The sequence below is a fragment of the Pseudomonas kuykendallii genome (genome assembly GCF_900106975.1).
Lineage (GTDB): Bacteria > Pseudomonadota > Gammaproteobacteria > Pseudomonadales > Pseudomonadaceae > Pseudomonas_O > Pseudomonas_O kuykendallii.
Genome location: NZ_FNNU01000001.1, coordinates 700,441 through 924,886 on the forward strand (window position 1 = coordinate 700,441; position 224,446 = coordinate 924,886).

Genomic DNA, 224,446 nt, shown 5'->3' on the forward strand with positions numbered 1-224,446 from the left:
GGAAGGTGAAGAAGTCCTTGAAGATACGCTTGTGGATGACGATGCCGCTGACCAGCGCCACCAGCATGGCCATGGTGAAGGCGCCGACGAACCAGATGCCGGCGGTGCCGCCGTGGAACTCGAAGTGCATGTGCACGAAGTGGTGGCCGCCCTCGCTGTCACGCTCGCGGGAGCCGTCCACCGGGTTGCCGGTGCTGGCGTCGATGCGGGCGTTGTGGAAGTTCTCCTGCGGGTCCTGCCAGAACAGGCGGATCGAGGGGTCCTCGTCCGACGGCAGGCCAATGCCCCAGAAATGCGCGTCGGGCTGGTTCTCCTCGAACCAGGTACGGGCCATACGCACGGCCTGTGGCCGATCGAAGCCATCGCCCATGCGGGTGTCGCCGGTGGCCTCGCTGGCCTGCGGCAGGTGCGGTTTCATCCAGCGGGTGATGGGCTCGTCGAACACGCCCAGGCTGCCGGTGAGGAAGATCACGAACAGCACCCAGCAGGCCCACAGCCCGCCCCAGGTATGCAGCCAGGCCATGGCCTGGCGGAAACCGCCCTCGGCCGCGCCGCTCTGTACCTTGCTCATGCGTCACCTCCCAACAGCAGGCCGGCGCCGGTCAGTGCCAGCGAGGCGATCAGCAGCACCCGCCAGATGCGCGTCAGGTTCGGCGTGGCGAACGCCCAGACGATCACCGCGGTGTACACCGCGAAGCTGGTCAGCGAGGCGGCGAGGATCGCCTGGCTCTTGGGCAGCGGCAGCACGGCGCCGAGGAAGATCACGCTGGCGCAGGTCAGCGCATAGCCGCCAAGCAAGGCAGCCAGCGTGCGCGAGAGCAGCGCGCGAGAGCGGGGAGAAATCGATTTCATCGGCGAGCGACCATTGAAGCCGGAACAGGAAGGCCGCCGGCAGCACCGGCGGCGAAGCGTGCGGGGCGCACCGACAACGCAGTGGCCCACACTTGAGGACGGATAGGCTCGGCAAAACCGGAAGCACCAGCCCGACCAAGCTGTGACCGGATATTTCGGCGACGCAACGAGCGGTTCAGAATTCCATGCGCAGGCCGAGGCTGGCGTTGCGCGGCTCTCCGAAATAGCTGGAGCTGGAACTGGTGTAGTACTCCTCGTCCAACAGGTTGTTGAGGTTGAGGGTGGCGCTGAGCTGCTCGGTGATGGGGTAGCGTGCCATCACGTCGACCACCGCATAGTCATCCTGGGTGAAGCGCTGGTTGCGCGCCGGACCGACGCCATCGCTGTAGATCTCGCTCTGCCAGTTGATCCCGCCACCGATGGTCAGGCCATTGCCGATGCTGCGCAGGACGTAGGTGGTGAACAGCTTGACGGTGTTCTGCGCAATGTTCGTGTTGAGCTTGTTGCCGTCGGCATCCTGCACGATGTTGCGGCTGAAGCTGGCGCTGAGCTGCCAGTCGATGGCCACTTCACCCGTGACTTCCACCTCGAAACCACGGGTCTTGGTGCCGGATTCGGCGCGGTAGGCCTGGCTGCCGTCCGGAGCCAGCTGCCCATCGCCCAACGACACGGCCAGGTTGTCCTGCTCGATCTGGTACAGAGCCACGCCGACGTTCAGGCGCTCGTCGAAGAAGGCAGCCTTGCTGCCCACTTCGTAGCCGAAGCCTTCCAGCGGATCGATATAGGCACCAGTCAGGGTCTTGTTGCTCTGCGGCTTGAAGATGCTGGTGTAGCTGCCGTACACCGACCAGATGTCGTTGAGGTCGTAGACCAGGCCGGCGAAGGGGGTGACCACGCCGGTTTCACTGCGCCTGCTACCGTCGTTAGGCGTGCCGTCGTAGTACTCGTTCTTGATCGTGTTTTCCCAGTCGATGAACCGCGCGCCAAGGATTAACGACAGGTCTTCGCTCAGGCGCAGACGGGTACTGCCGTAGGCCGCGCCCTGCTCTTCCTCGTAGTCGATACGACCGTAGGCCTGCAGATCAGGCTTGGTCGGCACTTTGCCGTTCCAGGTGTAGATGTTGTCGATCACCGGGAAGTCGCCCGTCACGGGATCGCGCCACCAGGTGTAGGCCGGGGTGTTGTAGTCGGTCTTCTGCCGGCTGTAGCCGACGATAGCGTCGTGCTCCAGACCGAACAGGTCGAAACTGCCCGCCAGGTTCAGGTCGAAGCTGTTCTGTACAGGTTTGGCCTTCCAGCGGTTGGCATAAAACACGATCGAGGCAGGATCGGCTCCAGCCTCTCCGTTGTTCCCCCCGGCATAGCCGCTGAGCTCATCGTATTCGCTACGACGATTGTTCAGGCTCAGCTTGGCCTTCCAGCGCTCGGTCAGGTTGTGCTCGAGGATGGCGAAGGCGGAGACGGCACTGCGATTGGAATAGGCCCACTTGGCAGCGGCGGAATCAGACTCGTCATGATCGGACCGGGTACCGTCGTTGTTGAACAGCGGCAGGCCACTACGGGCGTGGCCGTCGTAGTCGTCGGACTGCGAGTCCATGCCGAAGGTCAGCAGGGTGTCTGCGCTCAGGTCGGCCTCGACCACCCCGTAGAACACTTCCTTGCGCTCGCCGAGGCGGTCGACATAGGAGTTGTTCTCCTGATACGCGCCGACCAGGCGGCCGCGCACGTTGCCGCTCTCGGTCAACGAACCGCTGACGTCGGCCTCGGTGCGGCGGTAATCCCAGGAGCCGCCGGTGACCGTGACGCTGCTCCTGAAGCCGGCCGTCGGGCGCTTGCGGATCATGTTCAGGGTGGCGCCGGGGGTGCCCACGCCGTTGGTCAGGCCGGTGGCGCCACGGATCACCTCGACGCGGTCGTACAGCACCATGTCGTTGCTCTGGGCAGGGCTCCCGTAGTTGCTGTCGAGCAGCTGCAGGCCATCGATCTGGTAGTTCTCCACCCTGAAGCCACGCGAGTAGATACCGCTGCTGTCGCCACCGTTGCCGCCACTCTGGCTGAGGGTCAGGCCGGGGGTCTGGCGCACCACGTCGGTGAGCTGGGTGAGGTTCTGGTCCTTCATGCGCTGGCTGGTGATCACCGAGACCGACTGCGGCGTCTCGCGGATCGACAGCGGCAGGCCGGTGGCGGTGCTGGTCGAGCCGGTGGTGTAGGAGCCGGTGTCCTCGGTGATCTCGCCCAGGCCGGCGCCGGTGATCGTGATGGCATCGAGTTGCAACGTCGAGCCGGCTTCCGGCGCCGGCAGCAGCGAATAGTTGCCGCTAGCCTGCCGCGTTACCTGCAGGCCGCTGCCGGACAGCAGGCGCTGCAGCGCTTCATCGGCGGACAGCTGCCCCTGCACTCCCGGCGACTGCAGGCCGCGCACGGTCTCCGGGGAATAGGACACGCTGACGCCGGTGGTGGCGGCGAAACTGTTCAGCGCCGACTCCAGCGAACCCGCGGCAATCGCGAAGTCGTGCTGCGCTACCACGCTCTGCGCCCAGGCGGGCTGCACCTGCACCAGGCTGGCAACCGGCAGCGCCAGCACCGCGCCGAGCAACGCGCGATTGATGGCCACACCCAGCGGGCTGAGGCAGGGGGAGCTACGAAGCAACGACGTATTGCGCGGAGCGGTCTGGCGCGACATGGAAGGTTCCTGGGAGCGTTGACAGGGAGCGCACTACGGGCGCTTTCCTAACCAAGTCGAATGAGAAACGAAATCAACAACACCCCAGGCAAAATATTTTCGCGTCGGTTCAGGCCGGCTCGATCCGCACCCAGTAACGGGTCAGCCGACGCACGCGCAGCGGCAGGGTGCTGCGCAGGTTGTCCAGCACCGCGTCGCTGTCGGCCAGCTGGAAGGCGCCGGAGATGCGCAGCCCGGCCAGCGCCGGGTCGCAGGACAGCAGGCCCGGACGATAGCGCGCCAACTCGTCGATGAAACGCGGCAGCGCCCAGTCGCTGACCACCAGCATGCCGCGCAGCCAGGCATCGGCATGCGCCTCCAACGGCTCGATGGCGCCGCAGGCCGTGGCGCCGTACCACAGCTGCTGGCCAGCCTCGACGCGCAGTGGCCGGTCCGGCGCGTCCAGCGGGCGTACCTCCACCGTGTGCTGCAGCACGCGCACCTGGGTGCGCTCGCCGTCCTGGCGCACCAGGAATCGGGTGCCCAGGGCGCGGATGCTGCCCTGTTCGGTGTGCACCACGAAGGGCCGGTCCTCAGTGTCCTTGGCGGTCTGCACATGGATCTCGCCACGGCGCAGGTGCAGTTCGCGCAGGCGCTCGCCGTAGCGGATGTCGAGGGCAGTGTCGCTGTTCAGGCGCACCTGGCCGCCATCCTCGAGACGCAGGCTGCGGCGCTCGCCAACGGCGGTGTACTCGTCGGCGCGCACGCTGCGCATGGGCGCGGACTGCCAGCCAAGGCCGGCAGCACCCCCACCGAGCAGCAGCAGGCCGAGCAGCTTGAGGCTGGCACGGCGGCGACCGTCGACCCCACGCAGCGCGGCCGGGGCGATACCGTTCGGCAGGCCGCCCAGCTTGCCCTGCAGGCGCTCCATGCGACTCCAGGCCTGACGGTGCGCGGGGTCGGCCTCCAGCCAGCGCCGATGCGCCTCGCCCGTGGCGGCGCAGTGCGGCGCGGCCTGCAGGTCCAGGTACCAATTGGCGGCGGCCTGCAATACGGCCAGCGAGGGTTGCGCGATGCTGCCCATGCCTAGTCGCCCATCAGCAGCAGACACTGGGTCAGGCCGCGTACCACGTACTTGCGCACCGTGTTAGTCGATACGCCCAGGCGCCGGCCGATCTCCACATGGCTGAGACCGTCGAGCTGGGCGAGCAGGAATATCTCGCGGCAGCGCGGGCCGAGGCCGTCGAGCAGGCGGTCGATCTCCAAAAGGGTCTCGATGATCAGCGCGCGCGCTTCCGGCGAGATGTCCAACGGCTCGGGCAGCGCGGCGAGGGCATCGAGGTAGGACTGCTCGAGGGCGCGGCGGCGGAAACCGTCGATCATCAGGCTGCGGGCGATGCTGCTCAGATAGGCGCGCGGCTCGCGCAGATCGAACGCCTGGCGACTGGAAAGCACGCGGACAAAGGTGTCCTGGGCCAGGTCGGCAGCGTTCTCCCCGCAGGGCAGACGCCTGCGCAGCCAATGCCGCAGCCAGTCGTGGTGCTCGCGATAGAGCACCTGCACGGCTTGCTGGGTGGCGATGTCGACGGCCTGATCGGGGGAGCGCAAGGACAGAACCTAAATGATAATTCCTATCATTTATTCTCTTATGAAAACGCCCTCTCTCGCAAGCCGCGCGGCGCCGTCAGTCGTTCTTCTGGTAGATGATCTTCTTGCTGCCACCCTCGCAGCTGCCGACCACCATGTTGGCGTCCTCGACGTCGGCGACCGGTACGATCTCCAGCGTGTAGCTGGTGACATTGGCGGCCTGGATCTTCACCTCGATCTCCTGCTTCAGCTCCTCGCAGGATTTGGGCGCGGCGAGCGCCGTGTGACACAGCAGCGTGGCCATGGCGGCCACTGTCCAGCGCTTCATGTAGGTCTCCCCGGGGCTCGATCAGGCTGTTCTAGCTGGGTTAGAGCAAGGACGCCAGCGCCTGTTCCCGCCCGGCCGCCGGCAACCGGCCGATTTCCGCGGCGCGCCGATAGAACTCGCGCCAGTCGCCATTCGCCCGCTGGAACAGCACGGCGAAGGCCTCCACCCACTGGTCGTAGAGACCGAACGGCAGTAGGCGGGCATTGTTCAGCGGCTGCGCCATCCAGGCGTCGTAGCGCGTGTCACCGCCCCACTGCCCATCACGCAGGGTGCGATATTCGGCACGCAGTCGCTCGAACTCGGTGGCCTTTCCGGCCCCTTTCTGCGCAGCGTCGAGCGGTTCGGCGTAGAGGGCCTGCAGGCGTTCCCGGCTGGTCAGGATCAGCTCGGTGAACTGTCGACGCTGCCGCTCCTGACGGGCATCCGGCGCTGGCAGGCAGCGGGCGATGCGCCACTCGCGAAGGCCCTGTTGCTCGACGAAGCTGGCGAAGGACTCGTTGAACGCGGTGTCGTCGGCCACATAAAGCTGCTGGTGCGCCAGCTCGTGGAAGATCGTCGCGGCGAGGCGGTCGTCGTCCCAGCGCAGCATGCTGCTGAGCAGCGGATCGTCGAACCAGCCGAGGGTCGAGTAGGCCTCGACGCCGCCGACGTAGGTGTCCAGCCCCTCCTCGCTCAGCAGCGCCGCGGCGCCGCGCGCCCGGCCCTGCTGGTAATAGCCGCGATAGGCCACGCAGCCGGCGATGGGGAAGCAGTGCTCCACCGGCGCCAGCGAGTAGCGCGGCGTGGCGAAGACGTTCCACACCACGAACGGCCGCCCGATGTCGGCGTAGACGCGGTAGCTGCGGTTGTCCGGCAGGTGCAGGGCGGCGCTGGCGAAGCGCCGCGCCTGCTGCGCCAGCGCCAGCCGCTGGCGCAGGTGCGGGTCGCGCGCGGGGTCGGCGAGCACCGCGTCGATGGGTTCGCGCTGGCGCAGCACCTGCAGCTGGCCCTGCAGCAACTGCCCGTAATAGCTGGAGCAACCGCTCAACGCGAGGCACAGCAGCAGGGGAACCCAACGCAGGGCGCGGTTGTCGAGTAACGGGATATTTGGCGGCGACATGCCGGCGACCCTATCCCATCGCGGCAGTGCGCTCCAGCGCCGCCGCGCTTCGATCACCCCGACTGGAGACGCCGATGCGTGCCGCCCTTCTCTGCCTGAGCCTGCTGACCCTGCACGGATGCTCGCTGTGGATGCCCAGGCCCGACCCGAACCAGGCCTGGGTCGACCTCGATGCCAAGGGCGTCCCGCCGCTGGCGCTGGAAGTGGACGACAAGCCGCTGGAGGACGATCGCTACTTCCAGGTCGAGCCGGGTAGCCACGCGCTGACGGTGCGTTATCGCTTCGAGGTCAGCGCGGCGAATACCGGCCACGACCAGCCGCTGCAGCGCGACTGCCGGCTGACGCTCAAGTACGACGACTTCGATGCCGGCGGTCGCTATCGCCTGGAGGCGGGCGAATGGGGCTTCCGCCCGTGGGTCAAACTCTACGACCAGCAGAACCAACTGCTCGGCCGTGGCCAGGAACAACGCTGCGGTGGCGTATAGCGGTTATTCTGCGGTCCCCAGACGAGGACTCCACGATGCGTAACCTGGCCGTTTTCCTGATGTTGCCGCTGCTGCACGCCTGCGCGGCGGCGCTTCCGAAACCCGATCCGAACCTCGCCTGGGTCGACGTGCGGGCGGTGCCGGTCGGCGACATCTCGGCCGATCGGCTGGACGGCAAGCGCCTCGACGATGCGCGCTACTTCCAGGTCGGCCCCGGCGCCCACGAGCTGGACGTGCGCTATCAGTACGAGGTCAACCGCGGCGGCGGCGTCGATTCCAGCGGCCCGTCCCAGGTCACCTGCTACCTGCGCGTGCGCTACGACGGTTTCATCCCCGGCCAGCGCTACCGCCTGGAAGCGCGGCCGCTGGTGCTCAAGGCGCAGGGCTGGCTGTATGGCGAAGGGCGCGAGCCGCTGGCGAGCGCCAAGCTGCTGCGCTGCGGCCCCTACTGAAACCCGGCGGAACCTGAACCGCCGCCCGGGCATCGAAAAACCGTGGGCCTACTCCGGGCTCGATGAGCGGGCTACTCGTTTCCCATGAATTTCACCCAATGGATGGCCGTGCTCGGCCTCCTGTTGCTGGCGCTGGCCCTGGCCTCGGCATTCCTGCGCTGGCTGCCGGTCACCACCTCGATCCTCTACCTGGCCTTCGGCGTTGTCATCGGCCAGTTCGGCATCGGCCTCTGGCATGCCGATTTCGACCAGATCTCGGTCTGGCTGGAGCACCTCGCCGAAGTCGCCGTACTGGTCTCGCTGTTCGCCAGCGGGATCAAGCTGCGCCTGCCGTTCCGCGACCCAGCCTGGCTCAGCGCCTACCTGCTGGTCGGCCCGGTGATGCTGCTGTGCATCGGCGGCGTGGCGCTGCTCGGGCATTACGGCTTCGGCCTGAGCTGGGGCGTCGCGGTGCTGATCGGCGCGATCCTCGCCCCCACCGATCCGGTGCTCGCCAGCCTGGTGCAGGTCAACCACGCCAGCGACTGCGACCGCGTGCGTTACGGCCTCACCGGCGAGGCCGGCTTCAACGACGGCGTGGCCTTCCCCTTCGTGGTCTTCGGCCTGCTGCTGATCGAATACGGCGGCGGCTCCTGGGCGTGGGTCGACGACTGGTTCTGGCAGCGCCTGCTGTGGGCGGTGCCGGCCGGGCTGGCGAGCGGTTTCGTGCTCGGCAAACTGGTCGGCCGGCTGGCGATCTACCTGCGCGCGCGGCACGCCGAAACCGGCATCTCGCCCAACGATTTCCTCGCCCTGGCGCTGATCGCGCTGTCCTACGTGATCGCCGAATCCATCGGCGCCTGGGGCTTCCTGGCCACCTTCGCCGCGGGCGTCGGCCTGCGTCACGCGGAGATTTCCTCCAGCGGCTATGCCGCCGAGCCGGCCGAGCACATCACGCGCAAGGTCCTGCCGCGCCTGGCAGGCGAGATCCCGCAGAAGCTCGACGTCGACGGCATGCGCATCGACGAGCCGAAGATCGCCGCCGGCGTGCTGATGAGCGACATCCTCAGCTTCGGCAACCTGCTCGAACGCAGCCTGGAAGTGCTGCTGGTGACCATCCTCGGCGTGGTGCTGACGGCGCACTGGGACTGGCGCGCGGTGCCGCTGGGCCTCGCGCTGTTCGCGGTAATCCGGCCGCTGTCGGTGTGGCTGGTGTTCCCGCGCAGCCTGGTCACCCGGCCGCAGCGGCGCCTGCTCGGCTGGTTCGGCATCCGCGGCATCGGCAGCCTGTACTACCTGTGCTACGCGCTGAACCATCACCTGCAGGAGTCGGCGCGGGTGGACGTCACCGACCTGACGCTGTCGGTGGTCGCGCTGAGCATCCTCGTCCACGGCCTGACCACCCAGCCGTTGCTGAGCCGCTACGAGAAACGCTACGCCGCGCAGATTCCCTGCGCGCAGCCCGACAAGGGCTGACGGCGGACCAGCGCCGCGTCCGTCGGGATTGCGGCGTGCGGGCTTGTCTTCGGCATGCCGCGCCCGCATCTAGCCCTCATACAACGAGGTGAACGACATGTCCCGACTCGCCAATACCCGTATTTCCACCCTCGACCTGGTGCCGATCCGCGACGATGGCAACGCCGCCCAGGCGCTGCGCAATTCGCTGTCGCTGGCGCGCCACGTCGAGAAGCTCGGCTTCACCCGCTTCTGGGTCGCCGAGCACCACAACATGGACGGCATCGCCAGTTCCGCCACCGCCGTGCTGCTCGGCTACCTGGCCGGCGGCACGTCGAGCATCCGCGTCGGTGCCGGCGGGATCATGTTGCCGAACCACGCGCCGCTGGTGATCGCCGAACAGTTCGGCACCCTGGAGGCGCTGTACCCGGGACGCATCGACCTCGGCCTGGGCCGCGCGCCCGGCGCCGACCAGTTCACCGCCCACGCGCTGCGTCGCGACCGCATGGGCAGCGCCGACGATTTCCCGCGCGACGTGGAGGAACTGGAAAGGCTGCTCGGCCCGCGCCAGCCGAACCAGCGCGTGGTGGCGATGCCCGGCGCCGACAGCAACCTGCCGATCTGGCTGCTCGGATCGAGCCTGTTCAGCGCGCAACTGGCGGCCGCCAAGGGCCTGCCCTACGCCTTCGCCTCGCACTTCGCGCCGCGTTACGTGCACGAGGCGATCCGCCTGTACCGGGAGAATTTCCGGCCTTCGGCGGTGCTCGACAAACCCTACGTGATGCTCGGCGTTCCGCTGATCGCCGCGGACGACGACGAGCAGGCCGAATTCCTCGCCACCACCGCATTCCAGCGCATCCTCGCCCTGCTGCGCGGCGAAAGCCTGGTGCTGCGCCCGCCGGTGGAAAGCATGCGCGGTCGCTGGCTGCCGCACGAGCAGGATGCGGTGGGGAATTTCTTCGGCATGGCGGTGATCGGCGGGCCGGAAAAGGTGCGCGCGCGGCTGGAAATCCTCCTCGAACAGACCCAGGCCGACGAGCTGATCTTCACCTGCGACCTCTACGAACACGCCTCGCGGTTGCGCTCCTACGAAATCCTCGGGGAACTGCACGGCGCCTGATATCTCGGTTCGTAGGGTGGGCTTCAGCCCACCGCTATCCGCCCCACCGCCGCCCGCCTGGGTATCGGCGGCGATCATTGGTGGGCTGAAGCCCACCCTACGGTCTGGCGCGGGGCAACCTGCGGCGTGTGTTTCTAACGGAACATCGCCTCCGCGCAAAAAAAACGGCCCGATTCGGGCCGTTTTCGTACCTCGTGCGCGAGGAAATCAGCCTTTGCGATAGACGATTTCCTTGCTGCCAGCTTCACAGCTGCCGACCACCTTGCCATCCGCCGCCGCGCCTTTGTCGACCACCTCGAGGGTGAAGCCCGACGCGCCCTTGGCCTCGATCTTCGCCGCGATTTCCGCCTTCAGTTCCTCACAGGGCTTGCCGGCGGCGAATGCCGAGGAAGCCAGCACGCTCAAGCCCACTGCCATCAGTACTCTTTTCATCTTCGTTCCCTCGTTGGTTTACGACCCTGGTTTCCCCGTCTTCAGCGCCTTAGCTGTGCTCGACACGGAACCCGACTTTGATGGTGACCTGGTAATGCGCGACCGCACCGTTCTCGATGTGGCCACGGGTTTCGACGACTTCGAACCACTCCATCAGCTTGACGCTCTTCGACGCCTCGGCGAGTGCGTTGCTAATGGCATCTTCGATGGTAGTCGTGGATGAGCCAACCAGCTCGACCAGCTTGTAGGTGTGATGATCCGACATGCCTTTCTCCCCTTGGGATGAGTGATTGAAGCGTCGCGGGCTGGCCCGCCTACTTAATCAGGCCGGAGATGCACGGAAAAAGTTCGATGGCATGAACGAGGCGGCGTTTTCCGGCGCGGCGCGCTAGTCGGCGAGTCGCTCGTAGGCGAAGCCGAAGGCCTTGAACTCGCGGTTGAACCAGGTGCCCTTGGACGGCGCGGCGAGCAGCGCCCGATGGACTTCCGGCGGCACCCCGGCGTAGCGATAGCAGGCGCCACTGGCGAACTCGACCTCCAGCTCGGCGCTGTCCTCGCGGTAACCGACGCTGCGCAGGCTGCTCGAGTCCACCGCTTCACGGCGCATGGCTCAGCCGCGGTCCGACTGCTCGTGCTTGAAGCCGGCCGCCTGGATCGTCCACAGCGACTGGAACAGCCCGCCCTGGCGGCGCAGCTCGTCGGGCGGCCCGTCCTCGACGATGACGCCCTTCTGTAGCACGACGATGCGGTCGAAGCTGGCCAGCGTGGACAGCCGGTGGGCCACGGCCACCACGGTGCGGCCCTGCATCAGGTCGGCCAGGGCGGCCTGGATTTCCGCTTCGGAATGGGTGTCCAGGGCCGAGGTCGCCTCGTCGAGGATCAGGATCGGCGAATCCTTGAGGAACGCGCGGGCGATGCCCAGACGTTGGCGCTGTCCGCCGGAGAGCATCACCCCACGCTCGCCCACCAGGGTGTCATAGCCCTGCGGCAGCTCGCGGATGAAGGCGTCGCAGAAGGCATTCTTCGCGGCCATCACCACGTCCTCGTCGGTGGCGTCCGGACGGCCGTAGCGGATGTTCTCGCGGATCGTCCGGTTGAACAGCGCGGCTTCCTGGGGGACTACCGCCAGACGCTCGCGCAGGCTGTCCTGGCTGACTTCGCTGATGTCCTGGCCGTCGATCATCACCCGCCCGGCCTGCGGGTCGTCGAGGCGCTGGATCAGGCTGATCAGGGTCGACTTGCCGGCGCCCGAGGAGCCGACGATGCCGACCTTCTGCCCCGCCGGGATGCTCAGCTCGAAATGCTCGAACACGCGACGACCGTCGGGGTAGCGGAAGGTCACGTCGCGGAACTCGATCTGCCCCTGCGACAGCGCCAGGTTGGCTTCCGGGTCGTCCAGCGCGTGCGGCTGCACGATGATCTTCAGGGTGTCGGCGATGGCGCCGAGCTGCTGCGTGGTGTCGACCAGCGCCAGCGCCAGCTCGCGCGAGCCGTGCAGGATGCGGAAGGTCAGCGTGCTGACCATCACCACGTCGCCGGCGCTGATGTTGCCGGTGCGCCACAGGCTGATCGCCCAGATCAGCATGCCGCCGGCCATCACCGACAGGCAGATGTCGTGGATCACCCGGGCCTTTTCCAGGTACATCCAGCTGCGCCGGTGCGCCAGCGCCTCGACGCCGATCTCCTCGGCCAGGCGGCGGCTTTCGCGTTCGCGGGCGGAGAACGCCTTGATCGTCCAAACGTTGCTGACCACGTCCACCAGCTCGCCGCCGACCCGTGCGGCCTGGGCGGCGAAGCGCTGGTGCTTGGAGCGGCCGAGGATGCCGAACCCGGTGATCAGCGCCGCCACCAGCAGCACGAAGCCGATCAGCGTCACCGCCATGCGCACGTCGACGGTCAGCAGCACCAGCACCGCGCCGGCGAAATCCACGCAGGGCGGCATGATGCGCCAGGCCAGCCCGCCGAAGATGGAGCCCGCCGCGGTGCCGGTGGCGGTGATGCGGTTGCCCAGCGCGCCGGCGAAGTGTTCGCTGAAGTAGCGCATCGGGTGGCCGGTGAGGTAGCGGAACAGGTCGACGCGCACGTCGACGCAACTCGACACCACGGTGCGGCAGCCGAGCCAGCCGCCGGCGCGCCAGAACGCGTTCTCCAGCACGATCAGGCCGATGAACACCGCGAGAGGCGGCCATACCGCGGCGTTGACGCGGTCGTCGGTGGCCATCGCGTCCACCAGCAGCTTCATCCCGTACTGCACCGCCACGCCGCAGCCAGAAGCGCCGACGATGAGCAGGAACATGCCGCCGAAGTGCCAGGGCCGCTGACGCACGTAATGCATCAGGAAGGCCACCGGACGACTCGGCAGTACCGGCGTCGCCAGACGCGGGCTGGGGACGGTCATGGGCGCTGCACTCCAAAAAAGGCTACTGGCGTTCGACGGGCCAGGCCTGCTCCGGTTCAACCCGAATTCGCCGCCAGGGCGCGATGTCGGTTACCCGGCGCCTGATTTGCCGCGACGGGAGAGTGTCGGGTACGCAGGTCGCTCCAGCGGCTCATCCATCCTCCACCGGGTGGCATCGGCCCATCGTCAGCCGAAAGGCATCGTGGCGCGCGCCCTGCACTCGGGAATTCCCAATCACCCCGCCGCACCCGTAGAATTGCGACACGTTCTTATTTGAGATCTTTTCCAGGAGGCGGGATGTCCACGGCATTTCCCGAACCGGCGTCCCATGCGCAGCTCGGTGCGCTCTATCAGGACCACCATGGCTGGCTGCAAGGCTGGTTGCGGCGGCGGCTGGGCGATCGCGAGCGGGCGGCGGATATCGCCCAGGACACCTTCCTGCGCCTGCTGGTGACGCGGCGCCTGCCCGGCGTCGGCGAGGGCCGCAGCTACCTGGCGCAGATCGCGCGCAACCTGGTCATCGACCAGTGGCGGCGCCAGCGCATCGAACAGGCCTACTTGGAAAGCCTGGCAGCGCTGCCGGAGCCCGAAACACCCTGTCTGGAAACCCGCGCCATCGTCATCGAGACCCTGCTGCGCATCGACACCATGCTCGACGGCATGCCGCCCAGGGTTCGCGAGGCCTTCCTGCTCTCGCAGTTCGAGGGGCTGACCTATCCGCAGATCGCCGAGCGCCTGCAGGTCAGCGTCAGCTCGGTGCAGAAGTACATGATCCGCGCGATCCAGGCCTGCTATCAGGTGCTCTACGCCGAATGAAACCCGCCACCGATCCTCCCATCGCCCCCGCCATCGTCGAGCAGGCCAGCCACTGGCTGATGGTGCATTGGGGCGGCGAACTGGATGGCGCCACGCAGCGCCGTTTCGCCGCCTGGCAGGCCGCCGACCCCGAACACCAGCGCGCCTGGCAGCGCCTGCAGCGGCTACAGGGCACCCTGGCCGGCGTGCCCGCAGAGATGGCCTGCACGGTGCTGCGCGAGATGCCCGACGCGCGGCGCCGGCAAACCCTGAAGCTGCTCGGCGTGCTGCTGGTGGCCGGCGGCAGCGGCTATTTCGCCCAGGCGCAGCTGCCGTGGCGCGAGACGCTGGCCGATCTGCGCAGCGGAACCGGCGAACGCCTGCATCGCGAGCTCTCCGACGGCAGCCGCCTGGACCTGAACAGCGGCAGCGCGGTGGACATCCTGTTCAGCGCGCGCGAGCGACGCATCCGCCTGCTGGCCGGCGAGATCCTCCTCAGCAGCGGCCACGAGGCCATCGCGCCGTATCGCCCGCTGATCGTGGAAACCCCCAGCGGCGACGTGCAGGCGCTGGGCACGCGCTTCTCGGTGCAGGAAGTCGGCGGCGGCACGCGCGTCGGCCTCTACCAGGGCGAACTGGAAATCCGCCCACGCCACGCGGCGGCGCTACGCCTGCAGGCTGGCCAGGCGCTGTGGTTCAGCGCCGACGGAGCGGGCGCGGTGCAAGCCGCGGACCGCAACGCCATCGCCTGGAGCGAAGGCCGGCTGGTTGCCGAACGGATGCCGCTGGGCCGGTTCATCGCCGAACTCTCGCGTCACCGCCCCGGCGTGCTGCGCTGCGATCCGCAGGTGGCCGATCTGCCGCTGACCGGCGTGTTCCCCCTGGCCGACACCGAGCGCGTGCTCGCTGCGCTGCAACGGTCCCTGCCCGTGGAGGTGCACAGCCTGACGCGCTACTGGGTCACCGTCCGCGCCCGCGCCTGAGACGGACGACGGAGGTTGGCGCGGCGGCCAGCCACAAAAATCGTCCCGCCGATTGACGCTTTTCCCGGCTCGTTCGGGATACCTCTTGAATTCAATCAAGAAGCATTCTCAAGAGGATCAATAGGAATGCCGCACCGGCCCTTACAACGCTCGCAACTGAGCCGTTCGATCACCCCTGCCCTGTTCGCCAGCCTGCTGGCCGCCACCCCGCTGCTGTCATCGCCGAGCGCCCTGGCGCAATCCGCCGCCAGCGAACAGGCGCGCGGCTACGCCATTCCGGCCGGCAATCTGGACCAGGCGCTCAACCGCTTCGCCAGCGAAGCCGGCATCCTGCTCTCGGTGGACTCGCGCCTGACCGCCGGCAAGAGCAGCCCGGGACTCAGCGGCAGCTACACGGTGAACGACGGCCTCGCCCATTTGCTAGCCGGCACCGGCCTGCGGGCGACCCGCGCGCAGGGCAATTACGCGCTGGAGCTGGCGCCCGAAAGGAGCAGCGCGCTGGAGTTGGACGGGATCAACGTCAGCAGCAGCGGTCTCTCCGACACCACCGAAGGCAGCGGCTCCTACACCACCGGGCAGATGCAGACGGCGACCAAGCTGCCGCTGTCGCTGCGCGAGACGCCGCAATCGGTGACGGTGATCACCCGCCAGCGGATGGACGACGAAGGCATGACCACCATCGAAGACGCGGTGCGCAGCACGCCGGGACTGTTCGTCGACAACTCCGGCGGCGTCGCCAGGACGTCCTTCACGTCGCGTGGCTTCGCCGTCAGCACCCTCATGTACGACGGCTTCCCGACCAGTGTCCTGACCTACATGCCCAACGCGACGGCGAACCTCGCGATGTACGACAGGGTCGAGGTCGTGCGCGGAGCGACCGGCCTCACGCAGGGCGCGGGCAATCCCTCCGCAGCGATCAACCTGGTCTACAAGCGCCCCACCCCGGTGTTCCAGGGCACTGTCAGCGCCAGCGCCGGCAGTTGGGACGATTACGGCATCACCGCCGATGTCGGCGGACCGCTGAACGACGCCGGTACCCTGCGGGGACGCGTGGTCACCACCTATCAGGATGCCCAGAACTTCCGTGATGCCGTGGAGGAGGACCACAACCTGTTCTATGCCACGGGCGAGGCGGACCTGAGCGCGAACACCACGCTGACCCTGCGCGCCTATCGGCAGAAGAATCACACCAACTTCTTCTGGGGCGGCCTGCCCCTGGCCGCCGACGGCGGCCACCTGGACGTCCCGCGCGACACCTTCCTCGGTAACGACTGGGAGTACCTGGACGACCGCACCGTCGGCGTGTCCGGCAACCTAGAACACCGCTTCGACAACGGCTGGACGCTGCGCGTGGCGGCCCTGCATGCGGATACGGACGACGACGCGCTGGCCAGCTCGATCTGGAACTCGCGGCGCTATCTGTGGGCGCAGACCATGGAGCAGGAAGAAAACGGTCTGGACGTGTTCGCCAGCGGACCCTTCCAACTGCTGGGGCGCGAGCACGAACTGGTGGTGGGCGCCAGCAAGCGCCGCCTCGAATACACCCTTGGCGACTTCGGCGGCGGTTACCTGCCGGGCACTGTCGACCCCTACAACTGGAATCCCCGCGGCAACCCGAAACCAGCGCTGGCCGTCAGCTCGGCCTCCAGTACCGATGTCACCACCCAGGACAGCACCTACGTGACCACGCGCCTGAGCCTGGCCGACCCGCTCAAACTGATCCTCGGCGGTCGCCTGGACTGGTACGACTACGACGAAGACGATGGCGACGCCGGCGACTACAAGGTGGTGCGCAATGTCACCCGGTATGCCGGGCTGATCTACGAACTGGACCAGCACCACTCCGTGTACGCCAGCTACACGGATATCTTCCAGCCACAGACCGCCAAGGGCATAAACCGGCAGGTGATCGAGCCCATCGTGGGCGAAAACTACGAGATCGGCCTGAAGGGCGAGTATTTCGACGGCGCCCTGAATGCCAGCATCGCGCTGTTCCAGATCGACCAGACCAACCGCGCGGTCGCCCTGGACGACCAGTCGGGATGCCCCACCTACCCCTCGGAATCCTGCTCCGAGGCCTCCGGTCTGGTGCGCAGCAAAGGCATCGAACTCGAAGTGCAAGGAGCGCTCACGCCCAACTGGCAGATGGGCGCCGGCTACACCTTCGTCGATGCCACGTACAAGAAGGATGCCGACCCGACGGTGGAAGGCACGCGCTTCGACACCTATTCGCCCAAGCAGATGTTCAAGCTGTCGACCCTGTACACCTTGCCCGGCGAACTCAACCGCTGGCGCGTCGGTGGCAACGTCTACCAGCAAAGTCGCATCTACAACGAGGCCAAGACCAACGAACAGCGCGCCTATGCCATCGCGGATCTGGTGCTGGGCTACCAGGCCACCCGCCAGCTCGACCTGCAGCTGAACGTCAACAACCTGTTCGACAAGACTTACTACCGCAGCATCGCCACCAGCACCTGGGGCCCGTACGACATCTACGGCGACCCACGAAACTTCAAGCTGACGGCCAGGTACTCGTTCTGAACGCGAAAACGCTCGCCGGATCGGGCCGTTGCACCTCGTAGGGTGCGCTATGCGCACCTTCCGTAGCCCAGGGCGCGCGCGGGTTGCACCCGCCCTACAGGAAACGCACGTCGTAGGGTGGGCTTCAGCCCACCATTGCCAACCCGACTTGGTGGGCTGAAGCCCACCCTACGTTGCCCCCTACAACTCCCCGCGCAACCATTCCGCGAGGCGCTCCGCGCGGCGGTCGTTGCGCCGGGTGGGCACCCAGAGCGCCAACCGCGCTGGCGTTTCGACGAAGCCCCAGGGCGCGGCCAGGCGCCCGGCGGCGAGGTCGTCGGCCACCAGTTGCTGCGGCGCGATGGCTACGCCGAGGCCGGCCACTGCCGCTTCCAGCAGGTAATAGAGATGCTCGAAACCCTGCCCCAGGCGCAATGACTGCTCGTCCAGCCCCTGCGCGCGCGCCCATTCCGGCCAGGCCTGCGGACGCGAGGCCGTGTGCAGCAACGCCTCATCCAGCAAACGCGCCGGAGCAGCCGCCTGCAGGTCGGCGAAGCGCGCATAGCGCGGGCTGAGCACCGGTCCGATGCATTCGCGCGCCAGCTCGTGCACCTGCATGTCCGCCGGCCAGGGTGGCTCGGCGAACAACAGGGTGGCGTCGACGTTGGGGCTGCGCGGGTCCAGCTCGCCCTGGCTGGTGGACAACTGCAGGCGCAGCTCCGGTAGCTCGCGGTTGAGCCGGTCGAGACGCGGAATGAACCAGCGCACCAGCAGGCTGCCCGGACAGCCGAGCACGAACGGCCGGTCCACCGCCGCCTGCCGCAGTTCGGCGCAGACGCCGCGCAGGCGCTCGAAGGCGTCGGAGGCGGCATCGCGCAGACGAACGCCCGCTTCGGTGAGTTTTACGCCGCGCCCTTCACGCACGAACAGCACCAGCTCCAGGTGCTCCTCGAGCGCGCGGATCTGCCGGCTGACCGCCCCATGGGTGACGTGCAGCTCTTCCGCCGCCTGGCTTACGCTCTCCAGGCGGGCGGCCGCCTCGAAGGCGCGCAGGGCATTCAGCGGAGGAAGGTCGCGGCTCATATTCGTGAGTTTTCCTGACAGGTTGAGGCGATCTTATCGCTTTTCATCCTGGCCCACATCGGTAGCATGTGCGTCATCCTCTCCCCCAGCTCCTTTCTCGCAAGCGAGAGAGGGCAGCCAAACAGGAGCTCCCCCATGACCTCATTCCGCAACGGCCCCGATGCCAAAGGCCTGTTCGGTTCGTTCGGCGGGCAGTACGTCGCCGAGACGCTGATGCCGCTGATCCACGACCTCGCCGCCGAATACGAGAAGGCCAAGCAGGACCCGGCCTTCGCCAAGGAGCTGGCCTACTTCCAGCGCGACTACGTGGGCCGGCCGAGCCCGCTGTATTTCGCCGAACGCCTGACCGAGCACTGCGGCGGCGCGAAGATCTACCTCAAGCGCGAGGAGCTGAACCACACCGGCGCGCACAAGATCAACAACTGCATCGGGCAGATCCTCCTGGCCCGGCGCATGGGCAAGAAACGCATCATCGCCGAGACCGGCGCCGGCATGCACGGCGTGGCCACCGCCACCGTGGCCGCGCGTTTCGGCCTGCAGTGCGTGATCTACATGGGCACCACCGACATCGATCGGCAGCAGGCCAACGTGTTCCGCATGAAGCTGCTGGGCGCCGAGGTGATCCCGGTCACCGCCGGCACCGGCACGCTGAAGGACGCGATGAACGAAGCCCTGCGCGACTGGGTGACCAACGTCGACTCCACCTTCTACCTGATCGGCACCGTGGCCGGCCCGCACCCGTACCCGGCGATGGTCCGCGACTTCCAGGCGGTGATCGGCAGCGAAACCCGTGACCAGATGCAGGCCCAGGAAGGCCGCCTGCCGGACTCGCTGGTCGCCTGCATCGGCGGCGGTTCCAACGCCATGGGCCTGTTCCATCCGTTCCTCGACGACCAATCGGTGCAGATCATCGGCGTCGAAGCCGCCGGCCACGGCATCGCGACCGGCCAGCACGCGGCCAGCCTGAACGGCGGCGTGCCCGGCGTGCTGCACGGCAACCGCACCTTCCTGCTGCAGAACGACGACGGCCAGATCATCGACGCGCACTCGATTTCCGCCGGCCTCGACTACCCCGGCATCGGCCCCGAGCACGCCTGGCTGCACGACATCGGGCGCGTCGAGTACACCTCGATCACCGACAAGGAAGCGCTCGCCGCCTTCCACAAATGCTGCCGCCTGGAAGGCATCATCCCGGCCCTGGAAAGCGCCCACGCGCTGGCCGAAGTGTTCAAGCGCGCCCCTGGCCTGCCGAAGGATCACTTGATGGTGGTCAACCTCTCCGGCCGCGGCGACAAGGACATGCAAACCGTCATGCACCACTACGACGAACAGGAAGAACATATATGAGCCGCCTGCAGACGCGCTTCGCCGAGCTGAAGCAACAGAACCGCGCCGCCCTGGTCACCTTCGTCACCGCCGGCGACCCGGACTACGCCACCTCGCTGGCGATCCTCAAGGGCCTGCCCAAGGCCGGCGCCGACGTGATCGAGCTGGGCATGCCCTTCACCGACCCGATGGCCGACGGCCCGGCGATCCAGCTGGCCAACATCCGCGCCCTGGCGGCGAAGCAGGACCTGGCGAAGACGCTGCAGATGGTCCGCGAATTCCGCGTCGAGGACTCGACCACGCCGCTGGTGCTGATGGGCTACTTCAACCCGATCCACAAGATGGGTGTCGAGCGCTTCATCGGCGAGGCGCTGGAAGCCGGCGTCGACGGCCTGATCGTCGTCGACCTGCCGCCGGAACATAACGAAGACCTCTGCGATCCGGCGCAGGCCGCGGGCATCGACTTCATCCGCCTGACCACCCCGACCACCGACGACAAGCGCCTGCCGACCGTGCTCAACGGCAGCTCCGGGTTCGTCTACTACGTCTCGGTGGCCGGCGTCACCGGTGCCGGCTCGGCGACCCTGGAACACGTCGAGCAGGCCGTCGCCCGCCTGCGCCGCCACACCGACCTGCCGATCGCCATCGGCTTCGGCATCCGCACCCCGGACCACGCGGCGACCATCGCGCGCCTGGCCGACGGCGTGGTGGTCGGCTCCGCGTTGATCGACCGGATCGCCCAGGCGGAAACCCCGCAGCAGGCAGTGGACGGCGTGCTCGGCCTCTGCGCGGAGCTGGCGCAAGGCGTGCGCGGCGCGCGCGGGTAAGCTGGGGCTGGAGCTGGGACTGGTGGGCTGAAGCCCACCCTACCTTCACCGAACCCCGTAGGGTGGGCTTCAGCCCACCGCGCCACACCGAACGTCGCCAGGCAAAGGATTGCCGCATGCCCAATTACCGTCGCGAACGGATGCCCGGCGGCACCTATTTCTTCACCGTCACCCTCGCCGATCGCCGCTCCACCCTGCTGGTCGACGCCATCCACGACCTGCGCCAGGCCTACGCCACCGCGATGAAGCGAACGCCGTTCGACACCCCGGCCATCTGCATCCTCCCCGATCACCTGCACGCACTCTGGACGTTGCCGCCGCACGATCACGCCTACTCGCCGCGCTGGAGCCTGATCAAGGCCGGCTTCTCGATGCGCTTACCGGCGGCGGAGAAGCTAGCCGCCAGCAAGCAGCGCGAACGCGAGAAAGGGCTCTGGCAACGAAGGTTCTGGGAGCACCGCATTCGCGATGAGGAAGACCTCGCGCGGCACATCGACTACATCCACTGCAACCCGGTCAGACATGGCCTGGTGAAGCGCGTCGGGGATTGGCCGCATTCGAGTTTTCATCGGTATGTGAAGCACGGAATGTTGCCGGCGGATTGGGGCGGCGGTGCGGGGATCGAGGGGGTGTTTGGGGAGTGACCCGTTGCGGAGTGCGGGCAGGAGACTCATGCGGGCGTTGGGGATGGTGGGCTGAAGCCCACCCTACCCTCACCGAACCCGTAGGATGAGCATCAGCCCACGCGACCCTCACCGAACCCGTAGGGTGGGCTTCAGCCCACCAAACGATCACCAGACCATCCACACGACCGCCGCTGTCCAAGATCAGCCCTTCGTCGGCAACAGCTGCATCAGGTTGGTGGTGAAGAAGGCGGCGTTCTTTTTCAGGCTGAACAGCTTGGGGTCGGCCAGCCAGGTCTGGGTGATGCCCATCAGCGCGCTGTAGAGCAGCGCCGCGCAGTCCTCCGCCGGTTGCTCGCCGCCCAGTTCGCCGCGCTCGCGGGCGAGGCTGATGTGGCTGGCCAGGCAGTGCACGATGGCGCGCGTCAGCTTGCGCTCGCGGCGCATGGTGCCGGCGACTTCGGACGTCAGCTCGGTCTTGTTCAGCAGGATCTCGAAGGACTGGCGGTGCCAGCGGTTCTCGATCAACAGGCTGAACCAGTGGGCGATCAGGTAGCGGATGGCTTCCAGCGGCGTGTCGGCCAACGCCGTACTCTGCGCCACCAGGTGCTCCAGCGGCTCCTGGGAATAGTGCAGGACGGCCTCGTAGAGTTCGTCCTTGTTCTTGAAATGCCAGTAGATGGGGCCGCGGCTGAAGCCGGCGGCGTCGGCGATCATCGCCAGGGTGGTGCGCGAGTAGCCGGTCTTGCTGAACTGTTCGAGCGCCGCCTCGATGACTTTCAGGCGGGTTTTCTCGGCGTCTTCTTTGGTGCGGCGCATAGCGGATTCGTAGGTAATGGAAGGCCCCGGGAAGGGGCCTCCTTGGTCCAGGCGTCAGGCCGTCCAACCCCCCATGCGGGAGGCGGATGCGCCCTCGGAACCGGTCAACAGTCTGGCGCGCCGGAGGCCGGTGCGCAGGTCGCAGACAGGTTCTCAGAGTTTGCCATCGGCAGCCATCTGCATGTAGGTCGTGTCGAAACGCAGCTTGGTGTTGCCGGCATCGCCGAGCAGCTTGCCGTTGGGCATGCTGATGCCGATGAAGTCGACGCTGGAGGCGCCTTCGCCCAGCAGGCCGTGGTCGAAGGAGAAGTGTCGGACGCTGTCCATCGCCTTGTAGGCCTCTTCGCTTTCGATGAAGCTCAGCGAGTCGGTCGGTTTCCAGAACATCTTCATGCCCTTGAGCTGCGACTCGTAGCCGGCCTGGTCGGTGCCCGAGGCCTTGCCGAGGAACGCGCGGGCGTCGGCGCCTTCCTTGGTGTCGCTGGCGATGATGCCCATCACTTCGTACCAGGCACCGACCACGGCCTTGCCGAAGGCCGGGTTGTCCGCCAGGGTCTTGCTGTTCACCAGGGTCAAGTCCTTGATGTGGCCGGGGATCTTGCTCGAATCGAAGACCAGCTTGGCGCCGGGGGTTTTCTCGACTTCATCGAGCAGCGGGTTCCAGGTCACCACGTTGCGCACGTCCTTGCTGGCGAAGGCGCCGACGATGTCCGCATCCGAGGTGTTGACCACCTGCACGTCGCGCTCGCTCAGGCCGACGCTTTCCAGCGCATGGGCCAGCAGGTAATGCGAGACCGACAGTTCGACCAGGTTGACCTTCTGCCCCTTGATGCTCTTCAGGTCGCCGTCCTTCATGACCATGCCATCGTTGCCGTTGGAGTAGTCGCCGACGATCAGCGCAGTGCTGTCGACGCCACCGGCGGCGGGAATCGACAGGGCATCCATGCTGGTCAGCACCACGGCGTCGAACTGGCCGGCGGTGAACTGGTTGATCGATTCAACGTAGTCGTTGATCTGGGTGATCTTCACCTCGATCCCGTACTTGTCCGCCCATTTCTTCATGATCCCGGACTCTTCCGCGTACTTCCACGGCATCCAGCCGGCGTAGATGGTCCAGGCCAGGTTGAACTGTTGCTTCTGTTCGGCGTGCGCGGCCATCGGCAGCAGGCTGGCGCAGGCCAGGCCGGTGGCGCAGAGCAGGGTTTTCAGTGTCTTGAACGACATGTGCAGCTCCTTGTTCGGTCGAAGAATGGTCAGAAGAATTTCAGATAACGCTGGATTTCCCAGTCGGATACGTGGGTGTGATAGGCATTCCATTCGTCACGCTTGAAGTCGACGAAGGCTTGGAAAAGGCTGTCGCCGAAGACTTCACGGCTCAGCGGGTCCTTCTCGAAGGCATCGATGGCCTCGCTCAAGGTCCGCGGCAGGCACTCGATGTTCATCTCGGCGACCTGCTTCTCGGTGTAGTTGTACATGTTTTCGCGGTGCGGCAAACCCGGCTCGAGCTGTTCGCGTACACCCTCCAGGCCGGCGGCGAGGATCATCGCAGCGCCCAGGTACGGATTGCAGGAGATGTCCGCGGCGCGGCACTCGACGCGGCCGCCCTGCGACGGGATGCGCAACATGTTGGTGCGGTTGTTGTTGCCGTAGCAGACGAACACCGGCGCCCAGGTGGAGCCGGACATGCTGCCCTTGCGCACCAGGCGCTTGTAGCTGTTCACGGTCGGCGCGATCACCGCGCAGATGGCCTGGGCATGCTTGAGCACGCCGGCGATGAAGTGGTAGCCGAGCTTGCTCACGCCGCAGTCGTGCAGGTCGTCGCCGTCGGGCTCGAACAGGTTGCGCCCGGTCTCGCGGTCAGCCAGCGACATGTTGTAGTGCGCGCCGCTGCCGGTGCGCTTGGCCGAGGGCTTGGGCATGAAGCTGGCGAAGGCGCCATGCTTGCGCGCGATCTCGTTGGCGAGCATGCGGAAGAACACGAAACGATCGGCCATGGTCATGGCGTCGGCGTACTTGAAGTCGGTCTCGAACTGGCCGTTGGCGTCTTCGTGGTCGAAGGAGTAGACGTCCATGCCGATCTCGTTCAGCGCCTCCACCAGCTCGCCGATGATGTGCATGTTGTCCATCAGCCCGCGCGGGTCGTAGCAGGGTTTGGCCAGGTCGTCGCGCACGCTGATCGGCTCGAAGCCGCCGTCGGCGCTGTCCTTGTAGATGAAGAATTCGGTCTCGATGCCCAGGTTGAAGGTGTAACCCATGGCCGCGGCGGCATCGGTCTGGCGCTTCAGCGCGCCGCGCGAGCAGGCGGCGAACGGTTTGCCGTCCAGGTACAGGTCGCTGGCGAACCAGGCGAGGTCCTTGTTCCAAGCGCACTGGATGGCGCTGGCCGGGTCGGGCATGGCCGCCACTTCATTGTCGCTGATGTCCTGCGGCACGCCATCCAGCGCGGCGCCGGTGTACAGCTCGGAGCCGCCGAGCATCTGCCCGAGATGGGACAGCGGCACGAACTTGCCCTTGATCACGCCGTGAATGTCCACGTAGCTGGCCATGGCGTACTTCACGCCTTTGGCTTGCAGGCTGTTCTTCAGGTTTTCCGCTTCGGGATGACGACTCATTGCAGTGCTCCAACAGGAAAAGGGTTCAGCGCCCAGCGGGCGGTGGCACGATTCCTTCATTCAACATACATGCCATCGTGTATATATAACGGCGATAGCGGAGGTCCGCGAGCACCTCGCCCAGCCGCCGATTCGCCACGGGAGCGAACTGCAATTGACTGATATGAAAAGAGAAAAGCTCTTCTTCGAGCTGGGTGAACTGGCTCTGGAAAGCGGTGCAGCGTTGCGTCAGGCGCGTCTTTGCTACCAGGTCGTTGGCCAGCCGAACGCCACGCGCGACAACATCGTGCTGATTCCCAGCTACTACGGCGGCTCACATTGGGGCAGCCTGCCCCTGCTTGGCGCAGGCAGCCCGTTGAGCGGCGGCGACTACTGCGTGGTGCTGACCAACCTGCTCGGCTCGGGCTGGTCGACGTCGCCGAGCAATGCCGCCGAGGGCCAGCGCGGCGCCGACTTTCCGCGCGTGTCGCTGGACGACAACGTCGAGGCGCAGCGGCGCCTGCTCGATGCGCTGTTCGGCGACTGGCAGCTGGCGCTGGTGTGCGGCTGGTCGATGGGCGGCATGCAGGCCTTCGCCTGGGCCATGCGCCATCCGGAAAAGGTCGAACGCATCCTGCCGTTCTGCGCCACCGCGCGCTGCTGGCCGCACAACCGGGTGTTCCTCGACGGCGTGGCAGCCGCGTTGCGCGCCGACGCCGCCTGGCAGGAGGGTCGCTACGAGGCGCCGCCGGAACGCGGCTTGCGCGCCTTCGGCCGGGTCTATGCCGGCTGGGCCTATTCGCAGGCTTTCTATAGAGAGGCGCTGTATCGCCAACTGGGCTTCGCCGACGTCGAGGCGCTACTGGCGTTCTGGGAAAAGGATCACCTGGAACAGGACGCCAATGACCTGCTCTGCGTGCTCGACAGCTGGCAAAGCAGCCAGCCCTCGGAGCCTGCGCTGGCGGCCATCCGCTCCCGCGCGATCATCATGCCGAGCAGCAGCGACCTGTACTTCACCGTGACCGATGCGCGGCACGAGGCCAGCCTGATCCCCGCCGCCGAGCTGCGCGTGCTGGAATCGGACTGGGGACATTGCGCCGGCGGGCCGGGCCGCGAGGCGCAGGCGATGCGGCAGGTGTTCGCCGCGATGGACGAGTTGCTGCGCCGTTGAACAGGAGGGCCGGGGCTCGACGCCCCGGCAGGACCGCTACTTCGAGGCCTGCATCTTCGCCGCAGGCTGCGCGGCCTTCTCCCGCGCGGCGAGGTTCTTCTGCTGCTTGTAGCTCTTCGCCGCCAGCGGAATCGCGGTGACCTTGCCCGTTTCCAGCCAGTTGCGCAGGCGGGTGGCGTCGGCCATGTGGGTGTACTTGCCGAACGCATCGAGCACCACGAAGGCCACCGGCTTGCCGGCCATGGTGGTGCGCATCACCAGGCAATGCCCGGCCTCGTCGGTGAAGCCGGTCTTGGTCAGCTGGATGTTCCAGTTGGCCTTGTAGATCAGGTGGTTGGTGTTGCGGAAACCCAGGGTGTAGTTGGGTTTGCGGAACGCCACGGTGCGCTCCTTGGTGGTGCTCATCTCGCCGAGCAGCGGATACTGGCGGCTGGCCTTGAGCAGCAGCACCAGGTCACGGGCGGTGGAGACGTTGTCCAGCGACAGCCCGGTGGGCTCGACGTAACGCGTGTGGCTCATGCCCAGCGCGCGCGCCTTGGCGTTCATCGCCGCGATGAAGGCCTTCTGCCCGCCCGGATAGTGGTGCGCCAGGCTGGCGGCGGCACGGTTTTCCGAGGACATCAGCGCCAGCTGCAGCATCTCGCGGCGGCTGATTTCGCTGCCGACGCGCACGCGGGAGAACACACCCTTCATTTCCCTGGTGTCGGCGATGTCGATCGGCAGCACCTCGTCCAGCGGCAGCTTGGCGTCGAGGGTGACCATCGCCGTCATCAGCTTGGTCACCGAGGCGATCGGCACGACCACGTCCGGGTTGCTGGAATAGAGCACCTTGTCGCTGTTCAGATCGACCAGCAGGGCGCTGCCGGAGGCGAGCTCCTGCACCGGCGGGAGAGCCGCAGCGCCTTTGTCGGCCGCATGGAGGGAAGCACTGAGAGCGCTGCCGCAAAGCAGCAGGAGCAACGGGCGAAATATCTTCACGGGGCACGTCATGGGCAGGTGGACTGAGGCCTGGCGGGAGCCTGGCCGCGGCAGTATAAGAAAATTTCGGCGCGGCGCGAGGGGCTTTCGGCACGGCGCCCTACCCACCTCGCCGCCAGCGAAGCGGCGATCGCCGGCAAAACGCAGTGCACCTCTGCGCGAAGCGGCGGTCCAACGCAGCACATTCCCCTGAAGGAGCATTCGCCATGAGCCTCTTTTCCCGCACTCCGACCACCAAAGAGCAGATCCAGGACGAAATCGACAACCTGATGAACGCCCTGCACGACCTGCAACAGAGCGCCAGCCGCGACTCGCGTCGCAGCATCCACGACCTCAGCGACCGTGCCGAGCGCCTGTGGAACATCTCGCGCGAAACCTTCGGCGACACCTACGGCGACCTCTCGCGCAAGACCCTCAAGGCCAGCCGAGCCGCCGGCGAATGTGCACGCCAGCATCCGCTGTCCACCGCGCTGGTGGGCGTTGGCGCCCTGGCCCTGATCGGCTGGCTGATCTCGCGCCGCTGACGCCATGCGCAACGCCGAAACGCCGGTCCTGAAGTTCGCCCTGTACGGCGCGCACTCGAGCCTCGGCAGCGCGTTGCTGAGCGAACTGCTGAGCCGCCAGCATGAGACGGTGGCGGTGGTCGGCGACCTCAATGCCGTCGACGTGCACCCTGGCCTGCGCGCCAAGCTGGGCGATCTCTACGATGCCGCGAGCGTCGGCGAAAGCGTCGCCGGGATGGACGCGGTGATCGTGTTCGCCAGTGCACCGCGCCTGCCCGTGGGGGCCGACGATCTGCCGCCGGGCCGGCAGGGCGACCTGCCGGATGCGCTGCGCGCGCTGGACGCCGGCATGCCAAAAGCGAAGGTGCAGCGGCTTTTGCTGATCGTCGACCCCGCCTGGCTGGACGACGCCTGCAGCGCGCTGCTGCTGGACGGCACGCTGGACTGGACGCTGGTGGCCGCGCCGGAAATCACCGGCGACTTCGTCCTCGACGACTTTCGCCGCGCGGATGAGAACGACGGCAATGCCCCGCTGCAGTCGCTGCGCCGAATCGCCGCGGGCCTGGTGGACGAACTGGAAAATCCGCAGCATCGCCGCGAGATGATGAACTTCGTGCTCTGAGCCGGCGCTCTGCGCAGCGCCATACCGCCCGTCCAATCACGCCCCCCACGCCAGGGAGCGACCCGCAGGCCGCTCCGGCGTCTCCTGCCTCAGCTCTCCAGCGTGGCGCTCAGGCTGATCTTCGCATTCAGCACTTTCGATACCGGGCAGCCTTCCTTCGCCTTGTTGGCGATTTCCTGGAAGGTGGCATCGTCGGTGCCCGGGATGCGCGCCTTCAGGGTCAGCGCGATGGCGGTGATCTCGAAGCCCTCGCCGACCTTGTCCAGAGTCACTTCAGCGGTGGTGTCGATCCGCTCGGGCGTCAGTCCCGACTGACCGAGCATCATCGACAGCGCCATCGAGAAACAGCCCGCGTGCGCGGCGCCGATCAACTCTTCGGGGTTGGTCCCCGGCGCGCCTTCGAAGCGGGTGTTGAAGCCGTACGGGTTTTCCTTCAGCGCGCCGCTCTGGGTGCTGATGGTGCCTTTGCCTTCCTTGAGGTTGCCCTGCCAGACGGCGGATGCGGTCTTCTTCATGACGAATACTCCGATGGATTGAGTCTTCATCAGAGGCGGTGGGCGGGAAACAGTTCGTTCGAGCGCCCCGATCGGCCCCGGGCGAAGCGAGACAACGATGCCTTGTGGATACGGCGGACTGAAGCGGACCGCCACCCAGCCGCGATCTCGTAGGGTGGGCTTCAGCCCACCAGGGCCGCGACCGTTCCCGTAGGGGCCTCAGCCCACCAAGTTCACCGTCAGCCCCACCGCCTCAGGGCAGCTTCAGCCCGCCGGCCTGCTGGTGCAGCGCGCGCAGGTGCTCGCCGACCTGCTTCAGGTTCGCCTCGCTGTCCTCCAGTTCGCGCCGCCGCTCAGGCAGCAGGAGCTCGCGCAGGTCCTTGTCGAGGTCGTCGCTGAGGTTGCGCAGGGTCTGCTGGCGATCGGCGGTCTGTTGTTCCAGGCGCGCCCACTCGCTCGGCTGCGGCAGGCCATAACCGCCCTCGAGCAGCTCGGCGGGACGACTGAGGAATCCGCTGTTGAGCAGCATCCGGCCGATGGTATCGCCGGCCTTGTTCAGCGTCGGGTCGCTGGCCGCATCGGCGCCCATGTAGCGTTGCTTGAGCTCATCCTGGGCCAGCAGCAGCTGCTGGCGGAACGCGGCCTGCTCGAGCAACAGCAGCGCGGCGCTGGCCTGCAGGTCGGCGCGCTGCAGCCACGGCCGGCGTTGCGCGGCCGGCTGCCTCAGCCAGTCGTCCACCTTCGCCTGCGGCACCGCCAGGCGCTGCTTGATCACCGCGAACATCGCCTGATAGCGGTCGCGGAACGAGTCGAAGCGATAACCCAGGCGCAGCGCTTCCTTCGGATCGGCCAGCACGCTGCGGTCGGCCAGGCCGCGCCCGGCCAGCGAGTCGAGCAGCCCGTTGGGCATGATGCTGTCGAGGCCCTCCAGCTCGGCGCGCCCGGTTCCGCTGCGCAGCAGCTTGAGGGTTTCCACCGCGCAGTTGTTGGAGAGGAAGTAGTAGTTGCCGTCGTAGCTCCAGTGCAGCTCGGCGGCGCGGCGCACCAGCGCGTCCTGCTGCTCGCGCGGCAGGCGCAACGGGATCGAGGCCAGGCTGCGCAGCTCGACCTTGGTGTATTCGTCGATCACCTGCGCCAGCGGCAGGATGAACAGCCGCGACGGATACACACCGGTCAGGCCGTCCCAGCTGGACAGCTGGATGTCGCCGACGAAGGCGCGGAAGGACAGCACCAGGTGCTGGTCCAGGTCCAGCCGGCAGGCCGGACCGCGCGGCCGACCGGGCGCGCAGACCACCAGGCGCAGCATGCTGTGACCCCAGCGGCTGACCCAGTTGTCGTTGGCTTCGGCGAACAGGTAGTCGACCTCGTAGACGCGCGCAGGATCAAGCTTGCCCAGCGGCGCCTTCTGGTAGTCGCTGCTGGCGTTGAGGTAGGCGAACTCGGCCGGGCAGGCCTGGGCGCGCGCCGGCGCCCAGCCGAAGTGTCCGCTGAAATAGCGCTGCAGCGAGGGTCGCCGGCAGGCGTACTCCGGGTCCAGCAGGAAGTACTCCATGTTCACCGCGACGAACTCGCGCGGGTTGCTCAGCTCGTAGCCGTCCGCACTGCGCGCGACCATGCCGTTGCGCCCTTCACGTGCGCCGCGCTGGCCGACCGCCTGCTGCCAGCCGGCGAGGTCGAGCAGGCGCGGATCATCGGAAAGGGTGAAGCGGCGCTGCACGTCGCCGCGGCAGGCATCGCGCTGGCCGACCAGGCCATGGCTCTGCGCTTCGCGCCGGCAGCGCTGCAGGCGCGCGCGCTCCTCGGGCGACCACAGGCGGGCGCGATCGTAGAGATGCGTCAGCTCGTGCAGCACGGTGGCGAGCAGCTCGGCGCGCACCGTGCCGTGGGGACGCCCGGTGCGCTCGTGGGCGGCGCTGCCGTCCACCAGGCCGTGCAGCAGCCGGGCATTCAGCGACAAGGCATCGAGGCGGGTGATGCGCCCGTAACCGTTATCCGGCAGGTCGTGCGACCAGTGCACCGTAACCTGCCGGTCCAGCGCCTGGATGAAGCGCGGCGGCAGCTTGGCGAAGGCTTCGTCGATCAGCGCCTGGCTGGCCTGAATCTGCGCCGCATCCAGGCCCTTCTCGTCCAGTCGCAGACGCAGGTCGGCGTGACTGGCGCAGGCGAACAGCAGCAGGAAAACGCCGAGCAGTCGCGAAAACATCGGGTGGGCGGCCCTCGGCGAGTGCGGTCAGAGCGCCAGGATGGCGCTGGCAAGTTCCTGGTCGTCGGCGGCAGCGGCCTGCGGATAACGGGCGCGCAGGGCGCCGAAGGCGGCTTCCAGGCGAGCGCCACGAATCTCGCCGTTACTGGCGACGAAGCTCGCCGCGTCGTCACGGGCCTGGACCACGACCTTCATGTCGCGCACCGAGGTGGTGGTGTCGGAGGTGAAATCGATACTGCGCCCGAGGGCGCGGACGACGATGTTGCTGGTGGCTTCCAGGGTATGGGCCTGAGCGGCGTCGACGGTGAACAGCAGGATCGCCGAGGCGGCGAGCAACGAGGTACGCATGGTGGGTCTCCCTGAATGAGTCGCCATTGGACGGGCAACAGGCTCGCCAGTTCAACGAAGCGGCAAGAGGCCGAACGACGGGCTGTGTAGGCGAAGACGCCAGCCACGCTGCGAGCCGGTGGTGCCGGGCGCGGCAAGGCTAACGGATGCGTCGCGGCAGTGCCAGTGTGGGCTCAGCGCGCAAGGATCGCCTCGGCCAGCTGCATATCGCTGGCGCCGGGCTGCACCCCTTCTTCACGCAGGTAACGCAGCGCCGCTTCCAGCCGCGCGCCGCGGATCTCGCCCTGGCTGGCGACGAAACTGGCCGCATCCGAACGCGCCGGTACCAGCTTGGAATCGGTGACGGAGGAGATGAGATCGCTGGTGCCATCGACGGTGGCGGACAAGGCATCGCCGATCTGGTCGAGGGTCGCGACGAAGCTGGAGGCGAAGGTCGGCGTGGTGATGAGCAGCGAGCAAAGGAGGATGAGGCGGCGCATGGCGATGTCCCGGAAAGCGGCGATGCGAAGGATCGCCCGGCAGCTTCAGACTAGCGCAAACGAGGCGGGTTCCGGCGCGGAGTGGCGCGGGTTGCGTTTCAGGGCATTACGGGGTCTCGCCCTGGATTTCGAGTGCGCAGATACAAAAAAACCCGTCGGCGTTGTCGGCGACGGGTTTTCTGTTCGGCACGCTTTCGCGTGTCACGCGCTTACGCGGCATCCACTCAGCGCCAGAACGGCTTGTTCAGCTCGGAGAAGCGCTGTGCCTCGCTGATACCGGCGTCGGCGAGCAGGCGGGAATCCAGACGCGCCAGCTGATGACGGCTGGCCATGCGGCGCTGCCATTGCAGGAGGTTGGCCAGCAGGCGAAGCGGCATTGCCGATTTCGAGGAGACTTGTTGGGTGTTCAGTTCGGAACTCAGGGTGCGTTCCATGATGACGTCCTTCCGCACTCGGCGGGTTCGGTTAATTTCTGAGGTAAATGATGCGCCTTGGGAAGAGAACCCTGTAGTCACAGTTACCCGAAATTGTGCTGGTTTTAACGGTTTCACCTCCAAACTGTTCTGTTACCGAATGCCGCAACTGTTCCGGTAATGCTCGCTGTTGGTGCGATATTTCTACCCAAACCGCCCGCTCTGCACGCTTAAGTGACACACGACCAGTACAGTTTCATCGATATTTTAGAGCACAGTTCTGGATGAAGCCGTTTTGCCAGAGCTTTCTATGGCCTTATCCGAAAAATCCAGTGGCATACCCTAAAAATCAGAGAATGGTGTTTCTAGCGCCTGGAACCGGCACAGTACAGCCGGTAATTCTCCCGCGTGCGCACCTGCCATCCATAACGATCACTGGACCGGTAACGGCATCGCGTGAGATCCCACAGCGGAATCCTCCGACCGAACGAAAAACGCCCCGCGGGCGCGAGCCGGCGGGGCGTCTGGCATTGGGGACTCAGTCCACCGCTTTGACCATGTCCTCGATGACCTTCTTGGCGTCGCCGAAGACCATCATGGTCTTGTCCAGGTAGAACAGTTCGTTATCCAGGCCGGCATAACCGCTGGCCATCGAGCGCTTGTTGACGATGATCGTCTTGGCCTTGAAGGCTTCGAGAATCGGCATCCCGGCGATCGGCGATTTCGGATCGTTCTTCGCCGCCGGGTTGACCACGTCGTTGGCGCCGAGCACCAGCACCACGTCGGTCTGCCCGAACTCGGCGTTGATGTCTTCCATCTCGAAGACCTGCTCGTAGGGCACCTCGGCTTCCGCCAGCAGCACGTTCATGTGCCCGGGCATGCGCCCGGCCACCGGGTGGATCGCGTACTTCACGGTGACGCCGTTGTGGGTCAGCTTCTCCACCAGCTCCATCAGCGCGTGCTGCGCGCGAGCCACCGCCAGGCCGTAGCCGGGAACGATGATCACGCTGTCGGCGTTGGACAGGAGGAACGCGGCGTCGTCGGCCGAGCCGGATTTCACCGGACGCTGCTCGCTGCTGCCCGCGGCCGGACCGGCGTCAGCCGAGGAACCGAAGCCGCCGAGGATGACGTTGAAGAACGAGCGGTTCATCGCCCGGCACATGATGTAGGAGAGGATCGCGCCGCTCGAGCCCACCAGCGAACCGGCGATGATCAGCATCGAGTTGTTCAGCGAAAAGCCGATACCCGCGGCCGCCCAGCCGGAATAGCTGTTGAGCATCGACACCACCACCGGCATGTCCGCGCCACCGATGGGGATGATGATCAGCACGCCGATGACGAAGGCGAAGATCAGCATCAGGCTGAACGCCACCAGGTTGCCGGTGAACATGTAGGTCACGCCGAGCACCAGGATGGCGATGCCGATCACCAGGTTGATCATGTGCTGACCGGGGAATTGCACCGGCGCACCCTGGAACAGGCGGAACTTGTACTTGCCCGAAAGCTTGCCGAAGGCGATCACCGAACCAGAGAAGGTGATCGCACCGATGGCGGCGCCGAGGAACAGCTCCAGGCGGTTGCCGACCGGAATCGGGTCGTTGATGCTGGCGACGATGCCCAGCGACTGTGGCTCGACCACGGCGGCGACGGCGATGAACACCGCGGCCAGACCGATCATGCTGTGCATGAAGGCGACCAGCTCGGGCATCTTGGTCATTTCGACACGCTTGGCCATGATCGAGCCGGCGCTACCGCCGACCAGCAGGCCGACGATGACGTAGCCGATGCCGGCAGTCGCCAGCTCGGCACCGAGCTTGTAGATCAGCGCCACGGTGGTGAGTACCGCCAGGCCCATGCCGAGCATGCCGAACAGGTTGCCGCGCCGCGACGTGGTCGGGTGCGAAAGGCCCTTCAGGGCCTGGATGAAGCAGATCGAAGCGATCAGGTAGAGAACGGTGATCAGGTTCATGCTCATGGTTCAGTGCTTCCCTGCTTCGGCTTTCGGGGCCTTTTTCTTGAACATTTCCAGCATCCGCCGGGTGACCAGGAAGCCACCGAAGACGTTGACCGCGGCCAGGGCCACGGCCAGGGTGCCCATCGTCTTGCCCAGCGGGGTGACGGTCAGCGCGGCGGCGAGCATGGCGCCGACGATGACGATGGCGGAAATCGCGTTGGTCACCGCCATCAGCGGGGTGTGCAGCGCGGGAGTGACGTTCCAGACCACGTGGTAGCCGACGTAGATCGCCAGCACGAAGATGATCAGGTTGTAGATGCCGTCGGAAATCAGGTCCATCGGGGTGATCCTTTTCTGAGTGGGCTCACTCCCTCTCCGCGGAGAGGGGCCAGGGGCGAGGGTCCGGCGCAGCGCCGTCCGCAACCGCCCTTCGGGCTCCCTCTCCCGCGGGAGAGGGCCGTGTTCATTTGTTGACGCGCACCGCTTCGCCGCCCTTGCACATGAGGCAGGCCGCGACGATGTCGTCTTCCAGGTTGATGTGGAACTGGCCGTCCTTGTCGAGGACCAGCTTGAGGAAGTCGAGCAGGTTGCGCGAATACAGCGCCGAGGCGTCCGCCGGCACCTGGGTCGCCAGGTTGGCGTAGCCGATCAGCGTCACGCCGTGCTTGACCACCACCTGATCGAGCTCGGTCAGCGGGCAGTTGCCGCCTTGCGAGGCCGCCAGGTCGATGATCACCGAGCCGGGCTTCATCTCCTGCACGGTGGCTTCCTGCAGCAGCGTCGGCGCCTGGCGACCGGGAATCAGCGCGGTGGTGATGATGATGTCGGCCTGTTTGGCGCGTTCGTGCACGGCCTGCGCCTGACGCTGCATCCACGAGGCCGGCATCGGCCGCGCGTAGCCGCCGACACCCTGGGCGCACTCGCGCTCTTCGTCGGTCTCGAAAGGCACGTCGACGAACTTGGCGCCGAGGGACTCGATCTGCTCCTTCACCGCCGGACGCACGTCCGAAGCCTCGATCACCGCACCCAGACGGCGCGCGGTGGCGATCGCCTGCAGGCCGGCGACACCGGCGCCGAGGATCAGCACGCGCGCGGCCTTCACCGTACCGGCGGCGGTCATCAGCATCGGCATGAAGCGCGGGTAATGGTTGGCGCCGAGCATCACCGCCTTGTAGCCGGCGATGTTGGCCTGCGACGACAGCACGTCGAGGCTCTGCGCGCGCGAGGTACGCGGCGCGGCTTCCAGGGCGAAGGCGGTCAGCCCGCGCGCTGCCATCTTGCCGATGGTCTCGTTGCTGAACGGATTGAGCATGCCGATCACCACGCCGTTGGCGGCGAACATCGGCAGCTCGTCGTCGCTGGGTGCCAGCACCTTGAGCACGATGTCCGCGGCGAAGGCGTCGGCGGCGGTGCCAATGCTTGCACCCACCGCCTCGTAGGCGGCGTCCGGCAGGCTGGCGGCGACGCCCGCGCCGCTCTGGATAGTCACCCGATGGCCCTGGCCGATCAGCTTCTTGACGGTTTCCGGAGTCGCCGCGACGCGGGTTTCTCCAGCATGGGTTTCGAGGGGAACACCGATATGCACTGACCAATCTCCTGCGATCATTGTTATGACAGGCGCTGTTTACCGCCGAATCGGACCGGCAGCACATCCCGTGCCGCAAGCGAAACGGCGGGGCGCGGCATTTTGCAACTGAACCGCGACACCCATCAAGAAGTTATGAAGGGCTGTCGCGGCAATAACTACAAGTCACGGTTTGACCCGGTATTTCCCTTTCAGGCCACAGCCCGCGGGCTATGCAGCCTGTAGCGGGGAAACGGCTTCGTCAGTGGGGGCGGTCCATGGGCGAATCGAATGCTCTGCCATCAGTCGGTTTTTCGTCTGAACCGCCACGAGGTGCACCACAGCTGCGACACAGCGTCGCCGGGACCATGTAGCAAACACGACAGAACGCTACATGGTCAGCTGTTACATACCAGACACACCTGCCCGGATGACGGGCGCGCAACTTGCTACCCTTGCCGGACGCTACGACGGAAACCCCGACGATGATCCGCCCTGCCCCTTCGACACGTGATACGGAACGCTCGCAGGCCCTGGTCCGCCTGGTGCTGTCCAGCATCGCGACGCTCTACGTGATGCTCCTTTACCTCACTGGCTATCTGGTCGAGGCGCAGCTGCGCAGCATCCTGATCTACAACGCCGCCTTTCTCGTGGCGTCCTTCGCCCTGATCGCCTGGATCGTGCGCAAGCCGGGCGTCAAACCGGTGCGACGGCTGCTGGCGATGGTTCACGACTACGCCGCGATCACCTTCGCGATGATCATCGGCGGCGAGGCGATGCTGCCGGTCTACGGTGCGCTGCTCTGGGTCACGGTGGGCAACGGCATGCGCTACGGCACGCGCTACCTGACGCTGGCGACGGGCCTGGCGCTGCTGTCGATCGGCGTGATGGCGCTGCTGTCGCCGTACCTCTGGCAAAACCCCTTCGTGCCGCTGACGCTGCTGGTGACCACCTTCATGGTGCCGGCCTACGCGCACGTCCTGCTGACCCGCACGCGCCAGGCGTCGGAGCAGGCGCAGACGGCGAGCCTGGCCAAATCGCGCCTGCTCGCCCAGGCCAGTCACGACCTGCGCCAGCCGATCCACTCCATCAGCCTGTTCACCGCCTGCCTGCGCGACGCCCGGCTGGGCGACGAGGAGCGTCGCATGGTGGACAACATCGACCGCTCGCTGCTGAGCGTGGAACAGCTGTTCCGCTCGATCCTCGACGTCTACACCCTGGACAACGGCCAGGTGGTGCCGAGCGCCGAGGTGCTGGCGATGGACGAGGTGCTCGCCGGGCTGGTCCGGCAGAACACCGAGGCCGCGCGCTGGGCCGGTGTAACGATCAAGGTCCGCCCGAGCCGCTGCCACGTGCGCTGCGACCCCGCGCTGCTCGGCACGCTGCTGCAGAACGTGCTCTCCAACGCGCTGAAGTACGCGCCGGGCAAGGCGCTGCTGATTGGCTGCCGGCGCCGCGACGGCGGCCTCGCCATAGAAATCCACGACCGCGGTCCGGGCATCGATGCGCAGGACCTGCCGCACCTGTTCGACGAGTTCTACCGCGTCCGCCGCTCGCGCGACCATGACGTGGAGGGCGTCGGCCTCGGCCTCTCCATCGTCAAGCGCATCGCCGACATGCTCGGCCTCGGCGTGCGTATCCGCTCGCGGCCCGGACATGGCACCAGCGTCGCCATCGAGGGCCTGCCGCTGAGCCGCGCGGACCAATACCGACCGGCGCAGAACGAGGGCTCCAACCGGCGCCTGCTCACCGGCCTGCGGGTGCTGCTGATCGAAGACGACCGCGACGTGCTGCTGGCCACCGCCACGCTGCTGCAGAAATGGGGCTGCGAGGTGCACAGCGCCACCTCGGCGCTGGACACCACGGCGGACTTCGATCTGGTCATCACCGATTTCGACCTCGGCCGCAGCATGTCCGGCGCCGATTGCATCGACTACCTCAACCGCCTGCACGGTCGCCGCGTGCCGGCGATCGTGATCACCGGGCACGACGTGCGAAAGGCGCAGCAGGCGTTGAACGACACCCAGGTGCCGGTGTTGGCGAAGCCGGTACGGCCGGCGGAGCTGCGTTCGATGCTGCTGGCGCTGAAGCTGGACCTGCAGGCGCAGTCGGCCTGATCAGCGCCGCGCGAGCAGCCCGGCACTGGCGCCGAGGGCCGCGGCAGCGGCGCGGCTGGCGACGCCGAGCGCCTGCAGCAGCGAGGAGACGTGCAGGCGCGCGGTGAACGGCGATATGTCCAGCTCGCGGGCGATTTCCTTGTTCGACAGGCCGGCGGTGAGCAGCCGCAGCACCTCCTGCTGGCGTGGCGTCAGGCCTTGCAGACGGGCCCGCTCCGGGCTCTGCCCGAGAATCCCGCCGCGGACGTAGCGAACCACGAACTCCCCCGCGCGGATCGCCAGGATCGCGTCGCCGATCTCGTCCGGTGGCAGCGACTTGCCGACGAAGCCGTCGGCACCGGCCGCCATCACCTGATCGATCTGCGCCTCATCGTCGATCATGGAAACGATGATGATCGAGGAGCGATTGAATTCCTGACGCAGCGAGCGGATCGACGCCGGCACGCTCAGGCCGGGAAACATCAGGTCGAGGATCAGCACTTCCGGCGGCGCCTGGCGGGCCAGCGCCAGCACGGCGTCCAGGTTGGCGGCCTCCTCGATGTGCGCCGCGGGCATCATCCGGCGGACGATGCGCGCCAGCCCTTCGCGGAAAATCGGATGGTCGTCGGCGACGATGATGCGTTCCATGCGACGGGTTCCTGCTGGAAATCGGCGCGCCCCGCTGGGCCCGGTGCGGCCATGGTAGCCGCGTCGCGGCCGCGCCGGACAGCGGCGCGACGCGTGGCCGGCGGTCAGTAATCGAAGCGCGAGACGACACCCTTACGCAGGTAGATGGTCAGCAGAGAGGCCTGCGGCGCAGGCGCGGCGGCGCCGTTATTGGCGACCGCATTGACCAGGCCGTTACCCTGGCCGCTGAGCATCGAGTCGGCCATGCCGAGCACGTCGGAACCGTATTCGCTCTTCGCCGCGGTGTTGTTCAGGCGGCGCTTGAGACTCGTCGGTAGCGAATCCATCAGGCTGCCGGATGAGCCGGTAGTGGCCTGCCGGCGGTAGGTCCAGCGTTCTTCGCCGGTACCCGACACGCTGCGCGAATCCGGGGCGCCGAAGCGGTTGATCACGTCGCTGGAGCTGGTCTTGCCGGAAACCAGGTTCTGATTGATGTAGGTGACGTCGAATTTCTGCGAAGCCTGGGTGGCCTGTTGCTGGCCGGGCGCGGCGCAGCCGGTCAGGGCAAGACCTAGGGCGACGAGAGCGAGGGCTTTCATGTTCTCCTCCTGGGGACGGACGATTGTCGTTATGAGCCCACCTGCGGCGCCGGCCGCTCTGAGGCGGCAGACGTTCGGGCTGGGTGGAACGCTAGTTCCGGGGAGGGGATGAACCAATAGTACGGATGTACAGGCGGCCTTTGGCCATCAGCGCGACGGCGTCTCGCGGTAATCGAGGGCCTGCTCCAGCAGCCAGTCGCGGAAGGCGATCAGCGCGGCGGACTCCACCTTGCGCTCGGGAATCATCAGGTAATAGGCCTTGTCGCTGAGGCAGGCGTGTTCCTTAGCGATCACCAGGCGGCCCTCGGCCAGCTCACGCTGGATCAGGAACGGCGGGATCAGGGCCACACCCATCGCATGCTCGGCGGCCTGGGCGAGCATGGAAAACAACTCGTAGCGCGGCCCGCCGAGATCCCCCGCGACGTTCATGCCCAGCGACCCGAACCACTGGCGCCAGGCGTAGGGCCGGGTGGTCTGCTGCAGCAGCGGCAGGCGGGCGATCTGCGCCGCGCTCAGTTCGCCACGGCCTTCGAGCAGTTCCGGGCTGCACACCGGCAGCGAGTTCTCCGGCATCAGGTAATGCGACTGGGTGCCCGACCAGTTGGCGTCGCCGAAATAGATCGCCGCGTCGAAGGCGGTGTCGGCGAAGAGGAACGGCCGCGTGCGGTTGGTCAGGTGCACGGTGACTTCCGGGTGCAGGCGCTGGAAGGCCTTCAGCCGCGGCAGCAGCCACTGCGTGCCGAAGGTCGGCACCAGCGCCAGTTCCACCGCCTGATTGCCCTGCTGGCCCATCACCGCCAGGGTGTCGCGCTCCACCGCGTCGAGCTGCGTCGCCACTCGCCGGGAGTAGGCGAGCCCGGCCTCGGTGAGCTTCACCCCACGTCGCGAACGGCGGAACAGTGCGACGCCGAGGAACTGTTCCAGCGTGCCGATCTGCCGGCAGACCGCGCCCTGGGTCAGCGACAACTCCTCGGCGGCGCGGGTGAAACTCTCGTGGCGGGCCGAGGCCTCGAAGGCGATCAACGCCGCGGTGCTGGGAATCTTCCGGCGCATCTATGCGAAGCCCTCACTGATCAGCCACTTATTGACCGATTTAAACTATCCCGGAGTGAGATATTCGCACAATGGGCTGCGAAATCCTCGTTTGTCAGTCCGTCCTGGCCTGCCTAGGCTAGAAGCATGACGGTCTGCGTGGGCGGTGGCTGAAGCCCTCCACGCGCAGGCCCCCTTCACTCCCGCACGAGGACGTCTTCATGGCCGGCAAGGCAAGCTTCAACTGGATCGACCCGCTGCTGCTCGATCAGCAACTTAGCGAAGAAGAACGCATGGTCCGCGACAGCGCCCAGCAGTTCGCCCAGGACAAGCTGGCGCCGCGCGTGCTGGAAGCCTTCCGCCATGAAAAGACCGACCCGGCGATCTTCCGCGAGATGGGCGATACCGGCCTGCTCGGCGCCACCATCCCCGAAGCCTACGGCGGCAGCGGGCTGAACTACGTCTGCTACGGGCTGATCGCCCGCGAGGTGGAGCGCATCGACTCGGGCTACCGCTCGATGATGAGCGTGCAGTCCTCGCTGGTGATGGTGCCGATCTTCGAATTCGGCAACGAGGCGACCCGGCAGAAATACCTGCCCAAGCTGGCCAGCGGCGAGTACATCGGCTGCTTCGGCCTGACCGAGCCGAACCACGGCTCCGACCCTGGCTCGATGATCACCCGGGCGAAGAAGGTCGACGGCGGCTATCGCCTGACCGGCAGCAAGATGTGGATCACCAACAGCCCGATCGCCGACGTGTTCGTGGTCTGGGCCAAGGACGACGCCGGCGAGATCCGCGGCTTCGTGCTGGAAAAGGGCTGGGACGGCCTGAGCACGCCGGCGATCCACGGCAAGGTCGGCCTGCGCGCCTCGATCACCGGCGAGATCGTGATGGACAACGTGTTCTGTCCGGAAGAGAACGCCTTCCCCGACGTGCGCGGCCTGAAGGGCCCGTTCACCTGCCTCAACTCCGCGCGCTACGGCATCAGCTGGGGCGCGCTGGGCGCCGCCGAGTTCTGCTGGCATACCGCGCGCCAGTACACCCTGGACCGCCAGCAGTTCGGTCGCCCGCTGGCAGCCAACCAGCTGATCCAGAAGAAGCTTGCCGACATGCAGACGGAAATCACCCTGGCGCTGCAAGGTTGCCTGCGCCTGGGGCGGATGAAGGACGAAGGCACCGCGGCGGTTGAAATCACCTCGATCATGAAGCGCAACAGCTGCGGCAAGGCGCTGGACGTCGCCCGCCTGGCCCGCGACATGCTCGGCGGCAACGGCATCTCCGACGAGTTCGGCATTGCCCGGCACCTGGTCAACCTCGAGGTGGTGAACACCTACGAAGGCACCCACGACGTGCATGCGCTGATCCTCGGCCGCGCGCAGACCGGTATCCAGGCGTTCTTCTGACGGGGATCGGGGCGCGTAGCCGACGCTTTTCCATCCGCCGCTGGCCACGCACGGTGGATGGGGGTGCAGTCATCCATCCCAGGTTCACTTGAGCTTCGAGGTTTCACCCATGTCCGGCGCGTTGTCCCACATCCGTGTACTCGACCTGTCCCGCGTACTCGCCGGGCCCTGGGCCGGGCAGATCCTCGCCGACCTCGGTGCCGAGGTGGTCAAGGTCGAGCGCCCCGGCGTCGGCGACGACACCCGTCACTGGGGCCCGCCGTTCCTGCGCGATGAAGCCGGCGAGAACACCACCGAGGCCGCCTACTACCTCTCGGCGAACCGCAACAAGCAGTCGCTGACCCTGGACTTCACCCAGCCCGAAGGCCAGCGCATCGTCCGCGAGCTGGCGGCCAGGGCCGACGTGGTGCTGGAGAACTTCAAGGTCGGCGGGCTGGCCGCCTACGGGCTGGACTATGCCGCGCTGAAGGCGCTCAACCCGCGGCTGATCTACTGCTCGATCACCGGCTTCGGCCAGACCGGCCCCTACGCCAAACGCGCCGGCTACGACTTCATGATCCAAGGCCTCGGCGGTCTGATGAGCCTGACCGGGCGCAGCGACGACGAAACCGGCGCCGGCCCGGTGAAAGTCGGCGTGGCCCTGACCGACATCCTCACCGGGCTCTACTCGGCGGTCGCGGTGCTCGCCGCGTTGAACCAGCGCGAGCGCAGCGGGCTGGGCCAGCACATCGACATGGCGCTGCTCGACGTGCAGGTCGCCTGCCTCGGCAACCAGGCGCTGAACTACCTGACCACCGGCGTCGCGCCGAAACGCCTGGGCAATGCGCACCCGAACATCGTGCCCTACCAGGATTTCCCCACCGCCGATGGCGACTTCATTCTCACGGTCGGCAACGACGGCCAGTTCCGCAAGTTCTGCGAAGTCGCCGGGCACCCGGAGTGGGCGGACGATCCGCGCTTCGCCAGCAACCGGGCGCGGGTCGCCCATCGCGCCGAACTGATCCCGCTGATCCGCCAGGCCACGGTGTTCAGGACCACCGCCGAATGGGTCGCCGCGCTGGAGCAGGCCGGCGTGCCCTGCGGGCCGATCAACGACCTGGCCCAGGTGTTCGCCGATCCGCAGGTGATCGCCCGTGGCTTGCGCGTCGAGCTGCCGCATCCGCTGGCCGGCAGCGTGCCGCAGGTGGCCAGCCCGATCCGCCTCTCGGAAACCCCGGTGGAATACCGCAACGCCCCGCCGCTGCTCGGCGAGCACAGCGAACAGGTGCTGCGCGAATGGCTGGGGATGGCGGCGAGCGAAGTGGCGGCGCTGCGCGAGCGCGGTGTGCTTTAGCGGTCTGGTTCCCGACGCAGCCTGGCATCGGTGCGCATGGCGCACCCTACGTCTTGGCAGCGGCCCCGTAGGGTACGCCATGCGCACCGTTAACCGACGAAAACCCAAAACACCCAACAGCGTTTGCGCCGCACGGCATCGTGCGGGCATGGAGTCGCGCCGCCGTAGGGTGCGCCATGCGCACCGTTAACCGACGAAACCAAAAACACCCGACAGCGTTTGCGCCGCACGGCATCGTGCGGGCATGGAGTCGTACCGCCGTAGGGTGCGCCGCGCGCACCGTTACGCATGGAAACGAAAACGCCCGGCGGATGCCGGGCGTTTTGCCTGCAACGGGTGACGTCAGTTGGCGCTGGCCACCGGCACCAGCGGCGCCGTGCGTTCCTGCCAACCGCCACCGAGGGCCTTGTACAGGTTCACTTCGCTGGTCAGCTGGGCGAGACGGTCACCGATCATGCTCTGCTGCACGCTGAACAGCTGGCGCTGCGCGTCGAGCAGGATCAGGTAGCTGTCCACGCCACCGCGGTAACGGCGATCGGCGAGCTTGTAGTAGTCCTCGGTGCTGGCCACCAGCTGACGCTGGGCCTCGAGTTGCTCGCGGTAGGTCTGCCGCGCGACGAGGCCGTCGGAGACTTCCTGGAACGCGGTCTGGATGGTTTTCTCGTAGTCCGCCACTTCGATGTTCTTGGCGATCTCGATGGCATCCAGGCTGGCGCTCAGGCTACCGGCGGTGAAGATCGGCAGGTTGATCTGCGGCTCGAACAGCCAGGTCCCCGAGCCGCCGTCGAACAGGCCGGACAGCTGGCTGCTCGCCGTACCGGCGTTGGCGGTCAGCGTGATGCTCGGGAAGAACGCCGCGCGGGCGGCGCCGATCACTGCGTTGGCGGCCTTCAGGTTGTGCTCGGCGGCGAGGATGTCCGGGCGCCGCTGCAGCAGTTCGGAAGGCAGGCCGGCCGGGACTTCCGCCAGCTGCACAGCGTACAGGTCGTCGTCGGGCTGCAGGTTCTGCGGCAGCGGGCCGCCGAGCAGCAGGGCCAGCGCGTTGCGGTCCTGGGCGACCTGGCGGCGGTACTGCGCCACGCTGACGCGCGCGCTGTCCACCGAAGTGCGCGCCTGGCGCAGGTCCAGCGCCGAGCTGGCGCCGACATCGAAGGTGCGCTGGCTCAGTTCGTAGGTGCGCTGGTAGGTGCCCAGCGTGTCGTTGGCGAGCTTGAGCAGTGCCTGGTCCGCCTGCAGGGTGAACCAGGCGTTGGCGACGCTCGCCACCAGGCTGATCTGCGTGCTGCGCTGCGCTTCGGCGGTGGCGAAGTACTGCTCCAGCGCCTGTTCGTTGAGGCTGCGCAGGCGCCCGAAGAGGTCCAGCTCCCAGGCACTGATGCCGACGGTGGCGCTGTACTGGCTGCTGATGGACGCCCCGTCCGAGCGCGACAGGTCGGCCGGCAGGCGCTGGCGTGTGGCGCCGCCGCCGACGCTGACCTGCGGATACAGCTCGGCACGCTGGATGCGGTACTGCGCGCGGTAGGCATCGACGTTTAGCGCGGCGACGCGCAGGTCGCGGTTGTTCTGCAGGGCGCTGCTGATCAGCAGTTGCAGGTCGGCGTCCTGGAAGAACTCGCGCCAGCCCAGCTCGGCGGCGGGCGTGCCGCCGGCGGTGTTGGACTCCGGATAGACGTCGCCGGCCGGGTAGGCCGCGTCCACCGGTGCCGCGGGGCGCTGGTAGTCGGGGATCAGCGAGCAACCCGTCAGGGCGCTGATCAGCGCCAGGCTCAAGAGAGACTTTTTCATTGCTCGACCTCCTCGCTAGTGGCCTTCGGACGCTTGTCCTTGCCTATCGAGCTGACCATTACGTAGAACAGCGGCACCCAGAAGATCGCCAGGACGGTGGCCGACAGCATGCCGCCGATCACCCCGGTACCGATCGCGTGCTGGCTGCCCGAACCGGCGCCGTTGGAGATCGCCAGGGGAACCACGCCAAGGATGAACGCCAGCGAGGTCATGATGATCGGACGCAGACGCAACCGGCAGGCCTCGATCGCCGCCTCGGTCAGGGATTTGCCCTGCTCGTGCAGCTCCTTGGCGAACTCGACGATGAGGATCGCGTTCTTCGCCGCCAGGCCGATGGTGGTCAACAGCCCGACCTGGAAGAACACGTCGTTGGACAGCCCGCGCCAGCTGGTGAACAGCAGCGCACCGATGATCCCCAGCGGCACTACCAGCATCACCGAGAATGGAATCGACCAGCTCTCGTAGAGCGCCGCCAGGCAGAGGAACACCACCAGCAGCGACAGCGCATAGAGCGCCGGCGCCTGCGAGCCAGACAGTCGCTCCTCGTAGGACAGGCCGGTCCAGGAATAGCCGATGCCCTCGGGCATCTGCGCCATGATCTCCTCGACCGCCTTCATCGCCGCGCCGGTGCTCTGGCCGGGCGCCGGCTCACCGAGAATCTCGATCGCGGAAACGCCGTTGTAACGGGCCAGCTTCGGCGAGCCGTAGACCCAGTGGCCGCTGGAGAAGGCGTTGAACGGCACCATCTGCCCGTCGGCGTTGCGCACGTACCACTTGTTCAGGTCTTCCGGAGACATCCGCGCATCAGGCTGCCCCTGCAGGTAGACCTTCTTCACCCGACCGCGGTCGATGAAGTCGTTCACGTAGCTGGAGCCCCAGGCGATGCTCAGGGTGTCGTTGATGTCGGACAGGCTGACACCGTGGGCACGCGCCTTCTCGTCGTCGATCTCGAGCTGGAACTGCGGCTCGTCGGCAACGCCGTTGATCCTCGTGCGCACCAACGTCGGGTTCTTCGAGGCCAGCTCCATGAACTGGCCGGCCGCCTTGGTCAACGCCTCGTGGCCGACGCCGGCCTGGTCCTGCAGGAAGAAGTCGAAGCCGGTGGCGTTACCCAGCTCCAGTACGGCCGGCGGCGCGAAGGCGAAAACCATGGCGTCGCGGAAGGCGAAGAAATGCGCCTGCGCACGCCCCGCGAGGGAGAACACGTCGTTGCCCTTGTCGGTGCGGTCCGCCCAGGGCTTGAGCATGATGAAGGCCATGCCCGAGCTTTGCCCGCGGCCGGCGAAGTTGAAGCCGGTCACGGTGAACACGGAGCTGACCGTGCTCGATTCGTCCTTGAGCAGGTACTCGCGCATCTGGTCGACTACCGCCTGGGTGCGCTCGGCGGTCGAACCGACCGGCGTCTGCACCTGGGCGAACAGCACGCCCTGGTCTTCCTCGGGAAGGAAGGCGGTGGGAATGCGGGTGAACATCCAGACCATGATGCCGACGATCACCAGGTACATCAGCAGGTAGGGCGCCTTGTGTCTGAGGATGGAGCCCACACTGCGTTCGTAGCGGTGCACGCCGCGCTCGAAGGAGCGGTTGAACCAGCCGAAGAAGCCGCGCTTGCCTTCGCCGTGGTCACCCTTCTTCACCGGCTTGAGCAGGGTCGCGCAGAGCGCTGGAGTGAACACCAGGGCAACCAGCACCGAGAGCGCCATGGCCGACACGATGGTGATCGAGAACTGCCGGTAGATCACCCCGGTGGAACCGCCGAAGAAGGCCATCGGCAGGAACACCGCCGAAAGCACCAGGGCGATACCGACCAGGGCGCCCTGGATCTGGCCCATGGATTTGCGGGTCGCCTCCAGGGGCGACAGGCCCTCCTCGGTCATCACCCGCTCGACGTTCTCCACCACCACGATGGCATCGTCCACCAGCAGGCCGATGGCCAGGACCATGGCGAACATGGTCAGCGTGTTGATGGTGAAGCCGCAGGCCGCGAGAACGCCGAAGGTTCCCAGCAGCACCACCGGCACCGCCAGGGTCGGGATCAGCGTGGCGCGGAAGTTCTGCAGGAACAGGAACATCACCAGGAAGACCAGCACGATGGCTTCGCCCAGCGTGTGCACGACGCCTTCGATGGAGGCGGACACCACCGGCGTGGTGTCGTAGGGGAACACCGCCTCGACGCCGGCCGGGAAGAACGGCTTCAACTGGTCGATGGTGGCGCGGATCGCCTTGGCGGTTTCCAGCGCGTTGGCGCCGGTGGCCAGCTTGATCGCCAGACCCGACGCGGGGTTGCCGTTGTACTGCGCACTGATGGCGTAGTTCTCGCCGCCCAGCTCGACCTTGGCGACGTCGCTCAGGCGAACCTGGGAGCCGTCACGGTTGACCTTGAGCAGGATCGCGCCGAACTGCTCCGCGGTCTGCAGGCGGGTCTTGCCGACGATGGTGGCGTTGAGTTGCTGGCCCTGAATGGCGGGTAGGCCACCGAGCTGGCCGGAGGACACCTGGACGTTCTGCGCCTGGACCGCGGTGCGCACGTCCACCGGGGTCAGCTGGAAGTTGTTCAGCTTCGCCGGGTCTAGCCAGATGCGCATGGCGTACTGCGCGCCGAAGACCTGGAAGTCACCGACACCCTTGGTCCGCGAGATCGGGTCCTGGATGTTGGAAACGATGTAGTTGGCCAGGTCGTTCCTGTTCATCGAGCCGTCGGTCGAGACCAGGCCGATCACCATGAGGAAGTTCTTCACCGCCTTGGTCACCCGGATGCCCTGTTGCTGGACCTCCTGCGGCAACAGCGGAGTGGCGAGCTGCAGCTTGTTCTGCACCTGGACCTGGGCGATGTCGGGGTTGGTGCCCTGCTCGAAGGTCACGGTGATGGTCATGCTGCCGTCGGAGTTACTCTCCGAACTGATGTAGCGCAGACCGTCGATACCGTTCATCTGCTGCTCGATCACCTGCACCACCGTGTCCTGCACGGTCTGCGCCGAGGCGCCGGGGTAGGAGACCTGGATGGCGACGGCCGGCGGGGCGATGCTCGGGTACTGGTTGATCGGCAGCTTGAGGATGGACAGGCCACCGGCAAGCATGATCACCAGGGCGATGACCCAGGCGAAGATCGGTCGATCGATAAAGAATCTGGACATATGGGGCTAGCCTCTGCGCCTTACTGCTGACCCTGGGCGCCGTTATCGGGCGCGGGTTTGGCGGAATCGCCCTGAACGTTGCTGGCCGGGCCCGCCTTCACTTCGGCGCCCGGATGGACGTACTGCAGGCCCTCGGTGATGACCCGGTCGCCGGCCGCGAGGCCTTCGCTGACCAGCCACTGGCTGCCTACCGCGCGATCGGCCTTGAGCACCCGCAGCTCGGCCTTGTTCTCGGCATTGACCACCATCGCGGTCGCCTGGCCCTTGGTATTGCGGGTCACGCCCTGCTGCGGCACGAGGATCGCCTGGCTGCGCACGCCGCCGACCAGCTCCGCGTGCACGAACATGCCCGGCAGCAGCGTGTGGTCGGGGTTCGGGAAGACCGCGCGCAGGGTCACCGAGCCGGTGCCCTCGTCGACGCTGACTTCGGAGAATTCGAGCTTGCCTTCGTGGCCGTAGGTGCTGCCGTCTTCCAGGGTCAGGGTGACCTTGGCGGCGTTTTCCCCGGCCTTCTGCAGCTGGCCGCTGTCGAGATCACGACGCAGCTGGAGCATCTGCTTGGACGCCTGGGTGACATCGACGTAGATCGGATCGAGCTGCTGGATGATCGCCATCGCATCGGCCTGGCCGGTGTTGACCAGCGCGCCCTCGGTCACCATCGAGCGCCCGATGCGGCCGCTGATCGGCGCCAGGACCTTGGTGTAGCGCACGTTGATGCGCGCCTGCTCCAGCGCCGCTTCGGCCTCCAGCGTGGCGGCGCGCGCCTCGTCGTAGTCCTGGCGGCTGACGGCCTGATCGGCGACCAGCGCCTTGTAGCGGTCGGAACGCGAGCGCGCCGAAGCGAGCGTCGCCTCGGCGCTCTTGAGGGTCGCCTGGTAGGTGGCCGGATCGATCTGATAGAGCTGATCGTTGACCTTGACCTCGCTGCCTTCCTTGAACAGGCGCTTGAGGATGATGCCGCTCACCTGCGGACGCACTTCGGCGATGCGGAAGGCCGAGGTGCGACCCGGCAGCTCGAAAGTGCTCGCGTAAGGCTGCGCCTGCAGCGTGACCACACCGACCTGAGGTGCGCTCGGTGCCTGCTTTGGAGCTTCCTGCTTGCCACAGCCGACGAGCACGAGGGCTGCTGCCAGGGCCGGAACCAGCGCACGCATGGCGTAGGGTGATCGCATGACTTTTCCTCACAAAATTGAGTAAACGACCGAACACGCCCGGGGCGGCTCGGCTGGGAAAATCTGGCTAAAGAGGGTGCGAGACCCCGGAAAGGGGGCGACGTCATTATTGATATCGGGTAACTTTAATTGCAGATAGTTGACATGATCAACTATATTTTCTCATCCCTTACTTTCCGGCCCGACGAATGTCCGAACCCGACCTGTCCCGCGCGCTGCGCTGGGTCTTCCTGAAGCTTCGGCGAAACATCCTGTCGAAATTCCAGGAAGCCGGCGTACCGCTGAACCCGCCCGATGCGCACATGCTGGAGATGCTCGAGATAGAGCCCGGCCTGAGTCCGCAGGACCTGGCGCGGCTGAGTGGCATCGACAAGGCCTACATCACCCGCCGCGTCCGCGAACTGGAAACCCACGGGTTGATCTGCCGCTGCCGCGACGAACAGGACCAGCGACGTTTTCGCCTGTACCTCAATCCCGACGGGTTGCAGACGATGAATCGCGCCCAGGAATTGATCCATCAGTGCGAGGAAGAGATGTTCGCGCCGCTGGACCCGGCGGACCGGCAGACGCTCACCACGCTGCTGGCCAAGTGCCTGAAGAAGGACGACGATACGCCGTCTCAGTAGGTTCCCCGCCGCGCCGGACGGCGCAGCGTCGTCAGGCCGCGCAGGCCCCCAGATACGCCTCGACATCCACTTCGTCCATCTGCTCGGCGTGCAGGTAGCGCGCGCCGTAGCGCAGGTGCAGGCCGGCGCGCAGGAACAGCGCGAACAGGTCCGCATCGATATGGCCCTTGTCGCGCAGGTTGGCGAGGATGCGGATCGACTCGGAGAGCGTCTTGGCTTTCTTGTACGGCCGGTCCGATGCCGTCAGCGCTTCGAAGATGTCGGCGATCGCCATGATCCGCGCCGGAATGGACAGGCTGTTGCGGTCCAGCTGCCGCGGGTAGCCGGTGCCCAGCAGCGTCTCGTGATGGGTGCCGGCGTACTCCGGCACGCGCTTGAGGTTGGCCGGCAGCGCCAGGTTCTCGAGCATCACGATGGTCTGGATGATGTGCTCGTTGACCTTGAAGCGCTCCTCCTCGGTCAGGGTGCCGCGGCTGATGCTCAGGTTGTAGAGCTCGCCATGGTTGTACAGGTGCTCGGGGACGTTGATCTTGAAGCCGTATTTCGGGTCCAGCGCCTTGCCCGGCGGGCGCGGCAGCAGGTGCGCCGGCTTGTCCGCGAGCAACTGTTCGACCGCCGGCAGCGGCTGCACCGGAACCGCCTGCAGGCGCTCGAGCTCGCCGTGCGAGAGCCCCAGGCGGTCGTCGAAGTGGCGGACCCAGCGACGCTCGGAGAGGCTACGCAGCGCCTCGATGCGTTCCTCGGCCATCAGCTCGCCACCGATGTTGCACTCGGCGACGAAGGCGAAATCCGCATGCAGCCGGGCGACCTCGTCCCGATATCGCGCCTCCACCCGCGCCTCGTCCTCTCCCCCGCGCAGCGCTTCCAGGCGGGCGATGTCGGCATCGCGCAGCAGCACCTCGAAGCGCATGCGCACCTCGTGGATGCGGTTGTAGACGGTTTCCAGCTTGGTCGCCTTGTCCACCACATGCTCGGGCGTGGTGATCTTGCCGCAGTCGTGCAGCCAGGCACCGATGCGGAACTCGCGCCACTCGTCGGCGCTGGCGAAGTTGAAGTCCGCCAGCGGCCCTTCGCTGACCTTGCAGGCCTCTTCGGCGAGCATGATCGCCAGGTCCGGCACGCGCTCGCAGTGCCCACCGGTGTAAGGGCTCTTGGCATCGATGGCGCCGGCGAGGATCTCGATCATCGAATCGATCAGAACCTTCTGCGCATCGATCAGGTTGTGGTTCTCCAGCGCCATCGCCGACTGCGAGGCGAGCGCCTCGACGAAGCTCAGGACCTGCCGGGGAAAGGCGATCACATCGCCGCTCTGTGGGTCGATGGCGTTCATGAACTGCAGCACGCCGATCACCTCGCCCTGCCGCGGCGCCAGGGGCACCGCGAGCATCGACACGGTGCGGTAGCCGGACTCGCTGTCGTAGTGACGCGTGCCGCTGAGGTCGAAACGGGTCTCGCCGTAGACGTCGTCGATCAGCACCGCCTCGTTGTGCAACGCCACGTAGGTGGACACGTGTTTTTCGTTGGGCGCGCCGCTGAGCGGGTCGTGAAGCGGAATCTCGAAGGACGGCAGCGCATCGTCCATCGAGCGCAACGCGAAGCGCAGGCTGTCGTGCTCGGTCTTCAGGTACATGGTCGCGGCATCGGCGTTACAGATGCGCTTGCCTTCGAGCAGGATGTGCCGCAGCAGCGCGGTGCGGTCGCGCTCGGAGGAGAGCAGCAGGCCGTTTTCCACCAGGCTGGAGAGCTTGTGCTGGGTTTCCTGCAGGGTCCGGGTCTGGCGCTGCAGCGCGGCCTTCATCTCGGCGTGGTTGCGGCTCAGGCTGTCCACCTCGAAGAACACCGACTCCTGTGGCAGCCTTCCGGAAAAGTCGAGATCGCGGATCAGCCGGGTGTCTTCGGCCAGGGTATCGATGGTGCGGTTCATGCTGCGGAAGCCGAACAGCACGGTGGGCAGCGTCACCAGCACGCAGAGGAACGAAAGCAGCAGCGCCTGCTTCGGATCGACGCCCAGATTCAGCGCGAGGATCGGCAGCATCTGCAGGACGAAGAATCCCGCCAGCAAGACCGTCCAGCTCTGGAATCTGAACTTGAATATCCATGATGTCATACTGCAATCTGCTCCTCATCGACGGCCCGTATTCTCTGGCCTGCAGCCTGGTGCTGCGGCGCGCTCGAGTTACGGGCCGTACTGCCGATGTCCGTCGTCGCGGACTCTGACCCACTCACTGGAGGTTATATGCTTTTCAATAAAAAGACCTCACCCCGCGCGCTCGCCGGCCTGTTCCTCGTCGCCTGCGTCGCCCACGCGGAACCCGGCGACAAGCCCATCGGCTACGTGATGAAAGTCAGCGGAGAAGCCTTCGTGGTGACCGACGGCGTCGCCCGGCCGGCGAGCGTCGGCATGCCGCTGCAGGTCGGCTCCAGCCTGCGTACCGGGCCAGCCGGCACGCTCGGCGTGACCTTCGAGGACAGTACGCTGATGTCCTTCGGCCCGAACAGCGAACTGAAGGTCGACGAATACCTCTACGAGCCGGCCAAGGGCGATCTCAAGCTCAACGCCAACATCAGCCGCGGAACGCTCAACTACATCTCCGGGGTGATCGCCAAGCTCAAGCCGGAAGCGGTCGAGGTGCATACGCCGACCGGCACCATCGGCGTGCGCGGTACGCACTTCCTGGTCAAGGTCGAGGAGGCAGGCCGATGATGACTCGCCTGTTCGGCCTGCTGCTGTTCGGCCTGCTCGCCAGCGGCTGCGCCAGCAAGCCTTCGTCCTACGTGGTGCTGATGGAAAGCCCGGATGGCAGCACCGGGGCGATCACCGTCAGTACCGCCCAGGGCACCACGCTGGTCAACCAGAAGCAGCAGGGCGTGATGCTCGACGGCAAGGCTGCCCAGACCGCCGTGCCGGTGGAGCCGCAGCGCATCGCGGCGGACTTCACCCCCGCGCTGAACGCGCAGCCGGCGCTGCCGGTGAGCTACCTGCTGTACTTCAAGTCCGGCGGCGCGGTGCTCACCGACGAATCCAAGCTGGCGCTGCAGGAAGTGCTGAAGACGATCATCTCCCGAGGGCCGTCAGCGGTGTCGGTGATCGGCCACACCGACACCGAAAGCGGCGCGGCGTGGAACGAGAAGATCGGCCAGAAACGCGCGGAAACCATCGCCAAGCTGTTGCGCGACAACGGCGTGCAGGTGCTGGAACTGGTGGTCACCTCCCACGGCGAACGCAACCTGCTGGTGAAGACGCCCGACGACACCGCGGAGCCGAAGAACCGCCGCGTCGAAGTGCTGGTCCGCTGACGCCCTACTTGCGCGTCATCGCCCACTGCGTGCCGCGTTCGCCGGCGCGCAGTCGGTGCACATGGAAAGCCACCAGACCGTCGTCCGGTCGCGTGGCATGCAGCGCCTCGAAGGCTTCCAGGGCGCCGGCCGGATCTTGCTCCAGCAGGGCGAAGGCCGCGTCGTACTGTTCATCTGCCGCCTCGCCGCGCAGCGGTTCGAACACCGCCACCGGCTCGTTCTTGCCTTTCAACACCACGCTTCCGACCGCCCGCATGGGTGCCCATGGGCAGTGCTCGCGGATCGCCGCGGACACGCACAGCGTGGTGCCGATGTGCTGGTTCAGGCTTTCCAGGCGCGAGGCGGTGTTCACCGGGTCGCCCAGCGCGCGGTAGTCGAAGATCGCCGAGCCACCGAAATTGCCGACCACCACTTCGCCGCTGTGCACACCGATGCGCGTCAGCCCGAACGGCGTGCCGCGGGCTTGCAGGGCGGCCGCGTAGTCCTCGGTGAAGCGCTGGATGGCCTGGCCGCAAGCCAGCGCGCGGGCCGGGTGATCGGCCTGCTGCACGGGCGCGGAAAACATGATCGCCACGGCGTCGCCGACGATCCGGTCGAGGGTGCCGTCATGCGCGAAGGCGATGCGGATGATGCCCTCCAGGTAATCGTTGAGCAGGCCCACCGCCTCTTCCGCTGGCTGGCTCTCCATCAGCCGGGTGTAGCCGGTCAAATCGGTGAAGACGAAGCTGCACTGCTGCCGCTGGCCGCCCAGTTGCAACTGCCCGGGGTTCTTCATCAGGTGCGCCACCAGGTTCGGCGACACGTAGCGGGAGAACGCCTCGCGTACCCAGCGCTGCTCGCGCTCGGCGGCCATGTGCCGGACGATGCTGGCAACGATGAACACCACGCCCAGCCCGAGCGAGGGTACGAACAGGTCGAGCAGCAACTGGTAGCGGGCGAACGCCAGCCAGCCGGCGGCGTTCAACGCGAGCAGGACCGCACCGCCGAGCAGTGTCGACACCAGCGCGCGGCTGCGCAGGGCGAGCAGACCGAGAAGTATCCCGCCGAGCAGCACCAGCACGGTTTCCACCGCCATCGCCCAACCGGGACGGGTCAGGTAGTCGCCGCCGAGCACCTGCTCCAGCGCCTGGGCGTGCACCTCGACACCGGGAATGATTCCGCCCAGCGGGCTGAAGCGCAGGTCCTGCAGGCCCTGCGCCGAGGTGCCGATCAGCACGATGGCGCCGGCCAGCGCCGAGGCCGGAGCCTCGCCGGCCAGCACCTGCCAGGCCGGCAGGCTGCGCGAAGGTCGATGCTCGGTGAAATGCACCCACATCTCACCGCTGGCGGTGGTCGGGATCCGTGCGGCGCCGACCTCGATCTGCTCGATCCCGCTGTCCTCGTCGACCCGCAGCCGGTAGCTGCGCGCGCCCTGGCCGACCCGCAGCGCTTCGGCCACCAGCGACGGCAGCAGCGTGTCGCCAACCCGCAGGAACAACGGCACGCGGCGCACCACGCCGTCAGCGTCGGGAAGAAAGGTCATGCTGCCGTTGCCGGCCGCCGCCCGTTGCAGCGCGGGCAGCGCCGCGACGGTGCCGCCGAACGCCGGCAGCCAGGGCAACGGCGAAGCCCCCTGCAGCACGCTACCGAAGCGGCTTGCCGGCAACTCGCCACGGGATTCGCCGCGCTCGGCGGCAAAGCCCAGCACCACGCCGCCGTTGCGCAGCGCGCCGGCGAGCACCTCGTCATTGTCCGGCAGTCGCGCCAGCTCGGCGCTCACGGCGGGAGGAAGAGGCGTGTCGCGCAGGAATGCGGAAGGCGAGGTGCGGTCGGGTTCGGCGAACAGCACGTCGAACACGATCGCCGCCGCTCCGGCCTGCTGCAGACGCTCCACCAGCTCCGCCACCCGCGTGCGCGGCCAGGGCCACTGGCCGATCCGCGCCAGGCTCTGCTCGTCGAGATCGACGATACGCACCGGCGCGTCGCGGTAAACCCGCGGCTGCCAGCGCTGGTACTGGTCGAACACCGCATTGCGCACTGCCAGCAACGGCAGGGGCTGGCTGAGGTACAGCGCGAGTACCGCCGCGATCGCCAGGAACGGCAACCACGGCAGCACGCGATTCGGTTGGAAAGACGGCACCTGCGCTCACTCCCTGCGTTGAAGGCGTCCCTGTGTCCGGTTCAGCCGCAGGAGGCGCGGGTGATCAGGTCGGCGTCGTCGGTATCCAGGTTCAGCCGCTGGGAGTCGTATTCGAGCGTCACCGCGGTTCCCGGCCTGAGCACCCGAGCGCGCTGCGCGCCGGCTTGCAGGCGCGCCTGCTCGAGAACGGCGGGATTGACCGGATGCCCGATCAGCGACTGCACCGCGCTAGCCGTGCAGGTCTCGGCAGGAGGCGTGGCCGCGGGCTGCAACGCGGCTGACGGCGCCTCGTCATGGCTGGCACAACCGGCGAGCAAGGCGACCGGCAACAGCCAGGCGCAATGGATTTTCTTCGAAAGCATGCGGGTTCTCCGATGGACTGGAGGCCGAACCATACCAGCTCGGGACGCCGGCGACAGCGTGGGCCGACCTGGCGCAATCGCCTGCCGCGAAAACGACAAAGCCCGCGCGAGGCGGGCCTTGTCGTCGGAAGGTGCAGGTCAGCGCGAGGCGGATGTCACCAGGCTCGCCTCTGCCGTGGAGGAGCGCCCGAATGCGCGCGAATAGGTGTCGTAGTAACCCTCGAGAACACGCATGCAGGACTTGATGTTCATGTTGTTCACGCAATGCTCGCGGGCGGCGATACCGAAGGCTATGGCCAGCTCGTCGTTGAGCAGGATTTCCTTCAGATAGCCCTTGATCGCCTCGACGTCCTTCTCCTCGTGGGCGAACCCGGTCTTGCCATGCTGGATGCCCTCCAGCGCGCCGCCGCGCGCCGACGTGATCACCGGAACACCGGACGACTGCGCCTCCAGCAGGACGATGCCGAGGCCTTCGGCATCGCCGTTCTCGGCGGTGATGCTAGGCATGCAAAGCACCCGCGCGCTGCCCAGCAGGGTGCGGATCTGCTCGCTGGGCAGTGCGCCGAGAAAGCGTGCCCGCACCCCGCGCGCGTCGGCAATGGCCTTCAGCGACGCCTCGAGCGGGCCGTTGCCGACGATCAGCAACTCGCTCTCGGGGCACGCGTCCTGGATGTCGGCGAAGGCGTTGAGCAGGTATTCGCAGCCCTTCTTCTCGACCATCCGCCCGACGAACAGCACCTGCTTGCGCTCGGCCATGGGAATCGGCCCCGGAACGAACTGGTCGGTATCGATCCCGATATAGCTGACGCTGATCTTGTGCTCGGGAATTCCGTACTCGATCGCGCTCTTCTTGATTGCCTCGGACACGGCAAGGAAGTGGATCTTTTCGTAGTTGGCGAGTTCGAGCAGACGCTCGGGGTAACGCTTCAACTGTCGCCCGCCACCGCCGGCCTCCCAGTATTCGCGGTACACGTTGATATCGAAGCCGTGCAACGTCACCAGCGTCGGTAACTGCAATGCGCGGATCAACGGCCAGATGCGTACCGCCTCGGTGGCGAAATGGATGTGCAGCAGTTGGGCGTCTTCCTTGCGCAACTGGCTCAGCGCCGAACGCGAGGGGCGGTCGAGCAATTCGTTGACGGTGTTGACCAACTTGCGAACGACACGGTTCTTCTTGCCCAGCACACGGACATCGAGCCCGTCGAGGGAAAGACCTTTCTCCATGACCTGATCGCCGACCAGGATTCCTCTCCAACTTTCCAGGCACCGTGTTTGTTCACGAATGAAGGTCTCGGAATAAGGCAGTAGTTGGGACTTATATACCAGTACCTTTTTACGAGGGGCGCTTTGGGGGGTCATAGACGGGTCCAATTGCAGAGGGAATTAACTACTTGATGCCAAACAGCCACTAGCCATATATACAGCGTTACATGACAGTCATTGGATTTCGGGAATTAGACTAATTAAGACCGCGCAGTTCCGTAGAGTCGCTGATCACATATCGAATGAAAAAAACCTGTTGATCGAAGGGGAAAACGAGGCAATAAAAAGCCCGCTCGTGGCGGGCTCTGGCGTTTCGCAGATATCGACCGATACTGGAAACTTGAACTGGCGCACCAGGCGGGATTCGAACCCACGACCCCTGCCTTCGGAGGGCAGTACTCTATCCAGCTGAGCTACTGGTGCGTTGCGGGGCGCATGATACGCATGCGAGCGCGCAACGTCCATGCCGAGCACGACCGGTCACCGGTCGCCGAGCAGGCCAAAAAGAAGGCAAATGGCCACATAAAGATGGCTCGCTTGATGCCTTGCCTGCACAATGAAACGATTTTCTGCCGAGATAAGCCCTGTTTATGCCTCAACCCTATCAAGCCTTAGAGCGCTGCATCCTTGGCGCGCTGTTGTCATTGCTTGTCTGGCTGCCCTTGCCCCTGGGCAGCAACCGCGACTGGTCGATGGCCTTCTTCTGCTTCGTCACCGCGTTGCTGGCCGCCTCCTGGGCGCTGCTTCAGCTCAAACGCCAGCGCCCGCTGGGCTCGTCGTTCCGACATGCCCTGCTGCCGCTCGGCCTGCTGGCGCTGGTTCAGCTGTGGGTAGCCATCCAGTGGCTGGGCGGCCTGAGCCGCGACGCCGGCGCGTCGGCCCAGTATTTCCTCCTGGGCTGCACCTACTGCCTGCTCTATCTGCTGGTGATCGGCGTTTTCCGCACCCGCAAGCGCCTGACCCTGCTGATCGGCGTGCTGGTGATCAGCGGCACCTTCCAGGCCTTCTTCGGCTCCGCGATGACGCTATCCGGCGTGGAGCGCCTGCTTTTCGGGCCGAAGGACTATCACATCGGTCACGCCACCGGCACCTTCGTCAATCGCAATCACCTGGCGGGCTATCTGGAGATGACCCTGGCCATCGGCATCGGCCTGCTGCTCGCGCTGCGCCAGGGCGGGCAGTTCCACTGGGTCAGCGTGCTGGAAACCCTGATGGGCCCGAAGGCCCGCTTGCGCCTGGCGCTGGTGATCATGGTCATCGGCCTGGTCATGAGCCATTCGCGCATGGGCAACACCGCATTCTTCGGCAGCCTGATGCTGGTCGGTGCGCTGTTTCTGCTGCTGCACAAGGAAAACCGCCTGCGTAACGGGCTGATCTTCGCCAGCCTGGTACTGGTCGATGTGCTGGTGGTGAGCCAGTATTTCGGGCTCGACGAACTCAAGGACCGCCTGGTGAACACGCGGCTCAACGACGTCGTCGAACAAGGGGAAGTGGTTCAGAAAGCCAACGAGCTACGGGGCGATGTCTATGCGCTGGCGCTGCCGCTGGCCCAGGACCGGCCGATCATCGGGCAGGGCGCGGGAAGCTTCGAGTCGGTCTTCCCGCCTTACGCCACGGGACTCCCCCTGCATTTCGACCATGCCCACAACGACTACCTGCAGTTCTTCATCGAGTACGGCGTGATCGGCTGCATACCCTTGGCGCTGTTCGTGCTGATTTCACTGTATTACGCGTTGAAAGCCATGCGCCACAAGGATTCCCTGTACCGCAACGGCATCGGCTTCGGTGCCGGGATGGGCATTCTTGCGCTGCTCATCCATTCGACCACCGACTTCAACCTGCAGATACCATCGAATGCAGCGACCTTCGTGGTCCTCTGCGCGATAGCGGTGCTGGCCAACCATCATCTGGTGGACCGGCGCCAGAAGCAACGTCCGGCCTGAGGGGTCTGGGAGACCTCTGACGACGCGACCACCCCTCAGGACTGGCGCTTCAGCACTTGTCCGCCGTCATGTGGCTTTGCACCGAAGCTGTTCCGCGCCACGTAGTAGAAGAACAGCGGAATGCCTACGGCATAGCGACGGAACAGGCGGCGCGGTTCCATCAGCAGGCGATACAGCCACTCAAGGCCGAACTTCCTGAAGAACTCCGGCGCGCGCTCGAAACGCTCGGCGGAGAAATCCACGATGGCACCGCCGCAGACGAACAGCGCCGGCATGTCCAGCTCGTTCTTGAGGCGCACGGCCACCGCTTCCTGCTTCGGCATGCCCATCGCCAGCACGATGATCGGCATCGCTCCTTCCCGATAGGCGGTCTTAAAGAACTCCACGTACTCGTCGATAGTTTTGAAACCATCGATGGCATGGAACGGCCGGCCTCTGAAAAGCTTGTCCGCTCCTTTGCTAAGCCAGGGTTCCTGAGTACCCATGGCGAAATACTGGCAATCAACGGTGTCATCGTTGATGAAGAAGTCCAGAAGCTTCGGAATGAAATCGGTTCCGTTCAGGTTGGCCTTTGGCTCAACACCATTAACCTTGCAGGCCAGTTTGATGCCAATACCATCTCGCAGGAGGTAGTCGACTTTAAGAAAGCTCTTACGGGCAGACAGGTTCTGCTGCGTAATGTTGTATCCATGTTGATTGAGGAATCCCAGAATGCTCGGCCGTTTAACCATGCGCAGATTCCTGAGGAAATCTTCGGTCTCATTTTCCTCAAGCAACATCAATCGCCGGACGAGTAAATCTTCTTTCCTAACAATCGGATTTTTCATGAAGAATTATCTCTGGATTTCTCGGTTATGGAATTGAAGCCGGATTGCACCGTTCATTTACGCTTCTACCTCGATTATTGTTAATTCAATTAATAAAAGCGTGAACCAGTTAACCCATTTGCCGCGCTAAAAAATTATCATGGATTTTATAACTAATTCCAGGGAGCTCACCCATCCACCATTTAGGAACCCACCCATGAACGCCACGACTCACACGTTTCACACGCTTAAAAGAGTTCTTCCTCTGGCAGCGCTCCTGATCGGCTCGGCCGTCCAGGCTCAAGAGAAGCTCCCCCTCGTTTCGATCAACATCGCTGGCGCCGAATTCTCGTCCGGCGCGATCCCCGGGAAAAACGGCACCAACTACTTCTTCCCGGACAAAACCTATTTCGCCAAGTGGAAAGAACGCGGCATCACCCTGGTCCGCTTCCCTCTCAAGTGGGAACGCCTGCAGCCCAAGCTGTACGGCCCGCTGGACCCCGCGTACACCAAGCTCCTCGACGACATGCTCGCCCAGGCCAACGTGTACGGCGTGAAGGTGATCCTCGATATCCACAACTATGCCCGTTATAACAACGAAGTCATCGGCTCCGCCAAGGTTACCTTTTCCGACTTCCGCAAGCTCGGCGAACTGATCGGTAACCGCTACAAGAACAACCCTGCCGTTTATGGCTACGACATCATGAACGAGCCCTACGGCGATGCCGACAAGTACTGGCCGCAAGCGGCGCAGGCCGGCATCAACGGCATCCGGGTCTATGACAAGAAAAAACCGCTTTTTGTCGAAGGCCGTTCCTACTCCGGCGCCTACACCTGGCCTTGGTACAACGACCCGATGGCGGCACTCACCGACCCGAAGGCCGACAACATCATCTACTCGGCGCATGCCTACATCGACGACAACGGCAGCGGCCAGTACAAGACCGCACCGGCCAATTTCGACCCGATGATCGGCGTCAAACGCATTGAGCCCTTCGTCGCCTGGCTGAAGAAGCACGGCAAGAAAGGTCACATCGGCGAATTCGGCATCCCGAACGATGACCCCCGCTACCTGCAAGCCATGGACAACACCCTGGCCTACCTGCAGAAGAACTGCATCACCATGACCTACTGGGCTGCCGGCCCTTCATGGGGAACCTACAAGCTGTCCGTCGAGCCGACCAAGACCGGCCAGGATCAGGCGCAGTGGGCGATCCTGAAGAAGTACATCAACGGCGGCAACTGCACCAAACCCGGTCCCAACTGACCGGCCTCACCACCCGAGCGCAGCGGACGCGCTCGGGCAGGTGATTTCTCGCAAGACACATCCTCGCAACACGCGAGCCCGCCAGCGGCTCAGCCCGCCACCAGGGTTTCCACCACCACCGGCGCCACCCGGCCGTACTTGTCGGAGAAGCGCACGATGTCGTCCTCTCCCAGATACGCACCCGATTGCACCTCGATGAGCTCCAGCGGAATCACGCCCGGGTTTTCCAGCGCGTGCACCTGGCCGATCGGAATGTAGGTCGACTGGTTCTCGGTGACCATGTAGGTCTCCTCGCCATTGGTCACCTTGGCGGTGCCGCTGACGACGATCCAGTGTTCCGCGCGGTGGTGGTGCATCTGCACCGACAGCTTCGCGCCCGGCTTCACGGTGATGTGCTTGACCTGGTAGCGCGGGCCCTGGTCGATGGAGTCGTACACGCCCCACGGACGGTAGACTTCGCGATGGTTCTGGAACTCGCTGCGCTTCTCGCGCTGCAGCTGTTCGACGATGCGCTTGACGTGCTGCGCCTCGTCCTTGTGCGCCACCAGCACCGCATCCTTGGTTTCGACGATCACCAGATCCTCGACGCCGACGGTGGCCACCAGGCGGTTGTCCGCATGCACGTAGGTGTTGCTGCTGCCGTGGTTGAGCACGTCGCCGCGGAACACGTTGCCTTCGCCATTCTTGCTGCTCACATCCCACAGCGCGGACCAGGAACCGATGTCGCTCCAGCCGGCGTCGAGCGGAACCATCACCGCGTCGCGGGTTTTTTCCATGACGGCGTAGTCGATGGAATCTTCCGGGCAGGCGGTGAACGCCTCGCGACCGACGCGGGTGAAGAGCATGTCCTGCTCGCTGCTGGCCATGGCTTCACGGCAGGCTTCGAGGATGTCCGGACGGAATTCCTGCAACTCGGCGATGTAGCGGCTGGCACGGAACAGGAACATGCCGCTGTTCCAGAAATGATTGCCGCTGGCGAGATAGCGCCCGGCGGTTTCCAGATCGGGCTTCTCGACGAAGCGGCTGACCACGTAGGCGCCCTCGCCTTCGGCTTCGCCACGTTCCAGATAGCCGTAACCGGTTTCCGGGTGCGTCGGCAGGATGCCGAACGTCACCAGCTTGCCGGCTTCGGCAAGCGGCACCGCCTTGCGGATGCCGTCATGGAAGGCTTGGGTGTCCTGGATCAGGTGATCCGCCGCGAGGATCAGCAACAGCGGATCCTGGGCTTCGCTGAGCGCCTGCAGGGCGACCAGCGCAACGGCCGGTGCGGTATTGCGACCGACCGGTTCGAGCACGATGCCTGCGTTATCCATGCCCAGCTGGCGCAGCTGTTCGGCCGCGAGGAAACGGTGTTCCTCGTTGCAGATCAGCCGTGGCAGTTGCATGTCCAGGCCTTCCAGGCGCTTGATGGTCGCTTGCAGCATCGACAGCGAGCCCTCACCGAGGTTGAGGAACTGCTTCGGATTGAGTTGACGCGAAAGCGGCCACAGGCGCGAACCGCTACCACCGGACATGATCACTGGAATCATTGCTGAGCCCTCCCCATAAAAATCGATTGTCTGTTCTTGAACTGCCTGACGATGATCGGAAACACCTTGTAGGCGTCCACCACGTAGCGTTTTACAAGCCGTTTGGGCTCCATGCAGATGCGGTGCAGCCACTCCAGCGAGAGGTGCTGCATCCATTCCGGAGCACGCTGGATCTTCCCGGACAGGAAATTCAGCGAAGCACCGACGCACAGGCCGACCCCCACCGCCTGCTCACTCTCGTAGACCCTGAGCGCGAGGGCTTCCTGACGCGGGCAGCCAACCGAGAAGAAGATCAGCCGTGCCGGATGCTGGACGATGAACGACACGCAGCGTTCGACTTCGACCGGATTGTCGATGAAGCCCATGGGCGGGTTGTGGTGGTTGAAGACGATGTTCGGATACATCTGCCGCAGCGTGGCGACGACGTCGTCCTCGCAGCCGATCACCGTGATGGTCCAGCCTTCGCGGTTGGCCACTTCCACCAGCGACTCGGTCAGCGTACTGCCGGGAATCGCCTCGGCGACATTGGCCTTGAGACGGTTCAGCACCGGCAGCAGTATCTTGCTGTCGCAGATGCGCAGGCTGGCATGACTGTAGGCCCGGCGCAGTTCCTTGTTGTGCTCCAGCTGAACGATGTGGTTCACGTTGGGAGTGACGATATAGCTGTAATCGTTCTGGCTCGCGTCGGTGAGTTCCTTGACCAGGCTGGCCTTGTCACCGCGATAAAATTCAATGTCGAATACTTTCATATTACCTCCTTGCAAAAACTGATCTTTTCTACGCACGCCCGAAGGCCATCGACACGGGTTTCAACTACAACCCGTGCGAACGACGGTCTTCTTATCGGCCGAGTGCCGCCCTCACCAACTTGGTGTGGGTATGTACGTAGTGCAGAAGGTAAAGAACAGAGGCTTTGGCGGAAGACAACTTCATGTAGTTCCGCCGTATCTGCATATCTTCCTTGAGCGCATCGAAACGCCGCTGCTGGGAGATACCGGTAGTGTCGAAAACGCACAGGGGCGTCTTCAGCTGCAGCACGACCTTGGACAGGTCCAGTCCGTGGAGGAATTCCACGATCATGCAGTAGTCCGCAGACAGCTTGTAGTTCTCGCGGAAGCGGACCGTACGCAGGTGTTCGTTCTCGAAGTACATCGCCTGGTGACTGGACGGCATGCCCATCATCAACCGGTCGATCTTCTTCGCCGAGGCGGCGCGCAGCACGCCCGCGGCGTTCTGCAGGTAATAATCGCCATACACGTACTTCGGCGGATGCTCGGCCTCGGAGACGGCCTTGGCCACCTTTTCGAGTACCGACTCGTCATAGAAGGTATCGCCGCTATTGAGGAACAGGGTGTAACCCGGGGTTTCGCTGGCTTTCACCAGGCCCTTGTTCATCGCGTCGTAGATGCCCTTGTCGCGCTCAGAAGTGATTTCGGCGTGATCGTCCTTGAGTTCCTTCAGCCATTCGACGCTGCCATCGTTGGAAGCGCCATCGATTACGATCCAGCGGAAGTTCCTGTAGGTCTGCGCCGCGACACTTTCATAGGTCTTGGTCAGGCCAGCGAGGTTATTCCAGTTAATGGTAACGATGCTGAAACTTGTCATAACTGATCCGCTCGTTCTGCGTGGTAGACGGTGCCGGTGCCTTAGCTCTTACTCTAGAGAAATACAAGAAACAGGCTGCTGAAATGCCTAGGAGATCTCCCCCATACATAATTGAGTTGGACAGAAACATATTGATCAAACCAAATACGAAAGGCAGTTTCATGGCGCTCAATAGATCGCCCTTGTTTTTGCAGTCCCTCATGATGCTCAGGAAACCGCCATAGAAGATCAGGGCGATGACCGGAGTTAGGAACCCGAAGCGGTAATACACGCCGACGATGCCCACGTCCGACAGGTAGAACCAGGGGTTGTAAAGGGTCGAGAAGCCGCCGTTCCACTGCAGGGACAGCGCGCCCATTCCGATGTACCAGTTCTTCGCCACTTCCTGAAGAATGATCCCGGTGGTGATGTTCCGCACGCCGGGGCCGGTGGTCGCCTCGTTGAGCAAGGCGTCGAAGCGCTCGAACTGGGTGGCGTAGAAGTCCGGAATCATGAAGTAGGACACCACCAGGATGATCGAGGCGACGGCGCCCAGCTTCAGCAGCGAACCGATACGGTCGCGGAAAATCCACAGCCCGGCCAGCGCCCAGACCACCATCGTCGAACGGGTCTGCAGGACCAGCCACAGGTAGGCGGTGAAGAGCAACAGCAGCATCACCCGCGCCAGGGTGATCTGGCGGCGCAGGCTGTACATGATCATGAACGCACAGATGCTCACGTAGCCGGAGCCGATCCGGTAGCGATTGGGACGCAGCATGCTGTCTTCGCTACCCAGCTCCTTCGCGTCCACCTCGAAGGCGAACCCGCTGTTCTGCGGGATGATCTTGAAGTAATAGAGGAAGCCGACGGCCACGCAGAACAGGCCCGAGACGAGAAAGAACCGCTCGAGCTGAGGCTCCGTCGGCTTCGCCTTGTGCAGCAGGAACAACGTCGGGAAGAAGATCAGGAAGTAGAAACTGCGGCGTTCCTCCAGCAGGCCGTAGACGATCGGCTGGCCGAAGTTGAGCTTGGCCAGGATCGACGACATCACCGGCAGGCAGATGCCGATGAAGACCACCCACAGGCAGGCCTTGGATTGATAGAGGCGTTTCCAGGTGACCAGCAGAAGTGCCGATGCCGCCAATATCGCCAGCAGGAACAGTTCACGCAGGTAGGGTATGCCAGCCTTCTTGTCGTCCGTGAGGAAGAAGCAGGCCGAGTTCGCCAGCACGAGCACGAACAACAGGTTCTGGTAAGAAAGAAGCTTCCTCAATGTACGAACTTCCCTTTGAGTGTTCCAGTTGATCGCTTGAAGTAAGGGGTGGATCCGCCACCGCCATCGTCTTCACCGGCGAACGCATCAAACCAGTGCGCGCAAATAGGCCCGCGTGTTTTCGTGTACCTGCTCGCTGTCGCGCATTTCGCTCGGCGACCACCAGCGGTAGTGCCCGTGCTGCTCGCGCGGCGGATCGAGCACCAGGCCGGCCGGTAAATCCAGCAAATAGCCGACCACTACGTAATGCGTATTCGGCGAGGATGAATCCGTACCAAACACGCTGTCTTCGTAGAAGTGTTCGTAGATATCCAGCAACCGCGCCTGGGAACGCTCGAACGGGATGCCCAGCTCGCCCATGGTGAGGCGACGGAAGGCGGCGTCGAGCGTTTCGTTCTTCTGGATGCGTCCCCCCGGGACGAACCAGAAACCTTGCGCCGGTCGGTTGAGACGTTCACCCAGGAGAATGGTTCCCTCGCCGCTGCGAACGACGAGGTCCAGGGAGATGAGCGGTGTCGCTCCGACTACCCGTCGGAAGTCCTCGGCGTCGAGAAACATCCGCTCAGCCCCTGACGTCGTCCAAGTGCTCGACGAACCAGCGGTAGGCGTCCTGCAACCCTTCTTCCAGGCCGATCTTCGACTTCCAGCCCAGGGCTTCGAGACGCGAAACGTCCATCAGCTTGCGCAGCGTGCCGTCCGGCTTGGTCGCATCGAACGCCAGGCGCCCCTGAAACTCGGTAACCTTGGCCAGGGTTTCCGCGAGCTCGCGAATGGTGCAGTCCTGGCCGGTGCCGACGTTGATGTGCGAGAGCATCGGCTGGGTGTTGGCCTGGTAGGTGGCCTCGTCCAGATTCATCACGTGGACGCTGGCCGCAGCCATGTCGTCGACGTGCAAGAACTCGCGCATCGGCGTGCCGCTACCCCAGATCACCACTTCCTCGTCGCCACGCAGGGTGGCTTCGTGGAAACGGCGCAGCAGCGCCGGGATCACGTGGCTGTTTTCCGGGTGGTAGTTGTCGTGCGGACCGTACAGGTTGGTCGGCATCACGCTGCGGTAGTCACGGCCGTACTGGCGGTTGTAGCTCTCGCAGAGCTTGATCCCGGCGATCTTGGCGATCGCGTAGGGCTCGTTGGTCGCTTCCAGAATGCCGGTCAGCAGCGCCTCTTCCTTCATCGGCTGCTCGGCATGCTTGGGATAGATGCACGAGGAACCGAGGAACAGCAGCTTCTGCACGCCGTTGGCGTGGGCGGCGTGGATGATGTTCGCCTCGATCATCAGGTTCTGATAGATGAACTCGGCCGGATAGGTGTTGTTGGCGTGGATACCGCCGACCTTGGCCGAAGCCAGGTACACCTGATCGATGTTCTCCGCGGCGAAGAACGCCTGCACGGCGGCCTGGTCGACCAAATCCAGCTCGTCGCGACCGCGGGTGACGATTTCCACGTCACCCTGCTGGCGCAGGAGCCGGACGATCGCCGAGCCGACCATGCCACGATGGCCGGCGACGAAGATGCGTTGAGGCTGCTGCATGCTCAGTTCTCCACGGAGACCGGAACGTCATGGCCGTGCCGCTTCAGCAGGGCGTGGCGCTGGGCGACCTTGAGGTCTTCGCGGACCATCTCGGCGCACATTTCCTGAACGGTGATTTCCGGGGTCCAGCCGAGCTTCTGCTTGGCCTTGGTCGGATCGCCGAGCAGGGTTTCCACTTCGGCGGGACGGAAATAGCGCGGGTCGACGCGCACGATGGTGTCGCCGACCTTCAGCGCCGGCGCCAGATCGCCCTCGATGCGCTCGACGATGGCCTGCTCGTCCACGCCCTCGCCTTCGAAGCGCAGGGTGATGCCCAGCTCGGCGGCGGACCAGCGGATGAACTCGCGTACCGAGTACTGCACGCCGGTGGCGATGACGAAGTCATCCGGGGTTTCCTGCTGCAACATCATCCACTGCATGCGCACGTAGTCCTTGGCGTGGCCCCAGTCGCGCAGCGAATCCATGTTGCCCATGAACAGGCAGGACTCCAGGCCCTGGGCGATGTTGGCCAGGCCGCGGGTAATCTTGCGGGTCACGAAGGTTTCGCCACGGCGCGGCGATTCGTGGTTGAAGAGGATGCCGTTGCAGGCATACATGCCGTAGGCCTCACGGTAGTTCACCGTGATCCAGTAGGCGTACAGCTTGGCCACCGCGTAGGGCGAGCGCGGGTAGAAGGGCGTGGTTTCCTTCTGCGGGATTTCCTGCACCAGGCCATACAGCTCGGAGGTCGAGGCCTGGTAGAAACGGGTTTTCTTTTCCAGGCCGAGCAGGCGGATGGCCTCGAGGATACGCAGGGTGCCCATGCCGTCGACGTCGGCGGTGTATTCGGGGGCTTCGAAGCTCACCGCCACGTGGGATTGCGCGCCGAGGTTGTAGACCTCGTCAGGCTGCACTTCCTGGATGATGCGGGTGAGGTTGGACGAGTCGTTGAGGTCGCCGTAGTGGAGGACGAAGTTTTTGTTCTCGACGTGCGGGTCCTGATAGATGTGATCCACCCGCTGCGTGTTGAACAGCGAAGCGCGGCGCTTGATGCCGTGTACTTCATAGCCCTTCTCCAGAAGGAACTCGGCCAGGTAGGAACCATCCTGTCCGGTGATACCGGTTACCAACGCGCGTTTTTTTTCCATTTTTCGAAGCCTCATGCATCCAAGTCGATAGGTAAAAGGGGTAACTCGCCACGCGGACGGATCAACCGGTCCGCGCTTTCTTGATCAGCATCGTCAACCGTTCGATAACGCCGAACAGGATCACGCGGATCGATGGGAACTTGTAGAAGAAGCGGTAGGTGTCGTACTCCGCTTTGGGGTCGGAGCGGGTGCCAGCCGTCAGCCTTGCCGTCTCGATGAGGGCGATGCCCTCGCCTTCGAGGTCATAAAGGATGCTCAGTTCCATCGGCTTCATCGACAGACTGAAATTATGCAGGCCCGCCTGCTTCGACCGGGTCAGCTGCAGGCCGTTGGTGACGGTCTTGCAGCCGTACAGGTTGACGCTGAAATCGTAGGCGGCGAGCTTGCCGTTCAGTCGCTTGATACTGGACGGCGACAGCTCGCAGTAGGCGTCGTACACCGCCAGGCTGTCCTCCTGGCGGGCGAAGCGGTAGTCGCTGGCCTTGAGCTGGATCGGCACCTGGAACCGCGACGAGGCGATGTAGAAGTGCTCGCCCGGATCGCCGAAGTTGGTGCTCAGCGAACGGTACGGGTAGACGAAGTACAGGTCGCGGGAAATGATGTAGGCGTTGTACAGCTTGAGCCATGACGACTCGGGCCAGGCACGGATATCGGCCGGGATGCCGGCGACATCGGATATGTCGGTGCCGTGCGCGTCAAGCCAGGTGCGGAAACCCTGCCAGTGCTTGCGCGACCACGCCTGCCCCCAGGACGCCGCCAGTTGCATGAAGTAGACGTCCGAGCCGCCGTCGTCGATCGGCGTGAACGGTAGCGCGGCGGTCTGGTTCTGCTGGTTGCCGTACAGGCTGATACCGGCCACCTGCGGCGCGTCGGCGTAGAAGTCCAGCGCCTTGCGGGCGTACTCGTAGAAGTGCGGAGACACGAACAGGTCGTCCTCCAGCACGATGATCTCGCCGTACTCCTCGGTCAGGTCGCCGCAACTGAGGATGTGCTGGCGCAGCCCCATGCGGGTCTCGCGCGCCATGATGCGTTTCTCGCCGAACGGCCAGTCGAAGGCCTCGGCGACTTTCAGCGGTTCCGGATTACCCGAATTGTCCAGGCTGATGACAAGGCGGACGCCCTCGGACGGGTAGTGCGCCTTGCTCAGGGAGGTCAGCAGCCGGGCCAGGCTTTTCGGCCGGTTATAGCCGACAGCAACGATGGTGGGTGCACTCTGGGTCATTGGCGGAGCCTGTCTCTTTCGTAAGGAATACTGCTCAGTGGGCCGCCGTCGAGGACGGCCGATGGTTGTTCGCGGCGATCAGGACGGAAACGATGAGCGCCACGTAGATCAATACGCTGGCGCCGGCGAAGGCCATCACGGTGATCAACGCGTCTTTCATCACCCAGGCGCCGAAGAAGAGCGCGCCGAGGCGCAGGGCGGTGCTGAGCATTTCGAAGACCAGGAAGCGTCCCTGCAGCTGCAACGCGGGAATCGCCACCGTGCAGGGCCGGGTGATCAGCACCACGTATTCGGAGAGCGCCAGCCAGCGCGCGAACTCGCCCGCGGTGTGCCATTGCTCACCGAAGACCAGGGCGAACAGCCAGGGTCCGGCGAGGAACACGAAACCGAAGGGCAGCAGGCCCACCAGCGCCAGCCCGGCGGTGGCCTTGGCCAGCATCGCGGTGATCGGCTCGTGACGCTGGATCGCCTGGCTGATCCGCGGGTAATACACATCAGCGACCGACTTGCCGATCAGGTTGGTGGGCATGCTCAGCGCCTGCTTGCAGACGGTAAAGAAGCCCGCCGCCGCCGGCCCGAAGACCGACGCCAGCACCAGGGTGGGCAGGTTCTGCGAGACCGTGTTGATCAGCATCTGCGGGAAACGGAACAGCGGGAAATCGCTGTAGCGCCGCGCCAGCTCGCCGCTGCTCATCGGCGGCTCGAGATCGACCACCGCGTCGGCCCTGTCGCGGGTACGGCGAATGCCGATGGTCAGCATCACCGCCTGCAGCGCCGGCCCCAGCGCCGTGGTGATCACCAGCACCGCCGGTATCGCCATCAGGAAACCGCCCAGCGTCCGGATGCTGTTGTGCAGCAGCGAATGCGCGATGGCGATGCTGGCGGTGAGGCTGAAGCGCTGCTGGCGAATCAGCCACTGCTGAACGACTTCCAGCGCCGCGCCGAAGAACATCACCACCGGCAGCAGCATCAGGTACGGCGAGATTTCCTCGAGCCCCATCAGGTGCACGATCGGCGTACCGAACAACCCGAGCACCAGCGCCATCAGCGACGCCAGCACCACGGCGATCATCAGCGAGAGCTTGACCAGCCCGCGGGCATCGGCGTCGCGCTTGGGCAACACGATGGCGACCGGATAGGTCAGCGCGGCGATCGGAATGATCATCAGCGTGAGGCTCATGAACGCGCCGAGGATGCCGTAGGCTTCCGGCCCGTACAGGCGGGTGATCACCGGCATGAAGGCCATGGTCATGGCCTGCGCGCCCGCGGTTCCCGAAACCACCGTGATGATGTTGCGCAACAGCTTGCTGCGCATGCTCTGGTGCAGGAAGCCGCGCAGTTTGCCGTGCGGTTTTCCAGCGCCCCCGGTGGGGTCGACGCCTGTCATCAGCAGCTCGTTCTCAAGCGGCATTGATGGCCTTGCGCCCCATGCCGTAGTAGTCGAAGCCTTCGCGTTGCAGCTGCACCGGATCGTACTGGTTGCGCCCGTCGAGGATCAGCGGGCTCTTCAGCAGTTTCTTCAGGGCACGGAAATCCGGGTGGCGGAACGGCTTCCACTCGGTGACCAGCACCAGCGCGTCGGCATCGATGGCCGCTTCGTACTGGCCGTCGACGATTTCCAGATCGCCGTTGCTGAAATGCTCCGCGGGGAATTCGGCGCGGGCGGTCTCATGGGCGATTGGGTCGAACGCCTTCACCCTGGCGCCGGCGGCGATCAGGCTGTTGATCAGCACCACGCTGGGCGCTTCGCGCATGTCGTCGGTGCCCGGCTTGAACGACAGGCCCCAGACGGCGAAGGTGCGCCCGGCCAGGTCGCCGGAATAGTGGGTGACGATCTTGTTGAACAGCGACTGCTTCTGCAGGTCGTTGCGCGCTTCCACCGCCTGCAGCAGCTTGGGCTCGAAGTCGTTCTGGTGGGCGATGCTGATCAGCGCCTTGACGTCCTTCGGGAAGCACGAGCCGCCGTAGCCGCAGCCGGCGTAGATGAAGTGATAGCCGATGCGCTGGTCCGAGCCGATGCCCAGGCGAACGTTCTCCACATCCACGTCCAGACGCTCGCAGAGGCTGGCGACTTCGTTCATGAAGGAGATCTTTGTCGCCAGCATGGCGTTGGCGGCGTACTTGGTCATTTCCGCATCGCGGATGCCCATGTACATGATCCGCGGGTGGTTACGCACGAAGGGCGCGTAGAGCTCGCCCATGACGCGCTTGGCGTGCTCGCTGCTGGTGCCGATGATGATCCGGTCGGGGTGCATGAAGTCGTCCACCGCGGCGCCTTCCTTGAGGAACTCGGGGTTGGACACCACTTCGAAATCGATCTCCACACCGCGCTGCTGCAGTTGCTCGGCGACCGCCGCGCGAACCTTGTCGCCGGTGCCGACCGGAACGGTGGACTTGTTCACCACGATGGCCGGGCGCGCCAGGTTGGCACCGATCTGCTTGGCCACTTCCAGCACGTAACGCAGGTCAGCGGAACCGTCCTCGCCGGGCGGGGTGCCGACGGCGATGAAGAACACGTCGGAGCTCTTCATCGCCTCGACCAGCGAGGTGGTGAACAGCAGTCGACCGGACTCGAAGTTGCTGGTGACGACGTTCTCGAGGCCCGGCTCGTAGATCGGCAGGATGCCTTTCTTGAGGTTCTCGATCTTCTTCGGATCGACGTCGACACAGACGACGGTGTTACCCATTTCGGCGATGCAGGCGCCGGTGACGAGGCCTACATAGCCGGTTCCGATGACGGTGATGTTCATGGAGAGGTCCCTGATTTAGACAAGATGTAGTCGTGGCAGGCGCCGGGCGAACGGCGCCGCGAAGCGACGAGGCGGCCCTTGGGACCGCCGCGGCTCAGTAGATGTTCCGCGAGAACAGCGTGAAGGGCGTCTTGATCAGGATCTTGATGTCCAGCCAGAGCGACCAGTGATTGATGTAAGCGAGGTCTTTCTCGACCCGCTGCTGCATTTTCTCGACGGTCTCGGTTTCGCCGCGATGGCCGGTGACCTGCGCCAGACCGGTGATGCCCGGCTTGATTCGGTGGCGCGCCATGTAGGCCATGATCTTGTCGCTGTAGTACTGGTTATGGGTGACCGCGTGGGGGCGCGGACCGACCAGCGCCATCTCGCCGCGCAGCACGTTGAACAGCTGCGGCAGCTCGTCGATGGAGGTGCGCCGCAGGAAGGCGCCGACACGGGTGACGCGAGGATCGTCGCGCGAGGCCTGGCGCACCACCTTGTCGTCCTGGTGGACGAACATGGAGCGGAATTTCCACACCTTGATCACTTCGCCGTTCCAGCCGTGCCGCGGCTGCAGGAAGAACACCGGGCCGGGGGAGGACAGCTTCACCGCGATCGCCGCGGCGATCAGCACCGGGCTGAGCAGTACGATGGCCATCAGCGCCAGGCTGCGATCGAGCAGCTCCTTGCTGAACACGGCCGCCGGGTGCGAACTGAGCGGGCTTTCGTTGAGGTAGATCGCCGGCAGCTGCTCGATCTGCGAGATCGACTGGTTGAGCAGCATCATGCTGCCGAAGTCCGGCACCCAGACCACATCCACGCTCATGTCGAGCAGGTCGATGTAGAGGCTTTCGATCTGCGCGATCTTGTCCAGGTTCAGGGCGATGTAGACCCGACGCACGCCATTGCGATCGATGATGTTGCGCAGCTCGGAGAGACCGGAAAGCACCGGGAACTGACCTTCCTGATGCGGCTCGGCTTCGGCTTCCGGCGCGATCAGGCCGATCAGCGGAACGCGGTTCGAGACGCTCAGGCGCTCGGCCAGGGTCAGCGCCAGCGGGCAGGTGCCGATGATCACCGAGGTGCGTTCGTTGCGCAGTTTGCGCGAGTGCAGCGAGGCCAGGTAGCGCAACGGAATGAAGCTCAGCGACTGCACGGCCAGGCCGAGCACGCCCCACAGCAACACCAGCTCGCGGGAGAACATCTCGGTGCTGCCACTGACGAAGGCGATGAACATCAGCCCGCTGAGCAGGGTGAACCAGCCCGCCGCGAGACGGCCGAGGCCGGAACGGTAGCTGTCACGCTTGTGGTAGACGCGCCACAGCGTGTACGCCGGCACCGAGCCGAGGACCGTAAGGATCATCAGCACGCGGTACTCCGTCGGAATCTGGTCGTAACGCTGGTCGACCATGACATAGAGCACCAGGTTGGCCAGGGTAATGCCGCATAGCCATTGACCCCAGAAGGTAAGACCACGCCGGTTCACGGCTGGGTTGGTACGTTCAGCGATCATGATGATCCCTCTTTTTTACATATTTGCCGCTTTGCTCGGATGTCCTCGCTCAAGCTCCAGCAGAGCGGGACGTTCAGCCCGGCGCGTTGCGCAAGGCCATATAAATTCTGTGCTTCGGGGTAGCTGTAGCCGACGGTACGGGCGGCGGCCTTGAGCGTCAGCACGCGCTGTTCGGTGGTCAGCGATGGCCAGCCTTCGAAGCCGATGCGGGCCAGGTCGCGGTCCATCTCGATGCGATTGGCGCCCAGGGCACTGGAGCGCGACAGTGCATCGGCGAACTCGTCGTCGAATGCCTGCTGGCTGAGCTTGGTGCTGGCCAGGCGCAGCCAGGTCCACGGCCAGCCCGGACGAACCGCCAGCGACGCGCGGTAGGTCTCCAGTGCCGCCTGGCGCGAAGCCTGGGCCTCGGCCGCACCGTAGGGTGCGTCGGCGTTTTCCCAGCTGAGCACCCGGCCGAGCCGATCGAGGTACTCGCCGTTGGGCGCCGGAAAGCGCTCGATGGCGTGCTCGGCCGCCTGACGTCCCGCCGCCAGGGTTTCGGCGTCGGGCATGCCCTTGGCTTCCCAACTCTGCAGGAAGCGTTCGGCGCGATAGCTGTCGATGCCGGCCCGCATCATCGTCCAGGACAGACCGATCACCAGCGCGGCGAGCGGCAGCATGCCGATGCAGATGGCACGGTACAGCGGTGTCTGTTGGGTCGGCTCGGAGCGGCGCGACCTACGCTTTGCGGCGCGGCCATGCGCCAGAACAGGAGACTCGGTCATGGGCGTTGTTTCTGTGGGGGTCCATGTGATTGATCAAGCGGTGGAAAGTTCGGCTTTCAGGTCGGCGGTCTGCGCAGCGAAATGGCCCTGCGCGATCTTCCAGGGCGTATCCAGCACCAGCGCCTCGGCCTTGCGGTCACCGACGATGCGCGCCGCGTGATCGCGTCCGCAGGCCAGTTCCGGTGGTCGGTGCTGCAGGTTGTGGGCGTCGCTGGCGATGATCGTCGCCAGGTCTTCCTCGAGGATCGCGTGGGCCAGCCGCCGCGCCGGTTCGCCGAATTTCCCGGCGACCGATCCGGCGGTCAGCTGCAGCAGGCAACCCTGCAGCACGAACGGCTTGAGCTTCGACGGCATATGCATCAGCGCCTTGTTGCGCTCCGGGTGGGCGATCAGCGGAACGATGCCCTTGCCGATCAGCCACTGGGTCATGCGCTCGGCGCCGAACGGAATCTCCGCATGCGGGAACTCCAGCAGCAGGACCCGTTTGCCCTGCCATTCGCCGAGGAACGGGATGCTGCCATCGCAGATGCCGTTCATCATTTCGCTGCCGAAACGGACTTCGGCGGCGGCGCTCACCCGCAAGTCGATGCCGGCGCCTTTGAGCGCGTCGGCGAAGGCCTTGCAGACCTGCCGGATGTTGCCGGCGTCGTTGTCGTAACGACCAGGATGCATGTGCGGCGTGCAGACCATGTGCGTGATGCCATTTCCCACCGCCACGCGGGCGAGGGTCAGGGCGGTCGGCATGTCTGGCGCGCCGTCGTCGATACCGGGAAGCAGATGACTGTGCAGGTCGATCATGATGAGTGCGCTACGTGATGAATCGCCCGAGGGGTCCTTACGCTTTCTCTTCGCCGTTGCTGTAACCGTAGTGGTCGTAGTAGCCGCTGTAGCTGCCGTGTTTCGCGGCCTTCTGTACGTCCACCTGGTTGAGCACCACGCCAGTGAGCGGCGCGCCGCTCTGCAGCAGTTGGCCGATGCCTTTCTGCGCCAGCGGGATCGCCGTGCTTTCCGACTTGATCACATAGATCACCGCGTTGGCGAAGGTCGACAGCAGGGTGGCGTCGCTGACCGCCTGGCTCGGCGGCGAATCGACGATGATGCGGTCATAGCGCTCCTTGGTGATTTCCAGGAACTTCGCGAAGCGTGGCGAGGCCAGCAGTTCGAGCGGGTTCGGCGGCACCACACCGGCCGGCAGCATGTCGACATTGCCGACGGTCTGGATGCAGTCTTCGGCCTTCGCCGTGCCGGCGATCAGGTTGGCCAGGCCAGGCGCGCCGACCGGGAAGTCGAAGCTCTTGGCCAGGGTCGGCCGACGCAGGTCGGCGTCGATCAGCAGCACGCGCTCCAGCTGGCCCATGGCGAACGCCAGGTTGGCGGCCACGGCGCTCTTGCCCTCGCCGGGAACGGACGAGGTGATCACCACGACCTTGTGCGGCTGGCTCATGTCGCTGAGCATCACGCTGGTACGAATGGTCCGGATCGCCTCGCAGAAGCGCTTGTCCTGGCTCTGCTCGAACTGGTGGGCGATCTGCATGCGGCTCTTCTTCGGGATCAGCGGAACGATGCCGAGTACCGGCAGGTTCAGCTTGGTCTCGACGTCTTCCGGCGACTTGAAGGTGTTGTTGATCACATCCAGCAGCAGCGCCAGGCCGACACCGACGACCAGCGACATGAAGGCGGCGATGACGATGATCAGGCGCTTGTTCGGCGCGCTGGGCTCGATCGGCGCGATGGCGGTGTCGACGATGCGCGCGTTCGACGAGTTCATGTCCGAGGTCGCTGCGGTTTCCTGCATGCGGGTCATGAAGGTGTCGTACAGGGTGCGGTTGCTGTCGACGTCACGCTGCAGTTCACGCAGTTTGAATTCCTTGCGCGAAATGTCCTGGATCTGCGCCTTGTTCTTGTTGAACGAGGAGTCCAGCGAGTTCTCGTTGGCGACGGCCAGCTGATAGTTGCGCTCGATACCGGCGACAACCTGGTCGACCTGGGTCTGCAGGCTGGCTTTCGCCGCGCTGAGGTCGGAACGGGCGGCGATCATCGACGGGTGGTTTTCCCCGTAACGACGCGACAGCTCCTCGACCTTGGCGCGGGCACGGGCCTCTTCCGCCTTGAACTGCTGGATCAGCGGGTTGCTGAGCACCGCAGGGACGCTGGTCAGGCGATCGAGCCCGGCCTTGCGCATGGTTTCGACCTGACGGAACTGGCTCTCGGCTTCGGCGCGCGCCCGGCGGGCGTCGATCATGCGGTCGCCAGTGACCGACAACGTGTTGGCGCTGATGGTCGACACGCCACCGACGTCCACCAGGCCCTCCGCTTCGCGATAGGCCTGCAGCTTGTCCTCGGCGCTTTGCAGGGTGGCGCGCAGCTCGGTCAACCGGGTGTTCATCCAGTTGGTCGAAGCCAGCGACATTTCCATCTGCGACTCGAGCTGCTTCTCGATGTAGCTCTGCGCCAGGGCGTTGGCGACCATCGCGGCGGTCAGCCGGTCAGGCATTTCCACGGCGACGTTGACCAGCTGGCTCTTGCCCTCGGCCCAGACTTCGGTCCGATGCATCAGGTTCTGGGTCACGGCATCGAAGATTTCCGCATCGGTCATCGGCTTGTCTTCGTCATCCCCACTGGGGACCGCACCGGGAATCAGGCTGTCGATGCTGAAGCGCTTGACCAGGCCGGCGATGTTGATCAGCGGCTGCGGCTGCTGGCGCGGATCGAAATCCGGGTGCTCGGTGAGGCGCAGGTCGCGAACGACCTTCTCCGCCACGCCGCGGCTCTGGATCAGGCTCAGCTGGGTCTGCAGGAACTCGCTGATGCCCGAGCTCTGGTCGGTGATCGGCTGGAAGGTCAACGGCTGGTTGCCCTTGGGTTCGATCATTACCGTGGCCGAGGCCTTGTAGAGCGGCTTGATGCTCATCATCAGCAGCGAGGTCAGCAGCGTGACCACCAGCACCAGGGTGAGGATCCCCCACTTGCGCGACCAGATGGCGCGCCAGATGCGTCGCAGGTCGATGAAGTCGTTGTCATCCTCCAGGGAGGCATGCGGCAACGCCCGGTCCTTCTGGCTAATACTTTCCAAGATCATCAGAAGAATCCCTGCTCAATATTGATGGTGTCGCCCGGGTTCACCAGGGTGTCCAGCGTCGCTTTTTCAGGTTTGCGGGTGCTGTCGGCGCCGCGAATGATGGTCATGCGCTTGGTCGATGCGCGTTCGCTGAGGCCACCGGCCAGGGCGATCGCACGGTCGAGGGTCAGGCCGGGCTGATAGGGATAGCCTCCAGGCAACTTCACTTCGCCGCTGATGTAGAACTCGCGGTAATTGATCACGCTGACGGAAACGCGGGGGTCGACCAGGTAGCCGTCCTTGAGTTTTAGCGTCAGCAGCTTCTCGATCTCGCCGGTGGTCTTGCCCTTGGCCTGGACCTCGCCGACGAAGGGGTAGGAGAAGGTGCCCGCGTCGTTCAGGCGGATTTCGGCGAAGCTCAGATCGGGCTCGCCGAACACGTTGACCTTGATCACGTCGCCGGAGCTGAGGCGATAACCCGCATCGGCGGCGCTGGCGACGGCGCCATAGCCGAACAACAGAATCAGGCTGAAGAACTTGAGTAGAGTGCGAATGGACATGCGCGCGATTTCCTTGGCGAACTGACTGTTTCCGGCGTTGAGTGCCACCCGGGCTTCAGAGGCTGACATCGAAACTCACCATGTAAATGTTGCGGACGTAACCCTCGGTATCGAGGCTGGAATCGTTTTTCAGGTGACGGTAGCCGAGCCCGATGTCCAGCCAGCGCAGCATGGCGTAGGTCACGCCGACGCCGTAGGAGCTGCGCTTGTCGGTACGGTCGACCGCCTCGTACTCGCGATCGGAGTAGCGGTAGTTGAGATCGGTGGCGATGCGCGAGGTCCACTCGTGCTTCCAGCCCAGCGTGGTGGTGGTGTCGTGCACGGTGGTGGCGCCATCGTCGCCTTCGTCGAACGCGCGACGGGTGTCCAGGCTGAAGGTCGAATAGGTGCGCGGCTTGTAGGCGACACCCACTTCCCACATCGGGCTGGTGTAATCCTTGACGTCGCTCGAGTCGAAGTTCTTGCGCTCGGCGCCGAAGCGGATCGCGCCGGAGGTCTTCTTGGTGGCTTCCCAGGTCGCGCCGACCAGGGCTGCCGTATCGGTGCTGTCGCGTTCGCTGTTCTGCTGCAGGTAATCGAAGGTCGCGTGGCGCAGCTCGCCGAGTACACGGGTGCGTGCACCGAGGCGGTGGTACCAGGTGCCGACCAGAGCGGTGGAGTCGTATTCCTGGTCCTCGTTGAGGTTGCCGCTGTTCTGATAGCGACGCTCCAGATAGTTCGCCCCGAAGTCCAGCTGGTTGCGCGCGGTCTGCGCGCCATAGGTGTAACCGACACCTACGTTCTTCAGCGTGTACTTGTCGTTTTCATCGATCTCGGCGGTGTCCGAGGTCTCTTCGACCTTGTGATAGCCGACATCCCAGCGCAGGCGATTGCGCGCGGTGAATTCCAGAACGCTCTTGAGCGTCAGGTGGTGATCGGTATGGCTGACCTGGGAATCCGAGTGGTAGTTCTTGTCGTCCAGCTCGTATTTGAGCTGGTAGCCGCTTTTGCCGGTTTCCGCGCTCAGAAGGAAGGTCGGATTGATGTTGGTAATCCAGGAGGATTCCTCATCGGTCTTGCGTCCGCGAATGTTGTCGTCGTAACTCTCGCTGACGAACAGGGTCGGCGTGAAGTCGAAGCCCGCCACATCGATGCTCTGAGGCTCGGTGGCAGCGGCGTTGAACGACATGGAACCGGCGAACGTGGCAGCCATTACCTTGGGTATTTTCATAGTTGCTCGAATCCATTCTCACGAAGGAATAAGGACGATTGGAATACAGATGGACCGCGGTCCCGGGTCTTGGCCCGGGTACCGCGGCCATCACTCAACTTGCGCTAGCTACCGGGCCACCCGGGGCGCAACCACCGGGTGTAGTGCCAGGATGGCCGTTCCAGTTGCCGTGCGAGGGCAACGAGGGCGCATTTTTCAACTTGTCGTAAGCAGCCGCGAGGGTCAGACGCGCGAGCGCGTTGAGGTCCGCGAGGCTTTTCAGCGCAAGATGACTATCGACGGGGCTTGCCCACGGGCTGCTGTAGCTCTTGCTTACGATCAACTTGGAACCGAGATCGATCCGGCCCAGATTGATGCCACCGAAGTTGGTGGCAGAAGCATTGAACGACAGCGACGCGACGGAGGCGAAAGCCACGACCTTTAGCGTTTTCATCATGATTGGAGATTCCATTCACACGTTTTTATAAGAAGCACGCTGGCAAAACTGACCGGCTCCGTGCACCGAGCTCGGTCCCCGCGCCTCGACCGACTCTCAGCTTGCACTTGCTGCCGGGCCGGAGCTTCCCCCGACCCTTCCGCCTCCACCCGAACCAGGCGATGGAACCGAATTCGACGTATCCCGGCCGGTTGAGTTCCCCGGCGTAAACAAATTGCCACTATCCGCCGCCGGCCCCCCAGCGGCCGTGGGCAATTGCTCGGTGACAGAGGCGACGATCAGCTCCGCATCCTCGGGCGAAGCATCGATTGCCGCGGCGATGATCGCGTCCACGTTGGCCGGGCAGGCCTCGATCAGAGCGGCGATCGCCTGCAGCTGAACCTGGTCGTCCACGCGGGTCATCTGCCCGATCTGCTGCGCGCTGAGCGCGGTGCAATCGACATCGACCTCCGTAGCGCGCTCATCCGCGGCGAAGGCGCCCACTGCGGCAACACTCAAAGCCATAACCCATACGGTCACTGCATGGCGCATAGAAGAACGTCCTTATCGTTGATACTGGCACTTGGCCCATCGCCAAACGACCGGGAAAGGCAGGGCCGACCAAGCGCATGGCAATAAAAAAATTTCGTTACGTGGTTTCTTGGAATTAGAGGTGACGCGAGATTGCCCTTCACTGGAACGTCCCCTGGTGGAAACGCAGCATTACAGTGCAGGGCCGCCCTTGGGGGGCGAAGAAGACAACAGCTGGAGCCAGGTGGCCGACGGGACCGTCAGGCACGCTACCGCCCCAAGGTTCGTCGTTTCCTTGAGAACGAGGCGGCGGCTCTAGCACTTTCTGGGTGGGACAAGTCGACAGCCCTTATCCCTGATCAATGCCTCGATACTACAGGAGATCGATGACAGTGACGTTAATCAGGCAATATGTATGCCCACAGTCAAAATATCGTCACACCGAAAGGTGCGAAAGCTTCATTCTTACCTGCTGCTCGCGATGCAGGATATTGAGCAGAAGAACCACCCGCTCATCCCCATCCATCGCCAGGAAAATCGCGTCCATATCCGCCAGCGGACCGGTCTTGATATGAACCTTGTCCCCAGGACTGAACACCACCTGCCCCGCATCCGCCGCACAGCGTGTCCTGAGTTGCTCGACGATCGCGTCATCGACCTGGCACGGATGCCCGCAAAACCCGATCACTCGGCTCACCCCACGCGTGGAGCGCAGCGCCGTCCAGTTGCCGTCGGCGGCGATCCGCGCGAACAGGTAACCCGGAAACAGCGGCTGCTCGGTACGGCAGAGCTTGTTCGCCTTGATGCTTTCAACCGATAGGGTGGGCCCGAAGCATTCGAAACCCTGACGACTCAGATGCTCGAGCGCCCGTCCGTCCTGCCGTGGCTTGCACTGAATCAGGTACCAGGCGATATCCGGCATCGCAACGCACTTATCCATAAGCTTCATCCAGTAAGGTCAGCTCTCGAAGCTCTATCGGATCGCCAGGCGCTCCGCTTCCGCGCAGGAAGACAGGGGCAAAAGCAGGTTCAAGTCCTGCCACCACTTGACCCCGATTTCTTCGAGAAAGTTCGCAGTGTTCGATATATCAAACATAAAATTGATCGACGGTTGAATCCTGTCGCATTTATGCCTTCGCTTCCTCAACGTCGTTGCTCTTTTCAGCGATTGTCCCTAGCATTCGTTTGAGATTTCAAACGCACCACCTTATTTTCTGGCGCCATCGCCGAACGCTGTCTGTTCCTTGAATTCGAAAGGGAAGGAAGCTCATCGTGTTCGCGCGCCGCGCGCACGAATCGCCGCCCCCGAACGGAGCGTTACCACCCATGCCGGATCAGCGCTTCCGATCCGGCCCCCAGGAGACCGCCATGCAACTCAAAGACTCCACGCTGTTCCGTCAGCAAGCCTACATCGACGGAGCCTGGCTGGACGCGGACAACGGCCAGACCATCTCGGTGAACAACCCGGCCACCAACGAAGTCATCGGCAGCGTACCCAAGATGGGCAAGGCGGAGACCCGTCGCGCCATCGAGGCCGCTGAACGAGCGCTGCCGGCCTGGCGTGCGCTGACCGCCAAGGAGCGTTCGATCAAGCTGCGCCGCTGGTTCGAGCTGATGATGGAAAATCAGGAGGACCTGGGCCGTCTGATGACGCTGGAACAGGGCAAGCCGCTGGCCGAAGCCAAGGGCGAGATCGCCTATGCCGCCTCGTTCATCGAGTGGTTCGCCGAAGAAGCCAAGCGCATCTATGGCGACACCATTCCCGGCCACCAGCCGGACAAGCGCATCATCGTCATCAAGCAGCCGATCGGCGTCACCGCGGCGATCACGCCGTGGAACTTCCCCACCGCGATGATCACCCGCAAGGCCGGCCCGGCCCTCGCCGCCGGTTGCACCATGGTGATCAAGCCCGCCTCGCAGACGCCCTACTCCGCCCTCGCGCTGATGGAGCTGGCGGAACGCGCCGGCATCCCGAAAGGCGTGCTCAGCGTGGTCACCGGCAGCGCCGGCGACATCGGCGGCGAGCTGACCAGCAACCCGGTGGTGCGCAAGCTGTCGTTCACCGGCTCCACCGAAATCGGTCGCCAGCTGATGGCGGAATGCGCCAAGGACATCAAGAAGGTCTCCCTGGAACTGGGCGGCAACGCGCCCTTCATCGTCTTCGACGATGCGGACCTGGACGCCGCCGTCGAGGGCGCGCTGATTTCCAAGTACCGCAATAACGGACAGACCTGCGTCTGCGCCAACCGCCTGTACATCCAGGACGGCGTCTACGATGCCTTCGTCGAGAAACTGAAAGTCGCGGTGGCCAAGCTCAAGGTCGGCAACGGCATGGACGACGGCGTGACCACCGGCCCGCTGATCGACGACAAGGCCGTGGCCAAGGTCAAGGAACACATCGAGGACGCGCTAAGCAAGGGTGCCCAGGTGGTCAGCGGCGGCAAGGCGCACAGCCTCGGCGGCAGCTTCTTCGAGCCGACCATCCTGGTCAACGTGCCGAAGGATGCCAAGGTGTCCAAGGAAGAGACCTTCGGCCCGCTGGCGCCGCTGTTCCGCTTCAAGGACGAAGCCGAAGTGATCGCCATGGCCAACGACACCGAGTTCGGCCTGGCGTCCTACTTCTACGCCCGCGACCTGTCCCGCGTGTTCCGCGTGGCCGAGGCGCTGGAGTACGGCATGGTCGGCATCAACACCGGGCTGATCTCCACCGAAGTCGCGCCGTTCGGCGGCGTGAAAGCTTCCGGCCTGGGCCGCGAAGGCTCCAAGTACGGCATCGAAGACTACCTGGAACTGAAATACCTCTGCCTCGGCGGCGTATAAGCCGCGAGGTGGCGCGCCCGGCGGGTGTCGGGTGCGCCGCGAATACCCCCAAGGCGCCCGGAAGCGCTGTGGCAGTCGATCATCGTATGCTGCCGCCAGCGACTCCGGGCGCGTTTCATCCTTGACCCGGTCCGCACGATGAGCGGCCAAGAGGAGATCATGAGCAAGACCAACGAATCACTGATGCAGCGCCGCCAGTCCGCCGTTCCCCGCGGTGTCGGCCAGATCCACCCGATCTTCGCCGAGAAGGCCGAGAACGCCACGGTCACCGACGTCGAAGGCCGCGAGTTCATCGACTTCGCCGGCGGCATCGCCGTGCTCAACACCGGCCACCTGCATCCCAAGGTCGTCGCCGCGGTGCAGGAGCAGCTCACCAAGCTGTCCCACACTTGCTTCCAGGTACTGGCCTACGAGCCCTACGTCGAGCTCTGCGAAGAGATCAACAAGCGCGTGCCGGGCGACTTCGCGAAGAAGACCCTGCTGGTCACCAGCGGCTCGGAAGCGGTGGAAAACGCCGTCAAGATCGCCCGCGCCGCCACCGGCCGCGCCGGCGTGATCGCCTTCACCGGCGCCTACCACGGCCGCACCATGATGACCCTCGGCCTGACCGGCAAAGTGGTGCCCTACTCGGCCGGCATGGGCCTGATGCCCGGCGGCATCTTCCGCGCCCTGGCGCCCTGCCCGCTGCACGGCGTGAGCGAGGACGACTCGATCGCCAGCATCGAGCGCATCTTCAAGAACGATGCCCAGCCGCAGGACATCGCCGCGATCATCATCGAGCCGGTGCAGGGCGAGGGTGGCTTCTACGTCAACTCGCCGGCGTTCATGAAGCGCCTGCGCGCGCTCTGCGACCAACACGGCATCCTGCTGATCGCCGACGAAGTGCAGACCGGCGCCGGGCGTACCGGCACCTTCTTCGCCACCGAGCAACTGGGCGTGGTGCCGGACCTGACCACCTTCGCCAAATCGGTCGGCGGCGGCTTCCCGATCTCCGGCGTCTGCGGCAAGGCCGAGATCATGGACGTGATCGCCCCCGGCGGCCTCGGCGGTACCTATGCCGGCAGCCCGATCGCCTGCGCCGCGGCGCTCGCCGTGCTCAAGGTGTTCGACGAAGAGAAACTGCTGGATCGCTCCAACGCCGTCGGCGAACGCGTCAAGGCCGCGCTGCGCGAGGTCCAGGCCAAGCACAAGGTGATCGGCGACGTTCGCGGTCTCGGTTCGATGGTCGCCATCGAGCTGTTCGAGGGTGGCGACGTGCACAAGCCGGCCGCCGAACTGGTCGGCAAGATCGTCGCCCGCGCCCGCGATAAAGGCCTGATCCTGCTGTCCTGCGGCACCTACTACAACGTCATCCGCTTCCTCATGCCGGTCACCATTCCCGATGCCCAGCTGGACCGCGGCCTGGCGATCGTCGCCGAGTGCTTCGACGAACTCGCCTGAGTTGCGCTGTAGAAAAGACCCGCTTCGGCGGGTCTTTTTTTGCCGTAAAATCCCCGCGCTCGGTGCCGCGATACGTACCTCTCGCCACCAGCACACGTCCGCAAGGAAGCCTCCGGTAGCGGCAGACGCCGCCAGATCGACCGATCGCGTCGGCGCACCGGAACCGTTCGACCACAGGAGTACCGATGTCCGACAAGCGCCCACCGCCGACCGTCCTGATCGCCGAAGACGATCGCTGGACCGCCGATCTGCTCGTGCAACTGGTCCGCAGCGCGCGCTGCGACGCGAATATCCAGCGCTTCGAGGACGGCCAGCAGGTGCTCGAGCTGTGCCAGCGCCGGCCGCCGAGCCTGGTGATCGCCAGTTCGCAATTGCGCGGGCTGGATGGCCTGGAACTGCTGCGTCAGCTGCGCCGCGACCGATCCAGGCCGCTGCTGCCGTTCTTCCTCATCGGCGCGAACGCCGACACCGCCAGCGTGCGCGCGGCGCTGCCGCTGCACCCCACGGCCTACCTGACCAAGCCCTTCGAGGCCGAGAAGCTGCTGCGACGGCTGCAGCAGGTGCTGATCGCGCCGGGCGAAGAGGTCGTCTACACGCCTCCCGCCGCGCCCCCGGGCATGACCCTGGACGCCTTTCTCGCCGACCAGCGCGAAAACGCCGAGGGCGCGCCACTGCTCGACGGCGTGCGTGAGGCGCTGCAGCGCCTGAACAGTCGCGACTGCGCCCTGGGCGAACTGGAAGCGCTGTTCGGCAAGGACCCGCACCTCACCGCCCAGCTCATCGCCGTCGCCAATTCGGCCCAGCGTGCCCGGGGCGGCAACTGCCAGACCCTCGGCCAGGCGCTGCCCAGGGTCGGTGTGGTGCATGCGCTGAACCTCGCCCTAGGCGTCGCCTTGCAACGCAGCGCCAACCTGGCGGACGAGACGCTCGCCGGGCTGGCCCGGCATTTCTGGGAGTATTCGCAGCGCACGGCCGACTACGCGCACTGGCTGGCCGAGCGACTCAAGGTCGACGCCGAGCTGTGCTACACCGCCGGTCTGCTGCATCGCCTGGGCGACCTCGCCGTGCTGCGCTCGCTGCAGGACTGGCGCAACGCCGCCGGCGCCCTGGACGAATTGAGCATCGACAGCAGCCTGCAGCGCCACAGTGCCGGCTTCGGGGGCGCCATGCGCACCCGCTGGCGCCTGCCGCTGGACCTGCGCCAGCTGATCGGCGCCACCTACCAACTCGGCAGCGGGGTCTACTCGCGCGAGGCGCTGATCATGAACCTGGCCGCGCAGCTCGCCGCGCAGACGCCGGGAGACCCGCCGCAGGCGCTGGCGGAAACCAAGGCCGCGCGCATGCTCGGTCTGGACAAGGGCACCCTCGCCCGCCTGCCGGTGGCGCAGGCGTCCTGAGCCGGCTTCCGGCTCAGGCCAGCGCCTCGCGAACGAAGTCGAGGCGATCCTGGCCGAAGAACATCGCGTCGCCGACGAACATCGTCGGTGCGCCGTACACCCCACGCCGGACCGCGGCCTCGGTGTTCGCCTTCAGCGCATCCTTCACCTCCTGATCGCCGACCAGCGCCAGCATCGCCTGCGGATTGAAGCCGGCCTCCACCAGGGTCTTGCCCAGCACCACCGGATCGCCGAGCTCGCGCGCGTCCACCCACAGCGCGCGGAAGATCGCCTGCAGATAGGCCTCGAAACGCTCCGGCTCGCGGAGCTGCATGCCGACGGCACCGCGCATCAGGGTCAGCGTGTTGATCGGGAAGCCGGCGGGAAAGGCCAGCGGCACGCCGTAACGGTCGGCGAACCGCTGCAGGTCGATATGGGAATGCCGGGCCTTGGCCGGCACCGCGGCCGGCGAGGCGTTGCCGGTGGCCTGGAACACGCCGCCCAGCAGCATCGGCACATAGATCAGCTCGGCGCCGGCCTCCGCGCACAGCTTCGGCAGCTGGGTGTACGCCAGGTAGCTGGCGGGGCTGCCGACGTCGAACAGGAATTCCACGGTTTTACTCATCGATTCGTTCTCTTGTTGTGGGTTGTTCCGCGGCCTCGCTCACCAGCGCTCGCTCCAGGGGCGCAGGTCGAGCTCGAAGGTCCAGGCATCGCGCGGCTGGCTGTGCAGGAACCAGTAGTTATCGGCGATGTGCTCGGGGTCGAGGATGCCATCCTGGTCTTTCGTCGCGTACTTCTCCGGGAAGTTCTCGCGGATGAAATCCGTATCGATGGCGCCGTCCACCACCACGTGGGCGACATGCAGGTTCCGTGGCCCCAGTTCGCGCGCCATGCTCTGCGCCAACGCGCGGATGCCGTGCTTGGCCCCGGCGAAGGCGGCGAACCCGGCGGCCCCGCGCAGCCCGGCGGTGGCACCAGTGAAGAGGATGGTCCCGCGCTCGCGGCCGACCATCCGCAGCGCCGCTTCGCGGGCGCAGAGGAATCCGGAGAAGCAGGCCATTTCCCAGATCTTGAAGTACTTGCGCGCGGTTTCCTCGAGGATGCTGCACGGCACGTTGGCGCCGATGTTGAACACCAGCACCTCGACCGGGCCGATGTCCCGCTCGATCTCCTCGAACAGCGCCTGTACCGCCTCCTCGCGTCGGGCGTCCGAGGCGAAACCGTGCGCCTCGCCGCCCTCGGCGCGGATCGAATCCACCAGCGGCTGCAGCTTGTCCGCACTGCGCCGGGTGACGCAGGCGACGTATCCCTCCCGGGCGAAGCGCCGGGCGATGGCGCCGCCGGTGGCATCGCCGGCACCGATGATCAGGGCAACCTTCTTGTTGTTATGCATGGATGGCCTCTTTACTGAATGATCGTTTACTAAACGGACGTTATGCTACGATCCGCCGCATCGTCAAGTTGCCTGCGACACAGGAGGCCCCGTGCGCTACGCCGCCGATCACAAGGATCAGACCCGCGAGAAACTGCTCGAAAGCAGCGGCGCCATCGCCAAGCATGGCGGCTTCTCGGCCTCCGGCGTGGCTGGGCTGATGAAGGCCATCGGCCTCACCGGCGGCGCCTTCTACAGCCACTTTTCCTCCAAGGACGAGCTGTTCGCCGCCATCGTCCGCCGCGAACTGAGCCATAGCCTCAAACTGCTTGGCGGCGGCGAAGCCGGGGGCACCGACGCCAACCGCGCCAAGTTGCGGCGCTGCCTGGCGCGCTACCTGAGCATGGCCCATGTCCGGCGACCCGACAGTGGCTGCGCGATCCCCAGCCTGGGCGCGGAAATCGCCCGCGCCGAACCCGCCGTACGCGAAGAAGCCGAGCGCTGGCTGCTCCAGCTGCAAGAGGCTTGGAGCGAGGTGCTCGGCGACCCACAACTGGCCTGGGCACTGATCGCCCAGTGCGTCGGCGCCCTGGTGCTGGCGCGCATGATGGCGAGCGCGCAGTGCCAGGAAGACGTGCTGGCCGCGAGCCGCGGGCTCGTGGAGAAGACGCTGGGCTGAGGCGGACACCTGTACCTTTCATGTCCACCCGCGGCCAGTGTTGGATTCGCGGGTGGATGTGGAAGGCGACATCCACCCTACGCCGGGCGGAAATCCGCGCCGATCTGCAACGCCTCCAGCCGGGCGCGCAGCAATTCGGGAAAGCGCTTGAACCAGACCTGGTTCAGCGGTGAGGGATGCGGCAACGGGTGCAGACGCAGGCGCCGCGCGACACCCGCTTCGGACAGCTCGACCTCGATGTGCGCCGTGAAGCGGTCTTCGCGCTGCCAGAACGCTTCCAGCGCCCGGCGCACCTCGCGCGGCTGGTAGATGGCGAACCAGAGGAATGCCTCGCGGCCGAGGGTCACCACGTCGCGCCCCTGCCAGCCTTTCAGCAACAGCTCGCGCATCAGTGGATGGACGCGTCTCTTCACCGCCATCGACCAGGCCTTGTTGCCCAGCGGCTTGTACGGCACGGTGTTGATCCAGAAGAACGGCCGGCCCACCCCGCGCAGCGCCTCGAAGTCGCTCGTCGACTCGCCGTGCAGCTGCCGGTAGAGCACCTTGCGCACGATCTGCCCGCCGCTGCCGATGAAGGGCTCGCCGTGGCACACCTCCTCGCGGCCAGGATCGCGGCCGAAGAATGCCAGAGGCGCGTGCGGGTCGCCGAGGCCGATGATCGGCTCCAGCGGGTCCTTGTCGAAGTGCGAATAGACGGCGAGGTCGATGCCGTCGGTCTGCTTCGCCTGCGCGCGAAACGCGCGGCGCAGCGCGGCGCTGATCGCCACCCTAGAGGTCCGCGTCCTCGACCGGGCGCACTCGGGTGGCGTCCAGCGCATAGGCGGCGTCGGCCATGTCGTTGCTGACCTTCTCCACCTTCAGCGGCCCCTCGACCCACAGCGGCGCGTAGATGTCGGACAGCAAGATGCCCTTGGGATAGCGCACCAGCACGATCTGGTTCGGTGGTGGCGGCGGTACGTGGATGCAGGCGCCGGGATACGGCACGAGGAAGAACAGGGTGCTGCGCCCCTTGGCGTCCGACTCCAGCGGAACCGGATAACCGCCCAGGCGCAGCGCCTTGCCGTCGAGCTTGGCCACCGTCTTCGCCGAATACATCACCGCCGGCAATCCCTTCTCCTGCTTGATGCCGCCCTTGGCGCTGAAGCCCTTGCCTTCGGGGGTGTCATGGCTGATCTCGGGCATCTGCTCGAGCGCCTTGCGGTCCGACGGCGGCATCAGTTCCAGCCAGTCGGTTTCAGGCAGCTCGGCATGAACCAGGGAAGACAGCAGGCACAGCAGCAACAGAGAGAGTCGGCGCATGGATTCGGTCGAAGAGAGGGGGGTGGGCCGCAAGCGGCCCGATCGGTCAGCGTTTGCGGCTGACCAGGCCGTAGATCACCAGCAGGATGATCGCACCGACGACCGCGCCGATAAAGCCCGCCGCTTCGCCGGCCTGGTAGATGCCCACGGCCTGGCCGCCATAGGTCGCCAGCAGTGCGCCGCCGATGCCCAGCAGGATGGTCATGATCCATCCCATGCTGTCATCGCCAGGCTTGAGGAAGCGTGCGACCAGGCCGACGATCAGGCCGATGAAGATGGTTCCGATGATGCCCATGCGAATCTCCTGAATATGAAAGAGACGCGGCAAAGCGCCGCGTTGTGCATGGGACCGGAGAGGACAAACGCAAGTTCGCGAAAAACTGCGCAAGGCCCGCGGGAGAGCCACGCGAGCGGCGCCGGGCGCGCGGGTTCGGCGTGGCTCAGACCTTGGCGATCAGCGCTTCGACGGCGGCGATGCGCTGTTTCAGCGTCGCGGCATCGGCGCTGCGCAGGGTGGCGTGGCCGACCTTGCGCCCGGCCTTGAAGGCCTTGCCGTAGTGGTGCAGGTGGCAGTCGGCGAGCGCCACGACCTGCTCGGTGGGCGGCACTTCGCCGATGAAGTTGAGCATCGCGCTCGCGCCGAGGGCGGCGGTGGAGCCCAGCGGCAGGCCGACGACCGCGCGCAGGTGGTTCTCGAACTGGCTGCACTCGGCGCCTTCGATGGTCCAGTGCCCGGAGTTGTGCACGCGCGGGGCGATCTCGTTGGCCTTCAGCCCGCCGTCCACTTCGAAGAACTCGAAGGCCAGCACGCCGACGTAGTCGAGTTTGTTCAGCACGCGGCCAACGTAATCCTCGGCGAGCGCCTGCAGCGGATGCACGGTGCTGGCCACCGAGAGACGCAGGATGCCGTTGTCGTGGGTGTTGTGCACCAAGGGGTAGAAGCGCGTTTCGCCGTCACGGGCGCGCACCGCGATCAGCGAGACTTCCCCGGTGAAGGGCACGAAGCCCTCGAGGATGCAGGGCACGCCGCCCAGTTCGGCGAACGCGCCGGCCACGTCGGCCGGGGTGCGCAGGACCTTCTGCCCCTTGCCGTCGTAGCCCAGGGTGCGGGTCTTCATCACCGCCGGCAGGCCGATGGCGGCCACCGCGGCGTCGAGATCGGCCTGCGAATGGAGGTCGGCGAATTCCGGCGTCGGAATGCCCAGCTCCTTGAACATCGATTTCTCGAACCAGCGATCACGGGCTATGCGCAGCGATTCCGCGTTCGGGTAGACGGGCACGAACTGCGAGAGGAAGGCCACGGTTTCCGCCGGCACGCTCTCGAACTCGAAGGTCACCAGGTCCACTTCGTCGGCCAGCTGGCGCAAGTGGTCCTGATCGCCGTAATCGGCGCGGATGTGCTCGCCGAGGGCGGCGGCGCAGGCATCCGGCGCGGGGTCGAGGAACGCGAAGTCCATCCCCAGCGGAGTTCCCGCCAGGGCCAGCATGCGGCCCAGTTGGCCGCCACCGATCACGCCGATCTTCATCACTGAGCCCTCGGGTCCGGGTTGTCCAGTACGGTCTGGGTCTGCTCGTCGCGGAACTGCTTGAGCGCGACGTGGAACTGCGGGTGCGTGTGGCCGAGGATGCTCGCCGCCAGCAGCGCCGCATTCACCGCGCCGGCCTTGCCGATGGCGAGGGTGGCGACCGGAATGCCGGCGGGCATCTGCACGATGGACAGCAGCGAGTCGACGCCCGACAGCATCGACGACTGCACCGGCACACCCAGCACCGGCAGGTGGGTCTTGGCCGCGCACATGCCCGGCAGGTGCGCGGCGCCGCCGGCGCCGGCGATGATCACCTGGATACCGCGCTCCTCGGCCTGCTCGGCGTACTGGAACAGCAGGTCCGGCGTGCGGTGCGCGGAGACCACCTTCACCTCGAACGGTATGCCGAGTTTTTCCAGCATCTCGGCGGTGTGACTGAGGGTGGACCAGTCGGACTTGGAGCCCATGATCACGCCTACCAGTGCGCTCATCGTCGTGCCTCTTGCGTCGGGCGCCCGCGGGCGCAGAAACCAACAAGCCACGCTGGAGACCAGGCGTGGCTTGTGTGCGAAGCGACCGTGCCGGGCCGCGAAGGCCGCGCAGTATAACCCAAGGCGCAAGCGGCGACAGCCCGCCGTTCGGCGCCCCCGAAGCCTGCCGCGCATCGCCCCCGCCGCGCCGCAAACGGCGTCCGCAGGTGCTCGCCCGACGGTGCTAGAAGCTGACGGTGGTGGACACCAGGAATTGCCGCGCCTCGCCGACCGAAACGTAGTTGCGGCTGGCGCTGGACGAGTAGTAGCGGCGATCGAAGAGGTTCTTCACGTTGAACTGGAAGCCGACGTCGTGGCCGCCCAGGCGCGTGTCGTAGCTGGCGAAGGCGTCGGCCACCGTGTAGGCCGGCAGGTCGAAGGTGTTGCTGGCGTCGCCGGCACGCTCGCCGACGTGCCGCGCGCCGGCGCCCAGGCGCAGGTTGTCGCCGCCGAACAGCGAACCGACCTGGTACACCGCCGACAGCGACGCGGTGTTCCGCGCCACGTTCTGCAGACGATTGCCCTGGTAGAGCGGGTCCTCGGTGACCTCGGCATCCAGCCAGGCGTAGCTGCCGATCAGGCTCCAGCGTTCGCTGAGCTGGCCGCTGACATCCAGTTCCAGGCCGTAGGAGCGCACTTTGCCCGCCGCGCGGCTGACGGTGGAGCCGCCCACCTCCTCGGTGACCAGCACGTTGCGCTTGTGGATGTCGAACAGCGCCAGGTTGGCGGTGACCCGGTCCGGGATATCCAGCTTGGCGCCCAGCTCCCAGGACTTGCCCTCCTCCGGCGCGACGGACGAATCGATCACTGCATCGCTGGCCAACGGCGCGATGGTCGAGTTCGGCTTGAACGACTCGCTGTAGCTGGCATACAGCGAGAAGCTATCGTCGAAGCGGTAGACCACGCCGCCGCGCGGCACCCAGACCTGGCCATTGATGTTGGTGTTGGCCCGGAATGGCCGGCCGCGCCCGGCGTACTGGTCGTAGATCAGGTAGCGGCCGCCGGCGACCAGGATCCAGTGCTCGTCCAGGTGCAGCGAGTCCTGCAGGTACAGCGAGTCGGTGCGCAGCTTGTCGGTCTGGTCGCTCGATCCGGCATCGGCCACGTCGGACGGATCGACCGTGCCATAGACCGGATCGTCGTAGTTCAGCGGACTGTTGCCGCCACGAATCAGGTCGGCGCGGAAGATCTTGCGCTTCTCGCTGTCGATGCCCACCACCAGTTCGTTGCGATAGCCGGCGATCTGCAGGTCGCCACTCAGGCTGGCGGTGGCGAAACTGTCGCTGCTGACCGCGCCGTGGGTGCCGTCGATACGCCGCGTCACGGTGCCGTTGCCGTTGACGCCCGTCACCCGCGCCTGGTTGTCGTCGTAGGTCTCGCGGGTCCAGCCGTAGGCGAAGTTGGCCTTCCAGGTTTCGTCCAGGCGGTGCTCGACGGCCAGCCGGGTCAGGTCCGAACGCCCTTCGGTGACGTTGAAGGCCTCGTCCAGCCGGCGTGTGCGCGGGATGTCCAGCGGCTTCAGGGTTGCCGGATTGATCGCCGTGCCGCGGTCGAACGGGGTCTCGAACTCGCGATGCTCGTAGCTCAGGTTGACCGTGGTGTCCTCGCCGTACCAGGCCAGCGACGGCGCCACCAGAGTCTCGCGGAAGTTGCCGAAGTTGCGCCAGTAATCCTCCTCCTGGTGGTCGACGATCATCCGGTAGGCCAGCCCGCTGTCACCCAACGCGCCGGTGCTGTCCAGCCCGCCGCCGCTACCGCTCTTGCCGTGGGCGTAGGTCGAGCCACGCAGGGTCAGGGCGTTGTACTGCTCCAGCTGCGGCTTCTTGCTGACCACGTTGACGATTCCGCCCGGGTCCTGGATGCCGTAGAGCAGCGCCGCCGGGCCCTTGAGCACTTCGACGTGGTCGGCGCTGGCGCTGAGGCTGCGGCCGAGGATCGACGGCAGGCCGTCGCGCATGATCGAGCCGTCGCGGTTGTCGCCGAAGCCGCGCTTGCTCACCGCGTCCTGGGTGCTGCCGAGGGTGTTGGCCTGGGTGATGCCGCTGATGTTGTTCAGCGCGTCGTCGAGGTTGCGCGGTTTCTGGTCGCGCAGCACCTGGGCCGGAACCACGTTGACGGTCTGCGGCACTTCCAGGAGCGGGGCGCCGCTGCGGGTGATCGAGGGTGTGCCGCTGGGCTGATAGCTGTAGCGGCTGGCGTCCTCGGCGGTCACCGTCAGGCCATCCAGGTTCATCGCCTGCGTCGCGGCCTGTGGCTCGACGGTGAAGGTTCGTTCGTCGACCTGGCGGGACGCGTAGCCACTGCCCGCCAGCAACCGCTGCAGTGCCTGCGCGGCACTCATCGAGCCCTCGAGCGCCGGCGCGCCGAGCGTAGCCGGCAAGGCGCTGGTGTAGACCACCGCCAGACCGGTGATGCGGCTGAACTGGTCGAGCGACTGCGCCAGCGGCTGCGCGGCGAGGGAGAACCGGAAGCGCCCTTCGACCTGCTCCGCGGTGGATTGCGCGTGGGCGGGCGCCGGCAGGCCAACGCCGAGGAACAGCAGAGCGGCGGCGAACGGAGTGAGCGGCGGGAAGGGGCGTTTCATCGTGCGGTCTCCGTAGAGGAAATGGCGTTGATGCGAATTGATCGCACCACCACTACACGAAGCCGCCGCGCGTTTACCTCACTTGGACGCGGAAAATAATCGCCGCCGACGGGAAAAAGTGCCGCCGGCTCAGCGGATGAGGATCAGCCGATCGAACAGCAGCGTGCTCTGGCAACCGAGCACGGCGCACAGCGAAGCCACTGCGGACGGGGCGTCGTCGCCGGCGACAGACACGCTGACACGGCGCGCGGCGAGGGCTGGGTCGAGGAGCAGGATGCGCCCGCGGTAGCGGCTGCCCAGGGCCTCCAGCACCTCGCCCAACGGCGCCTGGAGGAAACTCAGCCGACCGTCGCGCCAGGCCAGCGCCAAGTGGCTGTCCACGGCATGCGGCTCGCCGAGGTGCCCGTCGGCCAGGCGCACGCGCTGGTTGGCGCCGAGCACGCGGGTTTCACCGGCGGCGGCGACTTCCACGCGGCCTTCTTCGACGGTGACCGCCGTGCCCGACGCCTGGCGACGCACCTCGAAGGCGGTGCCGAGTACCCGCGTGATGCTGTCGCCGGTTTCGACCTGGAACGGACGGCCGTCATGCGCGACCTTGAACCAGGCGCCGCCGCGCAACAGTTCGACTCGCCGCAGCGGCCCTTCGATACGAACGTTCAGCGCGCTGTCGGCATCCAGCAACACGCGCGAGCCGTCGCCCAGGTTCAGCTCGCGCACTTCACCGGCGGCGCTGACTTCATCGGCGCGCAGGTTCTGCCACGCCTGTACCGGACGCAGCCAGCCGCCGCCCCAGAGCACCAGCAGCAGGCAGCAGGCGCCGGCCAGCGCGCCGGGCCAGTGGCCGAGCAGCGGCAGCCGGTTTTTGCGCCGAAGGGTCTGCAGATAGCCCTGCAACGCGCGCGCCTCCTCGTCGGCGAGCGACCGCGCCGGCGCTTCGCTGACGCTCCACAGCGCCTCGGCGCGGGCGTAGGCGTCCAGATGCCGGGGGTCGGCCGCCAGCCAGCGGATGAACGCGTGGGCATGGCGATGCGGCGCGCGACGGCGGCGCAGCAGCCAGCGCCAGGCTTCACGCTCCTGGCGGGCGGTCGGTGAATCGGACGCGGGCGCTGTCATGCTGGGCTTCCTGGCGCTGAGCTTTCCCTGGCTGGAGCCGGCGGATTCGCCAGGCTCGCCTTGCAGGCCTCGAGGGCGCGCATCATATGTTTTTCCACCGCGCTTTGGGACACGCCGACGGCCCGGGCGATCTCGCCATAGGTGCAGCCGTGGATGCGGTTGAGCAGGAAGATGTGCCGGGTGCGCTCCGGCAGGCCGCGCAGCGCCGCGTCCACATTGCGCAGGTCGTCGCCGGCCAGCAGCCCGGCTTCCAGCGCATCCGGGCGCTGTTCGTCGGGCACCGGGAAGGCGTTGAGCGTGCGACTGCGCGAACCTTCCAGGCGCAGGTGGTCGATGGCCAGGTTGCGCGCGCAGCGCAACAGGTAGGTGCCCATTTCCTCGACCTGCAGCACCGGCCGGCGCCAGAAGCGCAGGAACAGGTCCTGGACCAGATCGGCGGCGGTGGCGCGGCAACCGACCTGGCGGCTGACCAGCGACTCCAGGCGCTGGCGGTTGGCGAGGAACACGCGCAGGAAATCCTCCTGGGAATCCAGCGGCGGCGGCTCGGGGGAAGGGCGATCGGGAGTCATTGCACGACGGCGTCACGGCTGTGCGCCGGGGCGGCGCGACGAAATGACTCAAATGATAATGCTTATCAGGAAACTTCGATAGCGACCGGCGAGGACCGGTCGCGATTTCGCTTCGCGGCCATCCCGCGCGGATGGCCGGATCGTGACGGGCGCTGCGGGCCCGTCGTCGGCGTCAGTGCCCGCCCACCACCATCGCGGTGAACGGCGAGACGTACGCCTGCAGCGTCACCAGCAGGCCGACCAGCACGGCCAGCACGATGGAGTGGAAGAAGACGTAGCGCAGGATTTCACCCTCGTGCCCGTACCAGCGCGTCGCGGTTGAGGCGACCACGATCGACTGCGCATCGACCATCTTGCCCATCACCCCGCCGGAACTGTTGGCCGCCGCCATCAGCACCGGGCTCAGCCCGAGCTGTTCGGCGGTGACCTTCTGCAGGCCGCCGAAGAGCACGTTGGACGCGGTATCCGAGCCGGTCAGCGCCACCCCCAGCCAGCCGAGCAGCGTGCCGAACAGCGGGTAGAAGATCCCCGTCGCGGCGAACGCCAGGCCCATGGTCGCGTCCAGCCCCGAGTAGCGCGTGAGGAAACCGAGCGCGAGCATCGCCACGATGGTGATCAGCGAGTAGCGCACCACCCAGATCGTTTTCACGTAATGCCTGGCCAGCGCCAGTGGCGAGTAGCCCATCAGCAGACCGCCGATGATCGCCGCCAGGAGGATGCCGCTGCCGGTCGAGGTGAACCAGTTGAACTTGTACAGCGCCTCCTCGGTTTTCGCCTGGGGCACGACCGGCGGCACCTTCTCGATCTTCTGGTGGATGGCGTCGAAGGTCAGCACCGGCGAGAAGATCGGGTTGGCCTCGGTCTTCGGCTTGCCGGTGGGGTCGAGCAGCACCGCGCCGGTCTGCGGATCGAGCGCGGGACGGGTATCGAACATCGACTTGAAGCCCTGGGTGCCCCAGGCGAAGACGAACACGGTGAGGATGATCCACGGCATCCAGGCGCGCAGCACGGCGCGCTGGCCGTCGCCGGAGAACGCCGCGGCGCCGCCGGGCTTCTCATCCGGATCGACATCCACCTTGGAATTGTCGACGCGGCCCGACAGCGCCGCCGAGGTGTGGACGGTCTTCGGTTTCCAGACCCGGAGGAAGCCGGTCAGGCAGGCCATCGAGATCAGCGCCGCGATTACGTCCACCAGCATCGGACCGTGGTAGTTGGAGACGATGAACTGCGGCACGGCGAAGGTGACCCCCGCGATCAGGATCGCCGGCCAGATTTCCATCATCTTGCGCCAGCCGGCGAAGGCCCAGATCAGCCAGAACGGCACGATCACCGAGAAGAACGGCAGTTGCCGGCCGACCATCGCCGACAGCTCCATCTCGTCCAGCCCGGTGACCTTGGCCAGGGTGATGATCGGCGTGCCCAGCGCGCCGAACGCCACCGGCGCGGTGTTGGCGATCAGCGCCAGGCCGGAGGCCGCCAGCGGCGAGAAACCGAGGCCGATGAGGATCGCCCCGGTCACCGCCACCGGCGTGCCGAAGCCCGCCGCGCCCTCGAAGAAGGCACCGAAGCAGAAGGCGATCAGCAGCAGCTGCAGGCGCCGGTCGTCGGTGATTCGCGCCAGGGAGTCCTGCAGCACCTTGAACGAGCCGTTCTCGGTGGTCAGGCGGTGCAGGAAGATGATGTTGAGGACGATCCAGCCGATCGGCAGCAGGCCGTTGGCCGCGCCGTAGAGCGCCGCCGAACCGGCCATGCCGGCGGGCATGCCGAAGGCGAAGATCGCGATGACCAGCGCCGAGCCCAGCGCCATCAAGGCCGCCAGGTGTGCCTTGACGTGGAAGAAGGCCAGCGCCGCGAGCATCACGACCACCGGGACGGCGGCCATCAACGTCGAGAAAAGCGCATTGCCAAAGGGGTCGTAGAGTTGTTGCCAGATCATGTGCCACCTCGTTTTTATTGTTAGTAGCGAACGGTGAAGAGCGGTCTTCAAGCACGAAAAGCAGCAGGAGTATAGGTCGTTTTTCCACCCTGCCAGGCCGATCGAAAAAAGCCCGGAAAGCTCACTCCTGAGCGCTGTTCGCGGCACTTTCGAGCTTGCGCCAGAGCAGGCGCACGGTTGCCTTGCGCAACAGCGCGCAGCGGTACAGGCGAATCTCCAGCGGCACCTGCCAGTGTTCGCCGCCACACACGCGCAGATCGCCGCGCGCCAGCTCCGCCTCCACGCTCAGCCGCGGCACCCAGGCCACGCCCAGCCCCTGCAGCGCCATGCTCTTGAGGCTGTCGGCCATCGCCGTTTCGTAGACCGTGGTCGAACGCAGCGCACGCTGGCGCAGCAGCAGGTTCACCGAGCGACCGAGAAAGGCTCCAGCGCTGTAGGCGAGCAGCGGCACGCTCTGCCCGCTGTCGAGATCGAACAGCGGCTGGCCGTCGGCCGCCACCGCGCACACCGGCAGCATCGAGGTGGCGCCCAGGTGCAGCGAGGGAAAGATCTCCGGGTCCATCTGCAACGCGGCATCCGGGTCGTAGTAGGCGAGGATCAGGTCGCAGGCGCCCTCGCGCAGCGCGTGCACCGCCTCGCCGACGTTGCTCGCCAGCAGGCGGCTGGCGATGTTCAGGCCCTGCTCGCGCAGACCGGCGATCCAGGCCGGAAAGAACCCCAGCGCCAGCGAATGCGCCGCGGCGATCTGCAACACCTCGCCCTGCTGGCCTTCGAGGTGGTGCAGATGGCGCGCCACCTCGCCCAGCTGTTCGACCACGCTGCGCGCGCTGACCAGGAACAGCTGCCCCGCCTCGGTCAGCTCCACCGGCGTGCGCGCCCGGTTCACCAGGGTCAGGCCGAGCGCCTCTTCGAGGCTGCGGATGCGCCGGCTGAAGGCGGGCTGGGTGACGAAGCGCTTCTGCGCCGCCTGGGAAAAGCTGTGCGTGGCGGCCAGGGCGATGAAATCTTCCAACCATTTGGTTTCCAGGTTCATGGCGGTTCTCGGCAAGATGGCGAGGAGATTATGCCTCTACTGCATCAGGACGCTCACCCGCTCCGTCATTCAACGGTCGTCGAAATGCACAGCAAGGCAACGTATTCGCCGTATTCCGGGAGCATTCCGGCCGGACACGTCCCGTCGCCGGCCAAGGTCACGCGGATGCTCATGCCGTTCCGGCATGGGGCAGCGTTTAACAGCATTGGCCGGCACCGTGTTGGCCGCCCTACTCTGCACGCCATCGCGGCCTCGTCCGCCTTTCCCAGAGTCAGCCCCCGATCATGTCCAGCGTCGCCGCCCCTCGCATCGAAAAAGACCTGCTTGGCACCCTCGAAGTCCCCGCCGAGGCCTACTACGGCATCCAGACCTTGCGCGCGCTCAACAACTTCCGCCTGTCCGGCGTCCCGCTGGCGCATTACCCGAAGCTGGTGGTCGGCCTGGCGATGGTCAAGCAGGCCGCAGCCGACGCCAACCGCGAGCTGGGTTACCTGTCGGCGGACAAGCACGCGGCGATCAGCCAGGCCTGCGCACGCCTGATCCGCGGCGAATTCCACGGGCAGTTCGTCGTTGACATGATCCAGGGCGGTGCCGGCACCTCGACCAACATGAACGCCAATGAGGTCATCGCCAACCTGGCGCTGGAGGCGCTCGGCAAGCAGAAAGGCGAGTACCAGCACCTGCACCCGAACAACGACGTGAACATGGCGCAGTCGACCAACGATGCCTACCCGACGGCGATCCGCATCGGCCTGCTGCTCGGCCATGACACCCTGCTGGCCAGCCTGGAAAGCCTGATCCAGGCCTTCGCCGCCAAGGGCGAGGAGTTCGCCCAGGTGCTGAAGATGGGCCGCACGCAGTTGCAGGACGCCGTACCCATGACCCTCGGCCAGGAGTTCCACGCCTTCGCCACCACCCTCGGCGAAGACCTCCAGCACCTGCGCCGCCTGGCCCCCGAGCTGCTCACCGAGGTAAACCTCGGCGGCACCGCCATCGGCACCGGCATCAACGCCGACCCGCGCTACCAGGCGATCGCCGTCGCCCGGCTCGCCGAGATCAGCGGCCAACCGCTGAAAGCCGCCGCCGACCTGATCGAAGCCACCTCCGACATGGGTGCGTTCGTGCTGTTCTCCGGCATGCTCAAGCGCACCGCGGTGAAACTGTCGAAGATCTGCAACGACCTGCGGCTGCTCTCCAGCGGCCCACGCACCGGGATCAACGAAATCAACCTTCCGCCGCGCCAGCCGGGCAGCTCGATCATGCCGGGCAAGGTCAACCCGGTGATTCCCGAGGCGGTGAACATGGTCGCCTTCGAGATCATCGGCAACGACCTGGCGCTGACGATGGCGGCCGAGGGCGGCCAGCTGCAGCTCAACGTGATGGAACCGCTGATCGCCTACAAGATCTTCGACTCGATCCGCCTGCTGCAGCGCGCCATGGACATGCTCCGCGAGCATTGCGTGGTGGGCATCAGCGCCAACGTCGAGCGCTGCCGCGAACTGGTCGAGCACTCGATCGGCCTGGTCACCGCGCTGAACCCCTACATCGGTTACGAGAACGCCACGCGCATCGCCAAACTGGCGCTGGACAGTGGCCGCGGCGTACTCGAACTGGTGCGCGCCGAAGGCCTGCTCGACGACGCCATGCTCGCCGACATCCTGCGCCCGGAAAACATGATCGCCCCGCGCCTGGTGCCGCTGAAGGCGACCGTGTAAGCCCTGACGCGTCAACGGTCACCCGGCATTGGGGCCACTCTCCCCAAGTCCCTCAGGGAGATACGGCGCGAGCTGTATCTCCTTTTTATGGGCCGGATTCCGGGTCGGGGGAGAAGGCAACAGGCGCCGCCGACCTAGAACACCGAGGCACCGATGCGCTGGCTGAGCAGCTCCAGGGCGGCCATTCCCGCCAGCGAGTTGCCCGCGGCATTCAGCTCCGGCGACCACACGCATACGCTGAAGCGCCCCGGCACGACGGCGACGATGCCGCCGCCCACGCCGCTCTTGCCCGGCAGGCCGACACGGTAGGCGAAGTTGCCGGCTTCGTCGTACAGCCCGCTGGTGGCCATGATCGAGTTGACCTGCTGGGTCTGCCGCTCGCTGAGAATCTGCGCGCCGCTGTGCGTGCAGAAACCGTCGTTGGCGAGAAAGGAGAAGGCCCGCGCCAGGTCCACGCAGCTCATGCGCAACGCGCAGTGACTGAAGTAGCTGCGCAGCACCGCTTCCACGTCGTTGTGAAAATTGCCGAAGGCCTGCATCAGGTAGGCCATGGCCGCGTTGCGCGCGCGGTGGCGGTATTCGGATTCGGCGACGTGCAGGTCCACCGCCACCTCGCGATTACCGGACAGGCGCCGGACGAAATCGCGCATGGACAGCGCCGGCGCGGCGAAGCGCGACTGGTTGATGTCGCAGATCACCAGCGCACCGGCGTTGATGAAGGGATTGCGCGGCCGGCCGCGCTCGAACTCCAGCTGTACCAGCGAATTGAACGGTTGCCCGGAGGGTTCGTGGCCGAGGCGCTGCCAGATCGACTCGCCCGAGTGCTCGATGGCCTGCACCAGGCTGAACACCTTGGAGATGCTCTGCACGGAAAACGGCGTCTGCGCATCGCCGGCGCTGAACACTTCGCCATCCAGGCCGTACACGGCGATTCCCAGTTGCGCGGCGGGCACCTCGCCCAGCGCGGGTATGTAGTCGGCCACTTTGCCCTGGCCGATCAGCGGGCGAACTTCGTCGAGGATTTCACTTAACAGCGCGTGCATGCTCAGGCTCCCAGGCAACCTCAGCTAGACGCCGACCGCCCGTGCGAAAGCACAGCGAACGGCCACAGCGCTCACGAGCTCTCGAACAAACCGTCCCTGACCGGCCCGACCGCCAGCCGCTGGCGCACGTCATCGTCGATGCGCGGGTCGTCCGGGCGGTAGAGCATGACCTGGCGATAGGCGCTAACCCGGTTGATCTCCTCGCCGAGGAATTCCCACACCACGCGCGTGCAGGCGGGGGTGCGGCGATCACCGCTGGAGACGCCGGTCTTGATGCCGTTGAGGCGGGTGATGCGGCTCTTGTAGCTGGGGATGAGGATGGTCTGGCTCATCTCGTTGAGCGTCAGCGATTCGTAGTCGATCAGGAACACCCGGTCCTGCAGGTGGAAAGCCGCACCCAGGTAGCGGCAGCGCACCCAGTCCTCGGCCGGCAGGTTGCTGCTCGCCGAGCGCTCCTGACGTTCCTGGCGCTCGAACAGGAAGGTGCCGCGCTCCTCACGCAGGTGCACCAGCGAAAGCAGGATGTTGCCCGGCACGGACATGCAGTTGGAGTACTCGAAGTAGTACCCGCAGTAGCGCGCCAGGCTGGCGGACTGCTCGCGCAGCGGCTGCAGCAGGCTGTACAGCGGGTCGCCGGAGGGCGTGCTCGGCGTGTCGCTGGCGCGTGCGCCGATCAGCCGGGCGAACTGCTCGGCGGGCAGGCCCAGCTCGTAGTCCTCGACACCGAAGAAATCGCCGATGCGCCTGAGGTTGTAGGCCGTGGGGCGGCTCTGCCCGTTCAGGTACTTGTTGAACTGCGCGCGGTTGATCGCGAGCTTGCGGCAAACCTCCGCGATAGAGCGGTAGTGACTGCACAGCAGCTTGAGATTGAGGCCCAGATTATCCGACACGACGCGCCCTCGGATGATGCGAGGGGCGCGATTGTAGCATCAGCTCGCGTCACCTCGAATCGACCTGCGAAATTGCCTGGAGCGGAACCTTGGCCAACCATGCGCCCCACGTTTTTCCGCGCCTGGCGCATTCCACCGCTGCTTACGAACAATAAGAGTCGAGGAGACCTCCATGCTTGAAGTGATCAACAATTTCCTGTCGGGCAAGCTGCTGATCGTTCTGATCGTCGGGCTCGGCAGCTACTTCACCCTGCGCTCGCGCTTCGTGCAGTTTCGCCACTTCGGCCACATGTTCACCGTGTTCAAGGAATCCCTCCGCGGCCAGGGCGGACAGCTGAGCTCCTTCCAGGCGCTGATGCTGAGCCTCGCCGGCCGCGTCGGCGCGGGCAACATCGCTGGCGTGGGTATCGCCGTGACCCTCGGCGGGCCCGGCGCCGTGTTCTGGATGTGGGTGACGGCGCTGGTCGGCATGTCCAGCAGCTTCTTCGAATGCACCCTGGCGCAGGTCTACAAGCGCGCCGACGGCGACGGCCTGTATCGCGGCGGCCCGGCCTACTACATCCAGCACGGCCTGAAACTGCGCTGGATGGCGATGATCTTCTCGGTTCTGCTGCTGGTCACCTACGGCTTCGCCTTCAACGGCCTGCAGTCCTTCACCGTCACCCATTCGCTGGAGAACGCCTTCGGCTTCCCGGTGCAGTACACCGGCATCGGCCTGGCCGTGCTGCTGGGCCTGGTGTTCGTCGGCGGCATCAAGCGCATCGCCTCGGTCTCCGACCTGCTGGTGCCGGTGAAGACCCTGGCCTACATCGGCGTGACCCTCTACGTGATCTGCACCCAGATCGAACTGGTCCCGGACATGCTGGTGACCATCGTCAAGAGCGCCTTCGGCCTCGAACCGGCATTCGCCGGCCTGCTCGGCAGCGCCATCGTGATGGGCGTGAAGCGCGGCGTGTTCGCCAACGAAGCCGGCCTGGGCAGCGCGCCCAACGTCGCCGCCGTCGCCGCGGTGAAACACCCGGCCGCCCAGGGCGTGGTCCAGGCGTTCAGCGTGTTCCTCGACACCTTCGTGATCTGCACCTGCACCGCGCTGCTGATCCTGCTCTCCGGCTTCTACACGCCGGGCTTCGAGGGTGACGGCATCGTCCTCACGCAGAACTCCCTGGCCGCGGTCGTCGGCGACTGGGGCCGGATCTTCGTCAGCGTCGCGCTGAGCCTGTTCGTCTTCACCTGCATCCTCTACAACTACTACCTCGGCGAGAACGCCCTGCAGTTCCTCCTCGGCAAGAGCCGCACCGCGCTGCTGACCTACCGCGGCCTGGTGCTGGCGCTGATCTGCTGGGGCTCGATGCAGAACCTCTCCACCGTGTTCGCCTTCGCCGACATCACCATGACCTGCCTGGCCTTCGTCAACCTGATCGCCCTGGCACTGCTGATCAAGGTCGGCCTGCGCGTGATGAAGGACTACGACGCCCAGCGCAGCGCCGGTGTCGGCCAGCCGGTGTTCGACGCCCGCCAGTTCGCCGACCTGGACCTCGACCGCGACGCCTGGCCGAGCGCGCCGGCCAGCAGCGCGACCCACGAGCAGGCGCCGGCCAGCCTGGTGGAAAGCCACCGCTAAGCACTCCCACGCGTCGACCGGATGCCGTTTCTCCGCCCCGCGGGGAGGCGGCATCGTCGTATCGGGTAACGCTTTTCGCCCACGCCGGCGCGCATTCGCCGGCGGATTCGGCGCTATGCTGGCCCACCCGATTTCCCCTCCGCTTACCCAGGATTCAGGCATGAGCGCCGTCAACAACCTCTTCGTGCTCTACACCGGCGGCACCATCGGCATGCTGCAGACACCCGAAGGCCTGGTGCCCGCCGGCGGTTTCGAGGCGCGCATGCGCGAACACCTGGCCCGCCATGAGGTGCCGGCGCCGCGCTTCGTTTTCCAGGAAATGCTGCCGCTGCTGGACAGCGCCAACATGTCCCAGCGCGAATGGCTGGCGATGCGCGAGCAGATCGTCGCCGCCGTCGACCAAGGCGGCCACGACGGCGTACTGCTGCTGCACGGCACCGACACCCTCGCCTACAGCGCCGCCGCGCTGAGCTTCCTGCTGCTGGGCCTCGGCGTGCCGGTGGTGCTCACCGGCGCCATGCTGCCGGCCGGCGCCGACGGCAGCGACGCCTGGCCCAACCTGTGTGGCGCCCTGGCGGCGCTGGAGGCAGGCATCGAGCCGGGCGTGCACCTGTTCTTCAACGGCGAGCTGATGCACGGCGCGCGGGTCAGCAAACTGCGCAGCGATGCCTTCGACGCCTTCACCGTGCTGCCGCGCCGCCGCGAAGGCGAACGCGCCGCCGAACTGCCGTCTGCACTCGCCTACCGCCAGCCGCGCCAACCGGTGAATCTCGCGGTACTGCCGCTGTTCCCCGGCGTCCAGGCCAGCCATGTCCGCGCCCTGCTCGCCAGCGGCGTGCGCGGCCTGCTGCTGGAATGCTACGGCAGCGGCACCGGCCCCTCGGGCGATGCCGACCTGCTCGCCGCCCTGCGCGAAGCCCACGCCGGCGGCGTCGTGCTCGCCGCCATCAGCCAATGTCCCCAGGGTCACGTCGAATTCGGCGTCTACGCCGCCGGCAGCCAGCTGCGTGACGCCGGCCTCGTCTCCGCCGGCGGCATGACCCGCGAAGCCGCCCTCGGCAAACTCTTCACCCTCCTCGGCGCCGGCCTCGACCAGGCCGAGGCACAACGCTGGCTGGCGCTGGATCTGTGCGGGGAAATGGCGGAACGCTGAGGATCAAGGAAGGCGTCGCCTGGCGAGCGGTTTCTAGCGCCGTCAAACAGGCGCCGCTGATCCAGGCCTGCCAAACGACATTCGATACGGCATCTGCACCAGCTTCCTCTTCAGCCAGCGCCACGACGGCGCTGCGCCGGATTCCGGCTCATGCCGGCCACCGGCCCAGCCAGCGCATCAGCCGTGACGACGGTTGCGGTGCCGTGCGGAAGGCCTGAAGCAGTTCTTCCAGGCTTGCCCGGCGTGCAGGGTCGAAGGCCAGGCCGGCCTGCAAGGCGCGAGCAATCGGGGGCGCCAGGACGGAGGCCTCTGCCTGCAATTGCATCGCCCGCGCCTGCTTGCCGCTGAGGCGGCGGAACGGGTGCCGCCCCGTACACAGCTCGTAGAGCACGCAGCTCAGCGCGTAGATGTCGGCAGCGGCACTCAGCGCCTCGCCATCCAGCAGTTCCGGCGCCGCATAGCGCAGCGTCCAGGCAGCGAAACGGCTGCGGCACAATTGCGGCAACCCCGGCAGCCGATTCTCTTGGGCCTGGCCGAGGCCGAAATCGAACAGCCGCAGACCCTGGTCGCCAACCATCACGTTGCTCGGTTTCAGGTCGCCATGCAGCACGCCAGCCGCATGCGCATGGGCCAACGCCTCTAGAAGCGCCAGCCCGATCTCCCGCGCATCGCCCCACGGCGCGCCGGCCGGGTGCTCGTCGATGAAGCGATCCAGCGTGCAACCGCTCAGCAGCTCGAGCGTGATGAAGGCGCGCTGGCTCAGCGGGTCGATATCGAACGCATGCAGTTGCACGACGTTGGCGTGGCGCAGGCGGCTGGTCAGTGCGAACTCGCTGTAGAGCAGTGCGCTGGCGTCCGGGTATTCGGCGAAGTCTTCGCCGAGGGTCTTCAACGCCACATACGGCTGCGGGTCGCCGAACTGTTCGCGCAGCAGGTCGCACGCCTGGTAAACAGCGCCCATACCACCGACACCCAACAGCCGCTCTATCCGGTAGCGCCCGCAGAGCACCTCGGGCAATGCCGCCGATGTCGGCATCAGCGGCGGCACGCGCGGCCCGCTACGCGCGCCGGCAGCGAAGGCAAAATAGGTCAGGTCCGGGTCGGCGACCGCCTCCGCCGCGAGCTGCGCCAGCGGATCGTTCATGGGCGCACCACCACGGCGCTGAGGTTGTCCCGCGCCGCGCCACCCAGCACCTCGTCGAACAGACGCCGGATCGCCAACTGCGGCGATGGCAAGCTGAGCGCCGCCCCCAGCGCACCGACGGACAGCTCGCGATAGAGCCCGTCGCTACAGAGCAGAAACACGTCGCCCGGGAAGATATCGAACTCGAGGATATCCAGACTCAGCGGCTCGGCGACGCCGATGGCGCGGGTCAGCGCCTGCGCCGCGGGATGCCGTGCCGCCTGCTGCGGGCTGAGTTCACCGCGGTCGAGCAGTTGCTGCTCCAGGGAATGATCACGGGACAACTGATAAAGCCTGCCGCGCCGCCAGAGATAGCAGCGGCTGTCCCCGGCCCACACGCACGCCCCCCGCGCGCCCTCCAGCAGCAGAGCCACCACGGTGCTACCGATGACCGGGTCGGGCCGCTCGGCGGTCACGGTCAGTTGCTGATGCAGCCGCCGGTTGATCTCGTGCAGGCAGCGCCGAAGGCCCTGCACACGCACCTGCAGATCACGCTCATCGGGCAGCCCGGCCAGTCGATCGACGATCAGCCGGCTCGCCAGCGCGCCACGCTCATGCCCGCCCATGCCATCGGCGACGACCCACAGGCGGCGTTCCGGCAGGTCGAGAAAGGCATCCTCGTTGCGCGCGCGAACCTTGCCGGTGTCGGTCCGCGCCGCGCTGCGCAGGCGCTCGGCCAGCGCGCTCATCACAGGGTTTCCGGCAGCCTGAAGTCACGCAGCATGGCGACGTCGAAGGGGTTCGGCGAACGCTGGCTGTGCAGCAGGTAGTTGGCTCGCAACCCACCCAGGTCGGCCTTGAGCATCAGCACATCGCGACCGCTGTAGTACTCGGTCTGCATCAGGTCGATCAGGCGAAACAGCGACCAGGGCCCGGTGTTGCGCTCGATGCCCACGCGCCGGCCGCCCAACTCCTCGACCACCAGGCTGGTCCGCCCGTCGCTGGCCGCCGCCGGCCAGTGGAAGGCGGTCGGCACGATGGGCCCGTGGCGGTACTCCAGTTGTTGTTCCCCCACGCTGAAATCCGCGCGCCCCAGGCTGGAGTCCAGCGAATAGGGCTCCAGCGTGAACAGCACCTGCGGCTCGCTGGCGTTCTCGGCGAAGAAGCTCTGGCGGATGATTTGCGCGTGCGCCATCTGCAGGAGGAATTCGCGTGACAGTGGCAGCCCGCGGCCATCGACCCGACGAAGTTGATAACGGTCGGCAGCACCGCTGACGAAGGGTTTCAGGTAGGCCTCGAAGAAGCGCTCGGCGATCCCTTGGCTCTTGAAGAACTCGCGGAAGTCGGCAAGCGCCACATCGCTGGCACTGCTCGCATCGAACGGATAGCGGCGGTTCAGCGAGCCCTGATAGGCCGCATACAGCTCGCTCCGATAGCGCTGGTTCAGATAGTCATGGGCGCCATTGAGCACCAGCATCCAACTGTCCTCGGCAAGCCCACCGAGCCAGGCGCCGACCGGTTGCGGCAGACGGGCGGAGCTACCGCGCAGCAGATTGATCGCATCGAGTTGGCCCCCCATGCGCGCCTTGGCCAACTCGAAGGCCGCCTGCTCGGGCGCACTCGCGCTGGCCAGGCCGGCCAACTGCTGCTGCAGCCCGTCGAGGGCTTGCAAGGTCGTCAGCAGGAGCGGAGCGGGACCGCCGTTGTCATCCAGCAACTGGTGCAATGGCAGGAAGCGTCGCTCCACAGCCTTGCGCGCGGTATCCGGCAGCGCCTTCGCCAGGCTCGTCTGGGCCTGTTCCGCGACGCCGGCCAGCTTGACGAGCTTGGGCTTCGCACCGAGCGCCTTCGCGGCGTCGGCGAGTTCCGGGCCCTCCTCGGTCACGTCGGCAAGGTCACGAAAACGGGTGTTGTCCCGCACCTCGGCGAGCAGTTGCAGCAACGGCGAGTTCGCCGCGGTCAGGCCGGCAAGCTGTTCGGCTCCCTGACGGGCGTCGCCGATCGGCTCCAGGGAAAGCTGCGCCAGCGCCTCGGACCAGTAGTTGGCGTAGTCACGAAAGTACAGTTGCTCGATGTCCACCAGCAGGCGATTGAGGTCGCCACCGCTCAGCCCATCGCCCTCCCCTAGCACCCAGTTGTCGCGCATCAGGTCACGCACCAGTGCCGGACCCTGGCCGACGAAGAATTGCCCGTAGCCACGCTGGGTATAGAACCCCGGAATGGCGAAATCGCTTCCGCCGAACAGCGCGGCCTGCGGACCCAACTGTTGGGCGAACCGGTAGTCCGGCAGGCTGCGCGCCTGTTCACGCAGCATCCGATAAACGACGTTGGCCAATGATTCGCGGCGGAGCACCTCGCGCGCCTGGGCGACCAGTCGGTCGTCCAGCGCATAGCTGAAGGGCCCGGCGAGCAGATGTTCGAGATGGTTGCTCAGCCCCTCTTGAACCTGTGCGTTACCGGGATAACGTTGCGACCAGTCGGCGGCAAGCCTCTCACCTAGAACCGCAGGGTCGCGGCGCTCCTCGAGATTCAGCATCAGGTAGGCGCGCAAGCTACCGAGCAGACGCTCACGGTCGCCCAGGCTGGCGCGGACCTGCGCGGCCAGTTGCCCGGCGATACGCGGCAACAGCAGGTGCTCCAGGTCGCGCCGGTAGTTCTGCGTGACGCTGGGCTCCACCTGGCGCCGCTGATACAGCCCGGCCCTGTCGACGATCGACACCTCGTCGGCGCCCGGAAACACCTGGGTGGCCGCAAAGCTGTCATCGAGCGCCTTCAGTACGGAGACGGCATCCCCCTGTCGGGCCGTTTCGCTACGCGCGGGGCCGAGGCCTTGCGCCAGCGCGCGCAATTGTTCGAGGCGATTCTGGTTCGCCGAAAACCCATTGGCCCACAGTGCGCCAAAGCCCAGCAGGCAGATGCAGGCGGCGACATACAGGCCGCGCTGCCCCCAGTCGATGCGTCGCCGCTCCCGCTGATCGAGCCCGGCGAGTTCGGCTTCGGGAAAGATCACCTGATCCAGCAGGTGATGGATGAACCGCGCACGTCCGCGCCGGAACATCGGCAGCGCGCCGCTCGCCAAACCCAGCTGGCGCCCTATGGCACGCGTGTCCGGATCGAGTTCGTCCTGTACCTGCGGCGCACTGGTCAGGTAGAAGCCCCGCAACTGGCTGGCGCGTTGGTAGCGGTTGCCGGAGAAGGCCAGTTCGATGAACAGGCACAGGTGTTCGCCGATCTGTCCCAACTGGTGGGGAAAGTCGAGAATCCGCCCGCGCCGCTGGGTATCGCGCTCCTGGTGCATGCGCTGGATCACCTGACTGTTCAGGCGACGCAGCAGCTCTTCGAACTCCTGGCGGACCACCTGGGCGTCAGTACCGTTCTGCTCCTGGCGAAAACTGGCGCCGAGCACCTGGTCGCTTTCCTCTCGGGAAAGCGAATCGAAGAACTCCTCGAAGCCGGGCACCTTGTCGGCCTTGCTCAATACGAGGTAGACCGGCACTTCCGCGCCGAGTCGCTGATGCAGTTCGTGCAGGCGCTGACGCACCTGGCGGGCAAGCGCCTCCAGCACCTGCTCGCTCTCGCTCTGCAGACAATCGACTGGAACATTCACCAGCACGCCGTTGAGGGGACGGGCTCGCCGCCGACGCAGCAGGCCAAGCAATGTCTGCCAGGCCGATGCGTCCACTGCTGCATCCGGCTGCGTGAGATAACGCCCGGCGCAATCGATGAGGACCGCATGCTCGGCAAAGTACCAGTCGACGTTTCGGGTACCGGACACCTCGCGCGTCAAACGATCCTCGCGCGGGTTCAGCGGGAACTCCAGGCCGGAAAAGTCCAGCAGGCTGGTTTTGCCGCTGCCTTGCGGGCCAAGCAGCAGGTACCAGGGCAACTGGTTGCGCCAGTGCTCGCTACGTCCGCGGTACAGGCTCGAACGGCGCAGGGTGCGCAAGGCGTCGCGGTAACGGCTGCGCAACTCGCCCTGCTCCTCGTTGAGCAGGCTGTCGCGGCGCTTGCGTTGCTGCGCCACCTCGTCCGTTTCCTCGCGCTTCTTGCGGGCCGTCGCGCGCCAGTTGGCGAAAACCATACCGAGGCCCCACAGCAGAAACAGCACGCTGATGCTCAGCAGTCGGCTGCCTGCGGACTCCCAGAAGCGGACGTCACCAACAGCCAGCAAGGGTCCGGCAAACCACACGAGCAGCGCCAGCAGAAGCACGAGACAGAGTGTCCAGACCCATGTCCTGCGCATGAAGGCGCCGAGTTTGGCGAAGAATCCTTTCATTTCTTCCATCCTCGATTCACTGACGGTCGGTGGCGACCGGGTCGGGCAGTCGGTAGGACTGCAGTACGGCTTCGCGCTGCGCCTCGAGCGCCCAGGCAAAACCGCCATAGGTGATCGCCAGGCAAATCAGCGTGAACAGCGCCACCATCCATCCTGGAACGATGCGCACCAGGCGCCGCCGCGAATCCTTCAGCCCCTGCCAGTGAGGCGAGACATCCCGCGGGACATCGCCACGCAGCTGGCGAATCTGTCGATACAGGCTGTCGCGGATCGCCTCCAGCTCCAGCATGCCGCGCGGGAGGACACGAAACTTGCCTTCGAAGCCGAGGGACAACGCCAGGTACATCAGCTCCAGCATCGGCAGGTGCTTGACCGGGTTGCGCGAAAGCCGCTCGAGCAGCTGGAAGAACTTCTCGCCGCCGAACGTTTCGTTGTGGAAGGTGCTGAGCAGGCTCATCTGCGACCACTCGCTTTCGTTGCCCCAGGCCGTGGTCACCACCGCTTCGTCGAGCACCGTGCAGAGCACATAGCGGGCGGCCATTACCTGGCTGCTTTCGGCGCCGTCATGCAGCGCGCGGTGCTCGAACAGCTTGATCTCGCTGGCCAGGCGGGCCTGCAACGCGCCGATATCCTCGGCCTCGAAGCTGTGCTTGAGGCGCACCACGTCCGAGAGCAGCGACGAGGCGGCCGCCACCAGCGGATTGAGGCTGAGGTTGAACGCCTGTGCCGGACGCAGGCGGGCGGCGTAGATCATCCGCTCCTCCAGTTGCTCGTATCGGGGCGGCGCGGCGAAGTCGGTGAGCGGGCTTTGCGCCGGTGCATCGCCGTGGCGATTGAGGATGACGGTCCTGTCGTCCTGCGCGTAATCCATTTCTCTGATCATGTCGTTCAGTTCCTGATCGCCCAGAATTTCAGCTCGAGACCGGGGAATTCACCGGACAGGTGGAAGGCGAAACCACCGGAGCGCTCCAGCTGCGCCAGCTCCTCGGAGTTGAGTTCGAGCGCGAAGTAGGTCTTGCCGGCGTGGAACGGGATCTGTCGTGGCGCCACCGGCAGCGGCTTCACCCTGATTCCGGGCAGATGGAGGTTCACCAACTGGCGGATGCGCTCCACCGGGCCGACCTTGAGGTGCGCCGGCAGCCGATTGCGCAGTTCCTCGGAGTCGCACTGGGCACTGGCGGCGAGGATGAACGATGCCGCGCCAAGCAGCGTGTGATCATGCAGCGGTGACACCTGGATACCGTACTGACGCTGCTGCAAGAGCAACTCGATGGCGTGCTGTTCGAGCACCATCGACAGCACCTGACGGATCGCATCCATCAACCGGCGAAAACTCAGGCCCTGGTCGCTGTGCTGGTAGCGACGGTCCAGACGTGGACGCTTGCTCTCGCTGGCGAAGGTCGCCAGCTCACCGAGAAGCCCGAGCAGTTCGCGAAAAATCTGCTCCGGATGTACCTGCTCGATGCCCAGGTAATGGCGCAGGAGCGGCTCGTAGCGATTTATCAGCTGGAGCATCATGAAGTCGCCGACTTCGGCGCCGCCCACCTTGCCGGTGGCACTGATCCGCTCCGCGAGCGTATCGCCGCGATGAGCCAGCATGCTGATCACTTCCTTGAGGCACGACTGTAGATAGACAGAGGCCTGGAAATGCAGAAAGGTCGGAATGAACTCCGGATCGAGACTGACCAGCGCGTCCGGCGTGGTATCCAGCACATCGCAGAGTTTCAGTTTGACGTAGGCCTGGTCGCTCTGCTGCTCGCCGAGGAGCAGGCGGAAATCCGGCCGCGCACAATTGACCTGGCTCGCCGCGGCGTCGCCCGCATTGGAATCGGTCACCTCGGTTTCGATGGCGGTGTAACGCGCGAGAACGTCCTTCTGCTCGACCCGGCGAGTTTCGATGTGATTGCCCGAAACCAGCGGCAGGGCCAGGTAGATCGGCGTGTTACCCGTGTTCGGAGGAACGTCCAGCGCCAGCGGCTCGCGCTCGGCGCCGATCTCGAACAGTGTCCCATCGGGCAGGATGCCGCTGGCCTGACTGAGCACCAGTTTTCCGGTCCCGAGGAACTGGCGGTCGATCTCCAGGGAGAAAAAGCCCCACGCGTAGCTGTCCAGGCGCTGTGTGCGGACCTTGAACTGGTAGTCGTAGTACCGGTCGTTCTGCTGGAAGTGCTGCGGGCGCAGCAGCATGCCTTCTTGCCAGACCACCCTCTGCGTCGTCATGGCCGGTTACCTACCGGGGCCACGACGCTCGCCGGATCCTCGATGCCGCGCTCATCCAGCAGCAGCGTGATGGTCTTGCGCTCCTGCGGCTGCAGCGCGATCACGTAGCGCCAGCGGGCCTCCGGCAGGTCGCGATAGGCCGCCAGAACGCCGACGTAGCGACTGCCCTCCTGAACGGACAGCTTCAGTTGCCGTTCTTCTCCCGGCCGCAGTTCGAGCTCCTCGAGGGCGACCAGATCCGGCGACAGGGCTTCCTTAGGACGCTGATAGAGGGAAAAGAAATCGGCATTCTCGAACGCCACGGGATGCTTCAGCTCGAGCAGGCGCAGGACGATCGGAGAGGGCCGCCCATTGAGGTCGGGGTTCAGGGTGTCGCTGCCGCGCAGCTCGAGATCGAGCTTGGTCAGGGTCGAGTACGGCGACAGCGAGGAGCAGCCGGCCAGGACAAACACGGCGGCCGGCAGGGCCAGCAAACGAATCATGGGCATCATCCTTGAAGGTCATTGTTGAGGGTCGCGATGAGCCTGACCTGTTCTTCATAGGCTCTGGCGAAATCGCCGGCGAACAGCCGTTCGCTCCATTCATCGTCCTGCCGAATGACCCGGTGCAGGCGTCCGTAGGCGCGCCACCGCGCACCCGCGGTGGCGTACAGTAATTTGCCCTCGCGCTCGAAGCGCAGCGCCAGTTGCTCGGGCGATAGCAGTTCCAGCTGGCTCTTGAGCGCCGTCCGGCTGGCGGCAAGCAATGCGACCTGATGTGCCTGCAGGTCGCGAAAGCCACGGTTGATCGCCTGTTCGGCGCTGAGCTGGCCCGGACCAGACTCACGTAACAGGGCGGCCAGCGCCGACTGCCCGTCCGGGTCGTTCTTGAGAGGGTTGTTCCCGGTGGGCTGCACCGTCGTCAGCGGCAGACGCAGCTCCTTCTTCAGTTCGCGGCGCGTGCTCAGGCTCTGCTGCAGCCCGGCGATGCTTTGCCGAAGAAGGCGTGCGGTTCTGAGCACCAGGGCTTCCCGCTGCACATCGTCGAGCTCGGCGAGGTCGACGCCCAGGGCTCGTGCATATCGCTCCCAGAAGCTCTCCGGAAAAGTTGGCGCCGCCGCCGTTGTGGGCGCAGCAACCGCAGCCACCGCCGGAACCAGCGCGGGGATCGGCAGGCTCTCGGTGTCTATCCGCGCGTAATCGCGCTGCTGCGCTGCGGGAGGCTGCGGACGGGTCAGCGCCGCGAGTTCATCGACTTCGGCGTAAATGCGCTCCTGCTGGTCAAGCGCGATCAGCGGGTCCAAGTCGAGAAAGGCATCGTCGGGAATGATGCTGCCGGCAGGTTGCGGACGGCCGACGTCGCACTCGAACGAGGCGGGGTCCTGAACCAGCCGCGCGCGGATTTCATAGTCGCCGAGGCAGTACACCGCGCCATGTTCGATCCGTTGCGGACGGCCCTTGCCCAGGCTGGCACCGTTATCCTTGAGCTGGATGCCGTTGCTGCTGGTGTCGGTCAGATAGAAGGCGCCGTCGCGATAGCTGACTTGAGCATGACAGCCAGACAGCACGCGCTTGCGGTCGGGAATGACCCAGTCGCAGTTGTCCGCGCGCCCAATGATCCCGCCAGCCTGCTTGAAGGTCTTGCTGGTGAGCAGGCCGGGGGCGAACTGCTGCGTGCCGACCATATCGAAAACCAGTTCCATGGCATGTAACTCCTTGCCTTCAGTTACCGCGATTGGTCACCTGCGGATCGCCCAGCGGCCGATACTGATCGTCGTTGAACCGGTAGTTTCCGGAGCAGCCAGCCAGCGCTATCGCCAGCAGGCTGCAGAGCAATAATCTGTTCATTCCATCGGCCCTCCCTGGGCCTGAATGTCGGCTTAATAGGCTCCTCGCAACTACGCGCGAGCAGCGCCTACCAGGATCCATAGGGAATCCCGAATTTTTCGATGTAGGCTTTGGACTCCGGCTCGAGCGGCAGGGCGTATTGACCACCACTTCTCCCCAGGAATGGTCCGATCTTCACCACTGCCCCCTGCACACGAGCGACCTCGATGGCGGAAAGGCATACCCCCATAATCCAGGTCTTGGTGACGCCACCAGGCGCCAATCCGATAGTCAGGGTGTTGCGGTAATCGGTGATCCATTTACCCAAACCGCGGCAGTAGACTTGCTCGCTACTGAGCATCTGCTGGCGGGTCGCCTCGGGAATTTCAATGTAGGCCTCGTAGGTCTGCGGCTCGGCCAAGGATTGCCAGCGCACGTAGATCAAGCGGGGCAGGTCGGCGCCATGGACGTTCTTGCCTTTTCCTCCTCCCGGGTTAGCTGGCCACCCCTCCGGCTTACCCTTGAAGTTAGGTGGGGTCTGAACCGACGCAATGCCACTCATCGCTCGCCGAAACACATGCCCCTGGATATCCACCGCGTCCGCCGTTTCGATCCACACTTCCATGTAGCTAGGCCCCCCGAAGCCTAGCCACCAGGACTCATAGGGCAGTGGCCGACCAAGGCCATGGACGCAACCGGTGAGCACAAGGCCGAAGCAAAGCACGCAGAGACGCTTCAGCTCATTCATTGGGATATTCCTCCCGTACTCCGCTATCGGTCGGCCGATTGGCGAAGGCGATGCTGAGGGATGCATTCCAGTGCGCGGATAGATGGATGTAGTGCCGATACAGAAGGGACTCTTCAGCCTCGCTCAGCGCTGGGGTGGCACTTTCGCCGAGGACGAGTGCCTGCAGTTTCTGGAATATGGACTCCAGTTCGACCGGGAAAGCCAAGTGCGGACTCGGAGGGATATCCTTGAAGGGCACCTTTGCTTTCACCGCCGCCTCGCGCATCGCTCGCAGGTACACCAGAGAAAGCCCACCCGCCACCTGGCGGTCGCTGCGCACCGCGGCGTACACGCGTTTTTCTTCCTGATGCCAGGCTTTTCTGTAGTTGTTCTCGCTGTTCACTGCCCAACTGACGATCTCCAGTTCCAGCCCGTAGCGCTGGAGTGGAAGCAGATCCGCATCGAGCGCCCGGAGGGTGTCCAGATAGGCCTTGGACCGCTCATTGGAAATGTAGGATTTCTCCGTGCTGAGGCGCGGTTTGCTCAGCAGCAGCCGCTCACGGGCCTGTGGCAGGTATCCGCCACCGATATCCGAATGAGCGCCGGGCAGGACGATGTCGTTATCCGTCTTGATCAAGGCAAAGTTGTAGCGATGCTCGTCGCGAGCAACGAACTGCACGACCTTGCCGATATCCCCCGGAGCCAACCGCAGATTCAGGCCGGGATTGAGTGCATTGGCCGGGGTGAGATCGCCGTGCAGCGGATCGAAAATGCCGGCGACCGTATCGAACAGACCAACGAAGGCGATGCCGAAGTCGACCTTGGGCTGCCAGGCAAACCCCGGAGCCAGCATCGGCGAGTCTGCTGGCAAAGCAGCAGCAAGCAGGCTGCCCGGACCTTTCAACAAATCGTTGGCAAAATGCCGGGCGGCCGCAGCGCCGCGGCTGAAGCCAAACAGGTCGAACTCGATGCGACGGATCAGAACATCGGGATTTTTTTCGACGAACCGAGCCACACGCTCTTGGATAGCATCTGGAGCCTGCTCGACTCTCACCAGAACGCCCGTTTCGCCCAAACCGGTCACCTGGCTATAGAGGGAATCATCACCGCCGCTGCTGGTACCGATCCCTTCCATGTACACAGCGAAAGAAGCCTGCCTCGCAGCGGGCCCCAGCTCTTCGTAGCTCTGGTCGACATACAGGTCATACAGCCGCGCCACGTTAGTGACGTCGTTGCCGTAGCTGTTGTTCGGCGAGCGGCCAAGCCCGTCGTAACCATAGGCCGCGCAGAACCGGCGAATGTCTTCGGCCGCATCCTGCAGGTTCACATCCTTGGCATGGCAGCCGGCGACGCTTTCGCTGTTGGATCGGTTGTTACCCGTACCATCGAAGAACACACCGATGCGCAGCGTTATTCCACCTTCTTCAAGCTCTTCCTCCTCTTCCTCTGCAACTGGGCTGCTGAAAGGCACTGACGCGAGCGCGTTCGACAGGGGCTTGCTCAGCACGTCGCCGGCCTGGGATACGGCGGCGGCACCTGGAAGCAGCGGGCCGAGGATACGGATGCCGGTACCCCGCCCTTGCGCGCCGCCCGAGTTCATTTTCACCGTGGCGCCGTTGATGCAGATGCCGCTGGCATCCAGCTTTATCCAGCTGCCACCACCCTTGAGGGTGAGTGCGCTGCCGGCTTCGAGAACCACCTTAATACCGCTGTTCAGGTGGATTTCCTGGCCGGCCTCGACGAACTTCCCGTTACCAATCCTGACGTGCTGACCCCCCCCAATCCCCAGATGATCATCGGCCCTGACCTCGACCCGGCGGTCGGCCTGGGTGGTGCGGTGCTCCTCGGCCTTGAGCTCGGTGTAGCTGTTGGCTTCCACCGTGTCGTGGCGTTCGTGGCCGATGCGGACCTTCTGGTCGTGCTCGATGTTTTCGTCCCAGTCGCGCTGGGCGTGCAGGTAGACCTGTTCCTGGCCCTGGCGGTCTTCGATGCGCAGTTCGTTGTAGCCGGCGCCGCCGGGCGAGCTGAGGGTCTTGAACACGCTGCGGGTCTTGTGCGCCGGTAGCGCGTAGGGCACCACGTGTTCCTTGTGGTACAGGCAGCCGCTGATCAGCGGCTGGTCCGGGTCGCCTTCGAGAAAGCTCACCAGCACTTCCATGCCGACCCGCGGGATGGCGATGCCGCCGTAGCGGTCGCCCGCCCAGCTGCTGGACACCCGCAGCCAGCAGCTGGTCCTGTCGTCGGCCTGGCCGTGACGGTCCCAGAAGAACTGCACCTTGACCCGGCCGTATTCGTCGCAGTGGATTTCCTCGCCAGGCGGGCCGGTGACCACTGCGCTCTGGCTGCCGAGGATGCGTGGCTTGGGATGGTTCAAGGGCGGCCGATAGGGCACGTCCCAGGGCAGGGCGCTGAAGTGGTTGCGGTAGCCCTGGGTAAAGCCTTCTGCCTGGTCCTGATGAGTCGACTCTTCCAGCACCTGCGGTTGCTTGCCCTCGTGGAGCACTTCGTCGAGCAGCCAGAGCTGGTTCCAGGCGGCGCGCGGATGGGCGGAGAGGGCGAGGAAATGGCCGCTGGAGAGTGTGGGCTGATCACTGTCGCCTTCGGCCAGCTGGTAGTCGGCGCGATGACGTTCCAGGGCGCGCTTGGCCAGGTGCTTGCCGCGGCCCCGATCGACGAAACGGCCCGGGTAGTCGTAGTCCTCGAGGTCCGGCTGGGCGTCGCTGCGGGCTTCGCTCTCCAGCAGCAGGCGCGGTTTCTCGAAGTCGTAGTCGCGGCGGGTGACGCGGGAGGTGCGGGTTTCCAGGCGCACACCGAAGCGCTTGATCACCGGCTGGTCGGCGACCAGGCCGCTGTCCTGCTGGTAGGCCACGGGCGCGCGTCGGGGAAATACCGTCTGGTCGTCGCCGAACACCAGCACGTGGCCGGCGGCGCTGTGCTCGAAGTGGTAGTGGATGCCTTCCTCTTCGCACAGGCGCTGGACGAAGTGCAGGTCGGACTCGTCGTACTGGGTGCAGTAGAGGCGCTCGGGATAGGACGCGCTCAGCTGAAAGCGGTAGGCGCCGGCGAGGATGCCGTGCTCCTCGAGCACCTGGGCGACGATCTGCGGCACGCTCCGGTGCTGGAAGATGCGCTGGTTGATCCGGTAGGCCAGGTACGCCAGCTGCGGCACCAGGGTCATCCGATAGCGGGTCAGGCGCTTGCCGGACTCGCCCTGGGCGATGCGCCGGACCAGCCCGTGAACGCCGCCGCCGGCGTGTGAAAAGGCGAGGAAGGCGGGGGTGTGCAGGAGGGACTCCAGGTCCAGGTCCGGATGCTCGCTGACCAGTTCCAGGTCGAAGGCATAGGGCGTGGAAAGCGCCTCGCGGCCCTGGAACGCGAGCACCTGCAGGTCGTGCGCCTGGCCTTCGAGGCTCAGTGTGAAGTGCGCGGTGTTGGCCGCTGCGAACATTCCCTGTCTCCCGGTGATGCGAAGGGCGCTCTGCGTGTAGGCCTCGCTGGGCGAGCGGCAGAGCGCGCCGGAAAAGGTGCCAGGGCCAGTTCATGCCCCGGCGAACGGATTCAGGCGGCGATCGGCGTGCGCCAGTCGTCGGAGCCCGAGGTGCCGGACACTTCGTGGGTCCAGACGATCTTGCGGTAGGTGAAATAGACGTCTTCGAGATGGGTGAAGTGCGACAGGTTGGGGTCCTGGCAGTTTGGCATCCGCGATTGCACGTCGACGATCACCGCGTCCTCCAGCTCGATGGTGAAGTAGTGCTCCTGGGTGCCGGTGGAGGAGGTGCGGTACCACTCCAGGCGGCACTTGCTCAGGCGCTCGCCGGAGGTCAGCGAGTTGAAGATCAGCGGCGATGATTTATCGAAGACCTTGGTGATCATCAGCGGCTTGTGCACGCGCTGGCCGGTCGGCTGGCCGGATTGCGGGTCGCGCGGAATGATCACCTGATGGTTGAAGGCCTGGACCAGGATCTGGTCCTCGTGGCCTTCCTGGAAGATGTTGCCCACCGAGTCCTCGGTGAAGGTGCCAGCGGTGATCAGGCCCTGCTTGGTGCCTTCGAGGGACAGGTACGCGGGGGTTGGCATGAGTGCTCTCCTTGCTGTCATGGACCGGTTGGCCCGGGAGTACCTGCTCTAACGAAAAACGTGCCAGGCGAGGAAATATCGAGCTTTATCAGCCACTTGTGGATTCGTGCGGCGAAACAGAGTTTTTGTCGACGGCTGAGCCCGCTCCAGCTGCGCAAACCTCTGCCGAATCCCCGGCAGGGCGTTGCGCAATGGCCGGATACGCGCGGCCCACGGCGCCTGGCGGATTTGGCGCAGCGCTGGCAGCACCACGCCTGCGCAGGAAGCTGCACAGGGGCGGAGAGCGGCGGAGGAACGCGCACTACACAGATGAAAGCCGCACCGCGACTGGGCGCGAAGGCTTTTCATGTAGTATAACTACAAGGCCACTACAGCCCCGACCACCCGATCCTGAACGAGTCCTGCCTGTGAACCTGTTGCAGCACATCGCCCAATCCCGTCATCTCCTGCGTAAATCGGAACTCAAGGTCGCCGACCACGTGCTGCTCGATCCAGCCGCCGTGATGCACAGTTCCATGGCCGATCTGGCCCATGACGTCGGCATCAGCGAACCGACCATCGTGCGCTTCTGCCGCGCCATCGGCTGCAACGGTTTCCAGGACCTCAAGCTGAAGCTGGCGCAAAGCCTGGCCGCCGGCGCCAGCTTCGGCCAGTTCGCGATCCATGAGGACGACTCGGTCACCGACTTCAGCCTGAAGATCTTCGACACCACGCTGCACACGCTGATGGAAGTGCGCGAGCACCTCGATCCGCAGGCGCTGCAGCGGGCCATCTCCGCCTGTGCGCAGGCGCAGCGCGTGGAGTTCTACGGTTTCGGCGCATCCGGGGCGGTGGCGGCGGATGCGCAGCACAAGTTCTTCCGCCTGCTGCTGACCGCTGCCGCTTATTCGGACCCGCATATGCAGGCAATGTCGGCGGTGACGCTCAAGCCCACTGACGTGGCCGTGTGCATCTCGCAGTCCGGGCGCTCCAAGGACCTGCTGATCACCGCCAACGTGGTTCGCGAGAGCGGCGCCACGCTCATTACCCTGTGCCCGAGCCAGACGCCGCTGGCCGACCTGGCGACCGTCAACCTGGCCATCGATGTGCAGGAAGACACTGAGATCTACACCCCGCTGACCTCGCGCATCGCCCACCTGGTGGTGATCGACGTGCTCGCCATGGGCGTGGCGATGGCGCGCGGCCCGGCGCTGGTGAACCATCTGAAGAGCGTGAAGCGCAGCCTGAGAAGTCTGCGCCTGTCGCCGAAGACGACAAAGCAGCAGGGCGAATAGTCAGGCACCTTTGTTCTGGCTCTGATGGTGTCACTTTGCTACCGTGCGCGGCTCTGCTGATTTCGCCCCCGGATGCCGCCCCATGCCTCACGTTCTCAAGCGTTCCCTCTCCCTGCGCGCCCTGCTGATGGTGCTGGTGTGCGGCCTGGCCACGCCCGCGTTCGCCATGCAGATTTTCGTCAAGACCCTGACCGGCAAGACCATCGCGCTGGAGGTCGAGCCCAGCGACTCCATCGAGAACATCAAGGAGAAAATCCAGGAAAAGGAGGGCATCGCGCCGGAACAGCAGAGGCTGATCTTCGCCGGAAAGCAGCTCGAGGACGGGCGCACGCTTACCGACTACAACATCCAGAAGGAATCGACGCTGCACCTTGTGCAGGTGCAGGTCCAGGTGCAACCAAGCGGGCTCGATGGCCTGCGCCGGCAGGCCAGCGGAGTCTCCAGCCTGGCGATCGATTCGGCGGTCCTGGTGCTGAGCGGAAACCACGGCCATCCGCTGGATATGCGCGTCGCGCCCGGCAAGCAGAACTGCGCCTGGCTGGCGGGCGACTGGGGTGGCGATGACCTGAGCGGCACCGGCGACACCAGTGGCGCCGCGGAGGTGGGTGGATGCCAGCGCCTGACCGAGAGCGGCGCCCAGTTGGGTCTCGCTGTCGGCAAGACCCGCGCGCAGGACGGTCATGCGGGCCCCGGCTCCGTCAAACAGCGCGGTGAGTATCTGCTGCTGGAATTCATCGCGCCGGTGGCGGCCGTGTCGCCGAATCTGTGGTCGACGCTGACGGCGTACTACAACCATGGCGAAGCCGATACCCGCCGCGAGTACTCGACTCTTCTCGGCGCCGAGACGTCCAGCGCCGACCCCAAGGTCGATACCTGGGCGTTGCGCGCGCGCCTGGACTGGGAGCGCCTGTGGCAGCCGATGGGGGTGGAACTGTCGCCCTATGCGGACCTGAACTATGTGCAGGCGCGGGTTTCGTCGTATGACGAGAAGGGCGGCAGCCAGGCGATGTCGCTGGCCACGCGCGAGCAGGCCGTCTCGGAAATGCGCCTGGGCCTGAACGCCCGGTATCCGCTGGCCGACCATCTCGAGTTGCTGGCCGGCTTCGAAGGCGTTCGTCGGGTGCAGGATGACGCCGATGACATCGACGCCTACTGGGGAGCGCAGCGTTTCAGCCTGCAACAGGCTTCGGACGACCGCGCCTGGGTGCGTGCCCAGCTCGGCGCCGCCTGGCGGATGCAGGAGAACCGGGTAGCGCTGCTGTTCAACGCCACCAGCGAAGGCCAGCAGCCCGCGCGTTGGGTGGCGATGAGCTGGACGGGCTCATTCTGACGCGCTGAGGCGTCCGCGCTGTCGCCAAACCGTCATTTGCACGCAGGATACTGGTGCTCCACTCGTCCAAGGGGAGTACCAGCAATGCTCAGTCAGCCCTCCACCCTCGACAGCAAGAACCGCCGCAAGCAGCTCGACCAGCGGCGCATGGAATTCCGCCGCGCCATCGAGGCTTATTCCGAGCAGCGCCTGCTGCAACAGGAACTCGATGCCTACCCCGACCTGATTGCCCTCAACGCCCTCAGCGGTTCGCTGGACGACCGCCGAAGCGCGCCGCCAGCGCACTGATCCTCGCCCGTTCGCCGCGGACGAAGGCGAAGAAGGTCTGCGCCACCGGCGAGAGGTACTTGCCGCGCGGGTGCACCAGGCACCAGCTGTGCATCAGCGGCAGTTCGCGCACCGGCAGCTCGCGCAGCAGGCCGCCTTCCAGCTCGCGGCGCACCGCGTGGCGGGGCAGCAACGCCAGGCCGAGCCCGGCGATCACCGCTTCGCGTTGCGCCTCGGTGGAGCTCAGCTCCAGGGTCTGGGCGAAGTGCGCGCGCTTCTGGTGGAAGTAGTCCTCGCAGGCCTGGCGCGTGCCGGAGCCGGTTTCGCGGATCAACAGCGGCCAGGGCGTCAGGTCCTGCAGCGTCAGCGAGGTCTCGGCGCACAGCGGATGCCCGGCCGGAGCCACGGCGACGATCGGGTTGTCGAGGAACGGCAGGAATTCCAGGGAGCCGTCCTGTGGCACCTGCGACATGATCAGCAGGTCGTCGCGATTGGCCGACAGCCGACGCACCGCCTGGGCATGGTTGATCACCACCAGTTGCAGGCTGACTTCCGGATGGCTCTCGCGGAACGCCGCGAATAGGTGCGGCACGAAGTATTTCGCCGAGGATTCCACCGCCAGTTTGAGCTGGCCCTGCAGCGAGCCCTGCAGGTCGGACAGTTGCATGTCGAGGCTTTCCAGGCGCCCGAAGATGTCCAGGCTGGCGCGCTTGAGCGCTTCCGCCGCATCGGTGAGGTAGAGCTTCTTGCTCACGTAGTCGAACAGCGGTTGGCCGATCAGCTCTTCCAACTGACGAATCTGCAGGCTCACCGCCGGCTGGCTCAGCGACATTTCCTCCGCGGCGCGGCTGTAGGAGCGCGTGTCGCACACCGCGTTGAATACCTGGAGTTGACGCAACGTCATGCGCATCAAGGACTTACGCATCTATTCCGACCTCTTCGCGGCGCGTTGGGAATTACGGGTTGCTCGAACCAGCAGAAAGATAAGTCATTCCTAATAGCTGACCCAACAATTATTGATTTTTGCTGATCGGTGATCCGGCGTAGTGTTGCCGCAAGGCCGCTACATGAAGTCCGGTCGCACGCCGCCCACACGCTGGGCATCTGTTCACTGGGTCGAGGAAGACACGCGTGATCAAGAAAATCCTGATCGCCAACCGCGGAGAGATTGCCGTCCGTATCGTGCGCGCCTGCGCCGAGATGGGCATCCGTTCGGTGGCCGTCTACTCCGAAGCCGACCGCATGGCGTTGCACGTCAAGCGCGCGGACGAGGCGCATTTCATCGGCGATGATCCGCTGGCCGGCTATCTGAACCCGCGCAAGCTGGTCAACCTGGCGGTGGAAACCGGCTGCGATGCCCTGCATCCCGGCTATGGCTTTCTCTCGGAGAACGCCGAGCTGGCGGAAATCTGCGTGGAGCGGGGCATTCGCTTCATAGGTCCGTCGGCCTCGGTGATCCGCCGCATGGGCGACAAGACCGAAGCGCGGCGCAGCATGATCAAGGCCGGCGTGCCGGTCACGCCGGGCACCGAGGGCAACGTCGCCGACCTTGCCGAAGCACTGCGCGAAGGCGAGCGCATCGGTTATCCGGTGATGCTCAAGGCCACCTCCGGCGGCGGCGGGCGCGGCATTCGCCGTTGCAACTCGCGCGAGGAGCTGGAGCAGAACTTCCCGCGGGTGATTTCCGAGGCGACCAAGGCGTTCGGTTCGGCCGAGGTGTTCCTCGAGAAGTGCATCGTCGAGCCCAAGCACATCGAGGCGCAGATCCTCGCCGACTCCTTCGGCAACACCGTGCACCTGTTCGAGCGCGACTGCTCGATCCAGCGGCGCAACCAGAAGCTCATCGAGATCGCCCCGAGCCCGCAGCTCACCCCCGAGCAGCGTGCCTACATCGGCGACCTGGCGGTGCGCGCGGCCAAGGCGGTGGGCTACGAGAACGCCGGGACCGTGGAATTCCTGCTCGCCGATGGCGAGGTGTACTTCATGGAGATGAACACCCGGGTGCAGGTGGAACACACCATCACCGAGGAAATCACCGGCATCGACATCGTCCGCGAACAGATCCGCATCGCTTCCGGCCTGCAACTGTCGGTGAAGCAGGAAGACATCCAGTACCGCGGCTTCGCCCTGCAGTTCCGCATCAACGCCGAGGAGCCGCGCAACAACTTCCTGCCCAGCTTCGGCAAGATCACCCGCTACTACGCGCCCGGCGGCCCCGGCGTGCGTACCGACACGGCGATCTACACCGGCTACACCATCCCGCCGTACTACGACTCCATGTGCCTGAAGCTGATCGTCTGGGCGCTGACCTGGGAGGAGGCGTTGGCGCGCGGTTCGCGGGCGCTGGACGACATGCGTCTGCAGGGGGTCAAGACCACCGCTACCTATTACCAGCAGATTCTCGAAGACCCGGAATTCCGCAGCGGCCAGTTCAACACCAGCTTCGTCGACAACCATCCGGAGCTGCTGAACTACTCGATCAAGCGCAAGCCGGGCGAGCTGGCCCTGGCCATCGCCGCCGCCATCGCCGCCCACGCCGGGCTTTAACGAATCGTGCCCGGCCTGGGCCGGGTCGCCGCGGATCAGCGGCCAGAGGGAGAATCAGAGATGAGCAAGAAGATCACGGTCACCGATACCATCCTGCGCGACGCCCATCAGTCGCTGCTCGCCACGCGCATGCGCACCGAAGACATGCTGCCGATCTGCGACAAGCTCGACCGCGTCGGCTACTGGTCGCTGGAGGTCTGGGGCGGCGCCACCTTCGACGCCTGCGTGCGCTTCCTCAAGGAAGACCCGTGGGAGCGCCTGCGCCAGCTGCGTGAGGCACTGCCCAACACGCGCCTGCAGATGCTCCTGCGCGGGCAGAATCTGCTCGGCTATCGCCACTACAGCGACGATGTGGTCGAGGCGTTCGTCGCCAAGGCCGCCGCCCGCGGCATCGACGTGTTCCGCGTGTTCGACGCGATGAACGACGTGCGCAACCTGGAAACCGCGATCCGCGCGGTGAAGAAATCCGGCAAGCACGCCCAGGGCACCCTCTGCTACACCACCAGCCCGGTGCACACGGTCGACGCCTTCGTCGCCCAGGCCAAGGCCATGGAGGCGATGGGCGTGGACTCCATCGCGATCAAGGACATGGCCGGCCTGCTGACGCCATTCGCCACCGGCGACCTGGTCAAGGCGCTCAAGGACGCCTCCCCGCTGCCGGTGTTCATCCATTCCCACGACACCGCCGGCGTGGCCAGCATGTGCCAGCTCAAGGCCATCGAGAGCGGTGCCGACCACATCGACACCGCCATCTCCAGCATGGCCTGGGGCACCAGCCATCCGGGCACCGAATCGATGGTCGCCGCGCTACGCGGCAGCCCCTACGACACCGGCCTCGACCTGGCGCTGATCCAGGAGATCGGCGTGTACTTCTACGCGATCCGCAAGAAGTACCACCAGTTCGAGAGCGAATTCACCGGCGTCGACACCCGTGTGCAGGTCAATCAGGTGCCTGGCGGGATGATTTCCAACCTCGCCAACCAGCTCAAGGAGCAGGGCGCGCTGAACCGCATCAACGAGGTCTTCGAGGAAATCCCGAAGGTGCGCAAGGACCTCGGCTACCCACCGCTGGTGACGCCCACCTCGCAGATCGTCGGCACCCAGGCGGTGTTCAACGTACTCGCCGGCGAGCGCTACAAGACCATCACCAACGAGGTGAAGCTGTACTTGCAGGGCCGCTACGGCAAGGCGCCGGGCGTGGTCGACGACAAGCTGCGGCACCTGGCGATCGGCAACGAAGAGGTCATCGACGTGCGTCCGGCCGACCTGATTGCGCCGGAGCTGGACAAGCTGCGCAAGGAAATCGGGGCGCTGGCCAAGAGCGAAGAGGACGTGCTGACCTACGCGATGTTCCCCGACATCGGCCGCAAGTTCCTCGAGGAACGCGAAGCCGGCAACCTGGTTCCCGAAGCGCTGCTGCCGATACCGGAAGCCGGCGGCGTGGCACCGGTGAGCGGCAAGGGCGTGCCCACCGAGTTCGTCATCGACGTGCACGGCGAGAGCTACCGCGTCGACATCACCGGCGTCGGCGTCAAGGGCAGCGGCAAGCGGCACTTCTACCTGTCCATCGACGGCATGCCCGAGGAGGTGGTGTTCGAGGCGCTCAACGACTACGTCGCCGGCGCCGACGGCAGCCGCAAGCAGGCCAGCGCGCCGGGCGACGTGAGCACCAGCATGCCGGGCAACATCGTCGACGTGCTGGTCAAGGAAGGCGACACGGTCAAGGCCGGCCAGGCCGTGCTGATCACCGAGGCGATGAAGATGGAAACCGAGGTGCAGGCGCCCATCGCCGGTACCGTCAAGGCGGTGCACGTGGTCAAGGGCGACCGCGTCAATCCGGGCGAAGTGCTGGTGGAAATCGAAGGCTGACAGCTGCCGGGTATGAAAAGGGAGCCTTTGGGCTCCCTTTTTCTTGTGCGCCGGAATGCCATCGGTATACTCCGCGCCCGCCGGGCTGGACCCCGGCATTTCCCGTCCCCACAAAAGGAATTGTCCGCATGTCCTTCCTGCGCATCGCCCTGTTGCTCTGCCTCGCCCTTCTCACCAGCGCCTGTTCCACCAAGGCCTGGTTCAAGTTGCCCGAGCAGAGCACCATCGCCATCAACGAGCGTCCCCAGCAGTACCACCAGGGCCTGATCAAGGTTCGGCCGTTCTTCTGGAACCGCGCCGGCGGCGTGCCCTACACGCTGACCAGCGCCACCGGTTCGACCGAGCGCGGCCGTCTGCGAGCGCGCTTCCGCCCGGCTTCGATCTTCTGGCCGCCCTTCGCGATCATCTACTGGCCGATGGGCTTCGGGCAGCGTTGCTACGACATGACCGGCGCAACGCCGAGCCTCTGCAGTCCCGACGATCTGACCGCGCTGAAGAAGGTCTACCGCGCGGCGCGCTGAGCCGCCGACACGGCTGACCTCCTATGTTTGGAGCGCGTACGCGAATTTTCTCAATCGCGTCGATGCGTTATGTCGCTTTGAACTGGCGCGCTGGCTACGGAATGCTATGACCAATACAGCCAGCCGCCGGCGTGGGCGAGAACAGGGAGAATCCAATGAAGAGCGTCGCGCAAATTCTCAAGGGCAAACAGATCCAGAGCATCCACACCATCGCGCCCGAGGACACCGTGCTCGACGCGCTCCGCCAGATGGCGGAGAAGAATGTCGGCGCGCTGCCGGTCACCGATGTCGACGGCCGCCTCGTGGGCATCGTCAGCGAGCGCGATTACGCGCGCAAAGTGGTGCTGCAGGGGCGTTCCTCGATCGGTACGCCGGTCAGCGCGATCATGACCTCGGCGGTGATCACCGTTGATCCGCGCCAGGACATCAAGGAATGCATGCAGCTGATGACCGAGCGTCACCTGCGCCATCTGCCGGTGATCGAGGAAGGGCGGCTGATCGGCCTGCTGTCGATCGGCGACCTGGTGAAGGAGATCAATGCCGAGCAGGAAAGCCTGATCCAGCACCTCGAGGGTTACATCCGCGGCGAATGATGGCGGCAGAACGAAAAAACCGGCCACTGGCCGGTTTTTTTGGCGTCGAAAACCATCAGGTGCCGGACTTGATCTTGGTCCAGGCGCGGGTGCGCTCGCGTTCGGCCTTCGCCGGCAGCGGGCTGACCGTGTAGAGCGTCTTTTGCGCGTCGGCGGTGGGCGTCAGGCCGACGTTCTCGCTGATCTCCTTGCTCACCAGCGGCATGGAGTCGGCGTTCGGGTTCGGGTAGCCGAGGAAATCGCTGATCGGCGCGATCACCTTCGGATCGAGCAGGTTGTTGAGGAAGGCGTGGGCTTCCTCGACGTTCTTCGCGCTCTTCGGAATGGCGAAGGTATCGAACCAGATCGGCGCGCCTTCCTTCGGCAGGCGCCAGTCGACCACCACGCCGTTGCCCGCTTCCTTGGCCCGGTTGCCGAACTGGTAGAAGCTTCCCGAGTAACCCACGGCCACGCAGATGTCGCCGTTGGCGATGTCGGTCATGTACTTCGCCGAGTGGAAATAGGTGACGTAGGGACGGACCTTGAGCATCAGCTCGGTGGCCTTCTTGTAGTCGTCCGGATTGGTGCTGTTGGGGTCCAGGCCCAGGTAGTGCAGGGCGATCGGCAGGATTTCGGTCGGCGAGTCGAGCATCGCCACGCCGCAGGCCTTGAGCTTCTCCATGTTCTCCGGCTTGAACACCAGGTCCCAGCTGTCCACCGGCGCGTTGTCGCCCAGCGCGGCCTTGACCTTGGCCGGGTTGAAGCCGATCAGCACGGTGCCGTACATGTAGGGTACGCCGTACTGGTTGCCCGGGTCGTTGGAGTCGAGCAGCTTGAGCAGTGCCGGGTCCAGGTGCTTCCAGTTCGGCAGCTTGCTCTTGTCGAGCTTCTGGAACACGCCGGCCTTGATCTGGGTTTCGAGGAACTGGTTGGACGGCACCACCAGGTCATAGCCGGAGTTGCCGGTGAGCAGCTTGGCCTCGAGCGCCTCGTTGGTGTCGAAGGTGTCCCAGATCAGCTTGATGCCGCTGCCCTGCTGGAAGTCCTTGAGGGTCTGCGGAAGGATGTAGTCCGCCCAGTTGTAGACGCGCAGTTCACGTTCGGCGGCGTGTGCCGCGCCGGCCAGCAGGGTCGCAGCGCAGATCGCGCTGCCGAGCAGGCGATGGATCTTCTTCATGTTCTTCCCCCTAATGAAATGAACTCCCAACATCGAGTCGCCGCCTGTGGTCAGGCGCCTTCGAAACCTTCCAGCACATTCACCGCATTGATGCCGATTTCCTCCACCGCGTAGCCGCCCTCCATGACGAACAGGGTCGGCTTGCCGAGACGCGCGATGCGTTCGCCCATGCGCAGGTAGTCCGGGCTGTCCAGCTTGAACTGCGAGATGGGATCTTCCTTGAAGGTGTCCACACCCAGCGACACCAGCACCACCTCGGCACCGTAGGCGGCGATCCGCTCGCAGGCGCTGTCCAGCGCCGCGCCCCAGGCGGCCCAGGCGCTGCCGGCGGGCAGCGGCAGGTTCAGGTTGAAGCCCTCGCCAGCGCCTTCGCCGGTTTCATCGGCATAGCCGAGGAAGAACGGGAACTCGAAGCGCGGATCGCCATGGATCGAGGTGAACAGCACGTCGTCGCGCCCATAGAAGATCGACTGGGTGCCGTTGCCGTGGTGATAGTCGACGTCGAGGATGGCGACGCGCTTGCAGCCGGCGTCGAGGAAGGCCTGGGCGGCGATGGCGACGTTGTTCAGGTAGCAGTAGCCACCCATCAGGTCGGCCGCGGCATGGTGGCCCGGCGGACGGCAAAGGGCGAAGGCGCTGCGGGCGCCGCCGGCCAGGTGCTGGTGCCCGCTGAGGGCGACCTGCGCGGCGCTCCAGGCGGCCTGCCAGGTGCCGGCGGTGATTGGTGCGCCACCGTCGAAGCTGTAGTAGCCGAGCTGGCCGTGCAGGTTGTCCGGTATCACCCCGCGCAGGGTGCGCGCCGGCCAGGTGAAGGGCATCAGGTCGCCCGGTCGGCCCATCGCCTCCCAGCGTGCCCAGGCGCCCTCGAAGAATTCCAGGTAGGCGCGGTCGTGGATGCGTTCGATTGGCGCGCGGCCGAAGTCGGTGGGCGCGATGACCTCGCCGAGGTTCTGCTGGCGCACGCGCTGCAGCACGTGGTCGGCGCGCGAGGGCATTTCGAAGCACGGCTTCAACTCGCCGTCGATCAGTTCGCAGCGGCCGTGGTGCAGGCGGTGGTCGTCGCTATAGACGGTCAGCATGGTGTCGTTCTCCCGGCGATGGCTGCGTTCCAGTGTCCGGTGATTGGGCGCGCGAGGAAACGTGCGGAGCGGCCAAAAAGGGATCGATGTGGCCACAGGATGGGGCCGCGGCTGCCCTCTCCCGGTGCGCGGCGGTGCTGGTCAGCCGGCCGCCGCGGGATGCCGGAAGCGGCTCGGCGTGGTTCCGCTCCAGCGCTGGAAGGCATGCCGGAAGCTCGCCGTCTCGCTGTAGCCCATGGCTTCGGCGATGCGGTGGATCGGCAGGCGCTCCTGTTCCAGCAGCTGTCGCGCATGTTCATAGCGCAGCTCGTCGAGCAGCGCCTGGTAGCAGGTGCCGGCGTCCTGCAGGTGGCGGCGCAGGCTGCGCGGCGAGCAGTGCAGCTGACGCGCCAGTTCCTCCAGGCCGGGCGCCCGCGGCAGGGCGCCGGCGAGTACCTGGCGGGCACGGCTGATCAGTGCCTGGCGGCAGGCGAATTCGCGGTTGAGCTGGCGGCTGCGTTCGAGCATGTCGCGGTGGGTCACCGCATCGGCCAACGGCAGGCGGCGTTCGAGCCAGTGGCGGGCGAAGCCGAAGGCGTTGCGACTGGCGTCGAAGCGCACCGGGCAGGGGAAATTGTGCGCGTAGAGCGCGTTATAGGCGGGCGAGGCGTGCTGGAAACACGCGCCGAGCAACGGCAGCGGCTGGCCGAGGAGGTCATCGCAGATCAGCTTCAGCGAGGCCAGGCAGAACTCGACGTTGAACACCTCGAGCTCGGGCAGCTCGCGGTAGCCGCCGGCCTCCATCCAGACCACGCCGTCTTCGTCGCGCAGGCGCAGCTCGAACAGCGTGCCGAGCAGCGCCGGGTAGCCGAGCGCCAGCTCCAGGGCGTCACCCAGGGTGGCGGCGGACAATAGGGTGTAACCAAGCAACCCGTAGGACGACACGTGCATGCGCCGGCCCATCTCCAGGCCGAGGTCGCAGCGCTGCGCGACGGCGTTGAGGAACACGCGGCGCTCCTGGGCGATGGCGATGCGCAGGTCGGTGCGTTGCAGGTCCTGCAGGCGTATGCCGCTGCCGGCGAGCAGCGTTTCCGGGCTCATCGTGCCGTCCTGGCAGAGGATGTCGAGGGCCAGGGAGACCGCGTGCAGGGTGGTCAGGTGCGAATGCAGCATGGCGGCGACCGGCAGAGGAAGGTGCTTGCCTCGCAGCAAGATGCATGCCTCGCGGCCGCCGCCGGCTCAGTCGAGCATCGCCGCGTAGCCTTCGCGGTAACTTGGATAGGCCGGACGCCAACCCAGCGCCAGCGCGCGGGCGTTGCTGCAGCGCTTGCTGCCGGCGCGCCGCGACAGCGGCTGGTCCGGCACGTCGCCGACCCGAAGGCGTTCGCGCAGCCAGTCGATCACCTCGTGCAACGGCGCCGGCGTATCGTCCACGCCGAGGTAGCAGTCGTCCAGCGGCTGACCGGCGGCGCCCGCCTGCAGCAGGGCCGCCAGCAGGCTGGCGGCGTCGTCGCGGTGGATGCGGTTGGCGTACAGCGGCGGTTCGCGGCTCGCCCGATAGCCCTGCCGGGCCTGCTCGATCAGCCAGCGACTGCCCGGCCCGTAAAGCCCGGCCATGCGCACCACGCTGGTCGGATGGCCGCTGGCGAGCGCCAGCCGCTCGGCTTCCAGCATGATCCGGCCGGTGTAGCCGGTTGGCTGGGTGGGCGAGCGCTCATCCACCCATTCGCCATCATGTTGGGCATAGACCCCGGTACTGGAGACGAACAGCAGGCGCCGCGGCCGCTGGTTGCGCTGCCGCAGCCAGCCGAGCAGGTGGCGCACGCCATCGACGTAGGCGGCGCGGTAGCCGGCCTCGTCATGCTGGCTGGCCGCGGCGGCGTACACCACGTAGTCGGGGGCGGCGTCCGGCCACTGCGGGGGTACGTCCAGTGCGGCCAGATCGCCCTCGATTGGAAGCACCGCCGCGGGCAGCGCGGCGACGTTTCGTCGCAGGCCGTGGACGCGCCAGCCGGCGGCGACCAGCCGCTCGCCGAGCCGGCAGCCGATATCTCCGCAGCCGGCGATCAACAGCGAAGGGTGTTCGGACATCGGCGTGCTCCGCAAAAAAGAGCAGCATAGCGGCTGCCTCGCCGCTTTCCGAGTCGGCGACCGTAAGGTCGCGAAGCATTTCAGTTTACAAACAAGAATTAATTGCAATAATGGCAGGCCTTCCGGTCCGGCGTGCAAAACGCCCGGTAATTGCCTTTGTTTTCTTCTCAGGTCAGGCCCGCATGAAATCCATCCTCTCCAGCGCCCAGCCGTTGTCTCGCATTCTCGGCGCCCTGTTGTTCAGCCTGCTGCTGACGCCGGTTGCCGGTTTCGCCCAGCAGAGCGAAGGCACCACCAACGCCCCCGCGGCTGCTCCGGTTCAGAACGCCGCTCCGGCGGGCGACGCGTCGCAGCAGCCGGCCGTCGACGCCAGCGCGCAGCCCGCGCCGCAGGGTGACGCCGCGGCACCGCTGAGCGATGCCGACGCCGAGGCACTGGCCGCTGCCGAGACGGAAAACGGCCTGCCGCACGACCTGTCCCCCTGGGGCATGTTCCAGAATGCCGACGTCATCGTTAAAGGCGTGATGATCGGCCTGGCCATCGCCTCGGTGATCACCTGGACGATCTGGATCGCCAAGGGCCTGGAGCTGCTGCGCGCCAAGCGCCGCCTGCGTCGCGAACTGGTCGAGCTGAAGGGCGTGCGCACGCTCAACCAGGCCGCCGAACAGGCCCGCGTGAAGCACAGCTTCAGCCAGTTGCTGATCGAGGACGCGCAGGAAGAGCTGCAGCTGTCTGCCGGTAGCAGGGAAAAGGACGGCATCAAGGAGCGCGTCAGCTTCCGCCTCGAACGCCTGGTCGCCGCCTGTGGACGCAACATGAGCCAGGGCACCGGCGTGCTCGCCACCATCGGTTCCACGGCACCCTTCGTCGGCCTGTTCGGCACCGTCTGGGGCATCATGAACAGCTTCATCGGCATCGCCAAATCGCAGACCACCAACCTCGCCGTGGTCGCCCCCGGCATCGCTGAAGCCTTGCTGGCGACCGCGCTGGGCCTGGTCGCGGCGATTCCCGCGGTCGTCATCTACAACGTCTTCGCCCGCTCCATCACCGGCTACAAGGCGCAGGTAGCCGACGCTTCCGCCCAGGTCCTGCTGCTGGTCAGCCGCGACCTCGATCATCTGCCGACGCCGGGCGAACGCAGCCAGGCGCCGCACGTGGCCAAGGTGGGCTGAACCATGGGCCTGCATCTGAACGAAGGGGGCGATGACCTCGTCGAGTCGCACGAGATCAACGTCACCCCCTTCATCGACGTCATGCTGGTGCTGCTGATCATCTTCATGGTCGCCGCGCCGCTGGCCACCGTGGACGTCAAGCTCGACTTGCCGGCGTCCACCGCCAAGCCCGCGCCGCGCCCTGACAAGCCGATCTACCTGAGCATCAAGGAAGACCAGAGCCTGTTCGTCGGCAACGACGCGGTCGCCAAGGAAAAGCTCGGCGCGACCCTGGACGCGCTGACCGGCGGCGACAAGGACAAGACCATCTTCGTCAGGGGTGACACCGCCGTGGAGTACGGCAACCTGATGGAAGTCATGGACGCCCTGCGCGGCGCCGGCTACCTGAAGATCGGCCTGGTGGGACTCGAGACCGTCGGAAAATGAGTCGATCGCACACCCTGTCGCTGTGGAGCGTCAGCCTGCTGCTGGTGCTCGGACTGCACGTCGGGCTGGCGTGCTGGGCGCTGTTTTGGCGTCCGCACACGCCGCCGGTGGAACTGCCGCCCGCGGCGATGATGGTCGAGCTGGAGCCCGCTCCGGTGAAACCGCCGCCTCCGCCGCCGAAGGTGGAGCCTGAGCCGGAACCGGAGCCCGAGCCGAAACTGGTCGAAGCGCCGAAGCCGACGATCGCCTTGGCCAAGCCCAAACCGGTGGTCAAGCCCAAGCCGAAGCCCATTCAGGAAAAACCGCCGGAGCCCAAGCCGCCGCAGCCTACCCCGGAGAAATCCGAGGAAGATGCGGAGCCGGCGCCTACCGAGCGTGCATCCGCGCCCACGGCCTCCGATGCGCCGAGCGTCTCGATCGCCCGGCAGCAGGCCAAGCAGACCTGGCAGAGCCAGCTGCAGACGCAACTGGCGCGCTTCCAGAAATACCCGGAAGCCGCCAAGCGCGGCGAGAAGCCCGGCATCCGCACCAACAGCCTGCGCTTCACGGTCGACGCCGAAGGCCGCGTGCTGGCCTACGAGCTGGTCGGCCGCTCCGGCAACCGGCTGATCGATCGCGCCACGCTCGAAGTGATCCGCAAGGCGCAACCGCTGCCGAAGCCGCCGCCGGAGCTGCTCAACGACGGCACGATCGAGATCATCATGCCGCTGAGCTATGAGCTCAAACGCAGCTGACAACGGCGGCGCGTCGGTCAGATTGCGGTGAAACGGGCCGGCCAGATACCTTCGGACGGTGCTTGCGGCCAACGCGCGGCGGCGCGGCCCGAAGGACGAGTGAAGCGGATACCGATCATCACTCCGCGCCCCCAGGCATTACCGCTCGGCCGCCCAGGCCTTGTCTGACGCCAACTCGCCAGGTCGCCGGCCGGCTCCGGGATTCGCGGCCGACGCCCGTCGGCCATAGCGGTTGGTTCCATCGGGTGCAGCCGTTATGCTTGGCTGCACTCAATGGAAGACACTCATGACCCTCACCGAACTGCGCTACATCGTCACCCTCGCCCAGGAGCAGCATTTCGGCCGCGCGGCGGATCGTTGCCATGTCAGTCAGCCAACGCTGTCGGTGGGCGTGAAGAAACTCGAAGACGAACTCGGCGTGCTGATCTTCGAGCGCAGCAAGAGCGCGGTGCGCCTGACGCCGACCGGCGAGGGCATCGTCACCCAGGCGCAGAAGGTGCTCGAACAGGCGCAGGGCATCCGTGAGCTGGCCCAGGCGGGCAAGAATCAGCTTGCCGCGCCGCTCAAGGTCGGCGCCATCTACACCGTCGGCCCGTACCTCTTTCCGCACCTTATCCCGCAGCTGCACCGCGTCGCCCCGCAGATGCCGCTGTACATCGAGGAAAACTTCACCCACGTGCTGCGCGACAAGCTGCGCACCGGCGAGCTGGACGCGATCATCGTCGCGCTGCCGTTCAACGAAGCCGATGTGCTGACCAAGCCACTGTACGACGAGCCGTTCTACGTGCTGATGCCGGCCGGCCATCCGTGGACCGCGAAGAAGACCATCGACAGCGAGCTGCTCAACGACAAGAGCCTGCTGCTGCTGGGCGAGGGCCACTGCTTCCGTGACCAGGTGCTGGAAGCCTGCCCGACCCTGCGCAAGGGCGAGGAAGCGGCCAAGCACACCACGGTCGAATCCAGCTCTCTGGAGACCATCCGCCACATGGTCGCCTCCGGCCTCGGCGTGTCGATCCTGCCGTTCTCCGCCGTCGACAGCCATCACTACGCCCCCGGCGTGATCGAAGTGCGTCCGCTGACGGCGCCCGCACCGTGGCGCACCGTGGCGATCGCCTGGCGCGCCAGCTTCCCGCGGCCCAAGGCCATCGAAGTACTGGCCGACTCGATCCGCCTCTGCTCGGTCGCGCGCCCGCAGGATGCCGTGCAAACGGCATGACCCAGCTCGCCCAGGTCCCGGTGACCGCGCTCAAGGGCGTGGGCGCTGCGCTCGCCGAGAAGCTCGCCAAGGTTGGCCTGGAAAACCTGCAGGACGTTCTCTTCCACCTGCCGTTGCGCTATCAGGACCGCACCCGCGTCACGCCCATCGGCGCGCTGCGTCCGGGCCAGGACGCGGTGATCGAAGGCATCGTCGCCGGTGCCGACGTGGTCATGGGGCGGCGCCGCAGCCTGCTGGTGCGCCTGCAGGACGGCAGCGGCACGCTCAGCCTGCGCTTCTTCCACTTCAGCCAAGCGCAGAAGGACGGCCTCAAGCGCGGCAGTCACCTGCGCTGCTACGGCGAAGTCCGCCCCGGCGCCACCGGGCTGGAGATCTACCACCCGGAGTACCGCGCGCTCAGCGACGCGCAGGACATGCCGGTGGAGCAGACGCTGACGCCGATCTACCCGACCACCGAAGGCCTCACCCAGCAGCGCCTGCGCCAGCTCAGCCAGCAGGCACTGGCGCGTCTCGGGCCGCACAGCCTGCCGGACTGGCTGCCCGATGAACTGGCTCGCGACTACCACCTCGGGCCGCTGGCCGAGGCGATCCGCTACCTGCACCGCCCGCCGCCGGATGCCGATCTCGAGGAGCTCGCCGAGGGCGCGCACTGGGCGCAGCGGCGCCTGGCGTTCGAGGAACTGCTGACCCACCAGCTGTCGCTGCAGCGCCTGCGCGAATCGGTCCGCGCGCAACAGGCACCGAGCCTGCCGCCGGCGCGCGAGCTGCCCGGGCGGTTCCTGCGCAACCTCGGCTTCGCGCCCACCGGCGCGCAGAGCCGGGTCGGCGCCGAGATCGCCTATGACCTGGCCCAGGACGAGCCGATGCTGCGCCTGGTGCAGGGCGATGTCGGCGCCGGCAAGACCGTGGTCGCCGCGCTGGCCGCGCTGCAGGCGCTGGAGGCGGGTTACCAGGTGGCGCTGATGGCGCCCACGGAGATCCTCGCCGAGCAGCACTTCATCAACTTCAGCCGCTGGCTGGAACCGCTCGGCATCGAGGTCGCCTGGCTGGCCGGCAAGCTCAAGGGCAAGTCCCGCGCGGCGGCGCTGCAGCGCATCGCCGGCGAAGCGCCGATGGTGGTCGGCACCCATGCGCTGTTCCAGGACGAGGTGAAGTTCGCCCGCCTGGCGCTGGTGATCATCGACGAGCAGCACCGCTTCGGCGTGCAGCAGCGCCTGGCATTGCGGCAGAAAGGCATCGACGGGCGACTCTGCCCCCACCAGCTGATCATGACCGCCACGCCGATCCCGCGGACGCTGGCGATGAGCGCCTACGCCGACCTCGACACCTCGATCCTCGACGAACTGCCGCCGGGGCGCACGCCGGTGAACACCCTGGTGATCGCCGACAGCCGCCGCCTGGAAGTGGTCGAGCGGGTTCGCGCCGCCTGTCGCGAAGGCCGCCAGGCGTACTGGGTGTGCACGCTGATCGAGGAATCCGAGGAGCTGACCTGCCAGGCGGCGGAGACCAGCTTCGAGGAGCTGACCGCGGCGCTCGGCGAGGTGCGTGTCGGGCTGATCCACGGGCGCATGAAGCCCGCCGAGAAGGCCGAGATCATGGCCGCGTTCAAGCAGGGCGAGCTGCAGCTGCTGGTGGCGACCACGGTGATCGAAGTGGGCGTCGACGTGCCCAACGCCAGTCTGATGATCATCGAGAACCCCGAGCGGCTAGGCCTCGCCCAACTGCACCAGCTGCGCGGACGGGTAGGGCGGGGCAGCGCGGCCAGCCATTGCGTGCTGCTGTATCACGCACCGCTGTCGCAGATGGGCCGCGAGCGCCTGGCGATCATGCGCGAGACCTGCGACGGCTTCCTGATCGCCGAGAAGGACCTCGAACTGCGCGGCCCCGGCGAGATGCTCGGCACCCGCCAGACCGGCCTGCTGCAGTTCAAGGTCGCCGACCTGATGCGTGACGCCGAGCTGCTGCCGGCGGTGCGCGATGCGGCGCAGACTCTGCTGGCGCAATGGCCGCAGCATGTCAGCCCGCTGCTCGAGCGCTGGCTGCGCCACGGCCAGCAATACGGCCAGGTGTGACGGCGCTCACGCGCCGCTTGCCGGGGGAGGCCGCGCACGGCGGAAACGATGGGTATACTTCGGCACAAATGCCTGTAGGAATCAGTTGATGACCGAAGTCGCGCTTGTCTCCGACGATACGCCCCATACCCCTGCGCTGATCACGCAACTGCTGGAGAAGCTCGGCCTGCCTCTCAAGGAACGCAGCGAGCAGGGCGCGTTGAACCCGGAACAGCGGGTACAGGCGGTGCTGCTCGAGGACGCCGTTGGCGCGCTGCTGGTGCTCTACCCGCGCAGCCAGATGCTCGACCTCGGCCGCCTGGCCGAACTGACCGGGCGCCAGCTCACCGCGGTGAAGCCCGAGCGCCTGGAAAAGATGCTGAGCAAGCACGCGCTGAGCCTGCTTCCGGCGCTGCCGATGCTGACCAGCTCGCCATGCCTGTACGAAGAGCGGCTGCTGCAGCAGCGCGAGCTGAGCATCGAGTCGGGCCAGCCGGGGCTGCTGCTGGACATCGCCGGCGACAGCTTCAAGACGTTGCTGAACAAGGCCAGCTCCGCGCATTTCGGCGAGCCGCTGAGCAACATCCGGCCGAACCTGAAACGCCCGCACGACGACCGTGCCGAAATCATCCAGGCGGTGCAGGCGTTCACCGCACGTCGCATCCAGCAGCGTCTGGAGGAAACCATCGAGATTCCGCCGCTGGCCGAGACCGCGCAGAAGATCGTCAAGCTGCGGGTCGACCCGGCCGCCAGCGTCGACGACATCACCGGCGTGGTGGAAACCGACCCCGCGCTGGCGGCCCAGGTGGTCAGCTGGGCGGCGTCGCCCTACTACGCGGCGCCGGGCAAGATCCGTTCGGTCGAGGACGCCATCGTCCGCGTGCTCGGTTTCGATCTGGTGATCAACCTGGCCCTCGGCCTGGCGCTGGGCAAGACCCTTGCGCTGCCCAAGGATCATCCGCAGCAGGCCACGCCCTACTGGCACCAGGCGATCTACACCGCCGCCGTGATCGAGGGCCTGACCCGCGCGATGCCGCGCACGCACCGCCCGGAGGCCGGCCTCACCTACCTTGCGGGGTTGCTGCACAACTTCGGCTACCTGGTGCTGGCGCATGTCTTCCCGCCGCATTTCTCGCTGATCTGCCGGCACCTGGAGGTCAATCCGCACATCGACCACAGCATCGTCGAGCATCACCTGCTGGGCATCACCCGCGAGCAGATCGGCGGCTGGCTGATGCAGCACTGGGACATGCCCGAAGAGCTGTGCACCGCGCTGCGCTTCCAGAACGATCCGGACTACGACGGCGACTACGCGGTCTACCCGAACCTGGTGTTCCTCGCAGTGCGCCTGCTGCGTGCGCATGGCATCGGCTCCGGTCCCGAGAGCGAGATTCCCGACAGCCTCTTCGAGCGCCTCGACATCACCCGCGAGAAAGCCAACGACGCGGTGAACAAGGTGCTCGCCGCCGAAGCCGCGCTGCGCGATCTGGCGTCGCAGTTCGGCAAACCGAACTGAATGCAGCCGATCTGAAAAAGGGGCCGTGAGGCCCCTTTTTCGTTATCTGGAATCGCCTCAGGCGGCTTTGTCCACCGGCTTTTTCTTCTTCGGCGCCAGGTACTTGGTCAGGCCCTGGAACCAGATCACCAGCGCCGGGTTGCCCTGGATCTGGATGTCCTTGTTCTGGATGCCCTGCATGAACGCCAGCTGCTTGTTCTTCGCGGTCATGGTGGCGAAACCGTAGGTCGCATCCTTGAAGCCGAGGGCGAAGGCGGGCGCCACCGCCGGGCCGCGTTTGCCGATCACGCGATCGTCGCGAACGATGTAGTGACGGGCGAGCTTGCCGTCGAGAGTGTGAAGCTGGAAGACCAGATCCTTGCCGGCCAGCTGCTGGCGGAAGGCGGGGTTGTCGCGGCTTGCCTTGGCCATCATTCGGCCCAGCATCCAGAGAAGAAAGCGGAATTTCATGCGCAGCCTCGGGGGAGAATTGACACGGCGGCGCGATTCTAGCGGCTCGCCCGGACCCTCACAGCTGGACTTTCGGGTGGTTCGGCGGGTGGTTTGGCAGCGGGCTGGAGCGCCCGTCGGAGACGGCCCTTCACGGCAGGCGAGAGGGTCGTTCCCGACGGGTTGGCGGCGTCAGTTGACGGCGTCCTTGAGCGATTTGCCCGGTTTGAAGGCGACGGTGTTGCTGGCCTTGATCTTCACCGGCTCTCCGGTCTGCGGATTCTTCCCGGTGCGGGCACCGCGGTGGCGTTGCACGAAGGTGCCGAATCCGACCAGCGTCACGCTGTCCTTCTTGTTCAGTGCGGTGGTGATTTCATCGAGAACGGCGTTGAGTACGCGATTGGCCTGATCTCTGGTCAGGTCTGCCTTCTCGGCGATGGCGGCGGCGAGTTCCGGTTTGCGCATAGATGCCTCTTTGACGGTTATTGTTGTTGTGTCCGTGCTGCTCTTCCCGAACAGCGCCCTAGGCGCCGCAACAGCTCTGCGCTGCGGCAGACCCCACGGAGGATGGCATGCCTCCGGAGCCCGCGCCAGTCGTGGCTCAAGACTGGCGAAGGGAACTCGAGGCTTTTTGCGACAGAACGGGCGGCATTTACGCCAGCAGAGCCGGCAGCTGTCGATTCAGCGCGAGTTTCTCCTGCACCGCGCTGCCGGTCAGGGCGTAGCCGAGCAGCTCTCCGCCAGGGCCCAGGCACAGCGCCTTGATATCCGCGCCGCTGCCCTCGACCTGCCATTCGCCCTGGCTGCCGCGCGGCGGCGGCGAGACCACCAGCGGGCACACCGGCGTCTTCACCGTCACCGGCATCGGGCCGTAGCTCACCGCGGTCGGCGTGCCGTTCAGCGTCTGCGCCAGCGCGCGGGCGCAGCTCATCAGCGGCATCACGTAGAGCAGGTTGAGGCCATCGACTTCGGCGCAGTCGCCGAGTGCGTAGATGTTCGCGTGGGAGGTCCGCAGCTGGCGGTCGACCATCACGCCGCGGTTGATCTGCAGCCCGGCGGCAGCGGCGAGGTCGGTGCGCGGGCGCAGGCCGATGGCGGAGACCACCAGGTCGCAGGTGATCCGCGAGCCGTCGGATAGGTGTGCGTCGAGGCCGTCGCCGACGCGGTCGAGACTGGCCAGGGTCGGGCCGAGGTGGAAGTTCACGCCCAGGCTTTCCAGCCCGGCCTGCACCGCGCCGGCGGCGGCCGGGTGGAGGAGCGCCGGCATCACCTGCTCGCAGGGCGCCACCAGGCTCACCTGGAAACCGCCGAGGCTGAGGTCGTTGGCGAACTCGCAGCCGATCAGCCCGGCGCCGAGGATCAGCACGCGGCGTTTGCCGGCCGCGGCGCTGCGAAAGCGCGCGTAGTCCTCCAGGTCGTTGATCGGGAAGATCGCGTCCTGGGCATTGCCGGCCACCGGTACGCGCAGCGTCTCGGCACCCCAGGCGAGCACCAGGTCACGGTACGGGACGGCTTCTTCGCCGATCCACAGGCGCTTGTGTCCGGGGTCGATGCCGGTGACGCGGGTGTGCGTGCGTATTTCGGCCTTGAGCTGATCGGCCATGGCGCCGGGCTCGGCCATCACCAGCGCATCGGCATCCTTGTCCTTGCCGAAGCCGGTGGAAAGCATCGGCTTGGAGTAGGAGCGGCCGTCATCGGCGCTGATCAGCAGCAGCGGGGTTTCGCTGTCCAGCTTGCGCCACTCCCTGGCGAGGTTGTAGCCGGCCAGGCCGGTGCCGATGATCACCAGGGGTGCACTCATGATTCTCTCCGTCGAGGATGGGGCGGGCCGACGACCGTAGCGCAAAGCGCCGCGTTCGCCAATTCGCCGCGGCCCGCCGCGCCTGCGACGGACAAAAAAACGGCGGCCGTTGGGGCCGCCGTGGGGTTTCGGGCGCGGATCAGGCGATTTCGATCATCTCGAAGTCGCTCTTGCCGACGCCGCAATCGGGGCACAGCCAGTCTTCGGGTACGTCCTGCCAGAGCGTGCCGGCGGCGATGCCGTCATCCGGCCAGCCCTCGGCTTCGTCGTAGATCAGCCCACACACAACACATTGCCACTTCTTCATATCTACCTCAGGCGACGCTCACGGTTTGCGTCGGCAACCTATCGCAGAACGCCCGATCCGCCAAGCGGGGCCTCGTTGGCACCGGGCGGTTCGCGGTCGCGACTGCCCGGCGGTTACGCCTTCGTATCAGCCTTTCTTGAACGCCAGGCGCCACTGGTGCAGCAGCGGCTCGGTGTAGCCGCTGGGTTGCTCGCGGCCCTTGAACACCAGGTCACAGGCGGCGCGGAAGGCGAAGGACTTGCCGAAGTCGGCGGCCATTGGCGTGTACAGCGGATCGCCGGCGTTCTGCCCGTCGACCACTTTGGCCATGCGCTCCAGCGTTTCGCGCACCTGCGCTTCGCCAACTACCCCGTGGTGCAGCCAGTTGGCGATGTGCTGGCTGGAGATACGCAGCGTGGCGCGGTCTTCCATCAGGCCGACGTCATGGATGTCCGGCACCTTGGAGCAGCCGACGCCCTGTTCGACCCAGCGCACCACGTAGCCGAGGATGCCCTGGCAGTTGTTGTCCAGCTCCTGCTGGATGTCCGCGGCGCTCCAGTTGCGCTCGGCGGCCACCGGCACGCTGAGCAGGCCGGCGAGCAGGTCGTCGCGCTGGCTGGCGAGGTCGATCTTCTCCAGCTCCTGCTGCACGGCCTGTACGTCCACCTGGTGGTAGTGCAGCGCGTGCAGGGTGGCGGCGGTCGGCGACGGCACCCAGGCGGTGTTGGCGCCGGATTTCGGATGGCCGATCTTCTGTTCCAGCATGGCTGCCATCAGGTCCGGCATCGCCCACATGCCCTTGCCGATCTGCGCGCGACCGCGCAGGCCGCAGGACAGCCCGACCAGCACGTTGTTGCGCTCGTAGGCCTGAATCCAGGCGCTGCCTTTCATGTCGCCCTTGCGCAGCATCGCGCCGGCTTCCATGGCGGTGTGCATCTCGTCGCCGGTGCGGTCGAGGAAGCCGGTGTTGATGAACGCCACGCGGTCGCCCGCCTCGGCGATGCAGGCCTTGAGGTTGACGCTGGTGCGCCGCTCCTCGTCCATGATGCCCATCTTCAGGGTGTGGCGCGGCAGGCCGAGGAGGTCCTCGACGCGGCCGAACAGCTCGTTGGCGAAGGCCACTTCGGCCGGGCCGTGCATCTTCGGCTTGACGATGTAGACGCTGCCGCTGCGCGAGTTGCCGCGGCGCTGGAGGTCGTGCAGCGCGATCAGGCTGGTGAACACGCCGTCGAGGATGCCTTCCGGCACCTCGTTGCCCTCGCCGTCAAGGACCGCGGTGTTGGTCATCAGGTGGCCGACGTTGCGGATGAACAGCAGCGAGCGGCCATGCAGGGTCAGGCTGGAACCGTCGGCGGCGGTGTACTCGCGGTCGGGGTTGAGGCGGCGGGTGACGCGCTTGCCGCCCTTGTCCAGTTCCTCGACCAGGTCGCCCTTCATCAGGCCCAGCCAGTTGCGGTAGACCACCACCTTGTCGTCGGCGTCGACCGCGGCGATGGAGTCCTCGCAGTCCATGATGGTCGTCAGCGCGGCCTCCATCAGCACGTCCTTTACCCCGGCGGCGTCGGTGCGGCCGATGGGGCTGGAGGCGTCGATCTGGATCTCGAAGTGCAGGCCGTTGTTCTTCAGCAGCAGGGCGACCGGCTGGTCGGCGTCGCCCTGGTGACCGATGAACTTCTCGGGCTGCGCCAGGCCGCTGGTGCTGCCGTCCTTCAGTGCGACCTGCAACTGGCCGCCAACCACCTGGTAGCGTTGCGCGTCGGCATGGGAACCCTTGGCCAGCGGCGCGGCCTGGTCGAGGAAGGCCCGCGCGAAGGCGATCACCTTGGCGCCGCGCACTTCGTTGTAGCCCGGGCCCTTGCTGGCGCCGCCGTCCTCGCTGATCGCGTCGGTGCCGTAGAGCGCGTCGTACAGCGAGCCCCAGCGGGCATTGGCGGCGTTCAGCGCATAGCGCGCGTTCATCACCGGCACCACCAGCTGCGGGCCGGCCTGCTCGGCGATCTCGCGGTCGACGTTGGCGGTGCGCGCGGCGACGCTGGCCGGCTGCGGCAGCAGGTAGCCGATGGATTCGAGGAAGCTGCGGTAGGCGGGCAGGTCGTGCACCGGGCCCGGATTGGCCCTGTGCCAGGTGTCCAGCTCCTGTTGCAGGCGGTCGCGCTCGGCGAGCAGCGCGCGGTTCTTCGGCGCGAGGTCATGCACCAGGGCATCGAAGCCGGCCCAGAAGGCGGCGCTGTCGATACCGCTGCCGGGCAGAACTTCGTCGTCGACGAAGCGTTGCAGGTTGGCGGCGACCTGCAGGCGATTGAGGGTTACGCGTTCGGTCATGTTCGGTCTCTCTCTTGTTCGGGTGACGGTTGCAGCCTGTTCATCTATCGCGCGATCTGCGGGGCACGTGCTCTACGCTGGCCGACGCGGGCTGACCGGCGCTGCTCAGAGGGCGGCGATGCCGGCCTTGGCCACTTGCGCGTCCTGGTCGGCCTTGACCCCGGACACGCCGACGGCGCCGACCACCTGGCCTTCCACCAGCACCGGCACGCCGCCTTCGAGCGAGGTCATCAGCGGGGCGGTGACGAAGGCGGTGCGGCCGCCGTTGACCATGTCTTCCAGCGCCTTGGTTTCCTTGCGCGACAGGGCCGAGCTGCGGGCCTTTTCCGGGGCGATGTAGGCGCTGTTCGCCGGCGCGCCGTCGAGGCGTTCCAGCGCCAGCAGGTGGCCGCCGTCGTCGACCACGGCGATGGTCACGGCCCAGCCGTTCTGCTGCGCTTCGTTACGGGCCGCGCTGAGGATGCGGCTGACTTCGGTCTGGCTGAGTACGGCTTTGCTGAGCATGTGGGGCCTCGTTCTTGTTGGGCAGTGGCAACGCGGACAGGATCATCGCTAACCCCGGCCGCGGCGTGGGGGTCGGTTTCTTCAGACCACACCCCGCTGACTTTTGCCGAGCGCGCTCGAAGAAATGATCCGCCGGGTGGGTGATGGGGAAAGGATGGCTCAGCGGGCGACGAGGATGAACAGCTAAAAACTGTTTTCTGTCGATACCGGAAGTATCGACTTACCCTGGCTCAGCGATATCCCAAGATCGGCAGGAAGGGCATTCCAGAGCGCGCGGAGAGGCTCGGTGGATTTCAGGGCGCCATCGCGGGTGAACCATCACGGTATCGGTGCTGGTCGAGCCATTGCACACGTCGTGTTGTCGGACGGGCGCCGTTGTAGCTATCGCCATGTGCAGGACGCCTTCGACGTGCCGCGTCGGTAGTGGGCAATGCCGCCGTACTCGCGCCCGACGGCGTCGGGCCTCGTCATCGCTCCCTCGGCCTTCGAGTCGATATTTTTATTGATGGATGCGAGGATGGATCAGGCCTTGGGCGGGGAAAATGCCCGGAAAAGGGTTTCTATCGATATTGGGAGTATCGAATGAGCCGCTACACCGAATTACACAGCTTCGTTCAGGTCGCCCAGCGCGGCAGTTTCGCCGCGACCGCGCTCAGCGAGGGCGTCACGCCGGCGATCCTCGGCCGCCGGCTGGACGCCCTGGAGCGGCGCCTGGGGGTGAAGCTGATGCACCGCTCGACCCGCGGGCTGACCCTCACCGAGCCCGGCGAGCAGCTGCTGGAGCGCGCCCGCCACCTGCTGCGCGAGTTCGACGAAGTGGAGGCGAGCATCAGCAGCAGTTCGTCGTCGGTCAGCGGCCACCTGGTGGTGTCCGCGCCTGCATCCTTCGGCCGCTTGCACGTCGCGCCCCACGTACTGGCGTTCCAGAAGCTGTTTCCGGAGCTCAAGCTGTCCTTCGATTTCACCGACAGCGTGATCGACCTGATCGGCGAGAACTACGACATGAGCTTGCGCATCGGCGCGGTCACCGACCCCAACTACGTGGCGATCAAGCTGTTCCCCAACCGCCGCGTGGTGTGCGGCACGCCCGGCTACTTCGCCGAGCACGGCCGGCCGGAAACCCTCGAGGACCTGGCCCGGCACAACTGCCTGGCGTTCAACCTCAAGGGCGGCCAGCACCGCGGCTGGACCTTCCTGCGCGATGGTCGCCAGGTGGCCGTGAAGGTCGCCGGCAACCTCGCCTGTAACGACGGCGAGCTGCTGTTCGCCTGGATTCGCCAGGGCCTGGGCATCGGCTGGCGCTCGACCTGGGAGATCCACTCGGAGCTGCAGCGCGGCGAACTGGTCACCGTGCTCGACGAATTCGCCCTGCCGGACTACGACATCCAGGCGGTCTACCCGCAGCAACGCTACCTGCCGGCGAAGGTGCGCTGCTTCATCGACTTCCTGAAGGCGCAGTACAACCAGCCCGGCTACTGGGAGCGGCCGCACAGCCTCTGATGCAATGCCCGGTGCGCGCGGCGCACCCTACGGCCGCCCGCGCGGTGGCCTCGTCCGTAGGGTGCGCCATGCGCACCTCGTGCTGCGCTAGTGCAGCGCCTCCTCGACCAGCTCGATCCAGTGCCGCACCGGCGTGCGGCCGGCGCCGTCGAGGTGGGTCTGGCAGCCGATGTTGGCGGTGACGATGACTTCCGGGTTGCCGCTCTCCAGGGCGTTGAGCTTGTTGTCGCGCAGTTGCCTTGACAGCTCCGGCTGGGTGATCGAATAGGTGCCGGCCGAGCCGCAGCAGAGGTGGCCGTCGGGCACCGCGGTGAGGTGGAAGCCGAGCCGCGACAGCACGCCTTCCACCGCGCCGCCGAGCTTCTGCGCATGCTGCAGGGTGCACGGGCAATGGAACGCCAGGCGCCGGTCAGCGTGGATGCCGAGCTTCTCCAGCGGTTCCTCGCGCAGCACTTCGACCAGGTCCCTGGCCAGTTCGCTGACCCGCGCGGCCTTCGCCGCGTAGGCCGGATCGTCACGCAGCAGGTGGCCGTATTCCTTGACGAAGGCGCCGCAGCCGCTGGCGGTCTGCAGGATCGCCTCGGCGCCCGCTTCGATCGCCGGCCACCAGGCGTCGATGTTGCGCCGGGCACGCTCCAGGCCCTTCTCCTGGGCGTTCAGGTGATAGTCCACCGCGCCGCAGCAGCCCGCCTCGCGGGCCGGCTCGACGCTCAGGCCGAGGCGGTCGAGCACCCGCGCGGTAGCGGCGTTGGTGTTTGGCGAAAGCCCCGGCTGCACGCAGCCTTCGAGCATCAGCACGCGCCGCGCATGGCGCGCCAGCGGGTGTGCCTTGGCCGGGCGCGCGTGGCGCGGCAGCTTGTTCTCGAGCGCTTCCGGCAGCAGCGGACGAAATGCCTGGCCGGTGCGGATCAGCGCCTTGAACAGCCCGGCGTGCGGCACCACCGCGCGCAACCCGGCGCGCAGCGCGCGTTCGCCCGGCGAGCGCGGCACCCGCGCCTCGACCGCGGCGCGGCCGATGTCCAGCAGCTTGTGGTACTCGACGCCGGACGGGCAGGTGGTTTCGCAGTTGCGGCAGGTCAGGCAGCGGTCCAGGTGCAGCTGGGTCTTCTCGGTCACCACGTCGGTTTCGAGGAACTGCTTGATCAGGTAGATGCGCCCGCGCGGGCCGTCCAGCTCGTCGCCGAGCAACTGGTAGGTTGGGCAGGTGGCGTTGCAGAAGCCACAGTGCACGCAGCTGCGTAGCACGCGCTCGGCTTCGGCGGCCTGTTCCAGGCGTTTGGCTTGATCGCAGAGATTGGTTTGCACGCGTTAGACCTCGGAATACATCCGCCCGGGATTGAAGATTCCCTGCGGATCGAGCTGAGCCTTGAGCTGGCGGTGATAGCGCATCAGGGGCGCGGCCAGCGGCTGGAAGGGCGTGTCGGTGTGCCCGGCGCTGTAGCAGGTGGCGTGGCCGCCGGCCTCGGCGACGATGGCGCGGATGTGCGCCTCGTCGGCGTCGGACTTCAGCCAGCGCTGGGCGCCGGCCCAGTCGATCAGTTGTTCACCGGGCAGCGCCAGTTCGCCGACGTTGTTCGGCAACGACAGGCGCCACAGCGGACGTTCGTCGGCGAAGAAATCCAGCCGGTGTTCGCGCAGCCGCTCCCAGTAACCGGCGTCGAGCGGGTCGCCGCCGAGGCGGTCGCAGGCCGCCTTCACCGAACCTTCCCCGCCCTCCAGGCGCAGGTGCAGCGCTTGCCCATCATGGCTGGCGGCGCTGATCGGGATCGGCTGCTGGCCCCATTCGGAAAGCCGCGCCAGCGCGCTGCGGGTGTCCATCTGCAGCCGCAGGCTGGTGCACAGGCGCGGCTTGGGCAGCACCTTGAGCGAGACTTCGGTGACCAGCCCGAGGCAGCCGAAGCTGCCGGCCATCAGCCGCGACAGGTCGTAGCCGGCGACGTTCTTCATCACCTCGCCGCCGAAGCGCAGGTGTTTGCCCAGCCCGGTGATGACCCGCGCGCCGAGCACGTAGTCGCGTGCCGAACCTGCCCATGGCCGCCGTGGGCCGGACAACCCGGCGAGCACGGTGCCGCCTACGGTGGCCGCGGCGCCGAACGCGGGCGGCTCGAAGGGCAGCATCTGCCCGGCGGCTTCCAGGGCGGCGCACAGCTCGACGAGCGGGGTGCCGCTGCGCACGCTGATGACCAGCTCGGTGGGGTCGTAGTTGACGATGCCGCGGTGCTCGGCGGTGCTCAGCGCCGTGCCCTGAACCGGACGTCCGAGGAACGCCTTGCTGTTGCCGCCGCGGATCGCCAGCGGGGTGTTGGATGCCAGCGCCTGCTGGACCTCGGCGAGCAGGCGTTCGCCGATGTCGGCGTCGCCGGTTGCGAGTGTTTCGACGCTCATCAGAAACGCTCCAGTTCGGGGAAGGGCAGCTGCCCGGCATGGATGTGCATGGCGCCGAATTCGGCGCAGCGGTGCAGGGTCGGGATGTTCTTGCCGGGGTTGAGCAGGCGCTCGGGGTCGAAGGCCGCCTTCACCGCGTGGAACAGCGTCAGCTCGTCGGAGTTGAACTGCGAGCACATCTGGTTGATCTTCTCGCGCCCGACGCCGTGTTCGCCGGTGATGCTGCCGCCCACCGCCACGCAGAGTTCGAGGATCTTGCCGCCGAGTTCCTCGGCGCGCTCCAGCTCACCGGGCTGGTTGGCATCGAAGAGGATCAGCGGGTGCATGTTGCCGTCGCCGGCATGGAAGACGTTGGCCACGCGCAGGTCGAATTCGCCGGACAGCTCGCCGATGCGCTGTAGCACGCCGGGCAGCTCGCGCCGCGGGATGGTGCCGTCCATGCAGTAGTAGTCCGGCGACAGCCGCCCCACCGCCGGGAAGGCGTTCTTGCGACCGGCCCAGAAGCGCACGCGCTCGGCCTCGTCGCGGGCCAGACGCACTTCGCTGGCGCCGGCCCTTTCCAGCACCGCGCGCACGCGGTCGCAGTCGGCGTGCACGTCGGCTTCGACGCCGTCCAGTTCGCAGAGCAGGATCGCCTCGGCGTCCACCGGGTAGCCGGCGTGGATGAAGTCCTCGGCGGCGCGGATCGCCAGGTTGTCCATCATCTCCAGCCCGCCGGGGATGATGCCCTCGGCGATGATGTCGCCTACCGCGCGCCCGGCGGCTTCCACCGAGGCGAAGCTGGCCAGCAGCACCTTGGCCACCTGCGGTTTGGGCAGCAGCTTGACGGTGACCTCCACCACCACGCCGAGCATGCCCTCGGAGCCGGTGAACAGCGCCAGCAGGTCGAAGCCCGGGCTGTCCAGGGCGTCCGAGCCGAGCGTCATGCGCTCGCCCTCGATGGTGACGATTTCCACGGCGAGCAGGTTGTGCACGGTCAGGCCGTACTTCAGGCAGTGCACGCCGCCGGCGTTCTCGGCGACGTTGCCGCCGATGGAGCAGGCGATCTGCGAGGACGGGTCCGGCGCGTAGTAGAGGTCGTGGGGCGCGGCGGCCTGGGAGATCGCCAGGTTGCGCACGCCGGGCTGCACGCGGGCGCAGCGCCCGGCGGGATCGATCTCGCGGATGCGGTTGAAGCGCGCCATCACCAGCAGGATGCCCTGCTCCAGCGGCAGCGCGCCGCCGGACAGCCCGGTGCCGGCGCCGCGCGCGACCACCGGAACCTTGAGCCGGTTGCACAGCTTGAGCAGGGTTTCGACCTGCTCGATCTGGCGTGGCAGCACCACCAGCATCGGCGTGGTGCGGTAGGCGGAGAGGCCGTCGCACTCGTAGGGCTTGAGGTCTTCGGCGCTGTGCAGGATGTCCAGGTCGGGCAATTGCCGGCGCAGCTCGGTGAGCAGCGCCTGCTTGTCGACCTTCGGTAACGCGCCGTCGACACGCTCGTCGTAGAGGATGTTCATATCAGGCTCGGTCAGCTCTATTGTCGTTGTTGTCTCGCACCGCCCGGTCGAGGTAGGCGCGTATGCGTCGCATGGTGCGCCGGCGTCCGCGCGCACGTCCATCGCCGACAGCACTGGTCCTACCAGTTTTTGCAGGGGCGCCGGGCGTACAGATCGCTGCAAGCCAGGCACAATGGCAGCCAGAGATAACCGGCCGCTCACTCATGACTGGCGGGTTTTATCTGGTCCTACCAGTACGGCGAGGTGAAGGATGCTTACGGAAACGCCCATCGAACGTGCCCAGGTCGCCGACCGGGTCGCCGAGCGCATCGAACGCCTGATCGTCGACGGCGTGCTCAAGGTCGGCCAGGCGCTGCCGTCGGAGCGGCGCCTGTGCGACAAGCTCGGCGTGTCGCGCTCGGCGCTGCGCGAGGGCCTGCGCGTGCTGCGCGGCCACGGCATCATCGAGACCGCCCAGGGCCGCGGCTCGTTCGTCGCCTCGTTGTCCGGCAAGCGCGATGCCACGCCGCTGATGCACCTGTTCAGCTCGCAGCCGCGCACGCTCTACGACCTGCTGGAAGTGCGCGTGCTGCTGGAGGCGGAGTCGGCACGGCTGGCGGCACTGCGGGGCACCGATGCGGATTTCGTCCTGCTCGGCCGGCGCTACGAGGAAATGCTCGCGGCTCACGAAGGCCAGGGCACCGACCCGAGGGAACATGCGCGGCTCGACCACGCCTTCCACCTGGCGATCTGCGAGGCGTCGCACAATCCGGTGCTGGTGCACACGCTGCAATCGCTCACCGACCTGATGCTCAGCACGGTCTATGCCTCGGTGAACAACCTCTACCACCGGCCGTTGCAGAAGCGCCAGATCGACCGCCAGCACGCGCGCCTCTACCAGGCGGTGATCGGCCGCCTGCCCGATCAGGCGCAGCGCGCGGCGCGCGACCATATCCAGAGCATTCGCGACAACCTGCGCGAGATCGAGCAGGAAGAGCAGCGCCTGGTGCGCGCCGGGATGCGCCTGGAAGGATGGGCGTAAGCGCGACACGCCCCGTAGGGTGCGCTGCCCGCACCGTGGGTGACGATACGGTTTCAGGGTTTGGCGCAGATGTGGCGGATGTTTTCGCTGCGCATGGCGCACCCTACGGAATGCGGCGATGGTTCAATTCATGCTCATCCACTGGTCGCTGAGGGTGCGGGTGTTGCGGTCGACCACGGTGGGCGCGTAGGGACGACCGGACACGCTGATCAGCGAGTTGCTCTGGCTGTTGAGGTCCAGCAGCGCGGCGCGGAGGAACTTCCAGCGCGTCTGCAGGCGGGCCAGGGCGGCGGGGTCGCGGGCGGCGAAGGTCTGGATCTCCGCGTCGATGGACGGCACCAGTTGGCGTTCGTCCTGGCCGAGGTAGTTCTCCGGCTGCTCGCGGGCGATCTCGAAGGCGCCGAGGTAGGCGCGGTTGAGGTACTGCACGCCGAGGTACTCCACCTTGGCGGCGACTTCGGTGTGCGGCGCGCCGGGCATCGCGCGGGCGGCGGTGAGGAAGTCGCGCAGGCGCTTGTTCAGCTCCAGCGGATAACCCCAGGGCATGGCGTCCTCCCGGGGGCCGAAGGCTACGCCGCGGCGCAGTTCGGCGACCAGGTCGCGCTGTTCGGCGAGCAGCGCGCTGCTGGGTTCCGGCACGCGGCGCATGGCGGCATCGAGGGCCTTGATGTCCTGTTCGAGGCGTTCGCGGTGCATGTCCTGGAAACCTTCCCCGCGCAGCAGGATGAGGCTCGAGGTGGCGCGTGAAGCGTAGATCTGCACCTGCTCGAGAACCGACAGCTCGGCTTGTGCGGCGGGCGCGGCGGCGGTCGTCAGCCCGGCGAGGAGGGTGCACAGCAGTACGAGGAATGGCTTGGGATTCATTTCCGGAAAGCTCCTGATCTTATTGTTGTGAGCCAGCGCTGCCTCTCTGGGCAGTCGGTGCATAGCCTAACGCCGAAACGGAGTTTTCGGATTGCTCGAAAGTGTGATTTTTACGATCGAACGCGTCGCGCTCGGCGCCATTGCGTGCGCAATCGCGGCGGAATGAGGGGCGAGAGGGGCCGGCGCGGGTTGGCCGGAAGGCCGCGCGCCCGTCTGGCGCGCGGCGGCGGGGCGGTCAGACGTGCTGCACGGCACCGGACGGCGTGAGGACCGCCTTCGGCTTGAAGTACAGGGTTTCGCCGCGGACGAGGCCGGCGAGGCTGCCGTGATCCTTGGCGACTTCCGCCTCGATCAGTTCGTCCTGGCCGTCGACCTGCAGGGTCACGCGGGTGATCGCGCCCAGCGGGCGGATGTCGCGGACCTGCGCGGCGCGGTGCTCGTCCGCGGCCGAGCGCGACAGCGAGACTTCGTGCGGGCGGAACAGCAGGTGGTTGTCCTCGGCCAGTTGCAGGCGGTTGGAATCGCCGAGGAAGTGGTAGACGAACTCGCTGGCGGGCTTCTCGTAGACCTCCGCCGGGGTGCCGATCTGCTCGATCACTCCCTTGTTCATCACCACGATGCGGTCGGCGACTTCCATCGCTTCTTCCTGGTCGTGGGTGACGAACACCGAGGTCAGATGCACCTCTTCGTGCAGGCGTGCCAGCCAGCGCCGCAGCTCCTTGCGCACTTTGGCGTCGAGCGCGCCGAAGGGTTCGTCGAGCAGCAGGATCTTCGGTTCCACCGCCAGCGCGCGGGCCAGGGCGATGCGCTGGCGCTGGCCGCCGGAGAGCTGCTCCGGGTAGCGGTCGGCGAGCCAGTCGAGCTGCACCAGGTTGAGCAGTTCGTGGACCTTGCTGGCGATCACGCTTTCGCTCGGGCGCTGCTTCTTCGGCTTCATGCGCAGGCCGAAGGCGACGTTGTCGAACACCGTCATGTGGCGGAACAGGGCGTAGTGCTGGAAGACGAAGCCGACGTTGCGGTCGCGCACGTCATGGCTGGAAACGTCCTCGCCATGGAACACGATGCTGCCGGTGTCCGGGGTTTCCAGGCCGGCGATGATGCGCAGCAGCGAGGTCTTGCCGCAGCCGGACGGGCCGAGCAGGGCGACCAGCTCGCCGCTGCGGATGTGCAGGTCGATGTTCTTCAGCGCCTGGAAGTTGCCGAAGTGCTTGTTGATGCCACGAATCTCGATGCTCATGTCAGCCTCGTTTGCTGTGCCACGGCGTTGGCCGGGTGACGGCGCGCGGCGCCGGTCGTTTCGTTCGGTATCTGGCGCGCGGTCACTCGTCGTCGCGCACCAGGCTGCGGCTCAGCCGCGATTCGCTCCACTGCCGCAGCAGGAGGATCACCAGCGCCATCGCCAGCAACAGGATCGCCACGCTGAACGCGGCGACTATGTTGTATTCGTTGTAGAGAATCTCGATGTGCAGCGGCAGCGTGTTGGTCATCCCGCGAATGTGTCCGGAGACCACCGACACCGCGCCGAACTCGCCCATCGCCCGGGCCGTGCAGAGTACCACGCCGTAGATCAGCGCCCATTTCACGTTGGGCAGGGTGACGTGCCAGAACATCTGCCAGCCGTTCGCGCCGAGCAGCCGCGCGGCCTCTTCCTCGGTGGTGCCCTGTTCCTCCATCAGCGGGATCAGCTCGCGGGCGACGAAGGGGAAGGTGACGAAAATAGTCGCCAGGACGATCCCCGGCACGGCGTAGACGATCTGCAGGTCATGCGCCTGGAGGAACGGGGCGAAGACGCCCTGCGAACCGAACAGCAGCACGTAGATCAGGCCGGCGACCACCGGCGAGACCGAGAACGGCATGTCGATCAGGGTGATCAGCAGGCTCTTGCCGCGGAACTCGAACTTGGTCACGCACCAGGCCGCGGCGACGCCGAACACCAGGTTCAGCGGCACCGAGATGCCCGTGGCCAGCAGGGTCAGCTTGAGGGCGGAGATCGCGTCCGGTTCGCTGATCGCGTTCCAGAACACGTCCAGCCCGCGTTGCAGGCCCTGGGTGACGACGATGTACAGCGGCAGCAGCAGGACCACCGCGAAGATGATCCAGGCCAGGCCGATCAGGATCAGCGCGGCGGGCGTGCGCTGCACGCTGGCGCGCACGGCGCTGTCCTTGGCCAGGGTTGCGCTTGCGATGCTCATCCCGCGCTCCTCAGTTCTGCGGCTGCAGGCGACGCTGCAGCAGGTTGATCAACAGCAGCAGCACGAACGACACCGCCAGCATCAGCACACCGATCCCGGTGGCGCCCTTGTAGTCGTACTGGTCGAGCTTGGAGACGATCAGCAGCGGCAGGATCTCGGTCTTCAGCGGGATGTTGCCGGCGATGAACACCACCGAGCCATACTCGCCGACGCCGCGGGCGAAGGCCAGGGCGAAACCGGTGACCCAGGCCGGCAGCAGGCTCGGCAGCAGCACGTGGCGGAATACCTGCAAGGGGCGCGCGCCCAGGCAGGTCGCCGCTTCCTCGATCTCCTTGGGAATGTCGGCCAGCACCGGCTGCAGGGTGCGCACCACGAAGGGCAGGGTGACGAACACCAGCGCCAGGGTGATGCCCAGCGGGGTGTAGGCGATCTTGAAGGGGAACAGCGAGCCGATCAGCCCGTTGGGCGCGTACAGCGACGTCAGTGCGATGCCGGCCACCGCGGTGGGCAGGGCGAAGGGCATGTCGACCATCGCATCGATGATGCGCCGGCCGGGAAAGCGGTAGCGCACCAGCACCCAGGCCAGCACGGTGCCGAGCACGCCGTTGAGCAGGGCGGCGAACAGCGCGGTGCCGAACGACAGCTTGAGCGAGAACAGCACCTGGCGGCTGCTGATCAGCGACCACCATTGTTCGGCGGTCATCTGCAGGGAATAGATCAGCATGGCGCCGAGGGGGATCAGAACGATCAGCGCGAGGTAGCTGATGGTGTAACCCAGCGTCAGCCCGAAGCCGGGTATGACCGGGGAGGTTCGGTGGGACATGTGGCGTCCTTGGGTAAGGTATCGATGCGTGGTGCGGAGCGTGCGATGCCCGATGAGCCGCCGGCGGGTTACGCGGCGCCCGTCCCTGCGAAGGACGGGGCTGTCGCGGACCCGCCGCTAACCCACCCTACTGATTGATCTTCTTGAAGATGTCGTCGAACACGCCGCCATCATCGAAGAACTTGGGTTGAGCCTGCTTCCAGCCGCCGAACTCCTTGTCGATGGTCACCAGTTCGAGCTGGGCGAACTTGTCCTTGAATTCGGCCGCGACCTTGGCATCGCGGGGACGGTAGAAGTTCTTCGCCGCGATGCGCTGGCCTTCTTCGCTGTAGAGGTATTGCAGGTAGGCGTCGGCGACCTTGCGGGTGCCCTTGCGATCGACGTTGGCGTCGACCACCGAAACCGGCGGCTCGGCGAGGATCGACAGCGACGGGGTGACGATTTCCAGCTGGTCGCCGCCTTCCTCGGCGAGCGACAGGTAGGCCTCGTTCTCCCAGGCCAGCAGCACGTCGCCGAGCTGGCGCTGGACGAAGCTGATGGTCGCGCCGCGGGCGCCGGTATCGAGCACCGGGGCGTGGCGGTAGAGCTCGGTGACGAACTCCAGGGCCTTGTCATCGCTGCCGTACTTTTTCTTCGCGTAGGCCCAGGCGGCGAGGAAGTTCCAGCGCGCGCCGCCGGAGGTTTTCGGGTTCGGGGTGATCACCTCGACGCCGCTCTTCACCAGGTCGTCCCAGTCCTTGATGTGTTTCGGGTTGCCCTTGCGCACCAGGAACACGATGGTCGAGGTGTACGGCGTGCTGTTCTGCGGCAGGCGCGCCTGCCAGTTGGGGTCGATCAGCGGCTTGAGCAGGTTCAGCGCGTCGATGTCGCCGGACAGCGCCAGGGTCACCACGTCGGCCTGCAGGCCGTCGATCACCGCGCGAGCCTGTTTGCCCGAACCGCCGTGGGATTGCTTGATGACCACGTCTTCGCCGGTCTCGGCCTTCCAGTGCTTGGCGAAGGCGGCGTTGTACTCGACGTACAGCTCGCGGGTAGGGTCGTAGGAGACGTTGAGCAGTTCGGTGGCGGCGAAGGACTGCGCGCTGAACAGGGCGCCAGCGATCAGCGCCAGGCTGAACGAACGGATGGATTTGGTCGACATGGTGCGCTCCGAAGCGCGCCGTTCCTGGCGCGCGGATGAATTCTTCAGTGTTGGCTGGTGCGGTTCGATCGGGGTTCAGCGCATTCGCCAGCAACAGCGGCGATAGCCGTGCGGGGACATGCTTCTTCTAATCGTTTTCATGCTCATGCCTCCGGCGGTCCGGTCGGGGTGAATTCAGGCCGGCTTGCCGGAGGACGGCTGCAGGCGGAATTTTTCCTTGCGTTCGATCTGCACGACCTGGGCGTTGTGGACGGTGATTTCCACCGAGCCGAAACGCAGGTCGCGCAGGGCACTCTGGATTTCGCGCAGGATGGTTTGCTCGTCCTGGCCATCGACGCTTCTTATGGTTGCGCTCATGGGTCTTTCCTTCGCTGGGCGCCATGCGATGGCAATGGCGTGGAGCGGAATATAAAGAGGTATTTTTATTCTTAAAAATACCGTTTTAGTATTTTTATATAACCTTTAGAGCGCACGCCGCGTTGCGGCTATTTGGGATTTATAGAATAAGAACATAATCTTTTATTCCTTCATTGCTCGATTCAAGCTGCCTACACTGCCGCCAGAACATTGGAGGCGAACATGCGCAACGAATCGATCCGCTACCTTATCGTGCCCGGCTGGCAGGGCTCCTCGGACGAGCATTGGCAAAGCCATTGGCAGCGCAGCCTGCCGAACAGCGCGCGGGTCGAGCAGGTCGACTGGGAGCGACCGCAACGTGAGGACTGGGTGGCGGCGCTGGAGCGCGAAATCGCCGCCGAACGCACGCCGGTGATGCTGATCGCCCACAGCCTGGGTTGCGTCACCGTCGCGCACTGGGCCGAGCAGGCCTCGCCTGCCCTGCTGCGCCGCGTGCGTGGTGCGCTGCTGGTGGCGCCGGCGGACGTCGAGCGCCCCGGATGCCCGGAAGCGCTGCACAACTTCGCGCCGATTCCCACGCGGCCGCTGCCGTTTCCCAGCCAGCTGATCGGCTCCGACGACGACCCGGCCGCCACCGCCGCCCGCGCGCTGGAGCTGGCGCGTGGCTGGGAATCCGAGGCGAGCATCCTGGTCGGCGCGGGGCACATCAACGTGAAGTCCGGCTACACCCGCTGGGAGCAGGGTTTCGCCTGGCTCTACCGGCTGCAGGCGCGGATCGACCGGCTGGCACGACACAGCGCCTGAGTCCTTCTTTCTTCAATCGAGGCCGCCGCGCCCATGGAAGCCCCGGCGGCCTCGACGTTTCAGGAACAATCCCATGCACGACGACCTGCGCCAGCCGCTGCTGGCTTTCCCCGATGCCGAAAAGAACCCGCTGAGCATTCGCGCCAAGGCGCTGGTGTTCATCGATCCGCGCTCGCGGCAGCTGCGCGAACGCGTCGAGCAGCTCGCCGACAGCGAACTGCCGGTGCTGATCCGCGGCGAAACAGGTACCGGCAAGGAGCTGCTGGCGCGTTACATCCACCGCAGCAGCGAGCGCCAGGGGCTGTTCGTCGCGGTCAACTGCGAAGCGCTGAGCCCGACCTACGGTGAGGCCGAGCTGTTCGGCCATGCGCCGGGCGCCCACACCGGCGCGGCCAGCAGCCGCGCCGGCTGGTTCGGCTCGGCGACCGGCGGCACGCTGTATCTGGACGAGATCGGCGACCTGCCGCTGGCCTTGCAGGGCAAGCTGCTGGCCGCGCTGGAGACCCGCGAGGTGATCCGCGTCGGCGCGCGCCAGCCGAGTCCGGCGGACGTGCGCCTGGTCGCCGCCACCAGCATCGACCTGGGCCAGGCCGTTGCCGCCGGCAAGTTCAACGAGCGCCTCTACCACTACCTGGGCGACGGCTATGTGCACCTGCTGCCGTTGCGCGAACGGCCCGGCGACATCCTCGCCCTGGGCGAGTACTTCCTCGGCACCTACGCCCAGCGCCTCGGCCTTGCGCTGCCGCAGTTCGCCCAGTCCGCGCGTGAGGCGCTGGAGCAGCACGACTGGCCGGGCAACACCCGCGAGCTGGAGAGCGTCATCCACTTCGCACTGCTGGTCAGCAGCGGCGCGGAGATTCTCGCCGAGCACCTGAACCTGCCCGCGCCCTGCGGATTGGCGCGTCTCGAACGGCAGCTGCAGCTTGCCAGCGAGGACCCGCAGACGCGTGTTGCGCTGTTCGATCTGCTGCGCCGGGTGCTGGCGGACGAGCCGCGCGCCCGGCCATAACCTTATGCGCTAATCGTATTTATATCCGCCATTCTTATTCACTTATAGTCGTCACTCGCGTACCTGCCGGCCAACCGGCGCGCCGCACATGAAACGAGAAGCCAGGGCGACATCGTCCTGATCCTTTCACTGCGCGCGTCCGTCGCGCCTGCATGGAGAAACATCCATGAACGCGGTAACTGCGGTGGCGACTCCTTCCCCGGAGACCACCTCGCAACACTTCGAAATCCGTCCGCTGGGCCAACTCGGCGCGGAGATCGTCGGCCTCGACCTCGCCCGCCCGCTGAATGACGCGGATTTCGCCCGGGTGCACCGCGCCCACCTCGACCACGGCCTGCTGGTGTTCCGCGACCAGCACATCAGCCCGCAACAGCAGGTCGATTTCAGCCGCCGTTTCGGCCCGCTGCAGATCCACGTGCTCAAGCAGTTCCTGCTGGCCGGGCACCCGGAAGTCTTCATCATTTCCAACATCGTCGAGAACGGCCAGCCGATCGGCCTGGGCGATGCCGGCAAGTTCTGGCACTCGGACCTGTCCTACAAGGAATTCCCCAGCCTGGGCTCGATGCTCTACGCCCAGGAGCTGCCGGAAGAGGGCGGCGACACCCTGTTCGCCAGCCAGCAGCTGGCCTACGAGACCCTGCCGGCGGAGCTGGCCCGCGCGATCCAGGGCAAACGCGCGGCGCACCTCTACACGGCGCGCTACGCCGATGAAGTGTTCAAGGGCATTCGCCGGCCGACGCTGACCGCGGCGCAGCTCGCCGAGGTCACGGCGGTGGTCCATCCGGTGGTGCGCACGCACCCGGAAACCGGGCGCAAGGGCCTGTTCGTCAACGAGAACTTCACCACCCATATTCTCGATGTCCCCGAGGACGAGAGCCGGCAGATCCTCGCCGAGCTGTACACCCACAGCGCGCGCCCGGAGTTCATCCATCGCCACGTCTGGCAGCCGCACGACATGGTGTTCTGGGACAACCGTTCGCTGATCCACCTCGCCACCGGTTGCCCGAGCCACCTGCGCCGGCGCATGCACCGCACCACCATCCAGGGCGATGTGCCGTTCTGAACGGCGCGCCTCCTCAGCCCCCACCCAGTAAAGGAAATCCGATGAACGCCGTCCTGCAAGGCCACACGGCCAGCGCTTCGGCACTGGCAGCACTGCTGCACGTGGACAAGGTCAGCCTGGAATACAAGACCCCGCAGCGCGTGGTGCGGGCCACCCATGAAGTGAGTTTCGACGTCTATCCGGGCGACCGTTTCGTCCTGCTCGGCCCGTCCGGTTGCGGCAAGTCGACCCTGCTCAAGTCGGTCGCCGGCTTCATCGAGCCGAGCGACGGGGAAATCCGCCTCGACGGCCAGCGCGTCAGCGAGCCGGGCCCCGACCGCATCGTGGTGTTCCAGGAATTCGACCAACTGCCGCCGTGGAAGACGGTGAAGCAGAACGTCATGTTCCCGCTGCTCGCCTCGCGCACCCTCAAGCGCCGCGAGGCCGAGGAGCGCGCGTTGCACTACCTGGAGAAGGTCGGCCTGGCCGCCTTCGCCGACGCCTACCCGCACACCCTTTCCGGCGGCATGAAGGCGCGCGTCGCCATCGCCCGCGCGCTGGCCATGCAGCCGAAGATCCTGCTGATGGACGAGCCGTTCGCCGCGCTCGATGCGCTGACCCGCCGCAAGATGCAGGAAGAGCTGCTGCAGCTGTGGGACGAAGTGCGCTTCACCCTGCTGTTCGTCACCCACTCCATCGAGGAGGCGCTGGTGGTGGGCAACCGCATCCTGCTGCTCTCGCCGCATCCGGGGCGCGTGCGGGCGGAGATCAACGCGCACCCATTCGACCTGAACAGCCTGGGCGGCGTCGACTTCCAGCACACCGCGCAGCGCATTCACCGGCTGCTGTTCGATGAAGACGGCGAGCTACAGGTCGAGCCCGACCTGCGCTTCCAGGACATCCGCATTTCCAACTGACACGGGAGCACCACCATGAAACTGATCCCGCCCGTGCGCGAGGAATACGAAATCACCCTGGCGCCGCTGGTCGGCCTGCCGCTGGAGCGCGAGCTGCCGCTGGTGCAACGCCTGTGGCAACAGGGCTGGCTGCGCAAGACGCTGATCCTGGTGCTGCTGGCCGTGCTCTGGGAGGTGGTCGCGCGCTACCAGGCCAACGACCTGATGCTGCCGAGCTTCCTGCAGACCGCCCGCGCCTTCTTCGAAGACATGGCCAGCGGCGTGCTGATCGAGCGCGTCGGGATTTCCCTGTCGATCCTGTTCAAGGGTTACCTGATCGGCATCGTCCTGGCGTTCGGCCTGACCACCCTGGCGGTGTCGACCCAGCTCGGCCGCGACCTGCTCAGCACCCTGACGTCGATGCTCAACCCGCTGCCGCCGATCGCGCTGCTGCCGCTGGCGCTGCTCTGGTTCGGCCTCGGCCAGGCCAGCCTGGTCTTCGTGCTGGTGCATTCGGTGCTCTGGCCGCTGGCGCTGAACACCTACGCCGGCTTCCTCGGCGTCTCGGAAACCCAGCGCATGGCCGGGCGCAACTACGGCCTGCGCGGGCTGCGTTTCGTCCTGCTGATCCTGGTACCGGCGGCGCTGCCGTCGATCCTCGCCGGGCTGAAGATCGGCTGGGCCTTCGCCTGGCGCACGCTGATCGCCGCCGAACTGGTGTTCGGTGCCTCCAGCGGCAAGGGCGGGCTGGGCTGGTACATCTTCCAGAACCGCAACGAGCTGTACACCGACAAGGTTTTCGCCGGGCTGGTCGCGGTGATCCTGATCGGCCTGGTGGTGGAGAACCTGGTGTTCGCCACCCTGGAGCGAGTCACCGTGAAGCGCTGGGGAATGCAGCGCGGTTAATCGCGCCGTAGGGTGGATCGGGGCGCGTAGCTGACGCTCTTTGCATCCACCAGGCGGAGGTCGGGCTGGGACAGCCCCCCGGTGGATCGATGAAGCACGATCCACCCTACGGCGCATGTAGGTGGATAACGCTCTTTTTATCCACCGGGCGGAGGCTTGGCTGGCTCGCCACCCGATGGGCCGCCAAAGCGTGATCCGCCTTGCCAGAGTTCTCCGAGACCGGGCCGCCGGATCGGCCTTTGCCAACACCGAAATCCGGCCGTCAGCGGCCACTACCTTTTTGGGGACACCATGAACCATCGCATCCGCAACACCCTGCTGGCCGCCGCGTTGCTGGCGCCGGCGCTGGCCCAGGCCGAAGGCAGCATCAGCATCGCCCAGCAGTTCGGCATCGGCTACCTGATCCTCGACGTGGTCAAGGAACAGAAGCTGATCGAGAAACACGGCAAGGCCTTGGGCCTGGACAACGTCGAGGTCGACTGGCGGACCATTTCCGGCGCCACCGCGATGAACGAGGCGCTGCTGGCCAACGCCCTGGACGTGGTCTCGGCCGGCGTGCCGCCGATGCTCACCGTGTGGGACCGCACCCGCGGCAAGCAGAACGTCAAGGCCATCGCCTCGCTGGGTTCGATGCCCAACTACCTGCTAAGCAACCGTGCCGAGGTGAAGACCCTCGACGACCTCTCCGACAAGGACCGCATCGCCGTGCCGGCCGCGGGCGTCGGCTTCCAGTCGCGCACCCTGCAGATCGAGACCGCCAAGCGCTACGGCAACGCCGATTTCCAGCGCTTCGACAAGATATCCGTAAGCCTGCCGCACCCGGACGCCACCGCCGCGCTGCTGGCCGGCGGCTCGGAGATCAGCGCGCATTTCTCCAGCCCGCCGTTCCAGTATCAGGCGCTGGAAAACCCCAAGGTGCACAAGCTGATCAGCTCCTACGACATCCTCGGCGGCCAGGCCACCTTCAACGTGCTCTACACCACGCAGAAATTCCACGATGAGAATCCGAAGACCTACAAGGCCTTCTATGACGCCCTCGTCGAGGCCTCGCGGATCATCAAGGCGGATAAGGCCAAGGCCGCGCAGACCTACATCGACGTCGAGCAATCCAAGCTGCCGCTGGCCTTCGTGCAGAAGATCGTCGAAGACCCGGAGATCGACTTCACCGTCTCCCCGGAACGCACCTTCATCTACGCCGAGAAACTCAACGAGCTGGGCGTGCTGAAGAACAAGGCGGCGTCCTGGAAGGACTATTTCTTCGAGGAAGCCCACGTCAATCCGGGCAGCTGATCGGTCCCGCCTGCTGACGAACCGCCGCGTTCGCGCGGCGGTTCGAGGATGAACAGCCATGCCCTACAGTTACCTGTCGCACCTCTACTGCCCGAAGACCGGCGAGCGCTACCCGGCCGACCGCATCCAGCAACTCAGCCGCGTCGGCGCGCCGCTGCTGGTGGCCTATGACCTCGACGCCCTGAAACGGGCGCTCAAGCCGAGCGACCTGATCGGCCGCGAAGCCAGCCTGTGGCGCTACCACGAACTGCTGCCGGTGCTCGACGAAGCCAACCGGGTCAGCCTCGGCGAAGGCTTCACGCCCTTGCTGCGCTTGCCGCGGATGGGCGCCGAGCTGGGCATCGACGACCTCTGGATGAAGGACGAGGGGATCATCCCCAGCGGCTCGTTCAAGGCACGCGGCGCCGCGGTCGGCGTGTCCAAAGCGAAGGAGCTCGGCGTGCGCGCGCTGGCCATGCCGACCAACGGCAACGCCGGTGCGGCCTGGTCGCTGTACGCCGCGCGCGCCGGCATCCAGGCCACCATCGTCATGCCGCAGGACGCGCCGTTGATCACCCGCAACGAAACCGCCGCCTCCGGGGCGCAGCTGTTCCTCGTCGACGGGCTGATCTCCGATGCCGGCCGCCAGGTCGCCCAGGCGGTGGCGGAAGGCGGGCTGTACGACGCCTCGACGCTCAAGGAGCCGTACCGCATCGAGGGCAAGAAGACCATGGGCCTGGAGATCGCCGAGCAGTTCGGCTGGCGCTTGCCCGAGGTGATTCTCTACCCCACCGGCGGTGGCGTCGGCCTGATCGGCGTGCACAAGGCGTTCAAGGAGTTGCGCGAGCTGGGCTGGATTTCCGCCGACCAGCCGCTGCCGCGCCTGGTCGCGGTGCAGGCCAGCGGGTGCGCGCCGATCGTCCGCGCCTGGGAAGCACGCGCGGCGGCCTCGGAGTTCTGGGCCGCGTCCAGCACCGTGGCGTTCGGCATCAACGTGCCCAAGGCGCTGGGCGACTTCCTCGTCCTCGAAGCGCTGTACGAGACCGACGGCTACGCCATCGCGGTGGACGACGCCGACCTGCTTGCCGAGCAGCGCCGCGTCGCGCAAACCGAGGGCGCGTTCATCTGCCCGGAAGGCGCCGCGCTGTTCGCCGCCGCCCGCCAGCTGCGCGAGGCCGGCTGGATCAGGGCCGGCGAGCGCGTGGTGGCGCTGAACACCGGCGCCGGGATCAAGTACCCCGACACCCTCAGCGTCGAGGTGCCGCTGCTGCAGCCGGACGATCGCCTGCCACGTTGATGCCGCTCTCGTGGATCAAAGCCCCTTCGCGCAGGCGCCGGGGCTCTTTCATTTCGCGACTTTATCAATGCGTATTGGAATAACAAAATAAAAAAACAATATTTTAATGGAATAAAGAATCCGGCTAGTCTCGCCACACCCAGCCGTATCCGGCCGGGAATCCGTCTTTCGCGCGCGCTGAGATCCAGCGCCGCGACAACGCCCAATGGAAGAGCGACCCGAATGAAAAAGACCCTGCTTGTGACGGCACTTGCCGCTGCCCTGACCACCCAATTCGCCCACGCCCTGGAAAAACTCACCGTCGCCGCCACGCCGATTCCCCACGCGGAAATTCTCGAACTGGTGAAACCCCAGTTGGCCAAGGAAGGCGTCGACCTCGAGGTCAAGGTCTTCACCGATTACGTGCAGCCGAATGTGCAGGTGGAAGAGAAACGCCTCGACGCCAACTACTTCCAGACCAAGCCCTACCTGGACAACTTCAACGCCGGCAAGGGGACTCACCTGGTGATCGTCGAGGGTGTGCACGTCGAGCCTTTCGGCGGCTACTCGAAGAAGTACAAGAGCCTCGCCGAGCTGCCGGACGGCGCCACCATCGCCATCCCCAACGAAGGCAGCAACAGCGGCCGCGCCCTGCTGCTGCTGCAGAAGAACGGCGAGCTGAAACTCAAGGACCCCAGCAACGCCCTGGCCACGCCGAAGGACATCGCCGAGAACCCCAAGCACTTCAAGTTCAAGGAACTGGAGTCGGCCCTGCTGCCGCGCGTGCTGGACCAGGTCGACCTGGCGCTGATCAACACCAACTACGCCCTCGAAGCCGGTCTCAACCCGAGCAAGGACGCGCTGCTGATCGAAGACAAGAGCTCGCCCTACGTGAACTACCTGGTCGCCCGTCCGGACAACAAGGACAGCGCTGCGATCCAGAAGCTGGCCAAGGCGCTGAACAGCCCCGAGGTCAAAGCCTTCATCGAGAAGAAGTATGAAGGCGCGGTGATTCCGGCGTTCTGATCTCTTCCCCTGGCTGCTAGCCACGAGTGTGCGGGTCCGCCCGCGCCTCTTTTCCAACGCCGACAGCGGAATGTGTCGGCGTTTTTTTTTGCCTGGGAAAACGTGAGTGTCGTTCGCCCGGCGTGCGCCGGGCGAAGGTTGGCGACTCAGCTCTGCGCGGCGCGCAGCGGCAACTGGTCGTTGGCGATGGCTTCGCCGAAGGGGCTGATCAGGTTGGCGCCGAGTTTTTCCTGGAGCGGCAGCGGCAGCAGCGGGAACACCAGCTCGGCGAAACGGTAGGCCTCTTCCAGATGCGGGTAGCCGGAGAGCACGAAGGTGTCGGCGCCCAGCTCGGCGTATTCCAGCAGGCGGTCGGCGACCTGCTGCGGGCTGCCTACCAGCGCGGTGCCGGCGCCGCCGCGCACCAGGCCGACGCCGGCCCAGAGGTTGGGGCTGACGACCAGGTCGCCGCGCTTGCCGTTGTTCAGTTCCTGCATGCGCTGCTGGCCGTGGGAATCCATCCGCGCCAGCGAGGCCTGGGCGCGGGCGATGGTGTCGTCGTCGAGGTGGCTGATCAGGCGATCGGCGGCCTGCCAGGCTTCCTGCTCGGTCTCGCGGACGATCACGTGCAGGCGCACGCCGAAACGCACGGTGCGGCCGAGGGCGGCGGCGCGGCGACGGATGTCGGCGAACTTCTTCGCCACTTCTTCGGGTGTTTCACCCCAGGAGATATATAAGTCCACATGTTCGGCGGCCACTTGATGGGCGGCCGGCGAAGAACCCCCGAAGAACAACGGCGGATGCGGTTGCTGCAAGGCGGGGAATATCTGCCGTGCGCCTTTTACCTGAATATGTTCACCGTCGAAGTCCACCGTTTCACCGGCGAAGAGTTTCTTCCACACGCTGAGGAATTCGTCGGCGTGGTCATAACGTTCGTCATGCCCGAGAAAGTTGCCGTCGGCTTCCAGGTCGGACGAGTCGCCGCCGGCCACCACGTTGACCAGCAGGCGTCCGCCGGACAGCCGATCCAGCGTCGCGGCCATGCGCACGTTGGCGGTCACCGAGAAGGTCGCCGGGCGCAGGGCGACCAGGAATTTCAGCGTGCGGGTCACCGGAACCAGGCTGGAAGCCACGATCCACGAGTCCTCGCAGGAACGCCCGGTGGGAATCAGGACGCCGCCGTAGCCGAGCTTTTCCGCCGCCTGGGCGATCTGTTGCAGGTAGGCCTGATCCACGGCGCGTGCCTGATTGGCACTGCCCAGGTAGCGGCCGTCGCCGTGCGTTGGCAGGAACCAGAAAACATTGAGACTCATATTAACTCCCTAGGGTTTGATTATACGGGGAGCCATTCTTTCAATTGGGCGGCGCATTGAAAGTTGATATGTATCAAGTGGAATCTGGCAGGTTCGCCTTTATCAAGATCGTTTTGGCGGAGGCGAATTCAATAGGTAATAAGCGCTCACTTAGGCCTATAAGCTGATAACTTTTTCAATGGCATCGAGGTAATTAACCGCTGCGCCGGAAGTGTTCTACGTCAGCGCCGCCACACACTCGCCAGCCAGGGTTGCTGGTCGCGCGGCAAGCCTTCGGGCCGGTAGTAGTGTTCCAGCTCGGTGAAGCCGGCGGCGGTGAGGTAGTCGCGCCAGCGCGCCCAGTCGTGCCAGGCGCCATAGCGTTCGCCGCTCCAGCCTTCGCGGTTGTCGCCGCGCGGGTTGGAGGCGAACAGTACGCCGCCGGGCTTGAGCGTGGCGTGCAGCTGGCGCAGCACGCGCGGTAGGTCGGCGCGCGGTACGTGGAACAGCGAGGCGTTGGCGAACACGCCGTCGAAGCGTTCCGGCGGCAGGTCGAGGGCGAGGAAATCCTGTTGCCAGACCTCGCAGCCGCTGTCGGCGCGGGCCATCTCGACGAAGCGCGCGGTGCCGTCGAGGCCGACCGGCGCGTGGCCGAGGGCCTTGAAGGTGCGCAGGTCGCGGCCCGGCCCGCAGCCGAAGTCGAGCAGCGCGAAGGGCGCCTCGGCCCGGATGTGGCGCAGCAGCGCGGCGATGTTCTGGCTGACGTCGTGATCGCGGGTACCCTCGCGAAAGCCTTCCGCGTTGCGCGCGTAGTGGGCGAGGGTCAGGCGGCTGATCGCGTCCTTGTCGTCGGCGTCCATCGGCTTACTTCTTCATCCATTTGCCATTGAGCTGGATGTATTGCCCGCTCGGGGTCTTGTCCAGCGCCTTCTTGCCGGCGATGGCCTCGACGTCGCCCAGGGCGATGCCGTTCTGCTTGGCCAGGCGCTGGTACTCGGCGCGGCGCGCCTGGTTGATCTGCGCGGCGATGTCCTCGGCCTGGCCGCCGGGCTTGACCACGCCGAGGTAACCGTCGGGTTGCTCGCCGAGCTGGCCGGCGGCCTTGGCGGCGCCGAGCGCGGACATCGCCTCGTTGAGGCTGAGGGCGAAGGTCGGAGTGGCCAGGCAGAGGGCCAGCAGGCTGGCTGCGAAGGTATGGCGAAGGCGCATGGCAAGTCTCCTAGAAAAGGCCGCTGGATTCGTCGAGGACGTTGTCCAGCGCCTTGTCGACCTTGATGTAGATCTCGTGCTCGATCTTCACGTTGAGGTTGATGTTGATCGGCTCGTTGGGCACCGCCAGTTGCACGGTGGGGGTACAACCGACGCCGGACAACAGCAGCAGGGCGACGGCGAGGATGTAGCGCTGAACCATCAGGGTTTCTCCTCGGTGGGCGACGCGGCCGGGCGCTGCAAACGCTCCTGCACCCGTCGCTGGATGGTTTCGCTGACCCGGCCGCTCAGTTGCAGGCTGGTCAGCAGGGCCGGAATGTCTTCTTCCAGGTTGATGTTGAAGTTGAACGGCCGGCCGCGTTCCAGGTCCGGATTGCGCCCGTTCAGGCGCAGGTTGAGCATCAGCTTGCCGGCCTCATCGTAACTGACCGCGCTGCTGAGCAGCTCGTAGCGAAAATCCTCCAGCGCGTCGGCCACCAGCTTCATCGCCGGGTTGGCCTGGGCCAGGGCGATGATCTTCGGCGAATGGAAGCGCAGCATGCCGCCCGGCGGCCGAGCCGCGACTTCACCCTGGTCGATGCGCAGCGCCTGGCCGTTCCAGTGCAGCGGCAGGCGCCCGTCGAGCACGCCGTCGCCACTCAAGCCTTCGGCCGGATAGGCGCGGAACAGTTCCGCCAGTTGCAGTCCCCGCAGCTGCAGCGGCAGATCGAGACCGGCCGCCGCCAGGTCGCCATTGCCGGACTCCAGCCACAGCCGGCCACCGAGCAGCGCGGTTTCCGCGCGCTGCCAGTCGAGCCGCCCGGCGGCGGGCCGTTGCAGGCTGGTGCGGTAACGTCCGGCAAAACGCAGCGGGCCGATCGCCAGGCCCGGATTGAGTTCGCCCAGGCGCAGGTCGGGCAGTTCCAGTTGCAGGGCCTTGTCGTTCAGGGTGACGCGCGCATCGCCGCTGAGCCCGGACAGCTCCACGCGGTCGTAGATGCCGCCGAGGTTCTGCGCGTTCAGCCCCAGGTCCAGTTCGGGCACGCCGTCGCGCAGGTCGAGTTGCGCATGGGCGCGCAGCCGGCCGTCGCCCAGTTCCAGCAGCGCCGGCCAGTCCGCCAGGGTCTTCGCCAGCGGGTTGCCGGCGCGCATGAACAGTTCCTGCACCTGCGCCTTCAGGTGCAGCGCGCCGCCGTAGGCGTAGTCGAGCTGCACCTGTGCGGGCAAACCGGCGTCGTTGCCCAGCGCGCCGTCCGCCTTCAGCGCGGCGAGGTCGCTGTCGAATTTGCCCTGCCAGCTCCAGCCCTGTGGCCGCAGGCTGGCCTGGCGCAGCTGGGTCGTTTGCAGACGTGCGGGACCTTGGGTGCGGAAGGTTTCCAGGCCGGCATCGGAATAGCCGGCGTCCAGCGTCACGCCGGCCAGCTTGGCGTCGAGCGCGTGCAGTTCCAGGGTCGACTGGCCGGCGTCGAGCAGGTCGACGCGTTCGCTGTGCACCTGCGCGGGGTTGCCCAGCAGCAGCCGCGCCTGCCGTTGATCGACCTGCCCGCTGAAGGCCAGGTCGAGGCCCGGCCGGCTCAGGCGCAGGCCGTCCAGCGCGAGCCCGGTGCTCTGGCCGCGCAGGCGCGCGCTGTCGATCTGCAGAACCCAGGGCGGCTGCGTGGCGCTGGCGAGCCTGGCTTCGAGGGTGGCGGCGAGCGCGCCCTGGCTGGCCAGTCGCAGATCGAAGGGCAGCAGGCCGTCGCTGCGCGGGCCTTCGGCCGGGACGATGCGCAGGTCCAGGCTGTCGGCGCGCAGGCCGGCGGGCAGCGCGTCGCGCCAACTGCCGGCGAGATTGTCCAGGTGCAGGCTGGCGCGCACTTCGCCGGGCAGCCAGTGGCCGCGATCCGCCGTGGCGCCCAGTTGCAGGTCGCCCTGGACCTGGCCGACGTCCGGCAGCGGCCAGGGCTGCGGCAGGTGCGCTTCGACCCGCGCGCTGCCGCTGGCGACGCCGAGGTCGCTGGCTCGCAGCGCGCCGGCGGGCAGCTGCAACTGCCAGTCGGCGGCCAGTTGCATGGCCTCCGGCGCCAGCGGCACCTGGCGTTCGCCGAGCAGCATCCATTCGCCGAGCCATTCCACCAGCCAGGGCGCCTCCTGCAGGTTGGGCACCGACAGCTGGCCGCTGAGCGACTGGCCGTCGGCGCTCGGCGCGAGGGCGACACGCAGGCTGGCGCGCGGCTGTTCGTCGATCGCCAGCCCCAGCGACAGCCGCGGCGCCTGGCGATCGCCTTCGAGCAGGCCGAGCAGCTGCACCTGGCGGCCGTCGCGTTCGAGGTTCGCCTCGAGGCTGGCCGGGAACACCGCGGCACCGGCGTGGCGCAGGCTCAGCGAACCCAGCAGGGCGCAACGCCCGGCGGCGCAGGGCAGGTTGGCGTCGATGCGCTGGATGTCGAAGCGCCGCGGCAGCCATGCCGGCAGCTCGGGCAGCGCCGCCAGGTCGAACGCCGCGGCCTCCCCGGCGTCGGCCTGCGCGGGCGTGTCGAGGTCGATGTTCAACTGGCCGATGCGCAGGCGTCCGCCGTCGCGCCAATCCAGCAGCAGGTCGTCGACGACCAGGTACAGCCGCGCGCCGTCAGCGCCGCGCCGCTGTAGCGACAGGCGCTGCGCCTGCACGCCGTCGGCGCCGATGCGCAGCCCGTTCAGGTCGAGGCGCTCGATGCCCTGGCCGTGCAGCAGCCGCGCCCAGACGAGGCTGAGCAGGGCCAGCAGCAGGAGCGCCAGCAACGCGGACCAGGCGGCGATGCGTCGGCGCGAGCGGCGTTTCGGGGGCAGGGCGGAAGCGGTCAGCGGAGTCACCGGGCGGTGGTGCGTGGGCGTTCAGGGTGGCGTGCGCGCCTCGCGAGATCAACCCGGAAAGCCGTTCTTCCATTCGCGCAGGGCGGCGAACACCGCCACCGGATCGGCCTGCTGGCAGCGGCTGAAACGTGCCGCGGCCTCGCGCACCCTGGCCTCGCCGGTGCGCAGGAACGGGTTGGTGGCGCGTTCGCAGGCGAGGTTGGACGGCAGGCTGATGCCGTCGTGGGCGCGGATCGCCTCGGTCTGTTCCAGCCGCTGGCGCAGTTCACGGTTGTCCGGTTCCACCGCGCAGGCGAAGCGCAGGTTGGCCAGGGTGTACTCGTGGGCGCAGAACACCTCGGTCTCGGCCGGCAGCGCGGCGAGACGGGTGAGGGAGTCGTGCATCTGTTGCGCGCTGCCCTCGAACAACCGCCCGCAGCCGCCGGCGAACAGGGTGTCGCCGCTGAACAGCCAGGGCCGCGCGCCTGCCGTGCCCGGCAGGAAGTAGGCGATGTGGTCGAGGGTATGGCCGGGTACGCCGATCACCTCGATGCGCTGGCCGAGCGCCGCGCAGAGGTCGCCGTCGTGCAGCGTCAGGTCGAGCGCGGGGATGCGCCCGCCGGCCGGGCCGATCACCCGGCAGCCGGTGCTGCGCTTGAGCGCCGCGATGCCGCCGGTGTGGTCGTCGTGATGATGGGTGACCAGGATGTCGGCGAGCTGCCAGCCCGGATTGCGTTGCAGCCAGTCCTGCACCGGCTCGGCGTCACCCGGATCGACCACCGCGCAACGCCGCTGGGCAACGTCCTGGAGCAGCCAGATGTAGTTGTCGGCGAAGGCGCGCAGGGCCTGGATGCTGAGCATGGCGGTTCTCCGGTCGGTGAGTGGCGTCCCGCAGCGGCGCGCGGGCGCCGCTGCGGGACGGTTCAGGCAGCATTGGTCTTCAGCGACTCGGCGATGTAGTCGGCCTGGCGGATCGCCAGGCTGACGATGGTCAGCGTCGGGTTCTCCGCCGCGCTGGTGGTGAACTGGCTGCCGTCGGAGATGAACAGGTTCGGTACCTCGTGGCTCTGCCCGTGCTTGTTGACCACGCCGTCGTCGGCCTTGGCGCTCATCCGGCAGGTGCCGAGGTTGTGCGTCGACGGGTACGGCGGCACGCGGTGAACCTTCTTCGCGCCGACCGCCTGGTACAGCGCCTCGCCCTGTTTGAACGCGTGCTCGCGCATGGCCAGGTCGTTCGGGTGGTCGTCGTAGTGGACGTTGGCCACCGGCATGCCGAAGGCGTCCTTGACGCCGTCGTTGAGGGTGACGCGGTTGCTCTCGCGCGGCATGTCCTCGCCCACCAGCCACATCCCGGCGAGGTGCGTGTAGCGGTCCATCACGCCGGTGAAGTCGCGGCCCCAGGCGCCGGGGTTGAAGAACGCCGCCATGAACGGCAGGCCGAGGGAGATGGTTTCCATCTCATAGCCGCCGGCGAAGCCGCGCGAGGTGTCGTGGCGGTTCTCGTCGCTGATGATGCCGGCCATGATGGTACCGCGGTAGAAGTGCACCTCTTCGTCGAACTCGGCGAACACCGACCCGGTGGTGTGGCGCATGTAGTGCTTGCCGACCATCCCGGCGCCGTTGCCGAGGCCGTGGGGGAACAGCGTCGAGGCCGAGTTGAGCAGGATGCGCGGCGTCTCGATGGCGTTGCCGGCCACCGCTACCACGCGCGCCTTCTGCCGCTGCAACTGGCCCTTGGCGTCGGCGTAGACCACCGCGCTGGCGCGGCCCCGGGCGTCGTGCTCGATGCGGATCACCTGGGATTCGGCGCGCAGTTCGAGCCTGCCGGTGGCTTCGGCGGCGGGGATCTCGGTGTACAGGGTCGACCATTTCGCACCCATCTTGCAGCCCTGGAAGCAGAAGCCCAGTTGCTGGCAGGAGGCGCGGCCGGCGCGCGGCTGGCTGTTGATCGCCATGCGCCCGGTGGAGCAGTGCTGGTAGCCAAGCTTCTGCGCGCCGGCGTACATCACCTTGAAGTTGTTGTTGCCGGGCAGGCCGGGGATATCGTTGGTGCGGGTCACGCCCATCTTGTCCTCGGCGCGGGCGTAGTAGGGCTCGAGTTCCGCGAGGGTTAGCGGCCAGTCCAGCAGCTGGGCGTCCTTGAGTTCGCCATAGGTCTCGCGGGCACGGAATTCGTGTTCCTGGAGGCGCAGGCTGGCCCCGGCCCAGTGCGTGGTGGTGCCGCCGACGGTCTTGCAGATCCACGCCGGCAGGTTGGGGAAGTCCCTGGCGATGCGCCAGCTGCCGGAGGTGGTGCGGGTGTCGCTCCAGGCCAGCTGGTTGAAGGAGGGCCATTCGTCGTTGACGAAGGTGCCCTGGTTCTGCCGCGCGCCGGCTTCCAGCAGCACCACCGGAATGCCCTTCTGGCAGAGTTCGTTGGCCAGGGTGCCGCCGCCGGCACCGGAGCCGATGATCACCACCACCGAATCGTCGTCATGCTGATAGGTCGTCATATCGGGTTCCTCAACCGTAGGGAGCGGGGCTGGCGTCGGCCGGCGGGTTGGGCAGCCAGGACAGGTCGTTGAAACCGCGGTGCAGGTAGCCGCCCTTGGGGAAAGAGGCGCCCTCGTAGCCGAAGTGGTGGTAGGCCAGCTCGTTGCTGTAGAGGGAGTTCACCGCGATGGCGCGCACCTGGGTGAAGAACGGCTGGTCCTGGATGGCTTCGAGGATCGCCACCTGGCGTGCCTCGTCGAGACGCGTCCAGTCGCCGCCGGCGCGCGCATCGAGGTCGGCGACGCCCTTCTTCAGCAGCTCGGCGAGGCCCGGATCGGCGGAGGCCTTGCTGTCGATGTCCTTCACCGTCAGCGCGTAGACCGCGTCTTCCATGTCGTCGTGGGGGTAGATGCGCCGCAGCATGGCGAGCAGGCGCTGGCCGGTGGCGCTGTCGAGGGTGGTCAGCTCCAGCGCCCAGCTCTGGCTGGGGGCGAGCAGGGCGATGGGTCCGGAGCTGAACAGCAGGGTTCCCATCAACAGACCGCCACTCCCCTGCAGGAAGCGGCGGCGACTCAGTGCGAGATCGCTCATCGGATTCTCCTTCTTCTTGTTTTTGTCAGGGGAAGGTCGCGAGGGCGCCTTCCTGCCGTGGAGATCATCCTAGGGCAGTTCGTTACGGCGGCTGGTAATAGCGAATTACTACAGTCGGGCAAACTGGCGGATATTTACCCGAGGGGTTATGGTCGAGACGCGAGCGGTCGCCTGACCGCGACGAACAACAGGCCTTGCCGGCGCGCCCGGCGAAGAAAAGGTCGTGAAACCGGAGTACAGCCACCATGTGCAATATCTACGTGTCGACCGATCCCAGCCTCTACGAATGCCAGACCCGCTCGGTGCGCATCCAGGGCGTGGTCACCAGCGTTCGTCTGGAAAACGAGTTCTGGTCGATCCTCGAGGAAATCGCCGCCGGCGAAGGCTACGGCGTGCCGCAATTCATCAACCAGGTCTACGAGGAAGTCATCCTGCGTCGCGGCGAGGTGAACAACCTGGCGTCGCTGCTGCGGGTGATCTGCACCGTATTCCTCGCCAACGGCCGCGAGTCCGCCGCCCCGGCGCAGCTGATCGCCCTCGCCCCGAACCGCGCCGTGAGCGGCGTGCGCCGCAGCGCCTGAGTAGCCGGGCGCCGGCGGCCTGGCCGGTGCTTCGCGGCGGATGTCGCATCGTAGTACCCGGTTGCTACCCCCGGGCGGGAGCGGATTTCTACACTGGCGCGGTGTTTTTTCCAGCGAGAGTCAAACCATGGCGTTCACCACCGAAACCCAGGCCGGCGTCTGCGCGACCCCGGATGCGGCCACCCAGGACTACGTGTTCAACCACAGCATGCTGCGGGTCAAGGACCCGGAGCGTTCGCTGGACTTCTACACCCGCGTCATGGGCATGCGCCTGCTGCGTCGGCTGGACTTCGAGGAAGGCCAGTTCTCGCTGTATTTCCTGGCGATGACCAAGGGCGAGACGGTGCCCGAAGAGGTTGGCGAGCGGCAGCGCTACACCTTCGGCCGGCAGAGCGTGCTGGAGCTGACCCACAACTGGGGCACCGAGAACGACGACTCCGCCTACCACAACGGCAACAGCGAGCCGCGCGGCTTCGGCCACATCTGCTTCGCGGTGCCCGACATCCGCGCCGCCTGCGCGCGCTTCGAGGAGCTGGGCGTGAACTTCGTCAAGCGCCTGGACACCGGCAAGATGAAGGACGTGGCGTTCATCAGCGACCCGGACAACTACTGGATCGAACTGGTGCAGCCGGACCTCAACACCGAACTCGGCCGCTGATCGAACCGGTCACGGTGCGCATGGCGCACCCTACGAGGACCGGTGCGTGCTTTCGTAGGGTGCGCCGCGCGCACCGATGCACGGGCTACCAGTCCTTGCCCAAGCCGAGCAGCTCCAGCGCCTGGCGTCGTAGCTCGACCAGGTGCGGGTCGTCGCGGTGGCGCGGGTAGTCGCGTGCCACCTGCAACTCCGCCAGCACCCGCGCCGGCCGGTCGCTGAACACCAGCACGCGGTCGGCCAGCAGCAACGCCTCCTCGACATCGTGGGTCACCAGCAGGCCGCTGTAGCCTTGCTGCTGCCAGAGGCGGATCAGCTCGCCCTGCATGGCGATGCGGGTCAGCGAGTCGAGCTTGCCCAGCGGCTCGTCGAGGATCAGCAGGCGCGGGTCGTTGACCAGCGCGCGGGCCAGCGCCACGCGCTGCGCCATGCCGCCGGAAAGCTGCCGCGGATAGGCCTGGGCGAACTCGCCGAGGCCGACCTTGGCCAGCGCCTCGTCGACCCGTCCGCGTTGCTGCCTGAGCAGGCCGCGCGCCTGCAGGCCGAGGGCGACGTTGTCCCACACCGTGCGCCACGGGTAGAGCGTCGGGTCCTGGAACACCACCACGCGCGACGGATCGGGCCCGGCGATCGGCGCGCCATCGGCCAGCAGCTCGCCGTGCTGCAGCGGCTCCAGCCCGGCGACCAGGCGCAGCAGGGTCGACTTGCCGCAACCGGACGGGCCGAGCAGGGCGACCATCTCCCCCGGCGCCACGCTCAGGTCCAGGCGCTGCAATACCGGCAGGCGCTCGCCCTTGAGTTCGAAGGCGTGCGCCAGGCCACGGATGTCCAGGCGCAGGCCGCGCTCGGTGGGGATCGGGGAACGCGCGGTGGCTACCATTTCATCGCTCCTTGCTGCCAGCTCAGGGCGCGGTCGCGGATCAGGAACAGCGCGCTGATCAGCCCGGAGCAGACCAGCGCCATGAGCAGCAGGGCGGCGTACATGTTGGCGTAGGCGGCCCAGCCCTGCGCCCATTGCAGGTACCAGCCGAGGCCGGCCTTCACGCCCATCATCTCCGCCACCACCAGCACCGAGAAGGAGGCGCCCAGGCCCATGAACAGGCCGACGAAGACATGCGGCAGCGCGGCGGGAATCGCCACCCGGCGGATCAGGAACCACGGGCTGGCGCCGAGGGTGCGCGCCACGTCGTAGTAGCCGCGCTCGACGCTGGCCACGCCGGACCAGGTCAGCACCGTGACCGGGAACCAGGTCGCCAGGGCGATGAGGAACACGCTGGCGCTCCAGCTCGACGGGAACAGGAAGAAGCACAGCGGCAGCAGCGCGGTGGAAGGCACCGGGCCGAGCAGGCGCAACACCGGATGCAGCCAGTAGCCGATGCGTCGCGACCAGCCGATCGAGACGCCGGCGAGAAAGCCGCAGCCCGCGCCGAATGCCACGCCGCTGCCGAGCAGCGCCAGCGAATGCAGCAGGCTTTCGCCCAGGCGCGCCCAATCCTCCAGGTAGACCTCCAGCAACGCCTGCGGCGGCGCGAAGAACGGCACCGGCAACCAGCCGAGCTTGGCGGTGAACAGTTGCCAGGCGCCGAGCAGCAGCGCCAGCGCCACCAGCCAGGGGCCGGCCGCGCGCAGGCGTGCCGGCACCCAGCGCCCGGCCAGCGCCAGGCCGGCCAGCAAGGCGGCGACGACGAAGCTCAGGCTCGCCAGCTCGGCGGTCAGCGGCCAGTCGCGGATCGCGTTGGGCAGCCGCGCGGTGAGCAGGCCCAGCCCGCCCCAGGCCGCGCCGGCGAGCAGCCCGGTGCGCCACAGCCGCGCGGGTGCCGGGCGTTCGCGGGCGGCGCTCCACTCAAGAGAAGACGTCGACATAGATGCTCTCCGCGAATTTTTGCGGGTCGGTGCTCGGCCGCAGCACGTCCACGTCCTTCAGGTCGCGGGCGTAGTAGGCGATCTCCTTGACGAAGGCCGGGCCGCTGGCGTGATGCGCGTGGGTGTGGTCCTTGAGGATCGCGCTTACTTCCTCGGGCGAGGTGTTCACCGCGTACTTGAGGAAGTCCTGGGCGACCACGTCCGGGTGCGCGGCGGCCCAGCTGTGCGCTTCGAGGATCGCCTGGGTCAGCGCCGCGGCGGCGGCCTTGTCCTGGCGCGCCAGGGTGCCGGTGACGCCGACCACGCAGCAGCTGAGCTGGCCGTATTCCTCGGCCAGGTTGGTCGACAGCTCGACGAAATCGCCGCCCTTGAGCAGGCGGTACATGAACGGGTCGCTGCCGCTCACCGCCTGCACTTCGCCCTTGTCCAGCGCGGTGCCGAGCAGGTCGGCCGGGTATTGCCGCCATTCCACGTCGCGTACCGGGTCCACCCCGTGGCGCTTGAGCATGATCGAGAAGAAGTTCTTGTCCGGGCTGGCCATGTCGGTGACGCCGATGGTCTTGCCCTTGAGCGCTTCCAGGTTGCTGGCGCCGCCGTTGGCCGCGGTGAGCAGGCGCAGGCAGCCGCCGTGGGTGCCGGCGGTGAGCTTGACGTCGAAGCCCTGCTCCAGCGCCTTCAGCCAGCGCAGCGCCATGCCGACGCCGGCGTCCGCCTTGCCGGTGGCGATGGCTTCGAGCAGCACTTCGGTTGAGTTGCCGAAGTTGACGAACTCCACGTCGAGGTTGTGCTTGCTGAAGAAACCCTGGGATTCGGCCACCGCCACCGGCGCCAGGCACACCGCGTTGAGGTTGATCGCCAGCTTCAGCTTGCGCCGCTCGGGCAGCACGAAGGAGCGTTCGGGCGCGGTCGCGCTGGCGGGGGAATGCTCATGCACGTGCTCGTCGGCCAGCGTGAAGCGGCCGAGCAGGGCGGCGGCGCCGGCGGTTCCGGCAAGGCCCAGCAGGCGGCGGCGGGATAGGGCGGAAAGGCGATTGTTGTCGAACGGTTTCATTTGACGTTCCTGTCGGTTTCGAGCGCGGCCTGCTGGCTGTTCAGCGTGAAGCTGCGGTCAAAGGTGGGGGTGACATCCAGCGGTTCCGGGATCAGCCCGCTGGCGTGGTAGAAATCGGCGGTGGCCTGCTGTTGTGCCAGGGTCTCCGCGTCCAGCGGCAGCCAGTGCAGCTTGCGGCGTTCGAACTGCAGGCGCGCGGCGTCCTCGGGGAAGCCGATGATCCGCGCCAGGCTGGCGCTGTAGCTGTCGAGGTTGCGGTAGGCCCAGCGCTGTGCGTCGGCCAGGCGCTGCAGGTAATCCTGCAGGGCGGCGCGGCGTGCCGGATCGGCCAGCGCCGCGTCGGTGGCGGCCAGGTAGCTGTTGCCGGCCCAGAGGCCGCGGCCGTTCACCACCACCTTGGCGTGGTCGGCGGTTTCCGCCAGCGCGGTGTAGGGTTCCCAGGTCGCCCAGGCGTCCACCGAGCCGTTGGCCAGGGCCATCTTGGCGTCCGCCGGGGTGAGGAAGCGCAGCTCGACGTCCTTCGCCGTCAGCCCGGCCGAGGCCAGCGCCTTGAGGGTGATGAAGTGGCCGATGGAGCCCTTGCCGGTGGCGATGCGCTTGCCCTTGAGATCCTGCGCGGCCTTCAGCGGCGAACCCTGGCGGGCGATGATCGCCGTGCCGTAGGGGTCGGATTTGTCCACCGCGATGGCCTTTACCTGGGCACCGGCGGCGAGGGCGAACAGCAGCGGCGCGTCGCCGATGATGCCGGCATCCACCGCGCCGGCGTTGAGCGCCTCGGCGAGCGGCGCGGCGGCGGGGAATTCCGCCCATTCGATGCGGTACGGCAGGTCGCGCAGCGCGTCGGCGGCTTCCAGCTGGGCGCGCATGTTGCCCTTCTGGTCGGCGATGCGCAGGGTCGGAACCTCGGCGGCGAGGGCGATGGCGCTGGCCGTCAGTGACAGCAGCAGGCCGACGGTGGCGAGTAGGGGATGACGCATGGACGGATCTCCGGTTGGCCGTGGCCAGGAAAAGGGGAGTCGGTCCGCGCGTGCGGTCTCGAGGGAAAGTGCCGGCGGCTCGCCGGCGCGGTTCACAGGGTGGCGAAGGCTGCCTTGCCGGCCGCCAGCCAGACGCTGTCCGGCTGCGGCGTGTGCACGCGGCCGCAGAGCAGGTTGCGGTAGTGCCGTTGCAGCGGATTGGCGTGTTCCAGCGCGTGGTTGCCGGCCAGCTCCAGGCCGCGGCGCACGGCGTCGATGGCGTTGTCGATGACATTCACCTTGATCTGCCCCAGCTCGCCGACGCTCAGCGCCGGATCGTCCGAGCCGCGTAGTTGCAGGCGATTGCTCAGCAGCAGCGCATCGATGCGACCGACCGCTTCCTGCACCCGCGGCAGGCTCGACAGCGGCGCGCCGAGGCTGCCCGGCACGCGCCGCGCCAGCCAGCCGAGCAGGTCGTCGCGGGCGGCGCGGGCGACACCGTCGTAGAGCGCGGCGAGGAGGATCGCGTTGTCGCCCTGGAAGGCGGCGACAGCGGCGTCGTCGATACCCGGCTGGTGCGCGAAGGGCTGCACGTCGACCGCGCTGTCGGGCGGCAGCTGCACATCCTCGAAGATCACCTCGTGGCTGCCGGTGGCGCGCATGCCCAGGTGGTCCCAGCTCTCGATCACGCGGATGCCCGGCGTGTCGCGGTGCACCAGCCAGCCGCCGACCAGCGGCTGCGGATCGTCGCTGCGCGCCCACACCAGCAGCCAGGTCAGCCCTGCGATGCCGGTCGTGTAGAGCTTGTGCCCGCTCAGCCGCCAGCCGTCCGGGTGGCGCCGGGCGAGGGTCTGCGGCAGGCCGCCGCGCGCCGGCGAGCCGAGTTCCGGCTCGACGCGAAAGGCGTTGATCAGCGCGCCGTCGCTCACCGATTCGCGCAGCACGCGCTCCAGCAGCGGCCGAGGCGACGTGGCATTGCGCTGCAGGCGGCGCAGGTTGATGTACTGCATGGCCAGCAGCAGCGCGGTGGAGGGCTCGCCTCGCGCCACCTCGCCGATCACCTCGCGCAGCCGGCTGCGCTCCGCCTCGTCGCCGCCGAAACGTCGCGCCGTGGCCAGGCCGAGCAGCCCGGCGCCGCGCAGCAGCGCCAGGTTGGCGTGGGGAAACTCGGCATCGCGGTCGAGCTGCGCGGCGCTGGCGGCGAGTGTCGCGCAAAGGGCGTCCAGCGCCTGCGCGTCCGTTATCGGCGCGACGGGTTCGGCCTTGCGTAGCGCCTGGCTCACGCGCGTGCTCCCCGGTCGTTGCGGGCGTCGCGTTCGGCGACCTTGGCGCGGGTCAGCGGCAGCAGTTCGCGGCCGTATTCGATGGCGTCGTTGAGCGGGTCGAAACCGCGCACGAGGAAATGCGTGACGCCGAGGTCGTAGTAGTCGAGCAGCGCATCGGCGACCTGCTCGGCGGTGCCGACCAGCGCGGTGGAGTTGTGCCCGCCGCCGACCAGCGCGGCCACGCCGGTCCACAGCCGCTTGTCCAGGCGATCGCCCTTTTCCACCGCCTGCAGCAGGCGTTGGGCGCCGGTGCTCTGCGGCTTCGGCTTGGGAAACGGGTTGCCGCCCTGGATCAACTGCTCGCGGGTTGCCGCGCGAATCCGTTCGGCCTTGGCCCAGGCTTCTTCTTCGGTGGCGCCGAGGATCGGCCGGAACGACACGCTGAACTCCACACGACGGCCATGCTTGCCGGCCTCCCTGCGCACGGCGGCGATGGTGTCGCGCACCTGGTCCAGGGATTCGCCCCAGAGCATGTACACGTCGGCGTGCTTGCCGGCGACCTTCAGCGCCGCCGGCGAGGAGCCGCCGAAGAAGATCGGCAGGTGCGGTTTCTGCAGCGGCTTGATCGCCGAGAACGCCTGCTCGGCCTGGTAATAGGTGCCCTGGTGGTCGAAGGGCCGCTCGCTTTGCCAGACGCGGCGCACCACGTCGAGGAACTCGTCGGTGCGCGCATAGCGCTCGTCGTGGCTGAGGAAATCGCCGTCGCGACGCTGCTCGGCATCGCTGCCGCCGGAAATCACGTTCACCGCCAGACGGCCGTCGAGCAGGTGCTCGAGGGTTGCCAGCTTGCGCGCGGCAAGGGTCGGGGCGACGAAACCGGGGCGGTGCGCGAGCAGCAGGCCGACCTTCGAGGTGGCCAGCCCGGCCAGCGCGGTGACCAGGAAACCGTCCGGCTGATCCGACCAGTAGCCGACCAGCAGGCGGTCGAAGCCGGCCGCCTCGTGGGCCTGCGCGGCGGCGGTGATGTACTGCTTGTCGAACACCGGACCGACGGCGGGAATGATTTCCGAGGACAGCCGGTGGCCGATCATGCCGAGAAACTGAACGCTCATGCTAAGTGCTCCCTGGTGTGTCGCCGGCCTTCAGTGGAAGGCGGCGGTGAATGAGGTGTCGATCACGCCACTGAAATCGAACGGCTTGGGCAGCGCGCCGGTCTTGGCGAGGAAATCGGCGGTCGCCTGGTAATCGGCGGCGGCCTGGGTGTCGACCGGCTCGATGGTCATGTGCGCCTGGTCGATCCAGTGCCGCGACACGGCCTGGTCGAGGTTGGCCTTCTTCGCCCAGAGGTCGGCGTAGGCCTGGCGGTTGGCCTCGACCCAGGCACGCGCCTTCTGCAGCCGGCCGAGGAAATCGGCGATCGCGGCGCGCTTGGGTTCCAGGGAGTTGGCGTTGGCGGCGATGCTCGACAGGCCGGGCATCAGGTTGCGCGCGGTGATGATCGGCCGCGCGCCGGAGAAGACGATCTGCTGCGAGATGTAGGGTTCCCAGACCGGGAAGGCATCGATGCTGCCCTGCGGCAGCGCCGCGGCGGCGTCGATCGGCATCAGTTTGACGAACTCCACGTAGTCGTTCGGCAGGTCGGCCTTCTCCAGCGCGCGCAGGGTCAGCTGCTGGCTCCAGGCGCCGGGCCAGTAGGCGACCTTCTTGCCCTTCAGGTCCTCGATGCTTTTCGCCGGCGAGTCCTTCGGCACCAGCAGCGCGATGGTGTCCGGGTTCTGCCGCGAGACGCCGATCAGCTTCACCGGCGCGCCCTTGGCGGCGAGGAAGATGAAGCCCGAGTCGCCGAGGAAGCCCAGGTCGAGGGCGCCGGCATCCAGACCCTCGGCCACCGGCGCGGCGGACTGGAAGTGCTTCCAGTCCACCGTGTAGGGCGCGCCTTCGAGCACGCCCGAGGCTTCCACCGAGGCGCGCACGTTGTAGTAGTTCTGATCGCCGACGCGCAGGGTGATCTGTTCGGCGGCCTGTGCCAGGGGCGTCAGCAGGACGAGTGTGGCGAGTGCGTGGAGCAGCTTCATGCGATTCATGTCCCTTGATCAGCCGGCGTGGCGACGTTGCAGGCCGGCAATGCGTTCGCGGATGGCCGGGATCAGTTCCCGGCCGTAGAGGAGGGCATCGTCCAGCGGATCGAAACCGCGGATGAGGAAGGTCGAGGCGCCGCGCAGGTGATATTCGCCGAGGGCTTCGGCGACCTGCTCGGCGGTGCCGACCAGCGCGGTGGAGTTCCACTGCGCGCCGGTCAGCTGGGCGATGCCGGTCCACAGGCGTTGATCCAGCACGTCGCCGCGCCGGGCCGCGGCCAGCAGGCGCTGCGAGCCGACGTTGGCCGGGGCGTGGTCGTTCAGCGGCAGGCCGAGGCGCGCGCGGTTCTCGCGCACCCGTTCGAGGATTTCGGCGGCGCGTTTCCAGGCGGCTTCCTCGGTGTCGGCGACGATCGGCCGGAACGACACCGAGATGCGCGGGCTGCGGCCCTGGCGCTGCGCCGCCGCGCGGACCTTCTGCACGTGGGCGGCGAAGTCGGCCAGCGGCTCGCCCCAGAGCATGTAGGTGTCGGCGTGGCGCGCGGCGACCTCGACGGCGGCGTCCGAGGAGCCGCTGAAGTAGATCGGGATATGCGGCTTCTGCTGGGTGCGCACGTTCGGCAGCGCGCCGTCGAAACGGTAGAAGCGCCCGTGGTGATCGACCGGTGCTTGCGCGGTCCAGATCGTCTTCAACACCTGCAGGTATTCGTCGGTGCGGGCGTAGCGCGCGTCGTGGTCGAGGTAGTCGCCGTCGCGCCGCTGGTCGGCATCGCTGCCGCCGCTGATCACGTTGAGCGCCACGCGGCCGTTGCTGAACTGGTCCAGCGTCGCCAGTTGCCGGGCGGCCAGCGGCGGCGCGATCACCCCCGGCCGGTAGGCCAGCAGGATGCCCAGGCGCTCGGTGGCGGCGGCGATGAACGCGCTGACCACGGCGCCTTCCGCACCGTTGGAGAAGTAGCCCACCAGCGCGCGGTCGAAGCCGGCGCTCTCGTGGGCCTGGGCGAAGCGGCGGACGAAGTCGGCGTCCACCGCCGCACCGAGTGGCTGGTCGACCTCGGCGCTGGGCGTCGCGGTGATCATGCCGATGATTTCCACGCTCATGCGTGTGCTCCTGTTGGTTTGGACTGCTACTGCGCTATTTCCATATAAGGAAATGAAAACGCCTAACGAGCGCTTATAAGCTAGTCGCAAGCCAATCAGGATGGAAATTCATTTTAGGCATATTCTAATATGCTAATCGCGCAACTGAGGCGTGGGTGGTTATGTGCCGGGTGCTGCGTGCGTGCACGGCTACTCCGTGCTGCATCGGTGGTGCGCGCGGCGCACCCTACGGTCAGGCTTCACGGGGAGTCAGGACGTGCGCCGTAGGGTGCGCCATGCGCACCGGCTCTTCGGCGCGGCTCCAGCGGTGCGCGCGGCGCACCCTACGAGGGGCACCGAGCGTCAGGCAGTACGCCGTAGGGTGCGCCATGCGCACCGGCTCTTCGGCGTTGCCCGGAGGTGCGCGCGGCGCACCCTACGGGGCTTCACCGGGAGTCAGGAAGTACGTCGTTGGGTGCGCCATGCGCACCGACTCTTCGGTGCGGCTCCGATGGTGCGCGCGGCGCACCCTACGGTTGGAGGATGCTCAGGCTGCGTCGGCCGGTGCCGCCAGGCGTTGTGCCACGGATTCGCCGAAGCGTTCGACGGCGCCCTGCAGGTTGCCGAGGAAGGCGGCGTGCAGCAGCCAGAGGTCGATCATCGGCTTGAAGTCGACCACGTTGAGCACGTCGAGGGCGTCGCGGTGGTGGCTGTCCTGCAGCAGCGGCAGCGGCACCAGACCCAGGCCCATGCCGTTGGCGACCAGGCTCAGCTGGAGGTCGGTGCCGAAGATTTCCAGGTTCACCTTGAGGTTCAGGCCCTGCTCGGCCAGCGCCCGCTGCAGGCCGGCGCGGAAGCCGCAGCCGTCGGGGTTGAGCACGAAGCCGCGGGCCTGGCAGTCGGCCAACCGGTAGCTGCGCCTGGGCGCCGAGCCGCGCGCGGCGACGATGACCAGGCCCATACGCGCCAGCGAACGGCCAACGATGCCCTCGGGGAACTGCTTGCCGGCCGGGAACAGCGCGGCGGCGGCGTCCAGTTCGTCGTTCTCCAGCTTCTTCATCAGGCTCGCGCCCCAGCCGTTGGAGACCTGCACCTGCAGGTCCGGGTAGCTGCCGCGCAACGCCTGCAGGGCTTCGAGCAGCGCGCTGTCGCCGATCGTCTGCGGCACGCCGAGGCGCAGCGCGCCGCTGGGCATGGCGTCCTGCGCCACCAGATCGCGCAGCGAATCGAGCTCGCGCAGCACCACGCGGCAGCGCTCGTACACGCGCAGGCCGATGGCGGTGGGCTTGAGCGGCTTGGTGTTGCGGTCCAGCAGCGCCACGCCGAGGGTTTCCTCGAAGTTCTGCAGGCGCCGGGTCACGGCCGACTGGGTCAGCTGCAGGGATTCCGCCGCCTGGTTCAGCGACTGCAGGCGGACCACCGCGACAAAGGCATCGATATCATCAATTTTCATGCTGGATTCGCATATTAGCTTATGACCAAATTGAATTTTGTAAGCATGCAGCGGGTTGCTAGCTTAGCGCCATCGTCCCCGTTGAGCACTTGTCATGAGCCAAGCCCCACGTCTTTATCGCCTGCGCCATTTCCTCGCCGGGCTGTCCGCCCTGGTCGGTCGCGAAACCGATGAGGCACGCCTGCTGGAGCGCGGCGCCGAGTTGCTCGGCGAGCTGGTGCGCCACGACGACTGGCTGCCGGAGGCCTTCGCCCAGCCGCATCCGCAGTACTACCAGCAATACCTGCTGTACGCCGACGCGCAGTCGCGCTTCTCGGTGGTCAGCTTCGTCTGGGGACCGGGCCAGGCCACGCCGGTGCACGATCACCGCGTCTGGGGCCTGATCGGCATGTTGCGCGGCGCCGAGCTGGCGCAAAACTTCAGCAGCGAGGACGACGGCGTGCTGCGCGAGAGCGGCCCGGCGCTGCGTCTCGAGCCCGGCCAGGTGGAAGCGGTATCGCCGCGCATTGGCGACATCCACCGGGTCAGCAACGCCTTCGCCGACCGCACCTCCATCAGCATCCACGTCTACGGCGCCAACATCGGCGCGGTCAGCCGCGCGGTGTATCCGCCCGAGGGCGGCAGCAAGCCGTTCATCTCGGGATATTCCAACAGCACCTTGCCCAACCTCTGGGACCTGTCCAAGGAGTCTCTTCCCGCATGAGTTCGTTCCCCGTCCGATCCTACGCCGCGCTGCGCCGCGCCCTGCTCGCCCGCCAGGAACTGGCCCTGCTCGATGTGCGCGAGGAAGATCCGTTCGCCCAGGCGCACCCGCTGTTCGCGGCCAATGTGCCGCTGTCCAGACTGGAGCTGGAGATCTTCCCCCGCGTGCCGCGGCGCGACACGCCAATCACCGTCTATGACGATGGCGAAGGCCTCGCCGAGATCGCCGCGAAACGCCTGCGCGACCTCGGCTATAGCGACGTGGCACTGCTCGAGGGCGGCCTGGCCGGCTGGCGCGATGCCGGCGGCGAACTGTTCCGCGACGTCAACGTGCCGAGCAAGGCCTTCGGCGAGCTGGTGGAAAGCCGCCGCCATACGCCGTCGCTGGCCGCCGAAGAGGTCCAGGCGCTGCTCGATGCCCGGGCCGACGTGGTGGTGCTGGACGCCCGCCGCTTCGACGAATACCAGACCATGAACATCCCCGGCTCCATCAGCGTGCCCGGCGCCGAGCTGGTGCTGCGCGTGCGCGAGCTGGCGCCGGACCCGGCGACGCGGGTGATCGTCAATTGCGCCGGGCGCACGCGCAGCATCATCGGCACCCAGTCGCTGGTGAACGCCGGGATTCCCAACCCGGTCGCCGCGCTGCGTAACGGCACCATCGGCTGGACCCTGGCCGGGCAGACCCTCGACAAGGGCCAGGCGCGGCGCATCGGCGAGGTGTCCGAGGCTACCCGCAGGGTCGCCGCCGGCTCGGCGCGCGGCGTGGCCGACAAGGCCGGCGTAGGCCGCGCCACGGCGCAGGACCTCGCCGCCTGGCAGGCCGAAGAACGGCGCACCACCTACCTGTTCGACGTGCGCACGGCGGAGGAATACCTCGCCGGCCACCTGCCCGGCGCACGGCCGGTGCCGGGCGGGCAACTGGTGCAGGAAACCGATCACTACGCCAGCGTGCGTGGCGCGCGTGTGCTGCTGGTGGACGACGACGGCGTGCGCGCCAACATGAGCGCCTCCTGGCTGGCGCAGATGGGCTGGGAGGTGCATGTGCTCGACGGCCTCGACGCGACGGCCTTCGGCGAGCGCGGCGAGTGGCCTACGCCGCGTCCGGCGGCGCCGCCGGCCAGCGAGATCGCCCCAGCGACGCTGCGGGACTGGCTGGCCGAAGGCGATACCCAGTTGCTCGACCTGACCAGCAGCGCCAACCACGTCGCCGGGCATGTGCCCGGTGCCTGGTGGGCCCTGCGTGCCGGCTTGCGCCAGGCGCTGGAGCAGCTGCCGCCGGCGTCGCGCTACGTGCTCACCTGCGCCAGCAGCCTGCTGGCGCGCTACGCGGTGGAGGAATTCGCCGCGGCCACCGGCAAGCCGGTGTTCCTGCTCGCCGGAGGCACCGCCGCCTGGCGCGCCGCCGGACTGCCGCTGGAAGTCGGCGACGCCCGCCTGGCCAGCTCGCGCATCGACCGCTACCGGCGCCCGTACGAAGGCACCGACAACCCGCGCGAGGCGATGCAGGGGTATCTGGACTGGGAGTTCGGCCTGGTGGAGCAGCTCGGTCGCGACGGCACCCACGGCTTCTTCGTCATCTAGGGTGGCCGTCCGGCGAAAAGGAACGGCGCCCTCGGGCGCCGTTTTTCATGGGAAAGGTTCGTTCAGGATTGCCGGTTCCGCGCCTTCGCCGACGCGGTGTCACTGCGCAGGATCAGCTGCGGCTCCGGCGAGCTGAATGCCTGCGCCGCCAGCTGGATTGCGCGCCACAGACGCGCTGGCCACGGGCGCTTCATGAGTAGATCGAGGGCACTGGAGGCACCCCGTCGAGCAGCCAGCGGCCGAGGTCGCGAACCTTGTAGTCCAGCGGGTCGTGCAGGCTGTGCACGCGCACGTTGCGCCAGAAGCGGTCGAAGCCGTAGCGCGAACTGGTGGCGCGGGCGCCCATGCTCTCGAAGATCTGCGCGGTGATGTCCAGCGCCGCGCGCGCCGAGACCACCTTGGCCTCCGCCGCGGCCAGGGCTACCTCGCCACGCTCGGCGGCGGTCAGCGCGGGTTTTTCCCAGGCCGTCTGCAAACGCTGCGCGGCCTCCTCGGCGAGCAGCAGGGCACTGCGATAGCGCAGCCAGAGGTCGCCGTAGCGCAGCTGGTTGTACGGATCGTCGCTGGCCTGCCCGACGCCGGAGGCCGGCCAGGGGCGCGCTTCCTCGCGGGTGTAGCGCAGCGCCGCGTCCAGCGCGGCCTGGGCGTTGCCGAGGTAGAGCTGGGTGAGGATCAGCTGCGACAGGCAGGTGCGCAGCGTGCCGCGCGGGCTGGCGCCGACCGGGCCGAGCAGCTCGCCGGCATCGACGAAGACGTTGTCGAACTGCACCGTGCCGCTGTCGGTCTGGCGCTGGCCGAAGCCATCCCAGTCGTCGTTGATCGCCAGGCCCTCGCGTTGTGCCGGCAGCACCAGGAACACCCGCTCGTCGCGGCTGCCGGGACGCGGCGCGCTGATCACCAGGGCGTCCGAGCCGAGCGCGCCGGAGCAGAAGGATTTGCTGCCGTTGAGCTCGAAGTGTTCGTCGCGACGGTCGAGGCTCAGGCGGTTGTCGCGGCCGTTGGCGGCGTTGCCCCAGAACCAGCGCTCCTGCACGGTACGGCCCAGCCAGTGGCGTTGCTGGTCAGCGCTGCCGAACAGCAGGATGGTCGCGACCTGCAGGTGCTGGAAGGCGAACAGGTGGGCCAGCGAACTGTCCGCCGCGGCGAGGTAGCGCACCAGGCGATAGAGGCTCGGCCAGTCCAGCCCCTGGCCGCCGAACGTTTGCGGCACGGCGAGGGAGAGCAGGCCGCTGTCGCGCAGCAATTGGCGTTCGGCCTGGGCGCTGCCGCCGCGGCGGTCGCGCTCCACGGCGCTGGCGGCCAGGCGTTGGGCGAGGCGTTCGACCTTGCCGCCGAAGCGGCCGAAGTCGTAGGGAAACAATCGCGGGTCGAGCAGCCCCTGGGGCTGGCCCTGGCTCAGCCGGGCTTCGGCGCTCATGGCTTGGCGCCCGGCGTCCAGATCGACACGTCCAGCGCGTCGACCGGCTTGGGCAGCAGGCCGGCGGCGAAGAAGGCATCGGCGATCTTCTGCTGTTCCTTGAGGTTCTCCGGCTTCACCGCGCGCACCTGATAGCTGCGCCGGGCGTTGGCCTGCTCGACGATCTCGGGCTTCAGGTTGCCCCACAGCGGGCCAAGGGTTTTCGCGGCCTCGGCGGGATGCGCGCGCAACCAGTCACCGGTCTTCACCAGCTCGGCGAACACCGCGTCGAGCACTTCGGGGTGCGCCTTGGCGAAGGCGTTGCTGGTCAGGTAGTAGCGCTGGTAGTCGGCCAGGCCTTTGCCGTCGGCCAGAGTGCGGGCGTCCAGCTGCACCTGGGCGCCGCTGAGGAAGGGCTCCCAGGTGACCCAGGCGTCGACGTTGCCGCTCTCGAACGCGGCGCGACCATCGGCCGGCGTCAGGTAGGCCGGCTGGATGTCGCTGAATTTCAGCCCGGCCTTGGCCAGCGCGGCGATCAGCAGGTAGTGGCTGCCGGCGGCCTTGGTCACGGCGACCTTCTTGCCCTTGAGATCGGCCAGCGAATGCAGCGGCGAATCCTTGCGCACCAGCACGGCCTGGGCGCCTGGCGACGGCGCTTCCTGGGCGAAGTAGGTGAGTTGCCCGCCGGCCGCTTGGGTGAACACCGGCACGGTGTCGGCGACGTCGGCGGAGAGGTCGACGTTGCCGACGTTGAGCGCTTCGAGCAGCGGCTGGCCGGAGGGGAATTCGTGCCAGCTGATGGTGATCTGCTGGCGGGCGAGGTCCTTCTCCAGCGCGCCGTTGATTTTCAGCAGGCTGATCAGGGTTGAGGATTTCTGGTAACCGATACGCAGGGTGGTTTCCGCTTGCGCGCCGGCGATCAGGCCGAAGCCGAGAGCGAGCACGAGGGGAAGACGAAGCAGTTTGGCGATGGCCATGGGGACCTCTGGAATGTGCCGGTCGCGCACGCAGAGGGGACCGGACGGAATCTGGAATTCGAGTGGGTCCGGTGGTCCGGTACAGCAAAGCTAAACGATCTAAAAAGCCCGATATAAATATTTTTTAAGAATTAGCTTAGACGTCTCATTTATTCCATAAGATTATTAAAAAGTTCTAAAAAAGTCTTTATTGGAATCATAAAAGACTCCTTAAATTGCACCCCAGCTGCCGCTTCGTGCCTCTGCAAAGGCCGACCCAGGCGGCTCCCTTGCCAACGACGATGACCCGACCATCTCGAGCCACCCGGCACAAGGAGCAACAGACACAGCAACCTGGAGCATTACGAGCATGAACACGTCATCCCTGGCGCTGGCCGTGGCGCTGGCGACGGTCGCCCAGCAGGCGTCCGCCGATTTCATCAAGGACAGCAAGGCCAGCCTTGGCCTGCGCAATTTCTATTACGACCTGAACACCAAGAACACTGCGGACAACCGGGCCGAGGCCAACGAGTGGGGGCAGGGCTTCATCTTCAACTACGCCTCGGGCTTCACCGAAGGCACCGTCGGCTTCGGTCTGGACGTGGTCGGCCTGCTCGGCGTGAAGCTGGATTCGGGCGGCAACAGCCAGAACGGCGACAGCCGCCGTCCCGGCCAGCTGTTCCCGCTGGAGAGCGACGGCAAGGCCGTGGACGACTTCAGCAAGGCCGGGGTGACCGCCAAGCTGCGCCTCTCCAGGACCGAAGCGCGCATCGGCACCCTGCAGCCGAAACTGCCGGTGGTGAACTTCAACGACGGTCGCCTGTTGCCGCAGCTGTTCGACGGTGGCCAGGTGACCTCGGCCGAAATCGACAACCTGACGCTGATCGCCGGCCAGCTGGAACACACCAAGACCCGCGCCTCCTCCGACGACGTCGGCCTGCGCATCGCCGGTGCCGCCTCGGTCGGCGGCGTGCAGGCGGACTCCAACCAGTTCCGCTACGCCGGCGCCGACTACAAGGTCTCCAAGGACCTGCTGCTGCAGTACTACTACGGCAACCTGGAAGACTTCTACAAACAGCACTTCCTCGGCCTGACCCACAGCTGGGCCATCGGACCGGGCGCGCTGAAGACCGACCTGCGCTACTTCCACAGCGATTCCGACGGCAAGAACGGCAGCGTCGCCGGGCGCGCCGAAGGCTATCGCGGCCAGGGCGAAATCACCGCCGCCAACACGGTGAGCGGCACCGAGGTGGACAACGACACCTGGAGCGCCTTCCTCACCTACACCCTGGGCGGCCATGCGCTGAGCGGCGGCTACCAGCAGGTCTCGGGCGACAGCGCCTTTCCGTTCCTCAACCAGGGTGACGGCTCCACCGCCTACCTGATCACCGACCGGCAGATCGGCAAGTTCCTCTCCGCCGGCGAGCGCACCTGGCTGGCGGAGTACAGCTACGACTTCGCCAAGCTCGGCGCGCCGGGGCTGAAGGCGTTTATCACCTACCTGTCGGGCGACGACATCGACGCCGTGGGCGGCGATCGCCAGGAATGGGAGCGCGACTTCCGCCTCGACTACACCCTGCAGAGCGGCGCCCTCAAGGGCCTCGGCTTCTCCTGGCGCAACGCCTCGCTGCGCGGCAACACCACCGCCAACGACCAGGACGAAAACCGCTTCATCGTCAGCTACACCCTGACGCTGCTCTGAGCGAAACCCCGCGGGCGGCCCGCCGGCCGTCCGCACCTTGCCTGCAATGACCTGACTCGCCCGCCAACGGGATAGAAGGCACCACCCCTAAGATGAGGAGAAGACCCATGGGTCTGCACACCTTGCGTCGGGGGCTGACTGCCGTTCTGGCAGCGCTCCTGTCCGTCGGCGCCCACGCCGAGAAACTCGACGAAGTCCGTCTCGACTACGCCTTCTATTCGCCGGAAAGCCTGGTGGTCAAACACAACGGTTGGCTGGAGGACGCCTTCGGCAAACAGGGCACCCAGGTGCGCTGGGTGCTTTCGCGCGGCAGCAACAACTCCCTGGAATTCCTCAACAGCGGCGCCTCCAACTTCTCCCTTACCTCGAGCATTTCCGCGTTCGTCAGCCGCGCCAACGGCCAGCCGGTGAAGGCCGTCTACAGCTACCTGTGGTACGTGCCCAGCGCGCTGCTGGTGCAGAAGGACTCGCCGCTGAAGAGCATTGCCGATCTGAAGGGCAAGCAGGTCGCCGCGACCAAGGGCACCGATCCCTATTTCTTCCTCCTGCGCTCGTTGCAGGCCAATGGACTGAAACCCTCGGACATCAAGATCGTCCACCTGCAACACCCCGAAGGCCGCACCGCGCTGGAACAGGGCCGTGTCGACGCCTGGGCCGGTCTCGACCCGCACATGGCCGCCGCCGAACTGGCCGGCGCGCGCTTTCTCTACCGCAACGACAGCTTTGGCCTCGGCGCCTTCCTCAACACCAGCGAGGCCTTCCTCACCGAGCATCCGGCCGCGGTCAGCCAGGTGATCGAGGCCTACGAGCGCGCCCGTCGCTGGATCGTCGCCAACCCGGAACAGGCGGCCACGCTGATCGCCGGCGAAACCCAGCTGCCGGTGGAGGTCATCCGCCTGCAACTCGGCCGCTACGACCTCAGCCGGCCACTGCCTGGCCAGGTGCATCTGGACGCGATCAAGCCGGTGATCCCGCTGCTGCAGGCCGACGGCATCCTGCGTCGCGGCGCCGATGTCGGCGGCGCGCTGAACAGCCTGATCGACGCGCGCCTGGCCGGGCCGCTGATCGAGGCCCGCTGAGATGCAGCGGGTGGGTATCGGCGACACGCCGCGGCTCGCCGAGCGGTCCGCGGCGCCGGCCTGGCGCGCCTTGCTGATCGGGCGCCTCGGTAGCCTGCGCGGGCTGCTGGTGCCGTCACTGCTGCTGGCATTGCTGGAAACCGTGGTGCGCGTCGGCTGGATTCCGGCCTACCTGATGCCGGCGCCCAGCGAGCTGTTCGTCACCCTGCTGGAACTGGCCGAAGGGCCACTCTGGCAGCACATCCTCGCCAGTACCCTGCGCGTATTGCTGGGCTTCGCCATCGGCGCCTCGCTGGCGCTGCTGCTTGGTTCGGCGGTCGGCATCAGCCGACGCCTGGAGGCCTATCTCGACCCTACCTTCCAGGCGCTGCGCGCGGTGCCTGGGCTGGCCTGGGTGCCGCTGTTGCTGATCTGGCTGGGCATCGACGAAACCTCAAGGTCACCCTGATCGCCATCGGCTCGTTCTTCCCGATGTACATGAACCTGGTGGCCGGCATCCGCAACGTCGACCGCAAGCTGGTCGAGCTCGGCGAGCTGTATCGGTTGCCGCGCCTGCAGCAGATCCGCCGGATCTTCGTGCCGGCCGCCCAACCGTACCTGTTCACCGGTCTGCGCAACGGCCTGTCGATGGCCTGGCTGTGCGTGGTGGCGGCGGAGCTGCTGGCCGCCACCGAGGGCATCGGCTATCTGCTCACCGATGGCCGCGAAACCTCGCGGCCGGACCTGGTGCTGGTGGCCATCGTCGTTCTCGCCCTGATGGGCAAGCTCAGCGACAGCCTGCTGAAGGCTCTGGAACACCGCGCGCTGCGCTGGCGCGACAATTTCGACGGCGAAGGAGGCGGCGCATGAGCGCACTGCTGGCCCTGCAACGCATCCACAAATCCTTCGCCGGCCTGCGCGTGCTGGACGACGTCAGCCTGAGCCTGGCGCCCGGCGAGATCGTCAGCCTGCTCGGCCCCAGCGGCTGCGGCAAGAGCACGTTGCTGCGCATCGCCGCCGGACTCGACCGCGACTTCCAGGGGCATCTCGAACGCAACCCGCTGCTGGATTTCGGCACCGCCCGCGGCATCGGCGTGGTGTTCCAGGAGCCGCGCCTGCTGCCCTGGCTGAACGTGGCGCAGAACGTCGCGTTCGCCGATGGACGAGCCGGCGACGAGAAATGGGTGCGGCAGCTGCTGCGCGACGTCGGCCTGGAGGGGCGCGGCGAGGCGCTGCCCAAGCAGCTTTCCGGCGGCATGGCGCAGCGCGCGGCGATAGCCCGCGGGCTCTACGGGCGGCCGCAGTTGCTGCTGCTCGACGAACCCTTCAGTGCGGTGGATGCCTTCACCCGAATGCGCCTGCAGGACCTCGTCGCCGAGCTGGCGCAGCGCTACGAAGTGGCGATCCTGCTGGTCACCCATGACCTCGACGAAGCCTTCTACCTCAGCGACCGGGTGCTGATCCTCGGCGGACAGCCGAGTCGCCTGACCCGCGAAATCGACGTGCCACTGGCGCGCCCGCGCGACCGCCGCTCTGGCGCACTGGCCAGCCTGCGTGGCCAGGCGCTGACCGAGCTGTACCAGTCGCACGCGCTCTGATTGCCTCCTCGGGCAACTTTGCCGGGCCCAGTGCCCGGCTTTTTTTGCCGTGCGTTCGCATGCTGCCGTGAAGTGTTTTAATTCATTTATAGAATAAACAAATTAATATTTATTCTTTTTAATTTGTCTGCCGCCTGAGCATAGTGAGCCCACGCAACGCTCACCTTCAGGAGAAACAGCATGAGCATCCGACTCGGCGATATCGCCCCCGACTTCGAACAGGAATCCAGCGAAGGCCCGATCCATTTCCACGAATGGCTCGGCAACAGCTGGGGCGTGCTGTTCTCCCACCCGGCGGACTTCACCCCGGTGTGCACCACCGAACTGGGCTTCACCGCCAAGCTGAAGGACGAATTCGCCAAGCGCGGCGTCAAGGCCATCGCCCTCTCGGTGGACCCGGTCGATTCCCACGTGAAGTGGATCGACGACATCAACGAAACCCAGAACACCCGCGTCAACTTCCCGATCCTCGCCGACGCCGACCGCAAGGTCTCCGGCCTCTACGACCTGATCCACCCGAACGCCAGCGATACCCTCACGGTGCGCTCGCTGTTCGTCATCGACCCGAACAAGAAGGTGCGCCTGACCATCACCTACCCGGCCAGCACCGGGCGCAACTTCAACGAGATCCTCCGCGTCATCGACTCGCTGCAGCTCACCGACAGCCACAAGGTCGCCACCCCGGCCAACTGGCAGGACGGCGACGAGGTGGTGATCGTGCCGTCGCTCAAGGACGAGGACGAAATCCGCCAGCGCTTCCCGAAAGGCTATCGCGCGGTGAAGCCCTACCTGCGGCTTACCCCGCAGCCGGACAAGTGAGACGCCGCACGTGTTGATCGTTTCCCTGGCCGGCAGCCCCAGCTTCAAGTCGCGCTCCGGCGTGCTGCTGGAGCGCGCCCGCCACTGGCTGCACGGGCGTGGCCATGAGGTGGTGAGCTACGGCGTGCGTGATTTCTCCGCCGAGGAATTGCTCCACGCCCAGTTCGACAGCCCGCGGGTGCGCGAGCTGATCGAACAGGTCGGCCGCGCCGATGGCCTGCTGGTGGCGACGCCGGTGTACAAGGCGTCGTTCTCCGGCGCGCTGAAGGTGATTCTCGACCTGCTGCCCGAGCGCGCCCTGCAGCACAAGGTGGTGCTGCCGCTGGCCACCGCCGGCAGCGCGGCGCACATGCTCGCCCTGGATTACGCGCTGAAGCCGGTACTCGCTGCGCTGAAGGCCCAGGACATGCTGCACGGCGTGTTCGCCGAGGATGGCCAGATCGACTACGGCGATGGCCATCCGCAACTGGCGCCGGCGCTCGAACAGCGCCTGCACGACGCCCTCGAGCAGTTTTCCGCGGCGCTGGCCCGGCGTCCGCAGCCGATAGACCCGAACCTGTTGAACGACCGGCTGGTGAATGCCCGCTGGAGCATCTGACCCGAACACCCCAAACCTCGCCTTACTCGCCCGCCAACGGGCAAGCAGGTAGCCAATCAAGACATCGCCAAGGAGAGCGCCATGCGCACCATTACCTTGCGTCGAAGCCTGGCCGCCCTGTTTGCCGCGGCCATCACCTTCGGCGCCGTTACCCAGGCTCAGGCCGATGCACTGCGCATCGGCTATCAGAAATACGGCACGCTGGTGCTGCTAAAGGCCAAGGGGACGCTGGAGAAGCGTCTCGCGGCCCAGGGCATCGACGTCAAGTGGACCGAATTCCCCGGCGGCCCGCAGCTGCTCGAAGGCCTCAACGTCGGCGCCATCGACTTCGGCGTGACCGGGGAGACCCCACCGGTGTTCGCCCAGGCGGCGGGTGCCGACCTGCTCTACGTCGCCCACGAACCGCCGGCCCCGAGCAGCGAGGCGATCCTCGTGCAGAAGGACTCGCCGATTCGCTCGGTCGCCGAACTCAAGGGCAAGAAGGTCGCCCTGAACAAGGGCTCCAACGTGCATTACCTGCTGGTGCGCGCCCTGCAGGACGCCGGCCTGCAATACAGCGACATCCAGTCCGTCTACCTGCCGCCGGCCGACGCCCGCGCCGCGTTCGAGCGCGGCAGCGTCGACGCCTGGGTGATCTGGGACCCCTTCCAGGCCGCCGCCGAACAGCAACTGCAGGCGCGCACCCTGCGTGACGGCAAGGGCCTGGTGGACAACCACCAGTTCTACCTCGCCGCACGTCCCTATGCCGAGAAACACCCGCAGGTGCTGAGCACGCTGATCGACGAGATCCGCCAGGTCGGTGACGAAGCCAGGGCCGATCCGCAAGCCGTCGCCAAACAGGTCGCGCCGCTGCTCGGCCTGCCCGAGGACATCGCGCTGATCACCGTCAAGCGCCAGGGGTTCGGGGCGCTGCCGCTGTCGCCGGAGGTGGTCGCGGCGCAGCAGAAGATCGCCGACGCCTTCAGCGACCTGAAGCTGATTCCGAAACGCCTGCGCATCGCCGATGTGATCTGGAATCCCCCGGGCAAAGTCGCCCAGCAGTGACCGAACCCTCTCCCTCGCGAGAGGGACATGAATGTCTAGGAGACCACTCCATGAGCTTGAACATCTTCTGGTTCCTGCCGACCCACGGCGACGGCCATTACCTGGGTACCGCCGAGGGCGCGCGTGCCGTCGACCACGGCTACCTGCAGCAGATCGCCCAGGCGGCCGACCGCCTCGGCTACGGCGGCGTGCTGATTCCCACCGGGCGCTCCTGCGAGGATTCCTGGCTGGTCGCCGCCTCGCTGATCCCGGTGACCCAGCGTCTGAAATTCCTCGTCGCCCTGCGTCCGGGGATCATTTCGCCGACCGTGGCCGCGCGCCAGGCGGCCACGCTCGACCGGCTGTCCAACGGCCGCGCGCTGTTCAACCTGGTCACCGGCGGCGATCCCGACGAACTGGCCGGTGACGGCCTGAATCTGTCCCACGCCGAGCGCTACGAAGCTTCCGTCGAGTTCACCCGTATCTGGCGCCGGGTGCTGGAGGGCGAAACCGTCGACTACGCCGGCAAGCACATCCAGGTGAAGGGCGCCAAGTTGCTCTACCCGCCGATCCAGCTGCCGCGCCCACCGCTGTATTTCGGTGGTTCATCCGATGCCGCGCAGGACCTCGCCGCCGAACAGGTCGAGCTGTACCTGACCTGGGGCGAGCCGCCGGCCGCCGTCGCCGAGAAGATCGCCCAGGTGCGCGAGAAAGCCGCCGCCCAGGGCCGCGAGGTGCGCTTCGGCATCCGCCTGCACGTGATCGTGCGTGAGACCAACGAGGAGGCCTGGAAGGCCGCCGACAGGCTGATCGCCCACGTCGACGACGACACCATCGCCCGCGCCCAGGCATCCCTGGCGCGCTTCGACTCGGTCGGCCAGCAACGCATGGCCGCGCTGCATGGCGGCAGCAAGGACAACCTGGAAGTGTCGCCGAACCTCTGGGCCGGCGTCGGCCTGGTGCGCGGCGGCGCCGGCACCGCGCTGGTCGGCGATGGCCCGACCGTGGCCGCGCGGGTCAGGGAATACGCGGACCTGGGCATCGACACCTTCATCTTCTCCGGCTACCCGCACCTGGAGGAGTCCTACCGGGTCGCCGAACTGCTGTTCCCGCACCTGGACGTGGCCCGGCCGCAGCAGCCGGAGGCCCGCGGTTTCGTCAGCCCCTTCGGTGAAATGGTCGCCAACGACATCCTGCCCAAGGCCGCGGCGGCGAGCTGAGGGTAGCGCAGGGTAGAGGTTTTTCCGGCTTGCATCCGGGCTACAGATCGAGTCCTAGGGTGCGCTGCGCGCACCGCGATTGCCTGCGGCACCCATTGGTGCGCATGGCGCACCCTACGAATCGATGTTCCTCCGGCTCTCCCATTGATGAGGAAAATGCTGGGGGAGAGGGCTTTCTCAGTCAGTAGCCTGGATGAATCCGGGAATACAGACGGTACACAAGGTTTCGAGGCAACCATGAGCAACACGACCTTTCACAAACTGGCCCTGCGCGCCGCGCCCTGGGCGTTGCCCATCGCGCTGCTGGCGGCCTGGCAGATCGCCGTGCAGGCGGGCTGGCTGTCCAGCCGCATCCTGCCGGCGCCCAGCGCCGTCGTCACCGCCGGCTGGCAGCTGGTGCGTAGCGGCGAGCTCTGGCAACACCTGGCGATCAGTGGCTGGCGCGCCAGCATCGGCTTCGCCATCGGCGGCGGCATCGGCCTGCTGCTGGGCTTCATCACCGGGCTGTCGAGCTGGGGCGAGCGCTTCCTCGACAGCAGCGTGCAGATGATCCGCAACGTCCCGCACCTGGCGCTGATCCCTCTGGTGATCCTCTGGTTCGGTATCGACGAGAGCGCGAAGATCTTCCTGGTCGCCCTCGGCACGCTGTTCCCGATCTACCTGAACACCTACCACGGCATTCGCAACGTCGATCCGGCGCTGGTGGAGATGGCGCGCAGCTACGGCCTGTCCGGCTTCGCCCTGTTCCGCCAGGTGATCCTGCCCGGCGCGCTGCCGTCGATCCTGGTCGGCGTGCGTTTCGCCCTCGGCTTCATGTGGCTGACGCTGATCGTCGCCGAAACCATTTCCGCCAGCAGCGGCATCGGCTACCTGGCGATGAACGCCCGCGAGTTCCTGCAGACCGACGTGGTGGTCCTGGCGATCCTGCTCTACGCGGTGCTTGGCAAGCTGGCCGACGTCGCCGCCCGGGGCCTGGAGCGACTCTGGCTGCGCTGGCACCCGGCGTATCAGCCCAAGCGAGGTGCCGCATGACCGCCCAACAACCCCCGCAGAACCTCAAGCGCGGCATCCCGCTGGCGGTGCGCGGCCTGCACAAGACCTTCGGCAAGCGCGAAGTGCTCAAGGACATCGAGCTGAACATCCCGGCCGGCCAATTCGTAGCGGTGGTCGGTCGCAGCGGTTGCGGCAAGAGCACCCTGCTGCGCCTTCTCGCCGGGCTCGATTCACCCAGTTCCGGGCAACTGCTGGCCGGCTCGGCGGACCTCGGCAGTGCCCGCGAGGAAACCCGGCTGATGTTCCAGGACGCGCGCCTGCTGCCGTGGAAACGGGTGATCGACAACGTCGGCCTCGGTCTTTCCGGCGACTGGCGGCAGAAGGCCCGCGATGCACTGGAGGCGGTCGGCTTGGCCGATCGCGCCGGCGAATGGCCGGCGGCGCTGTCCGGTGGGCAGAAGCAGCGCGTGGCGCTGGCCCGCGCGCTGATCCACCAGCCGCGCCTGTTGCTGCTCGACGAGCCGCTCGGTGCGCTGGATGCGCTGACCCGCATCGAGATGCAGCAACTGATCGAACGCCTCTGGCAGCAGCATGGCTTCACCGTGCTGCTGGTCACCCACGACGTCAGCGAGGCCGTGGCCATCGCCGACCGGGTGATCCTGATCGAGGACGGCCGCATCGGCCTCGACCTGCCGGTCGAGCTGGCCCGTCCGCGCCACCGCGGCTCGGCGCGCCTGGCGGCGCTGGAAGCCCAGGTGCTCGACCGCGTGCTGGCGCTGCCGCCCGGCGACAACGAGCCGGACCCCGTTTCACCGCTCCCGACGCAACTGCGCTGGGCGCTTTGACCCACGAATCCATCCGTACCGAACCAGGAGAAACGCCATGACCATCAAAGCCATCAACGTCCGCAACCAGTTCAAGGGCACCATCAAGGAAATCATCGAGGGCGACGTGCTCTCGGAAATCGACGTGCAGACCGCCGCCGGCGTGGTCACCTCGGTGATCACCACGCGCTCGGTGAAGGAGCTGGAACTGGGTGTGGGCAGCGAAGTGATCGCCTTCGTCAAATCCACCGAGGTATCCATCGCCAAGCTCTGATCTGCTGTGGGCCGGTCCCGGGCATTGAAACGGCCCGGATAGCCGCATGCGGCCAAGGTGCTTCGGCGCGGGAGTCTGTCTTTGCGGATAACCGTCCGGGCATGGCTCGCGGGACCGAGCCGGTTCCTCTGGCGGTAACGATCAAGGCGAGCCCGGGCTCGCCTTTTTCATGCCTGGCTGGCAGGCGGGCGATCGCGCCAGTCGAGCTTCTCCGCCGGCACCGGGCGGCCGAACCAGTAGCCCTGGCCGAGATCGCAGTGGTGTTCGAGGAGGAACGCGGCCTGTTCCGGGGTCTCGATGCCCTCGGCGAGCACCTTCAGCCCCAGGCTGCCGGCCAGCGCGATCACCGCGCGGGTGATGGCCATGTCCTCGCTTTCGTCGGGCAGGCCGGCGACGAAGCCCTGGTCGATCTTCAGCTTGTGCACCGGCAGTCGCTTGAGCCGCAGCAGCGATGAATAGCCGGTGCCGAAGTCGTCGATGGACAGGCGCACGCCGAGCACGCGCAGGCGCACCAACTGGTCGAGGGCGCCGTCGGGGTCGTGCATGATCGCGCTCTCGGTGACTTCCAGCTCCAGGCGCGCCGGCTCCAGCCCGGTCTTCTCCAGCGTCTCGACGATGCGATCGGGCAGGTCGCCGCGGTTGAACACGCGGCTGGAAATGTTCACCGCGACGAATTCCAGTTCGCGGCCCTGTTCCACCCAGCAGCGCATCTGCCGGCATGACTCCTCGAGCACCCAGGCATCGATGGTTCCGATCAGCCCGCTTTCCTCGGCGATCGGGATGAACTCACCCGGCGAGATCAGCCCGCGCTCCGGATGCTGCCAGCGCACCAGCGCCTCGACACCGACGATGTGCCCGTCGGACAGGCGTAGCACCGGCTGGTAGTAGACGCGCAACTGGCCGCCCTCGAGGGCGTGGCGCAGCGATGCCGCCAGCTCCACGCGCTGGTGCGCGTAGGCGGTCAGCTCCTGGGTGTAGAAGGCATAGCCTTCGCGACCGCTGCTCTTGGCCTTGAACAGCGCCGAATCCGCGTTGCGCAGCAGTTGCTGCACGGTGCGCGCGTCGCCGGGATAGAGGCTGATGCCGATGCTGGCGCCGGTGAACAGTTCGTGGCCACCGAGACTGAAGGGCGCCTTGATCTCTTCGAGGATGCGCGTGGCGAGCGCCGCGGCCTGCTCGACATGCGGGCAGTCCTCGTAGATCAGGGCGAACTCGTCGCCGCCCATCCGCGCCAGGGTCATGCCGTCTTCGAGGAGGCCGCGCAGGCGTTCGGCGACGCCCTTGAGCAACTGGTCGCCGATGTTGTGGCCGAGGCTCTCGTTGATGTGCTTGAAGTGGTCGAGGTCGACCACCATCACGGCGCCGCCGCGCTTGTCGGCGAAGATGCGCTTGAGCGCGCTTTCGACGCGCTCGATGAACAGCAGGCGGTTCGGCAGGCTGGTCAGCGGGTCGTGGTGGGCCAGGTGATCGAGTTCGTTCTGCGAGCGCTTGATCGCGGTGATGTCGGAGAACACCGCGACATAGTGGCTGAGCTCGCCGTTCTCGTCGTGAATCGCGCGCAGGTTCTGCCAGATCGGGAAGATTTCACCGCTCTTGCGACGGTTCCAGATTTCCCCGCTCCACTCGCCGCGCTGGTTGAGGCTTTTCCACATCACCTGGTAGAAGGCGTCGTCGTGACGGCCGGACTGGAACATCGACGGCACCTTGCCCATCACCTCCTTCTCCTCGTAGCCGGTGATGCGCTGGAACGCGCGGTTGACGTGCACGATCCTCTGCTCGGTATCGGTCACCAGGACGCCTTCCAGGGTGCTGTCGAAAACCGCCGCCGCCTGCCGCAGGCTCGCTTCGTTGGCACGCCGGGCGGAGTGCTGCAGGCTCATCCGCGAGAAGTAGAGGTTGAGCAGGGCGTACAGCAGGGCGCTGGTCACCAGCACGAAGGCGAGGCCCTTGGCGCTGTGCCAAAGGAGCATCCGTTCGGTGGTCCCGAACAGCTTGAACAGCAGTTGGTCGCTGAACACCACCCACAGGCTGGCGCATATCCAATAGATGAGGGCCAGGCGCAGCGCGCTGCGATGCAATTTCATGTAACCGCTGGTTCCTTGCCCTGTTTGAGTTAGCGTTCATTATATGTGAGATGCGGGTTTGCATTATTGATCGAAAAGACCCGCTGGTTTCATGACCCGCGTCGAAGATAATCGGATTGCTTCGATCCAGGTCCACCCTATCGCTCCAAAGGGCAACTAAGTCTATGTGGTATAACGGTTTTCTCGATCTATCCGGCTGGCAGCTGGTCGCTGTCACCCTGCTGCTCACCCACGTCACCATCGTCGGTGTGACGGTCTATCTGCACCGCTACTCGGCGCACCGCTCGCTGGAGCTGCACCCGGCGCTAAAGCATTTCTTCCGTTTCTGGCTGTGGCTGACCACTGCGATGAACACCCGCGAGTGGACCGCCATCCACCGCAAGCACCACGCCAAGTGCGAGACCGTGGACGATCCGCACAGTCCGGTGCACAAAGGCCTGGGCACGGTGCTGCGCACGGGCGCGGAGCTCTACGCCGAGGAGGCGAAGAACGCCGACACGCTGCGCATCTACGGCAAGAACTGCCCGGACGACTGGATCGAGCGCAACCTCTATTCGCGCTTCCCGGCCGGCGGCATCGCGCTGATGGCGATCATCGATCTGGCGCTGTTCGGCGTGCTCGGCATGACCGTCTGGGCGGTGCAGATGGCCTGGATTCCGATCTGGGCGGCCGGCGTCATCAACGGCCTCGGGCATGCGGTCGGCTATCGCAATTTCGAGTGCCGTGACGCCGCGACCAACCTGGTGCCCTGGGGCATCCTCATTGGCGGCGAAGAGCTGCACAACAATCACCACACCTACCCTAATTCGGCGAAGCTGTCGGTGAAACGCTGGGAGTTCGACCTCGGCTGGGCCTGGATACGGCTGTTCAGCCTGCTTGGTCTGGCCAAGGTGCAACGTGTCGCGCCCATCGCCCACCGCGTCGAAGGCAAGGGCAGCCTGGACATGGACACCGCCATGGCGATCCTCAACAACCGTTTCCAGATCATGGCGCAGTACCGCAAGCTGGTGATCGCGCCGCTGGTCAAGCAGGAACTGGGCAAGGCCGATGCCTCGATGCGTCACCTGTTCCGCCGCAGCAAGCGCCTGCTGTCGCGCGAGCCGAGCCTGCTGCAGGAAACCCATCACGCGCGTATCGAGAACCTGCTGGCGCACAGCCAGGCACTCAAGGTGATCTACGAGAAGCGCCTGGCGTTGCAGCAGATCTGGGCGCGTACCAGCAGCAACGGCCACGACATGCTCGCGGCGATCAAGGAATGGGTCCACGAGGCGGAGGCCAGCGGCATCCACTCCCTGCGCGAGTTCGCCGAACAGCTGAAGACCTATTCGCTGCGTCCCGCCAGCGTGTGAACCAGTCCACGCCGCGCGTCCGGAACGCACGCACGGCTGGAACTAAGCCTCCGATCGCCTCTCTCAGTCATGGCCCACTTGCCTGGTGGGTTTTTGTCGTGCCTGTGCGAGGTCAGGGAAATGGATAGCAAGACCACACTTTCGGAACTGCCGGTTCCAGCGGAGACACTGCTCGCGCTGATGCACGCGCAGGGCGAGGTCGCGCGCCTGAGCGAGCGCGAACGCCTGTTCAGCGCCCTGCTGGGCAGCGTCAACGCCGTGCTTTGGGCATTCGACTGGCAGACCCAACGGATGATCTACGTGAGCCCCGCCTACGAACGGATCTTCGGCCGTTCCGCCGCGCTGTTGCTCGCCGACTACGGCGAATGGCGCAACAGCATCTACCCCGACGACCTGGAGTACGCCGAGCAGAGTCTCGCCGAAGCGGTCGAGAAGGGCGCCGCGGAATTTCGCGAGTACCGCATCATCCGCGCTGACGGTCAGATTCGCTGGCTCAGCGACAAATGCTTCATCAACCGGCAGATCGGCAGTGGCGAATCGCTGACCATCGTCGGCATGGCCGAGGACATCACCGAGAAGAAGCAGCTCGAAGGCGAACTGCAGCGCCTGGCGACCACCGACGTGCTCACCAAGAGCAGCAACCGCCGGCATTTCTTCGACTGCGCCCAGCGCGAGTTCGAGCACGCCAACCGCTTCGGCGCGCCGCTGGCGTTCCTGCTGCTGGACATCGATGACTTCAAGAAGATCAACGACACCCACGGCCACCAGATGGGCGATCAGGTGCTGCAGCGCATCGCCCAGTGCGGTGCTACGGCGCTGCGCCGCGGCGACCTGTTCGGGCGCATCGGTGGCGAGGAGTTCGCCGCGGTGTTCCCCGGCTGCGACCCGGCGCTGGCGCAGCAGATCGCCGAGCGCCTGCAGCGCGAGGTGCAGCGGCTGATCTTCAGCAGCGCTGAGGGCGAGCCGTTCGGCGTCACCGTTAGCCAGGGATTGGTCAGCTTGCGCATCGAGGATGCAGCCCTCGGCGATCTGTTCGCCCGCGCGGACGCGGCGATGTATCAGGCCAAGCGCCAGGGCAAGAATCAGATCGTCCTGGCCTGACCTGTGACCGAGTGTCGCGATATCGTTCGCCTTGAACACATCTTGTGATGAATTGTTTTTGGCCGTTCCGCGGCGCTTGACCAGCGTCAAGCCTTGAGCGCCTCCCCAGGCCCATCGTCGTTTTAAATGACGAGCCTGAGGAGAAAGGCCATGTACAAGCCGTTGATGTTAGCCATAGCGATGAGCCTGGGCGCGACTGCCTGGGCTGCCAGTCCGACCCCCGGCAATGAACCCATCCAGCCGATCCAGCCCGCCAAGGTGGTCAACGCGAGCAAGGTCGAACTCGGCAAGCAGCTGTTCTTCGATCCGCGGCTGTCCAAGTCCGGCTTCATTTCCTGCAACTCCTGCCACAACCTCAGCATGGGCGGCAGCGACAACCTGCCGACCTCCATCGGTCACAACTGGCACCAGGGGCCGATCAACTCGCCCACCGTGCTCAACTCCAGCATGAACATCGCGCAGTTCTGGGACGGTCGGGCGAAGACGCTCAAGGAACAGGCCGGCGGCCCGATCGCCAACCCCGGCGAGATGGCCTTCTCGCATGAACTGGCGCTCGACGTGCTGCGCTCGATCCCGCAGTACCGCGGGGCGTTCAAGGTGGTGTATGGCGACGATGGCGTGAAGATCGACGACGTCACCGACGCCATTGCGGCCTTCGAGGAAACCCTGGTCACGCCGCACTCGCCGTTCGATCGCTGGCTGCTCGGCGATGCGACCGCCATCAGCAGCACGGCCCAGGAGGGTTATCAGCTGTTCAAGAGCGCCGGTTGCGTGGCCTGCCACAACGGCGCGGCGGTGGGCGGCGGCTCGTTCCAGAAGATGGGCATGGTCGAAGCCTATGCCACCAAGAACAAGGCCGAGGGTGTCGCCGGGCTGACCGGCAAGGATGCCGATCGCATGATGTTCAAGGTGCCGACGCTGCGTAACGTCGAGCTGACCTACCCCTACTTCCACGACGGCGCCTACTGGACGCTGGAAGAGGCGGTGGATGTGATGGCGCGCCTGCAGCTGGGTCGCAAACTGAGCACCGATGAAGTCGGCCAGATCGTCGCCTTCCTCAAGACCCTGACCGGCGATCAGCCGAGCTTCGCCCTGCCGATCCTGCCGCCTTCTACGGCACAAACGCCGCGGCCGCAGCCGTTCCCTGTGGCCAACTGACCGGCCGCGTAACAAAAAGCCCCGCCAATCGGCGGGGCTTTTTTATCGGTCATCGAACGCTCAGGGCGCCGGTTGCTGCTGGGTGATGCAGTGGATGTTGCCGCCACCGAGGAGAATCTCGCGGCCCGGCACCATCACCACGCGGTGTTGCGGGAAAAGCCGCGCGAGGATCGCCTCCGCTTCGCTGTCCAGTGGGTCGTCGAAGCGCGGCGCGACGATGCCGCCGTTGACGATCAGGAAGTTCACGTAGGAAGCCGCCAGGCGGATCGACGGATCGCGCGGTTGCGAGCCGAGCGCCTTGTCGACGCCCGCGCACTCTTCGTCGCTGGCGTACAGCGGACCCGGAATCGGCATCTTGTGCACCTGCAACGGACGGCCCTTGGCGTCACGCGCCTTTTCCAGCACGCGCATCGCCGCCTGGCAGCGCGGGTAGTTGGGGTTCTGCTCGTCGTCGGTCCACGCCAGCAGCACTTCGCCAGGGCGCACGTAGCAGCAGAAGTTGTCGACGTGGCCGTCGGTCTCGTCGTTGTACAGGCCGTCCGGCAACCAGATCACGGTGTCGATGGCCAACTGCTCGGCGAGCACCTGCTCGATCTGCTGACGCGACAGATGCGGGTTGCGGTTGCGGTTGAGCAGGCACTCCTCGGTGGTGATCAGGGTGCCTTCGCCGTCCACGTGGATCGATCCGCCCTCGAGCACGAAGCCTTCGGTGCGGTAGCGGTCGCAGCGCTCGATCTCGAGCACCTTTCCCGCCACTTGGCGGTCACGGTTCCACGGGAAATAGAGGCCGCCGTCGAGGCCGCCCCAGGCGTTGAAGTCCCAGTCCACCCCGCGCACGCCACCTTTGCCGTCGATGACGAAGGTCGGGCCGCTGTCGCGCACCCAGGCGTCGTCGCTGCTGATCTCGACCACGCGGATGTTGTCGGCATCCAGCTGCGCGCGGGCGTTCTCGTACTGTTCCGCGGACACCCCGACGGTCACCGGCTCGAACTGCGCGATGGCCTTGGCCACCGCGGTGAACGCCGCCTGTGCCGGCTTGCCTCCGAGGCGCCAGTTGTCCGGGCGCTGTGGCCAGATCATCCAGGTCTGGCTGTGCGGCGCCCATTCGGCCGGCATGTGGAAGCCGTCGGCGCGCGGTGTGGTGTCGAGTGTCGGCATTGTGCTCTCCGAGAATTCTGCTGGGCGGCCTGCGCCGGAATGGAGTTGGACCGTGGCGTTCGGGACGGTTCCCGAGCGGTTCGGATGGCAGACTTATAGTCGATAAAGATCGATATTCAAAAGGATTTAGTAGCGTTGCATACCATATTTAAGTGCATTAGGCCGATAAAGATCGGATCATGGACGGCGCGGTAAAAACTCTGGAAGGTAGAGCCCCAGGTAGGCATCGAACACGCGCCGGCCCTCTTCGGCCAGGCGCGGGGTGATGCAGCCGTGTTGCTGCATCGAGCGGGCATAGACCCGGTCGCCCAGTTCCATGGCCAGGGCGAACACCTCGATCTCCGTGGGCAGCGCCGGCAGGACGAAATGCCGGTCGAACAGCGCCTGCATCAGGCGGCCCAGTTCGAGGTCGTGCTGGCGGTCCGCCTGGACCAGCTCGGCGAGGCCGTGCTGGGTGAGGATCAACTGTCGCGCGGCGGCGTCCTCGGCGTAGATCGCCAGCATGCGCGCTTCGACGATCCGCGAAAGATCGCGCCAGGTGCGCAGGTCGTCGTCGGCGATGGGCTCGGCGAGGCAGGCGCGGAAGGCGGCGTGCACCTCGGCGGTGAGCGCCTGGAGCAGGGCGGGAACGCCGGCGAAGAAGTGGTAGACCGAGGACGGCGGGATCTGTGCGCGCTCGGCCACGCTGTACACCGAGAGCCCGACGATACCCTGTTCGGCCAGCAGGGCGCGCGCGGCGACGAGGATAGCGTCGATCCTCGCCTGGCTGCTGGCGCGGGGTTTGCGGGGCGTGGCGGTGCGCGGCATGTGGGGTCCTGTGCGGGCGCTGTAGAGCGGCGAGCATAGCGAAAAGCCTGTCGCTACGCCCGCCGCCTCACTCGCCGCTGCGAAAGCGCGCCCAGACTTCGTCGCGCACGCTGGCGTGGCCGTCCGGCAGCGGGTCCAGGGCGAACAGCCGGCGCTTGGTGTCTCGGTCCGGGTAGAGCCCCGGCAGGTCGCGCAGGGCCGGGTCGATGAAGCCCTGCGCGTCGGCGTTCGGGCTCGGATAGAGGGTTTCCTCGCTGATCAGCGCGGCCACCTGCGGCTGCATCAGGTAGTCGATGAAGCGATGGGCCAAGTCGGCGTGCGGCGCGCTGGCCGGAATCACCAGGTTATCGATGAACAGCGCCGAGCCTTCCTCGGGAATTAAGAAGCGCACCGGCTGCCCGGCCTTGGCGGCGGCAAGGGCGTCGCCGACCCAGGCCAGCGACACGCAGAGCCTGCCGTTCGCCAGGTCGTCGATGTAGCGCTCGCTGTCGACGTACTTCAGCCGTGGCCGTAGCGCGTTCAGGGTTTCGCCGGCGGCGCGCAGGCGAGTGGTCGAGCTGCGCGCGAGGCTGTAGCCGGTGTAGTTGAGGAGTATCGAGAGCACTTCGTCCGGCGCGTCGATCACGCTCATTCCGCAGCCCGCCAGGCGCGCGCTCTGCACTGGGTCGAAGAGCAGGCTCCAGCTGTTCGGCAGCGGGCCTCCGTAGGCGGCCTCGGCTTTCGGCTGGTTGATCGCCAGGCCGACCGAGCCCCACAGATAGGGCACCGCGTAACGGTTCTGCGGATCGAACGCGGCGAGTTTGTTCAGCAGCGACTTGTCCAGGTGGCTGCGGTTCGGCAGACGGGCGAAATCCAGCGGCTGCAGGCGCTTCTCGCGGATCAGCTTCGGCAACGCGTCGTGGGACGGCACGGCGACGTCGATGGCGTCGCCGGCATCCAGGCGCTGCAGCAGTTCCTCGGCGGTGGCGTAGGTGTGGTAGTCGACGTGAATGCCGCTCTCACGCTCGAAGTTTTCCAGCACCTGCGGCGCGATGTAGTCGTTCCAGTTGTAGACGGTGATGCTGGGGCCGGACGGCGTGGCCTCGGTGGCGAACACCAGCAACGGCGTCAGGGCGAACAGCAGCGAGATACGGCGAAGCATTGAAACCCTCCCTGGTTGACGATGCGCGGCAAAGCGCCGCCGAGAACCGTCCGTTGCGGCGCGTGGCCAGGCGGTCTTCGGCATTGGCGGTGCAAGGAGCGCCGGCGAGGCCGGCGTCGGACCCTTAGACGGTATGCAGGTACCAGTTGTATTCGAGGTCGGAGATCGAGTGCTCGAACTCTTCCAGCTCGCTTTCCTTGCAGGCGACGAAGATGTCGATGTAGTCGGGGCTGATGTACTTCGCCATCACCTCGCTGTCGTCCAGCTCGCGCAACGCGTCGCGCAAGTTGTTGGGCAGGCTCTGCTCGTTCTGCTCGTAGGAGTTGCCCTCGATCGGCTCGCCCGGCTCGATCTCGTTGGTCAGCCCGTGGTGCACGCCGGCCAGCAGCGCCGCCATCAGCAGGTACGGGTTGGCGTCCGCGCCGGCGACGCGTTGCTCGATACGCACCGCTTCCGGGCTGCCGGTCGGCACGCGCAACGCCACGGTACGGTTGTCGAGCCCCCAGCATGGCGAATTCGGCACGTAGAACTGCGCGCCGAAGCGGCGGTAGGAGTTCACGTTCGGGCAGAGGAAGGCCATCGAGGCGCCCATGGTCTCCAGCACACCGCCGATCGCGTGACGCAAAGCGGCGTTCTGCTGGGGATCATCGCTGGCGAAGATGTTCTTGCCGTCTTTGTCGAGGATCGAGATGTGCACGTGCAGGCCGTTGCCTGCCTGGCCCGGGTAGGGCTTGGCCATGAAGGTGGTGTCCATCTCATGGTCGTAGGCGATGTTCTTGATCAGCCGCTTGAGCAGCACCGCGTAGTCGCAGGCCTTGATCGGATCGGCGACGTGGTGGAGGTTGACTTCGAACTGCGCCGGGGCACTTTCCTTGACGATGGCGTCGGCCGGGATGCCCTGCTCCTTGGCGCCTTCGAGGATGTCCTGCAGGCAGTCGACGTATTCGTCCAGGTCGTCGATCAGGTAGACCTGGGTCGAGTGCGGGCGCTTGCCTGAGATCGGTGAGCGCGGCGGCTGCGGACGGCCGTTCACGTTCTCCTGGTCGATCAGGTAGAACTCCAGCTCGAACGCCGCGCAAATGGTCAGGCCCATGGCGTCGAACTTCTCCACCACCTGGCGCAGCACCTCGCGCGGGTCGGCGAAGAACGGCTTGCCGTCGAGCTCGTGCATGGTCATCAGCAACTGCGCGGTGGGGCGCTTCTGCCAGGGCTCGTTGCTCAGGGTATTGGGGATCGGAAAGCAGATGCGGTCGGCGTCGCCGATGTCCAGGCCGAGGCCGGTGCTTTCCACGGTGGAGCCGTTGATATCGAGGGCGAAGAGCGAGGCGGGGAGGTTGATGCCCTTTTCGTAAACCTTGTGGAGGCTGGTTCGTTCGATGCGCTTGCCGCGCACCACGCCATTCATATCTGCGATCAGGAGGTCGACGAACAGGACCTCAGGATGTTCCTTAAGGAATGCGTTCGCTTCGTTGAGCTGAACGGCACGCGGGGGTACCGACATGATGCAACACCTATATTGTTAAAAATATCAATCATGCGACTGATGTGAAGGGAGTCAATCCGAATCCCCTTGTGATGTCAATAGTGCCCCATATTGCCCTAAAAAGGAGCCTTGCGGCCATCTTTGGGGCGTTTCAGGGCATTGCGAGGGGCCTGAAAACTTGGCTTACGGCGCCGCCCGACACGGGTGTGTTATATTTTTTACAGAAGTGTTGTGTAAAAAAATGAACAACGCTACTCTCCGGCAGAACCCCAGACAGCAAACAATCGGGTGTCCCATGCCTCGCCTGCCGTTGATCGGCGTCACCGCGTGCACCAAGCAGATCGGCCTCCATCCCTATCATATCGCCGGCGACAAGTACGTCCGCGCGGTGGCCGTCGGTGCCCAGGGTTTGCCCCTGATCATCCCTTCGCTGGCCGAGCTGATCGACCAGCCGACCCTGTTGGAAAATCTAGACGGTCTGTTGTTCACCGGCTCGCCTTCCAACGTCGAACCTCATTATTACGGCGGCCCCGCCAGCGCGCCCGGCACGCCCCACGACAGCCTGCGTGACCGCACCACGCTGCCGCTGATCCGCGCGGCACTGGCGGCCGGCGTGCCGATCCTCGGCATCTGCCGCGGCTTCCAGGAGATGAACGTCGCGCTCGGCGGCAGCCTGCACCAGAAGGTCCATGAGGCCGGCCCATTCCAGGATCACCGCGAGCCTGAGAACGAGCCGGTCGAGGTGCAATACGCGCCCAGTCATGCGCTGCACGTGCAGCCTGGCGGCGTGCTCGCCGGGCTCGGCCTGGCGGCGGAGATTCAGGTCAACTCCATCCACGGCCAGGGCATCGACCGCCTGGCGCCCGGCCTGCGTGTCGAGGCCACGGCCCCCGACGGGCTGATCGAAGCCTTCTCCGCCATCGACGCGCGGAGTTTCGCCCTCGGCGTGCAGTGGCACCCGGAGTGGCAGGTGCTTTCAAATCCGGATTATCTCGCCATCTTCCAGGCCTTTGGTGAGGCTTGCAGGGAGAGGGCGGGGCAACGCTGAGCGACGACTTTCTGCGCTTTTTCCGTTGCGCTGACCACCCCGGTCGGCGCTACGCTGGGAGCTGCAGCGCTTGCCGCGACGCAAACAACCCTGAGGTCTTTATGACTACCAAGCTCGACCAGCTGACCAGCTGGCTGAAAGAACGCAAAATCACCGAAGTTGAATGCCTTATCGGCGACCTGACCGGGATCGCTCGGGGCAAGATCTCGCCGACCAACAAGTTCCTCGACGAGAAGGGCATGCGCCTTCCGGAGAGCGTGCTGTTGCAGACGGTCACCGGCGACTACGTCGAGGACGACATCTATTACAACCTGCTCGACCCGGCGGACATCGACATGTTCTGCCGCCCGGACGAGAACGCCGTGTACCTGGTGCCCTGGGCCATCGAGCCCACCGCGATGGTCATCCACGACACCTTCGACAAGATGGGCAACCCCATCGAACTGTCGCCGCGCAACATCCTCAAGAAGATTCTCAAGCTCTACACCGACAAGGGCTGGCAGCCGATCGTGGCGCCGGAGATGGAGTTCTACCTGACCAAGCGTTGCGAAGATCCCGACCTGCCGTTGCAGGTGCCGCTGGGCCGCTCGGGGCGTCCGGAAACCGGGCGGCAGTCGTTCTCCATCGATGCGGCGAACGAATTCGATCCGCTGTTCGAGGACATGTACGACTGGTGCGAGCTGCAGGGCCTGGACCTGGACACGCTGATCCACGAGGAAGGTCCGGCGCAGATGGAGATCAACTTCCGTCACGGCGACGCGCTGCACCTGGCCGACCAGATCCTGGTGTTCAAGCGGACCATGCGCGAGGCGGCGCTCAAGCACAACGTCGCCGCCACCTTCATGGCCAAGCCGATCACCGACGAGCCGGGCAGCGCGATGCACCTGCACCAGAGCATCGTCGACATCAAGACCGGCAAGAACATCTTCTCCAACGAAGACGGTTCGATGAGCGAGCTGTTCCTGCACCACATCGGCGGCCTGCAGAAATTCATCCCCGAGCTGCTGCCGCTGTTCGCCCCCAACGTGAACTCTTTCCGCCGCTTCCTGCCGGATACCTCGGCACCGGTGAACGTCGAGTGGGGCGAGGAGAACCGCACCGTCGGCCTGCGCGTGCCGGAGTCCAATCCGCAGAACCGCCGCGTGGAGAACCGCCTGGCCGGCGCCGACGCCAACCCATACCTGGCCATCGCCGCCAGCCTGCTGTGCGGCTACATCGGCATGGTCGAGGGCATCCGTCCGAGCGCGCCGGTCAAGGGCCGCGGCTACGAGCGCCGCAACCTGCGCCTGCCGCTGACCATCGAGGACGCCCTCGAGCACATGGAAGGCTGCAAGGCACTGGAGAAATACCTCGGCGCCAAGTTCATCACCGGCTACGTGGCGGTGAAGCGCGCCGAGCATGAAAACTACAAGCGGGTGATCAGCTCCTGGGAACGCGAGTTCCTGCTGCTCTCGGTCTGACCCGCGGGCCGCCGCCCCGCGCGGCGGCCAACCGCAATCAGGAGGAATGTCCATGCAACCGATCAAGAATGCGCAGACCCAGCAGTGGCAAGCGCTCAGCCGCGATCACCATCTGCCGCCGTTCACCGACTACAAGCAGCTCAACGCGAAGGGCGCGCGGATCATCACCCGGGCCGACGGCGTCTACATATGGGACAGCGAGGGTAACAAGATCCTCGACGGCATGGCCGGCCTGTGGTGCGTCAACGTCGGTTACGGGCGCAAGGAGCTGGCCGATGCGGCCTACAAGCAGATGCAGGAGCTGCCGTTCTACAACCTGTTCTTCCAGACCGCCCATCCGCCGGTGATCGAACTGGCCAAGGCGATCGCCGACATCGCCCCGGAAGGCATGAACCACGTGTTCTTCACGGGTTCCGGCTCGGAAGCCAACGACACCGTACTGCGCATGGTCCGTCACTACTGGGCGACCAAGGGAAAGCCGTCGAAGAAGGTGGTGATCGGCCGCTGGAACGGCTACCACGGCTCCACCGTCGCCGGCGTCAGCCTGGGCGGAATGAAGGCCCTGCACGGTCAGGGCGACCTGCCGATTCCCGGCATCGTCCACATCGACCAGCCGTACTGGTACGGGGAAGGCGGCGACCTGTCGGCCGAAGCGTTCGGCAGCAAGGTCGCCGAGCAACTGGAACAGAAGATTCTCGAACTCGGCGTGGACAACGTCGCGGCCTTCATCGCCGAGCCGATCCAGGGCGCCGGCGGGGTCATCGTGCCGCCGGACTCCTACTGGCCGAAGATTCGCGAAATCCTCGCCCGCTACGACATCCTGTTCGTCGCCGACGAGGTCATCTGTGGCTTCGGCCGCACCGGCGAATGGTTCGGCAGCCAGTACTACGGCAATGCGCCGGACCTGATGCCGATCGCCAAGGGCCTGACCAGTGGCTACATCCCCATGGGCGGGGTGGTCGTGCGCGACGAAATCGTCGAAGTGCTCAACCACGGCGGCGAGTTCTACCACGGCTTCACCTACTCCGGGCATCCGGTGGCGGCGGCGGTGGCGCTGGAAAACCTGCGCATCCTCAAGGAGGAACGCATCGTCGAAACGGTCAAGGCGGAAACGGCACCATACTTGCAAAAACGTTGGCAGGAGCTGGCTGATCACCCGCTGGTGGGCGAAGCCCGCGGCGTTGGCATGGTCGGAGCGCTGGAGCTGGTGAAGAACAAGGCGACCCGCGAGCGCTTCGGCGACCTGGGCGTCGGCATGCAATGCCGCGAGCACTGCTTCAACAACGGTCTGATCATGCGGGCCGTCGGCGACACCATGATCATTTCGCCGCCGCTGGTGATCAGCAAGGCGGAGATCGATGAACTGGTGACCAAGGCGCGCACCTGCCTCGACCTCACCGCCAACGCCGTGCTGGGTTGAGGGGTGAGGGCGCGGGAATGACTTTTACCGCGGCAGTGACTTTTGCCTCGGCGAACGTTGTAAACGCGCCCCGTCCCTTGCCAGACTGCGCAGGCGCTGGTCGGGCTCACCCTGGGGGTGACGGGAGCCAGGCTCGGACTTTTCAGACAACAGGAGCTGTAGGCATGAAAAAAATCGGCAAGACCCTTCTCGCCTTGTCCCTCGCGGGCATGGCGTTCAGCGCGGCGCAGGCCGACGACAAAGTCCTCCACGTGTACAACTGGTCCGACTACATCGCCGAAGACACCATCGCCAAGTTCACCGCGGAAACCGGCATCAAGGTCGTCTACGACGTCTATGACAGCAACGAAGTGCTCGAAGCCAAGCTGCTCGCCGGCAAGGCCGGGTACGACGTGGTGGTGCCGTCCAACTCCTTCCTCGCCAAGCAGATCAAGGCCGGCGTCTACCAGCCTCTGGATAAGTCCAAGCTGCCGAACTGGAAGAACCTCAACCCCGACCTGATGAAAACCCTGGAAATCAGCGACCCGGGCAACCAGTACGCGATTCCCTACCTGTGGGGCACCATCGGCATCGGCTACAACGCCGACAAGGTCAAGGCTGCGCTGGGCGACAACGCACCGGTCAATTCCTGGGACCTGGTGTTCAAGCCGGAAAACATCGCCAAGCTCAAGGGCTGCGGCGTGAGTTTCCTCGATTCGCCGACCGAAATTCTGCCGGCCGCCCTGCACTATCTGGGCTACAAGTCTGACAGCCAGGACCCGAAAGAACTCAAGGAAGCCGAGGCCCTGTTCCTCAAGGTGCGTCCGTCGATCACCTATTTCCACTCCTCGAAGTACATCGGTGACCTCGCCAACGGCAACATCTGCGTGGCCATCGGTTACTCGGGCGACATCTACCAGGCCAAATCCCGCGCCGAAGAAGCCAAGAACGGCGTGAAGGTGCTGTACAACATCCCGAAAGAAGGCGCCGGTGCCTTCTTCGACACCGTGGCGATTCCGAAAGACGCGGAGAACCCGGAAGGCGCGCTGAAGTTCATCAACTTCCTGCTCAAGCCGGACGTGATTGCTGAGATCAGCAACTACGTGTCCTACCCCAACGGCAACGCCGCCGCCACCGAACTGGTGGACGAGGCGATCCGCACCGACCCGGGCATCTACCCGACGCCTGAGGTGATGAAGCAGCTCTACGCCTTCCCGGACCTGCCGGCGAAAGTGCAGCGCGCAATGACTCGCAGCTGGACCGCCATCAAGTCGGGCAAGTAAGCAGCAAATGGCCTCCGGCGCGCTCTGCCAACAGCGGAGCGTTCGCCGGCGGCCGTGACGTGCCGCGGCGCCAGCCGCGGCGTTCCACCCCTCGCACACGGCGCCCGCCAGGCGGAGACCGGATGCGTGCAAGGCTGACCGCGAACCGGGCCGCGAGGCTCCGACGACTGACCAAGGAACGAGGAAAGACGTGTGAACATCGATTTCCACAAAACGCTGCTCGGCGCCGCCATGACCCTCGGGTTGATCGCCACGGCTCAGGCCGAATCCACCGTCCACATCTACAACTGGTCCGACTACATCGGCGAAACCACCCTCGCCGACTTCGAGAAGGCCACCGGCATCAAGCCGATCTATGACGTCTTCGACTCCAACGAAACCCTCGAAGGCAGGCTGCTCGCCGGCCGCACCGGGTTCGACGTGGTCGTGCCGTCCAACCACTTCCTCGGCAAGCAGATCAAGGCCGGGGCATTCCAGAAGCTCGACAAGTCGCAGCTGCCCAACTGGAAGAATCTCGATCCCAAGCTGCTCAAACAACTCGAGGTCAACGACCCCGGCAACCAGTACGCGGTGCCGTACATGTGGGGCACCACCGGCATCGGCTACAACGTCGACAAGATCAAGGAAGCGCTGGGCGTCGACCACATCGACTCCTGGGCCACCGTGTTCGAGCCGGAAAACATGAAGAAGCTGAGCAAGTGCGGCGTGTCCTTCCTCGATTCCGGGGATGAAGTGCTGCCGGCGATGCTCAACTACATGGGCATGTCCCCGGCCAGCCAGAGCGCCGAGGAATACAAGAAAGCCGAGGCCAAGCTGCTCGCCGTGCGCCCCTACGTGACCTATTTCCACTCCTCGAAGTACATCGGCGATCTGGCCAACGGCAACATCTGCGTCGCGGTGGGTTTCTCCGGCGACATCTTCCAGGCCAAGTCGCGCGCCGAAGAGGCCGGCAAGGGCGTGAACATCGCCTACGCCATCCCCAAGGAAGGCGCCAACCTGTGGTTCGACATGATGGCGATCCCGGCCGATGCGAAGAACGTCAAGGAGGCGCATGCCTTCATGAACTACATCATGCAGCCTGAGGTGGTGGCGAAGATCAGCGACTACGTCGGCTACGCCAACCCGACTCCGGCGTCCGGCCCGCTGATGGACCAGGAGGTCCTGAACAACCCCGGCATCTATCCGCCGCAGGAGGTTCTCGACAAGCTCTACGTGCAGGCCGAGCTGCCGCCCAAGGTCCTGCGCATGCAGACTCGCAGCTGGACCACCATCAAGACTGGCAAGTGAGTGTCCGCCCGGCCTTCTGGCCGGGCTCTATTTTTCCCGGGAGTTAGCCCATGGCCGTTGCCTCCAGCGCCTACAAGAAAGCCCTCGAGGGCGACCAGCAGCCGAAAGAAGTGCTGGTGAAAATAGACCGCATCACCAAGAAATTCGATGAAACCGTCGCCGTCGACGACGTCTCGCTGACCATCAACCGCGGCGAGATATTCGCCCTGCTGGGCGGCTCGGGCTCGGGCAAGTCGACACTGCTGCGCATGCTCGCCGGCTTCGAGCGGCCCACCGAGGGGCGCATCCTGCTGGACGGCGTGGACATCACCGACATGCCGCCCTACGAGCGGCCGATCAACATGATGTTTCAGTCCTACGCGCTGTTCCCGCACATGACCGTGGCGCAGAACATCGCCTTCGGTCTCAAGCAGGACAAGCTGTCCAAGGAGCAGATCGACGAGCGCGTCGAGGAAATGCTCAAGCTGGTGCACATGACCCAGTACGCCAAGCGCAAGCCGCACCAGCTCTCCGGCGGCCAGCGCCAGCGCGTGGCGCTGGCCCGTTCGCTGGCCAAGCGGCCGAAGCTGTTGCTGCTCGACGAGCCGATGGGGGCGCTGGACAAGAAGCTGCGCTCGCAGATGCAGCTCGAACTGGTGCAGATCATCGAGCGCGTCGGCGTGACCTGCGTGATGGTGACCCACGATCAGGAAGAGGCCATGACCATGGCCCAGCGGATCGCCATCATGCACCTCGGTTGGATCGCCCAGATCGGCAGCCCGGTGGACATCTACGAGACCCCGGCGAGCCGGCTGGTCTGCGAGTTCATCGGCAACGTCAACCTGTTCGACGGCGAGATCGTCACCGATGACGCCGACCACGCGGTGATCAACTGCCCGGCCCTGGACAACCCGATCTACATTGGCCACGGCATCAGTACCCGCGCCCAGGAAACCAGGATCACCTACGCCCTGCGCCCGGAAAAACTGCTGATCGCCAGCCAGCTGCCGGCCGATCACGAACACCCGACCTACAACTGGTCCAACGGTACCGTGCACGACATCGCCTACCTTGGCGGCCACTCGGTGTACTACATCAAGCTGGCGTCCGGGCAGATCGTTCAGGCCTTCATCGCCAACGCCGAGCGCCGCGGCAAGCGGCCGACCTGGGACGATCCGGTCGTGGTCTACTGGGAGGACGATAGCGGCGTGGTGCTGCAGTCATGAGCAAACTCACGAACCCACTCAATGACCGCGGGATCGTGGTCGTCGCGGCGGCGCTAGTGATCATCGGCGCGGTGACGCTGCTCAATCTGATCGGTCCGGCCGGGACCTTCTGGCAGGCGCTCGGGCTGTCGATCAACCAGATCTGCACGCTGCTGGTGGTGCTGGCGACCGTGGCCGCAGTGTATGTCGGCGTGGCGCTGCTCTTCAGCCGCTTCAGCCACCTGAATCCGGGGCGCGCGGCGGTGGTCAGCGGGCCGTTCCTCTGGCTGTTCCTGTTCTTCCTGCTGCCGTTCTTCATCGTCCTGAAGATCAGCTTCGCCGAAGCCGACGTGGCGATCCCGCCGTATACCGAGATCTACAGCTACGCCGAGCAAAAGCTGGAAATCATCCTCAACCTGGGCAACTACCTGTTCCTCACCGAGGACGAACTGTACCTGGCGGCGTACCTCGGCTCGTTGAAGATGGCGGCGATCAGCACCATCGTCTGCCTGTTGATCGGCTACCCGATGGCCTACGCCATGGCGCGGGCGAAGAAGGAGTCGCAGACCACGCTGCTGCTGCTGATCATGATGCCGACCTGGACCGCGATCCTGATCCGGGTGTATGCATGGATGGGCATCCTCAGCAACAACGGCCTGCTCAACGGCTTCCTGCTCGACATCGGGCTGATCGACACGCCGCTGCAGATCCTCAACACCAACCTCGCGGTGTACATCGGCGTGGTCTATTCGTACCTGCCGTTCATGATCCTGCCGCTCTTCGCCAATCTGGTGAAGCACGACAACAGCCTGCTGGAGGCCGCGTCCGACCTGGGCTCGAGCAACCTGAACAACTTCTGGAAGATCACCGTGCCGCTGTCGAAGAACGGCATCATCGCTGGCAGCATGCTGGTGTTCATTCCGGTGGTCGGCGAGTTCGTCATCCCCGAGCTGCTCGGTGGACCGGAGACGCTGATGATCGGCAAGGTGCTCTGGCAGGAGTTCTTCAACAACCGTGACTGGCCGGTGGCTTCCGCCCTGGCGGTGGTGATGCTGGCGATCCTGATCGTGCCGATCATCCTGTTCAACCGCAACCAAGCCAAGGAACTGGAGGGCAAGGCATGAAGCACTTCCGCTTGACCACGTTCATGCTCTGGGCCGGGTTGCTGTTCATCTACGCGCCGATGCTGATCCTGGTGATCTACTCGTTCAACGCCTCCAAGCTGGTGACGGTCTGGGGCGGCTGGTCGGTGAAGTGGTACGCCGGCCTGCTGGACAACCGCCAGCTGATGGGCGCGGTAATGCGTTCGCTGGAGATCGCCTGCTACACCGCCATCGCGGCGGTGGTGCTCGGCACCATGGCGGCCTTCGTGCTCACCCGCATCCCGCAGTTCCGCGGACGCACGCTGTTCGGTGGCCTGGTCACCGCGCCGCTGGTGATGCCGGAAGTGATCACCGGTCTGTCGCTGCTGCTGCTCTTCGTGGCGATGGCGCAACTGATCGGCTGGCCGCAGGAGCGCGGCATCGTCACCATCTGGATCGCCCACACCACGTTCTGCGCGTCCTACGTGGCGATCGTGGTGTCGGCGCGGCTGCGCGAGCTGGACCTGTCCATCGAGGAGGCGGCGATGGACCTAGGCGCGCGGCCGTGGAAGGTGTTCCTGCTGATCACCATCCCGATGATCGCGCCGTCCCTGGCGGCGGGCGGCATGATGTCCTTCGCCCTGTCGCTCGACGACCTGGTGCTCGCCAGCTTCGTGTCCGGGCCCGGTTCCACGACCCTGCCGATGGAGGTGTTCTCCGCCGTGCGCCTGGGCGTGAAGCCGGAGATCAACGCCGTCGCCAGCCTGATCCTGCTGGTGGTGTCGATCTTCACGTTCTTCGCCTGGTTCTTCGCCCGGCGCGCCGAGGAGAAGCGCAAGCGCGCGATCCAGCAGGCGATGGAGGCGGAAACCGGCGGGCAGAGCTGGCGTCCGCAGCCGGCGCCTGTGTCGCCGCCCAGCCAGGGCTGAGTCGACCGCCACGAAAAAGGGCCACGCGAGTGGCCCTTTTTTTCATCCGGCGAACGGCGCCGTGTCAGCTGCGATCGGCCAGCACGCCGATCAGGAAGAACACCAGCAGCAACACCGGCGCCAGCGTGTAGTTGTTGAAGTAGCCGAGCCCCTTGGCCACCCAGGGCGTGAAGAAGACCATCGCCAGGCCGTAGCCGATGGCGCAGACCAGCACGAAGATCAGCGTGCGCAGGACGAAGTTCAGGCTGCCGACCGAGCGTTGCACCCAGGCGTTGATCGACGGACCGAACTGCACCAGCAGCGTCGCCATGAGGGCCATGGCGATCTCCGAAAGGTGCCCGCGGCACCAGCGCGAGAGGGTGGCGATCAGGTCGAGTACGAAGTCCATGCATGCTCCTTGAGTGGGGGGTGGACGGGGCGCGCTCAGGTCCGTGCACGGTCCGGCGAGCGAGGGTCGGGAAGGCGAAAAGGCCAGGATGTGGAGTTTACGGGGTGCCAATGCGCATTACCCGTCTCGCTCGCCCCGTGGGCCGCGCCGGAGGGCGCCAGCCGCAAGCCGCTTCCCGGCAAGCGGGCCGATGCCTGGACCTTCAGGGCAGGAAGCGCTGCAGCAGATCGTTGAGGAACAGCTGGCCATGCGCAGTGGGCCGCAGCCGGCCCGGGTCTTCATCCAGCAGGCCGGCCTGGCGTGCCCCGGCGCAGGCGCTGGCGATGCTCGACAACGGCAGGCCGGTGCGTTCGCTGAAGCGCTCGGCCGGCACGCCGTCGACCAGGCGCAGGGCGTTCATCATGAACTCGAACGGCAGGTCCTCGGCGACCAGCCGCTTCTCACCGGCCTGGAAGGGTTTGCCGGCATCCAGGTAATCCTTCGGCAGGCGGGTCTTCCAGGTGCGGCGGATATCGCCGTTCGGGCCGCTGAGTTTGGCGTGGGCGCCGGCGCCGATGCCGAGGAAGTCGCCGAAGCTCCAGTAGTTCAGGTTGTGCCGCGCCTGGCGGCCGGGGCGGGCGTAGGCCGAGGTTTCGTACTGCGCATAGCCGTGTTCGGCGAGCAGCGCCTGGCCGGCTTCCTGGATGTCCCAGAGGGTGTCGTCCTCGGGCAGCTCCGGCGGCTGGCTCCAGAACACCGTGTTCGGCTCCATGGTCAGCTGATACCAGGACAGGTGCGCCGGCGCCTGGGCGATGGCGATGCGCAGGTCGGCCAGCGCGTCCTCCAGCGACTGCTGCGGCAGGCCATGCATGAGGTCGAGGTTGAAGTTGTCGAAGCCGGCGGCGCGGGCCATGTCGGCGGCGCGGATCGCCTCGTCGCCGTCGTGGATACGCCCCAGCGCCTTGAGCTTCTCGGCCTGGAAACTCTGCACGCCGATCGACAGGCGATTGATGCCCAGCGCGCGGTAGTCGACGAACTTGGCCTGCTCGAAGGTGCCGGGATTTGCTTCCAGGGTGATCTCGATGTCCTCGGCGAACGGCACGCGACGCTCGACGCCCTGCAGCAGACGCCCCAGCGCGCGGGCGGAAAACAGGCTCGGGGTGCCGCCGCCGAAGAAGATCGAACTCAGCGGACGGCCGTGGACATGGACCAGATCGAGCTCAAGGTCCGCCAGCAGGGCATCGACGTAGGCGTCTTCCGGAAGCTCGGGGCCGGCGGCGTGGGAGTTGAAGTCGCAGTACGGGCATTTGCGCACGCACCAGGGAATATGGATGTACAGCGCCAGGGGCGGGAGCTGGAAACCCGTGCCCTGGTTTCGACTCCCCGCGCCCTTCGCGGCAGGGGGAGAGGGCGTCGGGTTCATGCCAGGCCCAGGCGCTGCTTCAACAGCGCCATCGCCAGCGCGCGGTGGCTGATCTGGTTCTTCTCGACCGGGCCCAGCTCGGCGCTGGAGCAGTTGCGCTCCGGCACCCAGAACAGCGGGTCGTAGCCGAAGCCGTGGGCGCCGCGCGCTTCGTTGAGGATACGACCGTGCCAGAGGCCTTCGCAGAGGATCGGCAGCGGGTCGTCGGCATGCCGCACTAGCGCCAGGCAGCAGACGAACTGCGCGCCGCGCTCGGCTTCCGGCACGTCCTTGAGCGCCAGCAGCAGCTTGGCGTTGTTCGCCGCATCGCCCTGGCCGTCGGCATAGCGCGCCGAATAGATGCCCGGCGCGCCGCCGAGGACGTCCACCGCCAGCCCGGAATCGTCGGCCAGTGCCGGCAATCCGGACAGCCGCGCGGCGTTGCGCGCCTTGAGGATGGCGTTCTCGACGAACGACAGGCCGGTTTCCTCCGGTTCCACCGGACTGAACTCGCCCACCGAGCGCAGCTTCACGCTGGCGCCGAGCATGGCCTGGAGTTCCTTGAGTTTGCCGGCGTTATGGCTGGCGAGGACCAGTTCGTTGAACATGTTCATTCGTCCGGAAAGATTTCCTGGGAGAAGTCGAGGCTCTGCTCGGCGCCGCCGGCGGCCTTGATCTTCAGCGAGAAGGCGAGCATTTCCCGCGACTCGATGGGGAACTGCGCGAGGTAGTAGATCGACTCGCCCTCCCGGACCTGGCGGAAGGTCAGCGCGGTGCGCTTGCCGAGCAGGTCCTTCACCTCGCCACGCACCTCGCCGGCGGCGGGCTTGCCGGCCTCCACCAGGGCGACGTTGAGCACGCCCTGCTGCTTGCTGCGCACCAGGCCGGCCGCGGCGGCCACGTCCGGCTGCAGGAAGCTGGAGTTGAACGCACTGTAATGCACGTCCAGTGCGCCGAAGCTTTGCTTGCGTTCGGCCAGCGCCGGCACGGCGAGGCAGAGGGCTACGAGGAACAGGGTCAGGCGGCGCATGGTCGGGGCTCCAGGGTGATGATCGGGATTCAGACGGCGATCAGCGCGTCGGCCACGCTCGGGCCGCAGACCCGGTAGATGCCGATCTCGCCGAGCAGGTTCGGCCACAACCGGCTGCCGAGGCTGTGGCGGTGCTCGCGGTCGACCGCCAGGCGGTCCTGAACGCGCACCTGCAACTTGTGGCAGAGCGCCTCGAAGTCCTCGAAGGTGCAGAAGTGGATGTTCGGCGTGTTGTACCAGGTGTACGGCAGGAAATCCGACACCGGCATGCGGCCCTTGCTCGCCAGGTACCAGCGGCAGCGCCAGTGGCCGAAGTTGGGGAAGGTGATGATGCAGGTCTTGCCGACCCGCAGCATTTCTTCCAGCACCTTGTCCGGGTAGTGCATGGCCTGCAGCGACTGGGTCATCACCACCACGTCGAAGCTGTTGCTGGCGAAGTTGCCGAGGCCCTTGTCGAGGTCCTGCTCGATGACGTTGACGCCCTTGCGCACGCATTCGGCGATGTTGCCGGGGTCGATTTCCAGCCCGTAGCCGCTCACCGACTTGTTGTCGCGCAGCCAGGCGAGCAGTTCGCCGTTGCCGCAGCCGAGGTCGAGCACGCGGCTGCCGGCGGGAATCCAGTCCTGGATGATGTCGAGGTCGGCGCGCATGGTTACACCAGAATCCGGTTCATGTAGCCGTCGAACGCCTGCAGGTAGCGCGGGATCGGCATGAGGAAGGCGTCGTGGCCCTGCGGGGCGTCGATTTCCAGGTAGCTGACGTTCTTCTTCGCGGCGATCAGCGCCTCGACGATTTCTCGCGAGCGGGCCGGCGAGAAGCGCCAGTCGGTGGTGAAGGACATCACGCAGAAGTCCGCCTCGACCTTCGCCAGGGTCCGCGCCAGGTCGCCGCCGTGGGCCGCCGCCGGGTCGAAGTAGTCCAGCGCCTTGGTCATCAGCAGGTAGGTGTTGGCGTCGAAGCGCCCGGAGAATTCCTCGCCCTGGTAGCGCAGGTAGCTTTCCACCTGGAACTCGACGCTGTGGAAGTCGTAGTTGAGCTTGTCGGTCTTCAGCTCGCGGCCGAATTTCTCGCCCATCGCGTCATCCGACAGGTAGGTGATGTGGCCGACCATGCGCGCCAGCATCAGCCCGCGCTTGGGGATCACGCCCTGTTCCTGGAAATGCCCGCCGTGGAACTGCGGGTCGGAGAGGATCGCCTGGCGCGAGACTTCGTTGAAGGCGATGTTCTGCGCCGACAGCTTCGGCGCCGAGGCGATCGCCAGGCAGTGGCGGATGCGCTGCGGGTAGCTGATCGCCCATTGCATCGCCTGCATGCCGCCGAGGCTGCCACCCACCACCGCCGCCCACTGGGCGATGCCCAATGCATCGGCGAGGCGCGCCTGGCTGTTCACCCAGTCCTCCACCGTCACCACCGGGAAGTCGGCGCCGTAGGGGCGGCCGCTTGCCGGGTTGATGCTGCCGGGGCCGGTCGAGCCGTTGCAGCCGCCGAGGTTGTTCAGCGAGACGACGAAGAACTTGCGCGTGTCGATGGCCTTGCCCGGGCCGATGCAGCTGTCCCACCAGCCGGGCTTGCGCTCGCTGTCGCTGTGGTAGCCGGCGGCATGGTGATGGCCGGACAGGGCATGGCAGATCAGTACAGCGTTGCTGCGCGCCGCGTTCAGTTCGCCGTAGGTTTCGTAGACCAACTGATAGCCGTTCAGATCGCGTCCGCAGGCCAGCGCCAGCGGCTCGCTGAACGTCATCACCTGCGGGCTGACCAGACCGACCGAATCATCGGGGAAGACAGAGGACATCGACCCTGCTCTCGCGGAAATAAGGCGGCAAAGTCTAAAGGGAAGCGCCGGGCAATTCACCCTGTATCGGCGCAGCGGGAAATCGCGCGGCGGGCGCCGCCGAGCGTTGCGGTCAGAGGCGCATCGCTCCCGGCAGGCTGACCACCTTGGCCTGGCGCTGGATCGGCGACGGGCGGCGGAGGACGCGCAGCATCTCGTTGGCCTGGGCCAGCTGTTTTTCCAGGTCGGCGAGATAGCGCTCGAGCACCTGACCGCGCTGGCGCACCTGCCGGGTGCGCTGGGCCAGCTCGCGCAGTTGCAGCATGTGGCCCTCGAGCGCCTGCTTGTGCTCCAGGGCGTGCTGCAGCAACGGCGTCAGCGCATCGCTCGCCCACTGCTCGGCGGCCTGGCGCAGGCGCCGGTGCAGGCCGATGACTTCCTGGGCGAGGGTGGCGAAGAAGCGCCGGGTCAGCGCGCGCTGCTCGGTGAACAGGGTTTTCGGGTGCAGGCGGAACTGGTCGGCCTTGACCCGCAACTGGTGCAGTTCGCGCAGGTAGCGGCTGGCGTCGAAGCGCGGTGCGTCGATGCCGTGCAACGGGTTCTCCTCGTTGTGCCGGCGGTAGAGGGCGCCGACCATCTTGTTGGCCATCTCGGCCTCCTGCTGCAGGTGGTGCAGGTCGGTGTCCACCGCATCGAAGAAGCCGAGGATCGCCTGGCCGATGCCCAGCGTGGTCCAGCTGCCGGTGAGGTTGCGGCGAACGTCCTGCAGGTGCTGCTCCAGGCGCTCCGGGCGCGACGCCGCGCGTAGCAGGTTGCCCTGGCGCTTGAGCAGGCGCTGGTTGGTCTTCAGGGTCAGCAGGCGCTTGTGGTGGCGAGCGTGCTCCTGGCGGGTGCGCGCGGTCAGCTCGAACAGCAGCTGGCCGTCGTCCTGCTGACGGCTGCCGAGCAGCGCCTGCTGTTCGCGGGCTTTTTCCAGGCGCAGCTGCAGCACGTGCTGGCTGTTGTTGAGCAGGCCGAGCACCTGGTTCACCACCTGGTCTTCGAGCAGCCGTTCCTTCTGCGCGACGATGCGCTCGCAGAGCAGCTCCTCGAGTTCGCCCAGCCGGCTGCGCTTGAGCAGCGCGCGGTCGCCGCGGACCTTGGCCAGCAGCGCCTGCTTGGCCGACAGCGGCAGGATGTCCTGAATGTCGATGCCGAGCTGGCCGGCGCTGGTAGCCTGGATCTGGCGGATGCTGGCTTCGACGAAGGCTTCGCCGGCGAGGTCGTCCCACAGCGTGTCGATCTTGTTCAGCACGGCGAACAGGCTGGCCGGGGTGTCGTCGTCGATCTGGCGGATGTGCTGTTCCCAGATGTCCAGGTCGCTGGCGCTGACACCGCTGTCGGCGGCGAGCAGGAAGATGATCGCCTGGGCGCCGGGCAGCATCGACAGGGTCAGCTCCGGTTCGCTGCCCAGGGCGTTGAGGCCGGGCGTGTCGAGGATGCGCAGGCCCTGGCGCAGCAGCGGGTGATCGATGTGCACCAGGGCGTGCCGCCAGGCCGGCACCAGCACTTCACCGGGCCGGCCGCTGGCTTCCAGGGCGTCGGGGTGGAAACCCAGGGCAATCGCCTGTTCCACCGGCACCGGCTTGGCCTGCGCCAGCTGGGCGAAGGCCTGGGCCATGTTGTCCGGATCGCTGGCATCCAGCGGAATGTTCACCCAGTGCCGCGGAAGCCGCTTGAACTGCGCCACGCGGGTGGCGGAGATGCGCGTCTCGATCGGCAACAGGCGGATGTAGGGACGCTCGGAGCGCGGGTCGAAGAACAGCTCGGTCGGGCACATGGTGGTGCGACCGGCGCGGGAAGGCAGCATGCGCTGGCCGTATTGGGAGAAGAACAGGGCGTTGATCAGCTCGCTCTTGCCGCGCGAGAACTCGCCGACGAAGGCCAGGGTGATGTGGTCGGTGCGCAGCAGGCGAAGCGCCCGATCGAGCCGGGCTTCCACCGCGTCGGAGCCGAGCCGGTTGCTCGCCAGCCAGCTGCGGTAGCGGATGATTTCGCGGATCAGCTCGCGCTTCCATCCGACGTAGGCGTCCACCTGCTGACTGAGGCGTTCCATGCTCATTCGATTGATCCTGATGGCAGCGTGCGAGAGGCACGACACGGCGAGCCCGCATTATGGAAAAGCCGATGCAGGGGTTCAACGCGGCACCGGCAGCGCCCGGCCGTAAGGTCGCTCAGGCGGGGCGAGCGGTCAAACCGGGAAGTGCGGGCAGTTGTCGCGGGTGACGGATGCGCACGCGCTTCTGGCGGTTCAGTTCGCCGCTTTCCAGGCTGACCTGGCTTTTCGACACGCCGAACGCCTCGGCGAGGAAGGCCAGCAGATGGGCATTGGCCTTGCCTTCCACCGGCGGGGCGGTGAGGCGGATCTTCAACCGGTCGCCGTGCAGCCCGGCGAACTCGTCGCGGCTGGCCTTGGGCTGCAGGTGACAGGCGAGGAGCAGGTCCTCGCCGTCCCAGCGGAAGTACGCGCCGCTCACATGAACGGGCTGAGGATTTTCGGCATTCCCGTCATCGCCGCGAGGTTGTTGATCACCAGCATGTCGATCAGGTTGAGCGCGATGAAGGCGAAGATCGGCGACAGGTCGAGCCCGCCGAGGTTGGGCAGGATGCGGCGGATCGGCGAGAGCAGCGGCTCGCAGATCTGGTTGACCAGTTCGGCGGCCGGGT

At 66.3% G+C, this 224,446-nt stretch carries 208 protein-coding genes, 1 tRNA gene and 1 pseudogene (2 of these 210 running past the window's edge); 77 read left to right on the forward strand and 133 right to left on the reverse strand.

All coding sequences use genetic code 11. From position 1 onward, the window contains the following. The 7 genes from BLV15_RS03145 to BLV15_RS03175 form a co-directional block, all read right to left on the reverse strand. Window positions 1–571, reverse strand: partial view of a PepSY-associated TM helix domain-containing protein gene (locus BLV15_RS03145; protein WP_090224545.1) — the 5' end (the start) only. The gene continues 1,073 nt to the left of window position 1, outside the view; 571 of the gene's 1,644 nt are visible here — the first part of the coding sequence; its start codon is at window positions 569–571; its stop codon lies beyond the left edge, outside the window. Then, on the reverse strand, window positions 568–852 hold the full coding sequence (locus BLV15_RS03150) for a hypothetical protein (RefSeq protein ID WP_090224546.1): 285 nt from the start codon (window positions 850–852) through the stop codon (window positions 568–570). Before BLV15_RS03150 ends, BLV15_RS03145 begins: the two co-directional genes overlap by 4 nt. A gap of 175 nt (window positions 853–1,027) precedes the next feature. Next, entirely contained in the window at window positions 1,028–3,535 is a 2,508-nt protein-coding gene (locus tag BLV15_RS03155; protein WP_090224548.1) for a TonB-dependent siderophore receptor, read from the reverse strand. Between the two features lie 109 nt (window positions 3,536–3,644). Continuing rightward, complete coding sequence (locus BLV15_RS03160; RefSeq protein WP_090224549.1) at window positions 3,645–4,598, reverse strand: FecR domain-containing protein; 954 nt, start codon at window positions 4,596–4,598, stop codon at window positions 3,645–3,647. Window positions 4,599–4,600: 2 nt separating this feature from the next. After that, window positions 4,601–5,122 (reverse strand): sigma-70 family RNA polymerase sigma factor, encoded by a 522-nt coding sequence (locus tag BLV15_RS03165; protein WP_090224551.1) that lies wholly within the window; start codon window positions 5,120–5,122, stop codon window positions 4,601–4,603. A gap of 76 nt (window positions 5,123–5,198) precedes the next feature. After that, window positions 5,199–5,429 carry a DUF1161 domain-containing protein gene (locus BLV15_RS03170; RefSeq protein ID WP_090224553.1) on the reverse strand — a complete coding sequence of 77 codons (231 nt, stop codon included), beginning with the start codon at window positions 5,427–5,429 and terminating at the stop codon, window positions 5,199–5,201. Between the two features lie 40 nt (window positions 5,430–5,469). Further along, window positions 5,470–6,528 (reverse strand): aminopeptidase, encoded by a 1,059-nt coding sequence (locus BLV15_RS03175; RefSeq protein WP_090224554.1) that lies wholly within the window; start codon window positions 6,526–6,528, stop codon window positions 5,470–5,472. Between the two features lie 74 nt (window positions 6,529–6,602). Between BLV15_RS03175 and BLV15_RS03180 the strand changes: the two genes are divergently transcribed. From BLV15_RS03180 to BLV15_RS03195, 4 genes are all read left to right on the forward strand, one after another. Beyond that, window positions 6,603–7,013 (forward strand): PA0061/PA0062 family lipoprotein, encoded by a 411-nt coding sequence (locus BLV15_RS03180; protein ID WP_090224556.1) that lies wholly within the window; start codon window positions 6,603–6,605, stop codon window positions 7,011–7,013. Window positions 7,014–7,048: 35 nt separating this feature from the next. Continuing rightward, window positions 7,049–7,465 (forward strand): PA0061/PA0062 family lipoprotein, encoded by a 417-nt coding sequence (locus BLV15_RS03185; protein ID WP_090224558.1) that lies wholly within the window; start codon window positions 7,049–7,051, stop codon window positions 7,463–7,465. A gap of 84 nt (window positions 7,466–7,549) precedes the next feature. Next, complete coding sequence (locus BLV15_RS03190; protein WP_090224559.1) at window positions 7,550–8,920, forward strand: cation:proton antiporter; 1,371 nt, start codon at window positions 7,550–7,552, stop codon at window positions 8,918–8,920. 97 nt (window positions 8,921–9,017) lie between these two features. After that, entirely contained in the window at window positions 9,018–10,019 is a 1,002-nt protein-coding gene (locus BLV15_RS03195; protein WP_090224561.1) for an LLM class flavin-dependent oxidoreductase, read from the forward strand. A 207-nt stretch (window positions 10,020–10,226) separates the two neighbouring features. On the opposite strand, the gene BLV15_RS03200 is transcribed toward BLV15_RS03195, so the two are convergent. The 4 genes from BLV15_RS03200 to BLV15_RS03215 all read right to left on the reverse strand — a co-directional run bounded on the left by BLV15_RS03200 (window position 10,227) and on the right by BLV15_RS03215 (window position 12,849). After that, complete coding sequence (locus tag BLV15_RS03200; RefSeq protein WP_090224563.1) at window positions 10,227–10,451, reverse strand: DUF1161 domain-containing protein; 225 nt, start codon at window positions 10,449–10,451, stop codon at window positions 10,227–10,229. Window positions 10,452–10,500: 49 nt separating this feature from the next. Beyond that, window positions 10,501–10,716, reverse strand: a complete 216-nt coding sequence (locus BLV15_RS03205; RefSeq protein WP_090224565.1) for a dodecin — start codon at window positions 10,714–10,716, stop codon at window positions 10,501–10,503. A gap of 123 nt (window positions 10,717–10,839) precedes the next feature. Further along, complete coding sequence (locus tag BLV15_RS03210) at window positions 10,840–11,058, reverse strand: KTSC domain-containing protein (protein WP_090224566.1); 219 nt, start codon at window positions 11,056–11,058, stop codon at window positions 10,840–10,842. Window positions 11,059–11,061: 3 nt separating this feature from the next. Beyond that, window positions 11,062–12,849: an ABC transporter ATP-binding protein gene (locus tag BLV15_RS03215; protein ID WP_090224568.1), complete on the reverse strand. Its 1,788-nt coding sequence runs from the start codon at window positions 12,847–12,849 to the stop codon at window positions 11,062–11,064. Between the two features lie 297 nt (window positions 12,850–13,146). Between BLV15_RS03215 and BLV15_RS03220 the strand changes: the two genes are divergently transcribed. The 3 genes from BLV15_RS03220 to BLV15_RS03230 all read left to right on the forward strand — a co-directional run bounded on the left by BLV15_RS03220 (window position 13,147) and on the right by BLV15_RS03230 (window position 17,168). Beyond that, window positions 13,147–13,665, forward strand: a complete 519-nt coding sequence (locus BLV15_RS03220) for a sigma-70 family RNA polymerase sigma factor (protein ID WP_090224569.1) — start codon at window positions 13,147–13,149, stop codon at window positions 13,663–13,665. Continuing rightward, a complete protein-coding gene (locus tag BLV15_RS03225; RefSeq protein WP_090224572.1) occupies window positions 13,662–14,627 on the forward strand; it encodes a FecR domain-containing protein in 966 nt (321 codons plus the stop codon). The genes BLV15_RS03220 and BLV15_RS03225 overlap by 4 nt, the downstream gene beginning before the upstream one ends. A gap of 126 nt (window positions 14,628–14,753) precedes the next feature. Next, the gene (locus BLV15_RS03230) at window positions 14,754–17,168 is read left to right on the forward strand and encodes a TonB-dependent siderophore receptor (protein ID WP_090224573.1); all 2,415 of its coding nucleotides are present in this window, start codon (window positions 14,754–14,756) and stop codon (window positions 17,166–17,168) included. A gap of 180 nt (window positions 17,169–17,348) precedes the next feature. Here the strand turns inward: BLV15_RS03230 and BLV15_RS03235 are convergent, their stop codons facing one another. Continuing rightward, window positions 17,349–18,230: a LysR family transcriptional regulator gene (locus BLV15_RS03235; RefSeq protein WP_090224575.1), complete on the reverse strand. Its 882-nt coding sequence runs from the start codon at window positions 18,228–18,230 to the stop codon at window positions 17,349–17,351. 135 nt (window positions 18,231–18,365) lie between these two features. Between BLV15_RS03235 and trpB the strand changes: the two genes are divergently transcribed. From trpB to BLV15_RS03250, 3 genes are all read left to right on the forward strand, one after another. Continuing rightward, window positions 18,366–19,577: a tryptophan synthase subunit beta gene (trpB, locus tag BLV15_RS03240; RefSeq protein WP_090224577.1), complete on the forward strand. Its 1,212-nt coding sequence runs from the start codon at window positions 18,366–18,368 to the stop codon at window positions 19,575–19,577. Continuing rightward, entirely contained in the window at window positions 19,574–20,383 is an 810-nt protein-coding gene (gene trpA / locus BLV15_RS03245) for a tryptophan synthase subunit alpha (RefSeq protein ID WP_090224579.1), read from the forward strand. Before trpB ends, trpA begins: the two co-directional genes overlap by 4 nt. A 116-nt stretch (window positions 20,384–20,499) precedes the next feature. After that, complete coding sequence (locus BLV15_RS03250; RefSeq protein WP_090224580.1) at window positions 20,500–21,027, forward strand: REP-associated tyrosine transposase; 528 nt, start codon at window positions 20,500–20,502, stop codon at window positions 21,025–21,027. Between the two features lie 183 nt (window positions 21,028–21,210). On the opposite strand, the gene BLV15_RS03255 is transcribed toward BLV15_RS03250, so the two are convergent. The 3 genes from BLV15_RS03255 to glnT form a co-directional block, all read right to left on the reverse strand. Then, window positions 21,211–21,825 carry a TetR family transcriptional regulator gene (locus BLV15_RS03255; protein ID WP_090224582.1) on the reverse strand — a complete coding sequence of 205 codons (615 nt, stop codon included), beginning with the start codon at window positions 21,823–21,825 and terminating at the stop codon, window positions 21,211–21,213. Window positions 21,826–21,978: 153 nt separating this feature from the next. Then, complete coding sequence (locus tag BLV15_RS03260; protein WP_090224584.1) at window positions 21,979–23,049, reverse strand: putative urea ABC transporter substrate-binding protein; 1,071 nt, start codon at window positions 23,047–23,049, stop codon at window positions 21,979–21,981. 29 nt (window positions 23,050–23,078) lie between these two features. After that, window positions 23,079–24,437, reverse strand: a complete 1,359-nt coding sequence (glnT, locus tag BLV15_RS03265) for a type III glutamate--ammonia ligase (RefSeq protein ID WP_090224585.1) — start codon at window positions 24,435–24,437, stop codon at window positions 23,079–23,081. 154 nt (window positions 24,438–24,591) lie between these two features. On the opposite strand from glnT, the gene BLV15_RS03270 reads away from it, so the two are divergent. Then, window positions 24,592–25,587 carry an alpha/beta fold hydrolase gene (locus BLV15_RS03270; protein ID WP_090224588.1) on the forward strand — a complete coding sequence of 332 codons (996 nt, stop codon included), beginning with the start codon at window positions 24,592–24,594 and terminating at the stop codon, window positions 25,585–25,587. 36 nt (window positions 25,588–25,623) lie between these two features. Here the strand turns inward: BLV15_RS03270 and pbpG are convergent, their stop codons facing one another. After that, window positions 25,624–26,541 (reverse strand): D-alanyl-D-alanine endopeptidase, encoded by a 918-nt coding sequence (gene pbpG, locus BLV15_RS03275; protein WP_407072441.1) that lies wholly within the window; start codon window positions 26,539–26,541, stop codon window positions 25,624–25,626. Window positions 26,542–26,771: 230 nt separating this feature from the next. Here pbpG and BLV15_RS03280 point away from each other — a divergent pair, with 230 nt between their 5' ends. Together BLV15_RS03280 and BLV15_RS03285 are read left to right on the forward strand one after the other, a co-directional pair. After that, window positions 26,772–27,089: an ElaB/YgaM/YqjD family protein gene (locus tag BLV15_RS03280; protein WP_090224591.1), complete on the forward strand. Its 318-nt coding sequence runs from the start codon at window positions 26,772–26,774 to the stop codon at window positions 27,087–27,089. 4 nt (window positions 27,090–27,093) lie between these two features. After that, complete coding sequence (locus BLV15_RS03285) at window positions 27,094–27,690, forward strand: NAD(P)-dependent oxidoreductase (protein ID WP_090224592.1); 597 nt, start codon at window positions 27,094–27,096, stop codon at window positions 27,688–27,690. An 89-nt stretch (window positions 27,691–27,779) separates the two neighbouring features. Here the strand turns inward: BLV15_RS03285 and BLV15_RS03290 are convergent, their stop codons facing one another. The 8 genes from BLV15_RS03290 to BLV15_RS03325 all read right to left on the reverse strand — a co-directional run bounded on the left by BLV15_RS03290 (window position 27,780) and on the right by BLV15_RS03325 (window position 35,166). After that, a complete protein-coding gene (locus BLV15_RS03290; RefSeq protein WP_407072440.1) occupies window positions 27,780–28,235 on the reverse strand; it encodes an OsmC family protein in 456 nt (151 codons plus the stop codon). A gap of 202 nt (window positions 28,236–28,437) precedes the next feature. Further along, entirely contained in the window at window positions 28,438–30,387 is a 1,950-nt protein-coding gene (locus BLV15_RS03295) for a DUF7844 domain-containing protein (protein WP_090224596.1), read from the reverse strand. A gap of 27 nt (window positions 30,388–30,414) precedes the next feature. Further along, window positions 30,415–30,735 (reverse strand): DUF2388 domain-containing protein, encoded by a 321-nt coding sequence (locus BLV15_RS03300; RefSeq protein WP_090224598.1) that lies wholly within the window; start codon window positions 30,733–30,735, stop codon window positions 30,415–30,417. A gap of 173 nt (window positions 30,736–30,908) precedes the next feature. Beyond that, window positions 30,909–31,214, reverse strand: coding sequence for a DUF2388 domain-containing protein (locus tag BLV15_RS03305; protein ID WP_090224599.1), 306 nt, complete (start codon window positions 31,212–31,214; stop codon window positions 30,909–30,911). A 224-nt stretch (window positions 31,215–31,438) separates the two neighbouring features. Continuing rightward, window positions 31,439–31,648 (reverse strand): DUF1127 domain-containing protein, encoded by a 210-nt coding sequence (locus BLV15_RS03310; RefSeq protein WP_090224601.1) that lies wholly within the window; start codon window positions 31,646–31,648, stop codon window positions 31,439–31,441. Between the two features lie 517 nt (window positions 31,649–32,165). Continuing rightward, a complete protein-coding gene (locus BLV15_RS03315; protein ID WP_090224603.1) occupies window positions 32,166–33,602 on the reverse strand; it encodes an NAD(P)(+) transhydrogenase (Re/Si-specific) subunit beta in 1,437 nt (478 codons plus the stop codon). A 3-nt stretch (window positions 33,603–33,605) separates the two neighbouring features. Then, the gene (locus BLV15_RS03320; RefSeq protein WP_090224605.1) at window positions 33,606–33,920 is read right to left on the reverse strand and encodes an NAD(P) transhydrogenase subunit alpha part 2; all 315 of its coding nucleotides are present in this window, start codon (window positions 33,918–33,920) and stop codon (window positions 33,606–33,608) included. A gap of 124 nt (window positions 33,921–34,044) precedes the next feature. Continuing rightward, window positions 34,045–35,166: a Re/Si-specific NAD(P)(+) transhydrogenase subunit alpha gene (locus BLV15_RS03325; RefSeq protein WP_090224606.1), complete on the reverse strand. Its 1,122-nt coding sequence runs from the start codon at window positions 35,164–35,166 to the stop codon at window positions 34,045–34,047. A 464-nt stretch (window positions 35,167–35,630) separates the two neighbouring features. On the opposite strand from BLV15_RS03325, the gene BLV15_RS03330 reads away from it, so the two are divergent. Then, window positions 35,631–37,262 (forward strand): hybrid sensor histidine kinase/response regulator, encoded by a 1,632-nt coding sequence (locus BLV15_RS03330; RefSeq protein ID WP_090224608.1) that lies wholly within the window; start codon window positions 35,631–35,633, stop codon window positions 37,260–37,262. Here BLV15_RS03330 and BLV15_RS03335 read toward each other — a convergent pair whose 3' ends face one another. The 3 genes from BLV15_RS03335 to BLV15_RS03345 all read right to left on the reverse strand — a co-directional run bounded on the left by BLV15_RS03335 (window position 37,263) and on the right by BLV15_RS03345 (window position 39,520). Then, the gene (locus BLV15_RS03335; RefSeq protein ID WP_090224609.1) at window positions 37,263–37,889 is read right to left on the reverse strand and encodes a response regulator; all 627 of its coding nucleotides are present in this window, start codon (window positions 37,887–37,889) and stop codon (window positions 37,263–37,265) included. 104 nt (window positions 37,890–37,993) lie between these two features. Further along, window positions 37,994–38,467: a hypothetical protein gene (locus tag BLV15_RS03340; RefSeq protein ID WP_090224611.1), complete on the reverse strand. Its 474-nt coding sequence runs from the start codon at window positions 38,465–38,467 to the stop codon at window positions 37,994–37,996. A 147-nt stretch (window positions 38,468–38,614) separates the two neighbouring features. Further along, window positions 38,615–39,520 carry a LysR family transcriptional regulator gene (locus tag BLV15_RS03345; protein WP_090224613.1) on the reverse strand — a complete coding sequence of 302 codons (906 nt, stop codon included), beginning with the start codon at window positions 39,518–39,520 and terminating at the stop codon, window positions 38,615–38,617. 200 nt (window positions 39,521–39,720) lie between these two features. Here BLV15_RS03345 and BLV15_RS03350 point away from each other — a divergent pair, with 200 nt between their 5' ends. Continuing rightward, entirely contained in the window at window positions 39,721–40,902 is a 1,182-nt protein-coding gene (locus tag BLV15_RS03350) for an acyl-CoA dehydrogenase (RefSeq protein WP_090224614.1), read from the forward strand. 109 nt (window positions 40,903–41,011) lie between these two features. Continuing rightward, window positions 41,012–42,235: a CaiB/BaiF CoA transferase family protein gene (locus BLV15_RS03355; RefSeq protein WP_090224616.1), complete on the forward strand. Its 1,224-nt coding sequence runs from the start codon at window positions 41,012–41,014 to the stop codon at window positions 42,233–42,235. Between the two features lie 342 nt (window positions 42,236–42,577). Here the strand turns inward: BLV15_RS03355 and adeC are convergent, their stop codons facing one another. The 3 genes from adeC to BLV15_RS03370 are packed head-to-tail and all read right to left on the reverse strand — an operon-like array spanning window position 42,578 to window position 48,326. After that, entirely contained in the window at window positions 42,578–44,020 is a 1,443-nt protein-coding gene (gene adeC, locus BLV15_RS03360; RefSeq protein WP_090224617.1) for an AdeC/AdeK/OprM family multidrug efflux complex outer membrane factor, read from the reverse strand. Next, on the reverse strand, window positions 44,017–47,154 hold the full coding sequence (locus tag BLV15_RS03365) for an efflux RND transporter permease subunit (protein ID WP_090224619.1): 3,138 nt from the start codon (window positions 47,152–47,154) through the stop codon (window positions 44,017–44,019). The genes adeC and BLV15_RS03365 overlap by 4 nt, the downstream gene beginning before the upstream one ends. Window positions 47,155–47,174: 20 nt before the next feature. Beyond that, window positions 47,175–48,326, reverse strand: a complete 1,152-nt coding sequence (locus BLV15_RS03370; protein ID WP_090224620.1) for an efflux RND transporter periplasmic adaptor subunit — start codon at window positions 48,324–48,326, stop codon at window positions 47,175–47,177. Between the two features lie 188 nt (window positions 48,327–48,514). On the opposite strand from BLV15_RS03370, the gene BLV15_RS03375 reads away from it, so the two are divergent. Further along, entirely contained in the window at window positions 48,515–48,952 is a 438-nt protein-coding gene (locus BLV15_RS03375; RefSeq protein ID WP_090224622.1) for a MarR family winged helix-turn-helix transcriptional regulator, read from the forward strand. A gap of 31 nt (window positions 48,953–48,983) precedes the next feature. Here the strand turns inward: BLV15_RS03375 and BLV15_RS03380 are convergent, their stop codons facing one another. After that, the gene (locus BLV15_RS03380) at window positions 48,984–51,059 is read right to left on the reverse strand and encodes an HD domain-containing phosphohydrolase (protein WP_090224624.1); all 2,076 of its coding nucleotides are present in this window, start codon (window positions 51,057–51,059) and stop codon (window positions 48,984–48,986) included. Window positions 51,060–51,188: 129 nt separating this feature from the next. Between BLV15_RS03380 and BLV15_RS03385 the strand changes: the two genes are divergently transcribed. Then, the gene (locus BLV15_RS03385; RefSeq protein ID WP_090224625.1) at window positions 51,189–51,656 is read left to right on the forward strand and encodes a FecR family protein; all 468 of its coding nucleotides are present in this window, start codon (window positions 51,189–51,191) and stop codon (window positions 51,654–51,656) included. Continuing rightward, complete coding sequence (locus BLV15_RS03390; protein ID WP_090224626.1) at window positions 51,653–52,249, forward strand: OmpA family protein; 597 nt, start codon at window positions 51,653–51,655, stop codon at window positions 52,247–52,249. The genes BLV15_RS03385 and BLV15_RS03390 overlap by 4 nt, the downstream gene beginning before the upstream one ends. A 4-nt stretch (window positions 52,250–52,253) precedes the next feature. Here BLV15_RS03390 and BLV15_RS03395 read toward each other — a convergent pair whose 3' ends face one another. From BLV15_RS03395 to BLV15_RS03410, 4 genes are all read right to left on the reverse strand, one after another. Beyond that, window positions 52,254–54,368 (reverse strand): CHASE2 domain-containing protein, encoded by a 2,115-nt coding sequence (locus BLV15_RS03395; protein WP_175534277.1) that lies wholly within the window; start codon window positions 54,366–54,368, stop codon window positions 52,254–52,256. Window positions 54,369–54,409: 41 nt separating this feature from the next. Continuing rightward, a complete protein-coding gene (locus BLV15_RS03400; protein ID WP_090224630.1) occupies window positions 54,410–54,730 on the reverse strand; it encodes an I78 family peptidase inhibitor in 321 nt (106 codons plus the stop codon). Between the two features lie 138 nt (window positions 54,731–54,868). Further along, window positions 54,869–55,954, reverse strand: a complete 1,086-nt coding sequence (locus tag BLV15_RS03405) for a glycosyltransferase (protein WP_175534278.1) — start codon at window positions 55,952–55,954, stop codon at window positions 54,869–54,871. Window positions 55,955–56,339: 385 nt separating this feature from the next. After that, a tRNA-Arg gene (locus BLV15_RS03410) sits at window positions 56,340–56,416 on the reverse strand. A 215-nt stretch (window positions 56,417–56,631) separates the two neighbouring features. On the opposite strand from BLV15_RS03410, the gene BLV15_RS03415 reads away from it, so the two are divergent. Next, window positions 56,632–57,936: an O-antigen ligase family protein gene (locus BLV15_RS03415; RefSeq protein ID WP_245728127.1), complete on the forward strand. Its 1,305-nt coding sequence runs from the start codon at window positions 56,632–56,634 to the stop codon at window positions 57,934–57,936. A gap of 35 nt (window positions 57,937–57,971) precedes the next feature. Here the strand turns inward: BLV15_RS03415 and BLV15_RS03420 are convergent, their stop codons facing one another. Next, complete coding sequence (locus BLV15_RS03420; protein WP_090224635.1) at window positions 57,972–58,763, reverse strand: WecB/TagA/CpsF family glycosyltransferase; 792 nt, start codon at window positions 58,761–58,763, stop codon at window positions 57,972–57,974. A 196-nt stretch (window positions 58,764–58,959) separates the two neighbouring features. Between BLV15_RS03420 and BLV15_RS03425 the strand changes: the two genes are divergently transcribed. Beyond that, complete coding sequence (locus tag BLV15_RS03425; protein WP_090224636.1) at window positions 58,960–60,009, forward strand: glycoside hydrolase family 5 protein; 1,050 nt, start codon at window positions 58,960–58,962, stop codon at window positions 60,007–60,009. An 89-nt stretch (window positions 60,010–60,098) separates the two neighbouring features. On the opposite strand, the gene BLV15_RS03430 is transcribed toward BLV15_RS03425, so the two are convergent. From BLV15_RS03430 to rfaH, 19 genes are all read right to left on the reverse strand, one after another. Beyond that, on the reverse strand, window positions 60,099–61,538 hold the full coding sequence (locus BLV15_RS03430) for a mannose-1-phosphate guanylyltransferase/mannose-6-phosphate isomerase (RefSeq protein WP_090224637.1): 1,440 nt from the start codon (window positions 61,536–61,538) through the stop codon (window positions 60,099–60,101). Then, window positions 61,535–62,287, reverse strand: a complete 753-nt coding sequence (locus BLV15_RS03435) for a WecB/TagA/CpsF family glycosyltransferase (RefSeq protein ID WP_090224639.1) — start codon at window positions 62,285–62,287, stop codon at window positions 61,535–61,537. Before BLV15_RS03435 ends, BLV15_RS03430 begins: the two co-directional genes overlap by 4 nt. 91 nt (window positions 62,288–62,378) lie before the next feature. Then, window positions 62,379–63,143: a glycosyltransferase family 2 protein gene (locus BLV15_RS03440; RefSeq protein ID WP_090224641.1), complete on the reverse strand. Its 765-nt coding sequence runs from the start codon at window positions 63,141–63,143 to the stop codon at window positions 62,379–62,381. Beyond that, window positions 63,115–64,395 carry a hypothetical protein gene (locus tag BLV15_RS03445; protein ID WP_245728128.1) on the reverse strand — a complete coding sequence of 427 codons (1,281 nt, stop codon included), beginning with the start codon at window positions 64,393–64,395 and terminating at the stop codon, window positions 63,115–63,117. The genes BLV15_RS03440 and BLV15_RS03445 overlap by 29 nt, the downstream gene beginning before the upstream one ends. Window positions 64,396–64,482: 87 nt before the next feature. Further along, entirely contained in the window at window positions 64,483–64,953 is a 471-nt protein-coding gene (locus tag BLV15_RS03450) for a GDP-mannose mannosyl hydrolase (RefSeq protein WP_090224643.1), read from the reverse strand. Window positions 64,954–64,957: 4 nt separating this feature from the next. Further along, window positions 64,958–65,926 carry a GDP-L-fucose synthase gene (gene fcl, locus BLV15_RS03455; protein ID WP_090224644.1) on the reverse strand — a complete coding sequence of 323 codons (969 nt, stop codon included), beginning with the start codon at window positions 65,924–65,926 and terminating at the stop codon, window positions 64,958–64,960. Between the two features lie 2 nt (window positions 65,927–65,928). Continuing rightward, a complete protein-coding gene (gene gmd / locus BLV15_RS03460; RefSeq protein ID WP_090224646.1) occupies window positions 65,929–67,053 on the reverse strand; it encodes a GDP-mannose 4,6-dehydratase in 1,125 nt (374 codons plus the stop codon). Between the two features lie 61 nt (window positions 67,054–67,114). Beyond that, the gene (locus BLV15_RS03465) at window positions 67,115–68,275 is read right to left on the reverse strand and encodes a glycosyltransferase family 2 protein (RefSeq protein ID WP_090224647.1); all 1,161 of its coding nucleotides are present in this window, start codon (window positions 68,273–68,275) and stop codon (window positions 67,115–67,117) included. 34 nt (window positions 68,276–68,309) lie between these two features. Beyond that, window positions 68,310–69,662 (reverse strand): lipopolysaccharide biosynthesis protein, encoded by a 1,353-nt coding sequence (locus BLV15_RS03470; RefSeq protein ID WP_090225191.1) that lies wholly within the window; start codon window positions 69,660–69,662, stop codon window positions 68,310–68,312. Window positions 69,663–69,675: 13 nt separating this feature from the next. After that, window positions 69,676–71,025, reverse strand: a complete 1,350-nt coding sequence (locus BLV15_RS03475) for a UDP-glucose dehydrogenase family protein (protein WP_090224649.1) — start codon at window positions 71,023–71,025, stop codon at window positions 69,676–69,678. Between the two features lie 94 nt (window positions 71,026–71,119). Continuing rightward, a complete protein-coding gene (locus BLV15_RS03480; protein ID WP_090224651.1) occupies window positions 71,120–72,517 on the reverse strand; it encodes an undecaprenyl-phosphate glucose phosphotransferase in 1,398 nt (465 codons plus the stop codon). Next, on the reverse strand, window positions 72,514–73,281 hold the full coding sequence (locus BLV15_RS03485) for a hypothetical protein (protein WP_090224652.1): 768 nt from the start codon (window positions 73,279–73,281) through the stop codon (window positions 72,514–72,516). The genes BLV15_RS03480 and BLV15_RS03485 overlap by 4 nt, the downstream gene beginning before the upstream one ends. Before the next feature lie 33 nt (window positions 73,282–73,314). Further along, window positions 73,315–74,079, reverse strand: a complete 765-nt coding sequence (locus BLV15_RS03490; RefSeq protein ID WP_090224654.1) for a tyrosine-protein phosphatase — start codon at window positions 74,077–74,079, stop codon at window positions 73,315–73,317. A gap of 37 nt (window positions 74,080–74,116) precedes the next feature. Beyond that, window positions 74,117–76,360: a GumC family protein gene (locus BLV15_RS03495; RefSeq protein ID WP_090224655.1), complete on the reverse strand. Its 2,244-nt coding sequence runs from the start codon at window positions 76,358–76,360 to the stop codon at window positions 74,117–74,119. Next, complete coding sequence (locus BLV15_RS03500) at window positions 76,360–76,899, reverse strand: polysaccharide biosynthesis/export family protein (RefSeq protein WP_090225192.1); 540 nt, start codon at window positions 76,897–76,899, stop codon at window positions 76,360–76,362. The genes BLV15_RS03495 and BLV15_RS03500 overlap by 1 nt, the downstream gene beginning before the upstream one ends. Before the next feature lie 55 nt (window positions 76,900–76,954). Beyond that, a complete protein-coding gene (locus tag BLV15_RS03505) occupies window positions 76,955–78,109 on the reverse strand; it encodes an outer membrane beta-barrel protein (protein ID WP_090224657.1) in 1,155 nt (384 codons plus the stop codon). A gap of 94 nt (window positions 78,110–78,203) precedes the next feature. Next, the gene (locus BLV15_RS03510) at window positions 78,204–78,545 is read right to left on the reverse strand and encodes a hypothetical protein (protein ID WP_090224659.1); all 342 of its coding nucleotides are present in this window, start codon (window positions 78,543–78,545) and stop codon (window positions 78,204–78,206) included. 96 nt (window positions 78,546–78,641) lie between these two features. Continuing rightward, entirely contained in the window at window positions 78,642–79,076 is a 435-nt protein-coding gene (locus BLV15_RS03515) for a hypothetical protein (protein WP_090224661.1), read from the reverse strand. Between the two features lie 415 nt (window positions 79,077–79,491). Then, on the reverse strand, window positions 79,492–79,995 hold the full coding sequence (gene rfaH / locus BLV15_RS03520) for a transcription/translation regulatory transformer protein RfaH (protein ID WP_090225193.1): 504 nt from the start codon (window positions 79,993–79,995) through the stop codon (window positions 79,492–79,494). Between the two features lie 428 nt (window positions 79,996–80,423). Here rfaH and gabD point away from each other — a divergent pair, with 428 nt between their 5' ends. The 3 genes from gabD (at window position 80,424) to BLV15_RS03535 (ending at window position 84,712) form a co-directional block, all read left to right on the forward strand. After that, complete coding sequence (gabD, locus tag BLV15_RS03525; RefSeq protein ID WP_090224663.1) at window positions 80,424–81,875, forward strand: NADP-dependent succinate-semialdehyde dehydrogenase; 1,452 nt, start codon at window positions 80,424–80,426, stop codon at window positions 81,873–81,875. Between the two features lie 159 nt (window positions 81,876–82,034). Beyond that, entirely contained in the window at window positions 82,035–83,315 is a 1,281-nt protein-coding gene (gabT, locus tag BLV15_RS03530; protein ID WP_090224665.1) for a 4-aminobutyrate--2-oxoglutarate transaminase, read from the forward strand. Between the two features lie 185 nt (window positions 83,316–83,500). After that, window positions 83,501–84,712, forward strand: coding sequence for an HDOD domain-containing protein (locus BLV15_RS03535; RefSeq protein ID WP_090224667.1), 1,212 nt, complete (start codon window positions 83,501–83,503; stop codon window positions 84,710–84,712). A gap of 13 nt (window positions 84,713–84,725) precedes the next feature. Here the strand turns inward: BLV15_RS03535 and BLV15_RS03540 are convergent, their stop codons facing one another. Both BLV15_RS03540 and BLV15_RS03545 read right to left on the reverse strand, forming a co-directional pair. Further along, a complete protein-coding gene (locus BLV15_RS03540; RefSeq protein ID WP_090224669.1) occupies window positions 84,726–85,316 on the reverse strand; it encodes a 2-hydroxychromene-2-carboxylate isomerase in 591 nt (196 codons plus the stop codon). A 39-nt stretch (window positions 85,317–85,355) separates the two neighbouring features. After that, the gene (locus BLV15_RS03545) at window positions 85,356–86,087 is read right to left on the reverse strand and encodes an SDR family oxidoreductase (protein WP_090224670.1); all 732 of its coding nucleotides are present in this window, start codon (window positions 86,085–86,087) and stop codon (window positions 85,356–85,358) included. Window positions 86,088–86,178: 91 nt separating this feature from the next. On the opposite strand from BLV15_RS03545, the gene BLV15_RS03550 reads away from it, so the two are divergent. Continuing rightward, entirely contained in the window at window positions 86,179–86,745 is a 567-nt protein-coding gene (locus BLV15_RS03550; RefSeq protein ID WP_090224672.1) for a TetR/AcrR family transcriptional regulator, read from the forward strand. A 77-nt stretch (window positions 86,746–86,822) separates the two neighbouring features. On the opposite strand, the gene BLV15_RS03555 is transcribed toward BLV15_RS03550, so the two are convergent. From BLV15_RS03555 to BLV15_RS03600, 10 genes are all read right to left on the reverse strand, one after another. After that, a complete protein-coding gene (locus BLV15_RS03555) occupies window positions 86,823–87,512 on the reverse strand; it encodes a uracil-DNA glycosylase family protein (RefSeq protein ID WP_245728129.1) in 690 nt (229 codons plus the stop codon). Window position 87,513: 1 nt separating this feature from the next. Further along, on the reverse strand, window positions 87,514–88,044 hold the full coding sequence (locus tag BLV15_RS03560; RefSeq protein ID WP_090224676.1) for a DUF3299 domain-containing protein: 531 nt from the start codon (window positions 88,042–88,044) through the stop codon (window positions 87,514–87,516). Window positions 88,045–88,090: 46 nt separating this feature from the next. Next, complete coding sequence (locus tag BLV15_RS03565) at window positions 88,091–88,339, reverse strand: GlsB/YeaQ/YmgE family stress response membrane protein (RefSeq protein ID WP_090224678.1); 249 nt, start codon at window positions 88,337–88,339, stop codon at window positions 88,091–88,093. Window positions 88,340–88,484: 145 nt separating this feature from the next. Then, window positions 88,485–89,570, reverse strand: coding sequence for a 5-(carboxyamino)imidazole ribonucleotide synthase (locus BLV15_RS03570; RefSeq protein ID WP_090224679.1), 1,086 nt, complete (start codon window positions 89,568–89,570; stop codon window positions 88,485–88,487). After that, complete coding sequence (gene purE / locus BLV15_RS03575; RefSeq protein ID WP_090224681.1) at window positions 89,570–90,061, reverse strand: 5-(carboxyamino)imidazole ribonucleotide mutase; 492 nt, start codon at window positions 90,059–90,061, stop codon at window positions 89,570–89,572. The genes BLV15_RS03570 and purE overlap by 1 nt, the downstream gene beginning before the upstream one ends. Before the next feature lie 223 nt (window positions 90,062–90,284). Further along, complete coding sequence (locus tag BLV15_RS03580) at window positions 90,285–92,684, reverse strand: TonB-dependent siderophore receptor (RefSeq protein ID WP_090224682.1); 2,400 nt, start codon at window positions 92,682–92,684, stop codon at window positions 90,285–90,287. 129 nt (window positions 92,685–92,813) lie between these two features. Beyond that, a complete protein-coding gene (locus BLV15_RS03585; RefSeq protein WP_090224684.1) occupies window positions 92,814–93,797 on the reverse strand; it encodes a FecR family protein in 984 nt (327 codons plus the stop codon). After that, window positions 93,794–94,366 carry an RNA polymerase sigma factor gene (locus BLV15_RS03590; protein WP_090224686.1) on the reverse strand — a complete coding sequence of 191 codons (573 nt, stop codon included), beginning with the start codon at window positions 94,364–94,366 and terminating at the stop codon, window positions 93,794–93,796. The genes BLV15_RS03585 and BLV15_RS03590 overlap by 4 nt, the downstream gene beginning before the upstream one ends. A gap of 172 nt (window positions 94,367–94,538) precedes the next feature. Beyond that, window positions 94,539–96,302, reverse strand: a complete 1,764-nt coding sequence (locus BLV15_RS03595; protein WP_090224688.1) for an L-lactate permease — start codon at window positions 96,300–96,302, stop codon at window positions 94,539–94,541. A 121-nt stretch (window positions 96,303–96,423) separates the two neighbouring features. Beyond that, complete coding sequence (locus BLV15_RS03600) at window positions 96,424–97,335, reverse strand: LysR substrate-binding domain-containing protein (RefSeq protein WP_090224689.1); 912 nt, start codon at window positions 97,333–97,335, stop codon at window positions 96,424–96,426. 284 nt (window positions 97,336–97,619) lie between these two features. On the opposite strand from BLV15_RS03600, the gene BLV15_RS03605 reads away from it, so the two are divergent. Continuing rightward, window positions 97,620–99,050, forward strand: coding sequence for an aspartate ammonia-lyase (locus BLV15_RS03605; protein ID WP_090224691.1), 1,431 nt, complete (start codon window positions 97,620–97,622; stop codon window positions 99,048–99,050). Between the two features lie 134 nt (window positions 99,051–99,184). On the opposite strand, the gene glsB is transcribed toward BLV15_RS03605, so the two are convergent. Both glsB and BLV15_RS03615 read right to left on the reverse strand, forming a co-directional pair. Next, on the reverse strand, window positions 99,185–100,093 hold the full coding sequence (gene glsB, locus BLV15_RS03610; protein ID WP_090224692.1) for a glutaminase B: 909 nt from the start codon (window positions 100,091–100,093) through the stop codon (window positions 99,185–99,187). Between the two features lie 71 nt (window positions 100,094–100,164). Next, complete coding sequence (locus tag BLV15_RS03615; protein WP_090224694.1) at window positions 100,165–100,983, reverse strand: helix-turn-helix domain-containing protein; 819 nt, start codon at window positions 100,981–100,983, stop codon at window positions 100,165–100,167. A gap of 172 nt (window positions 100,984–101,155) precedes the next feature. On the opposite strand from BLV15_RS03615, the gene BLV15_RS03620 reads away from it, so the two are divergent. After that, window positions 101,156–102,604, forward strand: coding sequence for an alanine/glycine:cation symporter family protein (locus tag BLV15_RS03620; RefSeq protein WP_090224696.1), 1,449 nt, complete (start codon window positions 101,156–101,158; stop codon window positions 102,602–102,604). Window positions 102,605–102,764: 160 nt separating this feature from the next. After that, complete coding sequence (locus BLV15_RS03625; RefSeq protein WP_090224697.1) at window positions 102,765–103,757, forward strand: asparaginase; 993 nt, start codon at window positions 102,765–102,767, stop codon at window positions 103,755–103,757. A 148-nt stretch (window positions 103,758–103,905) separates the two neighbouring features. On the opposite strand, the gene BLV15_RS03630 is transcribed toward BLV15_RS03625, so the two are convergent. From BLV15_RS03630 to BLV15_RS03680, 11 genes are all read right to left on the reverse strand, one after another. Continuing rightward, a complete protein-coding gene (locus BLV15_RS03630; RefSeq protein ID WP_090224699.1) occupies window positions 103,906–104,901 on the reverse strand; it encodes a serine/threonine-protein kinase in 996 nt (331 codons plus the stop codon). Beyond that, the gene (locus BLV15_RS03635) at window positions 104,898–105,629 is read right to left on the reverse strand and encodes a PP2C family protein-serine/threonine phosphatase (RefSeq protein WP_090224701.1); all 732 of its coding nucleotides are present in this window, start codon (window positions 105,627–105,629) and stop codon (window positions 104,898–104,900) included. Before BLV15_RS03635 ends, BLV15_RS03630 begins: the two co-directional genes overlap by 4 nt. After that, entirely contained in the window at window positions 105,629–109,156 is a 3,528-nt protein-coding gene (gene tssM / locus BLV15_RS03640; protein ID WP_090225195.1) for a type VI secretion system membrane subunit TssM, read from the reverse strand. Before tssM ends, BLV15_RS03635 begins: the two co-directional genes overlap by 1 nt. Window positions 109,157–109,172: 16 nt before the next feature. Further along, the gene (gene icmH, locus BLV15_RS03645) at window positions 109,173–110,039 is read right to left on the reverse strand and encodes a type IVB secretion system protein IcmH/DotU (protein WP_090224703.1); all 867 of its coding nucleotides are present in this window, start codon (window positions 110,037–110,039) and stop codon (window positions 109,173–109,175) included. 5 nt (window positions 110,040–110,044) lie between these two features. After that, a complete protein-coding gene (gene tssK, locus BLV15_RS03650; RefSeq protein WP_090224705.1) occupies window positions 110,045–111,376 on the reverse strand; it encodes a type VI secretion system baseplate subunit TssK in 1,332 nt (443 codons plus the stop codon). Continuing rightward, window positions 111,373–111,864 carry a type VI secretion system lipoprotein TssJ gene (gene tssJ / locus BLV15_RS03655; protein ID WP_090225197.1) on the reverse strand — a complete coding sequence of 164 codons (492 nt, stop codon included), beginning with the start codon at window positions 111,862–111,864 and terminating at the stop codon, window positions 111,373–111,375. Before tssJ ends, tssK begins: the two co-directional genes overlap by 4 nt. Beyond that, entirely contained in the window at window positions 111,864–113,057 is a 1,194-nt protein-coding gene (gene tagH / locus BLV15_RS03660) for a type VI secretion system-associated FHA domain protein TagH (protein ID WP_090224706.1), read from the reverse strand. Before tagH ends, tssJ begins: the two co-directional genes overlap by 1 nt. A 19-nt stretch (window positions 113,058–113,076) precedes the next feature. After that, window positions 113,077–113,202, reverse strand: a complete 126-nt coding sequence (locus BLV15_RS03665) for a type VI secretion protein (protein ID WP_090224708.1) — start codon at window positions 113,200–113,202, stop codon at window positions 113,077–113,079. Between the two features lie 67 nt (window positions 113,203–113,269). Next, the gene (locus tag BLV15_RS03670; RefSeq protein WP_090224709.1) at window positions 113,270–113,929 is read right to left on the reverse strand and encodes a DUF2931 family protein; all 660 of its coding nucleotides are present in this window, start codon (window positions 113,927–113,929) and stop codon (window positions 113,270–113,272) included. Beyond that, window positions 113,922–117,356, reverse strand: coding sequence for a type VI secretion system tip protein TssI/VgrG (gene tssI, locus BLV15_RS03675; RefSeq protein WP_090224711.1), 3,435 nt, complete (start codon window positions 117,354–117,356; stop codon window positions 113,922–113,924). Before tssI ends, BLV15_RS03670 begins: the two co-directional genes overlap by 8 nt. Window positions 117,357–117,466: 110 nt before the next feature. Beyond that, window positions 117,467–117,985 (reverse strand): Hcp family type VI secretion system effector, encoded by a 519-nt coding sequence (locus BLV15_RS03680; protein WP_090224712.1) that lies wholly within the window; start codon window positions 117,983–117,985, stop codon window positions 117,467–117,469. Between the two features lie 407 nt (window positions 117,986–118,392). On the opposite strand from BLV15_RS03680, the gene hexR reads away from it, so the two are divergent. The 3 genes from hexR (at window position 118,393) to BLV15_RS03695 (ending at window position 120,877) form a co-directional block, all read left to right on the forward strand. Continuing rightward, window positions 118,393–119,259: a transcriptional regulator HexR gene (hexR, locus tag BLV15_RS03685; protein ID WP_090224714.1), complete on the forward strand. Its 867-nt coding sequence runs from the start codon at window positions 118,393–118,395 to the stop codon at window positions 119,257–119,259. 82 nt (window positions 119,260–119,341) lie between these two features. After that, window positions 119,342–120,589, forward strand: a complete 1,248-nt coding sequence (locus BLV15_RS03690) for a ubiquitin-like protein (protein WP_090224716.1) — start codon at window positions 119,342–119,344, stop codon at window positions 120,587–120,589. 84 nt (window positions 120,590–120,673) lie between these two features. After that, entirely contained in the window at window positions 120,674–120,877 is a 204-nt protein-coding gene (locus BLV15_RS03695; RefSeq protein ID WP_090224717.1) for a PA3496 family putative envelope integrity protein, read from the forward strand. Here the strand turns inward: BLV15_RS03695 and BLV15_RS03700 are convergent. Then, complete coding sequence (locus tag BLV15_RS03700) at window positions 120,831–121,781, reverse strand: LysR family transcriptional regulator (protein ID WP_090224719.1); 951 nt, start codon at window positions 121,779–121,781, stop codon at window positions 120,831–120,833. The genes BLV15_RS03695 and BLV15_RS03700 overlap by 47 nt on opposite strands. 206 nt (window positions 121,782–121,987) lie before the next feature. Between BLV15_RS03700 and BLV15_RS03705 the strand changes: the two genes are divergently transcribed. The 4 genes from BLV15_RS03705 (at window position 121,988) to BLV15_RS03720 (ending at window position 126,386) form a co-directional block, all read left to right on the forward strand. Next, window positions 121,988–123,403, forward strand: coding sequence for an acetyl-CoA carboxylase biotin carboxylase subunit (locus BLV15_RS03705; protein ID WP_090224721.1), 1,416 nt, complete (start codon window positions 121,988–121,990; stop codon window positions 123,401–123,403). A gap of 60 nt (window positions 123,404–123,463) precedes the next feature. Next, on the forward strand, window positions 123,464–125,272 hold the full coding sequence (gene oadA / locus BLV15_RS03710) for a sodium-extruding oxaloacetate decarboxylase subunit alpha (protein WP_090224722.1): 1,809 nt from the start codon (window positions 123,464–123,466) through the stop codon (window positions 125,270–125,272). Between the two features lie 128 nt (window positions 125,273–125,400). Then, entirely contained in the window at window positions 125,401–125,793 is a 393-nt protein-coding gene (locus BLV15_RS03715; protein ID WP_090224723.1) for a hypothetical protein, read from the forward strand. A gap of 155 nt (window positions 125,794–125,948) precedes the next feature. Further along, on the forward strand, window positions 125,949–126,386 hold the full coding sequence (locus tag BLV15_RS03720) for a CBS domain-containing protein (RefSeq protein ID WP_090224725.1): 438 nt from the start codon (window positions 125,949–125,951) through the stop codon (window positions 126,384–126,386). 55 nt (window positions 126,387–126,441) lie between these two features. On the opposite strand, the gene BLV15_RS03725 is transcribed toward BLV15_RS03720, so the two are convergent. The 4 genes from BLV15_RS03725 to BLV15_RS03740 form a co-directional block, all read right to left on the reverse strand. Further along, window positions 126,442–127,542 carry a polyamine ABC transporter substrate-binding protein gene (locus BLV15_RS03725; protein WP_090224726.1) on the reverse strand — a complete coding sequence of 367 codons (1,101 nt, stop codon included), beginning with the start codon at window positions 127,540–127,542 and terminating at the stop codon, window positions 126,442–126,444. A 50-nt stretch (window positions 127,543–127,592) separates the two neighbouring features. Next, the gene (locus tag BLV15_RS03730) at window positions 127,593–128,621 is read right to left on the reverse strand and encodes a histone deacetylase family protein (protein WP_090224728.1); all 1,029 of its coding nucleotides are present in this window, start codon (window positions 128,619–128,621) and stop codon (window positions 127,593–127,595) included. Between the two features lie 141 nt (window positions 128,622–128,762). Continuing rightward, window positions 128,763–129,773 (reverse strand): AraC family transcriptional regulator, encoded by a 1,011-nt coding sequence (locus tag BLV15_RS03735; RefSeq protein WP_090225199.1) that lies wholly within the window; start codon window positions 129,771–129,773, stop codon window positions 128,763–128,765. A 66-nt stretch (window positions 129,774–129,839) separates the two neighbouring features. Next, entirely contained in the window at window positions 129,840–130,691 is an 852-nt protein-coding gene (locus BLV15_RS03740) for an NAD-dependent epimerase/dehydratase family protein (protein ID WP_090224729.1), read from the reverse strand. 182 nt (window positions 130,692–130,873) lie between these two features. Between BLV15_RS03740 and exbB the strand changes: the two genes are divergently transcribed. From exbB to BLV15_RS03770, 6 genes are all read left to right on the forward strand, one after another. After that, window positions 130,874–131,863, forward strand: coding sequence for a tonB-system energizer ExbB (gene exbB / locus BLV15_RS03745; RefSeq protein WP_090224731.1), 990 nt, complete (start codon window positions 130,874–130,876; stop codon window positions 131,861–131,863). A 3-nt stretch (window positions 131,864–131,866) separates the two neighbouring features. Further along, the gene (gene exbD / locus BLV15_RS03750; RefSeq protein ID WP_090224732.1) at window positions 131,867–132,289 is read left to right on the forward strand and encodes a TonB system transport protein ExbD; all 423 of its coding nucleotides are present in this window, start codon (window positions 131,867–131,869) and stop codon (window positions 132,287–132,289) included. Further along, complete coding sequence (locus tag BLV15_RS03755) at window positions 132,286–133,023, forward strand: TonB family protein (protein WP_090224734.1); 738 nt, start codon at window positions 132,286–132,288, stop codon at window positions 133,021–133,023. The genes exbD and BLV15_RS03755 overlap by 4 nt, the downstream gene beginning before the upstream one ends. A 286-nt stretch (window positions 133,024–133,309) precedes the next feature. Next, entirely contained in the window at window positions 133,310–134,239 is a 930-nt protein-coding gene (locus BLV15_RS03760) for a hydrogen peroxide-inducible genes activator (RefSeq protein ID WP_090224735.1), read from the forward strand. Beyond that, entirely contained in the window at window positions 134,236–136,311 is a 2,076-nt protein-coding gene (gene recG, locus BLV15_RS03765) for an ATP-dependent DNA helicase RecG (RefSeq protein ID WP_090224737.1), read from the forward strand. The genes BLV15_RS03760 and recG overlap by 4 nt, the downstream gene beginning before the upstream one ends. Before the next feature lie 88 nt (window positions 136,312–136,399). After that, window positions 136,400–137,806 (forward strand): aminoacyl-tRNA deacylase and HDOD domain-containing protein, encoded by a 1,407-nt coding sequence (locus BLV15_RS03770; RefSeq protein WP_090224739.1) that lies wholly within the window; start codon window positions 136,400–136,402, stop codon window positions 137,804–137,806. A gap of 57 nt (window positions 137,807–137,863) precedes the next feature. Here the strand turns inward: BLV15_RS03770 and BLV15_RS03775 are convergent, their stop codons facing one another. From BLV15_RS03775 to BLV15_RS03800, 6 genes are all read right to left on the reverse strand, one after another. Then, window positions 137,864–138,256 (reverse strand): helicase, encoded by a 393-nt coding sequence (locus BLV15_RS03775; RefSeq protein ID WP_090224742.1) that lies wholly within the window; start codon window positions 138,254–138,256, stop codon window positions 137,864–137,866. A gap of 171 nt (window positions 138,257–138,427) precedes the next feature. Next, window positions 138,428–138,700, reverse strand: a complete 273-nt coding sequence (locus BLV15_RS03780; RefSeq protein ID WP_090224744.1) for an HU family DNA-binding protein — start codon at window positions 138,698–138,700, stop codon at window positions 138,428–138,430. A gap of 187 nt (window positions 138,701–138,887) precedes the next feature. Next, a complete protein-coding gene (locus BLV15_RS03785) occupies window positions 138,888–140,036 on the reverse strand; it encodes an NAD(P)/FAD-dependent oxidoreductase (RefSeq protein WP_090224746.1) in 1,149 nt (382 codons plus the stop codon). Window positions 140,037–140,175: 139 nt separating this feature from the next. Continuing rightward, window positions 140,176–140,343 carry a rubredoxin gene (locus BLV15_RS03790; RefSeq protein WP_090224747.1) on the reverse strand — a complete coding sequence of 56 codons (168 nt, stop codon included), beginning with the start codon at window positions 140,341–140,343 and terminating at the stop codon, window positions 140,176–140,178. Window positions 140,344–140,469: 126 nt separating this feature from the next. After that, window positions 140,470–142,644: a malate synthase G gene (locus tag BLV15_RS03795; protein ID WP_090224749.1), complete on the reverse strand. Its 2,175-nt coding sequence runs from the start codon at window positions 142,642–142,644 to the stop codon at window positions 140,470–140,472. Between the two features lie 105 nt (window positions 142,645–142,749). Then, a complete protein-coding gene (locus BLV15_RS03800) occupies window positions 142,750–143,148 on the reverse strand; it encodes a heme-binding protein (protein WP_090224751.1) in 399 nt (132 codons plus the stop codon). A 582-nt stretch (window positions 143,149–143,730) separates the two neighbouring features. Between BLV15_RS03800 and BLV15_RS03805 the strand changes: the two genes are divergently transcribed. Further along, entirely contained in the window at window positions 143,731–144,648 is a 918-nt protein-coding gene (locus BLV15_RS03805) for a LysR family transcriptional regulator (protein ID WP_090224752.1), read from the forward strand. Between the two features lie 87 nt (window positions 144,649–144,735). On the opposite strand, the gene glcF is transcribed toward BLV15_RS03805, so the two are convergent. From glcF to glcD, 3 genes are read right to left on the reverse strand one after another with little or no spacing between them, the layout of a single operon-like run. Further along, the gene (gene glcF, locus BLV15_RS03810) at window positions 144,736–145,953 is read right to left on the reverse strand and encodes a glycolate oxidase subunit GlcF (protein WP_090224754.1); all 1,218 of its coding nucleotides are present in this window, start codon (window positions 145,951–145,953) and stop codon (window positions 144,736–144,738) included. Between the two features lie 3 nt (window positions 145,954–145,956). Continuing rightward, window positions 145,957–147,033, reverse strand: coding sequence for a glycolate oxidase subunit GlcE (gene glcE, locus BLV15_RS03815; protein WP_090224756.1), 1,077 nt, complete (start codon window positions 147,031–147,033; stop codon window positions 145,957–145,959). Next, window positions 147,033–148,532 carry a glycolate oxidase subunit GlcD gene (glcD, locus tag BLV15_RS03820; protein WP_090224757.1) on the reverse strand — a complete coding sequence of 500 codons (1,500 nt, stop codon included), beginning with the start codon at window positions 148,530–148,532 and terminating at the stop codon, window positions 147,033–147,035. The genes glcE and glcD overlap by 1 nt, the downstream gene beginning before the upstream one ends. Before the next feature lie 250 nt (window positions 148,533–148,782). Here glcD and glcC point away from each other — a divergent pair, with 250 nt between their 5' ends. Then, window positions 148,783–149,553, forward strand: a complete 771-nt coding sequence (gene glcC, locus BLV15_RS03825) for a transcriptional regulator GlcC (protein ID WP_090224759.1) — start codon at window positions 148,783–148,785, stop codon at window positions 149,551–149,553. Window positions 149,554–149,676: 123 nt separating this feature from the next. On the opposite strand, the gene BLV15_RS03830 is transcribed toward glcC, so the two are convergent. From BLV15_RS03830 to oscA, 6 genes are all read right to left on the reverse strand, one after another. Further along, entirely contained in the window at window positions 149,677–150,417 is a 741-nt protein-coding gene (locus tag BLV15_RS03830; protein WP_090224761.1) for a hypothetical protein, read from the reverse strand. A 235-nt stretch (window positions 150,418–150,652) separates the two neighbouring features. Beyond that, on the reverse strand, window positions 150,653–151,654 hold the full coding sequence (locus tag BLV15_RS03835; RefSeq protein ID WP_090224762.1) for a sulfate/molybdate ABC transporter ATP-binding protein: 1,002 nt from the start codon (window positions 151,652–151,654) through the stop codon (window positions 150,653–150,655). Window positions 151,655–151,736: 82 nt separating this feature from the next. After that, entirely contained in the window at window positions 151,737–152,609 is an 873-nt protein-coding gene (gene cysW, locus BLV15_RS03840) for a sulfate ABC transporter permease subunit CysW (RefSeq protein WP_090224764.1), read from the reverse strand. Window positions 152,610–152,619: 10 nt separating this feature from the next. Further along, window positions 152,620–153,432, reverse strand: a complete 813-nt coding sequence (gene cysT / locus BLV15_RS03845; protein ID WP_090224766.1) for a sulfate ABC transporter permease subunit CysT — start codon at window positions 153,430–153,432, stop codon at window positions 152,620–152,622. Between the two features lie 127 nt (window positions 153,433–153,559). Further along, entirely contained in the window at window positions 153,560–154,573 is a 1,014-nt protein-coding gene (locus BLV15_RS03850; RefSeq protein ID WP_090224767.1) for a sulfate ABC transporter substrate-binding protein, read from the reverse strand. A gap of 174 nt (window positions 154,574–154,747) precedes the next feature. Further along, on the reverse strand, window positions 154,748–154,930 hold the full coding sequence (oscA, locus tag BLV15_RS03855) for a sulfur starvation response protein OscA (RefSeq protein WP_090224769.1): 183 nt from the start codon (window positions 154,928–154,930) through the stop codon (window positions 154,748–154,750). Window positions 154,931–155,152: 222 nt separating this feature from the next. Between oscA and BLV15_RS03860 the strand changes: the two genes are divergently transcribed. The 8 genes from BLV15_RS03860 to BLV15_RS03895 all read left to right on the forward strand — a co-directional run bounded on the left by BLV15_RS03860 (window position 155,153) and on the right by BLV15_RS03895 (window position 163,158). Next, entirely contained in the window at window positions 155,153–155,734 is a 582-nt protein-coding gene (locus BLV15_RS03860; RefSeq protein ID WP_090224771.1) for an alpha/beta hydrolase, read from the forward strand. A 73-nt stretch (window positions 155,735–155,807) separates the two neighbouring features. Beyond that, entirely contained in the window at window positions 155,808–156,743 is a 936-nt protein-coding gene (locus tag BLV15_RS03865; protein WP_090224772.1) for a sigma 54-interacting transcriptional regulator, read from the forward strand. A gap of 166 nt (window positions 156,744–156,909) precedes the next feature. Then, window positions 156,910–157,806 (forward strand): TauD/TfdA dioxygenase family protein, encoded by an 897-nt coding sequence (locus BLV15_RS03870; protein ID WP_090224774.1) that lies wholly within the window; start codon window positions 156,910–156,912, stop codon window positions 157,804–157,806. 41 nt (window positions 157,807–157,847) lie between these two features. After that, window positions 157,848–158,702: an ABC transporter ATP-binding protein gene (locus BLV15_RS03875; protein WP_090224775.1), complete on the forward strand. Its 855-nt coding sequence runs from the start codon at window positions 157,848–157,850 to the stop codon at window positions 158,700–158,702. A gap of 15 nt (window positions 158,703–158,717) precedes the next feature. Then, on the forward strand, window positions 158,718–159,587 hold the full coding sequence (locus BLV15_RS03880; protein ID WP_090224777.1) for an ABC transporter permease: 870 nt from the start codon (window positions 158,718–158,720) through the stop codon (window positions 159,585–159,587). Window positions 159,588–159,878: 291 nt separating this feature from the next. After that, the gene (locus tag BLV15_RS03885; RefSeq protein WP_090224779.1) at window positions 159,879–160,877 is read left to right on the forward strand and encodes an ABC transporter substrate-binding protein; all 999 of its coding nucleotides are present in this window, start codon (window positions 159,879–159,881) and stop codon (window positions 160,875–160,877) included. 58 nt (window positions 160,878–160,935) lie between these two features. Next, on the forward strand, window positions 160,936–162,153 hold the full coding sequence (locus BLV15_RS03890) for a threonine synthase (RefSeq protein ID WP_090224780.1): 1,218 nt from the start codon (window positions 160,936–160,938) through the stop codon (window positions 162,151–162,153). Between the two features lie 222 nt (window positions 162,154–162,375). Then, window positions 162,376–163,158 carry a MetQ/NlpA family ABC transporter substrate-binding protein gene (locus BLV15_RS03895; protein ID WP_090224782.1) on the forward strand — a complete coding sequence of 261 codons (783 nt, stop codon included), beginning with the start codon at window positions 162,376–162,378 and terminating at the stop codon, window positions 163,156–163,158. Window positions 163,159–163,304: 146 nt separating this feature from the next. Here the strand turns inward: BLV15_RS03895 and ssuD (BLV15_RS03900) are convergent, their stop codons facing one another. The 8 genes from ssuD (BLV15_RS03900) to BLV15_RS03935 all read right to left on the reverse strand — a co-directional run bounded on the left by ssuD (BLV15_RS03900) (window position 163,305) and on the right by BLV15_RS03935 (window position 171,491). Next, complete coding sequence (ssuD, locus tag BLV15_RS03900; protein WP_090224784.1) at window positions 163,305–164,450, reverse strand: FMNH2-dependent alkanesulfonate monooxygenase; 1,146 nt, start codon at window positions 164,448–164,450, stop codon at window positions 163,305–163,307. Between the two features lie 221 nt (window positions 164,451–164,671). Next, window positions 164,672–165,289: a class I SAM-dependent methyltransferase gene (locus BLV15_RS03905; RefSeq protein ID WP_090224785.1), complete on the reverse strand. Its 618-nt coding sequence runs from the start codon at window positions 165,287–165,289 to the stop codon at window positions 164,672–164,674. Between the two features lie 4 nt (window positions 165,290–165,293). Then, window positions 165,294–165,638 (reverse strand): YdbL family probable chaperone protein, encoded by a 345-nt coding sequence (locus BLV15_RS03910; RefSeq protein ID WP_090224787.1) that lies wholly within the window; start codon window positions 165,636–165,638, stop codon window positions 165,294–165,296. 10 nt (window positions 165,639–165,648) lie between these two features. Further along, entirely contained in the window at window positions 165,649–165,840 is a 192-nt protein-coding gene (locus BLV15_RS03915) for a YnbE family lipoprotein (RefSeq protein WP_090224789.1), read from the reverse strand. Then, the gene (locus BLV15_RS03920) at window positions 165,840–168,449 is read right to left on the reverse strand and encodes an intermembrane phospholipid transport YdbH family protein (RefSeq protein WP_090224790.1); all 2,610 of its coding nucleotides are present in this window, start codon (window positions 168,447–168,449) and stop codon (window positions 165,840–165,842) included. Before BLV15_RS03920 ends, BLV15_RS03915 begins: the two co-directional genes overlap by 1 nt. 48 nt (window positions 168,450–168,497) lie before the next feature. Next, complete coding sequence (gloB, locus tag BLV15_RS03925; protein WP_090224792.1) at window positions 168,498–169,289, reverse strand: hydroxyacylglutathione hydrolase; 792 nt, start codon at window positions 169,287–169,289, stop codon at window positions 168,498–168,500. Between the two features lie 62 nt (window positions 169,290–169,351). After that, window positions 169,352–170,920: a GMC family oxidoreductase gene (locus BLV15_RS03930; RefSeq protein ID WP_090224794.1), complete on the reverse strand. Its 1,569-nt coding sequence runs from the start codon at window positions 170,918–170,920 to the stop codon at window positions 169,352–169,354. Between the two features lie 10 nt (window positions 170,921–170,930). Beyond that, the gene (locus tag BLV15_RS03935; RefSeq protein WP_090224796.1) at window positions 170,931–171,491 is read right to left on the reverse strand and encodes a twin-arginine translocation signal domain-containing protein; all 561 of its coding nucleotides are present in this window, start codon (window positions 171,489–171,491) and stop codon (window positions 170,931–170,933) included. A 245-nt stretch (window positions 171,492–171,736) separates the two neighbouring features. Here BLV15_RS03935 and BLV15_RS03940 point away from each other — a divergent pair, with 245 nt between their 5' ends. Further along, entirely contained in the window at window positions 171,737–172,072 is a 336-nt protein-coding gene (locus BLV15_RS03940) for a ribbon-helix-helix domain-containing protein (RefSeq protein WP_090224798.1), read from the forward strand. Between the two features lie 127 nt (window positions 172,073–172,199). Further along, a complete protein-coding gene (gene gloA / locus BLV15_RS03945) occupies window positions 172,200–172,730 on the forward strand; it encodes a lactoylglutathione lyase (protein WP_090224800.1) in 531 nt (176 codons plus the stop codon). 85 nt (window positions 172,731–172,815) lie between these two features. On the opposite strand, the gene BLV15_RS03950 is transcribed toward gloA, so the two are convergent. From BLV15_RS03950 to BLV15_RS03990, 9 genes are all read right to left on the reverse strand, one after another. Next, window positions 172,816–173,607, reverse strand: a complete 792-nt coding sequence (locus BLV15_RS03950) for an ABC transporter ATP-binding protein (RefSeq protein ID WP_090224801.1) — start codon at window positions 173,605–173,607, stop codon at window positions 172,816–172,818. Continuing rightward, entirely contained in the window at window positions 173,601–174,590 is a 990-nt protein-coding gene (locus tag BLV15_RS03955) for an ABC transporter permease (RefSeq protein WP_090224803.1), read from the reverse strand. Before BLV15_RS03955 ends, BLV15_RS03950 begins: the two co-directional genes overlap by 7 nt. Next, the gene (locus tag BLV15_RS03960; RefSeq protein ID WP_090224805.1) at window positions 174,571–175,641 is read right to left on the reverse strand and encodes an ABC transporter substrate-binding protein; all 1,071 of its coding nucleotides are present in this window, start codon (window positions 175,639–175,641) and stop codon (window positions 174,571–174,573) included. Before BLV15_RS03960 ends, BLV15_RS03955 begins: the two co-directional genes overlap by 20 nt. Further along, the gene (locus BLV15_RS03965; RefSeq protein WP_090224807.1) at window positions 175,638–176,618 is read right to left on the reverse strand and encodes an ABC transporter substrate-binding protein; all 981 of its coding nucleotides are present in this window, start codon (window positions 176,616–176,618) and stop codon (window positions 175,638–175,640) included. Before BLV15_RS03965 ends, BLV15_RS03960 begins: the two co-directional genes overlap by 4 nt. A gap of 92 nt (window positions 176,619–176,710) precedes the next feature. After that, window positions 176,711–177,880: an acyl-CoA dehydrogenase family protein gene (locus tag BLV15_RS03970; RefSeq protein WP_090224809.1), complete on the reverse strand. Its 1,170-nt coding sequence runs from the start codon at window positions 177,878–177,880 to the stop codon at window positions 176,711–176,713. Next, window positions 177,877–178,974, reverse strand: a complete 1,098-nt coding sequence (locus BLV15_RS03975) for an LLM class flavin-dependent oxidoreductase (RefSeq protein ID WP_090224811.1) — start codon at window positions 178,972–178,974, stop codon at window positions 177,877–177,879. The genes BLV15_RS03970 and BLV15_RS03975 overlap by 4 nt, the downstream gene beginning before the upstream one ends. Window positions 178,975–179,004: 30 nt before the next feature. Continuing rightward, window positions 179,005–179,937: an ABC transporter substrate-binding protein gene (locus BLV15_RS03980; RefSeq protein ID WP_090224812.1), complete on the reverse strand. Its 933-nt coding sequence runs from the start codon at window positions 179,935–179,937 to the stop codon at window positions 179,005–179,007. Between the two features lie 18 nt (window positions 179,938–179,955). Continuing rightward, the gene (locus BLV15_RS03985) at window positions 179,956–181,020 is read right to left on the reverse strand and encodes an LLM class flavin-dependent oxidoreductase (RefSeq protein WP_090225200.1); all 1,065 of its coding nucleotides are present in this window, start codon (window positions 181,018–181,020) and stop codon (window positions 179,956–179,958) included. Window positions 181,021–181,567: 547 nt separating this feature from the next. Beyond that, window positions 181,568–182,473, reverse strand: coding sequence for a LysR family transcriptional regulator (locus BLV15_RS03990; protein WP_090224814.1), 906 nt, complete (start codon window positions 182,471–182,473; stop codon window positions 181,568–181,570). Window positions 182,474–182,567: 94 nt separating this feature from the next. On the opposite strand from BLV15_RS03990, the gene BLV15_RS03995 reads away from it, so the two are divergent. Then, a complete protein-coding gene (locus tag BLV15_RS03995) occupies window positions 182,568–183,176 on the forward strand; it encodes a cysteine dioxygenase family protein (protein WP_090224816.1) in 609 nt (202 codons plus the stop codon). Then, the gene (locus BLV15_RS04000; RefSeq protein ID WP_090224817.1) at window positions 183,173–184,756 is read left to right on the forward strand and encodes a rhodanese-related sulfurtransferase; all 1,584 of its coding nucleotides are present in this window, start codon (window positions 183,173–183,175) and stop codon (window positions 184,754–184,756) included. Before BLV15_RS03995 ends, BLV15_RS04000 begins: the two co-directional genes overlap by 4 nt. A gap of 190 nt (window positions 184,757–184,946) precedes the next feature. On the opposite strand, the gene BLV15_RS04005 is transcribed toward BLV15_RS04000, so the two are convergent. Together BLV15_RS04005 and BLV15_RS04010 are read right to left on the reverse strand one after the other, a co-directional pair. Continuing rightward, a complete protein-coding gene (locus BLV15_RS04005) occupies window positions 184,947–186,173 on the reverse strand; it encodes an acyl-CoA dehydrogenase family protein (RefSeq protein WP_090224819.1) in 1,227 nt (408 codons plus the stop codon). Further along, window positions 186,170–187,129 (reverse strand): aliphatic sulfonate ABC transporter substrate-binding protein, encoded by a 960-nt coding sequence (locus tag BLV15_RS04010; RefSeq protein ID WP_090224821.1) that lies wholly within the window; start codon window positions 187,127–187,129, stop codon window positions 186,170–186,172. Before BLV15_RS04010 ends, BLV15_RS04005 begins: the two co-directional genes overlap by 4 nt. Window positions 187,130–187,478: 349 nt before the next feature. Here BLV15_RS04010 and BLV15_RS04015 point away from each other — a divergent pair, with 349 nt between their 5' ends. The 11 genes and pseudogenes from BLV15_RS04015 (at window position 187,479) to BLV15_RS04065 (ending at window position 197,217) form a co-directional block, all read left to right on the forward strand. Continuing rightward, a complete protein-coding gene (locus BLV15_RS04015; RefSeq protein WP_090224822.1) occupies window positions 187,479–188,810 on the forward strand; it encodes an OprD family porin in 1,332 nt (443 codons plus the stop codon). Between the two features lie 107 nt (window positions 188,811–188,917). Beyond that, complete coding sequence (locus BLV15_RS04020) at window positions 188,918–189,889, forward strand: aliphatic sulfonate ABC transporter substrate-binding protein (protein WP_090224824.1); 972 nt, start codon at window positions 188,918–188,920, stop codon at window positions 189,887–189,889. A 1-nt stretch (window position 189,890) separates the two neighbouring features. Beyond that, window positions 189,891–190,738 (forward strand): annotated as a pseudogene (locus BLV15_RS04025) (ABC transporter permease). Continuing rightward, the gene (locus BLV15_RS04030; protein ID WP_090224825.1) at window positions 190,735–191,466 is read left to right on the forward strand and encodes an ABC transporter ATP-binding protein; all 732 of its coding nucleotides are present in this window, start codon (window positions 190,735–190,737) and stop codon (window positions 191,464–191,466) included. The pseudogene BLV15_RS04025 and the gene BLV15_RS04030 overlap by 4 nt, the downstream one beginning before the upstream one ends. 180 nt (window positions 191,467–191,646) lie before the next feature. Next, on the forward strand, window positions 191,647–192,285 hold the full coding sequence (locus BLV15_RS04035) for a peroxiredoxin (protein ID WP_090224827.1): 639 nt from the start codon (window positions 191,647–191,649) through the stop codon (window positions 192,283–192,285). A gap of 10 nt (window positions 192,286–192,295) precedes the next feature. Next, window positions 192,296–192,883, forward strand: coding sequence for an NADPH-dependent FMN reductase (gene ssuE / locus BLV15_RS04040; RefSeq protein WP_090224829.1), 588 nt, complete (start codon window positions 192,296–192,298; stop codon window positions 192,881–192,883). Window positions 192,884–192,964: 81 nt separating this feature from the next. Next, window positions 192,965–193,927 (forward strand): sulfonate ABC transporter substrate-binding protein, encoded by a 963-nt coding sequence (locus BLV15_RS04045; RefSeq protein WP_090224830.1) that lies wholly within the window; start codon window positions 192,965–192,967, stop codon window positions 193,925–193,927. A 50-nt stretch (window positions 193,928–193,977) separates the two neighbouring features. Next, on the forward strand, window positions 193,978–195,126 hold the full coding sequence (ssuD, locus tag BLV15_RS04050) for an FMNH2-dependent alkanesulfonate monooxygenase (RefSeq protein ID WP_090224832.1): 1,149 nt from the start codon (window positions 193,978–193,980) through the stop codon (window positions 195,124–195,126). Window positions 195,127–195,363: 237 nt separating this feature from the next. Beyond that, on the forward strand, window positions 195,364–196,158 hold the full coding sequence (gene ssuC / locus BLV15_RS04055; protein WP_090224834.1) for an aliphatic sulfonate ABC transporter permease SsuC: 795 nt from the start codon (window positions 195,364–195,366) through the stop codon (window positions 196,156–196,158). Continuing rightward, the gene (gene ssuB, locus BLV15_RS04060) at window positions 196,155–196,964 is read left to right on the forward strand and encodes an aliphatic sulfonates ABC transporter ATP-binding protein (RefSeq protein WP_090224836.1); all 810 of its coding nucleotides are present in this window, start codon (window positions 196,155–196,157) and stop codon (window positions 196,962–196,964) included. Before ssuC ends, ssuB begins: the two co-directional genes overlap by 4 nt. Window positions 196,965–197,001: 37 nt before the next feature. After that, on the forward strand, window positions 197,002–197,217 hold the full coding sequence (locus BLV15_RS04065) for a TOBE domain-containing protein (RefSeq protein ID WP_090224838.1): 216 nt from the start codon (window positions 197,002–197,004) through the stop codon (window positions 197,215–197,217). A gap of 167 nt (window positions 197,218–197,384) precedes the next feature. Here BLV15_RS04065 and dibA read toward each other — a convergent pair whose 3' ends face one another. Further along, complete coding sequence (gene dibA, locus BLV15_RS04070; RefSeq protein ID WP_090224840.1) at window positions 197,385–199,301, reverse strand: phosphodiesterase DibA; 1,917 nt, start codon at window positions 199,299–199,301, stop codon at window positions 197,385–197,387. 164 nt (window positions 199,302–199,465) lie between these two features. On the opposite strand from dibA, the gene desA reads away from it, so the two are divergent. The 3 genes from desA (at window position 199,466) to BLV15_RS04085 (ending at window position 202,909) form a co-directional block, all read left to right on the forward strand. Further along, window positions 199,466–200,650 carry a delta-9 fatty acid desaturase DesA gene (gene desA, locus BLV15_RS04075; RefSeq protein WP_090224841.1) on the forward strand — a complete coding sequence of 395 codons (1,185 nt, stop codon included), beginning with the start codon at window positions 199,466–199,468 and terminating at the stop codon, window positions 200,648–200,650. Between the two features lie 120 nt (window positions 200,651–200,770). Continuing rightward, window positions 200,771–201,751 carry a GGDEF domain-containing protein gene (locus BLV15_RS04080; RefSeq protein WP_090224843.1) on the forward strand — a complete coding sequence of 327 codons (981 nt, stop codon included), beginning with the start codon at window positions 200,771–200,773 and terminating at the stop codon, window positions 201,749–201,751. Window positions 201,752–201,901: 150 nt separating this feature from the next. Next, entirely contained in the window at window positions 201,902–202,909 is a 1,008-nt protein-coding gene (locus BLV15_RS04085; protein ID WP_175534279.1) for a cytochrome-c peroxidase, read from the forward strand. Between the two features lie 60 nt (window positions 202,910–202,969). On the opposite strand, the gene aguA is transcribed toward BLV15_RS04085, so the two are convergent. The 4 genes from aguA to BLV15_RS04105 all read right to left on the reverse strand — a co-directional run bounded on the left by aguA (window position 202,970) and on the right by BLV15_RS04105 (window position 207,516). After that, the gene (aguA, locus tag BLV15_RS04090) at window positions 202,970–204,067 is read right to left on the reverse strand and encodes an agmatine deiminase (protein ID WP_090224844.1); all 1,098 of its coding nucleotides are present in this window, start codon (window positions 204,065–204,067) and stop codon (window positions 202,970–202,972) included. Between the two features lie 177 nt (window positions 204,068–204,244). Further along, entirely contained in the window at window positions 204,245–204,874 is a 630-nt protein-coding gene (locus BLV15_RS04095) for a TetR/AcrR family transcriptional regulator (RefSeq protein WP_090224846.1), read from the reverse strand. A 67-nt stretch (window positions 204,875–204,941) separates the two neighbouring features. Beyond that, a complete protein-coding gene (locus BLV15_RS04100; protein WP_090224848.1) occupies window positions 204,942–206,015 on the reverse strand; it encodes an extracellular solute-binding protein in 1,074 nt (357 codons plus the stop codon). Window positions 206,016–206,139: 124 nt separating this feature from the next. Then, window positions 206,140–207,516 (reverse strand): glutamine synthetase family protein, encoded by a 1,377-nt coding sequence (locus BLV15_RS04105; RefSeq protein WP_090224849.1) that lies wholly within the window; start codon window positions 207,514–207,516, stop codon window positions 206,140–206,142. Window positions 207,517–207,793: 277 nt separating this feature from the next. Here BLV15_RS04105 and BLV15_RS04110 point away from each other — a divergent pair, with 277 nt between their 5' ends. The 8 genes from BLV15_RS04110 to BLV15_RS04145 all read left to right on the forward strand — a co-directional run bounded on the left by BLV15_RS04110 (window position 207,794) and on the right by BLV15_RS04145 (window position 217,170). After that, on the forward strand, window positions 207,794–208,546 hold the full coding sequence (locus BLV15_RS04110) for a gamma-glutamyl-gamma-aminobutyrate hydrolase family protein (RefSeq protein WP_090224851.1): 753 nt from the start codon (window positions 207,794–207,796) through the stop codon (window positions 208,544–208,546). Window positions 208,547–208,647: 101 nt separating this feature from the next. Beyond that, complete coding sequence (locus BLV15_RS04115; protein WP_090224852.1) at window positions 208,648–210,006, forward strand: glutamine synthetase family protein; 1,359 nt, start codon at window positions 208,648–208,650, stop codon at window positions 210,004–210,006. A gap of 52 nt (window positions 210,007–210,058) precedes the next feature. Then, on the forward strand, window positions 210,059–211,426 hold the full coding sequence (locus BLV15_RS04120; protein ID WP_407072465.1) for an aspartate aminotransferase family protein: 1,368 nt from the start codon (window positions 210,059–210,061) through the stop codon (window positions 211,424–211,426). A gap of 164 nt (window positions 211,427–211,590) precedes the next feature. Further along, window positions 211,591–212,688 (forward strand): polyamine ABC transporter substrate-binding protein, encoded by a 1,098-nt coding sequence (locus BLV15_RS04125; RefSeq protein ID WP_090224856.1) that lies wholly within the window; start codon window positions 211,591–211,593, stop codon window positions 212,686–212,688. 231 nt (window positions 212,689–212,919) lie between these two features. Further along, on the forward strand, window positions 212,920–213,975 hold the full coding sequence (locus tag BLV15_RS04130; RefSeq protein ID WP_090225209.1) for a polyamine ABC transporter substrate-binding protein: 1,056 nt from the start codon (window positions 212,920–212,922) through the stop codon (window positions 213,973–213,975). Between the two features lie 50 nt (window positions 213,976–214,025). After that, on the forward strand, window positions 214,026–215,180 hold the full coding sequence (gene potA, locus BLV15_RS04135; protein WP_090224858.1) for a polyamine ABC transporter ATP-binding protein: 1,155 nt from the start codon (window positions 214,026–214,028) through the stop codon (window positions 215,178–215,180). A 221-nt stretch (window positions 215,181–215,401) separates the two neighbouring features. Next, window positions 215,402–216,283: an ABC transporter permease subunit gene (locus BLV15_RS04140; protein ID WP_175534294.1), complete on the forward strand. Its 882-nt coding sequence runs from the start codon at window positions 215,402–215,404 to the stop codon at window positions 216,281–216,283. Next, window positions 216,280–217,170, forward strand: a complete 891-nt coding sequence (locus tag BLV15_RS04145; RefSeq protein WP_090224860.1) for an ABC transporter permease subunit — start codon at window positions 216,280–216,282, stop codon at window positions 217,168–217,170. Before BLV15_RS04140 ends, BLV15_RS04145 begins: the two co-directional genes overlap by 4 nt. Window positions 217,171–217,234: 64 nt before the next feature. Here BLV15_RS04145 and BLV15_RS04150 read toward each other — a convergent pair whose 3' ends face one another. The 9 genes from BLV15_RS04150 to BLV15_RS04190 all read right to left on the reverse strand — a co-directional run. Further along, complete coding sequence (locus BLV15_RS04150; RefSeq protein ID WP_090224861.1) at window positions 217,235–217,558, reverse strand: DUF3392 domain-containing protein; 324 nt, start codon at window positions 217,556–217,558, stop codon at window positions 217,235–217,237. A 202-nt stretch (window positions 217,559–217,760) separates the two neighbouring features. Next, entirely contained in the window at window positions 217,761–218,960 is a 1,200-nt protein-coding gene (hemW, locus tag BLV15_RS04155; RefSeq protein ID WP_090224863.1) for a radical SAM family heme chaperone HemW, read from the reverse strand. Continuing rightward, window positions 218,957–219,553, reverse strand: coding sequence for an RdgB/HAM1 family non-canonical purine NTP pyrophosphatase (gene rdgB, locus BLV15_RS04160; RefSeq protein ID WP_090224865.1), 597 nt, complete (start codon window positions 219,551–219,553; stop codon window positions 218,957–218,959). The genes hemW and rdgB overlap by 4 nt, the downstream gene beginning before the upstream one ends. After that, complete coding sequence (locus BLV15_RS04165; RefSeq protein ID WP_090224866.1) at window positions 219,550–219,969, reverse strand: DUF4426 domain-containing protein; 420 nt, start codon at window positions 219,967–219,969, stop codon at window positions 219,550–219,552. Before BLV15_RS04165 ends, rdgB begins: the two co-directional genes overlap by 4 nt. 29 nt (window positions 219,970–219,998) lie before the next feature. Then, window positions 219,999–220,619, reverse strand: a complete 621-nt coding sequence (metW, locus tag BLV15_RS04170) for a methionine biosynthesis protein MetW (RefSeq protein ID WP_090224868.1) — start codon at window positions 220,617–220,619, stop codon at window positions 219,999–220,001. Between the two features lie 2 nt (window positions 220,620–220,621). Continuing rightward, window positions 220,622–221,761: a homoserine O-succinyltransferase MetX gene (gene metX, locus BLV15_RS04175; RefSeq protein WP_090224870.1), complete on the reverse strand. Its 1,140-nt coding sequence runs from the start codon at window positions 221,759–221,761 to the stop codon at window positions 220,622–220,624. A gap of 112 nt (window positions 221,762–221,873) precedes the next feature. Further along, window positions 221,874–223,841 (reverse strand): dynamin-like GTPase family protein, encoded by a 1,968-nt coding sequence (locus BLV15_RS04180; RefSeq protein WP_090224872.1) that lies wholly within the window; start codon window positions 223,839–223,841, stop codon window positions 221,874–221,876. Between the two features lie 112 nt (window positions 223,842–223,953). After that, the gene (locus BLV15_RS04185) at window positions 223,954–224,256 is read right to left on the reverse strand and encodes a DUF167 domain-containing protein (RefSeq protein ID WP_090224873.1); all 303 of its coding nucleotides are present in this window, start codon (window positions 224,254–224,256) and stop codon (window positions 223,954–223,956) included. Further along, window positions 224,253–224,446: the end of a YggT family protein gene (locus tag BLV15_RS04190; protein ID WP_090224874.1), read on the reverse strand. Its footprint extends 400 nt past the window's final position; only the last 194 of its 594 coding nucleotides appear in the window; the start codon falls outside the window, past its right edge; its stop codon occupies window positions 224,253–224,255. Before BLV15_RS04190 ends, BLV15_RS04185 begins: the two co-directional genes overlap by 4 nt.

What these genes read in the sequence shown, in the direction of transcription:
- BLV15_RS03225 (WP_090224572.1), top strand. Translation starts at nt 13,662, where the DNA reads ATGAAACCCGCCACCGATCCTCCCATCGCCCCCGCCATCGTCGAGCAG.
- BLV15_RS03150 (WP_090224546.1), bottom strand. Translation starts at nt 852, where the DNA reads ATGAAATCGATTTCTCCCCGCTCTCGCGCGCTGCTCTCGCGCACGCTG.
- tagH (WP_090224706.1), bottom strand. Translation starts at nt 113,057, where the DNA reads ATGGAACTGGTTTTCGATATGGTCGGCACGCAGCAGTTCGCCCCCGGC.
- BLV15_RS04165 (WP_090224866.1), bottom strand. Translation starts at nt 219,969, where the DNA reads ATGCGCCGCCTGACCCTGTTCCTCGTAGCCCTCTGCCTCGCCGTGCCG.
- cysW (WP_090224764.1), bottom strand. Translation starts at nt 152,609, where the DNA reads ATGAGCATCGCAAGCGCAACCCTGGCCAAGGACAGCGCCGTGCGCGCC.
- BLV15_RS03760 (WP_090224735.1), top strand. Translation starts at nt 133,310, where the DNA reads ATGACCCTCACCGAACTGCGCTACATCGTCACCCTCGCCCAGGAGCAG.
- dibA (WP_090224840.1), bottom strand. Translation starts at nt 199,301, where the DNA reads ATGAAATTGCATCGCAGCGCGCTGCGCCTGGCCCTCATCTATTGGATA.
- purE (WP_090224681.1), bottom strand. Translation starts at nt 90,061, where the DNA reads ATGAGCGCACTGGTAGGCGTGATCATGGGCTCCAAGTCCGACTGGTCC.
- tssJ (WP_090225197.1), bottom strand. Translation starts at nt 111,864, where the DNA reads ATGCCCATGATTCGTTTGCTGGCCCTGCCGGCCGCCGTGTTTGTCCTG.
- BLV15_RS03715 (WP_090224723.1), top strand. Translation starts at nt 125,401, where the DNA reads ATGTCCTTCCTGCGCATCGCCCTGTTGCTCTGCCTCGCCCTTCTCACC.
- BLV15_RS03335 (WP_090224609.1), bottom strand. Translation starts at nt 37,889, where the DNA reads ATGGAACGCATCATCGTCGCCGACGACCATCCGATTTTCCGCGAAGGG.
- gloA (WP_090224800.1), top strand. Translation starts at nt 172,200, where the DNA reads ATGGCGTTCACCACCGAAACCCAGGCCGGCGTCTGCGCGACCCCGGAT.
- BLV15_RS03805 (WP_090224752.1), top strand. Translation starts at nt 143,731, where the DNA reads ATGAGCCGCTACACCGAATTACACAGCTTCGTTCAGGTCGCCCAGCGC.
- BLV15_RS03545 (WP_090224670.1), bottom strand. Translation starts at nt 86,087, where the DNA reads ATGCATAACAACAAGAAGGTTGCCCTGATCATCGGTGCCGGCGATGCC.
- BLV15_RS03700 (WP_090224719.1), bottom strand. Translation starts at nt 121,781, where the DNA reads ATGCGTAAGTCCTTGATGCGCATGACGTTGCGTCAACTCCAGGTATTC.
- BLV15_RS03350 (WP_090224614.1), top strand. Translation starts at nt 39,721, where the DNA reads ATGGCCGGCAAGGCAAGCTTCAACTGGATCGACCCGCTGCTGCTCGAT.
- trpB (WP_090224577.1), top strand. Translation starts at nt 18,366, where the DNA reads ATGACCTCATTCCGCAACGGCCCCGATGCCAAAGGCCTGTTCGGTTCG.
- BLV15_RS03850 (WP_090224767.1), bottom strand. Translation starts at nt 154,573, where the DNA reads ATGTCGACCAAATCCATCCGTTCGTTCAGCCTGGCGCTGATCGCTGGC.
- BLV15_RS03560 (WP_090224676.1), bottom strand. Translation starts at nt 88,044, where the DNA reads ATGCGCCGACTCTCTCTGTTGCTGCTGTGCCTGCTGTCTTCCCTGGTT.
- BLV15_RS04015 (WP_090224822.1), top strand. Translation starts at nt 187,479, where the DNA reads ATGAACACGTCATCCCTGGCGCTGGCCGTGGCGCTGGCGACGGTCGCC.
- BLV15_RS03375 (WP_090224622.1), top strand. Translation starts at nt 48,515, where the DNA reads ATGTCCGAACCCGACCTGTCCCGCGCGCTGCGCTGGGTCTTCCTGAAG.
- ssuD (WP_090224784.1), bottom strand. Translation starts at nt 164,450, where the DNA reads ATGAGTCTCAATGTTTTCTGGTTCCTGCCAACGCACGGCGACGGCCGC.
- recG (WP_090224737.1), top strand. Translation starts at nt 134,236, where the DNA reads ATGACCCAGCTCGCCCAGGTCCCGGTGACCGCGCTCAAGGGCGTGGGC.
- BLV15_RS04150 (WP_090224861.1), bottom strand. Translation starts at nt 217,558, where the DNA reads ATGGACTTCGTACTCGACCTGATCGCCACCCTCTCGCGCTGGTGCCGC.
- BLV15_RS03630 (WP_090224699.1), bottom strand. Translation starts at nt 104,901, where the DNA reads ATGAACGATCCGCTGGCGCAGCTCGCGGCGGAGGCGGTCGCCGACCCG.
- BLV15_RS03960 (WP_090224805.1), bottom strand. Translation starts at nt 175,641, where the DNA reads ATGAAACCGTTCGACAACAATCGCCTTTCCGCCCTATCCCGCCGCCGC.
- BLV15_RS03320 (WP_090224605.1), bottom strand. Translation starts at nt 33,920, where the DNA reads ATGGACCTGATTTCCGACGGCATCTACAACCTGATCATCTTCGTGCTG.
- BLV15_RS03600 (WP_090224689.1), bottom strand. Translation starts at nt 97,335, where the DNA reads ATGAACCTGGAAACCAAATGGTTGGAAGATTTCATCGCCCTGGCCGCC.
- BLV15_RS03450 (WP_090224643.1), bottom strand. Translation starts at nt 64,953, where the DNA reads ATGTTTCTCGACGCCGAGGACTTCCGACGGGTAGTCGGAGCGACACCG.
- BLV15_RS03870 (WP_090224774.1), top strand. Translation starts at nt 156,910, where the DNA reads ATGAACGCGGTAACTGCGGTGGCGACTCCTTCCCCGGAGACCACCTCG.
- ssuD (WP_090224832.1), top strand. Translation starts at nt 193,978, where the DNA reads ATGAGCTTGAACATCTTCTGGTTCCTGCCGACCCACGGCGACGGCCAT.
- BLV15_RS03485 (WP_090224652.1), bottom strand. Translation starts at nt 73,281, where the DNA reads ATGACCGAGTCTCCTGTTCTGGCGCATGGCCGCGCCGCAAAGCGTAGG.
- BLV15_RS03860 (WP_090224771.1), top strand. Translation starts at nt 155,153, where the DNA reads ATGCGCAACGAATCGATCCGCTACCTTATCGTGCCCGGCTGGCAGGGC.
- BLV15_RS03905 (WP_090224785.1), bottom strand. Translation starts at nt 165,289, where the DNA reads ATGGACGCCGACGACAAGGACGCGATCAGCCGCCTGACCCTCGCCCAC.
- BLV15_RS03895 (WP_090224782.1), top strand. Translation starts at nt 162,376, where the DNA reads ATGAAAAAGACCCTGCTTGTGACGGCACTTGCCGCTGCCCTGACCACC.
- adeC (WP_090224617.1), bottom strand. Translation starts at nt 44,020, where the DNA reads ATGAAAAAGTCTCTCTTGAGCCTGGCGCTGATCAGCGCCCTGACGGGT.
- aguA (WP_090224844.1), bottom strand. Translation starts at nt 204,067, where the DNA reads ATGCCGACACTCGACACCACACCGCGCGCCGACGGCTTCCACATGCCG.
- gloB (WP_090224792.1), bottom strand. Translation starts at nt 169,289, where the DNA reads ATGCTCAGCATCCAGGCCCTGCGCGCCTTCGCCGACAACTACATCTGG.
- BLV15_RS03695 (WP_090224717.1), top strand. Translation starts at nt 120,674, where the DNA reads ATGCTCAGTCAGCCCTCCACCCTCGACAGCAAGAACCGCCGCAAGCAG.
- BLV15_RS03915 (WP_090224789.1), bottom strand. Translation starts at nt 165,840, where the DNA reads ATGGTTCAGCGCTACATCCTCGCCGTCGCCCTGCTGCTGTTGTCCGGC.
- BLV15_RS03985 (WP_090225200.1), bottom strand. Translation starts at nt 181,020, where the DNA reads ATGATCACCGCGACGCCCAGCGCCGAGGTCGACCAGCCACTCGGTGCG.
- trpA (WP_090224579.1), top strand. Translation starts at nt 19,574, where the DNA reads ATGAGCCGCCTGCAGACGCGCTTCGCCGAGCTGAAGCAACAGAACCGC.
- BLV15_RS03435 (WP_090224639.1), bottom strand. Translation starts at nt 62,287, where the DNA reads ATGAAAGTATTCGACATTGAATTTTATCGCGGTGACAAGGCCAGCCTG.
- hemW (WP_090224863.1), bottom strand. Translation starts at nt 218,960, where the DNA reads ATGAACCCGACGCCCTCTCCCCCTGCCGCGAAGGGCGCGGGGAGTCGA.
- BLV15_RS03975 (WP_090224811.1), bottom strand. Translation starts at nt 178,974, where the DNA reads ATGAGCGTTCAGTTTCTCGGCATGATCGGCCACCGGCTGTCCTCGGAA.
- BLV15_RS03235 (WP_090224575.1), bottom strand. Translation starts at nt 18,230, where the DNA reads ATGAGCCGCGACCTTCCTCCGCTGAATGCCCTGCGCGCCTTCGAGGCG.
- oadA (WP_090224722.1), top strand. Translation starts at nt 123,464, where the DNA reads ATGAGCAAGAAGATCACGGTCACCGATACCATCCTGCGCGACGCCCAT.
- BLV15_RS03910 (WP_090224787.1), bottom strand. Translation starts at nt 165,638, where the DNA reads ATGCGCCTTCGCCATACCTTCGCAGCCAGCCTGCTGGCCCTCTGCCTG.
- BLV15_RS03740 (WP_090224729.1), bottom strand. Translation starts at nt 130,691, where the DNA reads ATGTCCGAACACCCTTCGCTGTTGATCGCCGGCTGCGGAGATATCGGC.
- BLV15_RS03505 (WP_090224657.1), bottom strand. Translation starts at nt 78,109, where the DNA reads ATGAAAATACCCAAGGTAATGGCTGCCACGTTCGCCGGTTCCATGTCG.
- glsB (WP_090224692.1), bottom strand. Translation starts at nt 100,093, where the DNA reads ATGCACGCGCTGTTAAGTGAAATCCTCGACGAAGTTCGCCCGCTGATC.
- BLV15_RS03510 (WP_090224659.1), bottom strand. Translation starts at nt 78,545, where the DNA reads ATGATGAAAACGCTAAAGGTCGTGGCTTTCGCCTCCGTCGCGTCGCTG.
- ssuB (WP_090224836.1), top strand. Translation starts at nt 196,155, where the DNA reads ATGACCGCCCAACAACCCCCGCAGAACCTCAAGCGCGGCATCCCGCTG.
- BLV15_RS03370 (WP_090224620.1), bottom strand. Translation starts at nt 48,326, where the DNA reads ATGCGATCACCCTACGCCATGCGTGCGCTGGTTCCGGCCCTGGCAGCA.
- BLV15_RS03205 (WP_090224565.1), bottom strand. Translation starts at nt 10,716, where the DNA reads ATGTCGGATCATCACACCTACAAGCTGGTCGAGCTGGTTGGCTCATCC.
- BLV15_RS03180 (WP_090224556.1), top strand. Translation starts at nt 6,603, where the DNA reads ATGCGTGCCGCCCTTCTCTGCCTGAGCCTGCTGACCCTGCACGGATGC.
- gabT (WP_090224665.1), top strand. Translation starts at nt 82,035, where the DNA reads ATGAGCAAGACCAACGAATCACTGATGCAGCGCCGCCAGTCCGCCGTT.
- BLV15_RS04000 (WP_090224817.1), top strand. Translation starts at nt 183,173, where the DNA reads ATGAGTTCGTTCCCCGTCCGATCCTACGCCGCGCTGCGCCGCGCCCTG.
- BLV15_RS03585 (WP_090224684.1), bottom strand. Translation starts at nt 93,797, where the DNA reads ATGACAGCGCCCGCGTCCGATTCACCGACCGCCCGCCAGGAGCGTGAA.
- BLV15_RS03980 (WP_090224812.1), bottom strand. Translation starts at nt 179,937, where the DNA reads ATGAAGCTGCTCCACGCACTCGCCACACTCGTCCTGCTGACGCCCCTG.
- glcD (WP_090224757.1), bottom strand. Translation starts at nt 148,532, where the DNA reads ATGAACATCCTCTACGACGAGCGTGTCGACGGCGCGTTACCGAAGGTC.
- BLV15_RS03930 (WP_090224794.1), bottom strand. Translation starts at nt 170,920, where the DNA reads ATGACGACCTATCAGCATGACGACGATTCGGTGGTGGTGATCATCGGC.
- BLV15_RS04080 (WP_090224843.1), top strand. Translation starts at nt 200,771, where the DNA reads ATGGATAGCAAGACCACACTTTCGGAACTGCCGGTTCCAGCGGAGACA.
- BLV15_RS03260 (WP_090224584.1), bottom strand. Translation starts at nt 23,049, where the DNA reads ATGTCGTTCAAGACACTGAAAACCCTGCTCTGCGCCACCGGCCTGGCC.
- desA (WP_090224841.1), top strand. Translation starts at nt 199,466, where the DNA reads ATGTGGTATAACGGTTTTCTCGATCTATCCGGCTGGCAGCTGGTCGCT.
- BLV15_RS03515 (WP_090224661.1), bottom strand. Translation starts at nt 79,076, where the DNA reads ATGCGCCATGCAGTGACCGTATGGGTTATGGCTTTGAGTGTTGCCGCA.
- glcC (WP_090224759.1), top strand. Translation starts at nt 148,783, where the DNA reads ATGCTTACGGAAACGCCCATCGAACGTGCCCAGGTCGCCGACCGGGTC.
- BLV15_RS04120 (WP_407072465.1), top strand. Translation starts at nt 210,059, where the DNA reads ATGCAACCGATCAAGAATGCGCAGACCCAGCAGTGGCAAGCGCTCAGC.
- BLV15_RS03315 (WP_090224603.1), bottom strand. Translation starts at nt 33,602, where the DNA reads ATGAGCATGAACCTGATCACCGTTCTCTACCTGATCGCTTCGATCTGC.
- BLV15_RS03635 (WP_090224701.1), bottom strand. Translation starts at nt 105,629, where the DNA reads ATGAGCGCGCTGGCCGAGCGCCTGCGCAGCGCGGCGCGGACCGACACC.
- BLV15_RS04115 (WP_090224852.1), top strand. Translation starts at nt 208,648, where the DNA reads ATGACTACCAAGCTCGACCAGCTGACCAGCTGGCTGAAAGAACGCAAA.
- BLV15_RS03380 (WP_090224624.1), bottom strand. Translation starts at nt 51,059, where the DNA reads ATGACATCATGGATATTCAAGTTCAGATTCCAGAGCTGGACGGTCTTG.
- BLV15_RS03785 (WP_090224746.1), bottom strand. Translation starts at nt 140,036, where the DNA reads ATGAGTGCACCCCTGGTGATCATCGGCACCGGCCTGGCCGGCTACAAC.
- BLV15_RS04125 (WP_090224856.1), top strand. Translation starts at nt 211,591, where the DNA reads ATGAAAAAAATCGGCAAGACCCTTCTCGCCTTGTCCCTCGCGGGCATG.
- BLV15_RS03305 (WP_090224599.1), bottom strand. Translation starts at nt 31,214, where the DNA reads ATGCGCCGCCTCATCCTCCTTTGCTCGCTGCTCATCACCACGCCGACC.
- BLV15_RS03940 (WP_090224798.1), top strand. Translation starts at nt 171,737, where the DNA reads ATGTGCAATATCTACGTGTCGACCGATCCCAGCCTCTACGAATGCCAG.
- BLV15_RS04045 (WP_090224830.1), top strand. Translation starts at nt 192,965, where the DNA reads ATGCGCACCATTACCTTGCGTCGAAGCCTGGCCGCCCTGTTTGCCGCG.
- BLV15_RS03290 (WP_407072440.1), bottom strand. Translation starts at nt 28,235, where the DNA reads ATGAAGACTCAATCCATCGGAGTATTCGTCATGAAGAAGACCGCATCC.
- BLV15_RS03330 (WP_090224608.1), top strand. Translation starts at nt 35,631, where the DNA reads ATGATCCGCCCTGCCCCTTCGACACGTGATACGGAACGCTCGCAGGCC.
- BLV15_RS03215 (WP_090224568.1), bottom strand. Translation starts at nt 12,849, where the DNA reads ATGACCGTCCCCAGCCCGCGTCTGGCGACGCCGGTACTGCCGAGTCGT.
- BLV15_RS03430 (WP_090224637.1), bottom strand. Translation starts at nt 61,538, where the DNA reads ATGATTCCAGTGATCATGTCCGGTGGTAGCGGTTCGCGCCTGTGGCCG.
- BLV15_RS03965 (WP_090224807.1), bottom strand. Translation starts at nt 176,618, where the DNA reads ATGCGTCATCCCCTACTCGCCACCGTCGGCCTGCTGCTGTCACTGACG.
- BLV15_RS03865 (WP_090224772.1), top strand. Translation starts at nt 155,808, where the DNA reads ATGCACGACGACCTGCGCCAGCCGCTGCTGGCTTTCCCCGATGCCGAA.
- BLV15_RS03365 (WP_090224619.1), bottom strand. Translation starts at nt 47,154, where the DNA reads ATGTCCAGATTCTTTATCGATCGACCGATCTTCGCCTGGGTCATCGCC.
- BLV15_RS03735 (WP_090225199.1), bottom strand. Translation starts at nt 129,773, where the DNA reads ATGCTGCATTCGCACCTGACCACCCTGCACGCGGTCTCCCTGGCCCTC.
- BLV15_RS03425 (WP_090224636.1), top strand. Translation starts at nt 58,960, where the DNA reads ATGAACGCCACGACTCACACGTTTCACACGCTTAAAAGAGTTCTTCCT.
- BLV15_RS03880 (WP_090224777.1), top strand. Translation starts at nt 158,718, where the DNA reads ATGAAACTGATCCCGCCCGTGCGCGAGGAATACGAAATCACCCTGGCG.
- gmd (WP_090224646.1), bottom strand. Translation starts at nt 67,053, where the DNA reads ATGGAAAAAAAACGCGCGTTGGTAACCGGTATCACCGGACAGGATGGT.
- BLV15_RS03475 (WP_090224649.1), bottom strand. Translation starts at nt 71,025, where the DNA reads ATGAACATCACCGTCATCGGAACCGGCTATGTAGGCCTCGTCACCGGC.
- BLV15_RS03755 (WP_090224734.1), top strand. Translation starts at nt 132,286, where the DNA reads ATGAGTCGATCGCACACCCTGTCGCTGTGGAGCGTCAGCCTGCTGCTG.
- BLV15_RS03195 (WP_090224561.1), top strand. Translation starts at nt 9,018, where the DNA reads ATGTCCCGACTCGCCAATACCCGTATTTCCACCCTCGACCTGGTGCCG.
- BLV15_RS03175 (WP_090224554.1), bottom strand. Translation starts at nt 6,528, where the DNA reads ATGTCGCCGCCAAATATCCCGTTACTCGACAACCGCGCCCTGCGTTGG.
- BLV15_RS04030 (WP_090224825.1), top strand. Translation starts at nt 190,735, where the DNA reads ATGAGCGCACTGCTGGCCCTGCAACGCATCCACAAATCCTTCGCCGGC.
- BLV15_RS03690 (WP_090224716.1), top strand. Translation starts at nt 119,342, where the DNA reads ATGCCTCACGTTCTCAAGCGTTCCCTCTCCCTGCGCGCCCTGCTGATG.
- BLV15_RS03255 (WP_090224582.1), bottom strand. Translation starts at nt 21,825, where the DNA reads ATGCGCCGCACCAAAGAAGACGCCGAGAAAACCCGCCTGAAAGTCATC.
- BLV15_RS03480 (WP_090224651.1), bottom strand. Translation starts at nt 72,517, where the DNA reads ATGATCGCTGAACGTACCAACCCAGCCGTGAACCGGCGTGGTCTTACC.
- BLV15_RS03665 (WP_090224708.1), bottom strand. Translation starts at nt 113,202, where the DNA reads ATGAACAGATTATTGCTCTGCAGCCTGCTGGCGATAGCGCTGGCTGGC.
- rdgB (WP_090224865.1), bottom strand. Translation starts at nt 219,553, where the DNA reads ATGAACATGTTCAACGAACTGGTCCTCGCCAGCCATAACGCCGGCAAA.
- BLV15_RS03490 (WP_090224654.1), bottom strand. Translation starts at nt 74,079, where the DNA reads ATGATCGACCTGCACAGTCATCTGCTTCCCGGTATCGACGACGGCGCG.
- potA (WP_090224858.1), top strand. Translation starts at nt 214,026, where the DNA reads ATGGCCGTTGCCTCCAGCGCCTACAAGAAAGCCCTCGAGGGCGACCAG.
- BLV15_RS03790 (WP_090224747.1), bottom strand. Translation starts at nt 140,343, where the DNA reads ATGAAGAAGTGGCAATGTGTTGTGTGTGGGCTGATCTACGACGAAGCC.
- BLV15_RS03995 (WP_090224816.1), top strand. Translation starts at nt 182,568, where the DNA reads ATGAGCCAAGCCCCACGTCTTTATCGCCTGCGCCATTTCCTCGCCGGG.
- BLV15_RS03440 (WP_090224641.1), bottom strand. Translation starts at nt 63,143, where the DNA reads ATGACAAGTTTCAGCATCGTTACCATTAACTGGAATAACCTCGCTGGC.
- cysT (WP_090224766.1), bottom strand. Translation starts at nt 153,432, where the DNA reads ATGTCCCACCGAACCTCCCCGGTCATACCCGGCTTCGGGCTGACGCTG.
- BLV15_RS03605 (WP_090224691.1), top strand. Translation starts at nt 97,620, where the DNA reads ATGTCCAGCGTCGCCGCCCCTCGCATCGAAAAAGACCTGCTTGGCACC.
- BLV15_RS03220 (WP_090224569.1), top strand. Translation starts at nt 13,147, where the DNA reads ATGTCCACGGCATTTCCCGAACCGGCGTCCCATGCGCAGCTCGGTGCG.
- metW (WP_090224868.1), bottom strand. Translation starts at nt 220,619, where the DNA reads ATGCGCGCCGACCTCGACATCATCCAGGACTGGATTCCCGCCGGCAGC.
- BLV15_RS03230 (WP_090224573.1), top strand. Translation starts at nt 14,754, where the DNA reads ATGCCGCACCGGCCCTTACAACGCTCGCAACTGAGCCGTTCGATCACC.
- BLV15_RS03170 (WP_090224553.1), bottom strand. Translation starts at nt 5,429, where the DNA reads ATGAAGCGCTGGACAGTGGCCGCCATGGCCACGCTGCTGTGTCACACG.
- exbB (WP_090224731.1), top strand. Translation starts at nt 130,874, where the DNA reads ATGAAATCCATCCTCTCCAGCGCCCAGCCGTTGTCTCGCATTCTCGGC.
- BLV15_RS03465 (WP_090224647.1), bottom strand. Translation starts at nt 68,275, where the DNA reads ATGACCCAGAGTGCACCCACCATCGTTGCTGTCGGCTATAACCGGCCG.
- BLV15_RS03780 (WP_090224744.1), bottom strand. Translation starts at nt 138,700, where the DNA reads ATGCGCAAACCGGAACTCGCCGCCGCCATCGCCGAGAAGGCAGACCTG.
- BLV15_RS04065 (WP_090224838.1), top strand. Translation starts at nt 197,002, where the DNA reads ATGACCATCAAAGCCATCAACGTCCGCAACCAGTTCAAGGGCACCATC.
- BLV15_RS04095 (WP_090224846.1), bottom strand. Translation starts at nt 204,874, where the DNA reads ATGCCGCGCACCGCCACGCCCCGCAAACCCCGCGCCAGCAGCCAGGCG.
- BLV15_RS03565 (WP_090224678.1), bottom strand. Translation starts at nt 88,339, where the DNA reads ATGGGCATCATCGGAACCATCTTCATCGGCCTGATCGTCGGCCTGGTC.
- BLV15_RS03535 (WP_090224667.1), top strand. Translation starts at nt 83,501, where the DNA reads ATGTCCGACAAGCGCCCACCGCCGACCGTCCTGATCGCCGAAGACGAT.
- BLV15_RS03725 (WP_090224726.1), bottom strand. Translation starts at nt 127,542, where the DNA reads ATGAAGAAGATCCATCGCCTGCTCGGCAGCGCGATCTGCGCTGCGACC.
- BLV15_RS03990 (WP_090224814.1), bottom strand. Translation starts at nt 182,473, where the DNA reads ATGAAAATTGATGATATCGATGCCTTTGTCGCGGTGGTCCGCCTGCAG.
- BLV15_RS03570 (WP_090224679.1), bottom strand. Translation starts at nt 89,570, where the DNA reads ATGAAGATCGGCGTGATCGGTGGCGGCCAACTGGGCCGCATGCTGGCC.
- oscA (WP_090224769.1), bottom strand. Translation starts at nt 154,930, where the DNA reads ATGAGCGCAACCATAAGAAGCGTCGATGGCCAGGACGAGCAAACCATC.
- tssK (WP_090224705.1), bottom strand. Translation starts at nt 111,376, where the DNA reads ATGACGACGCAGAGGGTGGTCTGGCAAGAAGGCATGCTGCTGCGCCCG.
- BLV15_RS03680 (WP_090224712.1), bottom strand. Translation starts at nt 117,985, where the DNA reads ATGCCAACCCCCGCGTACCTGTCCCTCGAAGGCACCAAGCAGGGCCTG.
- BLV15_RS03185 (WP_090224558.1), top strand. Translation starts at nt 7,049, where the DNA reads ATGCGTAACCTGGCCGTTTTCCTGATGTTGCCGCTGCTGCACGCCTGC.
- BLV15_RS03390 (WP_090224626.1), top strand. Translation starts at nt 51,653, where the DNA reads ATGATGACTCGCCTGTTCGGCCTGCTGCTGTTCGGCCTGCTCGCCAGC.
- BLV15_RS03590 (WP_090224686.1), bottom strand. Translation starts at nt 94,366, where the DNA reads ATGACTCCCGATCGCCCTTCCCCCGAGCCGCCGCCGCTGGATTCCCAG.
- BLV15_RS03310 (WP_090224601.1), bottom strand. Translation starts at nt 31,648, where the DNA reads ATGGAACGCACCCTGAGTTCCGAACTGAACACCCAACAAGTCTCCTCG.
- BLV15_RS03720 (WP_090224725.1), top strand. Translation starts at nt 125,949, where the DNA reads ATGAAGAGCGTCGCGCAAATTCTCAAGGGCAAACAGATCCAGAGCATC.
- BLV15_RS03770 (WP_090224739.1), top strand. Translation starts at nt 136,400, where the DNA reads ATGACCGAAGTCGCGCTTGTCTCCGACGATACGCCCCATACCCCTGCG.
- BLV15_RS03200 (WP_090224563.1), bottom strand. Translation starts at nt 10,451, where the DNA reads ATGAAAAGAGTACTGATGGCAGTGGGCTTGAGCGTGCTGGCTTCCTCG.
- BLV15_RS03400 (WP_090224630.1), bottom strand. Translation starts at nt 54,730, where the DNA reads ATGCTTTCGAAGAAAATCCATTGCGCCTGGCTGTTGCCGGTCGCCTTG.
- BLV15_RS03500 (WP_090225192.1), bottom strand. Translation starts at nt 76,899, where the DNA reads ATGTCCATTCGCACTCTACTCAAGTTCTTCAGCCTGATTCTGTTGTTC.
- BLV15_RS03355 (WP_090224616.1), top strand. Translation starts at nt 41,012, where the DNA reads ATGTCCGGCGCGTTGTCCCACATCCGTGTACTCGACCTGTCCCGCGTA.
- BLV15_RS04035 (WP_090224827.1), top strand. Translation starts at nt 191,647, where the DNA reads ATGAGCATCCGACTCGGCGATATCGCCCCCGACTTCGAACAGGAATCC.
- BLV15_RS04145 (WP_090224860.1), top strand. Translation starts at nt 216,280, where the DNA reads ATGAAGCACTTCCGCTTGACCACGTTCATGCTCTGGGCCGGGTTGCTG.
- BLV15_RS04130 (WP_090225209.1), top strand. Translation starts at nt 212,920, where the DNA reads ATGACCCTCGGGTTGATCGCCACGGCTCAGGCCGAATCCACCGTCCAC.
- BLV15_RS03540 (WP_090224669.1), bottom strand. Translation starts at nt 85,316, where the DNA reads ATGAGTAAAACCGTGGAATTCCTGTTCGACGTCGGCAGCCCCGCCAGC.
- BLV15_RS03835 (WP_090224762.1), bottom strand. Translation starts at nt 151,654, where the DNA reads ATGAGCATCGAGATTCGTGGCATCAACAAGCACTTCGGCAACTTCCAG.
- fcl (WP_090224644.1), bottom strand. Translation starts at nt 65,926, where the DNA reads ATGCAGCAGCCTCAACGCATCTTCGTCGCCGGCCATCGTGGCATGGTC.
- metX (WP_090224870.1), bottom strand. Translation starts at nt 221,761, where the DNA reads ATGTCCTCTGTCTTCCCCGATGATTCGGTCGGTCTGGTCAGCCCGCAG.
- BLV15_RS03405 (WP_175534278.1), bottom strand. Translation starts at nt 55,954, where the DNA reads ATGGAGAAAGGTCTTTCCCTCGACGGGCTCGATGTCCGTGTGCTGGGC.
- BLV15_RS03595 (WP_090224688.1), bottom strand. Translation starts at nt 96,302, where the DNA reads ATGATCTGGCAACAACTCTACGACCCCTTTGGCAATGCGCTTTTCTCG.
- BLV15_RS03250 (WP_090224580.1), top strand. Translation starts at nt 20,500, where the DNA reads ATGCCCAATTACCGTCGCGAACGGATGCCCGGCGGCACCTATTTCTTC.
- BLV15_RS03885 (WP_090224779.1), top strand. Translation starts at nt 159,879, where the DNA reads ATGAACCATCGCATCCGCAACACCCTGCTGGCCGCCGCGTTGCTGGCG.
- BLV15_RS03295 (WP_090224596.1), bottom strand. Translation starts at nt 30,387, where the DNA reads ATGTTTTCGCGACTGCTCGGCGTTTTCCTGCTGCTGTTCGCCTGCGCC.
- BLV15_RS03210 (WP_090224566.1), bottom strand. Translation starts at nt 11,058, where the DNA reads ATGCGCCGTGAAGCGGTGGACTCGAGCAGCCTGCGCAGCGTCGGTTAC.
- BLV15_RS04005 (WP_090224819.1), bottom strand. Translation starts at nt 186,173, where the DNA reads ATGAGCGCCGAAGCCCGGCTGAGCCAGGGCCAGCCCCAGGGGCTGCTC.
- BLV15_RS04010 (WP_090224821.1), bottom strand. Translation starts at nt 187,129, where the DNA reads ATGGCCATCGCCAAACTGCTTCGTCTTCCCCTCGTGCTCGCTCTCGGC.
- BLV15_RS04020 (WP_090224824.1), top strand. Translation starts at nt 188,918, where the DNA reads ATGGGTCTGCACACCTTGCGTCGGGGGCTGACTGCCGTTCTGGCAGCG.
- BLV15_RS04110 (WP_090224851.1), top strand. Translation starts at nt 207,794, where the DNA reads ATGCCTCGCCTGCCGTTGATCGGCGTCACCGCGTGCACCAAGCAGATC.
- BLV15_RS04180 (WP_090224872.1), bottom strand. Translation starts at nt 223,841, where the DNA reads ATGAGCATGGAACGCCTCAGTCAGCAGGTGGACGCCTACGTCGGATGG.
- icmH (WP_090224703.1), bottom strand. Translation starts at nt 110,039, where the DNA reads ATGATCAGAGAAATGGATTACGCGCAGGACGACAGGACCGTCATCCTC.
- BLV15_RS03950 (WP_090224801.1), bottom strand. Translation starts at nt 173,607, where the DNA reads ATGGTAGCCACCGCGCGTTCCCCGATCCCCACCGAGCGCGGCCTGCGC.
- glcE (WP_090224756.1), bottom strand. Translation starts at nt 147,033, where the DNA reads ATGAGCGTCGAAACACTCGCAACCGGCGACGCCGACATCGGCGAACGC.
- BLV15_RS03875 (WP_090224775.1), top strand. Translation starts at nt 157,848, where the DNA reads ATGAACGCCGTCCTGCAAGGCCACACGGCCAGCGCTTCGGCACTGGCA.
- BLV15_RS04085 (WP_175534279.1), top strand. Translation starts at nt 201,902, where the DNA reads ATGTACAAGCCGTTGATGTTAGCCATAGCGATGAGCCTGGGCGCGACT.
- rfaH (WP_090225193.1), bottom strand. Translation starts at nt 79,995, where the DNA reads ATGGATAAGTGCGTTGCGATGCCGGATATCGCCTGGTACCTGATTCAG.
- BLV15_RS03625 (WP_090224697.1), top strand. Translation starts at nt 102,765, where the DNA reads ATGAGCGCCGTCAACAACCTCTTCGTGCTCTACACCGGCGGCACCATC.
- BLV15_RS03890 (WP_090224780.1), top strand. Translation starts at nt 160,936, where the DNA reads ATGCCCTACAGTTACCTGTCGCACCTCTACTGCCCGAAGACCGGCGAG.
- BLV15_RS03470 (WP_090225191.1), bottom strand. Translation starts at nt 69,662, where the DNA reads ATGACAGGCGTCGACCCCACCGGGGGCGCTGGAAAACCGCACGGCAAA.
- BLV15_RS03345 (WP_090224613.1), bottom strand. Translation starts at nt 39,520, where the DNA reads ATGCGCCGGAAGATTCCCAGCACCGCGGCGTTGATCGCCTTCGAGGCC.
- BLV15_RS03160 (WP_090224549.1), bottom strand. Translation starts at nt 4,598, where the DNA reads ATGGGCAGCATCGCGCAACCCTCGCTGGCCGTATTGCAGGCCGCCGCC.
- tssI (WP_090224711.1), bottom strand. Translation starts at nt 117,356, where the DNA reads ATGTTCGCAGCGGCCAACACCGCGCACTTCACACTGAGCCTCGAAGGC.
- BLV15_RS03580 (WP_090224682.1), bottom strand. Translation starts at nt 92,684, where the DNA reads ATGAAACGCCCCTTCCCGCCGCTCACTCCGTTCGCCGCCGCTCTGCTG.
- BLV15_RS03775 (WP_090224742.1), bottom strand. Translation starts at nt 138,256, where the DNA reads ATGAAATTCCGCTTTCTTCTCTGGATGCTGGGCCGAATGATGGCCAAG.
- BLV15_RS03620 (WP_090224696.1), top strand. Translation starts at nt 101,156, where the DNA reads ATGCTTGAAGTGATCAACAATTTCCTGTCGGGCAAGCTGCTGATCGTT.
- gabD (WP_090224663.1), top strand. Translation starts at nt 80,424, where the DNA reads ATGCAACTCAAAGACTCCACGCTGTTCCGTCAGCAAGCCTACATCGAC.
- BLV15_RS03795 (WP_090224749.1), bottom strand. Translation starts at nt 142,644, where the DNA reads ATGACCGAACGCGTAACCCTCAATCGCCTGCAGGTCGCCGCCAACCTG.
- tssM (WP_090225195.1), bottom strand. Translation starts at nt 109,156, where the DNA reads ATGAAAGGATTCTTCGCCAAACTCGGCGCCTTCATGCGCAGGACATGG.
- BLV15_RS03955 (WP_090224803.1), bottom strand. Translation starts at nt 174,590, where the DNA reads ATGTCGACGTCTTCTCTTGAGTGGAGCGCCGCCCGCGAACGCCCGGCA.
- BLV15_RS03420 (WP_090224635.1), bottom strand. Translation starts at nt 58,763, where the DNA reads ATGAAAAATCCGATTGTTAGGAAAGAAGATTTACTCGTCCGGCGATTG.
- BLV15_RS03190 (WP_090224559.1), top strand. Translation starts at nt 7,550, where the DNA reads ATGAATTTCACCCAATGGATGGCCGTGCTCGGCCTCCTGTTGCTGGCG.
- BLV15_RS04100 (WP_090224848.1), bottom strand. Translation starts at nt 206,015, where the DNA reads ATGCTTCGCCGTATCTCGCTGCTGTTCGCCCTGACGCCGTTGCTGGTG.
- BLV15_RS03495 (WP_090224655.1), bottom strand. Translation starts at nt 76,360, where the DNA reads ATGATCTTGGAAAGTATTAGCCAGAAGGACCGGGCGTTGCCGCATGCC.
- BLV15_RS03830 (WP_090224761.1), bottom strand. Translation starts at nt 150,417, where the DNA reads ATGAATCCCAAGCCATTCCTCGTACTGCTGTGCACCCTCCTCGCCGGG.
- BLV15_RS03285 (WP_090224592.1), top strand. Translation starts at nt 27,094, where the DNA reads ATGCGCAACGCCGAAACGCCGGTCCTGAAGTTCGCCCTGTACGGCGCG.
- BLV15_RS03300 (WP_090224598.1), bottom strand. Translation starts at nt 30,735, where the DNA reads ATGCGTACCTCGTTGCTCGCCGCCTCGGCGATCCTGCTGTTCACCGTC.
- ssuC (WP_090224834.1), top strand. Translation starts at nt 195,364, where the DNA reads ATGAGCAACACGACCTTTCACAAACTGGCCCTGCGCGCCGCGCCCTGG.
- BLV15_RS03670 (WP_090224709.1), bottom strand. Translation starts at nt 113,929, where the DNA reads ATGAATGAGCTGAAGCGTCTCTGCGTGCTTTGCTTCGGCCTTGTGCTC.
- BLV15_RS03730 (WP_090224728.1), bottom strand. Translation starts at nt 128,621, where the DNA reads ATGCTGACCGTCTATAGCGACGACCACCGCCTGCACCACGGCCGCTGC.
- BLV15_RS03935 (WP_090224796.1), bottom strand. Translation starts at nt 171,491, where the DNA reads ATGAGCGATCTCGCACTGAGTCGCCGCCGCTTCCTGCAGGGGAGTGGC.
- BLV15_RS04105 (WP_090224849.1), bottom strand. Translation starts at nt 207,516, where the DNA reads ATGTCGGTACCCCCGCGTGCCGTTCAGCTCAACGAAGCGAACGCATTC.
- BLV15_RS03800 (WP_090224751.1), bottom strand. Translation starts at nt 143,148, where the DNA reads ATGCTCAGCAAAGCCGTACTCAGCCAGACCGAAGTCAGCCGCATCCTC.
- glnT (WP_090224585.1), bottom strand. Translation starts at nt 24,437, where the DNA reads ATGAGTCGTCATCCCGAAGCGGAAAACCTGAAGAACAGCCTGCAAGCC.
- exbD (WP_090224732.1), top strand. Translation starts at nt 131,867, where the DNA reads ATGGGCCTGCATCTGAACGAAGGGGGCGATGACCTCGTCGAGTCGCAC.
- BLV15_RS03340 (WP_090224611.1), bottom strand. Translation starts at nt 38,467, where the DNA reads ATGAAAGCCCTCGCTCTCGTCGCCCTAGGTCTTGCCCTGACCGGCTGC.
- BLV15_RS03385 (WP_090224625.1), top strand. Translation starts at nt 51,189, where the DNA reads ATGCTTTTCAATAAAAAGACCTCACCCCGCGCGCTCGCCGGCCTGTTC.
- BLV15_RS03155 (WP_090224548.1), bottom strand. Translation starts at nt 3,535, where the DNA reads ATGTCGCGCCAGACCGCTCCGCGCAATACGTCGTTGCTTCGTAGCTCC.
- BLV15_RS03280 (WP_090224591.1), top strand. Translation starts at nt 26,772, where the DNA reads ATGAGCCTCTTTTCCCGCACTCCGACCACCAAAGAGCAGATCCAGGAC.